This is a genomic window from Limnothrix sp. CMB-01 (genome assembly GCF_055193175.1).
In genome coordinates this window covers 3,114,388-3,345,073 of sequence record NZ_CM143720.1, presented here as the reverse complement: position 1 = coordinate 3,345,073, position 230,686 = coordinate 3,114,388, and the positions used below count along the sequence as shown (strand labels likewise).

The 230,686-nt window shown below is 55.3% G+C and carries 191 protein-coding genes, 2 tRNA genes and 2 pseudogenes (1 of these 195 cut by a window edge); 94 read left to right on the top strand and 101 right to left on the bottom strand.

Annotation, left to right across the window (positions count from 1 at the left end; translation table 11 throughout):
• Together ftsH and ACZA91_RS13930 are read right to left on the bottom strand one after the other, a co-directional pair.
• Window positions 1-1,129, bottom strand: partial view of an ATP-dependent zinc metalloprotease FtsH gene (gene ftsH, locus ACZA91_RS13935; protein ID WP_277924579.1) — the 5' portion only. The gene continues 992 nt to the left of window position 1, outside the view; only the first 1,129 of its 2,121 coding nucleotides appear in the window; its start codon is at window positions 1,127-1,129; its stop codon lies beyond the left edge, outside the window.
• Between the two features lie 195 nt (window positions 1,130-1,324).
• On the bottom strand, window positions 1,325-1,798 hold the full coding sequence (locus ACZA91_RS13930) for a VOC family protein (RefSeq protein WP_393014034.1): 474 nt from the start codon (window positions 1,796-1,798) through the stop codon (window positions 1,325-1,327).
• A gap of 190 nt (window positions 1,799-1,988) precedes the next feature.
• Between ACZA91_RS13930 and ACZA91_RS13925 the strand changes: the two genes are divergently transcribed.
• A complete protein-coding gene (locus tag ACZA91_RS13925; protein ID WP_099532579.1) occupies window positions 1,989-2,774 on the top strand; it encodes a TIGR00297 family protein in 786 nt (261 codons plus the stop codon).
• Window positions 2,675-3,709, top strand: a complete 1,035-nt coding sequence (locus tag ACZA91_RS13920) for a CHAD domain-containing protein (protein ID WP_463182832.1) — start codon at window positions 2,675-2,677, stop codon at window positions 3,707-3,709. The genes ACZA91_RS13925 and ACZA91_RS13920 overlap by 100 nt, the downstream gene beginning before the upstream one ends.
• Before the next feature lie 50 nt (window positions 3,710-3,759).
• Here the strand turns inward: ACZA91_RS13920 and ACZA91_RS13915 are convergent, their stop codons facing one another.
• Complete coding sequence (locus ACZA91_RS13915; RefSeq protein ID WP_463182830.1) at window positions 3,760-4,299, bottom strand: hypothetical protein; 540 nt, start codon at window positions 4,297-4,299, stop codon at window positions 3,760-3,762.
• A gap of 395 nt (window positions 4,300-4,694) precedes the next feature.
• Here ACZA91_RS13915 and ACZA91_RS13910 point away from each other — a divergent pair, with 395 nt between their 5' ends.
• Complete coding sequence (locus ACZA91_RS13910; RefSeq protein WP_463186447.1) at window positions 4,695-5,951, top strand: ferrochelatase; 1,257 nt, start codon at window positions 4,695-4,697, stop codon at window positions 5,949-5,951.
• On the opposite strand, the gene ACZA91_RS13905 is transcribed toward ACZA91_RS13910, so the two are convergent.
• Complete coding sequence (locus ACZA91_RS13905) at window positions 5,948-6,751, bottom strand: RecB family exonuclease (RefSeq protein WP_190355234.1); 804 nt, start codon at window positions 6,749-6,751, stop codon at window positions 5,948-5,950. The two genes, ACZA91_RS13910 and ACZA91_RS13905, sit on opposite strands and share 4 nt — an antisense overlap.
• 163 nt (window positions 6,752-6,914) lie before the next feature.
• Here ACZA91_RS13905 and ACZA91_RS13900 point away from each other — a divergent pair, with 163 nt between their 5' ends.
• The 5 genes from ACZA91_RS13900 to ACZA91_RS13880 all read left to right on the top strand — a co-directional run bounded on the left by ACZA91_RS13900 (window position 6,915) and on the right by ACZA91_RS13880 (window position 10,251).
• On the top strand, window positions 6,915-8,105 hold the full coding sequence (locus ACZA91_RS13900; protein WP_463182828.1) for an anhydro-N-acetylmuramic acid kinase: 1,191 nt from the start codon (window positions 6,915-6,917) through the stop codon (window positions 8,103-8,105).
• A 62-nt stretch (window positions 8,106-8,167) separates the two neighbouring features.
• Entirely contained in the window at window positions 8,168-8,608 is a 441-nt protein-coding gene (locus ACZA91_RS13895) for an HHL1-like protein (protein WP_099532538.1), read from the top strand.
• Between the two features lie 166 nt (window positions 8,609-8,774).
• On the top strand, window positions 8,775-9,131 hold the full coding sequence (locus ACZA91_RS13890; RefSeq protein ID WP_099532537.1) for a hypothetical protein: 357 nt from the start codon (window positions 8,775-8,777) through the stop codon (window positions 9,129-9,131).
• A gap of 140 nt (window positions 9,132-9,271) precedes the next feature.
• Window positions 9,272-9,835: a peptide deformylase gene (def, locus tag ACZA91_RS13885; protein ID WP_099532536.1), complete on the top strand. Its 564-nt coding sequence runs from the start codon at window positions 9,272-9,274 to the stop codon at window positions 9,833-9,835.
• A 221-nt stretch (window positions 9,836-10,056) separates the two neighbouring features.
• Window positions 10,057-10,251 carry a hypothetical protein gene (locus ACZA91_RS13880; RefSeq protein ID WP_099532535.1) on the top strand — a complete coding sequence of 65 codons (195 nt, stop codon included), beginning with the start codon at window positions 10,057-10,059 and terminating at the stop codon, window positions 10,249-10,251.
• Between the two features lie 34 nt (window positions 10,252-10,285).
• Here ACZA91_RS13880 and ACZA91_RS13875 read toward each other — a convergent pair whose 3' ends face one another.
• Window positions 10,286-11,023 (bottom strand): HAD family hydrolase, encoded by a 738-nt coding sequence (locus ACZA91_RS13875; protein WP_463182823.1) that lies wholly within the window; start codon window positions 11,021-11,023, stop codon window positions 10,286-10,288.
• Window positions 11,024-12,210: 1,187 nt separating this feature from the next.
• On the opposite strand from ACZA91_RS13875, the gene ACZA91_RS13870 reads away from it, so the two are divergent.
• Window positions 12,211-12,471: a Mo-dependent nitrogenase C-terminal domain-containing protein gene (locus ACZA91_RS13870; RefSeq protein WP_099532533.1), complete on the top strand. Its 261-nt coding sequence runs from the start codon at window positions 12,211-12,213 to the stop codon at window positions 12,469-12,471.
• 57 nt (window positions 12,472-12,528) lie between these two features.
• On the opposite strand, the gene ACZA91_RS13865 is transcribed toward ACZA91_RS13870, so the two are convergent.
• From ACZA91_RS13865 to glgA, 4 genes are all read right to left on the bottom strand, one after another.
• On the bottom strand, window positions 12,529-13,230 hold the full coding sequence (locus tag ACZA91_RS13865) for a diacylglycerol/polyprenol kinase family protein (RefSeq protein WP_463182817.1): 702 nt from the start codon (window positions 13,228-13,230) through the stop codon (window positions 12,529-12,531).
• A 117-nt stretch (window positions 13,231-13,347) separates the two neighbouring features.
• Window positions 13,348-14,361: a hypothetical protein gene (locus ACZA91_RS13860; protein WP_463182815.1), complete on the bottom strand. Its 1,014-nt coding sequence runs from the start codon at window positions 14,359-14,361 to the stop codon at window positions 13,348-13,350.
• A 277-nt stretch (window positions 14,362-14,638) separates the two neighbouring features.
• Complete coding sequence (locus ACZA91_RS13855) at window positions 14,639-14,875, bottom strand: photosystem II protein, Psb35-related (RefSeq protein WP_463182812.1); 237 nt, start codon at window positions 14,873-14,875, stop codon at window positions 14,639-14,641.
• Window positions 14,876-15,210: 335 nt separating this feature from the next.
• A complete protein-coding gene (gene glgA, locus ACZA91_RS13850) occupies window positions 15,211-16,662 on the bottom strand; it encodes a glycogen synthase GlgA (RefSeq protein ID WP_190527587.1) in 1,452 nt (483 codons plus the stop codon).
• Window positions 16,663-17,139: 477 nt separating this feature from the next.
• Between glgA and ACZA91_RS13845 the strand changes: the two genes are divergently transcribed.
• The 3 genes from ACZA91_RS13845 (at window position 17,140) to ACZA91_RS13835 (ending at window position 20,336) form a co-directional block, all read left to right on the top strand.
• The gene (locus ACZA91_RS13845) at window positions 17,140-18,096 is read left to right on the top strand and encodes an RNA polymerase sigma factor, RpoD/SigA family (RefSeq protein ID WP_099532528.1); all 957 of its coding nucleotides are present in this window, start codon (window positions 17,140-17,142) and stop codon (window positions 18,094-18,096) included.
• A gap of 329 nt (window positions 18,097-18,425) precedes the next feature.
• Window positions 18,426-19,388 carry a glycosyltransferase family 2 protein gene (locus ACZA91_RS13840; RefSeq protein ID WP_099532527.1) on the top strand — a complete coding sequence of 321 codons (963 nt, stop codon included), beginning with the start codon at window positions 18,426-18,428 and terminating at the stop codon, window positions 19,386-19,388.
• A 207-nt stretch (window positions 19,389-19,595) separates the two neighbouring features.
• Window positions 19,596-20,336 (top strand): calcium-binding protein, encoded by a 741-nt coding sequence (locus ACZA91_RS13835; protein ID WP_099532526.1) that lies wholly within the window; start codon window positions 19,596-19,598, stop codon window positions 20,334-20,336.
• A 272-nt stretch (window positions 20,337-20,608) separates the two neighbouring features.
• Here ACZA91_RS13835 and ACZA91_RS13830 read toward each other — a convergent pair whose 3' ends face one another.
• On the bottom strand, window positions 20,609-20,800 hold the full coding sequence (locus ACZA91_RS13830) for a hypothetical protein (RefSeq protein WP_463182807.1): 192 nt from the start codon (window positions 20,798-20,800) through the stop codon (window positions 20,609-20,611).
• A 467-nt stretch (window positions 20,801-21,267) separates the two neighbouring features.
• On the opposite strand from ACZA91_RS13830, the gene ACZA91_RS13825 reads away from it, so the two are divergent.
• The 5 genes from ACZA91_RS13825 to ACZA91_RS13805 all read left to right on the top strand — a co-directional run bounded on the left by ACZA91_RS13825 (window position 21,268) and on the right by ACZA91_RS13805 (window position 26,328).
• On the top strand, window positions 21,268-22,149 hold the full coding sequence (locus ACZA91_RS13825) for a lysostaphin resistance A-like protein (protein ID WP_463182805.1): 882 nt from the start codon (window positions 21,268-21,270) through the stop codon (window positions 22,147-22,149).
• Between the two features lie 174 nt (window positions 22,150-22,323).
• Window positions 22,324-24,252, top strand: a complete 1,929-nt coding sequence (mnmG, locus tag ACZA91_RS13820; protein WP_463182803.1) for a tRNA uridine-5-carboxymethylaminomethyl(34) synthesis enzyme MnmG — start codon at window positions 22,324-22,326, stop codon at window positions 24,250-24,252.
• A gap of 62 nt (window positions 24,253-24,314) precedes the next feature.
• Window positions 24,315-25,610 carry a hypothetical protein gene (locus tag ACZA91_RS13815; RefSeq protein ID WP_463182801.1) on the top strand — a complete coding sequence of 432 codons (1,296 nt, stop codon included), beginning with the start codon at window positions 24,315-24,317 and terminating at the stop codon, window positions 25,608-25,610.
• Window positions 25,611-25,673: 63 nt separating this feature from the next.
• Window positions 25,674-26,009: a nucleotidyltransferase family protein gene (locus ACZA91_RS13810; RefSeq protein ID WP_463186446.1), complete on the top strand. Its 336-nt coding sequence runs from the start codon at window positions 25,674-25,676 to the stop codon at window positions 26,007-26,009.
• Between the two features lie 109 nt (window positions 26,010-26,118).
• A complete protein-coding gene (locus tag ACZA91_RS13805) occupies window positions 26,119-26,328 on the top strand; it encodes a HepT-like ribonuclease domain-containing protein (RefSeq protein WP_463186445.1) in 210 nt (69 codons plus the stop codon).
• A 34-nt stretch (window positions 26,329-26,362) separates the two neighbouring features.
• Here the strand turns inward: ACZA91_RS13805 and ACZA91_RS13800 are convergent, their stop codons facing one another.
• A complete protein-coding gene (locus ACZA91_RS13800; protein WP_190355245.1) occupies window positions 26,363-26,620 on the bottom strand; it encodes a hypothetical protein in 258 nt (85 codons plus the stop codon).
• 114 nt (window positions 26,621-26,734) lie between these two features.
• Between ACZA91_RS13800 and ACZA91_RS13795 the strand changes: the two genes are divergently transcribed.
• Window positions 26,735-27,253: a DUF2199 domain-containing protein gene (locus ACZA91_RS13795; protein ID WP_463182800.1), complete on the top strand. Its 519-nt coding sequence runs from the start codon at window positions 26,735-26,737 to the stop codon at window positions 27,251-27,253.
• Window positions 27,254-27,286: 33 nt separating this feature from the next.
• Here the strand turns inward: ACZA91_RS13795 and ACZA91_RS13790 are convergent, their stop codons facing one another.
• The 4 genes from ACZA91_RS13790 to ACZA91_RS13775 form a co-directional block, all read right to left on the bottom strand.
• Window positions 27,287-27,955, bottom strand: a complete 669-nt coding sequence (locus ACZA91_RS13790; protein ID WP_463182798.1) for a Uma2 family endonuclease — start codon at window positions 27,953-27,955, stop codon at window positions 27,287-27,289.
• A 90-nt stretch (window positions 27,956-28,045) separates the two neighbouring features.
• Entirely contained in the window at window positions 28,046-28,657 is a 612-nt protein-coding gene (locus ACZA91_RS13785) for a PIN domain-containing protein (RefSeq protein WP_199309181.1), read from the bottom strand.
• On the bottom strand, window positions 28,654-29,109 hold the full coding sequence (locus ACZA91_RS13780) for a hypothetical protein (RefSeq protein WP_099532516.1): 456 nt from the start codon (window positions 29,107-29,109) through the stop codon (window positions 28,654-28,656). The genes ACZA91_RS13785 and ACZA91_RS13780 overlap by 4 nt, the downstream gene beginning before the upstream one ends.
• A gap of 157 nt (window positions 29,110-29,266) precedes the next feature.
• Window positions 29,267-29,428: a hypothetical protein gene (locus ACZA91_RS13775; protein WP_463186486.1), complete on the bottom strand. Its 162-nt coding sequence runs from the start codon at window positions 29,426-29,428 to the stop codon at window positions 29,267-29,269.
• Between the two features lie 223 nt (window positions 29,429-29,651).
• Here ACZA91_RS13775 and ACZA91_RS13770 point away from each other — a divergent pair, with 223 nt between their 5' ends.
• Window positions 29,652-31,157, top strand: a complete 1,506-nt coding sequence (locus ACZA91_RS13770) for a calcium-binding protein (RefSeq protein WP_463182792.1) — start codon at window positions 29,652-29,654, stop codon at window positions 31,155-31,157.
• A gap of 117 nt (window positions 31,158-31,274) precedes the next feature.
• On the opposite strand, the gene alaS is transcribed toward ACZA91_RS13770, so the two are convergent.
• The 6 genes from alaS to psbM form a co-directional block, all read right to left on the bottom strand.
• Window positions 31,275-33,911, bottom strand: a complete 2,637-nt coding sequence (gene alaS / locus ACZA91_RS13765) for an alanine--tRNA ligase (protein ID WP_463182789.1) — start codon at window positions 33,909-33,911, stop codon at window positions 31,275-31,277.
• 66 nt (window positions 33,912-33,977) lie between these two features.
• Window positions 33,978-34,931 (bottom strand): glycosyltransferase family protein, encoded by a 954-nt coding sequence (locus ACZA91_RS13760; RefSeq protein ID WP_463182786.1) that lies wholly within the window; start codon window positions 34,929-34,931, stop codon window positions 33,978-33,980.
• A gap of 64 nt (window positions 34,932-34,995) precedes the next feature.
• Entirely contained in the window at window positions 34,996-37,119 is a 2,124-nt protein-coding gene (locus ACZA91_RS13755; protein ID WP_463182783.1) for an alpha/beta fold hydrolase, read from the bottom strand.
• 156 nt (window positions 37,120-37,275) lie between these two features.
• Window positions 37,276-38,421 (bottom strand): pyridoxal-phosphate-dependent aminotransferase family protein, encoded by a 1,146-nt coding sequence (locus tag ACZA91_RS13750; RefSeq protein ID WP_099532512.1) that lies wholly within the window; start codon window positions 38,419-38,421, stop codon window positions 37,276-37,278.
• A 71-nt stretch (window positions 38,422-38,492) separates the two neighbouring features.
• On the bottom strand, window positions 38,493-38,876 hold the full coding sequence (locus ACZA91_RS13745; RefSeq protein WP_463182781.1) for a hypothetical protein: 384 nt from the start codon (window positions 38,874-38,876) through the stop codon (window positions 38,493-38,495).
• Window positions 38,877-39,048: 172 nt separating this feature from the next.
• A complete protein-coding gene (psbM, locus tag ACZA91_RS13740; RefSeq protein ID WP_099532510.1) occupies window positions 39,049-39,162 on the bottom strand; it encodes a photosystem II reaction center protein PsbM in 114 nt (37 codons plus the stop codon).
• A 1,653-nt stretch (window positions 39,163-40,815) separates the two neighbouring features.
• Here psbM and ACZA91_RS13735 point away from each other — a divergent pair.
• The 4 genes from ACZA91_RS13735 to ACZA91_RS13720 all read left to right on the top strand — a co-directional run bounded on the left by ACZA91_RS13735 (window position 40,816) and on the right by ACZA91_RS13720 (window position 43,460).
• Window positions 40,816-41,229, top strand: a complete 414-nt coding sequence (locus tag ACZA91_RS13735; protein WP_143472955.1) for a slr1601 family putative cell division protein — start codon at window positions 40,816-40,818, stop codon at window positions 41,227-41,229.
• Between the two features lie 118 nt (window positions 41,230-41,347).
• The gene (locus ACZA91_RS13730) at window positions 41,348-41,803 is read left to right on the top strand and encodes a peroxiredoxin (RefSeq protein ID WP_463182778.1); all 456 of its coding nucleotides are present in this window, start codon (window positions 41,348-41,350) and stop codon (window positions 41,801-41,803) included.
• Between the two features lie 88 nt (window positions 41,804-41,891).
• Window positions 41,892-42,374: a glutathione peroxidase gene (locus ACZA91_RS13725; protein WP_099532507.1), complete on the top strand. Its 483-nt coding sequence runs from the start codon at window positions 41,892-41,894 to the stop codon at window positions 42,372-42,374.
• A 390-nt stretch (window positions 42,375-42,764) separates the two neighbouring features.
• Window positions 42,765-43,460: a DUF3747 domain-containing protein gene (locus ACZA91_RS13720; protein WP_143472953.1), complete on the top strand. Its 696-nt coding sequence runs from the start codon at window positions 42,765-42,767 to the stop codon at window positions 43,458-43,460.
• Window positions 43,461-43,596: 136 nt separating this feature from the next.
• Here ACZA91_RS13720 and ACZA91_RS13715 read toward each other — a convergent pair whose 3' ends face one another.
• Complete coding sequence (locus tag ACZA91_RS13715; protein WP_463182776.1) at window positions 43,597-43,977, bottom strand: hypothetical protein; 381 nt, start codon at window positions 43,975-43,977, stop codon at window positions 43,597-43,599.
• Window positions 43,978-44,163: 186 nt separating this feature from the next.
• Entirely contained in the window at window positions 44,164-45,741 is a 1,578-nt protein-coding gene (locus ACZA91_RS13710) for a photosystem II high light acclimation radical SAM protein (RefSeq protein WP_190527618.1), read from the bottom strand.
• A 681-nt stretch (window positions 45,742-46,422) separates the two neighbouring features.
• Between ACZA91_RS13710 and ACZA91_RS13705 the strand changes: the two genes are divergently transcribed.
• Window positions 46,423-46,782 carry a DUF1830 domain-containing protein gene (locus tag ACZA91_RS13705; RefSeq protein ID WP_190531969.1) on the top strand — a complete coding sequence of 120 codons (360 nt, stop codon included), beginning with the start codon at window positions 46,423-46,425 and terminating at the stop codon, window positions 46,780-46,782.
• Window positions 46,783-47,080: 298 nt separating this feature from the next.
• On the top strand, window positions 47,081-47,554 hold the full coding sequence (locus ACZA91_RS13700) for a DUF4079 domain-containing protein (RefSeq protein ID WP_190355253.1): 474 nt from the start codon (window positions 47,081-47,083) through the stop codon (window positions 47,552-47,554).
• A 33-nt stretch (window positions 47,555-47,587) separates the two neighbouring features.
• Here the strand turns inward: ACZA91_RS13700 and argH are convergent, their stop codons facing one another.
• From argH to pgl, 8 genes are all read right to left on the bottom strand, one after another.
• Window positions 47,588-49,003 (bottom strand): argininosuccinate lyase, encoded by a 1,416-nt coding sequence (gene argH / locus ACZA91_RS13695; protein WP_463182772.1) that lies wholly within the window; start codon window positions 49,001-49,003, stop codon window positions 47,588-47,590.
• 145 nt (window positions 49,004-49,148) lie between these two features.
• The gene (locus tag ACZA91_RS13690; protein ID WP_370567123.1) at window positions 49,149-49,328 is read right to left on the bottom strand and encodes a hypothetical protein; all 180 of its coding nucleotides are present in this window, start codon (window positions 49,326-49,328) and stop codon (window positions 49,149-49,151) included.
• A gap of 403 nt (window positions 49,329-49,731) precedes the next feature.
• The gene (locus tag ACZA91_RS13685; RefSeq protein WP_190355255.1) at window positions 49,732-51,240 is read right to left on the bottom strand and encodes a PP2C family protein-serine/threonine phosphatase; all 1,509 of its coding nucleotides are present in this window, start codon (window positions 51,238-51,240) and stop codon (window positions 49,732-49,734) included.
• A 194-nt stretch (window positions 51,241-51,434) separates the two neighbouring features.
• Entirely contained in the window at window positions 51,435-53,174 is a 1,740-nt protein-coding gene (ftsY, locus tag ACZA91_RS13680; RefSeq protein WP_463182769.1) for a signal recognition particle-docking protein FtsY, read from the bottom strand.
• Between the two features lie 75 nt (window positions 53,175-53,249).
• Window positions 53,250-53,888: a transcription antitermination factor NusB gene (gene nusB, locus ACZA91_RS13675; RefSeq protein WP_190355305.1), complete on the bottom strand. Its 639-nt coding sequence runs from the start codon at window positions 53,886-53,888 to the stop codon at window positions 53,250-53,252.
• A 578-nt stretch (window positions 53,889-54,466) separates the two neighbouring features.
• Window positions 54,467-54,844: a single-stranded DNA-binding protein gene (locus ACZA91_RS13670; RefSeq protein WP_099532498.1), complete on the bottom strand. Its 378-nt coding sequence runs from the start codon at window positions 54,842-54,844 to the stop codon at window positions 54,467-54,469.
• A 133-nt stretch (window positions 54,845-54,977) separates the two neighbouring features.
• Window positions 54,978-55,724: an FHA domain-containing protein gene (locus ACZA91_RS13665; RefSeq protein ID WP_463182767.1), complete on the bottom strand. Its 747-nt coding sequence runs from the start codon at window positions 55,722-55,724 to the stop codon at window positions 54,978-54,980.
• Window positions 55,725-55,861: 137 nt separating this feature from the next.
• The gene (pgl, locus tag ACZA91_RS13660; protein WP_099532496.1) at window positions 55,862-56,743 is read right to left on the bottom strand and encodes a 6-phosphogluconolactonase; all 882 of its coding nucleotides are present in this window, start codon (window positions 56,741-56,743) and stop codon (window positions 55,862-55,864) included.
• A 453-nt stretch (window positions 56,744-57,196) separates the two neighbouring features.
• On the opposite strand from pgl, the gene ACZA91_RS13655 reads away from it, so the two are divergent.
• From ACZA91_RS13655 to ACZA91_RS13645, 3 genes are all read left to right on the top strand, one after another.
• A complete protein-coding gene (locus ACZA91_RS13655; RefSeq protein WP_143472951.1) occupies window positions 57,197-58,009 on the top strand; it encodes an HpsJ family protein in 813 nt (270 codons plus the stop codon).
• 173 nt (window positions 58,010-58,182) lie between these two features.
• Window positions 58,183-58,956 carry an HpsJ family protein gene (locus ACZA91_RS13650; RefSeq protein WP_463182763.1) on the top strand — a complete coding sequence of 258 codons (774 nt, stop codon included), beginning with the start codon at window positions 58,183-58,185 and terminating at the stop codon, window positions 58,954-58,956.
• A 366-nt stretch (window positions 58,957-59,322) separates the two neighbouring features.
• Window positions 59,323-60,198, top strand: a complete 876-nt coding sequence (locus ACZA91_RS13645) for a glycosyltransferase family 2 protein (RefSeq protein ID WP_099532574.1) — start codon at window positions 59,323-59,325, stop codon at window positions 60,196-60,198.
• Window positions 60,199-60,313: 115 nt separating this feature from the next.
• Here the strand turns inward: ACZA91_RS13645 and ACZA91_RS13640 are convergent, their stop codons facing one another.
• A complete protein-coding gene (locus ACZA91_RS13640) occupies window positions 60,314-60,439 on the bottom strand; it encodes a hypothetical protein (RefSeq protein ID WP_255407529.1) in 126 nt (41 codons plus the stop codon).
• Window positions 60,440-60,521: 82 nt separating this feature from the next.
• Between ACZA91_RS13640 and ACZA91_RS13635 the strand changes: the two genes are divergently transcribed.
• Window positions 60,522-62,486, top strand: a complete 1,965-nt coding sequence (locus ACZA91_RS13635; RefSeq protein ID WP_463186444.1) for a DICT sensory domain-containing protein — start codon at window positions 60,522-60,524, stop codon at window positions 62,484-62,486.
• Between the two features lie 86 nt (window positions 62,487-62,572).
• Here the strand turns inward: ACZA91_RS13635 and ACZA91_RS13630 are convergent, their stop codons facing one another.
• Together ACZA91_RS13630 and ACZA91_RS13625 are read right to left on the bottom strand one after the other, a co-directional pair.
• The gene (locus ACZA91_RS13630) at window positions 62,573-63,961 is read right to left on the bottom strand and encodes an LCP family protein (protein ID WP_463182760.1); all 1,389 of its coding nucleotides are present in this window, start codon (window positions 63,959-63,961) and stop codon (window positions 62,573-62,575) included.
• A gap of 148 nt (window positions 63,962-64,109) precedes the next feature.
• The gene (locus tag ACZA91_RS13625) at window positions 64,110-65,150 is read right to left on the bottom strand and encodes a hypothetical protein (protein ID WP_463182757.1); all 1,041 of its coding nucleotides are present in this window, start codon (window positions 65,148-65,150) and stop codon (window positions 64,110-64,112) included.
• 305 nt (window positions 65,151-65,455) lie between these two features.
• On the opposite strand from ACZA91_RS13625, the gene ACZA91_RS13620 reads away from it, so the two are divergent.
• Window positions 65,456-66,073 (top strand): phycobiliprotein lyase, encoded by a 618-nt coding sequence (locus ACZA91_RS13620; protein ID WP_190355259.1) that lies wholly within the window; start codon window positions 65,456-65,458, stop codon window positions 66,071-66,073.
• Between the two features lie 468 nt (window positions 66,074-66,541).
• Window positions 66,542-67,303 carry a phycobilisome rod-core linker polypeptide gene (locus tag ACZA91_RS13615; RefSeq protein WP_190527633.1) on the top strand — a complete coding sequence of 254 codons (762 nt, stop codon included), beginning with the start codon at window positions 66,542-66,544 and terminating at the stop codon, window positions 67,301-67,303.
• A 345-nt stretch (window positions 67,304-67,648) separates the two neighbouring features.
• On the opposite strand, the gene groL is transcribed toward ACZA91_RS13615, so the two are convergent.
• Window positions 67,649-69,355, bottom strand: coding sequence for a chaperonin GroEL (gene groL / locus ACZA91_RS13610; protein ID WP_099532486.1), 1,707 nt, complete (start codon window positions 69,353-69,355; stop codon window positions 67,649-67,651).
• Window positions 69,356-69,595: 240 nt separating this feature from the next.
• On the bottom strand, window positions 69,596-70,216 hold the full coding sequence (locus tag ACZA91_RS13605; protein ID WP_463182754.1) for a hypothetical protein: 621 nt from the start codon (window positions 70,214-70,216) through the stop codon (window positions 69,596-69,598).
• Window positions 70,217-70,394: 178 nt separating this feature from the next.
• Between ACZA91_RS13605 and pheS the strand changes: the two genes are divergently transcribed.
• The 4 genes from pheS to folK all read left to right on the top strand — a co-directional run bounded on the left by pheS (window position 70,395) and on the right by folK (window position 73,632).
• Window positions 70,395-71,399, top strand: a complete 1,005-nt coding sequence (gene pheS / locus ACZA91_RS13600) for a phenylalanine--tRNA ligase subunit alpha (protein WP_099534160.1) — start codon at window positions 70,395-70,397, stop codon at window positions 71,397-71,399.
• A gap of 56 nt (window positions 71,400-71,455) precedes the next feature.
• Entirely contained in the window at window positions 71,456-72,208 is a 753-nt protein-coding gene (locus ACZA91_RS13595; protein ID WP_463182750.1) for a pantothenate kinase, read from the top strand.
• Between the two features lie 143 nt (window positions 72,209-72,351).
• Window positions 72,352-73,125 (top strand): SDR family oxidoreductase, encoded by a 774-nt coding sequence (locus tag ACZA91_RS13590; protein WP_463182747.1) that lies wholly within the window; start codon window positions 72,352-72,354, stop codon window positions 73,123-73,125.
• A gap of 96 nt (window positions 73,126-73,221) precedes the next feature.
• A complete protein-coding gene (gene folK / locus ACZA91_RS13585; RefSeq protein WP_099534157.1) occupies window positions 73,222-73,632 on the top strand; it encodes a 2-amino-4-hydroxy-6-hydroxymethyldihydropteridine diphosphokinase in 411 nt (136 codons plus the stop codon).
• 76 nt (window positions 73,633-73,708) lie between these two features.
• Here the strand turns inward: folK and purU are convergent, their stop codons facing one another.
• The 5 genes from purU to ACZA91_RS13560 all read right to left on the bottom strand — a co-directional run bounded on the left by purU (window position 73,709) and on the right by ACZA91_RS13560 (window position 79,921).
• Window positions 73,709-74,563, bottom strand: coding sequence for a formyltetrahydrofolate deformylase (gene purU / locus ACZA91_RS13580; protein WP_099534156.1), 855 nt, complete (start codon window positions 74,561-74,563; stop codon window positions 73,709-73,711).
• Window positions 74,564-74,869: 306 nt separating this feature from the next.
• Complete coding sequence (locus ACZA91_RS13575; protein WP_099534155.1) at window positions 74,870-75,574, bottom strand: DUF4340 domain-containing protein; 705 nt, start codon at window positions 75,572-75,574, stop codon at window positions 74,870-74,872.
• 13 nt (window positions 75,575-75,587) lie between these two features.
• Complete coding sequence (locus ACZA91_RS13570; protein WP_463182743.1) at window positions 75,588-77,429, bottom strand: GldG family protein; 1,842 nt, start codon at window positions 77,427-77,429, stop codon at window positions 75,588-75,590.
• A 262-nt stretch (window positions 77,430-77,691) separates the two neighbouring features.
• A complete protein-coding gene (locus ACZA91_RS13565; RefSeq protein ID WP_190527193.1) occupies window positions 77,692-78,504 on the bottom strand; it encodes an ABC transporter permease in 813 nt (270 codons plus the stop codon).
• 307 nt (window positions 78,505-78,811) lie between these two features.
• Window positions 78,812-79,921: an ABC transporter ATP-binding protein gene (locus ACZA91_RS13560; protein WP_463182740.1), complete on the bottom strand. Its 1,110-nt coding sequence runs from the start codon at window positions 79,919-79,921 to the stop codon at window positions 78,812-78,814.
• Between ACZA91_RS13560 and ACZA91_RS13555 the strand changes: the two genes are divergently transcribed.
• Window positions 79,920-80,051 (top strand): hypothetical protein, encoded by a 132-nt coding sequence (locus tag ACZA91_RS13555; RefSeq protein ID WP_463182737.1) that lies wholly within the window; start codon window positions 79,920-79,922, stop codon window positions 80,049-80,051. The genes ACZA91_RS13560 and ACZA91_RS13555 overlap by 2 nt on opposite strands.
• Window positions 80,052-80,312: 261 nt before the next feature.
• Here ACZA91_RS13555 and ACZA91_RS13550 read toward each other — a convergent pair whose 3' ends face one another.
• Together ACZA91_RS13550 and psbA are read right to left on the bottom strand one after the other, a co-directional pair.
• The gene (locus ACZA91_RS13550; protein ID WP_190355266.1) at window positions 80,313-81,164 is read right to left on the bottom strand and encodes an acyl-CoA desaturase; all 852 of its coding nucleotides are present in this window, start codon (window positions 81,162-81,164) and stop codon (window positions 80,313-80,315) included.
• 605 nt (window positions 81,165-81,769) lie between these two features.
• On the bottom strand, window positions 81,770-82,897 hold the full coding sequence (gene psbA / locus ACZA91_RS13545; protein WP_393013940.1) for a photosystem II q(b) protein: 1,128 nt from the start codon (window positions 82,895-82,897) through the stop codon (window positions 81,770-81,772).
• 495 nt (window positions 82,898-83,392) lie between these two features.
• On the opposite strand from psbA, the gene cbiT reads away from it, so the two are divergent.
• From cbiT to recF, 5 genes are all read left to right on the top strand, one after another.
• Complete coding sequence (gene cbiT, locus ACZA91_RS13540; RefSeq protein ID WP_190355268.1) at window positions 83,393-83,998, top strand: precorrin-6Y C5,15-methyltransferase subunit CbiT; 606 nt, start codon at window positions 83,393-83,395, stop codon at window positions 83,996-83,998.
• A gap of 123 nt (window positions 83,999-84,121) precedes the next feature.
• Window positions 84,122-85,927, top strand: coding sequence for a glycoside hydrolase family 10 protein (locus ACZA91_RS13535; RefSeq protein ID WP_463182732.1), 1,806 nt, complete (start codon window positions 84,122-84,124; stop codon window positions 85,925-85,927).
• Window positions 85,928-86,985: 1,058 nt separating this feature from the next.
• Window positions 86,986-87,615, top strand: coding sequence for a GNAT family N-acetyltransferase (locus ACZA91_RS13530; protein WP_143472934.1), 630 nt, complete (start codon window positions 86,986-86,988; stop codon window positions 87,613-87,615).
• 9 nt (window positions 87,616-87,624) lie between these two features.
• Window positions 87,625-88,149, top strand: coding sequence for a hypothetical protein (locus ACZA91_RS13525; protein ID WP_463182727.1), 525 nt, complete (start codon window positions 87,625-87,627; stop codon window positions 88,147-88,149).
• 217 nt (window positions 88,150-88,366) lie between these two features.
• Window positions 88,367-89,521 (top strand): DNA replication/repair protein RecF, encoded by a 1,155-nt coding sequence (recF, locus tag ACZA91_RS13520; RefSeq protein WP_190355308.1) that lies wholly within the window; start codon window positions 88,367-88,369, stop codon window positions 89,519-89,521.
• Window positions 89,522-89,615: 94 nt separating this feature from the next.
• Here the strand turns inward: recF and ACZA91_RS13515 are convergent, their stop codons facing one another.
• Entirely contained in the window at window positions 89,616-90,077 is a 462-nt protein-coding gene (locus ACZA91_RS13515; RefSeq protein WP_463182724.1) for a single-stranded DNA-binding protein, read from the bottom strand.
• A 766-nt stretch (window positions 90,078-90,843) separates the two neighbouring features.
• Here ACZA91_RS13515 and ACZA91_RS13510 point away from each other — a divergent pair.
• The 4 genes from ACZA91_RS13510 to cobT all read left to right on the top strand — a co-directional run bounded on the left by ACZA91_RS13510 (window position 90,844) and on the right by cobT (window position 99,476).
• Window positions 90,844-96,111 (top strand): midas domain-containing protein, encoded by a 5,268-nt coding sequence (locus tag ACZA91_RS13510; RefSeq protein WP_463182721.1) that lies wholly within the window; start codon window positions 90,844-90,846, stop codon window positions 96,109-96,111.
• Window positions 96,108-97,460 (top strand): hypothetical protein, encoded by a 1,353-nt coding sequence (locus ACZA91_RS13505; RefSeq protein WP_463182718.1) that lies wholly within the window; start codon window positions 96,108-96,110, stop codon window positions 97,458-97,460. The genes ACZA91_RS13510 and ACZA91_RS13505 overlap by 4 nt, the downstream gene beginning before the upstream one ends.
• 43 nt (window positions 97,461-97,503) lie before the next feature.
• On the top strand, window positions 97,504-98,202 hold the full coding sequence (locus tag ACZA91_RS13500; RefSeq protein WP_190527139.1) for a DUF2232 domain-containing protein: 699 nt from the start codon (window positions 97,504-97,506) through the stop codon (window positions 98,200-98,202).
• 98 nt (window positions 98,203-98,300) lie between these two features.
• Window positions 98,301-99,476 carry a nicotinate mononucleotide-dependent phosphoribosyltransferase CobT gene (cobT, locus tag ACZA91_RS13495; RefSeq protein ID WP_463186443.1) on the top strand — a complete coding sequence of 392 codons (1,176 nt, stop codon included), beginning with the start codon at window positions 98,301-98,303 and terminating at the stop codon, window positions 99,474-99,476.
• Between the two features lie 49 nt (window positions 99,477-99,525).
• Here cobT and ACZA91_RS13490 read toward each other — a convergent pair whose 3' ends face one another.
• Window positions 99,526-99,933 carry a DUF3110 domain-containing protein gene (locus ACZA91_RS13490; RefSeq protein WP_099532308.1) on the bottom strand — a complete coding sequence of 136 codons (408 nt, stop codon included), beginning with the start codon at window positions 99,931-99,933 and terminating at the stop codon, window positions 99,526-99,528.
• Window positions 99,934-99,946: 13 nt separating this feature from the next.
• Here ACZA91_RS13490 and ACZA91_RS13485 point away from each other — a divergent pair, with 13 nt between their 5' ends.
• Window positions 99,947-100,102, top strand: coding sequence for a hypothetical protein (locus tag ACZA91_RS13485; protein ID WP_158234357.1), 156 nt, complete (start codon window positions 99,947-99,949; stop codon window positions 100,100-100,102).
• 34 nt (window positions 100,103-100,136) lie between these two features.
• Here ACZA91_RS13485 and ACZA91_RS13480 read toward each other — a convergent pair whose 3' ends face one another.
• From ACZA91_RS13480 to ACZA91_RS13470, 3 genes are all read right to left on the bottom strand, one after another.
• A complete protein-coding gene (locus ACZA91_RS13480; protein ID WP_463182711.1) occupies window positions 100,137-102,911 on the bottom strand; it encodes an EAL domain-containing protein in 2,775 nt (924 codons plus the stop codon).
• A 135-nt stretch (window positions 102,912-103,046) separates the two neighbouring features.
• The gene (locus tag ACZA91_RS13475) at window positions 103,047-104,288 is read right to left on the bottom strand and encodes a hybrid sensor histidine kinase/response regulator (RefSeq protein WP_242030777.1); all 1,242 of its coding nucleotides are present in this window, start codon (window positions 104,286-104,288) and stop codon (window positions 103,047-103,049) included.
• 6 nt (window positions 104,289-104,294) lie between these two features.
• Window positions 104,295-108,098: a GAF domain-containing protein gene (locus ACZA91_RS13470; RefSeq protein ID WP_463182707.1), complete on the bottom strand. Its 3,804-nt coding sequence runs from the start codon at window positions 108,096-108,098 to the stop codon at window positions 104,295-104,297.
• Window positions 108,099-109,160: 1,062 nt separating this feature from the next.
• On the opposite strand from ACZA91_RS13470, the gene ACZA91_RS13465 reads away from it, so the two are divergent.
• Entirely contained in the window at window positions 109,161-110,135 is a 975-nt protein-coding gene (locus ACZA91_RS13465; protein WP_463182705.1) for an aldo/keto reductase, read from the top strand.
• A gap of 17 nt (window positions 110,136-110,152) precedes the next feature.
• On the opposite strand, the gene ACZA91_RS13460 is transcribed toward ACZA91_RS13465, so the two are convergent.
• On the bottom strand, window positions 110,153-112,633 hold the full coding sequence (locus tag ACZA91_RS13460) for a CHAT domain-containing protein (protein ID WP_463186442.1): 2,481 nt from the start codon (window positions 112,631-112,633) through the stop codon (window positions 110,153-110,155).
• 96 nt (window positions 112,634-112,729) lie between these two features.
• Window positions 112,730-113,047: pseudogene (locus tag ACZA91_RS13455) on the bottom strand (PPC domain-containing protein); the annotation flags it as partial.
• Window positions 113,048-113,537: 490 nt separating this feature from the next.
• Here ACZA91_RS13455 and mntA point away from each other — a divergent pair.
• Window positions 113,538-113,876 carry a type VII toxin-antitoxin system MntA family adenylyltransferase antitoxin gene (gene mntA / locus ACZA91_RS13450; RefSeq protein WP_463182703.1) on the top strand — a complete coding sequence of 113 codons (339 nt, stop codon included), beginning with the start codon at window positions 113,538-113,540 and terminating at the stop codon, window positions 113,874-113,876.
• Window positions 113,860-114,204 (top strand): HepT-like ribonuclease domain-containing protein, encoded by a 345-nt coding sequence (locus tag ACZA91_RS13445; protein ID WP_463182699.1) that lies wholly within the window; start codon window positions 113,860-113,862, stop codon window positions 114,202-114,204. The genes mntA and ACZA91_RS13445 overlap by 17 nt, the downstream gene beginning before the upstream one ends.
• Before the next feature lie 128 nt (window positions 114,205-114,332).
• On the opposite strand, the gene ACZA91_RS13440 is transcribed toward ACZA91_RS13445, so the two are convergent.
• From ACZA91_RS13440 to ACZA91_RS13430, 3 genes are all read right to left on the bottom strand, one after another.
• Window positions 114,333-115,457, bottom strand: a complete 1,125-nt coding sequence (locus ACZA91_RS13440; protein WP_463182697.1) for a tetratricopeptide repeat protein — start codon at window positions 115,455-115,457, stop codon at window positions 114,333-114,335.
• 9 nt (window positions 115,458-115,466) lie between these two features.
• Window positions 115,467-116,780 (bottom strand): tetratricopeptide repeat protein, encoded by a 1,314-nt coding sequence (locus ACZA91_RS13435; RefSeq protein WP_463182695.1) that lies wholly within the window; start codon window positions 116,778-116,780, stop codon window positions 115,467-115,469.
• Window positions 116,781-116,857: 77 nt separating this feature from the next.
• Complete coding sequence (locus ACZA91_RS13430) at window positions 116,858-120,562, bottom strand: CHAT domain-containing protein (RefSeq protein ID WP_463182693.1); 3,705 nt, start codon at window positions 120,560-120,562, stop codon at window positions 116,858-116,860.
• 232 nt (window positions 120,563-120,794) lie between these two features.
• Here ACZA91_RS13430 and ACZA91_RS13425 point away from each other — a divergent pair.
• The 4 genes from ACZA91_RS13425 (at window position 120,795) to ACZA91_RS13410 (ending at window position 123,077) form a co-directional block, all read left to right on the top strand.
• Window positions 120,795-120,865, top strand: a tRNA-Gly gene (locus ACZA91_RS13425).
• A gap of 99 nt (window positions 120,866-120,964) precedes the next feature.
• A complete protein-coding gene (locus ACZA91_RS13420; RefSeq protein WP_463182691.1) occupies window positions 120,965-122,209 on the top strand; it encodes a lipid-A-disaccharide synthase-related protein in 1,245 nt (414 codons plus the stop codon).
• Window positions 122,210-122,331: 122 nt separating this feature from the next.
• Window positions 122,332-122,664 (top strand): ATP-dependent Clp protease adapter ClpS, encoded by a 333-nt coding sequence (gene clpS, locus ACZA91_RS13415; protein WP_099532939.1) that lies wholly within the window; start codon window positions 122,332-122,334, stop codon window positions 122,662-122,664.
• Between the two features lie 143 nt (window positions 122,665-122,807).
• Window positions 122,808-123,077 (top strand): DUF2103 domain-containing protein, encoded by a 270-nt coding sequence (locus ACZA91_RS13410; RefSeq protein ID WP_242027903.1) that lies wholly within the window; start codon window positions 122,808-122,810, stop codon window positions 123,075-123,077.
• An 81-nt stretch (window positions 123,078-123,158) separates the two neighbouring features.
• Here ACZA91_RS13410 and ribH read toward each other — a convergent pair whose 3' ends face one another.
• A complete protein-coding gene (gene ribH, locus ACZA91_RS13405; RefSeq protein ID WP_099532930.1) occupies window positions 123,159-123,704 on the bottom strand; it encodes a 6,7-dimethyl-8-ribityllumazine synthase in 546 nt (181 codons plus the stop codon).
• 185 nt (window positions 123,705-123,889) lie between these two features.
• Window positions 123,890-124,078 carry a photosystem II reaction center protein PsbZ gene (gene psbZ / locus ACZA91_RS13400; protein WP_190355283.1) on the bottom strand — a complete coding sequence of 63 codons (189 nt, stop codon included), beginning with the start codon at window positions 124,076-124,078 and terminating at the stop codon, window positions 123,890-123,892.
• 420 nt (window positions 124,079-124,498) lie between these two features.
• Between psbZ and psb30 the strand changes: the two genes are divergently transcribed.
• On the top strand, window positions 124,499-124,630 hold the full coding sequence (gene psb30, locus ACZA91_RS13395; RefSeq protein ID WP_099532928.1) for a photosystem II reaction center protein Ycf12/Psb30: 132 nt from the start codon (window positions 124,499-124,501) through the stop codon (window positions 124,628-124,630).
• Window positions 124,631-125,200: 570 nt separating this feature from the next.
• Window positions 125,201-126,082 carry a sigma-70 family RNA polymerase sigma factor gene (locus ACZA91_RS13390; protein WP_099532927.1) on the top strand — a complete coding sequence of 294 codons (882 nt, stop codon included), beginning with the start codon at window positions 125,201-125,203 and terminating at the stop codon, window positions 126,080-126,082.
• 341 nt (window positions 126,083-126,423) lie between these two features.
• Here ACZA91_RS13390 and ACZA91_RS13385 read toward each other — a convergent pair whose 3' ends face one another.
• Complete coding sequence (locus ACZA91_RS13385; RefSeq protein WP_463182685.1) at window positions 126,424-131,493, bottom strand: WD40 domain-containing protein; 5,070 nt, start codon at window positions 131,491-131,493, stop codon at window positions 126,424-126,426.
• Between the two features lie 1,599 nt (window positions 131,494-133,092).
• On the bottom strand, window positions 133,093-133,620 hold the full coding sequence (gene purE, locus ACZA91_RS13380) for a 5-(carboxyamino)imidazole ribonucleotide mutase (RefSeq protein ID WP_190355285.1): 528 nt from the start codon (window positions 133,618-133,620) through the stop codon (window positions 133,093-133,095).
• A 177-nt stretch (window positions 133,621-133,797) separates the two neighbouring features.
• On the opposite strand from purE, the gene nagA reads away from it, so the two are divergent.
• The 5 genes from nagA to ACZA91_RS13355 all read left to right on the top strand — a co-directional run bounded on the left by nagA (window position 133,798) and on the right by ACZA91_RS13355 (window position 139,638).
• Window positions 133,798-135,009: an N-acetylglucosamine-6-phosphate deacetylase gene (nagA, locus tag ACZA91_RS13375; protein WP_190527112.1), complete on the top strand. Its 1,212-nt coding sequence runs from the start codon at window positions 133,798-133,800 to the stop codon at window positions 135,007-135,009.
• A gap of 137 nt (window positions 135,010-135,146) precedes the next feature.
• Window positions 135,147-135,902 (top strand): RNA methyltransferase, encoded by a 756-nt coding sequence (locus ACZA91_RS13370; protein ID WP_190532023.1) that lies wholly within the window; start codon window positions 135,147-135,149, stop codon window positions 135,900-135,902.
• A 35-nt stretch (window positions 135,903-135,937) separates the two neighbouring features.
• Window positions 135,938-137,212, top strand: coding sequence for a serine hydrolase (locus ACZA91_RS13365; RefSeq protein WP_463182678.1), 1,275 nt, complete (start codon window positions 135,938-135,940; stop codon window positions 137,210-137,212).
• 111 nt (window positions 137,213-137,323) lie between these two features.
• Window positions 137,324-138,514: a GUN4 domain-containing protein gene (locus ACZA91_RS13360; RefSeq protein ID WP_463182676.1), complete on the top strand. Its 1,191-nt coding sequence runs from the start codon at window positions 137,324-137,326 to the stop codon at window positions 138,512-138,514.
• Between the two features lie 635 nt (window positions 138,515-139,149).
• A complete protein-coding gene (locus ACZA91_RS13355) occupies window positions 139,150-139,638 on the top strand; it encodes a hypothetical protein (RefSeq protein ID WP_463182673.1) in 489 nt (162 codons plus the stop codon).
• 125 nt (window positions 139,639-139,763) lie between these two features.
• On the opposite strand, the gene ACZA91_RS13350 is transcribed toward ACZA91_RS13355, so the two are convergent.
• On the bottom strand, window positions 139,764-141,143 hold the full coding sequence (locus tag ACZA91_RS13350; RefSeq protein WP_463182670.1) for a cobyrinate a,c-diamide synthase: 1,380 nt from the start codon (window positions 141,141-141,143) through the stop codon (window positions 139,764-139,766).
• Window positions 141,144-141,243: 100 nt separating this feature from the next.
• Between ACZA91_RS13350 and rsmG the strand changes: the two genes are divergently transcribed.
• Both rsmG and ACZA91_RS13340 read left to right on the top strand, forming a co-directional pair.
• Window positions 141,244-141,948 carry a 16S rRNA (guanine(527)-N(7))-methyltransferase RsmG gene (rsmG, locus tag ACZA91_RS13345; RefSeq protein ID WP_463182667.1) on the top strand — a complete coding sequence of 235 codons (705 nt, stop codon included), beginning with the start codon at window positions 141,244-141,246 and terminating at the stop codon, window positions 141,946-141,948.
• A complete protein-coding gene (locus ACZA91_RS13340) occupies window positions 141,941-142,066 on the top strand; it encodes a hypothetical protein (protein WP_463182664.1) in 126 nt (41 codons plus the stop codon). The genes rsmG and ACZA91_RS13340 overlap by 8 nt, the downstream gene beginning before the upstream one ends.
• A 59-nt stretch (window positions 142,067-142,125) precedes the next feature.
• Here the strand turns inward: ACZA91_RS13340 and ACZA91_RS13335 are convergent, their stop codons facing one another.
• From ACZA91_RS13335 to ACZA91_RS13325, 3 genes are all read right to left on the bottom strand, one after another.
• On the bottom strand, window positions 142,126-142,887 hold the full coding sequence (locus ACZA91_RS13335) for a hypothetical protein (RefSeq protein ID WP_463182661.1): 762 nt from the start codon (window positions 142,885-142,887) through the stop codon (window positions 142,126-142,128).
• Window positions 142,888-142,949: 62 nt separating this feature from the next.
• On the bottom strand, window positions 142,950-143,345 hold the full coding sequence (locus ACZA91_RS13330; RefSeq protein ID WP_463182659.1) for a hypothetical protein: 396 nt from the start codon (window positions 143,343-143,345) through the stop codon (window positions 142,950-142,952).
• Window positions 143,338-143,895, bottom strand: coding sequence for a Panacea domain-containing protein (locus tag ACZA91_RS13325; protein WP_463182657.1), 558 nt, complete (start codon window positions 143,893-143,895; stop codon window positions 143,338-143,340). The genes ACZA91_RS13330 and ACZA91_RS13325 overlap by 8 nt, the downstream gene beginning before the upstream one ends.
• A 514-nt stretch (window positions 143,896-144,409) precedes the next feature.
• Between ACZA91_RS13325 and ligA the strand changes: the two genes are divergently transcribed.
• Window positions 144,410-146,500 (top strand): NAD-dependent DNA ligase LigA, encoded by a 2,091-nt coding sequence (ligA, locus tag ACZA91_RS13320; protein ID WP_463182654.1) that lies wholly within the window; start codon window positions 144,410-144,412, stop codon window positions 146,498-146,500.
• A gap of 145 nt (window positions 146,501-146,645) precedes the next feature.
• On the top strand, window positions 146,646-147,521 hold the full coding sequence (locus ACZA91_RS13315) for a DUF4230 domain-containing protein (protein WP_190532041.1): 876 nt from the start codon (window positions 146,646-146,648) through the stop codon (window positions 147,519-147,521).
• A 168-nt stretch (window positions 147,522-147,689) separates the two neighbouring features.
• Here ACZA91_RS13315 and ACZA91_RS13310 read toward each other — a convergent pair whose 3' ends face one another.
• The 5 genes from ACZA91_RS13310 to ACZA91_RS13290 all read right to left on the bottom strand — a co-directional run bounded on the left by ACZA91_RS13310 (window position 147,690) and on the right by ACZA91_RS13290 (window position 156,399).
• Entirely contained in the window at window positions 147,690-149,210 is a 1,521-nt protein-coding gene (locus tag ACZA91_RS13310; protein ID WP_463182649.1) for a class I SAM-dependent methyltransferase, read from the bottom strand.
• Between the two features lie 317 nt (window positions 149,211-149,527).
• Window positions 149,528-151,783 carry a GAF domain-containing protein gene (locus tag ACZA91_RS13305; RefSeq protein WP_463182646.1) on the bottom strand — a complete coding sequence of 752 codons (2,256 nt, stop codon included), beginning with the start codon at window positions 151,781-151,783 and terminating at the stop codon, window positions 149,528-149,530.
• Between the two features lie 491 nt (window positions 151,784-152,274).
• Entirely contained in the window at window positions 152,275-154,182 is a 1,908-nt protein-coding gene (locus ACZA91_RS13300) for an ATP-binding protein (RefSeq protein ID WP_463182643.1), read from the bottom strand.
• Window positions 154,183-154,442: 260 nt separating this feature from the next.
• The gene (locus tag ACZA91_RS13295; protein WP_463186441.1) at window positions 154,443-155,324 is read right to left on the bottom strand and encodes a shikimate dehydrogenase; all 882 of its coding nucleotides are present in this window, start codon (window positions 155,322-155,324) and stop codon (window positions 154,443-154,445) included.
• A 241-nt stretch (window positions 155,325-155,565) separates the two neighbouring features.
• Window positions 155,566-156,399 carry a class I SAM-dependent methyltransferase gene (locus tag ACZA91_RS13290; protein WP_190356005.1) on the bottom strand — a complete coding sequence of 278 codons (834 nt, stop codon included), beginning with the start codon at window positions 156,397-156,399 and terminating at the stop codon, window positions 155,566-155,568.
• Between the two features lie 254 nt (window positions 156,400-156,653).
• On the opposite strand from ACZA91_RS13290, the gene ACZA91_RS13285 reads away from it, so the two are divergent.
• From ACZA91_RS13285 to hpsU, 13 genes are all read left to right on the top strand, one after another.
• Window positions 156,654-158,684, top strand: a complete 2,031-nt coding sequence (locus ACZA91_RS13285) for a ribonuclease catalytic domain-containing protein (RefSeq protein WP_463182637.1) — start codon at window positions 156,654-156,656, stop codon at window positions 158,682-158,684.
• A gap of 218 nt (window positions 158,685-158,902) precedes the next feature.
• Window positions 158,903-158,976: transfer RNA gene (locus tag ACZA91_RS13280), tRNA-Pro, on the top strand.
• 193 nt (window positions 158,977-159,169) lie between these two features.
• Window positions 159,170-159,307, top strand: a complete 138-nt coding sequence (locus ACZA91_RS13275; RefSeq protein WP_190532047.1) for a hypothetical protein — start codon at window positions 159,170-159,172, stop codon at window positions 159,305-159,307.
• 345 nt (window positions 159,308-159,652) lie between these two features.
• Window positions 159,653-160,678 (top strand): circadian clock protein KaiA, encoded by a 1,026-nt coding sequence (locus tag ACZA91_RS13270; protein WP_463182635.1) that lies wholly within the window; start codon window positions 159,653-159,655, stop codon window positions 160,676-160,678.
• 645 nt (window positions 160,679-161,323) lie between these two features.
• On the top strand, window positions 161,324-161,638 hold the full coding sequence (gene kaiB, locus ACZA91_RS13265) for a circadian clock protein KaiB (protein ID WP_099532183.1): 315 nt from the start codon (window positions 161,324-161,326) through the stop codon (window positions 161,636-161,638).
• A gap of 25 nt (window positions 161,639-161,663) precedes the next feature.
• On the top strand, window positions 161,664-161,807 hold the full coding sequence (locus ACZA91_RS13260; protein WP_463182633.1) for a hypothetical protein: 144 nt from the start codon (window positions 161,664-161,666) through the stop codon (window positions 161,805-161,807).
• 271 nt (window positions 161,808-162,078) lie between these two features.
• A complete protein-coding gene (gene kaiC / locus ACZA91_RS13255; protein ID WP_099532182.1) occupies window positions 162,079-163,593 on the top strand; it encodes a circadian clock protein KaiC in 1,515 nt (504 codons plus the stop codon).
• A 208-nt stretch (window positions 163,594-163,801) separates the two neighbouring features.
• Entirely contained in the window at window positions 163,802-164,890 is a 1,089-nt protein-coding gene (locus tag ACZA91_RS13250; protein WP_199291642.1) for a S1 family peptidase, read from the top strand.
• 332 nt (window positions 164,891-165,222) lie between these two features.
• A complete protein-coding gene (locus ACZA91_RS13245; RefSeq protein ID WP_463182630.1) occupies window positions 165,223-166,911 on the top strand; it encodes an iron uptake porin in 1,689 nt (562 codons plus the stop codon).
• A gap of 577 nt (window positions 166,912-167,488) precedes the next feature.
• On the top strand, window positions 167,489-168,694 hold the full coding sequence (locus tag ACZA91_RS13240) for a glycosyltransferase (RefSeq protein WP_463182628.1): 1,206 nt from the start codon (window positions 167,489-167,491) through the stop codon (window positions 168,692-168,694).
• A 199-nt stretch (window positions 168,695-168,893) separates the two neighbouring features.
• Window positions 168,894-169,991: a glycosyltransferase family 2 protein gene (locus ACZA91_RS13235; RefSeq protein WP_463182624.1), complete on the top strand. Its 1,098-nt coding sequence runs from the start codon at window positions 168,894-168,896 to the stop codon at window positions 169,989-169,991.
• 127 nt (window positions 169,992-170,118) lie between these two features.
• Window positions 170,119-171,084, top strand: a complete 966-nt coding sequence (locus tag ACZA91_RS13230; protein WP_463182621.1) for a glycosyltransferase family 2 protein — start codon at window positions 170,119-170,121, stop codon at window positions 171,082-171,084.
• A gap of 10 nt (window positions 171,085-171,094) precedes the next feature.
• Window positions 171,095-171,760, top strand: a complete 666-nt coding sequence (hpsU, locus tag ACZA91_RS13225; protein WP_099532177.1) for a hormogonium polysaccharide biosynthesis acetyltransferase HpsU — start codon at window positions 171,095-171,097, stop codon at window positions 171,758-171,760.
• A gap of 64 nt (window positions 171,761-171,824) precedes the next feature.
• Here hpsU and ACZA91_RS13220 read toward each other — a convergent pair whose 3' ends face one another.
• The 9 genes from ACZA91_RS13220 to trxA all read right to left on the bottom strand — a co-directional run bounded on the left by ACZA91_RS13220 (window position 171,825) and on the right by trxA (window position 182,012).
• Window positions 171,825-172,919: a DUF1611 domain-containing protein gene (locus tag ACZA91_RS13220; protein WP_463182618.1), complete on the bottom strand. Its 1,095-nt coding sequence runs from the start codon at window positions 172,917-172,919 to the stop codon at window positions 171,825-171,827.
• Between the two features lie 123 nt (window positions 172,920-173,042).
• The gene (locus ACZA91_RS13215; RefSeq protein WP_099532175.1) at window positions 173,043-173,282 is read right to left on the bottom strand and encodes a Nif11-like leader peptide family natural product precursor; all 240 of its coding nucleotides are present in this window, start codon (window positions 173,280-173,282) and stop codon (window positions 173,043-173,045) included.
• 96 nt (window positions 173,283-173,378) lie between these two features.
• A complete protein-coding gene (locus tag ACZA91_RS13210; protein WP_463182615.1) occupies window positions 173,379-173,981 on the bottom strand; it encodes a pentapeptide repeat-containing protein in 603 nt (200 codons plus the stop codon).
• Between the two features lie 495 nt (window positions 173,982-174,476).
• Window positions 174,477-175,343, bottom strand: coding sequence for a PP2C family protein-serine/threonine phosphatase (locus ACZA91_RS13205; RefSeq protein ID WP_099532174.1), 867 nt, complete (start codon window positions 175,341-175,343; stop codon window positions 174,477-174,479).
• Window positions 175,344-175,495: 152 nt separating this feature from the next.
• A complete protein-coding gene (locus tag ACZA91_RS13200; protein WP_347343107.1) occupies window positions 175,496-177,178 on the bottom strand; it encodes an ABC1 kinase family protein in 1,683 nt (560 codons plus the stop codon).
• 28 nt (window positions 177,179-177,206) lie between these two features.
• On the bottom strand, window positions 177,207-177,530 hold the full coding sequence (locus ACZA91_RS13195) for a DUF6825 family protein (protein ID WP_099532172.1): 324 nt from the start codon (window positions 177,528-177,530) through the stop codon (window positions 177,207-177,209).
• A 283-nt stretch (window positions 177,531-177,813) separates the two neighbouring features.
• Window positions 177,814-178,659, bottom strand: a complete 846-nt coding sequence (locus tag ACZA91_RS13190; protein ID WP_463182610.1) for a hypothetical protein — start codon at window positions 178,657-178,659, stop codon at window positions 177,814-177,816.
• Window positions 178,660-178,788: 129 nt separating this feature from the next.
• Window positions 178,789-181,599: a CBS domain-containing protein gene (locus ACZA91_RS13185; RefSeq protein ID WP_463182608.1), complete on the bottom strand. Its 2,811-nt coding sequence runs from the start codon at window positions 181,597-181,599 to the stop codon at window positions 178,789-178,791.
• A gap of 95 nt (window positions 181,600-181,694) precedes the next feature.
• On the bottom strand, window positions 181,695-182,012 hold the full coding sequence (trxA, locus tag ACZA91_RS13180) for a thioredoxin (protein ID WP_099532169.1): 318 nt from the start codon (window positions 182,010-182,012) through the stop codon (window positions 181,695-181,697).
• 626 nt (window positions 182,013-182,638) lie between these two features.
• On the opposite strand from trxA, the gene ACZA91_RS13175 reads away from it, so the two are divergent.
• On the top strand, window positions 182,639-183,886 hold the full coding sequence (locus ACZA91_RS13175) for a competence/damage-inducible protein A (RefSeq protein WP_463182605.1): 1,248 nt from the start codon (window positions 182,639-182,641) through the stop codon (window positions 183,884-183,886).
• On the opposite strand, the gene ACZA91_RS13170 is transcribed toward ACZA91_RS13175, so the two are convergent.
• Entirely contained in the window at window positions 183,881-184,570 is a 690-nt protein-coding gene (locus tag ACZA91_RS13170; protein ID WP_463182603.1) for a metal-binding protein, read from the bottom strand. The genes ACZA91_RS13175 and ACZA91_RS13170 overlap by 6 nt on opposite strands.
• A gap of 719 nt (window positions 184,571-185,289) precedes the next feature.
• On the opposite strand from ACZA91_RS13170, the gene ACZA91_RS13165 reads away from it, so the two are divergent.
• Window positions 185,290-187,257: a sensor histidine kinase gene (locus ACZA91_RS13165; RefSeq protein WP_463182601.1), complete on the top strand. Its 1,968-nt coding sequence runs from the start codon at window positions 185,290-185,292 to the stop codon at window positions 187,255-187,257.
• A 13-nt stretch (window positions 187,258-187,270) separates the two neighbouring features.
• Here ACZA91_RS13165 and bioD read toward each other — a convergent pair whose 3' ends face one another.
• The 3 genes from bioD to ACZA91_RS13150 all read right to left on the bottom strand — a co-directional run bounded on the left by bioD (window position 187,271) and on the right by ACZA91_RS13150 (window position 190,531).
• Entirely contained in the window at window positions 187,271-187,978 is a 708-nt protein-coding gene (gene bioD, locus ACZA91_RS13160) for a dethiobiotin synthase (RefSeq protein ID WP_463182598.1), read from the bottom strand.
• A 97-nt stretch (window positions 187,979-188,075) separates the two neighbouring features.
• On the bottom strand, window positions 188,076-190,007 hold the full coding sequence (locus ACZA91_RS13155) for a protein kinase domain-containing protein (protein WP_463182595.1): 1,932 nt from the start codon (window positions 190,005-190,007) through the stop codon (window positions 188,076-188,078).
• A 296-nt stretch (window positions 190,008-190,303) separates the two neighbouring features.
• Window positions 190,304-190,531, bottom strand: a complete 228-nt coding sequence (locus tag ACZA91_RS13150; protein ID WP_463182592.1) for a hypothetical protein — start codon at window positions 190,529-190,531, stop codon at window positions 190,304-190,306.
• Between the two features lie 368 nt (window positions 190,532-190,899).
• Here ACZA91_RS13150 and ACZA91_RS13145 point away from each other — a divergent pair, with 368 nt between their 5' ends.
• Together ACZA91_RS13145 and hisA are read left to right on the top strand one after the other, a co-directional pair.
• The gene (locus ACZA91_RS13145; RefSeq protein WP_190356020.1) at window positions 190,900-191,922 is read left to right on the top strand and encodes a ribose-phosphate pyrophosphokinase; all 1,023 of its coding nucleotides are present in this window, start codon (window positions 190,900-190,902) and stop codon (window positions 191,920-191,922) included.
• Window positions 191,923-192,367: 445 nt separating this feature from the next.
• The gene (hisA, locus tag ACZA91_RS13140) at window positions 192,368-193,150 is read left to right on the top strand and encodes a 1-(5-phosphoribosyl)-5-[(5-phosphoribosylamino)methylideneamino]imidazole-4-carboxamide isomerase (protein WP_463182588.1); all 783 of its coding nucleotides are present in this window, start codon (window positions 192,368-192,370) and stop codon (window positions 193,148-193,150) included.
• A gap of 84 nt (window positions 193,151-193,234) precedes the next feature.
• Here hisA and ACZA91_RS13135 read toward each other — a convergent pair whose 3' ends face one another.
• The 3 genes from ACZA91_RS13135 to ACZA91_RS13125 all read right to left on the bottom strand — a co-directional run bounded on the left by ACZA91_RS13135 (window position 193,235) and on the right by ACZA91_RS13125 (window position 197,633).
• Entirely contained in the window at window positions 193,235-194,554 is a 1,320-nt protein-coding gene (locus ACZA91_RS13135; protein ID WP_463182587.1) for a M16 family metallopeptidase, read from the bottom strand.
• Between the two features lie 46 nt (window positions 194,555-194,600).
• Entirely contained in the window at window positions 194,601-197,324 is a 2,724-nt protein-coding gene (gene cphA, locus ACZA91_RS13130) for a cyanophycin synthetase (protein ID WP_190527049.1), read from the bottom strand.
• 174 nt (window positions 197,325-197,498) lie between these two features.
• On the bottom strand, window positions 197,499-197,633 hold the full coding sequence (locus tag ACZA91_RS13125; RefSeq protein WP_255407483.1) for a hypothetical protein: 135 nt from the start codon (window positions 197,631-197,633) through the stop codon (window positions 197,499-197,501).
• Between the two features lie 363 nt (window positions 197,634-197,996).
• Here ACZA91_RS13125 and psbP point away from each other — a divergent pair, with 363 nt between their 5' ends.
• Entirely contained in the window at window positions 197,997-198,563 is a 567-nt protein-coding gene (psbP, locus tag ACZA91_RS13120) for a photosystem II reaction center PsbP (protein WP_190356022.1), read from the top strand.
• Window positions 198,564-198,907: 344 nt separating this feature from the next.
• A complete protein-coding gene (locus tag ACZA91_RS13115) occupies window positions 198,908-199,567 on the top strand; it encodes a Maf family protein (protein ID WP_463182584.1) in 660 nt (219 codons plus the stop codon).
• A gap of 237 nt (window positions 199,568-199,804) precedes the next feature.
• Here ACZA91_RS13115 and ACZA91_RS13110 read toward each other — a convergent pair whose 3' ends face one another.
• Window positions 199,805-199,999, bottom strand: a complete 195-nt coding sequence (locus ACZA91_RS13110) for a hypothetical protein (protein ID WP_190356025.1) — start codon at window positions 199,997-199,999, stop codon at window positions 199,805-199,807.
• 151 nt (window positions 200,000-200,150) lie between these two features.
• Between ACZA91_RS13110 and ACZA91_RS13105 the strand changes: the two genes are divergently transcribed.
• Window positions 200,151-201,410 (top strand): sensor histidine kinase, encoded by a 1,260-nt coding sequence (locus ACZA91_RS13105; protein WP_463182582.1) that lies wholly within the window; start codon window positions 200,151-200,153, stop codon window positions 201,408-201,410.
• A 510-nt stretch (window positions 201,411-201,920) separates the two neighbouring features.
• Window positions 201,921-203,444 (top strand): DnaJ domain-containing protein, encoded by a 1,524-nt coding sequence (locus ACZA91_RS13100; protein ID WP_463182580.1) that lies wholly within the window; start codon window positions 201,921-201,923, stop codon window positions 203,442-203,444.
• Between the two features lie 68 nt (window positions 203,445-203,512).
• On the opposite strand, the gene recJ is transcribed toward ACZA91_RS13100, so the two are convergent.
• Both recJ and ACZA91_RS13090 read right to left on the bottom strand, forming a co-directional pair.
• Window positions 203,513-205,882, bottom strand: a complete 2,370-nt coding sequence (recJ, locus tag ACZA91_RS13095) for a single-stranded-DNA-specific exonuclease RecJ (protein WP_463182578.1) — start codon at window positions 205,880-205,882, stop codon at window positions 203,513-203,515.
• A 90-nt stretch (window positions 205,883-205,972) separates the two neighbouring features.
• Window positions 205,973-206,461, bottom strand: coding sequence for a flavin reductase family protein (locus ACZA91_RS13090; protein ID WP_099532203.1), 489 nt, complete (start codon window positions 206,459-206,461; stop codon window positions 205,973-205,975).
• Between the two features lie 319 nt (window positions 206,462-206,780).
• Between ACZA91_RS13090 and ACZA91_RS13085 the strand changes: the two genes are divergently transcribed.
• The 8 genes from ACZA91_RS13085 (at window position 206,781) to ACZA91_RS13050 (ending at window position 214,063) form a co-directional block, all read left to right on the top strand.
• Window positions 206,781-207,179 (top strand): slr0373 family blue light stress response protein, encoded by a 399-nt coding sequence (locus ACZA91_RS13085; protein ID WP_242026224.1) that lies wholly within the window; start codon window positions 206,781-206,783, stop codon window positions 207,177-207,179.
• Between the two features lie 178 nt (window positions 207,180-207,357).
• On the top strand, window positions 207,358-208,869 hold the full coding sequence (gene ycf46, locus ACZA91_RS13080) for a stress-responsive protein Ycf46 (protein ID WP_099532152.1): 1,512 nt from the start codon (window positions 207,358-207,360) through the stop codon (window positions 208,867-208,869).
• Between the two features lie 187 nt (window positions 208,870-209,056).
• Window positions 209,057-209,407 (top strand): DUF1257 domain-containing protein, encoded by a 351-nt coding sequence (locus ACZA91_RS13075; protein ID WP_099532151.1) that lies wholly within the window; start codon window positions 209,057-209,059, stop codon window positions 209,405-209,407.
• 262 nt (window positions 209,408-209,669) lie between these two features.
• Window positions 209,670-210,113, top strand: a complete 444-nt coding sequence (locus ACZA91_RS13070; RefSeq protein ID WP_463182572.1) for a hypothetical protein — start codon at window positions 209,670-209,672, stop codon at window positions 210,111-210,113.
• Window positions 210,114-210,276: 163 nt separating this feature from the next.
• Window positions 210,277-211,038: a cytochrome c biogenesis protein CcdA gene (locus tag ACZA91_RS13065; protein WP_099532149.1), complete on the top strand. Its 762-nt coding sequence runs from the start codon at window positions 210,277-210,279 to the stop codon at window positions 211,036-211,038.
• 175 nt (window positions 211,039-211,213) lie between these two features.
• Window positions 211,214-212,632, top strand: coding sequence for a cytochrome c biogenesis protein (locus ACZA91_RS13060; RefSeq protein ID WP_463182568.1), 1,419 nt, complete (start codon window positions 211,214-211,216; stop codon window positions 212,630-212,632).
• A 183-nt stretch (window positions 212,633-212,815) separates the two neighbouring features.
• Entirely contained in the window at window positions 212,816-213,313 is a 498-nt protein-coding gene (locus ACZA91_RS13055; RefSeq protein ID WP_463182565.1) for a pentapeptide repeat-containing protein, read from the top strand.
• A gap of 18 nt (window positions 213,314-213,331) precedes the next feature.
• Entirely contained in the window at window positions 213,332-214,063 is a 732-nt protein-coding gene (locus tag ACZA91_RS13050; RefSeq protein WP_463182562.1) for an SIMPL domain-containing protein, read from the top strand.
• Window positions 214,064-214,136: 73 nt separating this feature from the next.
• On the opposite strand, the gene ACZA91_RS13045 is transcribed toward ACZA91_RS13050, so the two are convergent.
• Window positions 214,137-214,388 carry an Hpt domain-containing protein gene (locus tag ACZA91_RS13045; protein ID WP_463186440.1) on the bottom strand — a complete coding sequence of 84 codons (252 nt, stop codon included), beginning with the start codon at window positions 214,386-214,388 and terminating at the stop codon, window positions 214,137-214,139.
• A gap of 73 nt (window positions 214,389-214,461) precedes the next feature.
• Here ACZA91_RS13045 and ACZA91_RS13040 point away from each other — a divergent pair.
• Window positions 214,462-215,431, top strand: a pseudogene (locus ACZA91_RS13040) (transposase).
• Here ACZA91_RS13040 and ACZA91_RS13035 read toward each other — a convergent pair.
• The 15 genes from ACZA91_RS13035 to ACZA91_RS12965 form a co-directional block, all read right to left on the bottom strand.
• A complete protein-coding gene (locus ACZA91_RS13035) occupies window positions 215,385-218,894 on the bottom strand; it encodes a response regulator (protein WP_463182560.1) in 3,510 nt (1,169 codons plus the stop codon). The pseudogene ACZA91_RS13040 and the gene ACZA91_RS13035 sit on opposite strands and share 47 nt — an antisense overlap.
• Window positions 218,895-219,306: 412 nt before the next feature.
• A complete protein-coding gene (locus ACZA91_RS13030; RefSeq protein ID WP_463186439.1) occupies window positions 219,307-220,515 on the bottom strand; it encodes an FtsW/RodA/SpoVE family cell cycle protein in 1,209 nt (402 codons plus the stop codon).
• 282 nt (window positions 220,516-220,797) lie between these two features.
• The gene (locus tag ACZA91_RS13025; protein WP_099532144.1) at window positions 220,798-221,001 is read right to left on the bottom strand and encodes a phycobilisome linker polypeptide; all 204 of its coding nucleotides are present in this window, start codon (window positions 220,999-221,001) and stop codon (window positions 220,798-220,800) included.
• 239 nt (window positions 221,002-221,240) lie between these two features.
• Window positions 221,241-221,726 carry an allophycocyanin subunit beta gene (gene apcB / locus ACZA91_RS13020; RefSeq protein ID WP_099532143.1) on the bottom strand — a complete coding sequence of 162 codons (486 nt, stop codon included), beginning with the start codon at window positions 221,724-221,726 and terminating at the stop codon, window positions 221,241-221,243.
• Between the two features lie 86 nt (window positions 221,727-221,812).
• Window positions 221,813-222,298 (bottom strand): allophycocyanin subunit alpha, encoded by a 486-nt coding sequence (apcA, locus tag ACZA91_RS13015; RefSeq protein ID WP_099532201.1) that lies wholly within the window; start codon window positions 222,296-222,298, stop codon window positions 221,813-221,815.
• A 450-nt stretch (window positions 222,299-222,748) separates the two neighbouring features.
• Window positions 222,749-223,072 carry a 2Fe-2S iron-sulfur cluster-binding protein gene (locus ACZA91_RS13010; RefSeq protein ID WP_099532141.1) on the bottom strand — a complete coding sequence of 108 codons (324 nt, stop codon included), beginning with the start codon at window positions 223,070-223,072 and terminating at the stop codon, window positions 222,749-222,751.
• A gap of 29 nt (window positions 223,073-223,101) precedes the next feature.
• On the bottom strand, window positions 223,102-224,052 hold the full coding sequence (locus tag ACZA91_RS13005; RefSeq protein ID WP_190534744.1) for a F0F1 ATP synthase subunit gamma: 951 nt from the start codon (window positions 224,050-224,052) through the stop codon (window positions 223,102-223,104).
• A gap of 89 nt (window positions 224,053-224,141) precedes the next feature.
• Window positions 224,142-225,659 (bottom strand): F0F1 ATP synthase subunit alpha, encoded by a 1,518-nt coding sequence (gene atpA, locus ACZA91_RS13000; protein WP_099532139.1) that lies wholly within the window; start codon window positions 225,657-225,659, stop codon window positions 224,142-224,144.
• Between the two features lie 88 nt (window positions 225,660-225,747).
• Entirely contained in the window at window positions 225,748-226,302 is a 555-nt protein-coding gene (gene atpH / locus ACZA91_RS12995; RefSeq protein WP_099532138.1) for an ATP synthase F1 subunit delta, read from the bottom strand.
• A 2-nt stretch (window positions 226,303-226,304) separates the two neighbouring features.
• The gene (locus tag ACZA91_RS12990) at window positions 226,305-226,847 is read right to left on the bottom strand and encodes a F0F1 ATP synthase subunit B (protein ID WP_234406580.1); all 543 of its coding nucleotides are present in this window, start codon (window positions 226,845-226,847) and stop codon (window positions 226,305-226,307) included.
• A 7-nt stretch (window positions 226,848-226,854) separates the two neighbouring features.
• Complete coding sequence (locus tag ACZA91_RS12985; protein WP_190355524.1) at window positions 226,855-227,334, bottom strand: F0F1 ATP synthase subunit B'; 480 nt, start codon at window positions 227,332-227,334, stop codon at window positions 226,855-226,857.
• Between the two features lie 127 nt (window positions 227,335-227,461).
• Window positions 227,462-227,710, bottom strand: coding sequence for an ATP synthase F0 subunit C (gene atpE / locus ACZA91_RS12980; protein WP_099532136.1), 249 nt, complete (start codon window positions 227,708-227,710; stop codon window positions 227,462-227,464).
• Between the two features lie 109 nt (window positions 227,711-227,819).
• Complete coding sequence (atpB, locus tag ACZA91_RS12975; RefSeq protein ID WP_234406579.1) at window positions 227,820-228,587, bottom strand: F0F1 ATP synthase subunit A; 768 nt, start codon at window positions 228,585-228,587, stop codon at window positions 227,820-227,822.
• Window positions 228,588-228,619: 32 nt separating this feature from the next.
• The gene (locus ACZA91_RS12970; protein WP_234406577.1) at window positions 228,620-229,057 is read right to left on the bottom strand and encodes an ATP synthase subunit I; all 438 of its coding nucleotides are present in this window, start codon (window positions 229,055-229,057) and stop codon (window positions 228,620-228,622) included.
• 163 nt (window positions 229,058-229,220) lie between these two features.
• Window positions 229,221-230,465 (bottom strand): class I SAM-dependent methyltransferase, encoded by a 1,245-nt coding sequence (locus ACZA91_RS12965; RefSeq protein WP_099532134.1) that lies wholly within the window; start codon window positions 230,463-230,465, stop codon window positions 229,221-229,223.
• Window positions 230,466-230,686: the final 221 nt, after the last annotated feature.

Sequence of the window (230,686 nt, the reverse complement as noted above, 5' to 3'; positions counted from 1 at the left end):
TGGCGGCAATAATAATCACCCCGGAGTTGCCCTCAAACCCATCCATCTCGGTCAGCAGTTGGTTGAGGGTTTGTTCCCGTTCATCGTTGCCGCCGCCAATACCCGCGCCCCGTTGGCGACCCACCGCATCAATTTCATCAATAAATACAATGCAAGGGGCGCTCTCCTTTGCCTTGCGGAACAGGTCCCGCACCCGAGACGCACCCACCCCCACGAACATTTCCACAAATTCCGAACCGGACATGCTGAAGAAAGGCACGCCCGCTTCTCCGGCGATCGCCTTGGCCAAAAGGGTTTTGCCCGTTCCCGGCGGCCCCACCAACAACACCCCGCGCGGAATCTTGGCCCCCACGGCCGTAAAGCGTTCCGGCTGCTTCAGGAAAGTCACCACTTCCTGTAGCTCCTCCTTGGCTTCCTCCACCCCGGCCACATCATCAAAGGTCACGCCGGTTTTGGCTTCCATCTGAAACTTGGCACGGGATTTGCCAAAGTTCATGGCCTGGCCCGAAGCGTTGGCCGTGCGGCGCACAATGTTCACCAGTAGGGCAATCACCAACCCCACAAACAGCAAATTGGCAATGAGACTGAGGGCTGCGGTGCGATCGACCGACTCTTGCACCGAGAGTTCCACCCCCTTCGCCCGGGCAATTTCGATCAATTCCGGGTTGCGCTCAAACAGGGTCACTTCGTAGGGCGAGCTGGCGCGACCATTTTGATCCAAAAAGACCCGGGCCAGTTGTTCTGCGGGAAACAGATCAATCCGCTTGACCTGACCCGCCTCCAACTTCTCCATCAGGTCGCCGTAGGTGAGGGTGCGGCCGCGGCGCTGGTTGGCAGGTTGGCTGGCGGATGAGCTGCCGGATTGGCCAGCCGTGGAAGTCGCTTCCGAAGAAGAGCGATCGTTATGTTGGCCTTGGGCCAGTTGACCTTGGGCTAAGGCGGGCGCGGTCACCGTCAACAGGTTAAACAGCAGCAGGGCCGAGGCGATCGCCCGTCGCCGACGATGGCGCGATCGGGTGGGTAGGATCCATGAACCGGGATGCCCCCCACCGGTTCGATCGGCCTGCGATCGGTTGGCGGTGTGGTGCGATGATTCCGAGGGAGATCCCATTCCAAAAAAGCGCATCATGCTGAAAGCTGCTGGCGGTGTGGACTGTTTCTAGTCTAGCTTGCTCCGTCTAGGCCCTTGGCGGTTTGCACAGCCCGGTTCGATCTCTGGGTCATTGTTTGATCGGTGTCTGATCGGCGTTTGATCGGCGAATCGGGGCAATCTGCGATCGGGGCAAGTGTTCGATCGGGGCAAGTGTTCGCAATCCCCAGGCTTTTAGCGATCGCCCACCCGTTGGTCATCAACGGCCCCAAAAATCGCCTCAGGATGGACATAGTGCTTAAATTCCAGCAAATTGTGGAACGGATCGGCTAAAAATGCCGTGTAATGCTCCAATTGTTCCCCAGGAAACCGACGGCGCGGGGGCTGTTCAAAGGTGAGTTGTTTGGCCTCGGCTCGATCGATTAAGGCTTGCCAGTCGGCCAAGGCCGCAAACACCAACCCAAAATGGCGCGGATAGATCCCCTTTTGCGGTTGGCAGGCCCCAGGACTCACGTGGGCCACAATTTGGTTGCCATAGCAATTCAAAATCAGCGAGTTGGGCCCCTCGCGTCCAGCGGTGCAACCCAACCCGTCAATATAAAAGGCCTTGGTTTGGGCCAGGTCGGCCACCGGAAAGGCTAAGTGAAACAGGGCGATCGCCCGGGGATTTTCGGAACCGAAGGGTTGACCCGTGGGAGTTACTTCCAAATTTGCGGGAGTAGCTACAGCCCCGGTTGCTGAAGCCCCGGTTGCTGAAGTTATCGCTGTTGAAGTGATCATGATGAGAACGGTTTAGAGAAATTGCCAAAGTCAGAGGGAGCCACCATCCACCTGATAGCATGACAGAAGAAGTCTGAAGGAAAAGGCTGCCGTGGATTTCAGCGCGATCGCAACGCCCATTACCCAGCAAGCGACCCAACACCCTTGGCTCACGGCCGCGGTGCTGAACACGCTATTGCTCACCCTAGTGGCGATCGCCCCCAAAAAACTGCTCACGCCGGCCGGCATTGTCCATGCTTGGATTTTGGGTGTGTTGGTGTGGGGTTGCATGGGCTGGCCGGGCTATGCCGTGGTGGGATTTTATTTTTTGGCGGGGTCGGCCGTCACTCGGGTGGGTTTGGCCCGCAAGGAAGCCGCTGGCATTGCCGAGAAACGATCGGGCGCAAGGGGCCCGGAAAACGTTTGGGGATCGGCCCTGGGCGGGGCCCTCTGTGCCGGGGCGATCGGGCTGTTGTCCTTAGCTGCTGACCAGGCGATCGCCCAAACCTGGATCCCCCTTCTCAGTTTGGCCTATGCCGCCAGCTTCAGCGCCAAACTCTCCGACACCTGCGCCAGCGAAATTGGCAAAGCCTATGGCCGGCGCACCTTTTCGGTGATTTCCTTTCAGCCCGTGCCGCCGGGAACCGAAGGAGCCGTCAGCCTGGAAGGAACCTTGGCCGGTTTTGCCGCCTCGATCGCCCAAGCCCTTGTGGCCTGGGGTGTGGGCTTAATTTCTCCCTTCGGAATTTTGGGATGCGCAATCGCCGCATTCCTGGCTACAACAGTGGAAAGTATTGTGGGCGCGACTTGGCAGGAGCAGCAACCGTGGTTAACAAACGAAGTCGTGAACGGTCTGCAAACCCTGCTGGCGGCCCTGCTGGCGATCGCGATCGGGTGGCCGGCGATCAGCCCGATCAGCCCCTAGACTCGCCCGCCAACCCCAACTCCCGCAGCCTTGGGGCCACGGCCCAAACCGCGATCGAAAAGCATTGGGCCAAGGCCGGTCGCCACGAAGCCGCCGTCCTCAAAGACCAGAATCCTGAAGAGCTACACCAAATGCGCGTGGCCCTGCGACGGCTGCGATCGGCCATTGTGGGTTTTGCCGTGGCCATTGACCTGCCCAAACGAGCCAGCGAGCGGGCCGTGGGGCAAGTGGCCAGAATTTTGGGAGAACTGCGCGATTTGGACGTAATGGACGAAGCCTTGCGCGATCGCTACCTGCAAAACCTGCCCCCGGAAGAACAGCCCCTTTTGCAAACGGTTCGCGAAGAGCTGGCCGGCCAACGCCAAAAAGCCTTCGGTCGCGTCAGCAAAACCCTGCAAAAACGCGAATGGCCGGCCATCAACACAGCTCTGGGGCGTTGGATTGCCCAACCGCGCTTGCGACCCGCCGCCGATTGGCCCGCCGTGGTGGTGGTTCCCGATTTGCTGTTGCCCATTTTGTCCCACTGGTTAATGCATCCCGGCTGGTTGGCGCAAACCGAAGGGCGATCGGTCACGGATCTTTCGCTGTTGGAGTGGGCGGTGATCCATGACCTGCGCAAGGTGGCCAAGCGGGTGCGCTACCAAATGGCCCTTTTTACCGATTTCTATGGCAGTGACTACGAGCAATTGCTCGACACCATTGGCGATATCCAAACCGTGTTGGGCGATTTGCAAGATATCGCTGTGCTGGAAAACTTTTTGGTGAAAACGATCGGGATTCAGTGGGCCACCGATGCGCCCGTTTGGGCTGGCTTGCTGGAACAACAGCGCGATCGAGCCTGGGAAAACTGGCTGCAGCTCCAGGAGCAGTTCGATCGCCCCAATCAACGGGAACGGATCCGAGACGTGGTAAATCGCCCCCGCCTCAACTCCTAACCATTGGCTGACTGCCTTAGTCGTTTCAAGCCTTACAAGGAATTGATCCCTTAAGCTGTGCCATCCTCGCCCAGACCATACCAACCTTGGAGATAGGTTTGCAGCATGGTGGCGGCCGTTGTGCGGCTGGGGGCCCGATCGGGCACAGACCACCACCCCCAGGCGCGATCGGGCGATCGCCAAAAAGCCTGATGGGACAAGGGTGGATCAGCCCAAAACTGCGCCCGCCCGGGCCCCAACCAAGCGGAACTGCGGTGCGTCCATTGATCGTGGCTGAACCGATAAATCGGCAGTCCCCCCGGCAGCGCCACCCCCCAACCATCCCAGGCAAACACCGCCCGCACTCGCCCACCGCGCCGCTGCCAAGCCTGGGCGGCTCCCAAGGCTGCCACCACGCCCGCACTGAAGCCAATTAGCCCGATCGCCCGTTGGGGATCGATCGCCCGCAGCGCCTCCAGCACCCGATCGCCCTGATAGGTGGCCTCCCAAATCACCAAGGGCTGGGGCCAGGCGGATTTCCAGGTGGCTGCTAAAAACTGTTCCGTCGCCGATCGATCCGCAAAGCCGGGACAAATGCAACAAATCGGCATGGCGGCCTGGGTGCGTTGGGGCTGAGGTCTGGGCGCTTGAGCCTCGCAAGTCAGTGGAGCGTCATTTTGAGGGCCATGGAGTTGAAAATCAGGGGCTTGATCCACCCCATTGCAACAATTGCCAGCGCTCCAAGCATTTGCATACTTATTTGAATTTTCCATGGAGATTGTTATCCCATTTCCCATTAATGTTTGCGTTTAATGATCAAGCATTACAAAAAGACAAGAAATCTGTTCAAGATCTCCAAAGAAACTTGTCTTCTTCTCAAGAATTTCCCTCAACTGGTTCCGATTGACCAACTGAAATCTGATTCCGCTTTCATAATAGAAATGAATCCCCCCACGAGGCATTTGTTGTGGCTGCGTCTTCCCAAAAGTCTGAAGGTCAATCCCCCCTGATGGCAACCCCAATCAGCGCGATCGACCCATCAGAAGTCGAAATCGGGCCCGGCGATGATCGGGTAGCCGTTTTGCTGATGGGCTATGGCGAAGTGGAGTCCTATGCGGATTTTGCCAATTACAACGAACAGGCTTTGAACCTGTTGACTGCCAAGTTTGCTCCGGTTCCCCAGTGGGTTTATCCACCCCTGGCGAAATTATTGGCGGCCTTTGATTTGCATGAGTGGAGTCACCAACATGGTCAATTTATTTCTCCCCACAATGCAATTTTTGAGCGCCAACGATCGGGCATTGAGCAAGCACTCCAACAACGTTGGGGCGATCGAGTCTCGGTGTTTAAGGCGTTTAACTTTTGTCGTCCCCATTTGCCCGAGCAAGTTTTGGCAGAAATTCGCGATCAGGGATTTAGCAAGTTACTGATTTATCCCTTACTGGTAGTGGACTCCATTTTCACCAGTGGGATTGCCATTGAGCAGGTGAACCGGGCCTTGAGTCAGTTAACCGATGGCGACACCCATTGGGTGCGATCGATGCGCTATCTCCCATCGTTTTATGACCAGGCTAGCTATATTCAACTGCTGGCGAAGTTGGTGAGCGAAAAAATTGATCGGGACTGGCGATCGCACTTTTTGCCATCGCAAATTGGGATTGTGCTGCTGAATCATGGTTGTCCCCATGAAGCCAAGGGATTTGTGTCAGGAATTGCCGAAAGCCAAGCCCTGTATGAATCGGTGCGTCGGGAGCTGATCACTCGCTATCCCCTGATTTCGATCGGCTGGCTCAATCACGATACGCCCATGATCGATTGGACACAGCCCAATGCTCAATTGGCTGCTCGCAATTTAATTGAACTGGGAGCCAAGGCAATTTTGATGGCCCCGATCGGGTTTGCCACCGAAAACCATGAAACATTGCTGGATGTGGACCATATTTTCCTAGCGCTCCAGCGTCAATATCCTGAGGTGGTTTATCAACAATTACCCTGCGTGAATGATCACCCTGAGTTTTTGACCATGGCAGCGGATTGGGTTGATTCTCTAATTACGGAGTTATTGGCAGAAACCAGCGCTGTGATTCATTTTGCTGGGTTCGATCGCTCCAGCCTCGATTCCGAGCATCATCACCACCAAAGCCATAGCCATGATCACAATCATGATCATGGGGACAATCACAGTCATGATCATGGTGGCAACCACAGCCATCATCATGGCCATTCCCATGATCACGCTCATCATCAACATTCCCATCATTAAGGTTTCAAATTCAGCGACAGTTGCAGAATTGAAGCGGGATGATTCGGTGTTGGAATTGGCTCGGGGCTGGTGGTTTGGGCTGGGCAATATTGTTTGTAATGACACTGATCGCAATGGGTTCCGGGATTGGGCTCCCAGGCGCGATCGGTTCGTAATCGCTGGGCCAAGTCTGCAATCACCGCCTGGGCTGCGATTAGCCGTTCTTCGGTGACGGGAATTCGCACCGATTCTCCGGGCCGCAAAAAAATGAGGTTGATGTATTTCAACTCTCGTTCCCATTGTTGATTGATGGCGATCGCGTAGAGGCCCACTTGCATTGTGAGCTGATCGAAATCTGGCTCCACAAATTGCCGCGAGGTTTTGTACTCAATTAGCTCAAGGGAATCTAAATCAAACCAATCGAGGCGATCGAGCCGACCCGTGAGGGCAAATTCCAAATCATTGATTTGTAATCGACCTTGAATTTTTGCCTCCGTGGCCAGGGGTTTGAGGAAGCGATCGCTCGGTTCAATCCAGTGATGGAAATAGCGCACCAAAATATCGTAGCCCTCAGCAATTTGGCGCTCCGTGAGGCCAGCGGTTTCCTGAGTCCAGCAAGCATCAATCCAACTGAGTCCTGGTTTTTGGGGATAGCTATAGTCCCAATCGCGGTAAATTCGCGTGAGTGCTCCATGGAGCGATCGCCCCAGGGCCGCGCCTCCAAAACCCGCCGTCGGAATTTTATATTCATAGCGAAATTGATATCGAGCGGGACAGGTTTGGTAGGTGGTTAATTTGGCCGGTGAGAGTCGATAGGACATTTGGCTTCAGAGGGCTTCAGAAAAACCGGGAATTTTTGACCGCAGGATCTATCACAGGATCTACCGCAGAATCTATAGACTAAATAAGAATTGGGAGCCGATGCTTAATTTCGGTTAGATTTGCTTAGATTTAAGGCATAGCTTCAATTTTAAGACCTCCAAAATGGCCATGGGAATGCGAGCGATCGGGTTAATGAGCGGCACCTCCGTTGATGGAATCGATGCGGCATTGGTGGAACTGTCGGGGACGGAAACAGACTTGGAGGTGAAGTTGCTCCGTTCCGAAACCTTTGACTATCCAGCGGCCTTGCGATCGCAAATTTTGGCGGTTTGTGCCGGTGAATCCCTGTCCATGGCGGCCATGGCCCAGTTGGACGACGCGATCGCCCGGGAATTTGCGGCGGCCGCCAAAACAATCCAAACGGCCCAACCGGACTCACAACCCATTCGCTTCATCGGTTCCCACGGACAAACGGTGTTCCATCGCCCACCCCAAACGGCCGACGAACAACCCTTGGGCTACAGCTTGCAGTTGGGTCGCGGCAGCGCGATCGCCCACTGGAGCGGCATCACCACCGTCAGCAACTTTCGGGTGGGCGACTTGGCCATGGGGGGCCAGGGTGCGCCGTTAGTGCCTCGGGTGGATGCTTACCTGTTGGGGGATGAGCAGGAATGTCGCTGTGTGCAAAATATTGGCGGCATTGGCAATGTGACCTATCTCCCGGCTCGGCGGGGGTTTGCCAATTTGACGGCTTGGGAGGGGGCCGTTTGGGGTTGGGACACGGGGCCGGGCAATGTGTTGGTGGATTTGGCGGTGCAACATCTAACGGACGGGGCCCAAACCTTTGATCGCGATGGAGCCTGGGCGGCCCAAGGACAAATTTCAGATCCCCTGGTGGCCCAGTGGCTGGCGGATCCCTTCTTTAGTCAGGAGCCACCCAAGTCCACGGGACGCGAGCACTTTGGCCCGGACTGGTTGGCCCGCAGTCGCCAAGCGGCGATCGCCCTGGGTCTGTCCGATGCCGATTGGTTAGCCAGCCTCACGGAACTGACGGCCCGTTCCATTGCCGACAGTTACCGCAACCACTTGCCCCAACTGCCCGATCGGGTCTTGGTCTGTGGGGGCGGCAGTCGCAATCGCACCCTCTGGGCCCGTTTGCAACAGCATTTGGGATCAATCCCGCTGGAAACCACAGATCAATGGGGACTCTGTGCCAGCAGCAAGGAGGCGATCGCCTTTGCGGTTTTGGGCTACTGGCGACTGCTCGATCGCCCCGGCAACCTGCCCGCCGCCACGGGAGCACGGCAATCCGTACCCCTCGGCGAGGTGTGGCCCGCCCCCAGCGCAGGGTAAACTCGATGACAGGTTCGTAACAAAACATTTCAAATCTGAGTTTTCCCCTGGAGGCCCCACCCTTGGCAACCCCCACCGGATTCGGCAAGCCCAAAGCCCAACCCAAAGCAAAATCGAACGATCGCCGCGCCGCCGCCGCCAGTCAGCTTGATGAGATGCGATCGAAGGGAATGCCGGAATTTGAAGTTTACGTGCGGGTCAAAGACCAGAAACCCTGGTACCCGGTTGGGGCCTTGGCGGTGAACCGCAGCAATCAAATTAACCAGGCTATCTTTGCCAATGAAAATGACCTGCGCCAAGGGGCGTTCCGTCTTTTTCCGCGCCTGAAAAAACAGCAGGGCAATTTGGAATATGGCTATCGGATTAAGGCCTACAAGGACGATCCGATTACCCTTGCGGTTCAACCCACATCGGTGTTGCCTGGGCCACTGCAAGGGGCGATCGACCAAGTGCGGGAAGGTCTGGGCAGTTTGGTCAGTCGGTTCACGGCTCGCCGCTCCTAGATCCTCATTTCCTAGCCTAAGACACAGGTTCAAACCGGCCTCAAGACCTGGGGCGATCGGGCAGTGACCACCACTGGGATCGCCCCCAGGATCGACCATCAACGCAATTTGGCTAAGATGGTGGCCTACAGAAGCATTGGACTCTTTCACCAGGAGAGCGATCGGCATGGCCCAACCCGTTCCGCCCGTCATTTTGGCCCCCGTTGAAGATTTGGATCGCGAACGCCAATGGCTGGAGCAGTCCCTCGCAAACCTCCTCGACTCGGAATATATTCCCGAGGCCGTGAACAGCCAAATTGCCCGCGTAGCTGCCAATGCCTATATCCGTCAACGCATGGAAGGCGAGGATGATATTGATGGCATTGCGATCGCGATTTTGACGGAAATGCAGGGGTTTGACTTTTCCAAGAGCTTTTTCAGTGAATTTGCGATCGCCAATGCGGTGAGTGAGCTACTGCTCGATCGGATGGGCATTGAACCCTGTTGTGGTCGCGGCCGCTTTGATCCGCCGGCCGCTGCTTAGGTGGCTGCTTGGGTATGAATGGGTTGCGACTCGGGCGTTGCTGCCAGCCAGCCGCAACCCTGAGCACCAGTCCACGGAAAAAACCAATCTTTCGATAGGATGGGAAGGCAGAAAGGTAACCGCCAAAGACCGCCCCACCCATGACCGCGAAAGTATTGGTTGAGAAGAAAAAGCTAAAGAATCCGCCCCTTGAGATCCACACCCTGGGCGATCGGGTGCTGCGTCGTCCGGCCAAGCGCGTGGCCAAAGTGGATGCTGAAGTGCGCAAAATCGCTGAAGACATGCTGAAAACCATGTACAGCGCTGACGGCATTGGCCTCGCAGCTCCCCAAGTGGCGATCGACAAGCAAATTATTGTGATTGACATCGAGCCAGACAAGGCCGATGTGGAACCCCTAATTTTGATCAACCCCGTGGTGAAGTCCGCAGGCGGCCCCCTGGAATGCGACCAAGAAGGTTGCCTCAGCATCCCGGGAGTCTATTTGGATGTGGAGCGCCCCACCCAAATTGAAGTGGCCTACAAAGATGAAACGGGCCGCCCGCGCACCCTCAAGGCCGATGGGCTTCTGGCCCGCGCCATTCAGCACGAAATGGATCACCTGAATGGGGTGATGTTTGTCGATCGGGTCGAAAACGAGCTGGCCTTGACCACAGCCCTCAAGGAAAAAGGCTTTGTCTATGGCGATGTGCGTCCTGTGCGCTAATGCGGAGGAGCTGCGCCAACCGATTTCACACCGTGGCCTAGCCCAGTAACCGAAGTTGCTGGGCTAGGGCCGGAATTCCCAAACCTGCGGGATCGAGAGGATATCAGCCAGGCCATTTCAAGAAAGCCATTTCAAGAAGGCGATCTCAGGCCAGTTCAGGCCAATGCTGTCCCAGATTTTTCAGCAAAAATTCAGCAAAAATTCGGAGCAAATCAAAACCCATGCTGACTCCTAAGAGTGGCTTATTTTTGGCGATCGCCTGCGTTGCCGCGATCGCAGCGGTGGGCTGTGTATTTGAACTCACGTCCGGCGAACCGGAGTTGGGAACCGTCACCACGGGAACCATTCTGGGCTTGAGCATCCCTGTCACGATCGCCAGTTTCTTTGGGGCCATCAAAAACGCCCAGCAGGATTAGGGCTAGCCTGTCCCATCGCCCGCAACCCTAGCCCCTAGGAGCCAGTTCTCGGCAGGCTACCTTCGCGCGGCAGCATTGTTTTGGTGGCTCGGTTCGTTTTCGCAATCATGTAGTCGATCGCTCCGGCCAGATTCGGGGCGATCGCGTCGGGTTCATACCCTTCCAGGCGATCCCGATCGCGAATTCCGCTGAGCACACCCACGATCGGGATTTGAGCCGATCGAGCCGCCGCAATATCCGCCTCCGTATCTCCCACCATCCAGGTCAGGGCTGCGGGCGGCAACTCGCCCATGGCCTTGGCCATGAGTTTGGGCTTGTCTTCCACGTCGCGGGTTTTCACATAGTCATTCGGCAGGCAATAGCGGCGATCGGGTGTGAAGAACCGAGCCAATCCACACCGCTCCAGCGCTTCATCCAATTCCCGCACCCGGCGCATCGTCATTACCACCAGTTCCCAGCCCATGTCTTGGGCCCGCTCCAGTGCTTGGATTGCACCGGGAACCGGTTGATCCAGCGACATATATTCCATGCGGTGAACCGTGTCCCGCCGCAGTTGGGCAAATTGGTCTGCTTGGGTTCCATCCAAGCCCGATCGCACACCAATTTCAGCCTCTTTGACTTGGGCCCGTTTCAGGTTCCAAAATTCCCGCTTGGACAAACGGTGGATTTCCTGACCCGATCGAGCAATTTCCCGCAAACAGTATTGATAGACCTGGTAATACCGTTCTGAAACATCCGCGATCGGGCCGTCGAAATCCGTAATCAGTCTCATATGCTACTAGTGACCTGATGATGGACAAGCGAATTTCGCAATCAATTTGCAAACTGATTGCCTTGGCTCACCCTTAGGTTTGTTAAGAGTTGTAATGAAATCTATCTAATGACAATTCACCCCATTCGTCAATTGAAAGGGTCGTTATAATCACCGATCGTTCATCGAAATATTCAATGGCTTGATCCAAGATTGCTTATTTTCATTCTCAATAGCCCTAATTTTTAAGCAGTTCCCGACAGCATTTCTGCGCCCTAGACTGGCGCTGATTCCCGATCGTTACTGTCGATCGCCCTTGCCGATCGTCACTGCAATCACGCGCAGCCATTCCCCATTGACCTAACGCAGCGGCACGATTCACGGCGGTCACGGACGCTCAAAATTCACAATGATCATTCACCACTAAAATTCATATCGAGTTCGAGTTATCAAAACCGGTTAAAAATTTGGCACAAATTCGCGCTCAATGAAGCGGCAATTTGGCAGTAACTCCCCCAGAGTCTGGCGCTGATTTGCCCAAATGTGCCTGCGGAGCCAGCCCTAAACGGTCAAATATTGCGCGTTTGGCCATGATCGATCGAGGGGATGCTCCTACGACGTGATCCCCTGAATTTGCGGCTCAGCCCCGATCGGGCGGCCGATGGTCATTTGAGCCATGATCGGGACTGTTACGAAACATTTCAGAAATAATGCTAATATGAAGTTGCCCTTAACAAGTTCCAGGGCAACCCCCCAAAAGTCACGCTTTTAGACCCCCACTTCACCAAGTCTTTACGCAAAAACGGCAAATTTTATACGTTTCTTTAACTGGGTCTGGCTTAGACTTTTTAAGCTGAAATCGAGGCAAGGGGAGTGTATCTTGCAATGAGCCTTGAAGTATGGCCTGCTCTCACGTCAAATCTCGATCGCACGAAGCGAAATTACCCCAAAGCCTCATCGGTTTTCGCAACAAATCGGTTGTTTTTGTGCCCAGCCAAACAGGATCTTGGTTTGCAGCTTGTCCGCTGTACCTGTTGAGACATCATCTGAGTCTCTGAAGCATTGCTCAACCTGACTTGAACGGTTTTTCCAAAACGGCTACCCCCATTCATCAATTTTGGTCGGTGGCTGCGGCATCCAAACTCGGTGTGCCCCCTCTGCAATCACGACGCTTCAGCGTCACTTGTTAGCTTTCTTCAACTTTCCAGATGTTCCAACTTCTCCAATTCCTTCGTGACAGCATCGATCGCATTGAAATCCGCGATCGGGAAATGGCCCTTTTGATCTATCGCCTCATCCCCAGCCAATGCCCCTTCGCTCGGGACGTGAAGTTGTTTGGGCGCTTGTTGTTTCGGATTCCGCCCCTGTGCAAGCTGAATCCGCTCTATGAACAGTTGATGGGGCTGCGATTCCGCGCCACTTGCTATTTGGTTGACCAATGCGGCATGGATCTGCTGGCTTTGGGTTAACCAACGCTGGGCTAATCAACGGTTCACCAACTAACCAGCGCACCAACTAGCCAACAATCAAAGCCATAGCCGATCGCCCAACAGGGCAATCACGCTGCTCGCAATGGGCACGGTGAGGTTGTCGATTCCCCACTTGGAGAAGGCTTCCAACCCCGTTGCCAACCCGGCAATTCCCAGGGCGATCGCCCCAGCCGGCCAACTGAACCCTTGGGTGCTAAACAAAATACTGGCGGCCACCAGAAAACTAACGATGGCCATGGTGGCACTACCTTCCCAACTTTTGGTGATGCCGCCTAATTGATATGGATGGCGGCCAAACCGCTGCCCCACCAAGGCCGCCAACCCATCACCCCAGGCCATGACCAAAATGCCCAACGCTGCATATTGGGGGCGATCGGCCGGCCAGCAAAGGGCAATGACAAGACCAATGCTGATGGCATAAAACAGCGTGCCCAAACTCCGGCGACCCACGCCGTTCACGCTGGGGAGCAGGGGCAGGTGATAGGACAGCCAAGCTCCCAAGGCGGCCAACAGAGAGGCTGTGATCCCCACCCAGGACGGAATTTGCAACCACCAGGCCAAGAGCAACACATGGCCGGTGCTGATATGTACCACTTTGCGACCCACTTCGGGCCCCGCAACCTGGCGGCGATAGAGCCATTCAGCGGTGAAGATGGTGGCTCCCAACCAGGCGGCCACTAGGGCGATCGACCCCAGCAAAGAGGGTGTGAGGTTGAGGTGAGGATCAAGAAAAGACATGGGAGTTGCAATGCAGCCGAACCCGATCCACTCTAGCCTGGATTGCGGCGCTCCCGATTTCCCCGGCTGGGGGCTGAGGATTGACCAACCGCCCGGTCAGCTTCGCTCGCAACTCAGCTAGCGGCGACGGCCACTGCTGCCAAAACCACTGCGACGACTGGAAGATCCCGAGCTACGCGATCGCTCCCGCGCGGAAGAACCGGACGATCGAAAGGTGCTGCTGCCAAAGCCGGCCCCGGTCGATCGGCTGCCATCGCGGCTTGGGGAACGGGTGGCGCTGGACGGCGTGGCGGTTGTGGTGGAGTCAGGGGTTGTGCTGGGCGTGGCGGCCGGAGATGAACCACTGGTGTTGGAACCAAAGCCACTCGATCGGGAAGTGGGGCTGGGGCTAGGGCTGCGGGTGGGGCTGTTTGCTGGCGAAGGTCGCAAATTTTGGGTGGTGCGGAAGTTGCGATTTTGCACGGGCGCTGGGGGAGCGTTGTAGCGCTGTTGGTATTGCCCGGCGGCCTGTTCATAGGTTCCGCCATAGCCGCCAAATCCCGTCAGCACCGATCCCGATCGATAGGGCGGCGGCACGTAGTAGTAGGGCTGATAAAAATCGATGTCAATTTCCAACTCCCCACCGCGCTGCATCGGTTGCCAGTAGGTAGGTTGCAATCCCGCCTGTTGTACTTGGGTCGGTTCACCGCTCAACATTTCAATTTTGAAAGTGGGTAGCAGATGCAACACCGGAGAACTCGTGGGGCTGCTGACGGCCAGATAGCTGGTTTTGCCCGCTTTGGCTTCAGCTTCCGGAATCTGAGCCATTTGCAAGTTGCTGATCCGGTAGGGACTCATCCCCGGCGGCGCGTTCAGCAACATGAGGGTATATTCCCCGGTGCTGTTGTTGTAGCTGGCCTGTTGCACGGGATAGTTACCCGCCACCGCAGGCGCAGCGGCCCTTTGGTTGACGATGCCATTGTTCGTCGAGCTGTTGGCATTGTTGGCATTGTTGGCGGAACCACCGCAGGCCACCAAACCACCCCCCAGGGCGATCGCCAAAGCCAGCACAGTGAAACGCCGGAGGGCCACCGATCGCGATTGAGACCAAGCGGGAGTCAAAGAGTCTGCCAACAACCAATGAGAAACCATAGCAACCACATCAATCAACCATCATGACTCTACAAAACTTTCAGGATGGCTAGCAATGGCGGAAATTAGTGATGACCGATGGCCGGCTATTGCGGCCAGACGAGTCCTGATCGCCCCACCGCCCGATCGCTTCCCGATCGCCCAAGGATTAAAAACAGCAAAACAGCAAAACGACGGCTCAGCACAAAGACTGAAGCCGTCGAGAGAGGAGAAAAGAAATGAGACGATTAACGCGGCTGAAATTCAGCTAAAGGCTTTTGCAGTTCAAAACCAGCCCCTACTTTTGAGTCACCTGCTTGCTGGTATACGCATCCATGGCGTAGGCATAGGCGGGGCGGCGCTTGCCGTAATCGATCGAGGAACCCGTGATCGCTTGAGCCAGGGTTTCAAATTCTTGGGAATTCCAGTTGCGCGAGTGGATCGGTTTGGTCTGCTCGCCCAGGAAATAGGCTTGGGTTCCGAGGACGACGGCTGCGAGCCAGCCGATCGCGAACAGTGCGATGAGTAAAACCATGACAACCTCTCGGGGTGATCGCAACGCTTTGTTGCCTTATGTAAATAAATGTAACAACATGTTTACGATCTGTCAAGCAAATCCCTTGGGACGGTTTTCCTCGCGTTGCCTCACCGTGCCCAAAGTCAGCTAATCCCGCCCGTTCAAGGGTTTCTGGTGACGGTAATGGCCGGGTTTGATCCCTCCAAAGTCCGGTTTTTTGCCCCGAGCCACCCAAGGCAGCCCATCAAAAAGCGATCGGCCATGGCCGATCGCTGAGGAACAAAAGCCCGAATTCTGAGAATCTGGCTCAAATTGTTAAAGAACATTGCAAGCTTGGGAAGCGGAATCAGCCCCTAGGACAAGGCCGCCTCCAGGCGATCGTGGGCGGCCGGTTCCGCCACGGGCGTTAGGATCCCCAGTTCCGATTCGGGGATTCCCAGCAGGTTGCCGTAAAGCTTCACGTATTCGATCGCGGATTTTTCCCAACTGAAATCTTGGCCCATGGCCCGCTGCTGCAACTTGAGCCATTCCGCCTTGAACCGGAAGGCTTCCGAAGCCCGCACCATGCAGGTAAACAAATCCAGCGGTTCATAGCGATCGAAACAATAGCCCGTGCCCGCTTGGCCCACGGGATCGTTATGTTGCACCGTGTCCACCAGGCCGCCGGTTCGCCGCACGATCGGGATGCAACCATAGCGCATGGCCAGCATTTGGCTGATTCCGCAAGGTTCAAACCGCGACGGCATCAGGAACGCATCGCACCCAGCATAAATCCGGCGGGAAAGGGCATCGTTGTATAGCAAAAAGACTGAAACGCGGCCAGGATGGCGGGCCGCCAGTTCCCACATCTGGGTTTCATAGTAGCGATCGCCCGTTCCCAGCAGCACAAACTGCGAATCGGTGTAGGCCAAGAAGCGATCGATCGTTTGCATGATCAGATCCACCCCTTTTTGTTCCACCAACCGCGACACCATCCCCACCAGGAACGTGTTGGCATTGATCTCTAAGCCCATCTCCTCTTGCAGGGCCACCTTGTTCAACCGGCGATTCTCGATCGTCTCGGCCGTGAACGGTTTGACCAAAGCACGATCGGTGGCTGGGTCGTAAACCTCCGTGTCAATCCCATTCACAATTCCCGACAGCTTGCCGCTAATCCAAGACATCAACCCCTCCAACTGCTCGCCATAGGTGGGGGTTTGGATTTGGTGGGCATAGGTGGGCGACACCGTGGTGACCCGATCGGCATATTGCACCGCCGCCGCCAAGGTGTTGTGGCCCTGCATATACCAAGGACACCAGGTCATTTGCTCCAATTTCCAGCGCCAAGGCCCTTGATAAGCCAGGTTGTGAATCGTAAAGACCGTCGAGATGTCCGGCGATTGGTGCATCCAAACCGGAATCATGCCCGTGTGCCAATCGTGGCAGTGAATAATCTGAGGTTTCCAATAGTTCCAGGCAAATTCCGAGGCGGCATTGGCAAACAGGGTAAACCGCCAATCCTCGTCATCACCGGCATAAATGCGCCGCGGCCAAAATGCCGGATGCCCCATTAGGTATAGGGGAACATCGGTTCCCGGCAGGGTTGTTTCATAGACGGCAAACCGCTGAAACATGGCATCGCTCCACCAAATTGGCTCCTTGGGCGCGTCCACTAACTTGTCAGCGATGAAGCCATAGAACGGCATAAAGATCCGCACGTCGTGGCCCATGGCCCGCAACACCTTGGGCAACGCACCAACCACATCGCCCATGCCACCCACCTTGGCCAGGGGAGCTACTTCAGCGGAAACAAACAGGATTCTCATGGGGCGATCGCTTCTATATAGAGATCAGATGCTATGCAGGGCTGTAACTGTTTTACCAGCGGTTCGGTGTTTTGGGAGTGCTTATTGCTGCCGATCCCCACCGATCCCCTGAAGCCGATCGCCCCGTGGGGCCCCATCAGGCAGTCACGAATTTTGCAAACCGGGTTTTGTGCGCCCGTCCATCTTGCTTATTGCGAAAATCAGCACATTTTTGCCCGATCTCAGCCGCTGGTTTCCCCGATCGCCCTGGTTTTTTCAAACCCTGGCCAGCCGCACAATGACGGGCAATTCAGGATTTTGTGATTCAAGATGCAGACCACCTCGCCAAAGGTGGGTATCCTAAAATTAGAGAACGCAATGATTTCGAGTTTTGATATTTCTTTACTAATTTGCCGTCAAAACTGCAAAACGACTTCAAAATTCGTTACTATAGAGTTTCCTCAGTTGCCCAGCGGTCGTTCGCGGAGCCGAACTGCCATGAAAAAAGACCCCACAGCTACGGATCTCGTTCGCGCCTACCTTCGTGAAATTGGTCGCGTTCCCCTGCTCACCCACGAGCAAGAAATCGTCTTGGGCAAGCAGGTACAACGCCTCAACGTTCTGCAAGAGGAAAAAGACAAGCTGACCCTGCGCCTGGGCTATGAACCCGGCTTGGCGGAATGGGCAGCGGCAATCGGCTTGAGCCTAGATGAGCTGAAAGCCGCCATTCGCGAGGGCGATCGCGCCAAACGCAAAATGGTGGAAGCAAACCTGCGCCTCGTGGTGTCCGTTGCCAAGAAGTACATCAAGCGAAATGTGGACCTTCTGGATCTGATCCAAGAGGGCACGATCGGGATGCAGCGCGGCGTTGAGAAGTTTGACCCCACCAAGGGCTATCGGTTCAGTACCTATGCCTATTGGTGGATCCGTCAGGCCATCACTCGGGCGATCGCGGAAAAGGGGCGCACCATCCGCCTCCCGATCCACATCACCGAGAAACTGAACAAAATCAAAAAAGCCCAGCGCACCCTGTCGCAACAACTGGGCCGCAGCGCCACCATCGCCGAGTTGGGCGACGAAATTGGCCTCTCTCCCAAGCAAATCCGGGATTATCTGGAACGGGCCCGCCAGCCCCTGTCGTTGGATTTGCGAGTGGGCGACAACCAAGACACGGAACTTGGTGAGCTGCTTGAAGACGAAGGGCCCTCCCCGGAGGAATTCGCCACCCAGTCTTCCCTGCGCGGCGACATTGAAACCATCATGGCCGACTTGACCCCCCAACAACGGGAAGTGCTTTCCCTGCGCTTTGGGTTAAGTGACGGTCAGGCACTCACGTTGGCCAAAATTGGCGATCGCCTGCAAATTAGTCGCGAGCGCGTCCGCCAAATTGAACGCGAAGCTCTCACCAAGCTCCGCAAACACAAGGCAGACATCCGTGAATACCTAGCCAGTTAAGGATTTGGTGCTCATTTGTTGCTGAACTTCTGTTGCTGAACTTGAGTTCGTTTCTTAATCGACCATTTATATTACTATAGTACGCTGGGTCAAGTTGATCCGGCGTATTTTTTGGCTTTATAGGGAACGGGGCGATCGACGGCCTCGGGGGACTTGGCGTGGAGCGAAATCCGGAGGAAATATAAAATCTTCATGAGTTTTTCACAATCTAAATCGCCATTATGAAGTGTTGATGAAGAGACTAGGCGAAAAAAGGTCTCAAAATCTATGATTGGGATCAAGCGGTACTTAACCAAATGTTCTTCTACGTCTTCATTTGGTGACTCTTCATGAAATTCTCAGTTGTTATCCCCTGCTATAACGCCGAACAATGGATCAATCAGGCTTTGCAAAGCATTGCCGAACAAACCATTCCAGCTAGCGAAGTCATTGTGGTTGATGATGGTTCCACCGATCGCTCGATCGAGTGTCTCCGTCGCAGCCCAGTGCCAACCAAAATTTTGCGCACACCCAATCTGGGCCCCGGAGGAGCCAGAAATGCAGGAATTGCCGCCGCCACTGGTGATTGGGTTGCTTTTTTAGATGCCGATGATTGGTGGAAACCAAACCACTTAGAGCGCATTCAAGACTTAGTTGGCAACTCGGACGATGTGCTTTATTTGGCTGCCGCTGAGCACTATTCCATCAGTGCCGATCGAGTGGTTTCCATGTCCGATACGGGCCCATTTTCAGAGCCAACGGGGCAACTAGATCACGCCACTTATTTCCAGCTTTATCGCAAGCATGGCATCTTGGAACTGTCGAGTTTGGCCGCCCGTCGATCGCACCTGCAAGCCGTTGGTGGGTTTGATGAAAAAGCATCCGGTGCAGAGGATTTAGAATTGGTTTTGCGGGTCATTCATGGCCAAACCTGGGCTTACGATCCCGTACCTTCCAGCCTGTATCGATGCAGCAATCCTGCCAGCTACTCCCGCACTGCCCATGCCAACGAACAGCGCTTAACCGCTAAGTTTCGGGTCTTTTTGAAGCACCGCGATCACTATCAAATCAGCCAATCAATCTTCATGGAGCTGGGCAAAACCATGATGAGCAAGGCAATTATGAGCGGTGATTGGCGAATGCAACAGCGGGTTAAAGAATTGGTTTATTACTATCTGTCAACTCCCCAAAAAGCTGTTTTCTCGATCGCTGGACAGTTGCCTACCTTCTATAGCCTATTGAATCAACTGCGCAATCAACTGAAAGGAGAGCAGTACCGACCTCGCAAGGTGTTGAACCCGGTCAGTGCTTAATCTCTTCAACGTTGCTGCCTAGGCTTTCATACAGCCTTTACCTAAAGCGAGTAGCACTTCATATTGCGAGGTAGCTATTCGGTAGGTTTTATCTACCTTGCCGATCACTGTGCTTAGCAAGCAAGGTAAAGGCTGTATCAGCGCTGTTGTGATAGGCGAAAGAATTTCTCAAGCACATCGATATTTCAAAGAAGTAGGTTTTAGACCATGGCTAGAATTGAGATTGCTACAAACCCCAACGCCCAAGGCACACCCGAAGACGACTTTATTCTTGATACGGATGCGCCCCGACGCACATTGGGCTTGGCGGGAAATGACCAGATTAGCGGTAGAGGCGGTAATGATGAGCTGTTTGGCAACTTAGGGCGCGATACCCTGAGTGGTGAAAGTGGGTTTGACACCATTTATGGCGGTCAAGATGCTGACACCATTGACGGGGGTTTAGATGATGATGTTTTGTTTGGTAACTTAGGCATTGATGTTTTAACCGGCGATCGCGGCAATGATCAATTGTTTGGTGGGCGCGATGGTGATCTGTTAGATGGTGGACTCGGAGACGATACCCTCTCGGGAGATTTGGGGTTTGATGTGTTGTTTGGGGGTGCGGGTCGGGATGTCTTCGTTTTGCAAGAGGAAATCGCTACCGATACTTATGACTTCATTGATGACTTCATTTCCGGAGAAGATAAAATTTCCCTACCAGCAGGCTTAACCTTCGCTGATCTTCAACTGAGTACGCTAAGAGAGGCACAAGTCAATCCTAGGTTTGTTGAGAGACAGTTTGAACCTTTCTCCACATTTTGTTCAATCTGTGCGGGTGCTGATCAACAAATTCTATTGCGAGTTCGCTCAACTGGGCGTACTCTCGCTGTCATTGACCAGAGGCCTAGCCCTCTTCTTCCTGTTACTCCAGCAAGCTTGACGGCAGCCGACTTTATCACTCGCTAATTAGCAAATTATGTGGAGCGATTGCCTCTTTTTCAATCAGACAATTGTCACTACACCAATTAATTGTTTACTCAGTTGAGTAGCGATCCAGTTCGGGTTCATGGGAGAAAAATCAACTGTTTCACTATGGCTTGAACTTACTCCGACACACCCTATGGGCTTCTGTGCTTAGTAAGCGCGGTAAGGGCTATATCATTGCATTGCTCTTGATTGGGGTCACTCCATTTCAACCCCAATTTCAGAGCCTGCTAAAAGCGGTTCACAGCTAGCTGTCAATCGAGTTCTGTACTTTCATCTTTCATAGAACCGGAGCATTCAATTTGTTCTGGTTCTATTTTGTTTTTTTCTTTCATTCTTCGATTTTTCCTATATCTTTGATTGATTTCTATCTTTTGAAGATGAATAGTAGCTCCGCTGAATTTGACTTTCTGGCAATCCAGATGACCATGCCACAGATGGGCCACTTAAACATCGCCAGACTTCGTTTGATCAGTCTCGATCACAAAGAAACCGCCTAATTTTCCTGATTAGTGGCGTGAGAAATTGAGCAAATTGCCACATAATCGATACTCCGTCAAATCCGGTGAGGTCGTCTTGGCCTCGTCTTGGCTGGCAGGAGGTCTGAAAAACCAAAACTGCTACCCTGTGGATCGCCTCGATCGGCGCAGACCCGGGGCTGAAGCTCCTTGAACCCGGGACTCTTGGCGCTTTGCCAGTCCCCCAAGTGACTTCTCAGGCATCTTCATTTAGGTCTAAATTGACCTGTTGATGAACCCTGAGTTGACCCTGATTTGGCTCTCGGTTAGTTCTGAGTTAGTTCTAAACTGACCCATTGGAACCGCAGCCCTCAGCTTCAGCCACCCGCACCAGCCTGAGTGCGCCGTGCTGTTGACTGCGTTAGTCCTGCCACGACGGAGAAACCGTAGCGCTCATGTTCGATCGCCTCTTGGCCCAAGCTCCCAAGCTCGCGGCCTATCCCCTGCCCTTGCGGATTGCCAGCTTCATCGGTGTGTTGTTGGTGTTGTGGTTGCCGGTGGCGGCCCTCACCTGCTGGCCCCTGGTGCTGTCCCTGGGTTGGAGCCACAACCTCACCAACCTGATGGCGGTGTTGACCTTATATTTGGCTATTCTGACCACCCTGTGGCTGTGGGGGCGACGGGTGCGCGGTCAGCAACGGCCCCTCTCTGCTTATGGTTGGTCTTGGAACCGGGGCATGGTGCAGGATTTGGCGATGGGCGTGGCGATCGCGATCGGGAGTTTTGCCCTGCTCCATGGTCTCTATTACCTGTTGGGTTGGTTTTGGTGGGAAATGCCGCCTAATCAGTCCTGGTTAACCATTTGGCTGAATGGCATCCTCAACGGCGTGGGGATTGCGTTCCTCGAAGAGCTGTTTTTTCGAGGTTGGTTTTTGGCAGAATTTCGCCACTCCATGCCCCGGAAACAAGCGGCCATTTGGACGAGCGCAATTTTTGCGACCCTGCATTTTTTGAAGCCTTTGGATGCGGTTTTGGCCACTTGGCCCCAATGGCCGGGCCTGTGGTTGCTGGGAATGACCATGGTGCAGGCGCGGGCCTTGGGGCGGGCCCAACCGGGCAGTTTGGGTTGGTCGATCGGGATGCATGGCGGTTGGGTTTGCACCATTACTGTTCTGAGCCTCAGCGGCATGGGACACTACAGCCCGGCCGTGCCCGCTTGGCTCACAGGCATTGGTGGCAACCCATTGGCCAGCGTGTCGGGGTTGGCCTTCATGGCGATCGTGTTTGGGCTGTTGCGCTGGCGATCGCACCGGCAATCCATGCCCCCCATCCACTAAAAATTGCTTGGAAAATCCGTCGAAAAGTGCCTGGGAATCTAATTGAGATCTCATCAAGATTTGATCACCATCTGATCACCTGAATGATCCTCTGATCAGCCCCATGGCGAATCCAAGACCTCAGCCAAATATGTCAAAATTCCTGTACGCCTTGATTTGCGCCCCAAATTTCCCATGACTGTCGCCGCTCTCGATCGCCCCGTTCAACCCGATTTCCAAGACGACTTCGATGTGATTGTCGTGGGAGCCGGCCATGCGGGCTGCGAGGCGGCCTTGGCGGCGGCCCGGCTCGGTTGCAAAACCCTGCTGATTACCCTGAATTTGGACAAAATCGCCTGGCAGCCTTGCAACCCAGCCGTGGGCGGCCCAGCCAAGTCGCAGCTTGTCCATGAAGCCGATGCATTGGGCGGCGAAATTGGCAAAATCGCCGATCGCACCTATCTGCAAAAGCGGGTGTTGAACGCCTCCCGCGGCCCGGCGGTTTGGGCGCTTCGGGCCCAAACGGACAAGCGCGAATACGCCGCCGAAATGAAACAGGTGGTGGAAAATCAGCCCAACTTGCTGATCCGAGAGGCGATGGTCACGGATCTGATTTTGGGAAACAACGACGAAATCATCGGCGTAGAAACCTACTTTGGCGTGGCATTCCGCTGTCGATCGGTAGTGCTGACCACGGGCACGTTCCTGGGCGGGATCATCTGGGTCGGCAACAAGTCGATGCCCGCCGGTCGCGCCGGGGAATTCGCCGCCGTGGGGCTGACGGACACCCTGAAACGGCTGGGCTTCGAGACCGATCGCCTGAAAACCGGCACACCCGCCCGGGTCGATCGGCGCTCGGTGGACTTCAGCAAAATGGAACCCCAACCGCCCGACCCCGATAACCGCTGGTTTAGCTTCGACCCAGCGGCTCACATTGAACGGGATCAAATGAATTGCTATTTAACCCGCACCACCGCCGAAACCCATCGCCTAATTCAAGAAAACCTGCATTTGTCGCCGGTCTATGGCGGCTGGGTCGATGCGAAAGGGCCGCGCTATTGCCCCAGCATTGAAGATAAAATCGTGCGCTTTGCCGACAAGGAATCGCACCAAATTTTCATTGAACCGGAAGGGCGAGAAATCCCGGAACTCTACATTCAAGGCTTCTCAACGGGCTTGCCGGAACGCTTGCAAATTGCCATGTTGCGATCGCTGCCGGGGCTGGAAAATTGCACGATGTTGCGCCCGGCCTACGCGGTGGAATATGACTATTTGCCCGCCACCCAGTGCTATCCCACGATGATGACCAAAACCGTGGAAGGGCTGTTTTGTGCGGGACAAATTAATGGCACGACGGGTTACGAAGAAGCGGCCGCCCAAGGGTTAGTAGCAGGCATTAATGCAGCTCGGTTGGCGCAACAAAAACCGCTCGTGATTTTGCCGCGCGAAAGCAGCTATATTGGCACGCTGCTCGATGATTTGTGCACGAAAGAATTGCGCGAACCCTATCGAATGCTGACCTCACGATCGGAATATCGGCTGTTGTTGCGATCGGACAATGCCGATCGCCGGTTAACGCCCTTGGGTCGCGAAATTGGCTTGATTGACGATCGCCGCTGGGATCTGTTCCAAACCAAGCAGGCGAACATTGCCGCTGAACAGGAACGGCTACAAACCTCGCGAGTCAAGGAAAACGACCCATCAGCTCCGGCGATCGTGGCGGCCACAGGCGGCCCGATCAAAGGCTCCGTAACTCTGGCGGAATTGCTGAAGCGGCCGGGCTTCCACTACGAACAATTGGCGGAGTTTGGGTTAGGCAATCCTGACCTCGATCGTGCGGAAACCGAAGGGGCAGAAATCGAAATCAAATATTCCGGTTACATCCAACGGCAACAACGACAAATCGAGGCGATCGCCCGCCAAGAAAATCGCCGCTTGCCCGAAAATTTGGATTACCAGGCGATCGACACACTCTCGAAGGAGTCGCGGGAAAAATTGGCAAAGGTGCGCCCTCTCACGGTGGGGCAAGCCTCGCGAATCGGTGGTGTAAACCCAGCAGACATAAACGCGCTATTGATTTATTTGGAACTGCGCGATCGGCAACCGGCTACTACCACCGCTTAATACTTGAGACTCTCTTAATAGGTTGGCATTGAATTTTGTCCCTCAACCCAACCTACTAGTCAATGATCACGGATGCTGGTATGGCTAATAGAATTTTGCATTGCGGCAAGCTTCTGGAAAACTATCATCTATGCCTCCAGCATCAGGTTGTAGGATTTACAGCTCGTGGTGCATTGCCAGGAGATACGATTTATTTGGCTGTCAATCACAACAAAAAAACAGTATGTGGTATGAGAGCAACATTAGGGGATGCAACTGATCACAAGCCATGGCCCGATGCTGATCGATACGTAATTGCCTATAGCTTGGAATCTGTGCAATATTGCCAACCATTCGATATTCGCTTCTTGGCAGAATATGGTGGCACTTATTGGCCACTTAAATTTCTCCAAGGAGCAAAAGAGATAAAAGACGATGCCGCCTTATCAAGGCTAGAGAGTCTTTTTGAAGAATCCTTACTAGAAAACCCCTATTTCTTTGAATCTGAAAGAAAACACCCAGATCCTAATACACAAGATTTGGAAGAGGTGGAGGCTGATATTGATGATTGCCAAATTACTGAAGAAACACTGCCGGATGCCCTCTTGGCTGTCCCTGAGGCACGAATTTCTATAATGGGAACATTCCAAACTGTCAGATTCAAAAATGAAACTGATGAGTTAAGGGGATTGGAGGTACTAGTGAATAATAATTTTTATTCACTATTTCCACGATATACATCGGCTCAAACACTTCTAATTCCAGAGAACCGTTTGTTTTTGTCATCAGGTACAGAAGCACGCGGTGATAAGCCTCTCAAGGGTATCCGATCAATTCCTGATGGTCTTTTGATAATTTTCAGTAAAAATGATGTACACCCTTTCCGAGTTGCATTGATTGAGTATGAATGCTTTGGAGAAGGGAAAGTGCGATCTCAGGAAAAGTCCAATTATCTAAATGGGCAAGTAATTCCGCAACTCATGCGTTTTGCTTCTGCCTTCAGCATCGTCACAGACAAGCAAATCAGAGACCAGACAATTTACAACTGGATTGACAAAATCATTCAGTATATTTATTCCAATGCAGATCATATTCAAAAAATCTCGCAGTGGATTTCTGAAATCAATCCTCATTTGTCCCCACAGCTCATTGGTCGCGAAATTGATCGTGCTCTTACTGAAGCATTTCAAAATGCTCTACAGATCATCCTAGTCATTGATGACTTAACAGATGAACAGAAAGATACGATCACTAACGTCATTCGAGCTTTTCGACTAGAAAATGGAGAAAGTATTCAATTCATCCCCTATGTAGTGCGTTTGGAGCAACGCATCACCCTAACCGATGGCAATGCAGAGTATGCATTGTCTGTTCAATAGTAAACTGAATGGTTGACTGGTGAGTATTTCCATTTTTTGTCAGTGATCAATAGAAGTTTGATTATGCAAAATTTTCAGGCGATCGCCTCAAAAGTTGTGATCAATGAGAACCAAATTTCAGCATTCTGCCAGCGCTGGAAAATCACAGAGTTTTCATTGTTTGGGTCAGTTCTAAGGGATGATTTTCAACCCGAAAGTAGTGATATTGATGTGCTTATTTCGTTTGCTCCAGACGCACATTGGACACTGTTTGACTGGGCAGATATGGAAGATGAAATTCAACAAATTTTCCAACGAAAAGTTGATCTAATCAGTCGCCGAGGACTAGAGCGCAGCCGCAATGAGCAACGCCGTCAAGCCATCCTAGATTCTGCCCAAGTGATTTATGCAGCCTCGTGAACCAAACTACCTACGAGATATGCTAAACGCTGCACAATTGGCGCAAAGCTTTGTGCGGGGTATTGACTGGGAAGTATTTGAACAAGATTTAATGCGCTAAGCTGCGGTCATTCGTCAGTTTGAGATCATTGGTGAAGCCGCTCGTAGAATTTCTACTGAAACTCAAGCAGCTATTCCGAGCATTCCTTGGGCTAAAGTGATTGGGATGCGAAATCGCCTGATTCATGAATATGATGCGATCGATCTCGAAGTCATTTGGGACACTATTCATCTGGCATTGCCGGGGCTAATCACTGCCATAGAACGAGCCATTACCTGATTTCCAGGGGCTAACTCGATCGCGTTGGTTGTGCTCAACCGGGTAGCGAATCCAGCAAAGCAGTCAACATTCGGCCTGGATCGGCTTTCAGCTTCACCGCCACCAGGCCCAACAAACCACTAGCCGCTAAACCCAAAAACCAACCGCCCACTGGCCAAGGCACATCTGCCACGCCATAGCAGTAGAGCGCAGCGAAAGCCAGTCCCAAAAGCCCCAGAACAGTGCCGCCCCAAAATCGCTGCCAAGTCGTCAAGTTCTGGTCTGGATTAAGATCATCAGGTTGCGTCTTCATCAATTCACCGGACAATAATAGGTGGACGATCGAGCGTTAAGTGCTGATCTGCTTCTCCAATGTAGCGAAACTCAGCTCAGGATTGTGTCCCCAAGTTCAAGATTTATAGATCAAATGGACTTTTCGTTTCAATGTACCTACTGTCATGAAGTGCATGAAGGATCACCAAGCTTTGGGTTCACAGCGCCCGATCCCTACGTGGCACTTAGCGAGGAACAGAAGCAGTCGATCGCTTCGCTGACCGATGATCTATGCGTGATTTGCTATGAAAATGGTACAGTCGATCGATTTGTCCGAGCAGTGCTGGAAGTCCCCATTCATGGCATTGATCGCCCCTTTCTCTGGGGAATTTGGGTCTCAGCGAGTGAACAAAGTTTTGATCGCTATGTTGCCACGTTTGATGACCCGATCGAGGGTGATGGCTTCTTTGGGTGGGTCTCAAATCGCATCCCTGAATATCCTACAGAGTTGATGCGATCGGGCGATGTTTACATCCAAATGGGTCAGCAGCGCCCCAAAGTCCTGCTTCATCAGCCCAAGCAAGGAATTGATCAACTATTCATCGATCAGCAGCAAGGAATTCCAGTCGATCGCGCCCAAGTTCTAACCGAAAAACTCTTGCATGGACTCTAGGGAGTCACGAATAAACTTCAGGAATTATCCGGCTTACTCTGCCTGAGTCCACTGTTGCATCAGCCATTGTATTGTTTCCCCTTGGCTCTCCTGTTGGCTCCGTTGCAAGGCTTCGGAAACTAGGGCGATCGACAGGTTGGGTAATACTGCTGACGTTTCAATCACACCGCTGCGACCCTGATCAATTCCAAATGCCATCACCTGGGATTGCACCGAATCCACCACCCAATATTCCTGAATTCCTAACTGTTCATACAACAGTCGCTTAAATCCCAAGTCTGTATTGAGGGAACTGGCGGCAATTTCGATCACCAACGAGGGCGGCGCATACTGATTCAGATCGACGATCGCGTTATTGGCCGGTGGCAAGCGGCGATCGGCCCCCAAATAAAACGCAATGTCCGGCTGAGCTTCCCGTTCTCCTGGTTTTTGGAAGCTTGTGTTTGTGTAGCCATGAACTCGTATGCCTTGCTGCATGGCATACAACAAAATGATTGCACTCAGCAGTGTGTTATCTCGTCCGTGCAGTGGCCCAACTGGTGACATATCAATCAAAAACCAACCATCGTGATAAAAGCATCGAGCCGCTGCGAATTCGGGGCGATCGGCTTGCTGGCGAAAATCTGTCCAAGGACCAGCCAGCCAGCCTTCGTCTAAGGAAGCAACGGTTGGGTTCGGTGCGATCGTTGCAAGATCGATCATGGATTGTTAGCCTCAGTGCGATCGCCTTATTTGATTATGACTCAAGACTTTAACGTGTCTCAGTTGAATTTCTCGACCAAGAGTAAAGCTCTAATCTGATAGTTGTGAATTTATAAACTGAAGACCATGATCAAATCTAGGAATCATTCGGCAGTTCAAATTTTGTAGGGACTCCACAATATCAGGGCGATCAAAGTCCTTAGAATTTCGATTCAGAAAACAAGCTTCCTGCGGCTTCTTCTCTTCCAAATGATGGATAACCGAAGCATACACAACTGAGTCTTGGGCACTTAAGCCATATTCAGACTCGCAAATAGTCGCATGATTCAAAATTTTCTGAGAAAGAGTGATGATCTCGGCTGCGTCAAGCAACTGATTCCGATAAAGCAAAAACCTTGATTGTTCCTCTTGAGTACTCGCAATGATTAAGCTGGCAGTATCTTGTAGATTCTGAATACGAGTTCGATGAGCTTCTGACCTTCGTAGCTGACTCAACTCTTGATTAAGCTCTTCTTGAAGCTTTTTACGCTTTTGAGCTTGTCGATACAGCTTGTCATTGGGTTCAACTAATGAGTAAGCAGGTACGATCAACTTCAGTTGATGTGATTGACATAGCGCCAGAATTACTTCACAAGATTCATATTCTTCCTGCTGAAAAACCAACTCTAGAAAAAAGTTAGTCTCAACATAGACACTGATCATGCAACCAGAACCTCATGCTCAATTTTTCCTCCTTGAATAGCTGAGTATAGCCCCGATTCCAGAATCCAGCTTTGAGACTCATCCAAGTCACTCGGCTCTGGATTGGCATAGATTAGTGTAGCTAACCAAGTGGAAACAATTAAGACCAGGCTTTGCCCAGCGACTTGATCTTTAGAAATATTGGCACGATCAAAGTAGGGCTGAAGAATTGACTCTGCGTTGATGATGTAATCAGGTTCTCGGAGCGATGGGATAGACTCTGCATCACACCAAAGATAAAAATGATCTAAGAATGCAAATAGGAAATAAGGCACGTTGGGCTGATCGCCATGGGCTAACAGGTTCTGGCGAAACTGAGCAACCCAACTAGGCGATTTTTGGCGGTAGCGTTTGACTTCAACCATCAGCACCAAACGCCCATCTGCACCGCGCACAACTAAATCTGCTTGCATTTAAGGAGTTCCAGTTAATAGTCCAAGCACAATTCTGACCAGAAGTGCCTAGCTCCAGTATCGCTGATCCCATTGAGTCAGCATAAAAGTACAGATGCCGACCTAGGAGCGATCAGCATCTGCTGGTTAACGAGTTTTTAGGCAAATTGCGATCGCGTTACCCGATCGCTCCTTGCAGTTGGGTTTTTGCAGCGGCGATCGCCTCGTCCAGTTTGCTGGCATCGCGGCCGCCCGCTTGGGCTAGGTTGGGTTTACCGCTATTACCATCTTCACTGTCGGATAATTTTTCACTTATAGCCTTTACTCGCTTATTAAGCACAGTAGCCCACAGAGTGGGCAGTTCTCAGACAATAACTGCTTCATGACGTCTGTGATGTGACATACCAATCGTTGTAGGTAAAGACCATATCAAGAAACAAGATCACTTGACGTCTTTTTTGGTGTAATATATTCTACACTAAGAGTACTCTACTCAATGCGATCTTAAAAAGATTGTATTTATGCTTCCTGAAAATTTTCTCCAAATGAGGTAAGTAAGGCTTATGAGTCCTTGGCCTATCGGCGTAAATGTGTCCGGGAAAGACTCAATTTTCCTAGCGGGTTTTCCATTAGGCTCTGTCCGGCCGCCATCACTGACATCTGCAAATCTTCCGCCATTCATCCAGGTCAGGCCCAATGACCGAGTATCGATTTTTCCGCCAGGTGGGCGTGTCAACAACTCACCAGGTGAAAGCTTTACTGCTGAAGGGTTTGCCAGTAGTGACCTGTCTCCCATTAATGGACTGAGTGGATACAAAGGCCCAATTGGACTAACGGGGGTTTTCTTAAGCGAGGGAGCTTCCTCAGCCTCTCCCAGCATTTTGCAAGATTTTAACCAGGGCACCAGTTTCAGTTCTCTCAACCCCCAGCTTGGTCAAGTCTTTTTCGTTGGCGATGGGCTCACTGGCAACGGAACAGGTGATCAGCAATCGTTTATTGCACCTCCGGGAGCCACACGTCTCTACTTCGGTATTCCTGACGGTGCATTTTTCAGAGGAACACCTGGAAACTATGAAGATAACGGCGGATCTTTTGGGTTCTTTGCTCAGATAACGTATACTCCAACGCCGATTCCTACTCCAACACCGATTCCTACTCCAACGCCGATTCCTACTCCAACGCCGATTCCTACTCCAACGCCGATTCCTACTCCAACGCCGATTCCTACTCCAACGCCGATTCCTACTCCAACGCCGATTCCTACTCCAACGCCGATTCCTACTCCAACGCCACAGAACCCCAATGCCTCAGCTCTGGGAAATGGTGTCATTCCTGAGGTCTACCTCCGTGTGGTTCAAACCGTAGGAGCAAACATCCGGCAGGCAGAGACACCCGGCAATCGTTTCTTTGATGTTCCCAACGGTAATCTGAGCAATCTCTACAACATCCCCGCAGGAGGTGTCCTCGCGAATTTCCCCAATGGAACTCGTGCCCTGGATGGCAACGATACTGTCATTGGCTCGGCAGCAAACGACGTGATCTACGGTAATCAGGGCGATGACTCCCTACGGGGCGAAGCCGGTGACGACAATCTTTTGGGAGGACGTGATAACGATATTCTCGAAGGAGGGGCCGGTACTGACTACATTAATGGGAACATCGGCAACGACTTCGTTAGCGGCGGAGATGGCAACGATTACGTTCGCGGCGGACAGGGTAACGACATCCTATTGGGTGGTGAAGGGGCCGATATCCTCATTGGAGATTTTGGCACTGACACTTTGACAGGGGGAATTGGCCCAGATGCTTTTATCATCCGCAGTTCCGTAGAACCCAATCCGACCCGTGACCTGGCAGATGTGATTAGTGACTTCTCCTCGTTAGATGACGTAATCCTCATTACTGGCAATTTCACGATTCGGGATTTGGCAATCGAAGCTTCCGGGTCAGACACCACAATCCGCACATTGAGCGGAAACTTCCTCGCGCGGGTATTGAACAATACGCCGGGCCGCGTTCAGGAATCACTGGTAGTCATCCCTGAAAACAGTCCTATCTTGACCCTGTAGAAAACCACTCAAAGGATCTCTTCTGATCCGTACTTTTAGCTGATGAATAAACAGATGCTGATCCATGGGCAATCGGCATCTGTTTTTTAGCGAGTTTTGAAGCAAGTTGTGGGCAAGCTACCCGATCGACCCTTGCAATTGGGTTTTCGCGGCGGCGATCGCCTCGTCCAGTTTGCTGGCATCGCGGCCGCCCGCTTGGGCCAGGTTGGGTTTGCCGCCGCCGCCGCCGCCGCAGAGTTTGGCGATCGCCCCGATGAATTTGCCCGCTTGCAGGCCCTTGGCGATCGTCGCTTTGCCAAATGCTGCCACCAGGCTCACTTTGCCGTCATCGGTAGCCGAAGCCAGCACCACCGCTGCGCCGTCGCCCAGCTTTTGGGCCAGCCGATCGCCCGCCGTGGTCAGGGAAGCCGCATCGACTCCATCCAACCGCGCTACCAAAATGCGGAAGTCACCGATCGCCTCGGCCTGGCTAGCCAAACTGTCGGACTTGGCGATCGCCAGTTCCGCTTTCAGGGCATCCAGTTGCTTTTGGCTGGTTTTCAGCTCCTCTTGCAGGGTACTGACCCGATCGAGCACTTCCTCGGGCTTGACCTTGAACCGATCGCTCAGGTCGCGCACCACCCGATCGCGCAGGTTCAAATAGTCCAAAATTGCCGGGCCCGACACCGCCTCAATCCGTCGGATGCCAGATGCCACGCCCGCTTCGGAAATAATCTTGAATGCGCCGATTTCCGCCGTGTTGCTGACGTGAGTGCCGCCGCACAACTCCATGGACACGCCGGGGAAGTCCACCACGCGCACCACGTCGCCATATTTCTCACCGAACATGGCCGTTGCGCCCTTGGCCTTGGCATCGGCGATCGGCATTTCTGCCACCACTGCGCCGTGGGCTTCCGCAATCCAGGTGTTCACTTGGCTTTCCACCTGGGCCACCTCATCGGCGGTTAGGGGGCGGGGGCAGTTGAAGTCAAACCGCAGCCGATCGAAGTCCACCAGCGAACCGGCTTGGGAAATGCTGGGATCGATCAGGGCCTTCAGGGCCGCTTGCAGCAGGTGGGTGGCGCTGTGGTTGGCTTGGGCCCGACGGCGACAGGCTTGGTCGATCGTTGCCGACACCGTTTGACCGGCTTTCAGGATGCCGCGATCGACTCGCCCGAAATGCACAAAAAAGTCCGATTCCTTTTTGACATCGGTGATTCGCACCAGCAAATCATCGCCGCTGAAATAGCCCCGATCGCCAATTTGGCCACCCGATTCCGCATAGAAAGGAGTGCGATCGAGCAGAATTTGCACCTCATCTCCGGCGCTGGCAGTTTCTACCACTTTGCCCGCCACCAACAGTGCTTCCACTTGGGCGGTGCTGGCGCTGTTTTGGTAGCCCAAAAATTCAGTTTTTTGGACTTTCTCAGCCAGGGCATCAATCGAACCCTGAACGGTTAAATCGATTGTTTCGTGGGCGGCGCGGGCCCGTTCCCGCTGCTTTTCCATCTCCACTTCAAACCCATCCACATCCACGGAAATGCCCTGTTCTTCAGCAATTTCCTGGGTCAATTCCAGCGGGAAACCAAAGGTGTCATACAGGACAAAGGCATCGGCTCCCGAAATTTGCTGGGGATTTTTCGCCAGAATTTCTGCCAGCAGCTTTTCGCCCCGTTCTAGGGTTTTCAGGAATTGGGCTTCTTCCCGTTGCAATTCCGATTTGATGTAGTCGGCGCGATCGCGCACGTTCGGATAAATCGCTTCTGACAGGGCGATCGCCGTTTCTGCTACTTGCGTGGTGAATTCACCGGTAATGCCAATCAGGCGGCCATGGCGCACCACTCGCCGAATCAACCGCCGCAAAATGTAGCCCCGACCGAGGTTAGAAGCCGTCACTCCATCAGCAATCAAATGCACCACAGCGCGCACGTGATCGCCAATGACTTTTAGGGAAACCTTGGTTTTTTCGTCGGCTTTGGCGTAGTCCACCTGGGCAATATCGGCGGCCGTTTTGATGATCGGGAAAATCAGATCCGTTTCATAGTTGTTCGGCACTTTTTGCAGGATTTGGGCCATCCGCTCCAGGCCCATTCCGGTGTCGATATTTTGGTTTTGCAGGGGCGTGAGATTGCCGTCTGCATCGCGGTTATATTGCATGAACACCAAGTTATAAAACTCGATGAACCGCTCATCATCTTCTAGGTCAACTTCGCCTGCTTGGTCAGGAAAAAAGTCGTAATAGAGTTCCGAACAAGGGCCGCAAGGGCCGGTAGGGCCAGAGACCCAAAAGTTATCAGCCTCGCCCATCCGCTTAATCCGATGTTCGGGCACACCGACTTGATCGCGCCAGATGGCAAAGGCTTCGTCGTCGCTTTCAAACACACTAACGGCGATGTTTTTGGGGTCTAAGCCAAAGCCTACTTCGGGATCGGTGGAGAGTTTCCAAGCCCAGGTGATCGCCTCTTTTTTGAAATAGTCCCCGAAGCTAAAGTTGCCCAACATTTCAAAGAAAGTGTGGTGGCGCTTGGTGCGGCCCACGTTTTCAATGTCGTTGGTGCGGATGCATTTTTGGGAAGTCGTGGCGCGGGGTGTGGCGGGCGCTTGCTGACCCAAAAAGATCGGCTTGAAGGGCAACATCCCGGCGATCGTCAGCAACACCGTCGGATCTTCCGGAACCAGGGAGGCGCTGGGCAGGCGCTTATGGGCCTGGGCCTCGAAGAAAGCCAGGAATTTTTCGCGAATTTGGGAACCGCTGAGGGGGGCTGGCGACGGCATAGGGCGGGGGTAAGCAGGGCGATCGGGGACGGGAAATAGTTGCGAAAACCAGTCTATGAGTTTAACTCAAGTCGGGGCGGCGCTGGTTAACTCCAGGACTCGTTGATAAAACCAATGGTTACGATCGCGCGTTTCCTGCAAACTTTCGGGATAGGTGCGGCATTGTTTTAAAGAGCGTTGCCAGCCCGTCACATCGCAGGTGAATCGATCGTACCGACGGCGATCGATCCAGGTTTTTCCCAGTAATTTCAGTTGCCAACCGGCGGGCCGCCACCGCTCGATCGGGAAAATGCCCGGCTGATGTTTCAGGGTGTGGGTTTTGCTGGTGAACGGAAAGGCCAAAACCCTCCGCCCCAACAATGTTCCCCAATAGGCTCCATGATAGGAACTGGTGAGAATGGTTTCGCCGGATCCGAGGAAATTGAGAACCGTTTCAAAATCCGTTTCCTCGTTGGTCATGCGGGGAAAATCGGGGAAATCAATCTGGAATTTTTTGTGGGAAAACACCACAAACTCATGGCGAATCAGCCTCGGTTGGTCAAAGGCGGGATGCAGGCAACTGGCACAGGGCAGCCAATGGTAACCCAAGCCCAAATCCTCCACATGGGCATCCCGCAACCCCACTAAATCAAACCCATCCAGATAGGTTCGATAGTCAAAATTTTGAATTTGTTGGGGTGTAAATTTGCCGTAGATCTGCTGACCGGGGCCCCAGGCAATTAGTTTGTTTCGATCGGGCGATTGTTGTCGTTGCTGAACCAGGGCTTGGATCGCCTTTTGAAAGCGATCGAACAATAGGCCGCCTCCACCCACCACATGCACGATCGGGCGATCACCGAATAATAATTCCGCTTGGGTTTGGTCGCGGGTTTCTGGATCTAAGCGGCGCAGATCGATCGCCTGTTGATCGGCGGCTAATGTCAAATAACGACTCGGAGCCGCGAGCAAATCACCAATATTTTTAGGGTCAATGACATGCCAATTGAGTAACTGCCAAGCATCAGCAACAGGGGTATCCATAGGCTCCGGGCGGCTGCCGTAACTCCGTGAAGGGATGATTCCCATTTTCCAAAGCGGCCCCCACCTAGCGGGACTGAATTCGGAAATTACTGAGCACCCCTTCCAAAACCGCATCCCGATGCCAAAGGGAATCGCTGTCGATCGCCACCACGTAGGTTTTGCCCTGGCGCGTGTACAGGGCAACGATCGAGGCCAGGGATGGATTATCGATCGTATACAGTTGCCAGCGCCGGTTCCGATAGCGTCGTTCTCCAAGCGATCGGGTGGGGTAAGGGAGCGATCGCAACACTTCCGCCGTGGACTGTTGGGCCACCGACACTGCTAACACCCGCCCCGTGGCAAACCCGCTGCCATCCACCTCGCTCCAAACCGGAGCTAGCCCTTGCATACTCAAGCGCCAACCCGCTGGAATCACCATACTGATCCCGAGATTGTTGGCTGTGGCCGGCGTGAACCGCAGGGTCTTGGGCACTTCAAATTGCGTCCGCATTTGCGACACACAGGCCGCATTGGGGGCGCGATCGGGCGCTTGCAAAAACCCTCCCATAATTTGGCTCACGCAATCGGAACTCCCGAACACCGCGTGACTCAGACCCGGCAGCACGTAGCGATAGTGGCGATCCAACCCCCGGGCCACCCGTTCCGCAAACTCCGGCGGCGTGACCTGATCCAACTCCCCAGACAACAGCAACGAGGGCACAGAGCTGCGCACCGGTTGATTCGCCTTAGGAGCCAGGGCCGGCACTTGCCAAGTTTGACAGGTGCGCAACAGTTCCTCAGGCGCTTGGAGCAGGGCCGGGGCAATTTCCGGATATACACCGCTGGCATCCACTTCCGCCAAGGTAAATCCGCCATCTTCCGAACACATCACGGAGTTATAAACCCCATCGGCCTGGCTTTTGCTAAACAGCAACAGCGGCAACACGCGCAAAATTCCCGCATAGCTGTTTTGGCGAGTTTCCCGCAGGGCCTGGGGCAACTTGGGAATGCTGGCGGAGGAATAAAACGCCGTGCTGACAGCAGAAATGAACCCATCCCCATCCAACAACACGGGAACCGCCAGCCGATTTGGATCCAAATTCTCGATCGAGAGCCGGCCTTCCAACAAATCCTGAAGCTCCCCATAGTTGGGCAACTGAATCACCTGGGGGCGCGAACGCAGCTTGGCCACGGCTCCCAAAAAGTCCTGCTCAAGGGTGGTGTAGGTGGAACCACAAAGGCGATCGCGCCGACAAGCTTCAAAAAACCGCCGCAGGGCCCGATCGGTATTGCGCGGTAAATGCACAATGAAGCTGGTATCCAGGGGCGCAACGGAATCCAAAATCACCGATCGCAGGCGATCGGGAAAATCGCGCATCAGGTGCTGGGCCAACATCGTCCCGTAGGACACCCCATAGAAATTGAACTGCCCCCCGTAGCCCGCCGCCTGCACCACCAAGGGCACATCCGCCGCACTTTCTAGGCTGTTGTAGGCTGCCAAATCCACACCGGAATTTTTGAGCCGATCGCGACAGCCCGCCACGGCCGCTTGATAGCGATCGCGCAGGGCCGGTGAGTCGGGGAACCGCGCATTTTGCACCTTGAAATCATAGACTTCTTGGCAAAACAAAAAGGGTTCTGAATAGCGTGTGCCCCGTTGATCGAACAAAATAATGTCCCGATCGCGCATTCCCGCCAACGAGGGCAAAAAGGCCGGCAACAACTCCAACATTGATCCACCCGGCCCCCCTTGGGCCATTACCAGCGGATCCGGTTGCGGGTTGGCACTCTTGCTTTTTAGGATTGCCACCCCCAGACGAATGGTTTTTCCGGTGGGATTACTGTGCCGCTCGGGCACGGTCACCATGCCGCAGCGCACCGTTTCCCGGGCAAACTCCGGCGGCAGGGTAAAGGGGCAATTGTTCGGCTCGAAAGTTGGCGTGAAGTTGGAGTTAGCGCTGGAGTTGGGTGTGGAATTGGGGGCGGAATTTAGGTCAGGGCCGCTGGAATCTGGCGCGATCGGGGGTGCAGCCGGAGCATTGGGTTGCAGCAGCGGTTCGATCGCCTGAATCGTTTGACCCGCCTCTTGGGCCAACGATCGAGCAGGCATGGGCAACGTTGTGATCGTTGTGGCACAGGCGGCCAACAACATCCCCAACCGCCGATGCCAATTGCGCGATCGCCGCGTTCTCACCCCTGAAGTCGTCATATTTTTGTATTGACTCCGCAACGTTGACCCCATGAGTTAAGGCAGCCGCGCTACTACTGTAGAAATTTGGTTTAGAAATTTTCTCGTTGGGGGCGCGAATCCTGTAGGGGTGTACGGCCGTACACCCCAATCCAGAATTGCACTAACCCGCTGGAATTAGCCGATCAGATGCTTGGCCGCTGCTGCCACCCCAGCGCCGGAGGTCACCTCAGCCCCCAACTCAATCAAAGTGGCTTCCAGAGCGGCGATCGCCGTCAGCACGTCCCGATCACTCACAAAGCCCAAGTGACCAATGCGGAAGATCTTGCCCTTCAGCGCATCCTGACCACCGGCCAAGGCGATGTCGTACTTCTTGCGCATCACCGATCGCACCTGTTCCGCATCCACGGACTGGGGCATCACCGCCGTGATCGCCGGGCTGGCGCAATCATCGGGTGCATAGAGCGGCAAATTCAGGGCTGCCACGGCCGCCCGGGTCGCGGCCCGCAACCGAGCATGACGCGCAAAAATGTTGTCCAGCCCTTCTTTCTTCATCAACCGCAAGGCCTCTTGCAGCGCGTAGAACAGGTTCACAGGGGGCGTGAAGGGCGTGCTGTTTTTGGCGGCATCCTTGCGATATTTACCCAAATCCAAGTAGTACTTGGGCAGGGTTGCGGTTTTGTAAGCTTCCCAAGCCTTGGGACTGACGGCCACAAAGCCCAAACCGGGCGGAATCATGTAGCCCTTTTGGGAGCCGGAAGCCACCACGTCCAGGCCCCACTCATCGATCGGGACGCTGGTTGCGCCCAAGCTGGTGACCGCATCCACCATCATCAGCGCACCATGAGCCTTCACATGGCCGTTGATCGCTTGCAGGTCGTTGATCACCCCCGTGGAGGTTTCGCTGTGGGTGACAATCACCGCCTTGATGCTCTTGTCGCTGTCGGCACTCAGGCGATCGGCAAAGGCTTGGGGATCCAAAGGTTTGCCCCAATCCGCCGTCAGGGTTTCCACCGTTAGCCCATAGGCCTCGGCCACCTCGGCCCAGCGTTCGCCAAACTTACCGTTGGTGCCCACCAACACGCGATCGCCCGCGCTCAGGAAGTTGATGATGCCGGCTTCCATGGCCCCCGTGCCGCTCGAAGCCAAGATCAGCACATCATTTTGGGTTTGGTGCAGCCATTTCAGGTTTTCGGTCACTTCGGCCATAATCTTGCCAAAGTCGCCGCTCCGGTGACCGATCGGGTGTTTGGCCTGGGCCAGCAGCACGGGTTCCGGAACCGGGGTGGGCCCCGGAATCATCAGCATCAATTTGTTATCCATCAGCCGGATTGATTCGCTACAAAAAAGGGGTGGTTACTCAGTTGGCCGGGTTGCCGACCGGTCGCGGCTCATCAGTCACGGTTCATCGCCGGGCGATCGGCTGGGGGACGCGATCGCCCGGTTGCCATTGCCTTGTCGCCTGTGTCATCACTACGTCGTGAATAAGTTGGATCCACGCGAGAGACCATCCGAGAGACCATTAGTGTAGAGCCGGAGTGGGAACTTGCGATCGAACAGCGCCAATAAGTCAGCTTTTGCTTACGGATTTGCTCGATCGGATTTGCTCGATCGAGCATGGCATCATCCCATCCCCATCCCATCCCCATCCCATCCGTCCCGCCCACCGATCGCGCACAAACCGCCCTCGCCAACCACTCCGCAACCAGGCGATCGACCCTCAACCAGCAATCCCAGGCAATCCCGATCGCGCACAAACCGCCCCTCAACCAACCCAACAACCTCCATAAAGAAAGGGCCCGGCAGCGCCAGACCCTCTCCCAAACGGATTTTAAAAAACTTTCCTTGCTCACCGCCTCAGCGCCACCCCCGATCGCAACAGATCAGAACTGGCGAGTTGAAAACGATCACGACTCAACTGTTGATTAGCCCCAAGCGAGCTTTGGCCAATTAGCCCTTGCTGTTTTCGCGGCTGGCAGTTTGGATGTAAAGAATCAGCAAAAAGGCAGCAGGAATTGCCACAAACAGAATGCTGGCAATGAAGCCGAGATCATTAACTTGCATGGAATGATGCCTCTAGGTGTCTTTTGAAGTGTTGGTTGACCCCGCGCTAGGGCAGGGAGCTGAGACCCAAGCCGCCAAATTGATGGCTGGGGTTGATAGATGCTGTCCAGTCTACCAAAGGCTGCTCGCTCCATTGGCTGGAAGTCGGCCGGATTGGCCCAGGGCGATCGGGCAGCGGTTTCCCAGGCACATTCCTGCACGGTTTTGAGGATACACCGGGCTAATTTGCGGTGATTGATGGTGATTAATGGCGCTTGATGGTGATTGATGGCGCTTGACGGTGCTCGACCCGATCGCGGGATGATCACGAATCAGGGGCATTCTCGCAAGCACACGAAGCAAGCACTGATTGGGCGACTGCGAATCGGCAGTAAATCAACAAGAAATTGCTGACAAATCGGCGGCTGCGCGAGTACCGAATAATACCCCACCAACCCCGCCCAACACGGAACCACTCATTATTCAGCCCGATCGCCTTGCTTCGGGGGCGATCGCGTGCTAGGACTAGGCGGGGTGGTTGCGGACAATCCGCCATTAACCAAGACTTAACCCCTGCGGGTGCTCTCTTCATGCCGTGTTTGGGCATTTTAGCGGTAACATCCTGAAGGCTCTGACCCAAAGTCTCAACTCCCAGCCGATGGTTTTAAAGCTGTCAGCTTAGGGTTAGTTACTCCGTCAAAGTTTTTGGATTTCACAGCGTTTGTTCAAGAAAATCACCCACTTAAATTCGAGTGAAATTTTCTGAACTAACACTGCTGTTGCTGCTGATCATGATTAACCATGCCCAAACTCAAGATCTGAATCCTCTGAATCATTCTTCAATTAGCCCCCAAAGAATTAGCCCCCAAAGCCTTTCTCAGAAATTCTCAAAAGATTTTCCCAGCACCAAACATCATCTTGATCAAGTCCTTCCGCAGGATTGACAACACCTCCAAAAGCTTAAGGATCATAGACTTTCGCTTGCTTTAATTGCGTTGCAATTGCATTGATGCCAAAGAGCCAGGAATCTCAACAGGATTCAACAGTCCTCTAGAGGCATTTAGAGACATTGATGCAAAAATGCTACTGAAAATGTCGCGTTCAACCGATCAATTGCCTGTTACTCAGGATTTCAAGATAGGTTTGCATCGGCTTCAAAATAGATTGGCTTGCAGTAGGCTAGCTTACTTCCAAGGCAAACCATGCGCCATTCAAGGGTGATGCAATTCAAGGGCAATTAATGAATTGCTTAATGAATTGATTAATAGTTTGGCTAATGAGCTGGTCTAATTAGTCTGTTTGATTACTCAATTCATTGATTTATGAGTCGTTAGAAATTCATCCGGATCTCATACCCCATTCTGGATGAACTAACTATGGGCAGCCGCCAGACTCAACGATCGATTGCTGCTGATTTTCTCTGATTTTTAGGGTCACGAATTTCAGTTCTGCCATCGTTAAAAAAGTCACCCCCATTGCACCAGTTTTACGGAGAGGGGTAATCCTCCCTACTGCCCCTAGCACATTGCCGAATCACAAGCAAATTGCTAGAACCTTGGGGGATTTGGGTTTCCTGAAACCCAGACCATGCTGGGGGATCACATCGTGTATCAGGGTGCAGCCCACTAGCTCAACTATCCATTTCTGCTTAACTGCGCTCACTCACTGGTTTTGATGAACGCTTTCCAGCCCCAGCACCGTCCTGATCCACCGGTACAACGCCGACCCAGGTTGCGTCCCAAGCAACTGCCGAAGTCTGCGTCCTATCGGTCGATCGCCCTGGAAAGCCTGTTCAAGCTGTCCGTTAACAGCCTGTTGGCGCTCATTGCGATCGCGGCGCTGGTGCAGTGGATCCCGCTCTATGCCACCCGTCGGGCAGAATTACGGCAATTGCAAGCGGAAGTGCGCCTGGTGGAAACCCGAGTGCAAACCTTGCGATCAGAAATGACCCAAAACTTTGACCCCGCACGCAATCGAGCCACCGTTGAAGCGGAAACGGGCCGCGTGCCCCTCAATCAGCGGCCGGTGCGGTGGCAGCCCGATCGCCCCAGTCAGCCCGACTTTGAAGAAGGGGACGGCCTCCCTTAGGCAATCCTGAAAATTGCTCCGCCGTCCGCTGCTTCCTTGGGCCGATTGGCCAGCCGCCATGGGCCCTGCGGTAGCATTAGCCATGGTTCACAAATCGCAATGATTTCCTTAGGTTCCTATGGCTATTCAAGTGGGCGATCGCGCGCCGGATTTTTCCCTGCCAGCTCAAACGGGCGAAACCATTACCCTGAGTCAGTTTTTGGGTAAGCAACCCGTCGTGCTCTACTTTTACCCCAAAGACGACACGCCCGGTTGCACGATCGAAGCCTGTGCTTTCCGCGATAGCTACGAAGCCTTTCAAGGGGCCGGTGCAGCGGTGATCGGCGTGAGCAGCGACTCCGTGGATTCCCACAAAACCTTCGCGGAAAAATATAGTCTGCCCTTCGCCCTCGTGAGCGATCGCGATGGGGCCCTGCGCAAGGCCTACGGTGTCCCAAACACGCTGTTTGTGGTTCCGGGCCGGGTTACCTACGTCATCGACAAAGCGGGCATTGTGCGCCACCAGTTCAACGATCTGTTGAATGCCAAGGGCCACGTGACCGAAGCGCTCAAAATTGTGCAAGGGTTGGGCTAGCCCCCCGAAGGGTCACCCCCGGGATCATTTCCATCCCAAACCGCTATCCTAGACAACCATCACCGGCGACACGACAAGCACACTCATCATGGCAACCATCACCGATCTCTCAGTCAAAACCATTGACGGCGAAGACCGTGCCCTCAGCAGCTATCAAGGGCAGGTGCTTTTGATTGTGAACGTGGCTTCCTATTGTGGCTACACGCCGCAATATCAAGGCCTTCAGGCCTTACATGAAAAATATAGTGCCCAAGGTCTGCGGATTTTGGCCTTTCCTTGCAACGATTTTGGTTCCCAAGAACCCGGAACCAATGACCAAATTAAGACCTTCTGCTCAACGCGCTACAGCGTGACTTTTGAGCTGTTTGACAAGGTACATGCCAAGGGAGCCGAGCAACACCCGCTCTATGCCCGCCTGACCTCGGGAGCCGAGCCGACTGGGGATGTGGCCTGGAACTTTGAAAAGTTTCTGATTGGTAAAAATGGCGAAATTCTGGGTCGTTTCCCCAGCCGCATCGCACCGGATTCGGCTGAATTGATCGGCGCGATCGAGCAGGCCCTGGCTGCCTAAATCAGGTCTGAATTGAGTGCTTCATGCAAGCTTTGTGATTGCTTGATTCTTGATGCCTCATGCTTGATTTTGCTACTTGATTGCCACTGCTTGATTGCTACGGTTTGATTTTTGATGGGCATTACTTTTTGATGGACATTACATTGAGGATAGGAACTTTTTCGATAGTCCCTATCCTTCTCTGTAACTTCTTGATCGCCCGTTGAGCTGCTCCTGATTTAGCCATTCTTGAGCCATTGATCGCCATCCCTCGGAACGAATCCAATCGCAACCAGCTTCTTCAGCATTCTCCAAGACCATCTCTAAGCGTTTGTTTGCACTTTTCCTGATCGCCCGCTGAGCATTCCGGCTAACCCTACTCTGCTTAATGACTGCTTGCACTGGTCGTTGATGATTGGTCAATCCAAGGACAATCCTATGGCTCCAAATTCTCGGAACTACTCCCTTAGCAACCCTGGGCTAGGGATCCTCTCATTGGCTTTGGGTCTTGGTTTGGGAACAATGGGAGCGATGGGATCATGGGCCGCAATACCCACCCCAGCCACGCCTAAATCCACTACATTTGATCAACAGGAAGTTGATCAATCACGCTTCATTGCGATTGCGCAGCCCCTCGGTACGGATTCTTTTAAGCTCTTGGTTTTGGAGCAAGTGTCTAATCAGCGGCTTTGCTGGGCCGAAAGTGGAAGCTACCCCGTAGTGGTTGATCCGTTGCTGGTTAACTTCAATTTCACAGGCATTTGTGGACGCAGCATTGATAGCAATGGCTTCTCTGTGCGAGTAGCCAAACGTGATTTAGGGCTGCAATATTCCCTCCGTCTCAGCCGTCGATTTAATTCAGTGGTGTTGCAAGGAGTGCCCTTCGGTGCCAATGGTGGCCCGGTGATGGACATTGCCAGCACCCGAGGATTCACTTCTGGATTTTTGAAGCTGCAACTTTTTCCCGGATGGCGATTTACCAAACGCTCCTATCAAGGCCGCCCCTTGGGCCATGTTTACTTCACCAACGATTCTTTTGATTCGGCGGTGACCCCCAAGGACAACCCGGAGCGATCGCCCGAGAAGCCTCAGCCTGCGGTCAATTGAACTGAAGCAAGGCTCAATAAGGCTCAATCCTGTTCATGGGCGATCGCTGTCAATTTCGCTGCCAATTGCACGGTCAATTTCGATCGCCTTCTTGTCCGCCTCAATGGTGATCGCGATGGGGCAATTGATGGGGCAATTATGGTGCGGTCTCAGGTTCGATTCCCGATCGCCCGATTTCCGATGACCCGATTTCCGATTCCGATTGGGTTGGCAACTCAGGCTCAAAAACCTGAGAAATTTGAGACCCAGACCACTCCGCAATCAGGGATTCTGCCCGATCGGGATTGGTGTAAATCAGTTCCAGCAAGGCCCCAGGATCGTGACCGATCGCCCGGGCATAGAACCCCACTTCGGCCATAATTCGCCCTTCCGACTGTCGCAAATACATCGACAAGCAGTGATGAGCTTGATTGTTGCGGCTGCGTTGGGTTCGGAAAAAAGCCAACGCCGACAGCAACCGATCCTCATAGGGGGCCAAAGGACGCAGGGCGATCGGCTCGGGGGTTGAAGGCTCCATGGCTCGGGGGGGTGAAGTGAAAAAGCAACCGCTCAAACATCCCTAGTGGCATGACAGGCTTAATACATTAGGTCAAAGTTGCGAAGCCAGTCGTGGTAACAAGGGGCTTGAGCATCTTGTTGCTTAACGATCAGGTGACGGTAACAGCCATGTAATTTAACCCAACGAATTGAGGCAGCCACGCTCCTAGGGCGTTTTGATCAGCTCGCGGCTCTGGGTTTTTGGGGCGATCGGGGCCGAAAGGGCAGCCTCCAAAGAGCTGCGGCCCAACCGACGCTCCAAAATTCGCATCACTTCCCGGCCGAAATCATTGCTGTTGCTGCGCCAAGCTTCCAGGCACACTTCCCCAAAAAACGACCCCAACGGTTCCGGATTCCAGAGCAGCTTCCGCGCCGTCCAAGGCATCAGGCTCATGGGGTCATAACCGGGTTTCAGAATTTCCTTCTTGAGGGCATATTCTTCCAGGTGAGTATGGGGTTGCAAACCAATGAAGAAAATTGCTGGCTCCACCTTGTCAGCCCCAAAAACTTCCTCCAGGGCCCGATGATAGGCGATGGTTTGGCGAATGGTTTCATAGGTTTCATCAATCACATTGAAGGAGTAATTAACCGAAACCACATCCTCAAAACCAGCCGCTTTTAGGTCACGACAATTTTGCAGAACCGTACGCAAGTTATAGCCCATGCGCATTTTGCGCACCAGTTCTTGGGATCCGCTAGTAATCCCAATTTCAAAATAGTTCATGCCCGTTTTCACCATCAAATCACAGAGTTCTGGATCGAGGTTATCGGCGCGAATATAGGCAGCCCAATGAATATCCGTCATGCCGGCCGCCAGGACATTTCTGAGCAATTCCTTGGCATCTTCAATGAAGCGCCGAGCCGGGATAAATTGGGCATCGGTGAACCAAAAGTTGCGAACACCCAATTGATAAAGCTGCTGCATTTCTGCAACCACTTCAACGGCCGGATTAATCCGAACTTGCTTACCCTCAATGACGGTATAGACGCAATAGCAGCAGTTATGGGGGCAACCACGCTTGGTTTGCACACCAATATAAAAGTCCCGATCACGGAAATAGTAGCTAAAGGCAGGCCAGATTGTTTGAATGTAGGCGTAGTTACAGGCGGTTTTTTCCAAGGGCGCAGGTGGTTCATGCACCAGGCCCACACGGGGCTTCGTTTCCCCGGCAATGTAACAGCGTTCCTGGTCTAAGGACTCGCCTCGCAGCAGTTTTTCCAGCAGGGTTTCCCCTTCCCCAACGGAGACGATCGTGCCCTTGGGAAGCGATCGCTGCAACTGTTCATAAAACACACTGACGGCTCCGCCGCCCACCACCGCCCGGGCGCTGGAATTGTAGCGTCGGGCCCGGCGCAATCCCCGCCGAATGAGGCCCTGATTGCGCCAAAGTTCCGCATAGTAGGCGCTGGTGACCCGCAAACCACCCAAGGCTCCCCGAAGCTTGATCAGGGGGTTTTTGGCGTAGTAAAACTCGAAGGCATTTTGCAGCGGATTGCCACCACGGCCGCCCACGGGTGCATAGATCTGAATGTCGCGCCAGGAAAAAACCAGCAGGGTGGGCCGGAAGGCATCGATTTCCGCATCAAGGGCCGCTTTGAAGTCCAAGGGCGGCACGGTTCCCAGGTCAAAAAGCCGCTGCTCGATCGCGGGAAACTGCTTGTGTACGTGGTCAGCGAGATAAACCACCCCGATCGGGAAGATGGGGTTACAGGGCAGTCGGACGTACAAAATGCGATCGGCCATCATCCACTTCCCTAACTGTCGCAACGGATCATTAAGGCTTGTTCATATAAGTTAACGATAGCATCAGACCTTGGCCGGATTTCACCCGAGCCACCATTTCGGGCTAATTTTCTTCAAAAATTGGGCCCGCAAGAGTCGTCCCTGGAGTCTCCAGATCGTAGCGGGTGGGTCTTGTCCGTTAGCAAATGGTGACGATTCCACACCTTGAATCGTCAAGCTCCCACGATTTCGGGAGCCTTGAGCTAGCATGAAAGAATAGATCAACTGGCAATTGAACCAATTGGTAAGAGTTGATCAAATTCATAGAATTTGCAGAGAACTTCACAAGAAATTCAAGGAAGTTTGAGGGAGATTTTATTTGAATTTTTCAGAAAAATTAGGTTCTTTTCAAGACCTGTACCCAATAGAGCTTGGGTTGTGGGAGATTGCTATTGAGCCGCCACTTTCAGCTCAATTGAGACCCGTTTTAGTTGAGATTTGGTTGATCCTTAATCGAGCTTTGGTCGAGTCTTGTCAGGATCTTGATTTGGAAAATTGATGTTCGTTAGATTTTCTTAAAGATTCGAAAATTGAAAAGCCGCTCGTTGGTAATCGGGTTTACAGCTTGTCGGCAAAGGGGGTGTTAGCGTAGCAAAATCGTTCTATTCCCTTGATCTACCCTTGGCTCCTATCCCTGCAACCATGGCACAAATTATCGATCCCATTCCCAATGACGATCGGCAAAAGCTCCTTTGCTGCTACGTCAATGCCACGAGCAAGATTCAAGTTGCTCGGATCACGAACATTGCGAATTGGTATTTTGAACGGGTGGTTTTTCCGGGACAACGCTTGGTTTTTGAAGCGCTGCCAGAAGCACAACTGGAAATTCACACGGGCATGATGGCTAGCTCAATTCTTTCTGATCGAATTCCCTGTTCAGAATTGTCTTTTGAGGAAGACATGGAGAGTCTAATTGACTCGCCCGAGCGTGCGAATGAAACCGTTAATCGGGAAACCGAAACCCGTTCGGATCCGGAACCGGCCGTTTCGGTTGGGGCCTAGTGACCCATTAGTTGCTGGTCCAAAGACCGCCCAGAGGAGTAATGAGGCGGTCAGGGGGGACAGCTCGGATTGGGCTGGGTGTGATGGATACGACGCTGAAGGTGGTGCTGAGTTCTGAGGCCATGGCACTAGATGAGCAGCGCGAGACAGGCAGCGTAGATGTTAGGCTCGATGGAAGCGCTGTTATGGATCTCCGATGGTTAAGAAATGCTGTGACATTTTGTTAACTGATTGTTAATTCATCGGGTGCTCCATCTCATCTTGTCACTTCAGTTTTGAGCAACTTGAGCGAATTGATTTGAACCTGCCGGATTTTTTGTGGCTGTGGCGAATTGCCGCATGGTCAATGGGCCTGACGCTGACGGCCTATAGTTTGCTGGGTGTGACGGGAGTGGTGTTGAGGCGCGATCGCTTAAGGTCTAGCGATCGCGCCTTAGCTATGACAACGACTATGGCAACGACCCTTCCAAGCTGGCTGCGCCCGCTGCACATCACCCTGGGCATTGGGTTGGTGGCGTTGGTGTTGCTGTTGCTGGGGGTGGGAATTGTCGGCACGCTGGGGCATTTTGGCAGCTTGGGCCACTCGCCCCACCTGCTGGCGGGATTGACCGTGGTGGGGTTGGTCGGCTTGTCGGCTTGGAGTGCGAGTCGGATTGCGATCGAGCGCCCTTGGGCCCGATCGCTCCATTGGCGCACTAATTTGGTTTTGTGCTTGGCCTTGCTGTGGGTATTGGGAACCGGTTGGACTGTGGTGCAGAAATACCTGCCCTAGCCCTTGATTAACCCTTAATGAATGAACCCTTGATTAACCCTGTGGAGCAGCGATCGCGGTCTGATGTCGATCGCGGGCGGCGGCCAAGGCCTCTCGCACCTGCGCAAACCCCGTTCCCCCAAAGCTATTGCGGGCAGCAATCACCTGCCGAGGTGCGATCGCCCCATAGATATCGGCCTCAAACGCCGGGTGCAGCGCCTGCCATTCTTCGAGGGTCAGATCCTTCAGCAGCTTGCCCGCCTCCAAACAGGTGCGCACCACCTTGCCAACCAGGTTGTAAGCTTCCCGGAAGGGTACGCCCTTGGCGGCCAAGTAATCAGCCACATCTGTCGCATTCGAGAAATCTTCGCTGACGGCCGCTTCCAACCGAGCCGTGCGGAAGCTCAATCCTTCGGAGAACAGAATGGTCATGGCTTCCAAGCAGCCTTGAACCGTCTTCACCGTGTCAAAGAGCGCTTCTTTATCCTCTTGCAGGTCTTTGTTGTAAGCCAGGGGCAAGCCCTTCATCAGCACCAACAGGGCTTGGAGATGGCCAAACACGCGCCCGGTTTTGCCACGCACCAACTCCGGCACGTCAGGGTTTTTCTTTTGGGGCATGATGCTGGAACCGGTGGAGCAGGTGTCGCCCAGTTTCACAAACCCAAATTCTTCAGAACACCAGAGGATCACTTCCTCAGAGAGGCGTGACAGGTGAACCATGATCAGGCTGGCGGCACAGAGGAACTCCACGGCAAAGTCCCGATCGCTCACCCCATCGAGGCTGTTGGCGTAGGGGCGATCAAACCCCAGCAGTTGGGCGGTGTAGTGGCGGTTGATCGGGAACGTTGTGCCCGCCAGGGCCCCGCTGCCCAAGGGGCAAAGATTGGTGCGGCGGCGAATTTCGCCCAACCGTTCCCAGTCGCGAGCCGTCATTTCCACATAGGCCAGCAGGTGATGGGCGAGGCTCACCGGTTGGGCCCGTTGCAGATGGGTATAGCCCGGAATCGGCGTTTCCACATAGGTTTCCGCCAAAGTCAGCAGAGATCCTTGGAAATCAAGCAATTGCTGGCGAATTTGGTCAATCTGGTTTCGCAAATACAGGCGCGTATCGGTTCCCACCTGATCATTGCGCGATCGAGCCGTGTGCAGCTTTTTGCCCGCATCGCCAATCAGTTCCGTGAGCCGTCGTTCCACCGCAAAGTGGACATCCTCCGCTTCCACACCCGGGTTGAACTGACCGGCGCGATATTCCTGGCGAATTTGCTCTAAACCCGCCACAATTTGCTCGGCTTCCTCGGGGGCAATAATCCCCTGGTGACCCAACATCCGGGCATGGGCCTGGGAACCGGTCAAGTCATATTCAATTAGTTCAATATCAAACCCGATACTGGCATTAAAACGGGCGATCGCCGGATGCAACGCGCTTTCAAAACGTTGACTCCAGGTTTGGGTTTGGCTGGAATTGCTCATGGTGGGCAAAGGATCGACCGCCGCTCACGACAGTCAAAAGTGGCAATCAGGAACGGCAATCAGTATCCCATGCCAACGTTAAGGAAATGTGCTTATTGCGACGACAATCCAAAGCTTGCTGCCCGCCATCGAAGCGCCATCTTCCTTAGCCGTAGGTGGTGGCTTGGCGAATGATGTATCCCAACACGAGACCAATCAACAGGGCCCAAATTTGCCCCGTTTGCACAAAATGAGACCAAAATCGCTGGATTTGCCCCATGAAATCGGGAGTTTCAAACTGAGCCGCAAAAAGGGTGGGATGGGCCAAGCTGGGGCCGCCGGCCATCGCTCCTTGGGCCAAGCTGCCCAGCAGGAACACCACTAAGCAGCCAGTCACAGCCCAAAGCAAGACACTGACCCAGCTCGATCGTCGATCGAACCGCAGCCAGCGCCGTCGCCCAGTGGAATTAACGGGCGGTTGGGAAGACGTTTCATAATCCATGGGATGACGCATGATCAGTACCTCTGCGACAACGATCCTTCAGGGCACCCCCCTCGGGTTGAGTGATTCCACAGTAACCAGTTTGCGAGAAAATTCAACCGATTTGGTCAATCGTCAGGAGTTCTGGCCGGGGAGCCTGACCTGCAAACCCAGTGGGCAATCTGCCTGGGAAATACTCGCTGCTCTTCAGCAAACGCTGCTCTTCAGCAGAGTTGATTAACTCTCCAAAATATTCCTGAATCTTGCCTCAGGCTAGCTGCATGGCGGTCGATCGCGGTAAGTCTGGCAGTTGCGGCTCCTGGGTAATGCGCAGAACAATGCCGGTCATGTCGTCGGAATTGCGATTTTCGGAGCCGATGAACTCCTGCACCCGATCGAACAAGTGATTCAGAATTCCTTGGGCGTTGTCGTAGTTGTGGCAAGCCCAATAAAACCCATCCCGCAGGCGATCTTCCTCAAACCGTTGGCCACGGGGATCAGCCGCATCGGTGAAGCCATCGGTGAAAAAGATGATCGTGTCGCCCGGATAAAGCTGAATTTGGGCATCGTTGAATTCACTGTTGGCATCTAGGCCAATCAACATGCCTTCGGTATCTAGAGCCACGATTTGATCCGATCGCGATTGCCAAAGCAGCGGTGGGTTATGGGCCGCGTTGCTGTAGGACAAAATCCGCGTTTTCGGGTCATATTCCGAATAAAACAGGGTGACGAACCGGTGGGAATTTTCCAAGTCCGCATACATCACCCGATTCAGATGGTGCAAAATTCGTGCGGGGGAATGGCCGTTCAGCACCTCAGCCCGCAACATGCCCCGGGTCATGGTCATGATCAGGCCAGCGGGCACGCCTTTGCCCATCACATCCCCGATCGCGATGCTCCAGGGGGTGGTTTCCGTGCCGCCGAGTTTTGTTTGAGCGTTGCGACCCAGGCTGGGGGAGCCATTGCGACAAACGGGGATGAAGTCGTAATAATCGCCACCCACCCGATCGGCCGTTTCGCAACGGGCCGCCAGATCAACACCTTGGATTTTGGGATATTGGCGCGGCAGCAACCGCAGTTGAATTTCGGCCCCAATTTCCAATTCCCGATCGAGCCGTTCCTTTTTCCGCAGCTCGACGGTTAAGTCGGCATTGTCGATCGCCACGGCCGTTTGATCTGCCACCAATCGCACCAGTTTTTGGCGCTTGGAAGTCCAGGCAAAATCCGGCGCACAACAGAAGGCATAGAGCCGGCCCCGCTCCACCTCGTTCACCAAAATGGATGCCCCAAAAACCCGCACACCGGCTCCCAAGGAATCGGCCACGGTTTGATCCAACAGGGCGATCGCGCCGGGATCAAATTCCACCTTGTGATCCTTGGTGGCATTGGCCGTCAGCACCCCTGTCACCTTGCGTGTGGCCAACTCCAGGGCCCGCCGGATGGGCCGCACCTGACAGCGGTGATCCCCTAACTCCTGACAGTGCAACTGTTCTAGGCGTACTTGCCCATTGGGCCGAAACAGCACCAAAGCCCCGCCGTCCGCATCGGCAACTCGGGTGGCAATCAAGGGAATCAGTTCCAGAAACTGATTCAGATTTTTGAAGCTCCGGAGGGCAAACCCCAGGGAGCTGAGCAGGTCTTGGACTTTGTATTGTTCGCGGTTGAGGCGGGCAACCAGTTCCTTTAGGGCAAAGACAGGGGTATTGTCGCCCGCCGCTAACAGATCAGCCGGGTCAGGAGGTTGCGATGAGGTGTGAGGGGCAGGGGCAGCGGACATTTCAAGGATCGATGAGCGATCGTGCCAGAGCGCCCAGTTTTGAGTTAGCTATGGTAGCGCCAAATCACTGGACTGCCAACAAAACAACAGAATTCAGGGAGGGCTTGTCAGTAGGACTGTTCGATCGGGTGTTGGGTTTTGTTGGTCAATCCCACCCCCCGATTGCCACGGACTAACCGTTGACTAACCATCGCCTAACCGTTGAGCAGCGCCTCCACAAATTCGTAGCTAGAGAAGGGGCGCAGCGCTTCAATGCTTTCCCCCGCACCAATGAACCGAATGGGGAGATTGAGCTGCTGGGCGATCGCCAGGGCAATCCCCCCCTTAGCGGTGCTGTCGAGTTTAGTGAGGACTACGCCGCTCAGTTTAGCGGCTTCTGCAAAGACCTTAGCTTGCTGAAGGCCGTTTTGTCCTTGGGTGGCATCCAAAACCAACAGCGACTCCACGATCGCGCCGGGGGCTTGCTTGTCGATGATCCGGCGAATTTTAGCCAGCTCATCCATCAAATTCTTTTTGTTTTGCAGACGGCCAGCGGTGTCCACCAACAGCAATTCCGTTTCGCGGGCAGTGGCGGCGGTAATCGCATCGAAAACCACGGCGGCGGGGTCGGTGTTTTTGCCGGGGTTGGCGATCGTTTCCACACCGGCTCGATCGCCCCAAACTTTCACCTGCTCCACGGCGGCGGCCCGGAAGGTGTCCCCCGCTGCAATCAGGCAACGGTAACCGGACTTGCTGCCCAGGCGGGCCAACTTCCCGATCGTGGTGGTTTTGCCTGCGCCATTCACACCCACAATCAGCCAAATATTCAGCTTGCCTTTTTCGGGAGCCAATAGGGGCAAGGTATCTGCGCCCGCCTCGCGGATGGGGCGATCGAGCAAATCCCGCAAGATCTGTTTCAAATAGGCGATCGCCGCTTCGGGGGGCAGGGCTTCTTCGCGCACCTTGTCTTGCAAAGCGCCAATGATCGCATCCGTCGCTTCCACGCCCGCATCGGCCTGGAGCAGCAGGGCTTCGATTTCTTCAACCGCATCCGCATTCAGCGGCCCCTGACCAACCAAGGACTTAAGCTGATTCACCAGGCCGCGGCGGGTTTTGTCTAGCCCTTGGCGCAAACGAGTGAGCCACTCAATTTCCTCGGCGGAAATGTCTTCCGGGCGACGACCCTGGGCCGCCAAAATTTCCGCCGACCACAGGAAGTTTTCATCAAAAACGATCGCCCCCGGTGGCAGGGCTGCCGGTTCCGCTTCGGCCACGGGTTCCGGCTCCGGTTCCGGTTCCACAATCGCCTCAGCCTTGACCCGTTCCAGCCGTTCCGCGCGATCGGCCTCGGCCCGCTCCAGCAAGGAAGCCGACTCCAGAAGGGTGGGGCTAGCTGCCGCGATCGGCTCCGTTGGCTCAGCGGGTTCCGGTTCCGGCTCTGGGGCAACTGGCGGTTGCTGAAGGTTTTGGTAAGCCGCTTTGGCCCACTGCAACAACTCATCCGCGTTGGAAGGAGCCGTTATCACTGGTTCCGGCTCTGGGGCGGGTTCCGGCGCTTCAGCCACCAACGGGGGAGCGGCCACGGGCGCAACCGGTGCGGCGATTGGTTCCGGCTCCGGCGTTGATTCTGGCTCGGTTGGTTCCGGTAATTCTGGTTCGGTTACTTCTGGCTCTGGGGCGATCGACTCTGGCTCCGGTTCTGGCTCCGGTTCCAAAGCAGCGATCGGTTCCGGTTCTGGCTCCGGAGTCAACTCCACCGTCAGCGCCTCAACCGCGACCGGCTCCGGTTCTGGCTCGGACTGAGGCTCAGGGTCGGGTTCCGCTTCCCCTTCTGGAGCTGTGGGGGTCGTTTCCGGGGCTGTTTCCGTGGGCTGGGCATCCGTGGGCTTGTCGGAGTCAAACTCAACGTAAAACTTCTCTTGGGAAAACTGACGTTGGAACCAGTTAAAAACCATCGATCGCGACCTTAGCAGTGACAGGAAGGCAAAGGAGCCAGGAAACAAAAAGTTAAAGACAGAGTAGCGCGGCCCCTAGGCACGGGTGGCCTTCATTTGGTCGATCGCCCGGCGCAACACACCGTTAATGAATCGGTAGCTGTCGGCCTCACTGTAGCGCTTGGCCAGCTCCACTGCTTCGTTAACCGCCACTTGCGGTGGCGTTTTCAGATAACAAATTTCTGCGATCGCCATGCGCAAAATATCCCGATCGATCCGTGCCAATCGGCTTAATTGCCAATCCACCATGCTGTCCGTCAAGGTTTGGTCAATCTCCGCCTGGTAGCGAGCCACCTTTGTCACCAAATCCAGAGCGTAATCTTGCACGTTCAGTTGTCCCGCCGCTTGCAGCATTTCCGGCAGTTCCACGGCCATGCCCAAGCGATTGATTGCAGATTGAGTAAACTCGATCGCCTCCTTCACCATGGCCACCGATCGCTGAGCATCGCTGGCCCGAATTTCCTCCCGCAACAGTTCCGTTTTGAGCAAACGCTCATTGCCCCGTTGCAATTCTGCGCTGGCCATCTCCAGGGTTTCTCGCACCTCAGCCATCAGGGTACGCACGGCCGCTTGCAACAGATCTTTTAGATCGCGGTCTTGGAGTTTTTCAGGTTTATTGGGGAGCTGGCTAATGCTGAGGAGAGCCAGTTCACGGGCAATTCGGCGAGCTTGCATGGGGTTGAAGGGAAAATGCAGGGTGAAAGAAGCGCGATCGCCCAGGATAGCGCTCTTTGCCGCACAGCGATCCGTCACGCGGCCAGCACCATCAAGGGCGGCTAATTGCTCTCAAGTGTTGCACCGGTCGGAACCGCCGACAAGGTACGGAACTCACCCACCAAGCGATCACGCGCCCTAACGGGTTTTAGCGTTGTTCCGATCACTGGTTTCAAGTGCTGGTTTCGATCGCCTGTTCAGGGGCCGCTGGCAACGTCTTTTGCGATGTCAAACCCAAGGCCAGCAGCCCTCAGGAAAGGGAGCCGAAACCACATCATTAAATTGCCTTCAATCTTGATGTTCTGATTGGGCGATCGTGAGGGGCAAGGGGCTTAAGCCCCTTGTCTTTTTTGACTGTTGGAGTTAGTAAAGGATCGATTTTGGATAGTCAGATTTGAAGTTTCAAACAGCCTTCTTAATCAGCAGTCGCAGCGCCGAATTACATGTTAACCAACCGCTGCTTATGGCTAATGCTTCAGATCAATCCCAGACCAATTACAGGTCGATTCCCAATCAATTGGCAGAAACTAACTTGCAGATCAAAATTCGTCGTAGTCGCTATAGCCGCCACCATTGCCGCCCCCTTCACTGGCATCCCGCTTGGAACCCAAAAGCTGCAAATCTCGCACCACCACCACGGGACTAGTCCGCTGGGCCCCAGACTGGCGATCGGTCCAGGTATCAATTTTGAGGCTGCCTTGCACTGCAATTTCCTTGCCCTTGCGCACATAGTTGGCGGCCACCTCAGCGGTTTTGCCCCAAATTTCCAAATTGAACCAATCGGGCCCATCATCGCGATTGCGTGAAGGGCGGTTCACCGCCAGGGTCAAGCGACATTTCACCGATCCAGACTCGAAATAGCGCACATCGGGATCACTGCCAGCGCGGCCCACCAGATTGACAACATTGATGCTCATGGTAACTACCGATTACAGCCATTTCATTCAAGCAACTTGCGACAGCCAATTCAACTGAATACTGATGAATACTCAGCAAATGCTAGGCAATTTGTAGGGCCAACCGAGAAAGATTAAAAGATTAATCGCAGGCTTAACTGCCCAGTTGGAACCAAAACGACACCAGATCATGCTTGCCTAAGGCAATGCGATCGCCCGGCCGCAGCCGATGCCGATTGCCCGGAGCCAAAAACAACCCGTTGACATAGGTTCCATTAGCGCTGCCCGTATCCTCCAAATAATGGGCATTGCCCTCCACTCGAATGTCCGCATGGATCCGAGACACCACTTCCGCGTGGGGAAATCCTGAAACATCAATGTCCGGCGGTACGCGATCGTTGGGTTTACCCAAATGGATGAGACTGATCTGCTCCGGCAGCATCACAACCGCGCCGCTATGAACATGCACCAATCGGGCGATCGTCCGCTGCAATTGCGTCACGGCTCCCGGAATGGGCGCTGCTTCTGGGGTGGCTCCCATCAAGGCCGTGGGCGGCTCGGCGGGATCGCCCAAAGACCCGATCGGCTCGATTTCGGGACTGACTGGAAACAGCGATGCCCCGATCGGCTGTGTGAGATCGGTGATCTCTTCGTCACTATCGGGGTGCGCAGGCGGCGCTGGCAAGGGAGGCGGAGCCGCCACGGGGCTGGGGGCCGGCAAGGGCGCGATCGAGGGAGCCGCCTGAAGATTGTGACCACATTGCCCACAGAAGTTGGCATCACTCAGAACCGGCGCACCGCAACGGGGACAGCTTTGCAGAGTGGGAAGAGCCGTGAAGCAGGCTTCACAAGTTACTGCATCATCGGGGTTGGCGTGATTGCAATTAGGACAATTAACCATGGAGCCGATCGCGCCTGGGCGCTTGCAAAGGAGCAAAGGAACCAAAATTCAGTCGTTCAGTCAATTACGGACGAGTTCGGATGATTTCGGACTCCAGACCACCGGGCTTGACCGCTGATGAACCGATCAGCCAGCGCCTAGAACTCCAGTCGCTCTCCGGCCGATTGATCAAACAGCCACCACAGTTCCCCCGACACCGGGCGCACCAATCGGGCTGGATAGGTTTGGTCTAGCAAAGCCGCCAAGGTGGGATCGTCACAAGGTGCAAACACCTGGGCGATCGCGGGTTGCTTGCTTTCCCCCGAGACCAAGAAAATCGTACAGCTTGCCTGGTTCAACACCGGCACGGTCAGGGTAATGCGGGGATCGTCACCCCGATTGCCCACCGTCACCCACCGATCGCGCACGGCCAAGGCAGCGGTGTTGGGAAACAAGGAAGCCGTATGTCCATCATCTCCCAAACCCAGCAACACCAGATCCAGGCTGGGAAAGTCTTCCTCTAGCCCCCACTGGTCGCAAAACAAGGCCCGCAATTGAGCCTCATACCGCGCCGCATCCTCCGCTGGGCTGGCTCCGTCGGTGGGCATGGGCCAACAGTTAACGGCGGGAATGGGCACCCGATCGAGCCAAGCCTCCCGGGCCATCCGCTGGTTACTGTCTGGGCTGGTGGGCGGCACATAGCGCTCATCTCCCCAAAAGATAAAGAGCTTTGACCAATCCAAATCCGCTTGCGCCAACTGTTCATAGAGTGGCTTAGGGGTGCTGCCGCCGGCCAGAGCCATGGTGCAACGGCCCGATCGCTTCAGGGCATGGTCAATTTGACTCAAAACCACTTCCACAGCCCGCTCAATTAGCTCAGGGCGATCGGGCCAAATTTCCACCGTTGGCAGTTGGGCCGGAAGCGATTCAGCAGGAAATGGGAATGATGGACTAGACGAATTCACCGACTCCGATCGGGCATCGGCCCCGGAAGCCGCATCCGTTGCCCCACTGGCAGGATCTGGGAACGCTGAGGTCATGATCGAAAAATGCTAAAGACCCGAGCCGCCACCCGGCCCGGTCAACTCCCCTAGCCTAACCGATTGATCGGAAATTCAATAACAGCTAATCGAAAGACCCGCCCAAGATCCACCAAAATTAAGATCTGCCAAAGTTCGAAGCCAAAATTGGGAGCCAAAATTGGAAGTGTAAAATTTCATCGAAATCAGCGGGCGATTATCCTAAGTTGCTGAAACAATAGGGCACGGGAAAAGCCATGAAACGCTGACTTCAAATTTTGGCCGCAAACTTTGGCCGACCTTGGCTCAAAAACTTTGGCTGCAATTTTTGATCTCATTCGATCTCAATCGTGGCTCGCAACCCATTGCGATCGCCCGTTGGCCTGGCGCAATGGTAGCCGGTTCGATCGCCTCCTGATTTGGCTGCCGGCTCTTGTAATCCCCTTCTGTAACAGCGCTTCCTAAGGACGCTCCATGACGACTAGTACACATTCCTCCCAGACTTCCGCCCCCATAGCGGCCGTTGTGCTGCAAATCGGGGGCGCAGTGGCGATCGCCCTTGGATTAATTGATTTCCTTTCCGTTGCCGTTCCATTCGATTTTGCCAACCGAGGCTGGGTGATTGACACCACCCGCCAATTGATCGATCGGGGCATCGTGCCAGCCATGGGTGTCAGCCTCCTGTTTTGGGGCTTCTGGATTGAAATCAAATCCGGTGTCAGCCGGTCTTGGCGTAGGGGTGTGGGTGTTGCGACCCTGGCATTTTCAGCGCTGATGGGACTGTTGTTTTTGGTGATGGCCCCCACGCACCTGCTGTCTGTGCGGGCCGAAGCCCAATCCACCCTCGCCGCCATTACCCGCCAATCGCGGGAAGCCGAAAAACAAATTGATACACCCGAATTTAAAAACAGTTTGCAGCGCCAGCAACAGGTTTTTCGGGAGCAGATGCAGTTTTTGCTGCAAGACGATGCTCGGTTTAATGAATTTATTAACAGCCCGCAGTTTGATGAACGCCAGAAGGAGTTCATGCGGCGGCTGAAGGCGAATCCGGCTGACTTGGAAACGGTGATTCGCCAGCGGGTGAATGATTTTCCCCTGCAATTGCTGGCCCGCATTCGATCGCGGCGGCAGGAGCTAGAAACCCGCGCCAGAACGACGGCCCTGCGGTTGGGCGTGCAAACAGGAACCAGCGGCATTGCCCTATCGGTGGCCTACCTGGCGATCGCCTGGTTAGGGCTGGGGGGATCGGGTGGTCGTCCTGCCCCGCGCCGCCGTCGATCGGCCTAAGTTCGCCTTCGGTTCGACCCAATATTTCGACTCAATGTTTCGACTTAACATTTCGACCCAATATTTCAATGCGAACCTCAATCTTTTGACCCTTGTTTTGGCCCTTTTTGGCCCTTCTTGACCATTCCGATCCAGACGTTCTGCGCAACCCGAGAGTTTGAGAGTTTAAGACTATGACGAAAGCTGGTAAACGCCCCTCGCCCCCTTTGGCCGCCCTGATCGCCATTGTGGTTGGAACCGTGTTGGTCATTTCCTCGCTGCTGGACTATTTAATTCTGATCTTCCCGCCGGATTTGCAAAATCCTCAATGGTTGCTCAACACCATTTCTGAAATTGTGGGCCGTGGCATTGTGCCCATGGTTGGAATTTGCTTCCTGTTTGCGGGGCTATGGATGAATTCCCGATCGGGCTTGCCCTCCGCCAAGAAAACATCGCTGATGAATCCTCGGCTTTGGGTTTTGATTTTGTCGAGCGCCTTGGGTGTGTTGTTCCTGGTGCTATCACCGATTTACATCAACGGCGTGAACAAGGCCAGCGCCAAGGAAGTGGAAAACATCGAAGCCCAAGCCAAGGCCGCCCTGGATCAGCTAGGAGAACCGGCGGAGCAATTCCGCGATCGGCTGAAAACCCTGCTGAAAAATCCCCAAGAACTCGATCGATTGATCAAGAGCGGTCAAGTGCCGCCGCAAGTGGTGCAGCAACTGGAACAGGCGCGATCGAACCCGGCCGTTTTGGATTCTCAATTCAACCAATTCAAGCAAGAACGGCAACAGGAGATTGACAAGCGGAAGACCGAGCTTGTGCAGCGCACCAAAACCGGCTCCATGAAAACCACCCTCCGCACAGGTCTCAGCAGCCTGGTTTTGGGTGTCGGTTATTTGTTCATGAGCTGGATGGGCTACACGAAACGCGGCTCCCGCACACGTCCGGCCAGCCGAGCCAGCTAGGGCAATCTTTGGACTGGCTTAACTGACTGGCTTAACTGACCGGCTTAACCAACTGACTCGCCTCGCTCATTGGATTCAGTTTGAATTCAGTTCAGGTTGATTTTGAATTGGAGAGAGTGGATTGGAGATTGATCGCGGTGTTCAAGTCGCGATCAATCTTCCAAAAGCGGCCAGCCTGATCATGATCCACCCCACTTACAGACCAACTTACAGACAAAGCCGACTTCGCCACGCCATAACAGGAAGCATCCTGATTGCAGTACTCGTTAGCGAATTACAGCAATTGTTGGGAAAGTCATAACGGAATTAACGGTGCATCGACTCGATCGGCCATCACCGCTCGATCGCCCACCGATTCAAATCACCATGTTTTCGATCTATATCCTCACCCACAACGAAGAAATCGATATTGCAGATTGCATCGAGTCTGCATTGCTGTCCGACGACATCATCGTCGTTGACTCCCTCAGCACCGATCGCACCGTGGAAATCGTGCAAGACTACGCCCAGCGATCGCCCGTGCGGTTGGTGCAACATGCCTTTGAAAGCCACGGCAAACAGCGCACCTGGATGCTCGATCACATTCCCACGCGGCATGACTGGGTTTACATCCTGGAAGCCGACGAACGGATGACCCCTGAACTCTTTCAGGAATGTTGCCAAACCATCCAACGGGCCCACCATGAGGCCTACTACGTGGCCGAGCGGGTGATGTTCATGGGGCAATGGATTCGCCGCAGCACCCAATATCCCCGCTACCAACTGCGACTTTTTCGGAAAGATGCCGTCCGGTTTGATGACTACGGCCACACGGAGCGGGAGGTGGTGCAAGGAACCACGGGTTTTTTAGAAGAAACCTATCCCCACTTCACTTGCAGCAAGGGCCTGAGCCGCTGGCTGGATAAGCACAACCGCTACTCCACCGATGAGGCCCAGGAAACCTTGGCCCAACTGACGCGGGGCAACGTGTCTTGGCGCGACTTATTTTTCGGTAAAACGGAGGTGGCAAGGCGGCGGGCCCTCAAGAATTTGTCCCTGCGGTTGCCCTGTCGCCCCCTGGTGCGATTTGTGTATATGTATTTTGTGCTGGGGGGCTGTTTGGATGGACGCGGGGGATTTGCCTGGTGTGTGCTCCAGAGCTTTTACGAGTACCTGATTGTGCTGAAGGCTTGGGAGATGCGCTATGGCACAACCACATCCCGATCGACCCCGCGCCTAGGCAAGAAATTACGCAAAAAATAGGGTTAGTCAACGGCTCTCAGCGGCCAGCCTGTGAGCAGCCGGCCTGTCAGCAGCCGATCGCCCAGCAGCAGACTCGGGGTCGATCGCCTGGATCAGCACCAAACTGATGCCCGATTCAATTCCCGGCAAATTCCCAAAAATCACGAATCCGGCGCTCGGGCAATGGCAGAATGGTGAAACGGCGGTTGCGGCCCCCTTGCCCCTGCCCAAGTCCTAAAGCAATGTCTGAAACGGATCGCATGGAAGGCGCTCCTCCTGTGGGTTCTTCAATCAATCGTGCCCGCCGTTCCAGATCCTCGAAGCGGGCGGGTGGGCCTCAGCGGTTGGCTGGGGTCAAAACCGCGTCAATTCTGGATCTGCTGTTGGGCCAATTGCCGCAACTGCGCACCCAAAGCTATTTCAAAGCATCCCTGACGGCCCTTTCCCACGCGATCGAGGATTTGGTGTTGGCGGGGCCGGGCGATCGCCCCTTAGTGATTGCCAGCTTTCAGCGAGAACGGTTCTATCGTCAGGAAGCCCGCCGCTACCATCGGATTGCGCACCAGAGCGATCGGGTCTATGTGCTCTCAGCTCCGGAGGCGGAGTTTCGCAGTGCTTCGGGGGAATACGAAACGGTGGCCTTTGAACCCACCGATGCGTTGGCTAACGAGTGGCACTTGGTGGTGTTGGGCGATCGGTACGCGGCCTGTTTGATCTGTGCGGAGCGCCAGGGCGGTGAGTCCCAGGCCGATCGGGCCGGCAGCTTTGGCGCGGATGATCGGGTGCGGCGGTTTGAGGGGGTCTGGACGTTCGATCGACAGGCCACCCAAGTAGCCGCCAGCCTCTTGTTGGAGCGAATTCGCACCTATCGCCCCGAGTTGGGTGACAAGATCGATCGCACCCTGGCCGAGTTTTCCGAAGGTGGCGGCCCCACCCTGCCCGAAATTGACCCGGAACCCTTTGCCCACCGGCTCGTTACCTATCTGCAAGCGGGGCAATACAAGCTTCTGAAAGCCTATCGCTCCATTTCCACCCAAGAGCGCAAGGAGCGGTTAATTAACCTGATCACCTCAGCCATCCGCCAATCTTTGGATCCTTCAGAGGTGATGGGGGTGGCCGTGCGCCAATTGGGCCAAGCTCTCCGCTCCTGTCGCTGCATTGCTTACCGCTGCAAGGACGGAGATGCTACGGCCACGGTGCAGTATGAAATGTTGGGAGCCACTGTGCCCTCCCTGTTGGGACAATCCTGGCCGCTGATCAGTCAGGACTGTTTTCAATCGGCCCTTCAGAACCATGGCGGAGTTTGCGTTCTGGATCTGAATGAGGAACCCCAACCGGGCTTGGTGCAGGCGATCGCGGAACAGTATGCGATCGCCTCCTGGTCGATCGTGCCCGTGTGCTATCGGGACAAACTGTTGGGGGCGATCGAGCTGCATCACTGCGGAAGTTTGCCGCGCCTTTGGTCTGCCGATGAAACGGGGTTGATGGATGCGGTTGCCACTCAGTTGGGTGCGGCCCTGATGCAGGCCCAAACCTACGCCGATCTTGAAGATCTCAATCAGCAACTGGAAGCGCTCGATCGCACCCGTAGCAACCTGATTGCGATCACCGGCCACGAACTGCGCACGCCCCTTTCCACGATCCAGGTTTGCCTTGAAAGCTTGGCCTCGGAACCGGATATGCCCCTGGAATTGCGCCAGGTGATGTTGGATACGGCCTTGGGCGATGCGGAGCGAATGCGCGTGCTGGTGCAGGATTTTCTCACCTTGTCTCACCTGGAAAGCGGGCGCGTTAATTGGAACCTGGAAGCCTTGCCGCTCACGGAATGTGTGGAACTGGCCCTCAGCAGTGTTCGGGCCCGCGTGCCCCGCGATCGACTGCCCCGCATTGCCTCGCAAGTGTCTGAAGCGTTGCCCCCCGTGCGGGCCGATGGGGAATGGTTGGTGGAAGTGCTGTCCAAGCTGCTGGACAATGCCTGTAAGTTCACCCAGCCTGAAGGAGCCGTGACCATTGAAGCGGGCCCCACCCCGGACGGGGCGATCGAGGTGGTGATCACGGACACGGGGCGCGGCATTGAACCCAACCGCCTGGAAACCGTGTTCGATCGGTTCTATCAAGAGGAAGGCTCCCTCCGGCGCACCGTGGGCGGAACCGGCCTGGGTTTGGCGATCTGTCGGCAAATTATCCTCGGTCTGGGCGGGCAAATTTGGGCCGAGTCAGACGGCAAAGATCGCGGCAGCCAATTCCACTTCACAATCCCGGTTTTTGAGGGCGATCGACCCAGTTCCCTCAGCGACTTGATCGGTTAAACCTTTGGACTCTTAAGTTCTTGTAAATATAGAACTTAAGTAATATTATTTTAGGCGATCAAAATTTTGAGCCATTTCATCCAACCTTAGGGCGCGGCATCACTGCCCAGGCGCACCGTAATATCGGAACCTAAATCGCCTGTCGCCGATCGATCCAAGGAACCGTAGCCTAGCCGCCGTTGCACCAACTCAGCCAGATCCAAATCGCCGCCCTGGACAATGATTTGGGTATCCCGTTGCACTTGGGGCCAAGCATCGATCGCTCGCACTTGCTGGAACCCCGCCCGCCGCAATTGGGCGATCGCGGCCGCCGATCGGGCTGGATCGCCGCTGGCATTTTGCACGGAAATGCGGCTGAAGGTTTGGCCATATTGATCGCGGGCGCTGGCGCTGAGGAGTTTGGTGCGCCGACCAACGCCGGGTCGATCGGGCGGAAAGTAGCTTTCCAACAGGCGGGCAACGGCCTTGGGATCGGGGTTCCAAAAGTTGCTGGCATCCATCTGACCCGGCAACAGCAACAGACGCACCTGCTCCGGTTCCTGCTGAATCAACAGGTGAACGAGGGCCAGCACCTCCGGGCGCGCCAGATCCGTGCGCAGGTATTTGTGAACCCGTTGGGCAATTTGGGGCAATTGGGGCAACACACTGGGGCTGAGGGCCCGATCGCGCAGGGCCCGTAACAGCAATTGCAACCGCTGCACCCGATCAAGTTCGCCCCAAGCACTATCCACTCGGTAGCGGGCGAATTGTTCCGCAGCACTGCCATCCAAGCTTTGCCAACCGCTATCCAGTTGAATTTTGAGCTGTCCCACCCGATCGCGGTAGCGCATCGCCTGGGGCACAGACAGTTCCACCCCACCCAGCAGATCGACCAATTCTCGCAAGCCTTCGGGGTTCAACCGCACGGTGCGATCGATCCGCAACCCGCCCAGGGTGTTGCTCACGGACTGCTGCACCAGGGCCGTACCGCCGATGCTGTCCGCTTCGTGCAATGCACCCACGGCTCCGCTGGGAAACACCACCCGCGTATCCCGAGGCAACGACATCACCGTCACAGTGTCATCGGTGGGATCAAATCGGGCCAGCCAAATGGCATCCGCATGACCATTCAAGGCTTCCGGCGCACCCAGAGGAATTCCGGGCGAAGGCTCCACCCCCAAAACCAAAATGGTGAGCGGTTGCAGGAGGCGATATTGCAACCCGCTGCGCCACAGGTGCTCTAGGGTTTCGTGGCGCATGAGGGGTATCACGGCCGGATCCAGGGGCATGAACAGGGCGGCGGCGGCTCCCAAGGTGGCTGAAATCGTGCCGATCGCCACGCCGGCCATGCCCCAAAACAGCAAGCGGGCCAACCAGCCCGATCGCGGCTGTTGCCAATCGGCAGCCATCCACCGCCCCAACCGATCGGGATAGGGAGTGGCGGGCGGCTGAACCGGTTGATCCGTGGGGGAGGAAAAGGGAGAAAACTGACTCAACGCTGACCTTGGACCCTAATTACGAATTGAAATTTACGAAATGGGATTTGGGATTTGAGATTTGAGATTTAGGATTTGGGACTAATAAGAAAATGTGATTTCTGGTTCTTTTTCCTGCTCTTTGGATGAGTTTTCTAGCCGATCACGCTCACGCTTTGGGCGACAAGCGCATTGTAAGCCGTAAATAGATGGCGATCGGCTGACCTGTGGCAGTGAGGGCCGGCAAAAATCGCAGTTGGGCAGCGCGGGCTTCGAGGGCCTGTTGGGTTGTCGCACTTAAACCCGGGGTCAGCAATCCCGCAAAGCCAACGGAGCCATCGGCCATTACGGCTAACCGTAAATCCACCGCTCGATCGGCCCAATTGGCTAACTCTGGATAGTCTCGCAAGTTCAAACTCGGCGGCGCGGATTGCAACTGGGGCAGGCGGCTCAGGTCGGCCGCTTGGACGATCGGGCTGCCATCTCCCGGTGTGGTTAGTTCTAACCCAACAATCGCCAGGCCGAATGCTTGGTTTCCCCCCTGGCCTGGATTGGGGTTGGTGCTTGGGCCGCCAGAATTCCCGGCATTGGGAGCGGGCGGGCGATTGGGATTCGGCCCCGTGCCATTGGGAGCAGGATTCGGGGCGATCGGGCGATTTGGAGGCGCATTTTGCCAACCGGGAGCGGCATAGTCCGGGGGCATGTTCGGATCGATCGGGTCGGGGTTGAAGGGCCGATCGGGAATCGGGGCCACACCAGTCGGCTCGCCGGGCCAGCGGGGTTGGCTGGCGGCCCCCGAGCCTTGCAGTTGACCCGGATCCACTTGCCGCAAGGGAGCCAACGGCCGCAACGGTTGCCCCGCAGCGGAACTTGCCGGAGGAGCACCGGAAGCAGCCGGATTAGCCGCCACAGCACTCGCGGGATTAGCTGGAACGGGGTTGGCGGGATTGTTGGGAGCGATCGGCCCCGTTGAAGTTGCCGAGCCACCGGCCGCTGGCAAGGTCACCCGCACCACCGGCAAGGGCCCCGCCGTCGGCCCCGCTTGGGCCCCCGATCGCCCCACACTCCAGAGGGCTAACCCGTGAAGGGCGATCGCCCCCAAGGCCGCTCCCCACCAAAACCGGCGCGATCGGGTTGCCGGTTGGTAGTGAATGGGCAAGCCTTCCGGAGCAACGGCATGGGTCGATCGAGCAACGGGGCGATCGGGCATGGTCTTTCACCAACTGTCCAACTTGATTCCAAATTCGTCCGTTGATTCAGAAAACCATTCGGACAATCATCCCGAGATTCAGCCCAAGATTTCCGGCAAAATCCAAAGTGGGGTTTCCTGCTGGTCGCCACCTGTTTCAAAATTAACGATTAATCAAACCATTCATCAGCCCATTCGCTAGCCGATTCATTTACCCGAAATTCTGCCACCGCGCTTTCGCGTCTTCAAGAATCCCACTTTGGCCCGCTGCCCAAGCGACTTCAAACCGGTCTCAACCTGTTAATTAACCTTTGCAAACCAATCCTATGACCGCCACCAGCACCGCACCTCAGCTCACCAGCGCCCTCGACTATTTCCGCCAAAGCGCCGGCCAATGGCAATCCCAGCGGGTCACCCACCACCTGGCCTTTCGGCGGGCCGAAGTGGGCGAATCGGAAATTCAGGTGGAAATGCTAGAGGTCACCGATCCGCGTTTGGCCGAAATTTGCCAGATGTATGACATTGACCCTGCCGCCGCGGCCGGTGGGGCCCTGGTGACCTGGAAAAGCTTGATGGCCTGGGATGCTTCCGAAGAAGACAACCACGAGGGACAAACGGTGATGGTGATTGTGCCGGATGCCACGGACGATCGCCGGGGCAAGCTGCTGCGGGAACGGGGTTATGCGGAAACGGCTCCCGTCGCCGGTGAATATCACCTGGACGAGGAAGGGGGCATGGTTTTAACCACGGAATACGAAACCATGAGTTCCGTGGAGCGTTTTTGGTTTCCCAATCCGGATTTACGGATGCGCACCAGTGTGCTGAAGCGGTTTGGCGGTTTCAACACGGCCACGTTCTGCACGGAAGTGCGGGTGGGTTGTGATCAATCGGCGGTGGCGGCCGGGGGCGATCGGGAGCAGGCAATCTCGGCCCTGGGTTGGTAATGCCTGGGTTGGTAATGCCTGAGTGGGCCACGATCGGGTTAGCAAATCCCGGGTTGGCCATCGAGGGGCGATCGCCCGCCAAATTCCTCAGAATCCGACTTGGTTCGTGAAGAACCACCAGCGACGCGAAACGCTTTGGTACAATTTGCGATAGCTAGCAATGCTTTTAAACAGTGGAGTGCTTCGGCGCTTCTGCTGACCGGGCGATCAACGCCTGGCCCCATCCGGCCAACACAGGCGCGATCGCACCATTCCCACAGCGAACCATGCGCGGCTCCCCGTGCATGTCAAGCTTTATTAAGCGTTTTTCAGGAACCGTGCTTGCCCTCGCGGCAATCTCGTAACCTGAAAAATGGCAAATTTGGCAGCGTCACCTTGTTGGTTCCTGCCAGCCGATGTGCCTTTAACAAGCGCACGTTAACAAAGCCCGTGACTTTTTGAGACTACCGAGACTACGGAGATTCTGACGTGGCTATTCCTGTATTGAGCTTCTCCCCTTCTTCGCAAAACCAACGTGTGGCTGGTTACGAAGTGGGCAGTGAAGAGCAACCGAAAATTTACGCAATCGAAAACGTCTTCTCTGGCGGTGACATGGACGAGCTGATCTGGGCGGCCTATCGCCAGGTCTTCAGCGAGCACCAAAACATCGCTAACAACCGCCAAACCTTCCTGGAATCGCAACTCCGCTACGGTCAAATCACCGTTAAGGATTTCATCCGGGGCTTGGCCACGTCGGATAGCTTCCGCCGCCTGAACCTGGACACCAACAGCAACTACCGCTTCGTGGAAATCTGCGTCCAGCGGATTTTGGGCCGCGACGTGTACAGCGAGCGGGAAAAGATTGCTTGGTCGATCCTGCTGCCCACCAAGGGCCTGCAAGGTTTCATCGATGCACTGGTGGATAGCGAAGAATACGCCGCTAACTTTGGCGACAACACGGTTCCTTACCAGCTTCGTCGTGTGCTGCCCCAGCGCACCGGAGGCGAAACCCCCTTCAACCTGAAGACTCCTCGCTACGAGGCTTACCACCGCAGCCAACTGGGCTTCCCGCAAGTGGTGTGGCAAAACTCGGTGCGTCGCTTCACTCCCCAAGAGAAGAAGGTTGGCGCTGGCAGCCCCGCTGGGTTCCTCGGCATGGCTCGTTCGGTGACTCCCTCGCTGCCGGTGGTGCCCCGCACGCCGTTGGCCAACATCAACATCGCTACCGCTGTGCCCTATCGCAAGCGCTAATCGCAAGTGCTAGGTGGGGCGATCGGGCGATGACTGCCAGGGTCTTGGGGCCCCTAGTCATTGCTCGGTTCCTGGATTTTGCAGGACGAAGCTCAACAACTCACCACAATGCAACAGAGGGCCGGGATAATTCCCGGCCCTCTGTTTTTGCGTTTGCCTCAACATCTCAGCAATCGAGACTCAGTAACTGCAACTCAATTGCTGATGCGATCGCATCAGTGATCGCTGATTCAGTGTTTGAGCTGGGGCGCTGGCAAGCTTTTGGATGATGGGAATTGCGGTCGGGCCCATCTTCATGGGCCCAATTGCAGCTAGGGAAACTGGAACGGGTGATCGAGCCAGGAATTACATCCCGAAACCGCCCATACCCATACCGCCCATACCCATGCCACCCATACCCATGCCGCCCATGCCACCCATGCCGCCCATACCGCCCATGGGATCACCACCAGCGGGAGCAGCGGGTTTCGGTTCGGGTTTATCAACCACGATCGCCTCGGTGGTCAGCACCAAACCGGCGATCGAGGCGGCATTTTGCAGGGCCGTCCGCAACACCTTAGCCGGGTCAATGATCCCCGCCGCTTGGGTGTCTTCGTAGGCTCCGGTCAGCGCGTTGAAGCCGATGTGATCGCCCTGGTTGCGCACCTTTTCAACCACCACAGCGCCTTCGTAACCGGCGTTTTCGGCAATTTGGCTGAGGGGCGTGGTCAAGGCTTGGGCCACAATACCGGCCCCGATCGCCTCTTCCGCGTTCAGGGTGGCCTTGAAGCTTTCGGCCAGTTTGGCCAGGCGCATCAGGGTTGCCCCACCACCGGCTACCACCCCTTCCGCGATCGCGGCTTTGGTGGCGTTCACGGCATCTTCAATGCGCAGCTTCCGTTCCTTCAGTTCGGTTTCGGTGGCCGCGCCCACTTTAATTACAGCCACACCACCCACCAAGCGGGCGATCCGCTCTTGCAGCTTTTCGGTGTCGTAGTCGCTGTCGGTGGCGGCCAGTTCGTCCTTGAGCTGTTGCACGCGCGCGGCAATGGCGGCTTGATCTGCCCGATCGCCCGCCACAATCGTGGTCGAGTCCTTGGTGATCGTCACCTTTTGGGCATATCCCAAAACGCTGGTATCACAGGATTCGAGCTTCGTGCCCGTCTCTTCGCTCACCACCTGGCCATCGACCACAAGGGCGATATCTTCAAGCATGAACTTGCGACGCTCGCCAAAGCCCGGAGCTTTCACAGCGGCCACGTTCAGCACGCCCCGCAGTTTGTTGATCACCAAGGTGGAAAGCGCGTCGCCTTCAATATCTTGGGCAATGATCAACAGCGATTTGCCATCGCGCACCACTCCTTCCAGAATGCTCACAATTTCCGCGAGGCTATTGATTTTGCCGTCTGTCAGCAGCACAGCCACGTTGTGCAACTCCGTGATCATCCGCTCGGAGTCGGTCACGAAGTAGGGCGAGGTGTAGCCGCGATCAAACTGCATCCCTTCCACCACATCCACTTCGGTGGTCAAGGATTTCGACTCTTCCACGGTGATCACGCCGTTTTGGGTGACCCGATCGAAGGCGTTGGCGATCGTGCTGCCGATTTCTGGGTCGCTACCGGCGGCCACGGCGGCAATTTGGGCGATCGCCTCGTTGCTGCTGATCGGTTGCGCCAGCTCGTTAATTTCCGCCACCAACCGGGCAACGGTTTTGTCAATCCCGCGCCGCAGGGCCACGGGGTTGGTACCGGCGGTCACATTTTTCATGCCCTCACGCACCAGGGCTTGGGCCAACACGGTGGCCGTCGTGGTTCCGTCACCAGCAATATCTTTGGTTTTGGTGGCCACTTCGCGCACCAGGCGAGCACCCGTATTCTCCAGGGGGCTTTCCAGTTCAATTTCTTTCGCGATCGTGATGCCGTCATTCACGATGCTGGGAATGCCAAATTTCTTTTCCAGCAAAACGTTTCGGCCTTTAGGGCCCAGCGTGACGCGCACGGCATCGGCCAAGGCGTTAACACCGTTTTCGAGGGCGCGGCGCGATTCGTCGCTGAAGGAGACGATCTTAACCATAGGGGTGTGGGGTCGCTATCCGTGATTTACCAATGGTTCACCCCAAGACTGTATGCAAATTTGGCACTCTCGGAAAGGGAGTGCTAACCGAACCTATGGCTTGCCATTAATTGCCCAGCTTTCCTAATCGCTCGCTCGATCGCGTGGCGTTTGCAGGATTATTCGCAGGGTTAAAGCGGCCATTAGTCCTTCAGGCCCTCCCTCAAGTCCCATCTCTCAACTTGTTTGCCCGATCGCGCCCTAAATTTCCTCAAAGCGAATGTTGGTGTTCATGGTGTCAGGAGACAGCATCGTTCCTTGCAACACCAACACCACCGAGGGGCTGCCGCTGCCTTGAACCGTCACTTGGTCGCCCACTTCCAGGGTGTTGCGCGGGGCGGTGCTGCTGGGTTTGAGGCCCAAGCTGGCCGGCGGGTCAAAAACAATGCTGAACCCCCATTGCCCGATCGTGGTGTTGGTGGTGCGTTCGGTGTAGCCCAAGCGGCCGAGCGCTTGGCGATAGAACTGGATGGCAGCTTCTGCGTTGGATTTGCTCTGGAAGTTCAGGCTTTGCTGACCGTAGGCATTGGCCGCAAAGATGGCGGGCCGGTTGGCGGGGGCGGTGGTCGGTTGGGGCAACCCGCGCAGAATGTTGAGGACATTGGGGGCGCTGGGCTGGCTGGGGCGGGTTTGGGCGATCGCCTGGGGGGCTGATAAATTCAAAATCCCGATCGCCCCGCCGAGCATTCCACCGGTCACCAGCAAACCCAACAGCCCGATCGCCAGGGGATTCGCCAGGGGATTCGCCAGGGAATTCGGGGTTTGGCGCTGGCTTGTCTGGCCCAGATAGCTGGTCTCAACCGTTTGAGGTTCGCTCATCATTAATTAACCAAATCCTAAGGCCAGGATCTTAGGCCAGAAAACAAGCGGGCGATCGCCCGATGCTCTATCCTTTGATGGGACGGGTGATGATTTCAGCCGATCGCTTTGCGATTTTTTGGCGCATTCGGCGAATTCATCAAACCCAACTCCATGCCGCCTTTCTCAATTGTTTTCAGCCATGACTGCCACCCAGGTCAGCGACCTCGAAGCCCAACTGAGCCAACTGCAAGCCGAAGCCCAAAGCGCGATCGGCCAAGCCCCTGACCTCGACGCGATCGAGCAGTTGCGCGTTGCCTTCCTGGGCAAAAAAGGCAAAATCTCCGCCGTGCTGGGGGGCATGGGCAAGCTGCCCGCCGAAGATCGGCCGCGGATTGGAGCCAAGGCCAACGAAGTGAAAGACGCGGTGCAAGACCTGCTCGATCGGCGACGGGCAGATCTGCAAGCGGCGGCCATTCGGGCCCGGCTGGATGCGGAAACCTTAGATGTGACCGCGCCGGGAACCTATCGCCCCTTAGGCCGCAAGCATCCCCTCGCCAGCACGATCGACCGGGTAGTCGATATCTGCGTTGGCTTGGGCTACACGGTGGCCGATGGCCCCGAAATGGAAACGGACTATTACAACTTCGAGGCCCTGAACACCCCCGCCGACCACCCGGCCCGCGACATGGCCGACACCTTCTATTTGCCCGATGGAAACCTGCTGCGCACCCACACTTCCGCCGTGCAGCTTCGTTACATGGAAGAGCGCGAACCGCCCATCCGCGTTGTGGCTCCCGGCCGGGTCTATCGACGCGACACGGTGGATGCAACCCATGCGGCCGTGTTCCACCAAATTGAGCTGCTGGCGATCGATGAGGGTCTGACCTTCACGGACATGAAAGGCACGATCGAAACCCTCCTGGGCGAAATTTTCGGGGAAGTGGAAGTGCGGTTCCGCGCCAGCTACTTCCCCTTCACGGAACCCTCGGCGGAGGTGGATGTGAAGTGGAAAGGGCGCTGGCTAGAGGTGCTGGGTTGCGGCATGGTGGATCCCAATGTGATGAAGTCCGCTGGGCTAGATCCGGAGGTCTATTCAGGCTTTGCGGCGGGCTTTGGGGTGGAGCGATTCGCCATGGTTCTGCACCAAATCGACGATATTCGCCGGGTTTATGCCAGCGATCTCCGGTTTTTGCGCCAGTTCTAAGCAGGCCTCACCCAATCAGGTTTAATTCCCATCAGGTTTAATTAATTGTGCTCCCGATGGCGACGAGCAACGATGGGGCCGATCGCTGGCGATCGCTGATGGTGGGGAATTCGCGCTGGCATTGGGGCGATTGGACGGGCGATCGGCTCGATCGCGTTTGGGATGATGCACAGCCGCCCCCGGATCACCTGGCCCTAGAGCAACCCGTTTGGGCCGCCTCAGTGGTTCCGGGAGCACTCGATCGATGGAGCGATCGGGCTGACTGGCGCATCATCACGTTGGCCGATCTCCCGATCGGGGGGCTGTATTCCACCTTGGGGATCGATCGTGCCTTGGCTGTGCTGGGCGCGGGTCAGCGCTACGGCTTCCCGGCCCTGGTGATTGATGGCGGCACGGCCCTGACCGTGACGGCTGTGGATCCAAACCGACAACTAATCGGCGGGGCGATCGCGCCGGGGTTGGGGTTGCAATTGCGCAGCCTCACGGAAAAGACTGCCGCCCTGCCGGCCGTGCTGCCACCCACCCAACTCCCAACCCTCTGGGCCCAGGACTCGATCGGGGCGATCGCCAGTGGGGTGGTCTGGGGCGTGGCCGTCCTGGCGCAAACTTGGTTGCAAACCTGGCGATCGCGCTATCCCCACGGCACGGCGGTGATTACCGGCGGCGATGGCCCCGCGATCGCGCAATATCTCCGGGCAATTGACCCAACCCTCACGGTTGATTTACACCCGGATCCTTCCATCATCTTTGCGGGCATTCAAGCCGTTCGTTCCGATCAGAACAAGCCAGAATTTTTCCAAAGCCCTTGAGCGCTCATCCGCGACCGATCAACCACAGATGAGCCAGAACGTAACAGAATATTAATAATCAGTTTAAACTGCTTAATTGCGTTGTTTTGAACTCGTTGGGTCGCGATTGCCCAGGACATTCTGATACTTTATTTCCCCCAATCATGACCCAAACTCAAGGTACGGCACTGGTTACGGGTTCCGCCATTCGGCTTGGCAAGGCGATCGCCCTCGGTTTGGCCAAAGCAGGCTACAACATTGCCCTGCACTATGGTTCCTCCCACGATGCAGCCCAGGAAACGGCGGCGGAATTTCGCGCTTTGGGAGTGGAATGCGAGCTGTTTCCCTTTGACTTGCTCCATGAGCCGGACATGCAGCCTTTGATCGATCGTGTGCGATCGCGCTTTGGCGATTTAAGCCTGTTGGTTAACAGTGCTTCCGTGTATGACGCAGCCCCGATCGCAGAGACAACGCCTGACCTGTTTGCCAAGCAATTTAAGGTGAATTTTGAAGCCCCCTACTTCCTCACCCAAGCCTTTGCCAAAAACGGCGGAACCGGCTGTGTGATTAACATCATCGACAACAAGGTGGCTTTCAACCAATATCAATATTCAGCCTATTTGCTCTCCAAAAAAGCCTTGGCAGAATTTACAAAATTGGCGGCGATCGAACTGGCTCCCCAAGTGCGGGTTAATGGCATTGCTCCGGGTGTCATTTTGCCCGCCGGGAGCCGCACCAGTGACTATATTCAGTGGCGAGTTCAGGGCATTCCCGTGAAGCAACAAGGCTCTACGGAAAACATTTCCCAAGCGGTGAACTATATCCTGAATAATCCTTTTGTGAATGGGCAAATTTTGTTTGTGGATGGGGGCGAATCCCTAACCAATGTGGGGCAAAATGCCGTGACCTACGAGCAGACCACCCAAATTAAGCAATAAACACAAGGGCGATCCCAAACGGCGATCGCCCTTTTTTCCAGCGATCGCCTGTTCCCGTTTAACCAACGTTTGATTCCGCTTCTGAGGCTAAATTCCATGTATCAAGCAATTTTGTCCGTTGGTTCCAACATTGAACCCCAGCACCATTGCCAGCAAGCGGAGCAAATTTTAGCCCAGGAACATCAACTGGTTGATAAATCCGCTTACATTGTGACCGCTCCCGTTGGCTATCAAGATCAGGATGATTTCTTGAATGGGGCCTATTGGGTATCCACCCACTTAAGCTATTTGGAATTTAATCAATATTTGAAGGATTTGGAAAAGCGCCTAGGGCGTGTCAAGGGGCCAATTAAATCTGGACCCCGGACGATCGACCTCGATATCATCATTTGGGATGGGCAAGTGGTGCATGATGATTTCTACAGCAAGGATTACACCAAGATTCCGGTGCAAGAACTGCTCGATCGCCACGGAATTCAATTGGCGGCATCCCAGGCGATCGGCTAAATTTTCGGTGAATTTCCTGACCCGATCGCGTAACCGATTGCATCACCCATTTTCGGTGAATCTCTGGTTCAAAAACCTACTCAAACACCACCGTGCGGTTGCCATACACCAACACCCGGTTTTGTAAGTGCAACCGCACCGCTCTGGCCAAAACCACCCGTTCTAGATCTTTCCCCTTGCGGACCAAATCCTCAACGGTGTCGCGGTGGCTGACTCGGGAAACATCCTGTTCAATAATCGGCCCTTCATCCAGATCTTGGGTGACGTAGTGGGCCGTTGCGCCAATCACTTTCACGCCCCGATCGTGTGCCCGTTGGTAGGGATTAGCTCCGGGAAATGCGGGCAAAAAGGAATGGTGAATGTTAATTGCATTCGGGAAAGCCGCCACAAATCCCGGGGTAAGAATTTGCATATATTTCGCCAGCACCACCAAATCAATTTGATATTCCCGCAGTAGCTCCAATTGTTTAGCTTCGGCTTCGGCCTTGGTGTCTTTGCTGATGGGCACGTGGTGATAGTCGATGCCAAATTGTTGGGCGATCGGGGCCAAGTCCGGGTGATTGCTAATAATGAGAACGATTTTGGCGGGAATTTCACCGGCTTTGTTCCGCCACAGCAAATCCAGCAGGCAATGATCTTGGCGGCTAACCCAAATGGCCATCCGGGGAACTTCGTCAGAGAAGTGAAGCTGCCAAGTTGCGCCGAGGGGTTTGGCGATCGCCCCAAAGGCTGGATCAATTAAATCGCGGGGCAAATTAAACCCATCCAGTTGCCATTCAACCCGACTCAAAAAGAGATTGGCTGTTGGGTCTTGGTGTTGGTCGGCGTGCAGAATATTGCCACCGTTGGCATCAATAAAACTGGCAATTTTGGCGACTAAACCCCGTTGATCTGGACAGTTAATGAGCAGTGTTGCAGTGGCTAAAGACATGTTTGCAAAGGTGGCAGGCGCGATCGAACCTTTGAATTTTAAGCGAAACCCCGACGAACACAGGGCCGTAGATTCCGTAGGGGCGTACAGCGGTACGCCCTCCGCTGTACGCCCTCCGCTGTACGCTCTCCGCCAGGATCAATCGCTTGATCTCCTTTGGGTATTGGGGGATTGGGGGATCTGGCGTACCGGAGGGCGCATGGCGATGCGCCCCTACGGTGAGGCTGCGGGCGATCGGGGTTGATCGCCTGATCTCGGTTGGGTATTCGAGACTTGGCGTACCGGAGGGCGCATGGCGATGCGCCCCTACGGTGAGGCTGCGGGCGATGGTGAGGTCGTGGGGCTGGGGCTGGCTGTGGGGCTAGCCGTCGGGCTGACTGTGGGGCCGGCTGTCGGGCTGGGCGTGACCGATCCGCTCGGGCTGGGACTCGGGGGCGGCGGCGGTTGCTTCCATTCCGCCAAGGGCCGATCGACCGTGGCGAGCTGGAAATCCTTGGGGATTAAGGCCACGGACACCTTACCCGGCAAAGGTTGAGGCGGATCCACCAGCGCATAGAGAAAAGAATCGTCAAACCCAGCCTGCCCGATCGCCAGTCGATGTTGCTGGCCGGTTTTCAGGCGCATCGTGATTTCGGCACGGGGGCGATCGAGGCCCAATTCTGCAAGCTGGGCGGGCGATCGCTCAATGGTGCGATCGCGCTGAGACGAGGCCAGCAAACTGGTCAAAAACGCCACAGCTCCATCGCTGGCCGGTTCCGCTGCACCTCCATTCAACCGCAGTTCCCACAGGGTTTGCCCCGGTTGGAAGTTGGCCCGGCGATCGAGCTGCACGGTGCGATCGCCCAATTTCAGGGTCAACTGTTGAATATCGGCTTCCGCAAAGCCAAACAGCTTGGCCTGTTGCTGCTGTTGGGCTTGTTTTTGGGTGGATTGCGTCTCAAACAAAGCCACGCCACCGGCCACCCCCAGGGCGATCGCCAAAATCCAAAGGGTCGAAGATTTGAGCTTCATGGTTGTTCGCTCCCTAGCGTCGCTTCCACCACATCACACCCGCCAAGGTCAGCCCCCCGATCGGGAACACCCCCAACGCCAACAGCAGCAACAGCGCGGACTGTTGATTCGTGATGGTGAAACGTCGGTTATTGGGTTCGCGCGGCCGAATGGAAAGGCTGCTTTCCGCGCGATCGCCCAACCAACCCACCGAATTCAGAAACACATCGCCATTGAGCTGCTGGCTAAATAGCCCATCCGCCATAAACGACGAGTTACCAATCACCACCAGCCGAGCGGCTTTCGGAGGGGCCGGGCTGGGGGAAGGACTCGGGGCCGGGCTGGGGCTGGCCGTCGGGGATGCGGTTGGGGATCCAGTCGGGCTGGGGCTAGCCGTCGGAGAAGCAGTTGGGGATGTGGTCGGAGATACCGTCGGAGATACGGTCGGACTTGGGCTGGCCGTTGGGGATGCCGTTGGAGATACGGTCGGACTTGGGCTGGCCGTTGGGGATGCCGTTGGAGATACGGTCGGGCTGGGGCTGGCCGTCGGGCTAGGACTGGGGGAGGGACTCGCGGCCGGTTCAGGGGCGATCGCCCGTTCCAAGGCAACCCCCAAAACCAACGGCCCTTGGCGATCTTGCGGGGGCGTGAAGGTGAGCTGTTGGGCGGTGGGTTCGCTTTCAGCCCAACTCTTTTCGTCGGTTTTGATGAGAGGTGTGGCCGTGATGCCGCTGATGGTGACGATTTCGAGCGATCGCGCCACCGGGTAAATCGAAACCCCGCCTTTGAAATCCTGGGTGATTGGGTGGTCGCCATATTGGGTGACGATCGGGGCATCGGGGCCTAAACCGGCCAACTGGCCCGTTCCCGACGCATCCACCACCAGGCGGTTATCCAGCTTCACCCCCCAACGGGTCAGCAACTGGCTGAGGCCGCCATCGGACGCGGGATCCAACAGCGCCAACAGCCGCCCACCCCGCTGCAAATAGGTTTCCAGCAGTGCCAGTTCCCGATCGAGCAAAGGACGTTGGGGGCCAATGATCGCCAAGGCAATGCCATCCTCGGGAATTTTGCCCTCACGAATCAGGTTCAAGGGTTTGGCGATGAAGTTTTTGGTTTTCAGGCCCGTCACCGCTTCCGTCAAACCGCCCTGCTCTCCTTCAATTGGGCGCTCTCCGTGGCCTTGCAGGAAATAAATCGTTGCTTGGGTGGTGCTGGAAAGCTGGGCGATCGCGTTGGTTAACTCCGTTTCCTTCAGGCGACTTTCGGGCCCCAAGGTGGTCACTAAGCGTTTTTGTTCACCTGCTTCCAAATACACTTCCCCAAAGGATTTGACCTTAAAACTTTGGGCCCGGCCAAAATCCACCTGTGGATCGACTAATTCATAGGTGAAGTTGGGATTTAATTTGGCGTAATTACTCAGCAGTTCCCGATCGGTATCAGAGAGCGATCGATCAAAAATCAAGATTTTGATTTTTTGACCCAAATTGCGTACCGTTTCCTGGGTTTCGGGAGCCAGCGTAAACAGTTGAGTTTCGGTTAAATCAAACTTGGTACTGTAACGAGATCCCAAGAAATTGATCGCCCCAAAAATTAGCAACGCGGCCAAGGTCGCCAACAACGCATTGGTATTGGATTGGGTCGATCGCTGGCTCCAAGTGCGGCGCAAATTACCGTGGGTGACCAGCCAAATCCCGATCGCCACAATGCCAGCGACCATCAGCCCCCCAGCCAAGGGCCCCCAGCCACCCACAAAGCCCGCTGACAGGCCCGCCGCCATCAGGAACAGGCCCACGAAAATTAGATATTTACCGAGATATCTAAGCCCAGATTTGAGATAACGAGGCAACAGTTGCCGCACAGATGCCAGTTTCATAGCCACTAAATCAGTTCCCCCTGAATGGCAAACAAGCCAGAATCAATACTGAATTCGCTCAATTTCACTTGCTCAATTTCACTTGCTCAATTTCACTTGCTCAATTTCACTTGCTCAATTTCACGCGCACAATTTCATCTGCTCAATTGCAGTTCCTCAGTTGCATTTCCCTAATCGCACTCAGGCGCTTGAACTCAGGCAATCAAATTTAGGTGATGAAATTTAGGCGATCGCCCCAAAATGCAGACTGCTGAGGATATGCCTAGGAGCGCTGAAAACGGAAAGTTTCTACCGATTGAGCCGTCAAGAAAATCCCGAGTAGGATATAGCTCAAAAACAAAATTGCACTGCCTGTTTCGGGCACACCACGCACCGCCGCTTCGTAATGTTTCAGCAAAGATAAATGCCCGATCGCCTGACCCACATCACCCCCGATCGCGTTAGCCAACAGATCAATAATCCAGAGGGAAAGATTGAGGGCAAAGGTCATCATCGCCGCCAAAACCGTGCTAGCCGTCAGGGATGACAGGAACATTCCCAGAGACAAAACGCCACCCCCCATCAGCAACAGCCCCAGGTGTCCTGATACTGCCACCCAAGGAGAAATGGGCGGATTAGAAGCCGCCAAAACAATCAATTCCAGCAACAGAATCGGAGCCAAAATGCTGGCAAAAAAGGTCAGCACCCCCAAGAGCTTGCCCAGGGCTACGGCCCAGTTCGTAATTGGTGATGTGGCTAATAGCTCGATCGTGCCGCGTTTGCGCTCTTCGGTATAGAGACTCATGGACAAAATCGGCAGAATGAAAAGGGATAGTGACCCCAAACTCCCCAAATAAATTTTCAGAAATTCATAGGGAACATCGATCGGCGGCACAGGAATGCCCATTTGCTGGCCCTGCATATCGCGCATGGCCGATTGGGCAATGATGCCCGCCGGCCCCAGCAGCACCGCCACAAAGAAGATGCCTGCAATTAACCAAAAAATACTAGCCACTCCATAGGCTAAGGGAGAGACAAAATAACTCTGTAATTCCCGTTGATAGATGGCCACAATATTGGCCAAAATCACTCGCAATCGATGTCCTAAGTTAACAGCCATGCCTCAGTTTCAACCATCCTTGAGAAAAATCTAAAAGTTAGCCGTGAAAGATGCGCAAGCAAAATCGAGAAGCCAGCATTCAGAATTGAAAGTTGAGAAGTAAGAAGAATCAGTCGTGGCAATTAAAGCAGGAAAGTATTAGGAAACACGGCCAGGAGAAAGCACTTTTGAATCATGCAATTCGTTGACTAGCTGGTTGCCGGTTCCATATCCGTCACTCGCAATCCATGGGCAGAAAAGCTGGCAGCTCAAAACTGGCATGACAGATCAACCCAAGCGGGCCTTATTCAGCCGCTTCCGGGGACGAGTCCGGGGAAATGGCAAGGTTGATCGGTTCGGGATCCGCAGCCACCGGATCAAGGGAGTCGATCGCCCCAGTTATCTCCGTTGGGGTTGTCGGTTCCTCCGTGGTCAAATCCAAAAACACATCTTCCAAGGTGGCTTGGCTGCGGCGCAATTCACATAGCCCCAAATCGGCGGCAATGACGGCGCGGGCAATTTCCTGGGCCGGTTCCGTATCTCGCTCGATCGCCACCTTCAACCGCAATCGATCGGGTCGATCGCCCGGTGATCCTTGGGGCGTGACCGATCGGACTCCCGCCAACGTTTGCAACCGCTCCACCAACTGGGCCGCCCGATCGAGCAATTGCGGCGGATCTCCTTCCGTCAGGGTCACCAACGCCGACTCAGCGCCATCAATTTCCAAGTCGTAGGCCGCGCCGCCCACACGACCCGCCATCAGGTTGTCGGGGGTGTCGGTGGCCACCACTCGCCCACCGTTCACGATCGCCACCCGGCTGCAAGTCATGCTCACTTCCGGCAGGATGTGGGTGGACAAAATCACCGTATGGTCGCCCGCCAAACTTTTGATCAGGTTACGGACTTCCGCAATTTGGCGCGGATCCAGACCCACCGTTGGCTCGTCCAACACAATGGCCGGTGGATCATGCACGATCGCCTGGGCAATCCCTACCCGCTGGCGATAGCCCTTCGACAATTTATTAATGATGGTTTTGCGGCGATCGCTCAAACCACAGCGCTCGATCGACCAGCGCACCCGCTCCGCCCGATCGCCCGCCGAAACGCCCTTAATTCGCGCCACAAAGTTCAAAAATCCCTCCACCGTCATATCTGGGTAGAGAGGCGGCGTTTCTGGCAAATAGCCAATCCGTTCGCGCACCGCCATCGAATCGTCATGCACATCAAATCCCGCCACCCGCGCCGTGCCACTGGTGGCCGGTAGATAGCCGGTCAAAATTCGCATTGTGGTGGTTTTGCCTGCACCGTTGGGGCCCAGAAACCCCAAAATTTCTCCCGGCTCCACAGAAAACGTCACCTCGCGAATGGCTACGGTGCTGCCGTAAACCTTCCGCAACTGTTCCACTTCAATCATGGCGAGCGATCTCGGTCAAAAATCCCAGTCGATCGGCCCCAAAGCCGAGACCACGCCCCATTATGCCGCACGGCTTCCCGAACGACATGACCCGATCGTCAACCGGTTCGATCGTTTCGATAATGGTTAATGGTCGGGTCTATCAAGTCGATCGATCAATTCGTGGGTTTTAAGGTTTATCTTTTAAGCTTTATTTTTAAGGTTTACAGTCTTTACCTAAAATAATTGGCACACCATATCGCAAATGCCGTGAAGCAACGATTTGGTGGGCAATGCCCACCCTACGGGCTAACGAAGACAAGGGGCTTAAGCCCCTTATTCCGATGATTTTCAATTCGATTTCTTCGGTTATTGAATCACGGATTCTATTTCAAGCTTCCGGATCAAAGGTCTATGATTCCAGCAGCTCCGGCGGCTGATGAATATTGCGCGCCAAGCCCAAAATAGACAGCACCCAAATCGCCCACCAGGTCATATCGATTTCCCACCAACGCCAACCACATTTCGCCACATGGGGGTAGGCATGGTGATTGTTATGCCAACCTTCGCCATAGGTCAAAATGGCCGCCCACCAGAGATTGCGGGTGGTGTCTTCAGTCGCAAAGGGACGATAGCCCCCGTACAAATGGGTTACGGAATTGATGAACCAGGTGGAATGCCAAAGCAAAACGGCTCGCAGGAAAATGCCGTAAATCACAAAAGACCAACCACCCCAGAAATACAACCCGATCGCGATCGGGAGTTGCAGCCACAGGAAGTTTTGATTTAACCACCGATAAACGGGGTCGCGGGCCAAATCTGGCGCGTAGCGTTGGTATTGATCGTATTCAAAAAACTCCGGCCGCGGATACAACATCCAGAGCATATGGCTCCACCAAAAGCCGCGCCGAGAGGAATAGGGATCCTTGTCTTCATCTTCGGTGAAAGCGTGGTGCAATCGGTGACCCGCAACCCAAAAGATTGGCCCCCCTTGCAGCGCCATGGAGCCAATTAAGGCAATCAAATATTCTAGGGGTTTGGGCACTTGGAAACTGCGATGGCTGAGGAGGCGGTGAAAGCCGAGACAGATGCCAATGCTGCCAAATAGCCAGTGCAACAGGAGGCAAACTCCCAGTGCTGACCAAGAGAAAAACCAAGGAGCAGAGAGGGCAACAAGATGAAAGACAGCAAAGAATCCTACGGCCCACAGGTTTAACTTGACCGGCGGACGATCGGCTGATAGCTGTTTCCAAATAACGGTCATGAACACAACTCCTCAAGAGCCACAAATAAACCGGTGATTTCGGCTGGGGTGGTTTGGCCGAACAAAAAGGGGAGGTGCGATCGCGCAGTCTCCCCCATCCAATGAGTGCTGAGAATGACGAATCCGACGAATTAATCTGTGTCGATCTAAGGTGTGCAAAATGGTGCGAAGTTGTGCAAGAGAAATTTCAATTCATTCCAATCAACTTTGATTGCTCTGAGTTAATCAATGCTAATTTCAATCAATTTCGACTTATCTTGATTGATTTTCATTAATTAAAGTCAACTCTGATCAATCTTGGTTGATTGCAATTAATTTTATTCAATTGCAATCAATCGCAGTCAATCCACATCAACAATCGGTAGCTACTGAGATCGGGTCATTTCAAGATTGACAGAACTAGTCTGATCAAGCTCTGAAATTTCAACAGATTAAGACGAGCGGATTAAGACAAACGGATTAGGAGCGATCGCACCTGGAAATGGATTTGCGCTTCTACGGGGTAACGAATTCATGCCAACCATGACATTGATTCACCATTTCCATCAGCCTCAAGACCAATTTTGACACCACAAACTTTCAGTTAGCCTGTCACAAACTTTCAGTTAGCCTGCGATTGCGGGAGCTGTCAGGCTAGCGGGTTGAAAGTCCGCTTGAAAGTCCGATTGCAAGGCCGCAACGGGTTGAAAGTCCGCCGAACTTGCCAAATCCAAAGGAAACTGGTGCGCGTTCCGTTCATGCATCACTTCGATGCCCAAGTTGGCTCGATTCAACACATCAGCCCAGGTGTTAATCGGGTGTCCTTGGCTATCCAAAATGGAGTTATTGAAATTAAATCCATTCAGGTTAAAAGACATGGTGGAAACGCCCAAGGCGGCGAACCAAATGCCAATCACGGGCCAAGCGGCTAAGAAGAAGTGCAACGAACGGGAATTATTGAAGCTGGCGTATTGAAAAATCAACCGGCCAAAGTAACCGTGGGCTGCCACGATGTTGTAGGTTTCCGTTTCTTGGCCGAACTTGTAGCCATGATTAGGCGATTCGTTCATGTTGGTTTCCCGCACCAAGGAAGAGGTCACCAACGAGCCATGCATGGCGGAAAACAGTGCGCCACCAAAAACACCAGCCACGCCCAACATGTGGAAGGGGTGCATCAGGATGTTGTGCTCCGGCGAGAACACAATCATGAAGTTGAAAGTGCCGGAAATGCCGAGCATCATGCCATCGGAAAAGCTACCTTGCCCGATCGGGTAAATCAACAAAACAGCGGTGGCAGCAGCGACGGGAGCCGAAAAGGCCACGGGAATCCAAGGACGCATTCCCAATCGGTAGCTCAGTTCCCATTGGCGACCCAGGTAGCTGTAGATCGCAATCAGGAAGTGGAAAACGATCAGCTCGTAGGGGCCACCGTTGTAGAGCCATTCATCCAATGAGGCGGCTTCCCAAATGGGGTAAAAGTGCAACCCGATCGCAGCGGATGGGGGAATCACGGTGGCGGAAATCAGATTGTTGCCATAGAGCAGGGAACCAGCAACGGGTTCGCGGATGCCGTCAATGTCTACGGGCGGCGCGGCAATGAATGCCAGGATGAAGACGATCGCGGCGGTCAGCATGGTGGGGATCATCAACACACCAAACCAGCCCACATACAAGCGGTTTTCGGTGCTGGTGATCCAGTTACAAAAACGATCCCAGCGACTAGGCGCGGGAGTCGATCGCAAAGATAGGGTCATGGATGAGTACCTCTGTCAAACCTTGGTTAAGGTTGGTATTCTGGGGACTCAGAAAGCCCACCAGACTTGGGGTTATGGCTACTGGAGGCCGGGTAAGCAGGAATTAAATGGGGGCACAGGGGCGATCGAACAAGTCGAAAGCGATTCCCTATGCCCCTATGGGACTAGCACTCCAGTGACGGGCAATGCCTTAGATTCAGAGAGCTAATGCTTTGAGCAACCCGCAAGCGATCGCCCAGTCAGCCTTCAGCCTTTGATTCCGGGCATTGCCCATTGAGATGGGACGCTCAATCTCCCAGGAATTGAGTGACCCCAGCCCGAACCTGTATTCGTTTTATAACTATAAAGCGATTGAAGAATCAAGTATCATCCAATCAACTAATGAAATCAATCTTGATTAATCAGAATTATTAATTTATAAATCGGCCCATTCCGGGGCGATCGGCCAGTCGATCGAAACCCCAGTTCTCGAAACCTTGATATCGTTGAATTTTTATGACCACACCTCTTTGGCCCTACGTCACACCCGGCATTCCCGATGATTTGTTTGAGCGGTTGCCGGGCATTCCGATGACCAAGCGCGAAACCCGGCTGGCGATTTTGTCCATGTTGCGGTTGTCGGCCAATTCCGTGCTGTGGGATATCGGCGCAGGAACGGGGACGATTTCGGTGGAAGCCGCTTTGATGATCCCGCAAGGGCGAGTGGTGGCGATCGAGCGAGATTCCGACGTGGTGCAACTAATTCGGACTAACTGCGATCGCTTTGGGGTCAAGAATGTGCGGGTGGTGGAAGGCAGCGCGCCGGACTGTTTTGGCCTGCTGAAGCAACCGCCCGATCGGGTCTGCATCGGTGGTGGGCGGCCCCTGAAGGACTTGTTGGAAACAGCGTGGGAGCGGCTGCCTTTGGGGGGGCGCGTGGTGGCCCTGTCTACCAGCTTGGAGGGCCTGTACGCCCTTTCGGAAGCCCTGGCGGAGGTGCAAGCGTTGAACATTGAGGTGGTGCAAGCGGCGGGCAATCGCTTGGAGCGGCGGGCCAATAGCCAGGTTTTGGCGGCGATCGACCCGCTGTTCATTCTCTGTGGCGAGAAGGGCGAAGGTTAGGGGAATAGGCGGAGATTTTTAGGCAATCTATGCCGGCCTCGTCAGAAATGGTTCGTATTGCGCTATATCCTTGGGCATTTCCGTCCCTGCGGTGAACATGCGATCGAACGGGCAGCAAACACCATGACACGATCCCCAGCGCCCCTATCCGGCGTTTTGGCCAAATCCCAAGCCTTAGCCAAGCCAGTCAACCAGCCATTCAACCAGCGATTAACCCAGTTATTCAGCAAGCCATTCCACAAGCCATTCACCAAGCCGTTAGGGTTGAGCAGGCTATTGCCGGGCACATTACTCTCGGGCACATTACTCTCGGGCGCGATCGGGGCGGGGCCCCTGGCGCTGGGGGCGATCGCAGCTCCCACCGATGGCGGTGATCATTGGTCGCGAAGCTGTTTGGCAGCTTTGGCCGAGCGGCGATGGTTACCCCTGAACAGCGCTGGGCAATTTCAGCCCGATGAGCCAGCCACCCCGGAAGATTTGGCGCGGCTGCTGAATCAGGCTGTCCCAGAAGGCCCCCTGATCGCCCGCACCAGCAAGGACAACGAACCCCTGCGCCGCGATCGGGCAATTGCCATGATCATGACCCGCTTGGGCTGGACGGATAACGCGGCCGACCCTCGGGCTGGAACCCTGTTGCGCCAAACCTTTGAAGATGGTGAACGGGTGGAATTTCCAGTGCGACCGGCCGTGGCCGCCGCCGTCCGGGCCGGCAAGGTGGTGAGCTATCCCAACCCCCGTCGCTTGGAGCCGGAGCGATCGGTCACCCGAGGAGAGGCCGCCGCTTTCCTCTGCCAAGCCCTGAATGATCGGTTGGAAACCCCCGCCACCGATGCCTTCACGCCCTTCGTGGCCCGGCCGCCGGAAACACGCGGCGCTTGGTTAACCAACATCGACAGCGATATCTTGTTCGATCGCGATCGCCTGCGTCAGGCCCTTGAAAACCTGAAAGCCGCCAACTTCAACACCGTTTACATCACCGTTTGGAACGGTGGCTACACCCTCTACCCCAGCGACGTGGCCGAACGGGCCAGCGGCCAACGCATTGACCCCCACCCCGGTCTGCAAGGGCGAGACATCCTCGCCGAGGCGATCGCTGAAGGTCGTCGTTTAGGTTTGGCCGTTGTGCCCTGGTTGGAATTTGGGTTAATGGCTCCGGCCAACTCCGAGTTAGCTCGGCGGAATCCAGGTTGGATTGCCCAGCGCCGTGATGGTTCCAACCGGTTTCAGTACGGACGCGATACAAGGGTTTGGTTGAATCCTGGCCACCCGGATGTGCAGAAATTCATGACCGATTTGGTAGATGAGCTGGCTGCTCGCTACCCGGTGGACGGCATTCAATTTGATGACCATTTCGCCTATCCGGTGGAGTTGGGTTATGACCCCACCACCTTGGCCCAATACGCCCTGGAGCGAGATGGCCAAACCCCGCCGGATTTAGCCACAGATCCAGACTGGATGCGCTGGCGATCGGGTCGGCTAACACAACTGATGGGGCAAATTCAACAAACCCTCAAGGCCAAGCGATCGACGGCGATCATGTCCCTTTCGCCCAATCCCCAACCCTTTGCCTACAGCACTTCCTTGCAATCTTGGTCAGACTGGGTGGGGCGCGGCTGGATTGATGAACTGATTGTGCAAATTTACCGGGAAGATCCAGCCCTCTTTGAGGCGGAACTGCTCGATCGGGATTTACAAATTGCCAGTTACAAAATTCCCGTCAGCGTCGGCATTCTCACGGGGCTGAAGGTCAAGCCCATGCCAATCGATCGCGTGGCCACCCAAGTGCAACTGGTGCGCCAAAAGCAACTGGCCGGCGTGTCCTTCTTTTTCTATGAAAGCCTCTGGAATTTGACCTCTGAGAACCGAGAGCGCCGCCAACAAACCATCCGCCGACTCTTTTTCAATCCCGCCTTCCGCTCCAATCGCTAATCCTTGCCCAAGCGCGGCCGATCGATGGGCTGCATCAGCCCCTTCAGCAACCAGCCCCATTGCGTCCTGTGGGGATTGGTTGCTGCCAAAATCCGTCTCCACCCCTCCGAAAACCTGACTTCTCCCTTTAGCAAAAGTGATGGATAAGCAAACTAATTTTGTCGATCTTATTTAAAGATTGCTTGAAGATTGGAGAGATAGATTGAGTTTTTATGGATTTCGCCAAATAATGGATGAATCGTAATTTAACGACAACCCAAGAATCAACTCAAGATGGGTTGTATGGGTGCTGTGAGGATAGTGCGCGGCACAATTCAAGAAAGTCTGTCAGGAAGCTGTGGCCATACCCATTTGTCAACGTTTGGGGTCTAAATTAGGCTGAAGTTTGGATGGTGTTTTTTCTAAATCCCACTTTGTCCTTGTTGCTTCATGATCGCAACAAAGCCTGAATTGATCAAATTCAGGTTAAATCCCATACTTGGCCGATTGTTGCGGTCTTCTTTCTAAGCATCTAATTGCAGACTGAATTGAGGCGATCGCTCCTCTTTTTTGCAGATCTCGAATTTCCCAGATCTCCATGTGTCAATCAATACCCGATCGCCTCGGATCAGATCCTGATTTGATTCTGGGCTGGTCAGGATATGATCGAACGCAAGCTTTGCTCTTTTCCTAAGAAGACAATTTAAAAACCCCCTTAGAAACCACCGGACTGTTGGTTCTAGGCGGAGATAAATGAGTTCTAGGAGATTGCCAATGTGGCATTGGGGCAATGAAGTTTCATGGGATTGACATCGACAGGGACGTGATTGCTAGGTGGGCAAAATTTAGTTAGCCTTCCCGCAATTTTCCCTATCGATTGTTATCAACCATGGTGTTGAGTGTTGATCGATCGCTAGGTGACCAGACACCCCATCCCCCAAAGACCCCCAAAAGAGTCCCCATCGGGGGCCCCAAATGCACCCCAGAAAATGCCCGAGACTGAGGAGGCTAATCAACAGTCGGCACAGGTGTGAAGATGGTTAGCATCAAGGCAGTTCGCTGCTGTTGATGGGTGGTTGGTGTTCCTAAAGATTGTGGCCCCGTTGCTCATGCTGATTCCCCAAAACCTGGTTCGATCGAGTTACCCATGCGCTGACCTGCCTTTGCAAATCCGACCGGCGGAGTTTCGAGACTTAGCCGAGTTAGCCGATTTGTTGGCGGACAGCTTTCACCGACGACAAGGCTGGTGGCGTTGGCTGTTCCCCCTGTTGCGGGCTGGCATCTACGAAGATTTGCGAACGCGACTGCAATCCCAGCGCGATCGCTGTCTGTGTTTGGTAGCTTTTACGGCCCCCACGGCGGCGACGGGTCGGGTTCAGCATCCTGAGCTGATCGGCACGATCGAGATTGCAGCACGCTCCAATCTGCCTTGGCGATTGAACCAACATCACTATCCCTACATTTCCAATCTGGCGGTACGCACCGACTATCGTCGGCGGGGAGTTGCACTCCAACTCCTGTCCGCTTGCGAAGAAGTGGCACGTCACTGGGATAGTTCCGCCCTGTATCTTCATGTCCTGGCCGATAATTGTGCGGCGAGGCGGTTATACGATCGAGCTGGCTTTGTCCCCAGCGGGCGATCGGGCGGTGGTTCTCGACCCAGTTGGCAACGTTCCACACGTCTGTTGTTGCAAAAGCCATTGGGGTAAGCTACGACCGTGATTCGCCTCTCTCTCTCTCCCGATCGTTTTTCTATCGCCGCCCATCGAGACCCGTCCCACGTCGCCTCTGTGTTTCAGCTTGACCCGCCGCCCCTCGACCCGATCAACCCCGAATCGCCCCTCGGCCGTGTTCTGAGTGGTCAGGTTTGGATTGTCAACAATCGTCGCCGCAACGGCCTGTTGTTGATCAAAGAGTTCTATGCCGAATTTGCGGGGCCCGGGGCGGCGGTGGGCGGTCTGGTGGATCAAGACTGTCAGGCGGTGATTCCGTTGGGAGATTTTGAGCTGTTGCTGCCCAAGTCTTTAAAGGAGCAGGAAACAGGCTACCGAATTCGGTTGCAATGGCTGAAGTTGGTGGAACGATTCACGGCGCGGGGCGATGCCAAGCAGCGGGCCCGCAAACTGCTGGATCAGTTTGAAGAATTTTTCGATCGCTCAGATATTGACAAGTTACCGGATCAAGTCCTAGCGGCGGCCGTTGGTGTGTTGCCCCACGTGATTCGTGCGGCCCGCCACAAGTGATCCTAGGAGATATCTAGATATCTTCTCTAGAGATCTTCTAATGAGTACCCATTGTGAGTACCCATTGGATGAGTGCCCATTGGAGTATTCGTTAGCAGCATAAGCTTCAGTCCCCCGAACGAACGGGTTTGCACCGGCACAACGAATTTGCGGTGCTTGGGAGAGGACGTTTGGTGTTTTGATGGTTGGGTTCTTTTCGATCGCCCCGGTCGCCGTCGTGTATCTCCAGCGTCTGCATCTGCGCCAGTTTCGGAACTATGCCGAGCAGTGGGTTGAATTTGTTGCGCCCAAGACGATCCTGGTGGGGGACAATGCCCAGGGCAAATCCAACCTCTTAGAGGCGGTGGAGCTGCTGGCCACCCTGCGATCGCACCGCACCAGCCGCGATGGAGATTTGGTGCGATCGGCCCAAGACTGCGCCCAAATTACCGGTTGGATCGATCGAGCAGCGGGGCCCCTGGAACTGAGCTTGAGCCTGCGACGGGTGGGCAGACGCACCCTGGTACGGAGCGGCGAAACCCTGCGACGGCAACTGGACGGGCTGGGATCCCTGAATGCGGTGGAATTTTCCAGTCTTGATCTGGACTTGGTACGGGGCGGGCCGGAGCAGCGCCGCCGTTGGTTAGATGGCTTGGTGATGCAACTGGAGCCAATCTATGCGCACCTGTTACGCCAATACGAGCGGGTGTTGCGCCAACGGAATGCCCTGTTGCGAGATTGGGCCAAACAGCGCCGCCAGGGTCAGGCCCTGAGCGATCGGGCGGCAGAGCTGGCCGTTTGGGATGCGCAATTGGCGGCTACGGGAACCCGGCTAATTCGACGGCGGGCCAGGGCGATCGCCCGGTTAGCCCCCTTGGCCAGTCGTTGGCATGGGGCCATTAGCGGCCGCGTGGAAACCCTGACGCTGACCTATGCGCCGAATGTGGCGATCGCGCCGGATGTGTGGCAATTGCCGGCCCTGGAAGAAGCGCGGGCCATTGAAGCCACCTTGTTGGCCCAAATGCGCGATCGGGGGGAAATTGAGCAATACCAAGGCACATCCCTGGTGGGCCCCCACCGGGATGAAGTGACCCTGGCGGTGGATGATGCCCCGGCTAAACAGTACGGCTCCCAAGGGCAACAACGCACGTTAGTTTTGGCGCTGAAGCTGGCGGAACTTTGCGCGATCGAGGCCGTGGTGGGGGAACCGCCGCTGTTGCTGTTGGATGACGTGTTGGCGGAACTGGACTTAGCCCGCCAGAACCAATTATTGGGGGCGATCGCCGATCGGTTTCAAACGATTGTCACCACCACGCACCTGGGAGCCTTTGATGCTCGCTGGCTGGATTCGGCCCAGGTGCTGACGGTGCGATCGGGCGAGATCGTAGCCTGACGGCCTGATTCAAGGAGTTTCAGTTCGGAAGTTTGAACCTTTGAATTCGGCTAAATTCAACTAAATTTGACTGAATTTAACTGAATTCAACTCGTTAAAACGGAATTTCATCATAATCCAGCTCATCACTCGGAGCCGGAGCCGTGGTCGGAGCCGGGGCCGGACGAGGCGGCACGGTGGCAGCCGGCGGCGGCGCCGATCGATAGCTGGCATTGGTGGGCGGGGCCACGGGCGCGGCCATGGCTGAGCTGGCCAGCGATCCCAAGCTGTGAACACGGCCCACCCGCAACTCGGCCCGTTTTTCCTTAAATCCTTCGGGACGATCGATCGTGGTCATGGTGAGTCGGCCTTCCAAAATCACCCGATCGCCCTGATGGCAAGACTGCTGAATTTCATTGGCCAAATTGCCAAACCCCACCGCCTTAATCGTCGCGGACGGATCTTCAGGGCGCTGCCCCGGAAATTGCACCAACATCTCCGCGATCGCCAAGTTATCCGGCGTGTAGCGCAGTTCGGGATCCTTCACCACCTCTGCCATCAACACACAGCTATTCATGACGCGATCGCCTCCAAAATTACGAACATTAATCAATATCTAACCTTACGCCTAACCTTTAGACCCAGCACTTTCTCTCTCCCTCATGCCAAGCCTTGGTCTCTAGTTTCAAGGCCCTCGCCGCCAAAAGCAAATGGTTGGGGTGATCAGGACGAATTACAGCCCACCGGAATCGCCACCCCATCAGAATTGCATGAGAGACCCAGTTAGAGGTTAGGATTGGCCGCCGATCGGCCCCCGGCCAGTTGTTAAAGATAGTTAAAAAATCGCAAAACCACCAGCAAAGTAGGCGTGAATTGAGCGCAAGGACAACCGCGCCTGGCGGTGACCATGCCCTTCTTTGGGGCCATCGTGATTCTCTGGCCCTCTTTGGGGTTAATCAACGGTCTATCTCCCCTTCAAGCGACCCAGCGCGATCGCTCGTCAATGGGCAGGGTGATCGCACCCGCGCCCAGGGATATTGAACAAGACCCAAAAGGGACAAAGCCAGCGGCTGACCGGCGCGTTGGTTGATGTCTGGGGTTGTAGCTGTTAGAACGTAAGGGTTAATCAACGGTGATTGAGCGGATGAAGCTGACTTCGCCGCAATAAAGCAGGAAGCCTCCTGATTGCCGCATTTGCTGGCGAGTCGCAGCCATGATTTAGAGAAGCCGTAACGAAAAGAAGCAGGAACCCGACTCGCGAGGCTCGGGAATCGCCGCCCATCAGGGGTGGAGAAGATGTCAACAGCGCTGTAACCAAAACGTTTGGGTAAGGGTTTGTCGTCGTGACGCTCGATCAAGACTTGGAAATTAAAAGCCTTTTGGCCGACCTAGACGCGGCTCTTGCTGCGGCTGGTAACGATACAACGCAGGTTCAAGCGCCCCGAGCCTTAATCGAGCAGGTGCGAAGTCGTTTAACCCAATTGGCGACTCCGACCACGGATGCCGGTGAGGTAGCGATCGATGAGGCCCTGTGGGTTCAGCAGTCTTGGGATGCGCTCGCGCCGGACTTGCAAACGGAACCACCGGCCACCACCACCGTGCAAGCCTTGGCCCAAGGACTGTTGCGATCGATGCAGCAGGAGATTGACCAACTGCGCCAAGGGGCGATCGCCCCAATCCAGTCAGATTTGGAGTCTCTGCGTCAACAGCGCCAAATTCTGAGCGAAGAAATTGCCCAACTGGAAAATCAGCGCCAGTATTACCAATCCCTGGCCCAGCAGCAGGCGAACCAAGAGCAGATCATCGGCGACTTTTTGCAACAAGTGCGCGATCGCCTGCAAACCAGCATCACCGACCAAGTTTCGCAGCTCGTGGCTCGTAAGGAAGCGGCCCCTAGCTCCCAAGACCTCACGGAACTGGACAGCTCCGCCAGCAGCATTCTGGAGCATTTGCAAACAACCCTCAACGCCATCACCAGCACCCTGCAATCCAATTCGCAGCGCTACGAAGAGGCCCTGAATGCGGCCCTGGAGCGGATGCATGTGCTGGGCGAAGAAAGTGAAGCGGTGCTTGATCACTGGCTCAGTCGCTTGGCTTCGGCCCTGGGCCGCGATTTGCCGGCCGATGAAGCCGCGATCGAGGGACGTTCCGAGGCGACCAACGCGGCCGACGAACGTTCATCGGCGATCGCCACCAGTTTGGCCCTGTCGGCCCTGGGAGGTGGGGCGATCGCGGCCGCGGCTGCGGCCACCGCAGACCCCGCCGACGCTACGGAAGCAGCACCCCTCGATTTGGATCTGAACTATGACTTACCCACCGATGACGCATCGGATTGGGCGGGGAGTTCGGGTTTCGGTGAACCTGAGGCCGCTGAACAGGGGAGTGAGCTGACAACGGCCGAGGCTGGTCAAGCACCGGATGCGCTGGATTTGGATCTAGACCTGGCGATCGATTCCACAGTCCATGACCCCACGGCAGATCTGAGCACGATCGCCCCGATCGAGGATCTTCCCAATTCGGAAGCTGATTTCAGGGCTGAACTGGATCCGTTGCTGGCTCCCGATCAAGACAACAGCGCCGCCACGGACGATCTCGGGGCCATTGATGATCAAGCCATTGCCGATCAGGCCGTTGATGATCAGACCATTGGCGACATTGACTTTGATGCCCTGGATCTGCCGCCCTTGACAACAGAATCGATCGCGGCGGGAGATTCAGCAATCGAACTGAACGAGGCGATCGCCACCGAAGCGCCCGCACCAACCGACAGCGACGATCTAGACACCAGCGATCCCACCTGGATTGGCTCCGAGGAAGATATTTTTTCGGATGTGGATGCCATCTTCCGGTTTGATGACCCCGTGGAGCCGGAAACCACCGCCCCGGGTGATTCAGCCTCAGATGATGCCGACCCAGGCGATTGGGATCCTCTAGCCGCCGTGACAGGGGCCACCGTGGCCGGCGTTGGCCTGCTGGGCGTGGCCGCTTCAGCGGAAGCGGCCCTCCCGCCCGCAGACCTGCCGATCGCCCTCGATGCGATCGCTCCGCCCCCCTCTCTGGATTACGGCGCAGAGCCGGATCTCAGCGACAGCCCCCCCTTGCCCGATGGCCAATCCCCGGCGGACATCATCGACGCGGTGGATGCTACCAGCGAGGTCACCAATTTGGATCTGCCTTGGCAAGCAGAATCCACCGCCACGGCAGATTTGAGCAGCTTTAGCGGCGGTGGGGGTTCGTTCACCACGGCTGACGGTTTGGATCTGGATGAGCCAAGCCCGGCGCTGGGGTTAGACCTCCCTTCAGACCTCTCTTCAGAGGTGAATTTTGAGGCGATCGGGGAGCCAACTGCTGCACCGGAGGCGATCGAAGCGGCCGCCGCCAGTGAATTTAGCCCCCTCGCAGGGCTTGAGAATTGGTCGGTGGAGCCGGATTTGGAAGCGGTCGCCCCCGCCGATAGCGTTTTGCCGGAGCCTTGGCTGGACTCGGAACTCACGGGTGATGCAGACCTGGCCGAGGACGTGAGCCAGTGGGATCAGATTGCGGTGGAAGCCCCGGATGCGGGTAGCTCGCCCCTTGAGCCGACCGATGCTTGGGATTTGGGGAATGAAGTTCCATCCCTGGAACCCGATGCCGAAGATTCCGCCCCCTCCGAGCCTGACCCCAGTGCTGGGCTGGATCTTGGTCTTGAGCTGGATTCGGAACCGGAGTTACCGCCGCTGGCCGCTGAGTTGGCTTCCGAGTCGGAAGATTTGGGCGGTGATTTGCGGGCGGAGCTGGCCGCTTGGCAGCAACCCAGTGATGCTGGGGTCAGTGATGATCTGGAGTCGATCGCCCCGTCCATCGAAGATTCCTTCTGGCAAGTGGAGGAAGAGGAACAGCCGATTGAAAGCTCGATCGCTCCCAGTGATTTGGAATTGCCAACGCCGGAAGCTATTGCCACCTTTGATCCGCCCAATCAGTTTGACCAATCCCTTGAGCAACCCCCTGAGGAATCTTTTGAGGAATCTTTTGATCAACTGCCTGAACCGTTGCTCGATCAGCCCGAGGATGATCTGTTCGCGCAGGATCTTGACCCAGGCATTGACCCAGCGATCGACCCAGCGATCGAACTAGAGCCAGAGTTGATGTCTGCCTTCGACGGCACACCCGACACCAGCTTGGTGGCAGAAGAAACGCCCGGGTTTGAAGGATCCTGGTCAGATGAGCCTTCCGATCTGCTGGCGGCGGAATCGGCGGCCCCAGCAGATCTCCTGGGAGGCGCGGCGGATGATGACCTTGGCCTTGACCTCGCGCTAGATGTGGCCAGTGATAGCGACCTCGGAGCGATCGACCTATCCGGCAATGTTGAATCGCTGCCCTTGGGCTTAGGGGCTGACCCGGACGCGGGCGACTTGGCAGACTTGGGAGTCGCTGATCTGGGAGCGATCGAACTGGAGGGCGATGGGGCGAGTGATCTGGGTGGTGATCTGAATGATCTGAATAATGATTTGGATTTGGACTTGGCCACTGATCTGGCTGACGACCCAGGTTCGGATCTGGAAGCGGCCTTGGGCACAGACTTGGGCGCGGATCTCGATCAATCCACTCCGGCCGATGAACTCAACACCCCAGGTTTCGAGAACCTGGAATTCTTGGCCGCCCCCATCGGTAGCCTGTTGCCCCCCGACCAGGGACAACCGATCGGCGAAACCGAAGAGGCAGTAACGTTTGATTTCTGGGACGGCGAAACGAACCAGCCAGCCCCGGAACCCGAGTTGGCATCCGACGGGGCGATCGAGCCGGGCCTCGAAGGGTCGGATTTAGGCGATTTGGCATTACCGGAAGATTTGGTCTTGCCGGAAGACGGTTCCGGGTCTGATCTTGGCGCAGACTTTGGCGATGATCTGCTGCCGGGTTTGGATTTGCCGGTGGATGAGGCGATCGAGGAACCCAATGATTTCACAACTGACGCGGCCATCGGTTCCGCGATTGATTTGACCTCAGAGGCAACCGATTTTGCGATCGCCAGCTCCGGGGATACAGCCCTTGAGGCCCTGGAAACCCCAGATCTGGACTGGTCTTCCGATCCTCTGGACTCGTCGGAAGCCTCATTGCCGAACGAATTTGCAGAGGCATTCCCAGCCGAGTCGGCTGCTGTGGGCGACTTGGGTTTGGATCTGTCTTTGCCCGCCGATGAACAAACCCAGAGCGATCCCTTCGATGCCGGTTTAGAGGCGATCGCAGGGTTGCGCGACGACCTGAGTTTCGGTGACATCAGCAGCGCCTTTGGCAATGCTCTAGATTCCAAGGTCACAGCGGAGTTATCGGAACTGGAAACCGACGCAGCCCTAAATCTCCCTGAGCAAGTGGATTGGGAAGCGGCCTTGGCGGAACCGGCTGTTGAGCAGGATTTGACCGCCGAGGCCTTGGCCACAGACGACTTGGCCACAGAGGCGGCGACCACTGACGCATGGACTGATCTAGGCAACGCCAACGATCCAAGCATCAGCGCTCCTGTGGAGTTAGGTCAATTCATGACTGACGCATGGACTGACTTAGACAACGCCAGCGATTCCAATGCCGATGAACCAGAGGAGTCCAGTGATCTTGCCGCCTATTTCGTGGAGTTCAGCGATCAACCGTCAACGGCCGCTGAAGCCGAAGATCAACCGACATCCCTGGAGTCCCTAGACTTGGGCGATGACCTGGATTCCCCGATCGAGGATTTGGGCGACGATCCCGGGACGGCATTCGGCATCGAGGGACTGAGCGATGAGGTGGGGGATGATTTGGGCTTAGAGCCAAACTTCAGCGCTGACTTCAACCCGGGTCTAGGGGCCGATTTGGGATCCACTGAGTTCAACCCTTTGGCGGACTTGGAGACCAATCTGGAAACCGCTGCGGATCCTGATTTGTTGGCGGCGGTTGGTGAAGCCAATGACGATCCGCTGCTGGAGTTTGCCAATGACTCAGGCTTGGAACTGCCGGAACTTGCCGCTGAGGATGAATCGGACTTCGCTACCGATCTGGATCTCGGCGCGGATCTCAACCTGGCCGCAGAAGCCAGCGCAGATGATTTTGATTGGGCCGCAGATTCCACGCCCCCGATCGTCCCGGAAGCTGACACTGCACCGCTGGAGATGGATAACCTGCTGTTGGAGATGGGGGAGGCCACGGATGATGGGGCGATCGACCCTTCCCTTCTAGATTTCAATGCTGAAGCTGAGGATCTCGACTTTGGCGACGGGGCCACAGCCAACGCGGAGCCGCTGGCCGGTTTGGATCCGCTGGATTTGGATCTACCTTCCTTCGATGAGGCCATGGGTGAGCCGCTGCTGTCGCTGGATGATGTGACGGCGAATCCCTTGGAAATCAGCAGCCTGGATCAAGCCCTTGACATGGGAATGGCGGCCTTTGAGCTGCCCAATGCGCCAACGGATGGCTCTTTGGATCCGATCGCCCTGGATCTGACCGGTGGGACTGATTTTGACCCAACGGCGCTGGATGCGGCCTTGACGGAATTTGGTGAATCATCGGTTTCCCCCTTGGGCGAACTGGATCCAGAGCTGGATGCGCTGCTGGCGGAATCCCTGCTGGCGGATACTGACCTGGACGAAACCAAGAAGGAATGAGCCGATCGACCGATGGGCGCTGGTGTTTGGGCCTCAGCTTAGGAGACGGCCTCTGGGCAGTGGCCCTGCGCGATCGCCAGTCCGATCGGGTTGGGCTGCTCGGTCAAGTCCAAGCCAGTGGCGCAACCTTCGTTCAACCCTGGAATTCGTTGGATGGGCAGTCACCGGAATCTGGCGGATCTCGGTTGCTGTTGGATGCAGGTTTGCCCTACCGCAATCCCCAAACGGGCCAAGCGCATCCCCTGGTCACCTGGGCCGGTGAATTGCGACCCTTGCCACAATTGCTGGAGACACTAGCCGAGTCCCTGGCACGGTTGCGGGATCCGGAGATCGCTTGGGTCACCGCCACCGGAAAGCCTGTGCCGAGCCAGGTGCTGCGATCGGTTGAGGATGTGGTAGTGGGCTATCCCGTCCCCTCCGGAGAAGCCTTCCGGTTCAACAGCCGAGAACTGGTGCTGAAGGCTGGCTTGGTCACCCATGGTCAACGGGTGATGACGGTGGCCGAAGGATTGGGGGCGGCCCTGGGTTGGGATGGGCTGCAAGGTTGGGGCTGCTGTTGGGTGATTGATCTGGCGTTGCCAGGCCCTCTGCCCCTTCCCCCATCGCCCACCCCAGCCCCCTTAACCCAAGCTCACCTAACCCAAATCACCTTGCTCGATCGGGACTTTGGCCGACAACTGGGCCAAACCCACGGCTTAACTGGCCCATGGCATGGTTGGCCCCAATGGATTGAGACCCTAAATTCAGCCCTCAATCATTTGGTGGCCCAATCGGGCATTGCTCCCCAAAAGGTAGAACGGATTTTGTTGCGTGGCGCGATCGCCCAAGCTCCCCGATCGAGTGACCCCACCGGGGCCCTTCAGGATTACCTGCGTCAAAAATGCCCCAGCGCCACCCTCCATTGGGAACCCTCCTCCCAACCGCTCGGACGATTGGCCATGGGGTTGAGTCGGATGGTGGACTGTCCGCCCTGGGATGAGGCCAAGCCCTATGATGACTACTTCCTGTTTGCGGCCCTGTTGCGCCATTTGACCCCGGAACCTCAACCGCTCGATCGGCTCTTGGAAGCCTTGGCGCAAGATGGCATTCACGGCCGCACCTGCCGTCGATCGATTCAACAACTGTTGGCGGGGGAAATTCCGCCCGGTCTGTTGCCCCATCCATGCTGGGCCCCCAACTCTCTCGCGGATCCGGACTATCAAGCGCTGGCGGCCCAATCACCATTTCAATGCTTGGCTAGCGGGTGGTATGCTCTCGATGCTTCGGCCGGAACCCGTTGGCGACGCTATTTAGGCCTGGTGTGGGGGCGATCGAGCACGGCGGCTTTGGAACCGATCGGGGCGATCTAGGGCCACTTGATCACACACCAATCTTCATCAATCGATTCAGCCCATGACTGTTTCCCCTCCCCGATCGCCCGCCGATTTACCCCCCGAGCCAGAGAATCGCCCGCTTCAGCCTCCCCGCACAGACACGATCGCCCCATTAGCCCTGGTGGAAACGGCCTTCTTAGCCAGTGCCGCCAGCCTCATCTGGTTAGTCAATTTTTATTTCCCCCTTGGGCCGGCGCTCCGGGTCTTTTTTTCCCTCCCGATCGCCTTGGTTTATCTCCGATGGGGATCCCGATCGGCTTGGATGGCGGCCATTGTGTCCGGACTCTTGCTATCGGTGCTGATGGGCCCGCCTCGCAGCATCCAATACGTGATGCCCTATGGACTTCTGGGGGTCTTGCTAGGCTGTCTATGGCGACGTGGCGTAGGTTGGGGACGTTCCATTGCCCTGGGAACGCTCCTGAGTGCCACGGGGCTGTTTTTCCGAATTGCGTTGGTTTCCACCCTGCTTGGGGATGATCTCTGGACTTACGTCACCGTCCAGGTCACCGGTTTGCTGGAGTGGGGAGCCACCCGGTTGGGCCTGCTTTGGCGGCCGGAACTGGGAGCGGTTCAAGGGGCAACGGTTTTGATGATCCTGGTCAATGCGGCCGTGTATGTGTTCGCGGTGCATTTGGTCTCCTGGGCCGTCTTTGAGCGGTTGGGCCTGCGGTTGCCGCCGCCGCCGCGCTGGGTTCAAACCTTACTCGAGATAGACTAGGAACGCTTGATCAGGCGATCTGCGCTATGGCAATGATGCAGCCACAGGATATTCAGCCATTGTCGATCGATCAATTGCCAGCGGATAACTGCGACTCGATGCTGCCCCCGTCGTTGCACATTTTGGCGGGGGGCGATCGAGCACGGGCTTGGGTGCAATCACGACGGGGCCAACAACCGCTGTTTAGCTGTGTGTTGGGGTTCACGGAAACGGGGCTGATTCCGGGCATTTCTGCGGCCGGGGCCACTCCGGCCGATCGCCGCTACACGGCCCTGGCCGATGCGGAATTTTTGGTGAATGGGCCCAGGGGCAATCCGGCCTATCCGCTCCCTCCCTTGGCTGGGGGAGCCTCACCGGTTTTGATTTCTCGGGCGATTTTGGAATCTCTCCATTGGCGATTGCGTGTGATTAATGCGGGGCTACAGGATTTGCCCTCCATTTCCCACATCCGCATGGGCGGACTGCCGGCTCGCTGTTTAAGCACGGGCTATGCGCTCGATCGAGCCGTGGTGGAGCAGCTCTTTGCAGCGGGCTATCGTTTGGGACAACAGCTCGCCACCGAGGGCAACCCCCTGCCGCCGGATTATTTGCTGATTTCTGAATGCGTTGTGGGCGGCACTAGCACAGCCCTGGCGGTCTTGTTGGGACTGGGGATTGATGCCACCAACCGGGTCAACAGCAGCCATATTTTCTGTAACCATGCCCAGAAATTGGACTTGGCTCTTACGGGCTTGCGGCGATCGGGTCTGGGCGAGTGGCATCCCGATCGCCAATGCGTGCAAGGATCCCTCGACCAAGATCCGCTGGCCGTGGTGGCGGCGGTGGGCGACCCCATGCAACCGGTGGCGGCGGGCATGGCCCTCGCGGCCAGCCAAACCAGCGGTGTGCTGTTGGCGGGAGGAACACAAATGTTGGCGGTCTATGCCCTGGCCCGGGCGATCGCCCAACGCCGACAGTTGCCCTGGAAACCGGAGGCGATCGCTGTTGGCACGACCCGTTGGGTGGCCTACGATGCCAGCGGCGACACCCTTGGCCTGGCCAAGGCGATCGCCCCACCGGAGGAGGAACCGATCCTGCTCACAACCTTGTTGAATTTTGCCCAGTCCACTTGGACACAATTACGAGCTTATGAAGCCGGATTTGTGAAGGAAGGAGTTGGGGCCGGCGGGGCGGCCATCGCGGCCAGTTGTGCCGCCGGTTGGGACAGTGAGCGCTGTCTCCAGGCAATTGAAGGGTTGCTCAGTCGCTGGTCAACGGTGCTGCATAATCCCTAGTGAATGTCACAGTGAATGTCACCTGATTGGACATCGAGGGCAGGAATTTCTAGAGCAATCCCTCCAATCGCCGTCGGATTCGCTCCAGCTCGGCGGCACTCATGGATCCGGCATCCTCTTCATTAGCCGTGGGAGGCGCTTCCCCCTCCACCTGCCAGCTCATTTCATCGGTCGATCGATTGGTTTCCATCGGGATCGCCAATTCCCCTTGGGCCACCAATTGGCACTCGTAGCCCGCTTCTTTGCAAAATTCCCGCACTTCGTCATCCTCGATCGGCTCCACGGTGGCCAGGGGAAAATCCTGGGCCTCCAGCAAGCCCGCATAGCGAGTGGCATCGTCCTCATCTTCAAACATCAGGACGCAGTTACGTTCCACACCTTCCCCATCTCGCAGCCAAATGCTGTAGATTCCTTCATTTTCGGTGCGGGCGTTGAAGAGCAGAACGAAGACGCGCATAGTGAATCGTGAAATGGACCAAGGACACAACCCGATCGCCCGCAAGGGTCGCAGCCAGCCAACGGGCGATCGGGCGGTTAGCGCCTATCATCTTAAGGGGTCTGGCGGTGGAATTTGCGAACAGCGGCATTTGCCAAATTTGCCAACCGCTATTTCACCCAGCTTCTGACTGCCGTTGATTCCCCATTCCTGCGCCCGATCCCTTAAACCGACGAACTGGGACAGGGCCCCGATCGGGGCTGGTCATGGCTCACCAAGCTTTGATTGATTACGCTTCGCCGCTCCTCTTCGATCAATCCAGGACTTAAACCTTCGGTGAAGAACTGGTTCTCAATTTCCTGCGGCGGCAGTGGCTTGGCAAACCAATAGCCCTGGCCAAATTCACAGCCCAATTGTTCCAGCCACCGCAATTGCTGTTGGGTTTCCACCCCCTCCGCAACCACATCCAAACCCAACTGATTACTGAGGGCCACGATCGTGCTGACCACCTGGAAATTGCGGTTTCCCTTTTCCATTTGCCCCACAAACGATCGGTCGATTTTTAAATAGTCAGCGGGCAAGCGGTGCAAGTAGCTTAAGGATGAGTACCCCGTCCCGAAATCATCAATGCTGATTTGAATGTGGTGACGTTTTAACTCCGTCAACAGCTCGATCGTCTGATTAATATCTTCAATTAACATACTCTCCGTAATTTCCAGCGTCAGATAATGAGGCTCCAAACCCACCTCATCCAACGTTTGCAAGATTTCTGAAACCATCGTTGGTTTTCGCAACTCCTGCGCCGAAAGATTCACACTCATCTTCAGGGGTGCAAACTCCGGGAAAGATCGCTGCCAGTGCAACAACTGTTGGCAAGCCTGGCGCAAAATCCACCGACTGAGCTGTTGAATCACGCCCGTTTCTTCCGCCACGGGAATGAATTCTGCCGGAGAAATCCAGCCCCGCGTTGCATGATGCCAACGAGCCAAAGCCTCAAAGCCCACCAATCGGCCTTTGGCCAAATTAATCACCGGTTGATAGTAAACCCGAAATTCTTCTTGGGTCAGGGCCTTGCGCAAATCGGTTTCCAAGGTCAGGCGATTGATCGCCTGGTGATGCATTTCTGCTCCAAAAATCTTGTAGGTGCTGCGCCCCGACGACTTGGCGCGGTACATCGCAATATCCGCATCCCGCAACAGATCCGATGGGTGATCGTAGTCGGCGCTGCCCAGCACAATGCCAATGCTGGCAGTAATCACAATTTCATAATCATCAATGGCGATCGGCTTTTCAAAGCTGCTGAGAATGCCCTCCGCCATGCGCACCGCCGCATCCAAGCTTTCCAAATCTTCTAAGAGAATGACAAACTCATCTCCCCCCACTCGGGCGAGAAAGTCGCTGAAGCGCAAATAGCTTTTGAGATTTTGGGCCATTTGCACTAGCAGGCGATCGCCAATTAAGTGCCCCAAACTATCGTTAATCACCTTGAATTGATCTAGATCTAAAAACAGCACCGCATAGCGATAACTGCTGACCCGCTTTGAACGGTTAATAGCTAACTCCAAGCGTTCCGTTAAGAGCGATCGATTCGGCAAATTCGTCAACAAATCATGTAGGGCATTGTGCAGAATTTGAGCTTCGGCTCGCTTCAGGGCGCTGATATCCGTCACCGTGCCCACATAGCCCACCACCTGATCTTGGGCATCGTATTCCGCCACCACTTGCCCAAAAACCCAAGGATCTTCGTGACAATCACTGCGCAAGCGATATTCCAACTGAAAAGGCCGCTGTTCGTTCACAAATCGCTGCCATTCATCTTGGAATTTCACCTGATCATCCGGGTGAATATAATCTAGCCAACCCATCCCCATGGCCGCGCGGGTGGAGTAACCCGTAATCTGCGACCATCGTTGATTCACGTAAAGACATTGATGGTTGGCATCCGTGCGGAAAATTCCAACGGGCACTGCATTGGCCAGGTTGATGTAGCGCTGTTCGCTCTCCCGCAGCCGCACTTCCGTTTGTCGTCGTTCGTTTAGCTCCGTTTGCAATTGGTGATAGGCCTGGGCCTGTTGAAGGGCGATCGCCAATTGTGTTGAAAGCTGTTTTAAGAATTCCTGTTCTTCCGTGGGCCAATGCTCTGAACTTTGACAGTTAATGACGCTTAAAAATCCCCAGAGCTTTTCATTTTGCAAGATGGGCACGGCAAGCTGTTGACAGTGAGCTGTTCGTGGAAATTTTTCAGGACAATCGGTCATCAAATCCTGAAAATGCACCGTGGCATCATTGCCTTTTTCAAGCTGATAGGCTTGCAGTCTGACGCGGCTCAGATGAATTTGGTCACGATCTTTCAAGAGCGGAGCCATGGTCGGATCCTGGGCCGCGGCCACCACCGTGGCTACTTGGCTATTGTGATCCGCAATAGAGGATTGTAATTGCCAAATTGCAACCGCACGGCACTGGAAGAGCTGTTGCACTTCTTGAACCGTGGTTTCAACAATTTCGTTGAAATCAAAGGACGCGCAAATCTGAGTAGCAATAATTGATAAAACCCGATCGCGCTCGGCCTTTGCTTGGAGCGCTGCGGTGCGGGTTTGGACTTGCTGTTCAAGATCAATATAGGTTTGTTTAATTCGCAACATTGACTGCACGCGCGCTCGCAGTTCAATGCCATTAATGGGCTTAGTAATGAAGTCATCGGCCCCAGCCGCCATACAGCGGGCCAGGTCTTTTTTTTCCGTTAGCGCCGTAACAATGACGATCGGAACCGTGTGCCAATCGGGCATGGCTTTGATGCGAGCGCAAACCTCAATCCCATCCAGCCCGGGCATCATCACATCCAACAGGATCACATCCGGTTGGAAGAGGTCTAGGGACTCAAGGGCATCAATGCCGTTGGAAACGTAGTGTAACTGGTAAGGGCGATCGCTCAGTAACGATTCAATGACATCGAAATTATCCGGCTCATCGTCAACTACCAGAACTGAACTGTAAGCCATGACTGCGTAATCATAAATGAGGGAAAGACAACGGAAGCAGAGATTTCCCCTATCTTAACCTGTTTCCCATATTGTCCCTGTGATCTCGTGCCTGCCATGGAAAGTTAACTGTCCAGTCATGAACAAGCACCAACCCTAAACCATGGCCATTTGCGGTTGAACTGCGAGGGGTAATTTTGCCGTCACCGTGGTTTCTTGATCCACAACACTTTGGATCAGGAGCGAGCCACCATAACGATCGATCAATTTTTGAACGATCGCCAACCCCAGCCCAAGTCCCTGTTGTTCATAACTGCGGCGCTCAAATTGAATAAATGCTCCAATTTGGGCAATTTGCAGCTCGGTCATGCCGCGCCCTTGATTCGTAATGGACAAGTACAACCAAGAATCCATCGACTCCGTTTTAATCGTAATCGGCGTACCTGCCTGGGAAAACTTGATAGCGTTGTCCAGCAATTCTTCAACAATGGTTTGTAAATGCTTGATCGACATAGACAGTTGCGCAGTAGCCAAATCCAAAACCAAATCAGCCGATCGCTTGACCGAGTTAGTCTGAGATGCTGAAGCGTTGGCAATCCATTCCGCACTGTCAATGGTTTCCAGCGCAATCTCGGAAGTTGTCGATGCGACATTGGCCGCCATGCTTGAATTACTGACCAATTTCAGACTACTGTCACGGACGAGTTGAATATAGTTAAGGTAGCGGCGACTAACCCGCTCTAGGCGCATGGTTGAGGTTTTAGCCAGTTGCAATAGCTCTGCGATTTCCTCATGATCCATGTCCTCATGTTCCTCAATGAGGATGCCCAGAACACCAAAAATTCCATTTAAAGGAGTATTTAATTCGTGAGGCAAACTCATCGATAAACTGCCTCGCAACTCATCAAGACTACCCTGAAGAATATCGATCGTTCTTTCTTGTAATTGGGATAGTTCTTGGATGCTTTGATACTGCTGCCGAATGCGCAGCATCGATTGCACTCGTGCCCTCAGTTCTGTGCTGTTAACCGGCTTGCTGATAAAGTCATCGGCTCCTGCTTGGATGCAACGGGCCAGATCTTCTTTGTCGCTGAGAGCAGTGACCATGATAATTGGCACTGATTTCCATTCGGGCATCGCCTTAATTTTTTGGCAGGTGGTGATCCCATCTAGCTCGGGCATCATCACATCCAACAAAATCACATCAGGTTGGAAAACATGTAGAGATTTCAGCGCCTCTAGACCATTCCAGGCATAGTGGAGTTGATAATCCCGATCGCTCAAAAAAGCTTCAATAACATCAAAGTTATCCGGCTCATCATCAACAACTAAGATGGAAGGAATGGTCATCATTTGTCTCCTGCTATTCTGTGCTGTTCCAAGAGATTTCAGCGTCATGCCTCGCTATTTAGCAGCTAATAGCTCTTGGATCTTGACTGCTAATTGCTTGAGCTTGATTGGCTTTGTGAAGTAGTCATTTGCACCCGCACTGAGACAGCGTTCTCGATCGCCTGGCATCGCCAACGCTGTGAGAGCAATTATCATTGTACTCGCCAGCTCTGGGGTTTGTCTAATTTGCTGCATTGCCGTTAAGCCATCCAGATTGGGCATTTGAATATCCATGAGGATGAGATCGGGGTGATGCAGTTTTGCCATCTCGATCGCTTGCACACCATCCTTTGCTAGCAGAATTTGGTAGTTCTTAGCCTTTAAGTAACTGGAAATAGTATTAACATTGGCTTCATTATCCTCCACCAGCAAGATCATGGGTGGGCGGGGTTGATCCATCGCAATTGCGGTTGGGGAGGTCTCCAGTTGGGGCACAGGAACAGTGACTAGCGCGTTTGCCAATTCCATCACCGGAAAACAAACTTCAAAGCAACTCCCAACCCCAACTTCACTGGTCACAGACACCAGCCCTTGATGCATTTCCACCATGCGCTTGACCAGCGATAATCCCAGCCCCGTTCCAGCATATTGACGACTGAGCGAGCTATCAATCTGGATAAAAGGTTTAAAGAGTTTTTCAAGATCAACAGCAGAAATTCCAATCCCTGTATCCGTCACCTTGAAGGAAATGAGCGATGGGGAGCGCTTGGTGTTTTGAGCATGCGCATCTTGAATTTCCGTAGACTGAGAATCAGAATTCGTAAAGTACTTTAAGGTGTTAGTGGGTCGTTCAAAAATCTGCGAAACCGTTAAGGTCACTTGCCCTCCATCGGCAGTGAACTTAATGGCATTGCTCAACAAATTAATTAACACTTGACGCACTCGGCGCTCATCCACAAAAATATCCGGGAGGTTGGGCTGAATAGTCACCCCCAGCTTAATTTGTTTTTTCAGCGCTTGTTGCTTAACAAAGGTAATGGTTGCTTGACAGAGTTGATTGATTTGCGTAGGTGCTCGATTCAGAAGAATTTGACCTGATTCAATTTTGGCCAAATCTAGAATGTCGTTAATTAGCTCCAGCAAATGCGTACCACTGCGCTCGATTGTTTTCAGAGCTTGCCCTTGGCGGTTATTAATTTCTCCATAAATTCCATCTTGAATAACTTCAGCCATGCCCAAAATTGCATTCAAAGGGGTACGCAATTCATGGCTCATATTGGCTAAAAATTCATCCTTGAGCTTCGTAGCCCTGGCCAGTTGTAAGTTGCTTTCTTGCAGTTGGGCATAGAGTTCCGATTGCTGAATAGCGATCGAGCATTGTTCAGCCAGCCGTTGCATAAATTCCACTTCCCCAGTACACCAATACCGTTGGGAACTGCACTGATGGGCAATTAACAGCCCCCACAGTTGATTAGATTTTTGCTCAATAATTGGCACGGCAAGCTTAGCTCGAATTTGCAGGGTTTGCATGAAACTAGACAGGCAGTTAGCCAAATGCTCATGATCCCGATCGGTAATGGTGCAAACATAACCATTCATATATTTCTGATGGCAGCTATCCGGGAAAACCTCTGCACTAAATTCCATGCCCAAGAGGCTAGGGCAATGGTCAATCCGAGATTCAGCCACAATTTTGCCGCTACTTTGTTCATAGACTTTGTAAATCACGACTCGATCGGCAAATAGAATTTGTCGAGCCTCTTCCGCCGTATTGAACAAAACAGATTCCAATTCCAAGGATTGGCGAATTCGCCGGATCACGGAACTGAGCACTTTTTCCTTTTCAAATAGCCGCCGAAACTGCTCCTCACTGCTTTTGAGCGCCGTTGTTCGCTCCAGCACTTTCGCTTCCAAATCTTGGTTGAGTTGTTGCAGTGCTGCTTCCGATTTTTTCTGATTGGTAATGTCCGTGATCGTGGTGATGTAGCCCACCACTTCTTCATGGTCGGAATATTCGGGCACGGATTGGGCCAACACCCAACAAACACCAGCCTGATAACGCTGAATTCGGTATTCCAGCGAAAAGGGCTGTTTTTGTTTGCGGTAATGACGCATTTCTTCAATCACCCAGGCGCGATCGTCCGGATGAATTGAGCGTTCCCAGCCAATTTGATGAATAACCCTTGCCGCCAGTCCCAAAATATCGCAGAATCGTTGGTTAATATAAAGGCTTTTACCCTTTAGATTAGTTCGAATAATTCCTACGGGAATCGCTTTGGCTAAGCTGACATAGCGACGCTCACTCGCTCGTAATTTTTCTTCGGTTTGTCGTCGTTCATGGAGCTCCGTTTGCAGTTGTTCATAGGCCGTTGCTTGCTGAATGGCAATCTCCAAATGCATGGCTAAATGCTGCACCAGTTGAATATCTTCCGATCGCCAATAGCGCGGATGATTACTTTCCACAACGGCCAGCAGTCCCCAAAAATTTTCTTGCTGAAACAGGGGAATCAAAATCTTGGCGCGCACTTGCAACCGCTCAAGCAATTGACGATGACAAGGGGTCATTTGTGCGGCATAGATATCATTCACAACGCGCACATGGCCTTGCTTAGTCAGGGGGCTGAGTCCTTCCATGAAGCAGCAATCTTTCACAGAGTTTGTGGGCACAGCCAAACTGGGATCTAGCAAAGCCACCGCCGCAATCACCATCGTTTGATCGGCTTGGAATTGCCAAATTTCGGCGCGATCGGACTGAACCAGGTTTCGCAGTTCTTGAACTGTAGAATTTAGAATTTCCGATAAATTTAAAGACGATCGAATCTGGGAAGCTACATTGGCAATTAATCGATCGCGCTCCGCCTGTCGTTGCAAAGAAGCTGTGCGATCAATAATTTGTTGCTCCAACTCAGAAGTTCGCTGCTCCAAAAGCGCCAATTTTTCTGCTTCCAATTGAGAAATCTTATGCTCTAGGCTAATACCCCATTGGTATAGCTCTGAGGAATTCAGCAGTTTCAAAATGCTTCGTTGAGTCACCAAACCCAACAGCGATCCATCATCACGCACCACCACCACCTGTTGAATATCCTGGCGGGTCATGAATTGTTGTGTCAGCAACAGCGAATCCTGAAGCCGAACTGGCTTTTCGATCGCCTGCATGACATCCTCAGCAATCACGCGCTCCACCGACAAACCAAGGGTCTGAAACTGAACCAAATCCGACTCAGTAATCATCCCCACTGGTTTGGGAATCGGTGGATAGTCAGCCGCCAAGGTATCCGGCTCCTGGAGCTGCATCAGCACCACACAATTCGTATCCTGTTCCGCCATCAAACGAGTGATCTGAGCGACGCTGGCCCTAGTGGTTTCGCAGGCTACTTCAGTCACCAAAGCATCCGCAACAGAGCGCGATCGCAACCAGTCCACAGGGTTGGTAATTCGCCGCAATCCTTCATCATTTAATAACCCAATGAGCTGCCCTTGATCATCCACTAAAGGCAGATATTCCAGACCAAACTGATCCATTAAATTAATAGCAACCAGCGCATTTTTAAATTCTGATTGTCTTAAAATGCAAGGAATAGGCGACATCACTTCGCCCACTTTGACCTGATGAAGATTCACCCCTTTGGCCAGCAGCCGAACCACCGTTCGATCGCTCAAAATTCCACAGAGCTGACCCCGATCGACCACCACCACACAGTGAACCTCCGCAACCGGCAAATCAACCACGGCCGCCTCAGAAGTCAACTCGGAATTCAACTCAGAATTTAACGGCGAATGACTAGCCTCCAACCGATCGCCCCCCAAGCCACTAGACTCGCGATCGCCCAAGGACAAATTCGGCTCAGCAATGGCTTGAATTTGATCGCTCGCTGTCACTGCGGCAGACCCCTTGAGCAAGGGGCCTGAAACATGCGTTGCCAAGATATCATCCGCTGGCCAACTATTCTTTGAATGGGTAGAGTTGGCAGTTAGTTCTTGATGAGAAAATTCGAGATGGATAATAGGGCGATGATGATCATGATCTTGTGCATTCAGAGAGCAGGATCGGCAATTTTGATACATTTGCCCAACGGCATCCCAAAGGCTCGTGTCCAATTCAACCTGGATTGGATGTCGCATAATGGCTTGATCCGCTTCTGCGTCCACGAGCAAGTTAGTAGCCATAGTCTTAGCGATAAGCCCTAAATCCCAGAAATGCCGAGATTATCTTATTATCCTTTTAAACAAAAATTAGCAAACTTTGATAGCCGTCCTTGCCACAAAAATTAGCAATTACTTTCTTGTTAAATTACATTAATATTTTCGATCAGAACCAAAGGGTATTTTAGGGAACTGAAACCCGAAATCGAGAAATTTATAGTGCAGATCAGAAAATTGACGAAAATCTTAAACCCAATTGAGTTTCAAGACGCATTTTATACATTCAAGAACTTTGGTTTTCATTACTCAACCATCAATTCACTAGGGGCGAAATCGCTCAAACATCGATAGGCTCAGCTAGGGCGCTCAAGCTTAATTGACCCCGCTGAAATCCCTGAAAATACTGAGCATTTTCGGTCAGATGACTCGATCATCCTCCAGACCAGCCGATCGAGTCGGCAGACCCAGCGCCCGGGTCAAACCAGCAACGCCAGGAGACGAACCAGGCAGGTTCACAAAACCGGCTCCTGATGGGGATCGCCCGATCGAACCCAGTTCCTTTCCCAAACGGACAAGATTCCGATCGTCCCTTACCTTTAATATGCCCAACCGGAGTCCAAGAAATCGCCTAGGGGACAACTCCCAGGAGACGATGATTAAGCTTAACCGTGGGGGGTGCTGAGTCGGATCAAACGGGATAGCATCAACCGATAGTCTCGCCGAACCACTTCGGTTGTTGGTCTAGGGCCAGAATCCCCACTCCTTTAGGATGGGGAGGATGTCAACAGACTCGGACTCATGCAGAATTCGGCGATCGCCCTGCCCGTGATGGGTTGCGGCACTTGGGCTTGGGGCAACCGGCTGCTCTGGGGTTATGACGAAACCATGGACAGCGAGTTGCAGCAGGTGTTTAACCACTGTGTGGCGGCCGGCGTGACGCTGTTTGACACGGGCGATTCCTACGGCACGGGACGGCTGAACGGCCGCAGTGAGCAACTTTTGGGGCAGTTTGCCCGGGACTATCAGGGCCCTCAGGGCGATCGCCTCTGTTTGGCCACCAAACTCGCGGCCTATCCTTGGCGACTGACCCGGGGATCCATGGTCAGGGCCTGTGCAGCTTCAGCCAAGCGCCTGGGGCGAGTGGACTTGGCCCAACTGCACTGGTCAACGGCCAACTATGCTCCCTGGCAAGAATGGGCCCTGCTGGATGGGCTGTGCGACCTTCATGAACAAGGACTGGTGCGCGGCGTGGGCCTCTCGAACTTTGGCCCCCAGCGGTTACGACAGGTTCACCGCCGATTCCAAGAACGCGGCATCCCGATCGCCACGTTGCAAGTGCAATATTCCTTGCTGTCCACCTACCCGGTCACGGAGTTAGGACTGAAGGACACCTGCGATGAATTGGGCATCAAACTGATTGCCTACAGCCCTCTGGGGTTGGGTTTGCTCACGGGTAAATACAACCCCCAAACGACCCTCCCCAAGGGAATTCGCGGGGTACTGTTTCGGCAACTATTACCGGGACTGCAACCCTTGCTCGATTGCCTGGGAGTGATCGCCCAAGCAAGGGCCAAAACCATCACCCAAGTGGCGCTGAATTGGTGCATCGCCAAGGGCGCTATGCCAATTCCTGGGGCCAAATCCCTGATTCAGGCCAAGGAAAACACAGGGGCGATCGGCTGGTTGCTGGATGCGGGCGAAGTGGCCGAACTCGATCGGGTGGCGGCGGGCCTCGATCGGGTGATGGTGCAAAACATTTTCCAGTCGCGATAGTGGTTGCTGCTCGATCCTCACCAGCTATTGCCCGTGAGCACAAAGGGCGACCAGTAGAACGGGTGGGCGGGCTGGTTCACCTCGCCCGATCGGGTCAGTTCCCCTTGCAAAAAGGCGACTTGGGCTTGGCGCAAGGCTTCGGCTTTGGTCAGTTTGGGGTCGGCGGCGAGGCGGCGATAGAACTCCCGCATCAGCAGGCTGGTGGAGCGATCGTTCACGTTCCACAGGCTGGCTAGGATTGCCTTGGCGCGATCGCCCCGGGTGAAGGAATAGGCCAAGCTGTTGATTTCTCGACCATCAGCCCCGCGCAGTCCTGTTTCGTCGGGGTCGCCGGTTAAGGCCGTTTCGCAGGCTGACAGCACCACCAAATGCACGTTGCCCAAGCCGCGCAGGGTTTCGACTTCCGGCAACAACAGCTCATTGTTCCCCTGGCCCAACAACAGTGCTGAATTGGCTGCATTGGTGGGGCTGAAGCGGCCGTGGGTGGCCAGGTGCAGAATCCGGTTGTTGAATAGGCTGGCTTGCAGGCGATCGCGCGTGAAGCCGTCATTCAAGTAGCTGGAGCCGGGATAGAAGCCACCTTGGGGATCGGGGCGATCGACTTCCCGGACGATCGCATCGACTTCATCAGCCACATGGGGTAGGGGTTTGAACTGGCCATGGCCCGTGGTGCGTCCAAAGGCGGCGATTCGGCTTTGGTCGGGTGGTTTGAGGCGATCGGTTTTATTCAAATCGCCCAGGGTGACGAAGTTGGCGACGCTGTATTTTTCGACTAAGTAGCTGTCGCCATCGTGCAAGGCGGCCATGGGGATGTAGCGCAATTCCCGATCGAGCCGAAAAATCAGATGTTTAATGTCGTTGGCTTTCAGTTCGGATTCGAGGGGTTTAATCACCCAGTCATAGAGTTTTCGTCCCAGTTGTTGGGTGGTGTTGGGGTCGGTGTCTGCTGACGACAAGGCGCGGCGAAATTCAAACACCGTTTTCTGAAAATCACTGGGCAACATCACCTCGCGAAAGTTGGCGACTTCGCCTTGGGTTGTCCACAGCACCCACAGGCGGCCGCGTTTGTCGGGGGTTTCGCTGGGGCGCTGCACGATCGTTTGAATCACGATCGTGCCCGGCTGTTGGTTCACCACTTCGGCCGCAGCGGTTCGCAGTTCTTCGGGGTCTTGGATGCCGCGTTCTTTGCGTTGGCGAACTTGTTCAGCAACTTGGGCTACGGCCTGTTGAAATTCCTGGGTGAGTTTGTCGTATTGCTGTTGCAAGTCGTTGCAATTACTGTTGCAGGCGGCTAATTTTTGGGCAAAGTCAGTGATTCCATTGTGCTTATCCAGAATGGCTTTTTCGCCGTCCGTGAAGCTGATGGTTCCCAGTTCGCTGACGGTGGCTCTTGTGCCTTGGTTGTAGTTACTGAGTTCTTGGATCACCAACAAATCAAGAACGCGCTCGGCTTCTGAAAATCGCCCTTGATTAATCAATAAATTGGCGAGTTCTCGATAAGTGCCAGCCACTTTTTCGGTGTAGGATTTCTGTTGTTCTGGGCTAAGGGCGCGGTTATCTTTGCGAATGGCTTCGTAAACATCAACGGATTTCTTAAATAGGGCGATCGCCGCGATCGGTTGCTGTTGGGCTGCGAGCACAAAACCGATGTTGTTGAGAGTTGTGCCTTCTCCTGCGCGATCGCCCACTTCTTCGACAATCGCCAGGGCTTGGCGGAACTGCTCCAGCGCTTTCGGATATTGACCCAAGCTTCGGTAAACCGCGCCGATGTTGTTGAGGGTTGCGCCTTCGACCGCGCGATCGCCCACTTCCTTACTAATCACCAGCGCTTGTTGGTAATGCTCCAGGGCTTGCGGGTATTGACCCAAATTGTCGTAAACCAAGCCGATGTTGTTGAGGGTTGTGCCTTCGGTTGCGCGATCGCCCACTTCTTTGAGAATCGCCTGCGCTTGGCGGAACTGATCCAGTGCTTGCGGGTATTGACCCAAATTGTCGTAAACCAAGCCGATGTTGTTGAGGGTTGTGCCTTCGGTTGCGCGATCGCCCACTTCTTTGAGAATCGCCAGTGCTCGGCGGTAATGCTCCAGCGCTTGCGGGTATTCACCCAAATCTTGGTAAACCGCGCCGATGTTGTTGAGGGTTGCGCCTTCACCTGCACGATCGCCCACTTCCTTGAGAATTGCTAGGGCTTGGCGGAACTGCTCCAGCGCTTGCGGGTATTCACCCAAATTGTCGTAAACCAAGCCGATGTTGTTGAGGATGATGCCCTCGCCCGCGCGATCGCCCACTTCTTTGAGAATCGCCAGGGCTTGGCGGTACTGCTCCAGTGCTTCCGGGTATTGACCCAGACTTTTGTAAACCCCGCCGATGTTGTTGAGGGTGGTGCCCTCACCCGCGCGATCTTGCGCTAGTCGATAAAGTTCATAGGCTTTTTGAAATAGCGGTAAAGCCTCTTGATTTTGACTGCGATCTTGTAATTGTCGAGCGGCTAAGTTCAATCGACTCGCTTCAACTCGCCACTCATCTGCTTGTGTTGCCGCTCTCCAACTCAGTTCATATTTCCCAAGCTGCTTGGGGATAGCCGAACTGACTGCAATGAAATACTGACCTGTTGTCGGCAATTCAAAAACCAGCAATGAGTTAGTACCATCAGAACTATTATTGTCAGTCGCTAAATCTTTAGCAGTCGAATCAAATAAAAAAATAAATGTATCAAAATTCTTACTTTTTGCCTCAATTGCTACTTTTTCACCTGCCTGGCCAGAAAACTGATACAAATCAACAAACTTGTCACCCGCTTTTCTATCCTCTGTTGTCAGCTCCCCTTGAACCGTCCGCGACTCCAGCGCCCCCACCGGACAAGCCCACAACCACGCCCCCAACGCCCCCACCAATCCCCACCGCTTCACCATTGCCCCGCCTCACCAACGCCACCGCCGACAATCTAACCTATCGATCATTAGCAGTGCCACAGCCACCAGCCATCACCATCAATAAGAGACTAAACGATGCTTTGAACTTATCGAGTCTTCCGAGATCGCCAAGGTCGCCACTCCATCCGCGAAATCTTCTGCGATCGCAACCACCAAATTCTCAAAATTAGTCCAGCCCCCGTCACTGTTGTTGGCTCCTCCGCCGAAGACCTATTGCAACTCATTCAATGGTTCAAAGAAGCCTTTGAATTACCAATTCTTTCCCTCGAAGAGATCGAGACTCAAATCGCTCAAAAGCCACCTAACGAGTCAATCGCTCCAGCCCAGAAAATTTCCCTACAGCAACTCATCACTGATCGAGACAATCAGCCCAATTAACAAGATACTCACACTCCTGCTCACTCCTAGTCTAGCCGCTGCCATTTCCCGCCCGATACACTAGACAGCAACCACCCTGCTCGATCGCCCCATGCTGCCCTTGCCCTTTGATGTCGATCGCCTGATCACCCTTTGCCAAGCGCACCATGTTTGCAAAATCGGTCTGTTTGGTTCCATGGCCCGAGGCGAAGCCACCGACAGCAGCGACATCGACTTAGTGGTGACATTCGATCGCCCCACTAGCTTGTTAGCTTGTATTGCCCTCGAACAAGCACTCACCGCCGCCCTCGATCGCCCAGTTGATCTCCTCACCGAAGGCGCAATTTCTCCCTATCTCCGAAATGATATTCTGAGCGAATTAAAGATTATTTACGACGCAAATCAAGATTCTCAAAAATTAGACTTTGTAAATCATGAAAAAATTCAATGACTCGATTTATTTGCAACACATTCTCGATGCCATTCAGAAAATCAGTCTCTATTTGCAAAGAATTGACAAAGAAAAGTTTTTGAAAAATTCACTGATTCAAGATGGTGTAATTCGTCAACTGGAGATTATTGGCGAAGCAACCAAGCAGATTTCATTGGAATTACGGGATCAACAATCGTCAATTCCTTGGAGTCAAATGGCAGGCATGAGAGATAAGTTGATTCATCACTATTTTGGTGTTGATCTTGAAACAGTCTGGCTCACAGCTACTCAAGACATTCCTGAACTCAGAATTCCTATTCAGTCATTAATCGACCAACTGACCTAAAACATACGATTCGTTCGATCGCCCCAGCCTCTGAATCAATCACCGGATCAGACGACGAGGCGATCGCAGTCGAAACAGACATAGGCATCCTCCGCAAATGCTGCTCACTCCCAGTCTAGCCAAGGCGATCACTGCGATTGGTTGCAAGGCGTGGTGGCGCGATCGCGGAGGTCTTCAGTCACCATATCGATCGCCTCTACTTGGCTGGTTTCTGATAGCCCTTGATAGATCGATCGCGCCTCCGTAATCGCCCGCATCGCTTCGGGATGGTCGTTAATCACCGTCGAAGCCTTCGCCAACATGATCAACGCCTCAGCCCGCGCCGCTGAAGGCGATCGCCCTATTGCAGCCAAGGCCCGCCGCGCCATCCATTGCGCCTCCGTGCCCCGATTCAGGTGCAAATAGGCCAACGCCAAGCGCATATGCGCCGTGGGATTTCTGGTGTCGGCTTCCGGCGACAGTTCCTGCACCACCGTCCACCACAGCTCCGGATCGATCTCCGTCCGACTGACCGACAGGGCCAAATCCACCCGGGCCCAGCGCTGGCCATCGGGCATCAGGGTGCGATCGCCCGTCACTTCCGTCCAATCGCTCGCAAATGTTTGGGCTGACTCATTGGGCAGGGGCAAAACGTGATTCAAGGTGTAGGTGTTGATGGGCTGATTGTTCGCGCCGATCGCCGTTACCCGCAAGCCATAGCGCCGACCGGTTAAGCGGGGGCCGCCATAGCGCAGTTGGGTGGCGGTGGTGCTAGTTTGCCAAATCACCACCTCTCGATCGAGATCGACCCATTCCACCCGATAGCGGCGGGCATTGTCCACCCTGGGCCAGGAAAACGACTCTATCCGAGGCAGAAAGTAGGTTTTGGGGACAAACTTACAAGTTGCGATCGCCAACAATTCCGAGTCGCCGTCGCGAGTTCTCGCGCTTGGGCTAGGCGCACCGGATGGGTCGCAAATCTCCGCCACCGATCGCGATTGGCGCACTTCATTCCAGGGCACCAATCCCTGCGGACAGCGCACATTGGCCCAACTGCGCCGCCCCTGGAGCCGCAACTGATCGGTCGCGTCCAACCGTCGCCCGGTTTGGCGCGTGAGTCGCTGTTCTCGCTGCCCCGATCGCATCAATCTCACATCCCCTTGCCAGCTTTCGAGGCTGTAGCTGGTTTGGGCGATCGCGGGATGGCCTGGGGCGATCGCGGCGATCGCACTCAGCAAGCAACCGGTCAGCAACAACAGGCGAGGTCGAATCATGGTTGTGAGCTAGTACGCAGAATTGGCGAGATTAGCAGATTTCGGCGGCTTGGCGTTGGGCTGGTCGAGCCGATCGCCCGCTTGCCCTTGCCAGGCATCGCCTTCCGGTGTGCCCAGTTGGGCCGCGTCGTTGGCGCACCGTTCCCAATGGGGCAAGGCCGATCGATAGTCCTGCAACCCATCCAAGGTTTTGGCTATCAGGCAATGGGCCGCGGCGGCGCGATCGGAGCGGTTGATGAAAGGTTCCAGGGCGATCGCCTTTTCTAGCCACGATTCTGCCTCCTCGTAGCGCCCCCGGGCAAACCGGGCCCAACCGAGATTTTTATAGAGACCATAAAGCCCATCGTCCAAGGCAGGATCCTTGGGCATGGGTGCGCTAGCCCGCAGCGCCAACTGAGCAATCACCGCCGCCTGTTCCGGGTCTTTTTTCAACAGATACAGCCGCGACAAGTTGCTCGCCGCTTGCAAATAAAATTGCCAATCTTCCGAGCTGGCGGTTTTCTCCGGCGGATTTTTGAGGACTAATCGATAGTGCTGTTGGGCTTGTTCCGGTTCGCTGACTTCATCGGCCAAGCGCCCTGCCAGGTAGCGCGTCTCGATCGCCTCAGACTGAAACAGCAGCGCCCGCTCATAACATTCCCCCGCCGTGGCCAGGCGGTTGTCTTTGTAGGCTTTTTCGCCCCAGCGGGTGTATTGTTCCGCCAGCAACGGAAATCCCACCTGACGCACCGTAATCAGTACCCCCAACAGCACCAAGGAACCCAAGCAGCCCGCCTCTTGCCAGTAGCGATCGCCAATGCCTCGGTTAATCAGCCACCGTTTCAGCCAGGTTTGGCCCGTTTCCGTCACCAGCGTGCGGCCGGTCACCAGGGCGATCGCGCTTTGCCCTGCGACGGCCAACGAGCCAAACAAATCCACCCCCGGCACAAAAAACTTGGCGGCGATATCCACAATCAAGCCCGTCGAGCCGGTCAAAAAGACCGCACTCAGCACATTGGCAAATGGGTCGAACCGCTCCCACCGCTGGGAACTGGGGGTGAGCGATCGCGCATACACCAGGCGATCGACCTCGGATTGGCGATCGGCAGGCGCAGACTCCAACGCCGCCAGAAGCCGATCGCTCCAGCCGCGCAATTGGAGATCCAACCACCACAATTGCCGCCCCAGTGCCGGAGTGAGCCGATCGGGAGTCTGGGCCAGTTCCGCCGCCACCCGATCGCGCAATTCCAGCAGTTCGATCGCTTCCTCTGGGGTCAACGGCCGGTCGATCGGCAACCGATCCAACGCGCGGCGATAGTCAGTCAACGGCGGCCAGGACTTCATGAACCAAAATTGCAGAACACCTGGCCACAATCTAGCCGCTGGGTTGGGGCGATCGCACCCCTCATCCCCACTGTGGTTCACCAGCTATTGCCCGTGAGGACGAAGGGCGACCAATAGAACGGGTGGGCGGGGTTGTCTACGTCGCCCGATCGGGTCAACTCCCCTTTCAAAAAGGCGATTTGGGATTGGCGCAGGGCTTCGGCTTTGGTCAGCTTGGGGTCGGCGGCGAGGCGGCGATAGAACTCCCGCATCAGCAGACTGGTGGAGCGATCGTTCACGTTCCACAGGCTGGCTAGGATCGCTTTTGCGCGTTTGGCTCGGGTGAAGGAATAGGCCAAGCTGTTGATTTCTCGACCGTCGGCCCCGCGCAGTCCTGTTTCATCTGGGTCGCCGGTTAAGGCTGTTTCGCAGGCTGACAGCACCACCAAATGCAAATTAACCAAGCCGCGCAGTTCTTCGACTTGTGTCAGTGAAATTTGTTCATCCTTCTGGCCTAGGAGCAGAAAGGAGTTGTCTGCACTGAATGGGCTGAAACTGCCGTGGGTTGCTAGGTGCAAAATTCGGTTCTGGTTCAGCAAGCTGGTTTCCAGTCGATCGCGCGTGAAGCCGTCATTCAAATAGCTAGAGCCGGGATAGAAGCCGCCTTGGGGATCGGGGCGATCGACTTCTCGGACGATCGCGTCTACTTCATCGGCCACATAGGGCAGGGGTTTGAACTGGTCATTGCCTGTGGTGCGTCCAAAGGCAGCAATCCGGGTGCGATCGGGGATATCGAGGCGATCGGTCAGATCCAGATCGCCCAAAGTGACAAAATTGGCGACGCTGTATTTTTCAATTAAGTAGCTGTCGCCATCGTGCAAAGTGGCCATGGGAATGTAGCGCAATTCCCGATCGAGCCGAAAAATCAGATGTTTAATGTCGTTGGGTTTCAGTTCGGATTCGAGGGGTTTAATCAGCCAGCCATAGAGTTTTCGACCCAATGCTTTCAGGGTGGCGGGGTCGGTATCAGTCCGGGTTAAGGCGCGACGAAATTCAAACACGGTCTGCCGAAAGTCACTGGGCAAAATTACTTCTCGGAAGTTGGCAACTTCGCCCGCCGTGACCCAAAGCAACCACAAACGACCACGTTTATCGGTGGTTTCTTCAGGGCGCTGCACGATCGTTTGAATCACGACCGTTCCCGGTTGTTGTTTCACCACTTCGGCCGCGCCGGTTCGCAGTTCTTCGGGGTCTTGAGTGCCGCGTTCTTCCCGTGTGCGAGCCTGTTCCGCAATTTGGGCTACGGCCCGTTGAAATTCCTGGGTGAGTTTGGTGTATTGCTGTTGCAGTTCGCTGCAATTGCTCTTGCAGGCGGCTAATTTTTGAGCAAATTCGATGATGCTGTTGTGTTTGTCAAGGATGGTTTGTTCGTCTTGGGTAAATTGAATTTTTCCCAATGGATCGATGGTGGCTCGATTGGCTGGGTCATAGTTGCTGAGTTCTTGAATGGCTAGCAAGTCAAGGACTCGCTCGGCTTGCACAAATCGCCCTTGATTAATTAACAAATTGGCGAGGTCGCGGTAGGTGTCAGCAACGCTGTCGGTGTAGGACTGTTGGAGGGTGCGATCGAGTCCGCGAATGTCTTGGCGAATGCTTTCGGTGACGTTGACGGACTGCTTATAAAAGGCGATCGCCGCTTCAGTTTGCCCTTGCGCTTGAAATGCTGTGCCTAAGTTTCCTAAAACCTGTTCCTGAACGTAACGACTACCAACCGATTGGGCTAAGGCTAAAGCTTGTTGATAGAACTCGATCGCCCGCTGGACTTGCCCGAGGGAAAGGTAGGCACTGCCCAGATTGACCAGGGAGCTGGCTTCTCCTTGGCGATCACCGATCTCGCGTTGGATTGCCAGGGATTGCTCGTGAAAGTCGATCGCCCGCTGGTATTGCCCGAGGGAAAAGTAGGCATTGCCCAGATTGCCCAGGACTGTGGCTTCTCCATTGCGATCGCCGATCTCGCGTGTGATCACCAGGGATTGCTCGTGAAAGTTGATCGCCCGCTGGTATTGCCCGAGGGAAAAGTAGGCATTGCCCAGATTGCCCAGGACTGTGGCTTCTCCATTGCGATCGCCGATCTCGCGTGTGATCGCTAGGGATTGCTCGTAAAAGTCAATCGCCCGCTGGTATTGCCCGAGATAATAGTATGTAAGACCCAGATTGCCCAGGGAGCTGGCTTCTCCTTGGCGATCGCCGATCTCGCGAGCGATCGCCCGGTGTTGCTCGTGAAAGTCGATCGCCTGCTGGTATTGCCCGAGGGATTGGTAGGCAAGGCCCAGATTACCCAGGGAGGCGGCTTCTCCTTCGCGATCGCCGATCTCGCGTTTGATCGCCAGGGATTGCTCGTGAAAGTCGATCGCCCGCTGGAATTGCCCGAGGGAATAGTAGGCATTGCCCAGATTGCCCAGGGCGTTGGCTTCTCCTTTGCGATCGCCGATCTCGCGATTGATCGCCAGGGATTGCTCGTAAAAGTTGATCGCCCGCTGATATTGCCCGAGAGAGTTGTAGGCATTGCCCAGATTGCCCAGGGCGTTGGCTTCTCCATTGCGATCGCCGATCTCGCGTTGGATCGCCAGGGATTGCTCGTGAAAGTCAATCGCCCGCTGGTATTGCCCGAGGGAATAGTAGGCATTGCCTAGATTGTTCAGGGAGCCAGCTTCTCCATTTCGATCACCGATCTCGCGATTGATTGCCAGGGATTGCTCGTGAAAGTTGATCGCCCGCTGGTATTGCCCGAGATATTGGTAGGCAATACCCAGATTGTCCAGGGAGTTAGCTTCTCCATTTCGATCACCGATCGTGCGTTGGATTGCCAGGGATTGCTCGTGAAAGTCGATCGCCTGCTGGAATTGCCCGAGGGTACGGTAGGCACTGCCTAGATTGCCTAGGGAGGCGGCTTCTCCTTGGCGATTACCGATCTCGCGATTGATCGCCAGGGATTGCTCGTGAAAGTTGATCGCCCGCTGGTATTGCCCGAGGGTAAGGTAGGCACTGCCTAGATTGCCTAGGGAGGCGGCTTCTCCTTGGCGATTACCGATCTCGCGATTGATCGCCAGGGATTGCTCGTAAAAGTTGATTGCCCGCTGGTATTGCCCGAGAGAATAGTAGGCACCGCCCAGATTGCCCAGGGTGTTGGCTTCTCCTTGACGATCTCCGATCTCGCGTTGGATCGTCAGGGATTGCTCGTGAAAGTTGATTGCCCGCTGGTATTGCCCGAGAGAATAGTAGGCAAGACCTAAACCGCTCAAAGCGTTGGCTTCTCCTTTGCGGTCACCAATCTCGTGGGCGATCACTCGGTGTTGTTCGTGAAAGTTGATCGCCCGCTGGTATTGCCCTAGGGAAGAGTAGACAACGCTCAGATTGCCCAAGGAGGCGGATTCCCCTTGGCGATCACCGATCTCGCGTTGGATCGCCAGGGATTGCTCGTAAAAGTTGATCGCCTGCTGGACTTGCCCGAGGGAACCGTAGGCACTGCCCAGATTGATCAGGGAATCGGCTTCCCCTTGGCGATCTCGAAGCGTGCGATAAATCTGCAAAGCGGCTTCCCAGGACTGGAGCGCCTCACGAAATTGACTGGTCTGAAACTGCTGAATACCTTGCTGAAACAGGCGATCGGCTTCCTGTTTTTGGGGAGAATTGCGGTCTGCTTGCGCCACTGGTAAACCACTGACCAAAGGCGGCTCGGCAGCCGCCATGGTCGGCAGGCCCCACAGCCCCACCGCCAACAACCAGCCCCACCGGTTCGCCATTGCCCTCACCCCGCCTCACCAACCGCGCCACCGCCAATCTAACCTAGCCCACCCGATCGCCCCCCATCATCACGTAGCACCAGCCTCTCCGCCGCCAAACATTCACCACCGCCCAACCCCTGATCAGGTGGCCAAAGCCAGACCGAAATTAAATTGACCGGAGACGGTGCGATCGGCCTTGGCTCTGATAGAATGATTGCCCGGGTTGCCAAAAACCCAACCACCAGCCTTCGCGGGCGTAGTTTAGTGGTAAAACTACAGTCTTCCAAACTGTCGTTGCGGGTTCGATTCCCGCCGCCCGCTTTGATCCTGAGCTTAGTTTTTTGAGCTAACTAGTCTTTTGAGCTGAATGATCCTGATGGATGTTGTTGTGCCAAAACGGCTGACCGATCGGTTCGTGCCATGAAGCTTCTGTGCATCAGCAATGGCCATGGTGAAGACGCGATCACGGTGCAAATTCTGCAAGCCTTTGCACAGTTGCCCATCCAGCCCGATCGATTCGCTTTGCCACTGGTGGGAGAAGGAAACGCCTACCGACGCGCCGGAATCCCGATTATTGGCGAAGTGAAAACCCTGCCGTCGGGTGGTTTTGTTTATATGGATGCGGGCCAACTGCTGCGGGACATGCGCGGGGGGCTGGTGGGCCTGACTTGGCAACAGTGGCGATCGGTGCGGCAGTGGGTGCAAACACACCGGGCAACCAGCAAAGAACCGCTGTTGGTGTTGGCGGTGGGTGACATTGTGCCCCTGTTGTTTGCTTGGGCCAGCGGTGCGCCCTATGGCTTTGTGGGCACGGCCAAATCGGAATATTACCTGCGGGATAGTCAAGGGCAGTTTTTGGGGGCCCGGCGTTGGGAGGGCTGGTCGGGTTCGGTTTATCTGCCCTGGGAACGGTGGTTGATGGGGCGATCGCGCTGTCGGGGTTTGTTCCCGCGCGACACACTGACGGCTCAGATTTTGCGACGCTGGCTGCCCGATCGCACCTTTGACTGTGGCAATCCAATGATGGACGGCTTCACGGGAGATTTGCCCGATTGCGCTCGGCCGGAGCCGGGGTCAGCCTTGCGCGTGTTGCTGTTGCCGGGGTCGCGTTTTCCAGAGGTACTGGACAATTGGCGACGCATGTTGACGGCGTTGCAAGCCTGGCCCGATTTGGCCCAACGGGTGGTGATGTTGCAGGCGGCGATCGCCCCTGGAATCGATCGTGCACCGCTTCAGCAGGCCCTTCAGCAGGCCGGCTGGCGATCGAGCACCGGGGAACAATGGCATTACGAGTTGGCCCAGTTGGAACTGGCTAGCGATCGGTTTTGGGATTGGGCCAAGGCGGCTCACTTTGCGATCGCCACGGCCGGCACAGCCACGGAACAGGTGGTGGGCTTGGGCAAACCGGCCATTACGCTGTCGGGCAACGGGCCCCAATTCACCCCCGCTTTTGCGGAAGCCCAAACCCGTCTGTTGGGCCCCTCCGTCACTTGGATTCAGGAGCCAACGGAACTCCCGGGGGCGATCGAGCAATTACTTCGAGATTCAACCCAATGGCAGGTCAAAATCGATAATGGCCGGCAACGGTTGGGCCCGCCCGGAGCTGCTCGCCGCATTGCCGAGCAATTGTTGAATTTGGCATTGAATCGGGCGGGCAATCGCTAGTGGCGCGATCGAGCCGCGAATCCAAATCATTTTGTTACAATTTGCATCAGTCTGATCATTGCGTATTTGGCTCAACCGATCGCTGCTTTCTGTCCCCGCAAAACTACCGCTCGATCGCCCCTATGACTGCTGTGCTCGCCCCTCAACCATTGCATCGGGCTGCCACCACAGCCCCGGTCAAGACTCCTGAACGAACCGATCAAACCGTCCGCAAAACCTATCCAAACTATAAAGTAATTGTCTTGAATGACGACGTGAACACTTTCAATCACGTCGCCAATTGCTTGTCGAAATATATTCCAAATATGACAACCGATCGGGCTTGGAAATTAACCTATCAAATTCATAACGAAGGACAAGCCATTGTTTGGGTTGGCCCCCAAGAACAAGCAGAACTCTATCACCAACAACTGAGCCGCGAAGGACTAACCATGGCTCCCCTAGAAAGCGCCTAAATTCAGCGCCCAACGTCATGGCAAAATCCAAAAAACAACCCACCGCCGCCATTCCTGCCCCCCAAGCCAATTCCCGATCGCCCGAGCCAGACCAGTCCCCAAAAAACGCCAAAAAAGCCAAAGCCGCCCCCACTTCAGGGCGGCTGGTTTGGAACCATTCCACTCATTTGGATGGGCTGATTCCGATTTTGGAAAAGCTAACCCAAGTGACAGGCATCAGCACCATCACGCCGGCCGTGCTCTCCCATGGTCGCAGCAACAGCCCCCAATTACAGCTCAAAGTTTCCGTACCGATCCGAGGCGGCTACAAGTTAATTGCACGCAAGGGCAAAACAATTCAAGAAGTCTTTGTGATCACGGATCTCAGTGCCGAAGAACTGAAGCAGGCGATCGAGCAAATTGTTACCCGTTAATACCCGTTCATGCTGGTTAATCATGAATTAATCGCGCGATCAACCCACAATTGATCACGCGACAATTTGGGTTTGGGGGTTTTAGGCTTCCGAGAGGGTGGGAGGCAAAGATCCTAGGGCGATCGGGGGTGCGTCAACCGCCGGAGCCACAGTCCGCACCTGTGCCATCAAACTCGCCATCTCCAGGGCGCTCATGGCATAGTTCCAACCCAAGTTACTCTTAATGCCTGCCCGCTCCAACGCCTGTTGCATCGTGTCCGTGGTGACAATGCCAAACACAACCGGCACACCGGTTTGGAAGCTGGCGGCGGCAATTCCCTTAGAAACTTCTGCGCAAACGTAATCAAAATGCGGCGTTTGGCCGCGAATCACTGCGCCCAGGCAAATCACGGCATCGTAACGCTGACTGAGGGCCAATTGGCGGGCAACGGTGGGGATTTCAAAGCTACCGGGAACCCAAACATAGTCCACCTGGCGGCCTTGGGGGTCAATATCCACCCCATGGCGCTTGAGGCAATCTTGGCAACCGGCCAGTAATTTGCTGGTGATCAGGTCGTTAAAGCGGCCAATAACGATGGCAAATCGTTGTGATCCAGCGCGATCGAAACTTCCTTCAAAAACAGCCATGTTGCACTCAAAACTGGACTCAATTGGCCAAGAAACTCAATTCGCCAAGAAATTTGGCCAAAACAAATTAGGGGCAAGCGATCGCCCCCATCAACCTTGCTTTTAACCTTGCACAGCGGCTCAGAGCTACTGTTTGAATGGCTATTGGTATTGGTTTGACTTGTGGTAGCGGCTGCGATCGAACCCTAAGCCACAAAGAAGTTCAAAACGGCTACCGCAATCACCAACAGGAACCAAACACCGGAACCCAGGTACAGCAAGGGCTTGGAACGATCCCAGCTTTGGGGAAGTGCATAGGCCACTGGCACACCCACAACCAAGATCAACGACAACGCAACCAGCGCAAAAAGAACGAGTTGAAAGGCGATCGTCATAGGATTTTTCCGTATTTTCCAACACAGCGCGCTCAGGCCATGCCACCGAGCGAGCGCCCGAACGGAGATATTCTATCAAACGGATGCGTTCAGGCTCGATGGGGATTGGGCGATCGGGTCAACTTCGCCAGCCCACGGCCGGCCCGCAGACAACCCCAGCCGCTTCATGGGAGTCGAGATGGATTTTTGTAAACTTTCTTAAATCTCCCGAGTCGCCAACCGTAGGATAATTGAATCGGTTTTTCGCAATGATGGGTGGCAACATCTGGCTTAGAAACCAGCTTGGCCCAGCCACTCGGCCCATGATCAGACCCTGATCAGAGCATCAACGAGTCATTCATGATCCAGAGCGTCTCAGATCATCAATGACTCAAAAACGACTCAAAACCGATTTCAAGACCTAAAGGGACTGGGAAGACTATGGAAGCACTGACGGATGCGATCGGCGGCATTAACTGGTTGGTGGTGGGGCAACTGACCACGTTGGCACTTCTAGTGATTGCCGGCCCGGTGATTGTGTTTATTTTGGCCTTCCGGGGCGGCAACCTGTAGAAGCTTGCCAGCGGGGATGATCTATCCCCTCAGCTTTTTGTTGCAAAACTTGTTGCAAAAAAAAATATTGGTAGAGATGACGGAGCGGGAGCCAGTGAATGATGGCTCCCGCTTTTTATTTGGTGATTAGCTAGCTCAACCAGCGAGTAGGGCGATCGATGCTCACTACCTTCTCGCTGAGAGGACATCCATCCTTGAACATGCTCGAACCCAGGCTCAAAGTCATGACTACCCTCTCCCCAAGGGCGATCGGCTTCGTTGAGGACTCTGGACTGAGGATTCTGGGCTGAGGGTTTTTCGTTGAGGATTTTTTGCGCAGATTTTAGCCTTGTGATATTTGTACGAATATTGTACATTAATCGAAGTCACCAATCAAGGTCGCCTCCAAAGCGAACGCTATTAACCAAGCTGTCGTTACAAACTCGTCCCTCAGTGACCGTTCTCGCGGGGCTGCCTGTGGGGCTGCCTGTGAGGATGTCTGTGGGGCAATCTCTGGAGCTGCCTTTGGGGATGACTGAGGATTGCTAGCAGTCTTTTTCGGCAAGTCGCAAGCAAGAAGCACTCACGATCATGCGTAAAACCCTTGACTTTGACACGGTGCGCGTCTATTTGCAGGAAATTGGGCGAATTCCCCTCCTCACCACGGAACAGGAGCGAGAACTGGGTGCGGCCATTCGGGCTTGGCAATCCCTGCGCGATCGAGATCAGCCCCAGTCTGCGCGGGCCAAGGCGATCGCCCGGCGAGGGCGGCAGGCCAAGGCGCGGCTGGTGGCGGCGAATTTGCGGCTGGTGGTGTCCATTGCCAAGCACTACACCGGTCGGGGCCTGGATTTGCTGGATCTGATTCAGGAGGGCAGCTTGGGGCTGGATCGCGCCGCTGAAAAATTTGATGAGCGCTTGGGCTACAAGTTCAGCACCTATGCCACTTGGTGGATTCGGCAGGCAGTGGCGCGGGCCTTGGCCAACCAAAGCCGGACGATTCGGCTACCGATTCAGGTGAACGATCGCCTGCGCAAGGTGCGGAAGGTGACGGCTCAACTGTCGGGGCAGTTGGGCCACCCGCCCACCACGGCACAGGTGGCGGCGGCGATGGAGCTGACGGTTACGGAATTGCAGACGTTGTTAGCCTATGGTCGGCCGCCCAAGAGTTTGGATGCGCCGCTGACGAATCATTGCGATTCTGACCATGCGATCGACCTGATTCCCGATGCCAGTGTGAATCTGGATCATGTGTTGGATGCGGTGGACGATCGCGCCGCGTTGGTGACCCTGCTGGGCCTGTTGGATCAACGGGAGCGACTGGTGGTGATGCGGCGGTTTGGCTTAATTCAAGGGGATGCCCGACTGGCGGCGATCGGGGCAGATTTGAACCTCACCCGGGAACGGATTCGCCAAATTGAACGGACTGCCCTTTCCAAGATGCGAGCCGCCGCCGCCACGATGCTGCCCTAGGGGATACGCGGGAATGCGTGGGAATGCGCGAGAATACGCGGGATCTGGTGTTGGATAGGCCGTCGATTTAGTCGATTCAGTAGACCTCTTGCATTAATCAAGACCCTCACCCTAAATCCCTCTCCCAAGTCGGGAGAGGGACTTGATCACCCGCCACGAGATCGCCGTAACCCAGCAGTTCTGGCTCCCCTTCTCCCAAGGTGGGCGAAGGGGTTGGGGGATGAGGGCAACGAGCTGATTCGTGCAAGAGGTCTAGTAGCAAGGGCTGGCTTTACCAGTCGATCGATTCGCTGGGGATCGATTCGCTTGATTTGCTGGATTGGCCTGATTGGATCGATCGACTAGGGGCGAAAGCGATTGCGGCAGGCCCGCGCCAGTTGCGTCAAGTTGCCCGCCGCTTCGCCCTTGGGTCGCAGGTAATCCTGAAGCCAACGACAACTGCGATCGAGCAAGTTTTCCAAGTCCAAATCGCGAATCACCAACTGCTGATCAAACCCTCCCGATACCAGCAGCTTGCCATCGGGGCTGAACCGCACGCCGCCCACGCCGGATTTGTGCTCCCGAAAAACCTTGATCATCTTGCCATCCAGACTCCAAAGGGTCACGGAACCATCCCAACTGGCGGCGGCCAAAAACTGACCATTGGGGCTAAACCGCACGCTGTTGACCGCATCCCCATGACCCAACACTTGCAGCAAGGAACCGTTGGCACTCCACAGGCGGACGGTGCTATCGTCCCCGGCGGAAGCGATGTAACGCCCATCGGGACTGAAGGTGACATCATTCACAAAGCTGCTGTGGCCCGCGAGGGTGCGGATGGGTTCCCCTTGCAACGTCCAAAGCCGAATCAGGGCATCATCTCCACCCGTGGCCAGGATGCGACCATCGGGACTGAAGGTGATGCTGTTGAGTCGTTTGGCGCGATCGTCGCTGGAGGTGAGCTTGAAGGCGGCCACCTGTTTGCCGTCCGGTTGCCACAGGTAACCGCGACCACTGCGATAGGTGGCGGCGATCAGTTTGCCATCGGGACTGAAGGCCACGCTGGAAATGTTGTTGGATTCGATCGGGTTGTTCCGCAGCACCAGTTCATCGGCAAAGACCCGTTGCAGTTGGCCCGATCGCGACCAAAGCCGCACCCGCCCATCGTTGCTGCCCACCAAAACCCAACGGCTGTCGGGGCTGAAGGCGGCCACTCGCACCCCACCGCCGGGATCCTGGAAGTGGGTGGGGCGGTAGGTGTTGCGATCCCACAGTTTCACCTGTTGATCGCGGCTGGCGGACAGGATGGTTTGCCCATCGCGGCTGATGTCTACGCCATAGATGCGATCGGTGTGGGCCGTGATCTGAGTGATTGATTCCGGCTGCAAACGCCAAAACCGAACGGTGCGATCGTAGCTGCTGGTGACCAGGGTAGACCCATCGGGACTGAAGGCCACGCTGGTGACCCGATCGGTGTGGCCAGCAAAGTTTTGTTCTAGGTTGCCCCAAAACGTCCAGTATTTAATGGTTTTGTCTTCACTGGTGGAAGCCAGATAGCGCCCATCGGGACTGAAGGCCACACTTAAGACACCATCCCGGTGTCCCGATAACATGCGCACGGGTTTGCCCGATCGGGTCCAAATGCGGATGGTCTTGTCCAGGCTGGCGGAGGCGAGAAATTGACCATCGGGGCTGAAGGTCACATTCATGACGCTGTTGCCATGGCCGCGAAGGGTGGCGAGTTCTTGGCCGTCCAGGTTCCAAAGCTTGATGGTGCGATCGTCACTGGCCGTGGCGATCAGTTGCCCATCGGGGCTGAAGCTGGCCCATTGCACGGGGCCGCCGTGGGTGGTCAGTTGGCGCACCACTTGGCCCTGAAGGTTCCACAGGCGCACGGTGCGATCGTCGCTGGCCGTGGCGATCAGTTGCCCATCGGGACTGAAGGCGGCGCTGTTGATGCGGGCCGGATGTTCACCCAATTCCCGCACCAATTTGCCCGCCCTGTTCCACAGTCGCAATTTGCCGGCGGTTCCCCGCTTGCCGGTGCTGGTGGCCAAAAATTCCCCATCGGGACTGAACACCACGTTGGTCACGGCCCCTTCATGGTTCAGCACGATCGGTCGCCCTTGGTTGTCCGCCAGGGGTTCTCCGCTGCGCTGCCACAACCGCACGGTGCGATCGCTGCTGGCCGTGGCCAGAAATTGCCCATCGGGACTGAAACTCACGTCCCAAACTATTTCCACATGGCCCAAGCGCCCTTCAATGCGGTTCACCTCCCGCACATGCTTGAGGGCCTGCTGCAAACTGGCTCCCACCTTCAGCTCCGTGGCCAAGCGGGCGTTGGGTTTGGCCCACAGCAGCCATTGACGTTGGCTCCGTTGCTGCCAGGCCTGAAGACCCGAGAGCAGGGCCTCAAAGGGCTGGTTGGAACCAATCAGGGCCTCCGAAACGGCGGTGCTGGCATCAATTTGGGCGCTGATTTCATCGGCCCCCAACAACACCGCAAAACTGGAGGACGACAAAAACAAAATTCCGAGCACTGCGCCAGCGGCATAGAGTTCCTGAATGCGTTTTTTGAGGATGGCGTTCAGTTGGGACTGGGTGAGACGATAGCGGGCCCGTTCGTCGGCTTGGCGCTGCTGGCGAATGAAGGTGACGAGGTAGTCGTGCACCAGTTGATAGAAGTCGGCGGTGGACTCCCGGAACATGACCACCAAACCGGCTCCGGACAAAATGTTCAACACCAGTTCCAGTTGCCCATCGCTGGCTCCCAGTTCAACGGCTAGCTCGGTGCGGGTTTTGAGGGGGCGAGTGCCATTTTCGGCGGTGAGCAGGAATAACACTTCGCGAGCGATGTTTTCGCCTTCGGGGCCGCAGTCGCGAATGGTGTTTTCCAAGTAGCGCTCCACGAGCACTTCTTTGGAGCCATATTCCCGCTGGTATTCGGCTAGGGTGACGATGCGATCGGCCTGGAGTTGGGCCCCCACCACTTGCAGCTCGATCGGGTTGACTTCACCGGTTTCGCGGGCCAATTCACCCACCAGGGCATCAATCAGGTCGGGTTCCAGGCCCAGGCGCGATCGCTCCGTGAGGCTTTGGATCGTGGCACGGGCATCGGCGGGCGAAAAGTCTCCCACGTAATAGCGAACCTGGCGGGCCAACACGTTGTCGTCAATGATTGACAAGTCCGTGGCCCGTTCCCACTCCAGCAGAAAGTGCAGGTAATCTTCCCGCATGGAGATGATGAGCTTGACGTAGGGCACATTCAAGCAATCGCGCAGAAACTCAAAGAAGGGCTGGCGATCGACCACCGTGGGCCAGTGGAAAAACAATTCCTCAAACTGGTCAAAGATCAGAATGATGGCGAAGTTTTGCTGGCTCAACTGCTGAAGCCGATCGAGCAGGGCCCGCAACCGCAGCCCTTGGCTGTTGACCGACAGATCCAAACTGGGCAGGGCAATATTTGCCTCGATCGCCAGGTCATCCCAAGTGGTGAGGGTGCGATCGTTGTCGAGACCCTTTTGGTCAGCCGCTCGATCGAGGGCATTTTCCGTGGCTGCGATCCAGTCCGTATAAACCTCGATCGTCACCGGCAACACATCCCGATCGCCCAAGGCCCGCCGATGCAACTCCGGCACCAAACCGGCTTTCAGCAGCGAACTCTTGCCCGCCCCCGAATGACCATGCACCACCGTGAGCTTTAGATCGGCCCGGGCCAAGCGAGCGATCAAATTTTCCACATCTTTTTGGCGGCCAGAGGCGGCAATTTCCGGGGCCGCCACCGGCAACACCATGCCATCGTCCACCAGGGCCGCCGGTTGCGGTTGCAGTTGGCCCGCGCCAATAAACGCTAACCAACTGCATTGGTGTTCCACGCGCCGCAGTTCTTGCTTCGTTCGGAACGCATCCAGGTAGCGAGTTTGCTGGAAATAAACCTCCCGCAACCGCGACAACAACCGCACCGTCAACTGGGGTTGCTCAAAGTTCCAAACCGTGGCCCGGGCCCGCTCCAAATGGCTGATAGCCAAACCAGAGCGCCCCAAATGCCAATTGGCTTCCCCCAACAGAAACCAAGCTTGACTTTGGCGCAACCGCACCGCCCGCAACAGATCGGGCCCCAGGGCCGTTGGGTCATGGGCACTGGCATGGGACAGATGGTTCAAGGCCCGCTCCGCCCACTCGCAGGCCTGTTCCCAGCGGGTTTGCACCAGGGCCACTTCCGCCAAAAAGCAACAGTCCCGAGCCAACTCAGCCCGGTTCCCCGGATGATCCGGTGCGCCATGGAGCGCCGTTGCCACCTGGGCCAACTGCTCCAGCCCCAACCAGTCGTGGAGTTCTTGGAGCACTTCCCCCAATGACCCAATGAACTTGGCCGTGAGATCGGGGCGATCGAGCGCTGCGAAACAATCCGCACAGGCCTGTAGCGCTTCTCGAGCCAGTCGCCAGCGCTGGGCCCGGGCCGACTGGCTTTCCGGCAATTCCACGGGATTGCTGTTGCCCAGGGCTAAGCGTGCATGGCAAAACCCCACATAAAACCGCAACAGGCCTGAACGCACTTGGGCTTCGATCGGGGAAATGGGCAACCGGGGCAGGGCGATCGCCCCCTCTGTGTTCGCAGCGGCCGGTGGCTCATTGGCGTTGTCGTTGGCGTTGGTATTGGCGGCCGCTGGGCGCAAGGCTTGGGCCAAGGTTTGCCAACTGTCCAACGCATTGCCAAACATCTTCAGCGCTAGCTCATAGTCCCCCCGGCCCATGGCCGTCCACCCTTCCAGGAACTCCACACTAGCCAGCAAATCCACATCCAACTGCACACCCCGTTTGGCCAAGTCCGCCCGCGCCGCCGCCAGCTCCTGCCGGTGGCGGGCCTCCGCCAAGGCCGGCGGCAGTTGATAGATTGAATAGCCCGCCGAAGCCGCAAAGGCCCGATCGAACGCCTGACTGGCCCGCTCCCGCAAAAAGTCAATCACCCCCTGCGTGTCCATCTCCAGCCGAACCGGCGTGGCGGCCCAGCTCTTGAGATCCGGAGCCACCCGCTTCAGCTTGTCCAGGCTTTCATCCGTCAGCCACAACACGATCGGGAACGGCAACTGCTTGAAGCGATCGCGCATCTGGTTCGCCAGCGCAAACACCGTATCCAGCGACTCCGCCATCTCCAGCCCCAGCACCATCACCGCCCGGGGCGGACAGGGATCCGAAATCGCCGCCACCAACGGATAGAGCGTTTTGATGGTGGGCGGAACCACCAGGCAAGTCACCCGATCGAACGGCTGCCCCTCTCCCGAGCGATCGGCCACCCAATCCAACACACTCTGACGCAAGCGCTCATAACTACAACGCACCAACACCAGAGAAAACTGACCCTCTGACAACACAATTGCCCGCTCTAAAGTTCGCAGGGCCCGCTCATTCGCTTGAGCAGTTTCTTGATCCATTACCAACTGCACTCCCTGCGGTTGCAAACCAGTCGCAAACGGCTTGACCTCCGACAATCGCTCCATAACCTCTGCACCCTTTCCATCTCTCCGCCAACAGCCCTTGCATCCCCCTTTCCCCCCTCAAACTCCGTCATAATTATTACCAGCATGGCAACAACAGAATCGGCAATCAATGCCACCAAGTCAGATCCTGCACTGGCCCTTCAGGTTTCCCGTAAATGCCTTACGGTCAAGCCCTTGGAGCGCCTGGAATCCAGTCCAATTTCCAGGCATAAATTGAAGACCAAAATCATTGCTAAATCCAAGTTCCCCTAAATAACTATTCCCGTTTTTATGGGACTTGAAATCACTGATCCCAAAAGAAAATTACAAGGAATCGGGCTGATGCGTTAATAATTTGCAACCTGTCTGCAACTGACCTGTAATTCATCACCGACAGCGTTAAGAGTCAGCCAGCACTAAAGCCAAAATCGGGTCAGAAGTCTATCCATCATCAAACCGAGTACGCAATTGAGTTATTCGATGGAATTGATTTAGAAATGTGTCAAAAATCTGCGAGTAGCGGAGTTGATTAAAAATCACGAAAACCTCTAAACGGATCCTGGCACAGATCATCGAAAAAACAGAAGCCTTGCGTATCAAAGCGAACATGATTTGACAAAAAAACAATTGAAAATGATAAAAACAGAACAAATCTATAAGTCATGGGCAGTCAGAAGTCACTGATCTACCGTTGCCAAATAGGCCAAGCGGCTTCATCATGGGTCTCAGCAATTGGGGGTGAAACCATCTATTTGAGAGGGAGTTGAACCATTCAAGGGGATTGCCCCCTACAGGCTATTGATCGCGGAAATCTTGCGATAAATCAAACTGATTGAAGCGATCAGAACCAGTGACCCAAAGTCCCAGAACCCCAACCAAACCACGCATCAGAGGGGGCAGATGGATTGATAGACGGGGAACCCAATCAGCACGTTCAGAGTCTGATTCAGTGTCTGATTTTGAAACGATCGGGACTGGCTAGAAGGGAAGAGCGTGACAATCTTTCGCAGGGAAAGAAGGCTGTGGAGAACGTGGCTGTGGAGAGTGTGGAGTTCGTAGTTGTCCCTTAAGCACACCAGCTCGATGATAATCGAACGGTTGTTCATGAAAAATTTAGGAACAGCTCAAGATTAGACGAAACTTTATCAAATTTTTAAACTTATTAATTGGGCATGATCCCAATCACGTCATTGCCATCAAAATATCAATTGGCATGAGTGATCGCGATCAATGCAAGGAGCAAAGTAATCCACGGGGGATGGTTGAGCGGCCATCCTAGACACGATCGCCCCTAAAATCGTGCAAATCTCCCAAAGGCCGATCGCTAACTCAGGCCATAGAACACGAGTTCACCGATGATTAACCGGCACAAGCGAGACTCAGGTTTTACGTTTTTGAGAAAATTTTAGAAGTCAAATTTGATACAAGTCCTGTCGCCGCCCCGGAGTCCATGAAGCGATTGAGGTCTGCGCCCAGGCCTCCGGGGCGATCGAGCCATGCTTCCTCGGCTCTGTTTCTCAGCTCTGTTTCTTGGCTCTGGTTCTCAGCCGCTAATTAACCCTGTTGCAGGTAGGCCCGGTAACCAAGGCGATCGAGCTGGGTTTGTTTGTCTTCCACCATTTGCCGCAAGCCGTCCCGATAGGCTTGCACCTTGGCCAGCAGCTCTGGGTCATGGGCCGCCAACATTTGCACCGCCAACAGGCCGGCGTTTTTGGCATTCCCGATCGCGACGGTGGCCACGGGAATTCCCCCCGGCATTTGCACGATCGAATACAGGGAATCTACGCCACTGAGTTGGCGGGTGCTCACGGGCACGCCAATCACCGGTAACACCGTCAGGGCGGCAACCATGCCGGGTAAGTGAGCTGCGCCGCCTGCGCCTGCGATAATCACTTTCAAGCCCCGATCAACGGCAGTTTTGGCATAATTCACCATCCGATCGGGTGTGCGGTGGGCAGAAACGATCGCCACTTCGGTGGGAATGCCAAATTCTTCGCAAACGGCGATCGCGGCTTCCATGGTGGGCAGGTCGGAATCGCTGCCCATGATGATGCCAATCAGGGGGGAGGCGGGGGTGGCCATGGTTGTGCAGGGGGAAAGAGTCGGTTAACCTGTTCAAATTTAAGGCGTTGGCGCGATCGCACAGCACCAAGCTGGTGTGATCAACCCGATTCAGACTCGATTTAGACCTGATATAGACCCGATTTTTGAGCTTCAGTTTCTGAGCTTCCGCCAAAGCCACCCAATCATGATTGATCGATGACCCATTGGCAAAATCGACGCATCCACCGCGCCCGACTGATCGATCGACCGGGACTCTATGACCTGACCTGCGACGATCGGGGGTTGGTGGCGGAAATTGACCCCCATGATCCCAAAATTTTTGGAGTGGGCGATCGGGCGGACACGCTGCTGAATGCCGATGCGATCGACCTGCATGGCGATTGGCTCTCGCCCGGTGGGGTGGACTTGCAAATTAACGGGGCCTTGGGTTTGGCCTTTCCAGACCTGACCTTGGCCGATTTGCCCCAAGTGGATCGCATTTGCCAATTGCTGTGGCGGCAAGGGGTGCAGGCTTTTTTGCCCACGATTGTGACCACGGCGATCGAGAAAGTTCACCAAAGCCTGGCCACGCTGGCGGCCTATCAGGACTACCGAACCCAATACCCAGCGGGCGATCGGGCGGAAATTTGGGGCGCACATCTTGAGGGGCCGTTCCTGAATCCACAAAAGCGCGGGGCCCATCCACAGCAATTCCTGTTGCCCCTGACGGTCAATCAGGTGGCGGCGGTGGTTGGCTCCCACGCGGCCCAGGTGGCCAAGATGACCCTCGCGCCGGAATTGGATCCCACGGGCGAGGCGATCGATTGGCTGCGATCGCGCGGAATTACCGTCAGCCTTGGCCATTCCCAGGCCACGGCAGCGGAAGCCATGGCCGCGTTCGATCGGGGAGCCACCATGGTCACCCATGCTTTTAATGCCATGCCGCCACTGCACCATCGGGAACCGGGGCTTTTGGGTGCGGCCATTGTTCGATCGGGCGTGCGCTGTGGCTTCATTGCCGATGGGGTGCATGTGTGTCCCACCATGTTGCAAGTGCTGTTGCGGGCCAGCGAGGGCCCCAGGGGGCTGTTTATGGTGAGCGATGCCTTGGCTCCCTTGGGGTTGCCCGACGGAATCTATCCTTGGGATGAACGCACCATTGAGGTGAAAAACGGCACAGCTCGCCTGTCCGATGGCACTTTGTCGGGCACAACCCTCAGCCTGCTGGAGGGGGTTTTGAACCTGATTCGTTGGCAACTTTGCACCCCGGAACAGGCGATCGCCCTGGCCACCATTGCGCCGCGTCGGGCCCTGGGTCGGCTGCCCGAGTCGGCGGATCCCTACGGTGGCGAGTCGCCAGCCCAACTGCTGCGTTGGCATCGACAGCCGGACGGCCAATGGACTTGGCGACGGCTACAGGGCCCCTAGGGTGAGGAGAAAAAGGAAAAAGGAAAAAGGAAAAAGGGAGAAGGAAAAAGGAAAATTTGGGCTAGCCGTTCTATTTCTCTGTGTTTTTTCTCTGTGTTTTTTGCCTTTTGCCTTTTGATTTTTACCTTTCTTGAACCATGTCTTTAACGATCGTGCTGGTGGAACCGGCCGGGCCGCTGAATGTGGGTTCCGTCGCGCGGGTGATGAAGAATTTTGGGTTGCGGCGGCTGGTATTGGTGAATCCCCAATGCGATCGATTGGGGCGCGAAGCCCTGCAAATGGCCATCCACGCACGGGATTTGCTGGAGGAAGCAATCGAGGTGGCCAGCTTGCCCGAGGCCCTGGCCGGGTGCGATCGGGTTGGAGCCACGATCGGGCGAGATTGGGATTCTCCTGTGCCGGTGCGGGAACCAGCGGCGGCCTTGCCTTGGTTGCGGGCCGGGCGATCGGCGGCGTTGGTCTTTGGGCGGGAAGATCGGGGCTTGACCAACGACGAGCTGAAATATGCCCAACAACTCATCCGCATTCCCACCAGCGATGACTATCCCTCCATGAACTTGGCCCAAGCGGTGGCGGTTTGTGCCTATGAGTGGGCCCGCCCAACCCCAGAAACCAGCCCTGGCCCCGAGGTTGCTCTTCACCCCCAAGTGGCCCCCGGGCCGATCGCCCTGGCCCCCTTTGAGCAAGTGGAGCATTTCCATCAAGATTTGGCAGATTTGTTGTTGCGATCGGGCTTCTTATATCCCCACACGGCCAGCAGTCGCATGGAAAAATTGCGGCGAATCTTGCAGCGGGCAAATCCTTCCCAAAATGATGTGGCGCTGTTGTGGGGAGCCATTAAGCAACTGAATTGGGCGATCGACCATTTGCCGCGCCCCAACTCTGGCCAGTAAAATGCCAGCCATCCCGATCTTGAGATTGGCTCGGGATGGCCGCCAAATTTTGGGCTGAAACCGAACTTGCCATGCCCCAACCGCCCGATCGCCCTCGCCCTTTGCCCGCCCCTCGGCCCCTGGCTGCTGTGCCCCCGCCGCCCGGTGCGCGTCGTTCCCGTGCTCGGCCTCCCGCTCACCAAAATTGGTTGCAAAGTACGGTCGATCGGCTGACCCGGCCCACCACCCCGGAACCGGGCCAGGCCAACGGGCGATCGCCCCGGCCCCGCCCAACGGCCCCAGACCGGCCGCCCACTCGCCGCAGCAAGGGCGACCCCCTGTGGTTACAGGCTTTGCGCACCTTGATTGTGGGGGCTGGTTTAGGGGCGATCGTGGGCACGGTGTTGATGGCCTTTGACCCGGCCATGCGCCAAACGGCTTCCCCCGCTGGCACACAGATTAACCAAGTGGTGCGCCAAGGCCAAAAGCAACTGGCCAGCCCCGCGTTGCCGCCGCCGGGATCCGCCTTTCGCCAGCCGATCGCCTCATTGAGCGATCAGTTTCAAAAAATTGCCGCTCGCTATCCCAGCCTAATTCTTCATGCGGCTGCCTTGGATTTGGATACGGGAGATTTTGCCGCCTGGAACGATAATCGATCAGTCGCCGCCGCCAGCACGATTAAAGTGCCGATCCTAGTGGCCTTTTTTCAGGATGTGGATGCGGGCAAAATTCGCCTTGATGAAATGCTGACCATGGAGGCGCGGTTTGTGGCTCCCGAGGCGGGCACGATGCAATATCAAAAACCGGGCCAAAAATTCTCCGCGATCGACACCGCCCGCCAAATGATCGTGATCAGCGACAACACCGCCACCAACATGATCATGGCCCGCACGGGCGGCTCCGGCCCCCTGAACCAGCGGTTTCAATCCTGGGGGCTACAGGGCACAAGTATCCGCGACTTGCTGCCGGATATTACCGGCTTGAACCGCACCACCGCTCGGGACTTGGTGCAATTAACGGCATTGATTAACCGGGGCGAATTGGTTTCCATGCGATCGCGCGATCGACTGTTGAGCATCATGCGCGGCACGGCGGCCAACAGCCTGCTACCGAAGGGCATTGGTAAAGGTGGCGAGGTGGCCCACAAAACCGGCACATTGGCCAAGCTGTTGGCAGACACAGGCTTGGTAGACACCCCCAACGGCCGTCGCTACGGAATTGCCGTGTTGGCAGAACGGGCCCCCAACGATTCCAAGGCCGCCGAAGCCATCCGCGACTATTCCCGCGCCGCTTATAACCACTTCAGCAACCTGCCCCCGATCGCCCGTTAATGGCGATCAACTTCAGGAAGCGTCCATTGCTCCTGAGTCCAGCGCTAACGGAACGGATAACAGGGATAGCGAACCCAATTGCTTGCCATTCCGTCATTTTGTGATTCCGTTATGTTGAAACTCGCGCTTTTCCAGCGATGGGGCCATGCTTTCACCCTGGCTCTCATGGCCACCGCCACCCACCCGATCGCGGCGCAGGCCAACGCAAGCCCAACCAACGCGATTCCCGTCACGACAATCCAAACCAGCACGGCTCAAGCCAGTACGACTCAAGCCATTACAGCTCAATCCAATACAACCCAAACCAATACAACCCAGGCCAGCCCAACCCGCCTCACCTGCGAAACCATGGCGACTTGGGGATCCAACACCACCTTGACCTATCAGGTGGCGGGGCCAGTAGCGGGAGCCGAATCTTCTGGCACAACCCCCCTCACCCTCACGGTATTGGCACAAACCCGCAACGGGCATCTGCAAACCCTGATCCGAAACGCCGTGGTTCAGGATTATCGGCAATTGGCTCCCGATGCGGACTTTTCCCGCTTGCCCTTTGATGGTGAGTTTCGCGCGCAACCCAATAATGGCGATCGGCTCTATGGCACACCCGCCTCGGCCCATGGGCTTTACGTCAGCTTGCGACCCACGGCCGGCCAGCCCAAACAAATCCAGATTGTGCATTACTTCGGAGCTGGCAAATTTGCCCGATCGACCATTGGGACTTGCCAAACCGAAACCCCAGCCACCGACGCAGAGGCTCGCCAACTGATTGCCCAACTCCAAACCCACCTGCAAGCCCAAAACTGGGTCGAGGCTGATCGCCTCACGCGCCGCCTGTTGGCCCCCGAATCTGCCACCATGCCACCGGCTGGCCCCGCCTTAACTGACCCGGCCCTGATTCGCGAAATTGACCAAGCCTGGCTCACGGCCAGCAACGGCCGCTTCGGTCTCAGCGTGCAGTTGCGGCTCTGGCAAGCAGCCACCATTGCCCATCCCACCAACCTGGAAGCGGCCGTGAACAACTTCCGCGATCGCGTCGGTTGGAAAATCGCCGCCCCCCGCACCGAACAGGACTTCATCAGCAGCGATTGGCGCAACGAGTCGGAATTAAACCGCTCCCTGCAAAGTCCCGTGGGTCACTTGCCCTGGGCCGGCGTTTCCGACCAAGTGGTGCAGCGGATTGCCGTTCCGCCGCCAGGAGTCCATTGCGGCAGTTGCAGCATTGATGCGATTCAGCTTCGCCATGATCGGTTTTATACCTACATTCCCCGCCTGATGATGCGTTTAAAGTTCGCCTTGGGCTAATCCTCAGTCCGTCAGTTTCGGTTCAGTTCAGCGATCTAGTCAACGTCCCTTCAGGATCGATCGCAGCTTGGGATCAGTGAGTCCTTGCGACGAAAGCGCATCATCTTAATGACAGCCCTATCGATAGCAAGCCTTGGCCTCAATGGACGTTGACTTCGATCGAGATTTGCCATTTCAGCAATCAAAATTTTAGCTAAAGACATATGTTCATGCATTCAAATTCACGAAATCATCAATCAATTGCTTGATTTTTATCGATATAGATTCCAAACCAAATTTTAGTTTAAATTTTTCTCAGATTTATTTTGAATTATTTCCTCAAGGTCATTGTTTATACAAGCAAGCGGTCTAATTTGGTATCAATTGATCACAGCGGTAATACTTCTAACAGATCAATTCAGCCTTGAAACGATGGCAGGGATTGCAAAAATCAATTTTTCTTGATAGTTTCGTCAAGGCAGCAAAATACACTATCAAGCAATCATGAGTCAGCATGGTTTTTTGTCTTCTTAAAGCAATCAGTATTGAATCTGAATTTCAAGAAGCCAAAAACTGGGGGGAATGCAAACTGATTCACGAGGTTGGTCTACTTAGTGTTGCAATTTCCCTCTTTATTGGTTGCGGAGCAAAAGTTCATGACTGAGCGCAAAACATCACCCAAAAAATTGCCCCAGTATGTGACTGACTTGGAAGCAATTTATGGTGGCCCTATTCAGACAATTCCTGGCGACGCTGTTTTCTATGAGGTTTTGAAGCCCGAAGATGACATCAACCATGCAGCAATGAAGAAGTACAAGTACTTCATCGGTAAGGACTGGCGTAAAGCCTATCGAGATGCATGGAAAATGGTCTACTCACGATCAATGGATGCACCCCGTGCAATTATTTCAGAGCTACGATCCTTGACTGATTCCGATCGTGATTTGTCTGGTTCCGTGGTTTTAGAACGTTTCTTCGGTGATTCGGAGGCAAATCAACAGGTCTTAGTTGCTGTTTTTGACGACCCAAAGGTTATTGAACTGACAATCCATAAGATGGGCGATGGGGATGTCATCTCAGGAGCAGTGATCGCCGGCCGCCGTGCCAATGGTGAAGCAACATTTTTGCTCACGATATCCGACTAGTCATCGTCAATTGGTGCTCAGATTAGCCCTAGCACTTAGGGACTAGCCCACTATCAATCCAATGACGATTAGCCCGATCGAACCCTTGAGAGTCGATCGGGTTTTTGGGTCTGAAAACTTGCCTTTCAATGCATGGCAGCAGGGACGCGATCGAGCCAGGCGGTCATCACTTGGGGATTGCTGGCGAAATGCAAATGTACATAGCTACCCAGGACGGAACCGACGCAATAGCCTTCCGTGAGCCGATCGCCCCGAGAGGTCAAGAGGTCATAGCATTGGGCGATCGCCCCGGCCGCTTCGGGGTTTGCCACTTCCGAGTAGTGAAACCGATGGCCACGAATGGTTTCTCCTGAGGGCAAAGGGCCGCCAGGAGCGATCGTTGCTTCCACGTAACCCAGCTTGGGGCGGCGGGTCATTTGGATTTGCAGCGGTAATAAACCCAAGAGCGATCGCCCCGTGCCATCGGCCAGGGTCAGGCGATCGCACAGATAGATAAAACCGCCACATTCCCCATAGATTGGTTTGCCGGCCGCGGCCATTTGGCGAATGGCCGTTAAACAATCGGTGTTGTTGGCAAGCTGATCTAGGTATAGCTCCGGGTAGCCACCCCCCAGATAGAGCGCGTCACAATCGGCGGGCGGCCGATCGACCAAGGGCGAAAATTCCACCAACTCCGCCCCTCGATCGCGCAGAAAATCTAAATTGGCTTCGTAATAAAAACAAAAGGCCCGATCGCGTGCGATCCCGATTTTGCGGGGTGATCGACGACTGACGGCAATTGGGGCGATCGGCGCGCGTGGTTCAGGCTTCGGGGTTGGTTGCTCCCGTTGCAACCGTTGCCAGAGCTGATCCAAGTCCAGATGGGCTTCCAGCAAATCCGCCAGCCGATCGATATATCCCTCCCCCAACTGATCCTCATCGGCCATTTTGAGTCCCAAGTGGCGGCGATCGATCAATGCGGCCTCATCCCGGGGCACACCGCCCAAAATGGGCATCCGCACGCGATCGCGAGCAGCCCCCGCAATCCGATCCAAATGTGCTCCGCTGCCCACCCGGTTGCAAATTGCACCCAAAAACCGCAAATCCGGGTCAAAGGTTTCATAGCCCCAGATCAGGGCCGCCCCGCTACGCGACAGGCCCCGACCATCCAACACCAACACCACAGGCGCGTTCAACCACTTGGCCAGCTCGGCCGTGCTGCCCGCCTCTTGATCACCATAACCATCAAACAACCCCATGGCTCCTTCAATCACCGCCACATCGGCTCCGGCCACGGCGCGATCGAACAGCGCTTGGTTTGTTGCCTTAGGAAGCATCCAACCATCCAAATTATGGGACGGGCGACCCGTGGCCCGACGGTGATGGCCCGGGTCAATGAAATCGGGCCCCACTTTGAACGGCTGCACCACCCACCCGCGCCGTGTCCAGGCTCGCATCAGGGCGATCGCCACTGAAGTTTTGCCCACTCCACTGTGGGTTCCCGCCACCACTACCGTTGGAATCATGCTGCGATCGCACTCTAAGGAATACGTAAGGAACACATTAGGAATACGTTAACGGGGCCAGATTGCGCTTAAATTGCCTAGCAGCTTGCTCCCCATGGCCATGACCCTTCCCACAGCGCCCGCCTTACCGAACCCGATCGACCTTTGGCAGTCAACCCTGCAATGGCAGCCCGACACAGCCACCCAAGCCCAATTTCAGCGGCTCTATGAGGCGATCTTGGCGGGTAACCAGCGGATGAACTTAACCCGCATTACGGAACCATTGGACTTTTGGGAAAAGCATCTTTGGGATTCGCTGCGGGGTCTATTTTCACCGATTTTGCAACCAATACTGGCCCAGCGGGCCTCGCAAGCCATCACCGTGGCCGATTTGGGAACAGGGGGCGGCTTTCCAGGGCTGCCGGGCGCGATCGCCTTTCCGCAATGGCAATGGTTGCTGATGGATAGCACGCGCAAAAAGATTCAGTTTGTGGCGGAGGCGATCGCGGAATTGGAGTTGGGCAATGTACAAACCGCGTGCGATCGAGCAGAGCAGTTCGTGCGGCGACCGGGCCCCAAACCAAATTTTCACCTAGTGACCTTGCGGGCCGTGGGTGCAGCGGATCTTTGCGCCAGCTACGCCCTGCCGATGTTGGCCCCGCGAGGTGTTGCGATTTTGTACCGAGGTCGCTGGAGCGCCGAGGAGGAAGCCAGCCTGCAAGATCCCCTCAGCCATTGGGGCGCAAAAATTTTGGGTGTAGATGCCTTTAAAACCCCAATTACTGAGGGCGATCGCCACTGCATCTATTTGCAAAAAATTGACTAGTTTCCCTCGCCCGATCGCCCGTCAGTTTTTGGAAAAGCAGCAAACGGGCGATCGGGTAACTTGCCCCAAAAACATGAAACCCCGATCACCACTAAAAACAGACATGATCATCATTTAAAAACCACCGCAAAGTCACAACAACCAAGCACTGATTTTTCAGAACTTCAGCATCAATACCTAGGGACTCTTCGGCGTAATAGCCGGAGTTGACAAGGTGTTAATAGGCTTAGGAACGTCCGACAGTTGACCAGGATTAAAGCCCAGTTGAATCAAACTAATCGACATTAGCTTTTTGTCAACATAATGAATGAATAATTCTGGTTTTTCCTCAACACCGCGCGTGTTTTGCCGGGTTGCCAAATAACTCAGCAGCTCATTTCTGAGGCTTAAGCAAGATAAATAAATGGCGTGGCTATTTTTGATGTTTTCTTCCTGCTTAAAAGTCAAAGACAAATTACCGTAAAAAAGAACCACCCCCGAAGAAACTACAAAAATATTGATAACAGCGTTATTGACTTCGCCCCAACCTTCTTTACTAATAAAAAATGGACAAATAACAGCGATCGCCCCCAACGTACACATCATCGCCAGCGAAATATAATACTGTTTATAGAAAAAGCCCATAATTGAAGCATTGCGATCGATCAAGACTTCAACATCCTGAAGTTGAAAAATTAATCTTGATTTCACAGAGGGCTTCGGCTTTAGCCATGCTGTTTGTAAAGCAATTTGTTCCTTAGTGAGCTTTTGGGGTGCAGTAATCCATTTTTGCTCCCATTGGCTACTCACGAGCAACAAAACATAATAAGCAATCCCAACCAAGCTCAAGAGCACCAGAACCAAAACAATATGGCCCAGGAATGTGGGCTGGCGCTTTTGGCCATTCATGATCGCCCAAGCAAGCCAACTAGGAATTTGGGGGGAAACAGGCTCTTCCATGTCCAAAAACTTTAGCCTCTTTATTGGCTAGGGATCAAGGTAGATGGGTTGTTTCATCTGATTTATTTCTGATTTAAGAATGTTTTTAAAGCAGTCTTGAATTGATTGGAAAGTCGTTTTGAAATCAGACCACCATTCTGAATTCTAGACACAATTTCATCTGAAAAAATACACTTAGGGACTCGGCTACCAGGCTTAATCACCCTAGATAATTCTTCTAGACTCCATGCACGAGCATATTGGTAAGCAACAACAGATTCTCGGTTAATAAAACCGGGTAAACCTGGAGTCCCAGGATCAAGGATACAGGTTGTTTCGGAGCTGGCTCTACGAGTTGTCACATTCACAAATAAGTATCGACCATCGCCGATCAAAGCAATTGCAATGTACAGATGCTCTCCATTGGGTGGTGTATCAATTAGGCAAGCATGTCCAATTTCAATAACCAGATCAGCCATGCCAAGCCCCATTGAGGTATGCTTCGCGAGCAGCCTCTTCCGCAATCGCTTGGATCTCTAAGTCCGTTTTTCCAAGGTAATGAAGAACATCATTCACCGCAATTGGAATCATCGAGCCGTGGGGATTTTTCCATTCTGGTAAACCATGTGTCCAGTCAGCAACTTCAAAGGGATTGATATGTCCAAATTTTTGGTAGACCTCCTCTAAAATTTCTTCTTCAGCTTCGCAAAGATGTTGTTTGCCCGGATCATTTCGCAAATAAACTTGCTTCTTAGGGCAGGACGCAATTGATACTGACCAAAGCGCCAGAGCGTTACCAACTGTCTTGCCCTTAATTAAATCGTAAACACAACTAAGAACCGGCCCATAATCCATAGAAACATAGCAGTCGCCAGTAATGGGCTGTTCCATCCGTTCCAAGGCAACTCGATCGGCAATATAAAGCATTTTCAGCAACCCTAAATACTTCATAGGGCCGCCATGTAGCTTCAGAAGAATTGCTGCTGCTTCAACGGCTTTTTCTGGCGAGAATTGAAATTGAATAGTCATGACTCTCCTCGCATAATGATCAGACTAGAATATTGGCATTCAGAAGATAGCGATTCACGATCCTGCCCACTCATCCCGAATTCGTTGTTGATAAATTAAGGGATCTTCAGAAAGGGATAGTACGCCGCGATATTGGCTTAAATCAGTCGGTAGTTTTAGGGGCTTCTGATCGATTTCTATTGTAGATAATGCGGATTTGGGAAGGCTTGCAGGCCAGAGCAGCGATCGCACGATCGCCCATAACAATCGCCATCGATCTTTTGCTGAGAGCTGAAGCGTTTGATCGCGCAATTCGAGCCAAGTCATGATCCGCGTCCTTGAAGCGGGGGACTACCTCGGATCGTAGCTGAAAAATTTGCAACAAAAATCCCCCAGCCGGGGCCGGGGGAACATCGTCAGGGTGCATCTACCTGACCATTACTAGCGATCGCCCCGTGCGCCATCCGGAAGGTTCTTGCATTCCCGGCCGGAATAGGGACAATGGCATCGAGATCGATCGCCCCATTGCTGTCCCATGCCCGCCCCCGCTGACTTGGCCCGCCGCGCCGACCAACTGCGCCAAAAACTCCAGGAAGCCAGCTACGCCTACTACGTGCTGGACAATCCCGTGATGGAAGACGCGGTGTACGATCGCCTCTACCGGGAACTGGAGCAACTGGAAACCGAATATCCCGAGCTGGTTTCACCCGACAGCCCCACCCAGCGCGTGGGCGATCGCCCGGCGGAGCGGTTCCAAACGGTGCAACACGCGATCGCCCTCTACAGCTTGGAAAACGCCTTTGATTTGGCGGAGTTGCGAGCTTGGGAGGATCGCTGGCAAAAGGTGGCCGGAACCGGGGAGCGATCGCCCGTTCTGGAGGAATTGCCCCTGTTTCAGACGGCGAACCCGGCTCGCTATGTGTGCGAACTGAAGATCGATGGCTCGGCGATCGCCCTCACCTATGAAAACGGGCTGCTGGTGCGCGGGGCCACGCGGGGTGATGGGATCGCGGGCGAGGAGATTACCCAAAACATCAAGACGATTCGATCGATCCCGTTGCGGTTGAATGCGGTCAATCCGCCAGCCCGGTTGGAAATTCGCGGGGAGGCGTTTTTGCCCCTCAGCAGCTTTGAGCAAATCAATCGCGATCGGGCGGCGGCGGGTGAGGCCCTGTTTGCGAATCCTCGGAATGCGGCGGCGGGAACCCTGCGCCAACTGGATTCGCGGATTGTGGCGGAACGGAAGCTGGACTTTTTTGCCTACACGCTCCAGTGGCCGGAGGAGCTGGCCTGGCCCGATCGCCCCCGCAGCCATTGGGAGTCCCTGGAACAGTTGGCGGCTTGGGGCTTTCGGGTGAATCCGAACCGCGATCGCTGCGCTGACCTGGCGGCCGTTTGGGACTATTGCCAACGGTGGGATCAAGCGCGGCACGACTTGCCCTACATGACCGATGGGGCGGTGATTAAGCTCGATGATTTGGCCCTGCAAACGGCGGTGGGCTTCACCAACAAATTTCCGCGCTGGGCGATCGCCTACAAATACCCGGCGGAGGAAGCGCCCTCGCAGTTGCTGGCGGTGACGTTCCAGGTGGGGCGGACGGGGGCGATTACCCCGGTGGCGGAGCTGGAGCCGGTGCAGTTGGCGGGAACCACCGTGGCTCGGGCGACGCTGCACAACCGCGATCGACTGCTGGAGTTGGATTTGCACCTGGGTGACACGGTGGTGATTCGCAAGGCGGGGGAAATTATTCCCGAGGTGTTGCGGGTGTTGCCGGAGCTGCGGCCCGATGGCGCGACGCGGGTGCAAATGCCCAGCCATTGCCCGGCCTGTGGCGAGGCGGTGGTGCAGCCGATCGATGAGGCCGTGACGCGCTGCATCAATACCTCTTGTCCGGCGATCGTCCGGGGCAGCCTGCGCCATTGGGCTAGTCGCGATGCGTTGGATATTGACGGGCTGGGGGAAAAGTTGGTGGAGCAGTTGAGCGAGGCGGGCTTGGTCAAGTCCGTGGCGGATTTGTACGGGCTGACGATCGAACCGTTGCTGACCCTGGAGCGGATGGGGCAAAAGTCGGCGGAGAAACTGGTGAGCGCGATCGCCCGATCGACCGATCAGCCCTGGGCGCGGGTGCTGTATGGCCTGGGGATTCGGCATATCGGATCGAGCAATGCCAAGCTGCTGGCGGCCCAGTTTCGATCGGTGGAAGCCCTGGCCGCGGCCACCGAAGAGGAGTTGACAGCGGTGAACGGGATTGGCTTGGAGATTGCTAAGTCGATTCGGGAGTGGTTCGGGTCGGCGGCCAATCGATCGCTGGTCGATCGGCTGCGATCGGCGGGGTTGTCCTTGGTGGCATCCAACCCGGATCCGGATCAGGCGATCGCCCCGCCAACCAACGCGGCCATCAGCGGCAAGACCTTTGTGCTGACCGGAACTCTACCCACCCTGACTCGTCCAGAAGCGAAGGAGCTGATCGAGCGATCGGGTGGCAAAGTCACCGGCTCCGTCAGCAAAAAAACCGATTATGTGGTGGTGGGCGAGGAGGCTGGCTCCAAACTGGACAAGGCGCAATCCCTGGGATTGGTCTGTATTTCAGAAGCTGAGTTGCTAGAATTGCTGGCAATGGCTTAGTTCAACATTTCAAGCTTTAACTGCACCAGACCACCGCACCAGACCACCGCACCAGACCAGGGGCTTAAGCCCCTTGCCCCCGGCGATTGCTGTGGCCCCTGACTCCCCAAACGTCTTCGTCCGATTCTCTCTCCAGGCTTTGTTTATGAAGGTCGATCAACGTCCCCCCAGCGCTCAGCCCACCCAAGCTCCCCAGCCGATCGCCCCGTCGCGGCAACCGGGGTTATGGCGGCAACTCAGCAATAATTTCGCCCTGATGGCGACCGGGGGACTGGTGGCAATCGTGGCCACGTCGGCGGCGGGGATTGGCAACTGGGGCAAGGGGATTAGCGACTTTGTGGCGGCTCCCTTCAACACACCGCAGCCACCGGCCAAGGCCGATGTGCGATCGCTGACGATCGACCAAATTCGCGGGGCCAGCGAACTGACCACCACGGTGTTTTCGATGGAGGCGATCGTCCCGGCCCAGCGCGATCGGGTGTTGGGGCAATTCGTCGTCGGTTCCACCAAGCTGCTCTACATCGCCTACGGGGAAATCAGCGCCGGCATTGACTTCAACAAACTGAAACCGGAAGACGTGCGCCAAGGAGCCGATGGCAAGCTAGAAATTCGGTTGCCGGCCCCGGAAATTCTCGATCGCAAAATCGATGTGGGTCGATCGCGCGTCTATGACTACGATCGGGGCTTTTTGGGTCTCGGCCCCGACTCGGGCCCCGAACTGATGGCCCGGGCCCAAGAGGCAGCGCTCGATCGGGTCACGGAATCCGCCTGCCAACGGGGTTTGCTCAATGAGGCAAACAAACGCGCTGTGATGGTGGTCAGCCAAATGTTGGCCCCGACCCAAGCGGGCTTGCCCAAGGGAGCCAAGCCAGTGACGATCATTCCCCAGGAGCCGGATCCCGCCGCCTGCCCGATCGCCAAACCCATTAACCCACCAGCGATCAACCCACCAGCGACCAATCCCCCGGCCACCGACCCCAACGGGGCCGCCGACCAGCCCGCCGCTCCGGCCCAATCCTAGTAGCGCGACAGGCTTTTTCTAGTCAATCAATTCGACTGTTCCTGTTACCTGATCGTTAGGCAACAAGGGGCTTAAGCCCCTTGTTTCTGTAACTGACTCCGCAACTTTGACCCACCGAATTAAGCCTGTCGCACTACTAGAGAATGTCTGATTGGAAAAACAAGAACTCTACAAAATTTGGAGGGATTTTAGCCAGGGTCCAGTTTGGGATTGAAATTGCTCCCAAGAGGTTTTCAGAAGCTGCAAATTTTCTGCATCACTCTCAACGGTTTCGCCGTTTTTCTGCAGCTTTAGCCCCATCCGTTTGTAGGTTTCAAAGGCTAATTCGGGGCCCGGTGTTTTGCGCCACATGGACTCTAAAAACAACAGAATTGTTTGATCAACCGCAATGCCACTGCCAACTAGCGGCGCGGCCAATAGTTGAATTTTATTTTCCGTGAGGGCGCGCCGAGCAATCGCCCGGTTGAACCGATGACAGGTTTCGCGGGTCGCCTTGACGGCAGCTTGGGGAACCACGGGCATCGCCCACCCCCCATCCACCGCGATCGCCAAGGAAAGGTGCAAGTCGCGCCAAGCCAGTTTGGGTAATTGTTGAGCCAGCTCAGCCATGGTGTGGGGGCGATCGCTCAAGCCAGCAATGATGGTTTTGAAGGGTTCCGCATCCAGATGTACCGTTGCCACTGGGCAGGGATATTCCTTGGGGATTTGGGGCGATCGCAGCGTGAGGGCGAAGGTTTGCTGATCCAAGCGATCGCGCTGGGCCAAAGAGGCGAGGGGCACGGTTCCGCGCCCAAAAATATCCCGTCGAAATGATTGGTTGGTATAAACGTCCCGCAAGGTTTCCCGCAGCACGGGATCCTCAATGGTTTGCAGGGTTTGCAACTGGTTAGGCTGCAATCGAAAGTGTTCCATTTGGTCGCCCAAGTGGGCCGAAACCAAAAAGCTGGCCTTGGCTTCATCCAGCAGTTCCACCACTTCTCGATGGAACAGCGGGTTGAAGTGACGATTGCAATATTCATGCACCAAGTAGTTACGAGACATGGTGGAAATTTGCTGGAGCCGATCGAGCGCGGCTGGCTGAGATTTGAAATAAATCGCCTCCTGTTCAGCAATAGCTTTGGCAAAATTCAGAGCCAGATCAAATCGTTTGGTAATTTGCCCCGATTGGGAGAGCACCTGCGCTTGAATTAGCTCTCGCATTCCCAAAAATGCAGACCAACCGGGCATGGCGTTGTAGCTGAGATAAACTACGCCACCAACTTTTAGTTTTTTGCGGATAAAGTTAACGATTTGCTGTCGGTTTTCGGGCGAAATCCAAGAAAAAACGCCATGGAGCGTGATGAAATCAAAGTCCGGCAATTCTGCCCGATCGGCAAAGTCCTGGAAGGAGTCATCAAAAAAATGGATGTTTTTGAGGCCAATTTCGCGGGCTAAGGTTTGGGCATGGACAATGTGGCTGGGGTTGAAATCCGTGGCATAAAAATCCCCTTGCGGATTGGCAGCCGCCAGCAGATTGGTGGTGTTGCCCTGTCCACAGCCCAATTCGCAGTAGGTGAAGGCGCGATCAAGCGGGGGAGCCTGAAGCCCCTTGCACAACAACACGTAATTGAGGTGTGTGGGGGCTAATTCCCGATAAAACCCATGGGTGTAGTCCACTTCGGCCACATAGCCCTCTGTCCAACTTTGCATAGTCGCCTACTTCATCTACACAGTAACCAACAGCGATCGGGGGGCTGCTTCCCAACAGTTGAGTTGCGGGGCCCACTTCCTATCCCTGGCCATCCTCAAAGCAGCCCGCAATTCCGGACAATTACACCGGTTACAAACGGTTCGATCACCCAGTGATCTCAACCAGTGATCTCAACCAGCGATCTCAACTAGTAATCCCAACCAGCGATCTCAACTAGCGATCTCAATTAATAATCCACCGGGCAAATCTTCGACCGTCCTGAATGCATCACCGCGTCATTAATCACCACGTCATCACCAGGGCGATCGACCTGAAGTTAGCGATCGGGTTCTGGCGGCAACACGGCCACCCGCATAAACCGCAACCCATTGGCCCCCTGGAGCGATTCCACCTCGCCGCTCTCGCGCTTGGAACCAATCATGCCCTCGCGTTCCAAGTAGCGTAAATATTCCTGATATTCGTGGCCCTCATCCTCCGTGGCATAGACCACCGTGAGGCAGCCGGGCTGGGTAATTCGTTCTCCTGTGATCGCATCGCGGGCCTTGTCGATCCGCTTTTTGACAATTTCATAGCGCGTGTCGCGGGTTCCTCGCACATCAAACAGCTTCTCAGTGTTTTCATCATGCAGAATATCCACCGTGGAACCCTGCACCAACACAAGATGCGTCAAGCGTAATTGGTCACTAAGGGTGCGCTCAATTTCAAAACCCATCCGCGCACAGGCACAGACAGCCCGCAGTTGCTCATATCGCAGGCTGCGGAGGTGGAAGCTGGTGAAGTCGGGATAGATGGAGCTACCGGCATAGATCATGTGATCAATGCCGTCGGTGGATTCAATGTCGCAGTAGTGGGGGGCGATCGACTGCATTTTGCTTTGGCAGCGATCCCAGGTTTCCCGCATCCGCCGATTAATTTCGCTCACCAAGTGGTCATATTCAGCGCGGGCTTCGTAGACGGCCCCGTGGGGATTGTCGCAAGCTTGGCGATAGGCGGTGACGGCGGCGGCGGTGGCTGGATCCAATCCGGCCAGATAGTCCAAGTCGTCTTCAATGTTTTCCCGCAGGTATTGGGCCCCGCGCACTTCCGCTTCCACGGTCACGCCGCCTTCAAGGTTGTGGATATATTCCTGCAAGTCCAAGCGCAGTTGCCGCAACAGGGGCAGGTCTTTGGCCGCGCAAGCACAATCGAGAATGGCCAGGGCTTGCCGAAACTGGCACAGCAAATCCGTTTGAATGGCTCGATCGCGCGCGAGGGATGAACCGCGAATGTCGGAGATGCCATAGAGCGGATAAACATTTTCAAAGGCGATCGGCTGGGGTGGCAGGCCCCAACTGCGCCGCTCTGCCTCCTGCAAAAATTTCCATTCCACGGCCGGGTGGATGTTGCTGAAGTGGGACTGGCCGGCCTGGCGCAAGGCCACGGCCAAGGAAGGTTGCAGCAGTTCCGCTCGATTGATGTCCAACAGGTCAAAGTTATCGGGCAGACGACTGGCCACCCCCACTAACCCCATCAACAAGGGGGGACGATCGCCCGCCTTATCCCGCAGCAACAGGGGAATCAACAGCAGCGATCGGGCCCCGCGATCACGCAAATCCTGTTCGAGGGGGGTGACGGCCTGGGTGGCCAAATCCCGAACGATCGTCACCCGCTCCAACTGCATGGCCGCCAAGCAGGGCGATTCGCGCAAGTCCCCCAGGTCATAGCCCCGGACGGTGCGCAGCCGTGCCTCATTCCCCAGGGTTAATTGCAGCCGATCGCCATCGGTGCGCAACACAAAGGTGGCATCACCGGAAAAGAGCGATCGCATGGATTGCCCCACTTCCCGGAATTTTTCCGGTTGCAAGATGGAATGGCCATTCAGCAACAGGCGACCCAACCGGCGTAATTGCTCCCGCGCGGTCACATCCCAGCCTTCCAACAACAGTTGCCCCTTGAATTGGCACCATTCCAACTGAAACGCGCTTTCAAAGGAGGGCAAGGAAGTGGAGGCTTCCATGAGGGTTTGCACATCGGGGGCGATCGACTCGAACACCAAGGCCCCCGGCCGCATCCACAATTCCAACCAGCGATCGGCCACTTGCACCAACTTCGGCGCATTCAGCAACCGCCGAATTCGGCTGTCCTTGGGGTGGCGATCGAGCAACAGGCGGTAGGCCACCTGTCGCCGCAGCCAATCGCGCAAAACTTCAGCCTCTAATCCTGGCAACAAATCCGCGAGCGATCGGCCAACGGCCACCAAACCCCGCACTGACTCTTGACGACCGGCTAGCTTCACCGCCTGACAAAATGCCGCATTGGCCATGTCCACTTCAAAGCTGTCCGGCTGCACCACCGCAAGCAACACTTGGCTATGGGTCACAACATCCACCATCGTTTCGCTGGCAGTCGATAACAGGCGCTCAATGGGGGAATTCTGATCAATGGCGGAGTCGGTGGCGGAATCAATGGCGGCAGCAGCATCGGTCGTGGTGCTGCCTAAGTCCGCAGGGGGTTGCACTTCGATCGGCAGAATGGATTGGCCCGCCTCAAGGATTCTGAGGGTGGTTGCTGAAGGGGTACTGGATTCTGACATTGTTGATTAACCCTAACTCTCCGAAACATCCCCGACAAATAAACGGTTTTGAAAGACTGGGTTAAGGACGGCCAAGACCGAATCAACTGAATCAATAGAACCAACGGGACTGATCAACATGCTGGGGCAAGGGGCGCTACTGTGGAAACCCGGCCCGCGTTCGCCCATTGGCCAAGAACGTTGCCTCAGTCACCGAATTGACTGATCTCGGTTAATGAATCGCTGATCGCGGGTGGCTAATCATGAGTCGCCCATCTCAAGTTGCTCATCTCAATCACCAATCGCCGATCGTCAACTCATCCATGAACCGTGATTTAACCCATGTGATGCACCAACCCTGATTGCGCAAGCCCGATGCTGATCATCCATCAGCAATCAGCCCAACAGACTTGCTTCGGCCCAAGAAAAGATTCCTGACGATTTGATCCTAGCTTTCAGGGTTCTGGACTGGGGAGTCTTTTCTTGAGTTTTGATGAGTTTTGCGATCGCCCCTAGGTTGTTAAGGGTGCTGGATCAACGGCCGAAGACTCGGCCAGGGCCGGCCGTTGCTCGATCGGGATGGTGATCACAAATGTGGCTCCCTGGCCCGGCTCCGTCACACATTCCAGCGATCCCTTGTGGCGATCGGCCACCACCTGATAGGAAATGGACAGCCCCATCCCCGTTCCCTTGCCCACGGGCTTTGTTGTGAAAAAGGCATCAAAAATCTTGGATTGGGCCGCCGTGGCAATTCCCGGGCCGTTGTCGGTAATTCGGATTTGGAGCTGATTGGGGTCAAGCAGAGCCGTGGCGATCGTAATTTGTGGATCCAATGTGCCAGACTCTTCCAACGCATCGATCGCATTCACCAACAGGTTCATAAACACCTGATTGAGCTGACCCGCATAGCATTCCACCGAAGGCATGGCCGGATCGTATTCGCGGTGGATGAGGATGGCCGGCTGGGTGTCGCTGCCCTTCAAGCGATGGTTCAAAATCGTCAGGGTGCTGTCAATGCCTTCGTGGATGTCCACCCGCTTCAGATCCGATTCATCCAACCGGGAAAAAATCCGCAACGATTGCACGATGCCGCAAATGCGCTCGGAACCAATTTCCATGGATTTCAGGAGTTGCGGCAAGTCGTCTTCCAGAAATTCCAGGTCGATCGCCTCGGCATAGGCCGTCAAGGTGGGGGACAGTTCCGGTTGCTCCTGGTGCAATAACTCTAAAAAACCCAACAGGCCATGGATGTAGTCTTTTGCATGGCCCAAATTGCCGTAAATGAAGTTGATCGGGTTGTTGATTTCGTGGGCCACGCCGGCCACCAACTGCCCCAGGCTGGACATTTTTTCGGACTGCACAACCTGCACCTGCGCCTTTTGCACCTGTTCCAAAGCTTTGGACAGTTCGGCGGTGCGTTCCAGCACCCGTTGCTCCAGTTGTTCCGCCAGGCTTTGCAGTTTGGCTTCGGCCAGTTGTCGATCGAGAATTTCTTCTCGCAGCAGGCGGTTGGTTTCGCGAGTTTGGGCGATCGCCACCCGCAGCCGCATGGGTTGGCGCACCAGCAGGAAGGTCAACACCGTGCCCAGGGCGATCGCCACCACTTCGCCCACCCGCAACCAGAGCATGGAAGTGGACACCACTGTCCAACCTTGGGCGGGCACGGCGGCCAGTTGCCAGCGCCCCGTAAGCAACGGAATTTCTAGAATCACCGGGTCGCGATCGAACACGGTGGCCGACCCAAACAGCAACCGCCCCACCCCATTGGCCCCATGCTCATAGATGGCGTATTCCGTGCTGTTGTCGTTGTTGAGCAAGTCCGCATCCGCCAGCAGGGCCAGCTCATCAAAGATCACAACCACCATGCCCAACAGGGGCGATCGACTGGAGCAGCGCCCATCGCAAACGGGGATGTAGCCCAAATAGCGTGCCCGGTTGGTGTAGGGCTGAGGTAATCGGGAAATGAGACCACTGGGAATCAGGCGTTTAAACCGCTGTTGTTGTTGGCGGTAGTCATCCAAAACGGCTTGGGTTTCCGTGTTTGGCGGATAGGTCAGAATTTGCAGTTTTTGGGGATCATTCAGGGCCGGCGGCTGACCGGGCTGGGCCGATCGCACCAACAAGACCGCAATCACGCCCTGTTGCTGCTGCATGAGCGATCGAACAAAGGCGCTGAATTGCCCTTGGGACAGAGGCCCCGCGTTCAGCTCGTAGGGAACAATGCCTTGGGCCGTTTGAATGCGAGCGTTCAGGGCCGACTCCAGCCGGGCCCGCTTGGCGCTCAAGCGAGACAGGAGGTTGGAGCGGGCTTCTCCAACAAATCGATCGCGGGCGATATCATCCACCACCCAAGCTGCAACGGAGGACAACAGGGTGAAGGCAGCAGCGGCCAATGCGGGCACGATTGTCGATCGATTCATCAACAAAACTTCTGGGTCTGAAACCCCGCCCTTTTAGGGCGGCTTTGTACTACAACTGAACACATACCGAGGGACATCCGGGAATTTAAGCCTGTGGAGCAAACATAAGACCGAGAAACCTTTGGGGTGGAGGCAGTTGCTAAGAAGCAGGAATCTAAGTCGCGAGGCTTAGAGAATCCCCGTTCCTTTAGGGCGGGGAGTATGTCAATCAGAATTGCAGACCCTTGGGGGAGGTCTCAAAAGGGCTACTCAACAACTGGTCAAGATCCGGGGGCCAAAAATGCCTCCACTGCCGATCGCATCACGGCCACCGGGGCCGGCTGACCCAACCAGCGGGACAGGGCCACCGCCCCTTGTTGCACCAACATTTCCAACCCATCAATCGTCTGCAAGCCCCGATCGCCCGCCATTTGCAAAAAGCGCGTGGGACGAGGCGTGTAAATCAAATCGTAGGCAATGCTGCTGGGGGGCAACAGGGCCAATTGGGTAATCGAAAGGGGCGAGTCGGCCGCCAAGGGATGCATTCCCACGGGAGTCGAGTTCACCAGCAAATCGGTGGCCGGCAGCACCCGATCGAGGTCTGACCACACCAGCGTTTCTAGGGCGATCGCCAAGGGGTTTGGCGGCCCAAAGTGCTGTTGCAGGGCCGCCAGTTTTTGGGGGTCGCGCCCGGCCACCACCACCCGATCGCACCCCAACAGCTTGGCTCCAGCAATCACGGCCCGAGCCGCGCCCCCCGTGCCCAACACCAGGGCCGTGGCCCCCTGCCAATGGGCACGCAACGCCTTGAGCGGGGCCACAAAGCCGTCCACGTCGGTGTTGGTTCCGGCCCAGCCCCGATCGGTTCGCCACAGGGTGTTGACGGCCCCGACCGATCGAGCCACATCGGAAATCTCTGCCAACAGGGGCATCACCGCCTGCTTATGGGGAATGGTGACGCTCAGACCCAACACCTCCACGGCCGCAAAGCCATCCATCGCCTTAGTCAAGTCTGCGGGCTTGACCGGAAAAGCCACATAAACCGCATCGGCCCCCAAACTGGCGATCGCCTGGTTATGCATCACTGGCGAGAGGGAATGACCAATGGGATCCCCAATTACGCCGAGCAATCGCGTTTTACCGGTAATGGGCGATCGATTCATATTTGAAGACACGTTTTCAAAATCTCCTGTCTCAAGGACTAATGGACTAATGAACTAATAGATTGATGAACTAGATGGACTACTGGATTGACGAACTAATGGATTATGGATTGATGAACTGAACCATTGATGAACTGAGAAGTTTGCTTGCAGGCTTAAATTCTTGCAGGCTTAAATTTTTGCAGGCTTAAACACTTGCAAGCTTCAAGGCTTCAAGACTTCAAAGCTGCACACCCAAGATTTACCAACGATCGAACTGCAAAATCCAATAGTTGAGCGCCCGCAGACGGCTGACCACCTCGACCGCCAAGGTTTGCACCATCGCCGACGGATCGAACCATTGATTATCAACCGCCATCGATCGAAAGCAACTATAGGTTGGCAAAGTTTCCACCGTGATATCCCGAGCCTGGGTGAGCCGGAATCCCGTTTCTTGGGCCAGGTTTCGATAGGAATTGAGGGTATAGCTCAAGTCAAACCCACCATAAAACCCGGTACTATCCAAAGGAGATTTGAGATTAGGCAACAGCGCTAACAAATCACTGGGCAAAAAGTCTGAAATAGCCAGTTGACCACCCGGCTTCAGAACACGGCGCACCTCTTGGAAAAATCGCTGTCGATCGGGAAAGTGAAAAATACATTCCACCGCCAACACCACATCAAAAGACGCATCCGGAAAAGGCAGCTCGATCGCGTTAGCCTCCACCCATTCAATGGTGTTGTTATTTTGCGGAGTCACCCACTGTTTCGCCCGATCGAGCTGGCGCGGGTCAATGTTCACCCCCGTCAGTTGCAGGTTTGAAAATTGTTGATTCAGGCTGGCGATCGTGCCGCCAAACCCGCAGCCCACATCCAGCACCTTGGCCCCATTTTGAATCCGCGTTGTGCCATACACCTCACGGGTGAGCTGCTCGGCCGCTTCATCAAAGGCGGCGGGACTGATTTGGGCCCGATCGGGATCGGCCCAATAGCCCCAATGGACGTGGCGGCGGAAGGCCGTTTGCACAGCGGGCGATCGATCCAGCAAGCCCAACAAAGCATCGAAGTAGGGCAGATTAACCGTTGAGGTAGCCATAGATTTTCAGCGACTGACCGCGAGGTGATTACAGCGAGGGTGACAGCAATGGCAAAACTCAACATTGAAACTCAACGTTGGAGCCACAAGCGATTGAAGGCAATTGAAAGCAATTGTATGTGTCCATTCAACCTAACCCACCGGTTGATTAACGCTCTGAATTCCGGCCGACAACCTCTCCCGGGCGATCGGTTCGCGGGCCCAGTCAATCCCCTACACTAAGAGCCGAACTGTGCAGGCTTGGTGTCGAGTCTATGGACAAAGGAACGCTGGTTGAATTGCGACTCGATGACGAGCGGGTGTTGGCCACAATCGATCGCCCAGAAGGCAAAAAACTCTTCATCGCGATCGGCGAGCAGGGCAAAAACTACAAGATCCGTCCCCAGGATGTGACCTACACCGTTGGGGGTGGGTTTCAGCCCGCCGACATTGCTGCCTTTCGAGCCGCCACAGCGCCTTACTTTGACCCCGACAGTTTGGAAGTGGCTTGGGAACTGCTGTGCGAGGAAGACAACCGCGCCGTGGATGCCAAGGAACTGAGCCTCATTCTTTTTTCGGAAGCTTCGCCGGTCACTTGTTACGCTGCTCACCGGATGCTGAGCGAGGATAAGCTATTTTTTAAGCAGAAGGGCGATCGCTACGAACCTCGACCCGCTAGCCAAGTCTCAGAAATGCGCCGCCAACAGGAGCTGACCCGGCAGCGAGAACAGGAGCAGCAGGCCTTTTGCGAGTGGGTTCAATCGGCCATCAGCAACCCGGGCGATCGCCCCGAAATTCCCGACGATTCCCCATTTCGTCAGCGCCTTGAATTACTGGAACGGTATGCCGTCCAAGGCGATGAAATGACCAATCGATCGGCTGCGTTAGACTTACTCGCAAAGCTCGATCGCCCGACCACCGAACGCGGTGCATTTGATCTGCTTGTGGCCCTGGGCCTGTGGAGTCCCCACGAAAATTTGCACTTGCGGCGATCGCAACTGCCCACCCGTTTTTCTGCCAAGGTGCTTGATGTGGCCCGTGCGTACCTCGAATCCCCACCCCCCGATCTGGATCGCGATCGGCTCGACCTCGTTCACCTCAAAACCTACACGATCGACGACGAAAGCACCCGTGAAATTGACGACGGCCTCAGCCTGGAATTCCTCAGCGATGGCACCGAGCGCATTTGGGTACACATTGCCGATCCCACCCGCTGGCTAGAACCCGGAAACGAGCTAGACCTCGAAGCCCGCCGCCGCGCCACCACCGTCTATTTGCCCACCGGCCCCGTGCCCATGTTTCCGCACGAGCTGGCCACCGGCCCCATGAGCCTCGTGCAAGGTCGGCAATGCTGTGCCCTCAGCTTCGGCATCGTCCTTAACGAAAATGGCTCCGTCGCGGACTACCAAATTCGCGCCAGTCACGTCAAACCCACCTACCGCCTCACCTACGACGACGTGGACGAAATGCTCGATTTGGGCATCACCGACGAACCACAACTCACAGCCCTGGCCAAGTGGGCCAAGCGCCGCGAAAGCTGGCGGGCCAGCCAAGGGGCAATCCGCATTGAAATGCCCGAAACCTCGATCGCCGTCAAGGATGACGAAATTGAAATCCGTGTCCTGGGCGATTCCACCGCACGGGGGCTGGTGGCAGAAATGATGATTCTGGCGGGGGAAGTGGCCGCCCGCTACGGCCAAGAACATAGCCTGCCCATGCCCTTCCGCAGCCAACCCCAACCGGAACTTCCCCCCGCAGAAGAATTGATGCTGTTGCCAGCGGGCCCCGTGCGCGCCTGTGCCATCCGCCGCTGTATGCCCCGCAGCGAAATGAGCACCACGCCCGCCCGCCACTCCAGTCTCGCCCTGGATACCTACACCCAAATCACATCACCCATTCGCCGCTACACCGATCTCTTGGGTCACTTTCAAATTAAGGCGCACCTGCGAGGCGAAACCCTGCCCTTTTCGATTAACGAAATGCAGGAGTTGGTGCAAGGGGTGAGTTCCACGGCCTATGAAGCGACTTTGGTGGAGCGCCAAACCACACGCTACTGGACTTTGGAATATTTACGACGCAACCGCGGCCCTTGGCAAACACTGATGTTGCGGTGGTTGCGCGAGGATGATGGGCTGGCGGCGGTGCTGCTGGAGGATTTGGGGGTGGAGCTGGCAACGCGGTTCCATCGCGATCTGTCGCCGGGCGATCGCCTCTGGTTGGAGGTGAGCCATGCGGATCCGCGCCAAGATTCCATTCAGTTTCGGGAAACGGCGGTGGATGGAGCACTGGCCGAATCGGTTTTGTAGCTCGGGGGCTGAGCTGAGCAAGACGAGTGATCAAAACAGGTCTGGCAAGAGGAAACTGGTCAAACCAGGCGCGCAAGAAAATGGCGCACAAGAAAATGGCGCGAGAAAAATCAAAAAATTCCTCATCCAGTTGCGTGCAAATGGCTCACCATCCCCTATAATTCTGAAGGTCAAATTTCGCGCCGGTCAAATCACTGGCTCGATCGCGGAATCTGCCTCGGGATGTAGCGCAGCTTGGTAGCGCACCTCGTTCGGGTCGAGGGGGCCGCTGGTTCGAATCCAGTCATCCCGATTGTATTTCCCAATTCACTGCTATCCAGGGTTCGCAACGCTGGATTCTCCTTCATTCTGCCTCCATAGAAACTACTGGTGCTTTCGGCGGCCCAACTGCCGATCGCCCTAGTTTTTCCATGGCTCGAACTAGCGGCTCGAACTGATGGTTTAAATTTTGGTGAGGGGGCCTCTAGCGTTGGCTCTCCTTGGCCTTGGGTTACCCCTGCCCGATCGCCCAATCCCCCGAGTTGGCAAGGTGGGTTCTGCCTGGCGATCGCCCCAGTGAACTCCCCAAACGGGCAGCCCCCTGGCCCGTGGAGCCACCCACCATCACCCAGCAATTGAGTTAAATTATCCCTGTATTACTGACCCCGAGGATCACCCTGGCAACAAACCAGAGGAAATGCTCCAGGACGGCTCCTAGCCATCTTTCATCATCAACCACTCGTCCCGTTCTGCACCAGAACTGGCCATGGCCTGCATGATCAGCCCGTTGTCCTACTGATCCCAATCATTCGATCTCCCTATTTTGATTTCTTATATTGGTGACAGTAAAAAATTATTAAAAATCATTCCCGATCGCGCCCCCAGCAACCCTCAAGATCGCCATTAATCGGCAAAACCCACTAGGATAGAGCCACTTCAAGCTCAAGATAGCAAAGCCCCTTTTTGTTTAACCCCATTCTGCGAAAATCGTGCGATATTACTTAGAAATTACTGCGCTCACAAACTCATCAGAGAGCACTGAAGTCCTATGCAAAATCCTTGATACTGCTCGTTATCAAACGCAATACCACGAAACTTTAGAATCATTTTTGGCTGCCATTCAGCAAAACCAGCAGGAAATTGATTGTCTCATTATTCAAGAGGATCCACTGCTTGAGCAAACCATTGAGCAGCTCTCTACCGCTAACATCATTCTTCCGGCAGTTATTTGGTGTTCCCGATCGCAGAATTTACCCAAAAAACCCTGGATTTATCATGCGGCTGAAGTAATCGCCTCAGAGCAAGACCTCGAAATCTTCCGCCGATCCATCGATCGCGCCATCAACAATTTCCTATACCTAACGCCAATCAGCTCCAACCTTGGTCAGACAAACGTTGCCCCCGCATCTGCCGTCCCTAGTAATGCAGTGAACCTGCTTGAGCAACAGAAACGACTGACAGACAAACTCAAAGAGCGCTTAGGATATTTAGGTGTGTATTACAAGCGCGAACCCAAACTTTTTCTCAGAAACCTGCCCGCCGAAGACAGGCACGCTCTCCTACAGGAATTGAGAAGCGAATATCGCGAAATTGTCTTGGCCTATTTTGCAGAGGATGGAACCGTCAATATGCGGGTCGATCGCTTTGTAGAGCAGGCTTTCTTTGCGGATATGTCTGTTTCTCAAATTGTAGAAATTCACATGGAGTTGATGGATGCCCTTGCCACTCAACTCAAGCTGGAAGGACGCAGTGAAGAAATTCTTCTAGACTATCGGCTCACGCTCATTGATATCATTGCCCACCTGTGCGAGATGTACCGACGCTCCATCCCTCGCGAGGGATGGGCCCTAATTGATCATCTAACAACACAGCGCTTGCGAATTATGCGAATCAAATTATGCGAATTAATAGATCTGTGCATCGAACAATCATCAAACAATTTTGGGCAAAGGGCGAAAACGCGGCTAGCCACTTGCAATCACTCTTGTAATTCATTTTTAAATTACTGCTTTTAGATCACGCTCAGAAATAATTTTTACGTCATTTTTTAATCAAATTATCATTGATCTTCGTCAAGAATGAAGGCTTCATAGATTAATTGATTCAAATCAGGAAACTTAAGAATATTTTCTGATTACCATTTGACAATCGGGTTATTATATTAAATAAAATCAAGTTCCATGATCTTTGGGCTATTGTTCGTTTACAAGTTGGCCAAGAGCTGCTCCAGAAGTTCTAAGATTAATGCTTTGATTTTTCTGGTTTCTCCCGGTCAATCGTTGTCGTCGCAGTTGGCATCGAGCCATTTTCGCGTTCCTTCTCACGTTCTGAGTGCAGGTGACCCTATCCGGTTCAAGAGTCAATTTGACCAGTAAGTACAAGCTGTCAACAGAAGATTTCGGCATATTTCGACCAAACTACCATCAAGCTGCCATCAGACTGCCATTGATGAACTGAATTTTGAGGATGATGACTGGAGCGTGGTCTGCTCGATAACAGATTGGGAGTAAGTTTTCCCCAGCCCTTGGGGAGAGTCCTGTGATTGGCATGGATCTGATTCCGGTTTTAGGGACTCCGGTGACCTTGCATTCTCAACGGGTCTTGTATTTACCCAAATTCCCGTGGACAGAACTTCCTAAACTCAACTCGTTGTATTGCTTATGAGTCCCCTCAAAAAAACCTACGTTCTCAAGTTATACGTAGCAGGAAATACTCCCCATTCAGTCCGTGCCCTGAAAACCCTGAAGAATATTTTGGAAGATGAGTTTCAAGGGGTTTATGCGCTGAAGGTCATCGATGTGCTAAAAAATCCCCAACTTGCTGAGGAGGATAAGATTTTAGCCACCCCAACCCTTGCAAAAATTCTGCCCCCGCCAGTGCGGAAAATTATTGGCGATTTGTCCGATCGCGAGCGGGTGTTGATTGGCCTCGACCTGCTCTATGAAGAATTGGCGGATGATGAGGCTGAATACTAGAATCAGTAGGGTTTTGCGATGGATCGTGGGATGCTGTTTAGACTCCGAGGCGATCGGGAACGGCAAAACCAACCCCCAAATGCCCGGCGGGTGGGTTCGCTCCGGTGCATCGGTTGCATCGGTGTGCTGCGATCGCGGGCCCCACACCCCGATCGACTGCCCCATCTAGCCCCAATCAGGTTCGATCCCTGTTGCGTTTAGCATTGTGCTCGGTATCATGCTCGGCAATTGAGCCTCTCCATTTGGCAATCTGGATCTGCCCCTTGGTGATGGTTAACCCCCAGGGGCCATGCCCGATCGGGTTAGGGGCCCCAATCCTCAGACACCATTTCCATTCCCTGGCTTTCCATTCCCTGGCATTTCCTTGGCACTGATGGCTGAATGACTGGCTACTCCGATAGCGTTGATTCCTTAGGAAACAGATATAAACAGATATCACTATGACCGGTGTTCAAAAAATTCGGACGATGATTGAGGGCTTTGACGACATTAGCCATGGCGGGCTGCCTGTCGGTCGAGCAACACTCGTAAGCGGAACATCTGGTACTGGGAAAACGCTAATTGCGATCCAGTTTCTTTATAACGGAATTGTTTATTTTGACGAGCCGGGCATCTTTGTCACCTTTGAGGAATCGCCCGCCGACATTATCAAGAACGCGGGCAGTTTTGGTTGGAATTTGCAACAGTTGGTCGATTCGGGAAAGCTGTTTATTTTGGATGCTTCCCCGGATCCAGAAGGGCAAGATATTGTTGGCAATTTTGACCTGTCAGCCCTGATTGAGCGCATTCAATACGCCATCCGGAAATACAAGGCCAAGCGGGTTTCGATCGACTCAATCACCGCCGTTTTTCAGCAGTATGATGCGGCTTCGGTGGTGCGTCGGGAAATCTTTCGATTGGTGGCCCGCCTGAAGCAAGTGGGCGTGACCACCATCATGACCACGGAGCGAGAGCGGGAATATGGCCCCGTGGCGCGGTTTGGGGTTGAGGAATTTGTGTCGGATAACGTGGCGATCGTCCGCAACGTGCTGGAGGGGGAACGCCGTCGCCGCACGATCGAAATTCTGAAGCTGCGGGGCACAACCCACATGAAGGGAGAATATCCCTTCACCATCACCAACCAAGGAATTAGCATTTTCCCGCTGGGGGCCATGCGCCTCACTCAGCGATCGTCCAACGCGCGGGTATCGTCCGGGGTGCTCACCCTCGACTCCATGTGTGGCGGCGGCTTCTTCAAGGATTCGATTATTTTGGCCACAGGCGCAACCGGTACGGGCAAAACCCTGCTGGTTAGTAAATTCATTGAAGACGCTTGCCAAAATGGCGAACGCGCCATCCTCTTTGCCTACGAAGAATCGCGGGCCCAACTCTCTCGAAATGCCTATTCCTGGGGCATTGATTTTGAGGATTTGGAAAGCCGTGGATTGCTCAAAATTCTCTGCGCCTATCCGGAGTCAGCGGGCTTGGAAGATCACTTGCAGATCATCAAGTCTGAGATTGCTGAGTTTAAACCCTCCCGCATCGCGATCGACTCCCTTTCAGCCCTGGCGCGGGGGGTCAGCAACAACGCTTTCCGCCAATTCGTGATTGGGGTGACGGGCTTCGCCAAGCAAGAAGAAATCACCGGTTTCTTCACGAACACCACCGACCAGTTTATGGGATCCCACGCCATCACCGATTCCCATATTTCCACCATCACCGACACCATTTTGATGTTGCAGTATGTGGAAATTCGTGGGGAAATGTGCCGGGCCATTAACGTGTTCAAAATGCGAGGCTCGGAACACGATAAGGGCATTCGCGAGTACACCATCAGTCGCAACGGCCCAGAAATTCGCGACTCGTTCCGCAACTACGAAAAAATCATCAGCGGTTCCCCTTCGCGGGTCAGCGTGGACGAAAAAACGGAACTGTCGCGGATTATGCGCGGGGTTCAGGAAAAGTCCACAGACTAACCAATAGACTAATAAATCCAGGACGAGACCCACTCAGAATTAACAGAGTTCAACTCAGAGTCAACAGGATTAAGCATCAGGATTCACGGAATTAAACGGAATTAAGCAGACGAATGCAGGGCAAGATCTGGCAACCTGAAACTTTTTGCCAGACTCCTGACTCCTGTAGCCTAGGGGGGAAAGAGGCTCTAGATGATTGAGCCGAATTATGGGCTGCTTTATCGCATCACTGTTTGTCACACTGACCCAGCAAGGGCGGCGGTGGTTGCACCATCGCTGTGTTCGCTGGTGGCTGTGGGTGGGGGCGGCGATGATTGTGGCCACGATTCCCGCTTGGGCTGTGCAGGCGTTGACGTTGGATCAGGTGGATGCGATCGCCTCGCAAGTCACGGTGGTGATTGCCCAGGGGCTGCAAAAGGGAGACATTGAACAGCGCCAGGAATGGAATCCGGGGTCGGGGGTGCTGGTGGCCCGGGAGGGGCAAACCTACTACGCCCTAACGGCGCTGCATGTGGTGCGGACGCGGGGCACGGTCTATGGGGTGCGCACCAGCGATGGTGAGGTGCATTTCATTGATGACGAAAGTGATCCGAGCAATATCATTCCCCTGGGCAATGAACAGGATGAAATGGGTTCCGCGATCGCGGGGATGGATTTGGCCCTGGTGCGTTTCACCAGCAATCTGGATTATCCCGTGGCGGTGATGGGCAATTCCCGGCGGATGGGGCGGGGCGATCGGGTGGTGGTGTCTGGCTGGCCCAATCCCGAGGACGACAGCGCCCGCCGTGAACGGATTTCCAGCTCTGGGGCCTTGGTGGCCATTTCCCCCAGTCCCTTAAGCGATGGGGGCTATAGCGTGCTCTACGACAACCTGACTCGGCGGGGAATGAGCGGCGGCCCGGTGCTGAATGGGGATGGGGAGTTGGTGGGGATTCACGGCCGCGGTCGGGGTGACTCGAATGGTTGCAACCAAGGGTTGCTGGGGGTGGATGCTTCGGGGAATGATTTGGGGCGATCGCTCGGTCAAGCCTTGGAAGGAAACACCGATGCGAGCTGTGGGATGCAAACGGTACATTTTCTGAGTGCGGCGGAGGCGGCCCGCATCGTGTTGGCCTATGAGGATCCGCCCGTGGATGAGCAGTTGATTGCACGCGGCTTGGCTCAAAAGCCCAAGGCAGACACGGTGGAGGACATCTACGCGGCGTTTACCTTTGATGTGCGATCGCTCCTGCGCGATCAACCGTCGGGGGGGTGCGGCAGCGTGCTGTTAGGTGATCCTTGCGATCGACCTTTCTAGGCTCAACTTCCGCGCGAAATCGTCCTGAAGGAATGGGCCTGTGATAGTTTCGATCCGAAATCCATACCCGAGTGAAAGCCCCTGGGGTTAATCAACGGTTGGTTAGGGATTGCAGCAGGGGCGATCTGCCTGTGGTGTGTAAAGGGAGTCTGGGCAGGATGACGGCAGCAGCAGCGTTAGCAGCAGAAACAGATTCAGAAGCGGAAACCAAGGCGGCGACGGCCATTCCGCAGCCCAACATGCACCCATTAGGGCATCCATCAAGGCATCAATCAGGGCATCCATCAAGGCATGAACACCCAGTGCATGAACACCCAGTGCATGAACACCCAGTGCATGAACACTTGATCGAGGCCATCACCCCTTCAGGGCGATCGCAACGGGCAGACGGGAACCGGTGGGTTACTGGATTCCTGTTCAGGGCCATGGTGGGATCGGCCTTGGGATCATCCCTATTGGGAGCCTTGGGAGTGCTGGTGGGACTGGTGGCGGGAGCCAGCGGAGTTGCGGCCCAAACCCTGGAGCCGATCGAACCTGTGGGAACTGAGCTGAGCGCCCCCGAAGCCGAGATCCCCGCTCAAGCCCAGGTCACCTCCGTTTCTGCCCTCAGCGATGTGCAACCCACCGATTGGGCATTCCAGGCCCTGCAATCCCTGGTGGAGCGCTACGGCTGTTTGGCGGGCTATCCCGATGGACTGTTTCGGGGCGATCAGCCTTTGGGCCGGTTTGAGTTTGCCGCCGGTTTAGCCGCTTGCTTAGAGGCGATTCAAACCCAGCTCGATCGAGCCACCGATGCCGCAGTGCAACGGGACGACCTGGCCGCCCTGGGCCGCCTGCAAACGGAATTTCGATCGGAACTGGAGCAGCTCACGGGACGAGTCAACCGCCTGGAGGCCACCACCACCCGCCTGGAAAGTCAGCGCTTTAGCCCCACCCTGTTGATGGGGGGCGAAACGATTTTTGGTCTGTCGGCGGCCGCGGGCGACAATCCGCCCGGTGACAACGAAAATCCCGCCACCTTTGCCCACTTGACCCGCTTGCAATTTGTCACCTCCTTCACGGGGAAGGATCGGCTGCGGCTGCAACTGGCCACGGGCAACCTGGGCAACAACGGCTATGCCAGTCGCCAATCCTTGGGCACGGATATGGCCCGCCTTTCGTTCCAAACGGATTTGGACAACAACATCCAGTTAGACCTGTTGGATTATCGATTTGCGGCCTGGGGCGATCGGGTGGTTTTGACCCTGCGGCCCGTCGGCTTTGACCTCAGCAGCGTCCTCACGGCCAACTCGCCCTTTTTTGACACCGGCCGCGGGGCCATTTCTCGGTTCGCGGAAGGCAGCCCCCTGTTTAAGCTGGCGGCCCTGGATGGGGGTGTTGGGGCGGATTGGCTGCTGTGGGAGCGGGGGCGGCTGCAATTTGCCTACGGCGCAGGCAACAGCGCTCGACCGGATCAGGGCATCTTTGGGAGCGATCGCAGCGCTTGGGGGGTGCAACTGCTGACCAAACCGGCGGCCACCTTGCTCACGGGCATCGCCTACATCAACGCCTACGACGATCGGGGCTATCTCAACACCTTCACCGGCAGCCTCAACGCCGACCTGTCCGGCAAGCTCGATTCCCCGGCCCAAATCCACGGCCTCAGCGGCACATTGCAATGGCGGCTATCGGAAGCTCTCACCCTGGCGGCCTGGGGAGGCTGGGTTTGGACAAATTACATCGATCGGGAAGCCACGGCCTTGTCCAACACCTATGCGGTGTCCTTAGCCTGGTCAGATCCCTTTGGCCGCGAGGGCGATCTTTGGGCCTTTTTGGTGGGTCAGCCCCTGCGCTTGGTGAAAGGCACGGGCGATGTGGAAGACGATTCGGGCCAGGGAATGCACCTGGAAACCTTCTATCGGTTTAAGGTGGGCGATCGAATTTCCATCACTCCCGGTGTTTTCGTGGTCACCCAAGCGGAACATGAGGCCGATCGCGGGGCGATCGTGGTGGGAACTATCCGCACCACATTTCGATTCTGATCATTTAAGTCGTCTTGGCCAGGCCCGTTCAAGCATCACCTCAGAATCGGGCAACCGCCCAGCCTTGGGTTACGGGCCTGCGTATAGGTATGCAAATTAACCGGATTCCCACGGAAAAACCCTGGGTAAATTGATAGGGGACAGTTGAGATCGGCAGATTCATTCAGGTGCAATCCCGATTCAATTTCCCTAGCACAGGCCCACAGAACCACGAACAACACCACCAGCAGTGGCAGTCCCGAGCGGAATCGGAGACATTGGAAATGCAGACTACCGTTAACAGGTTCAGTGACCGGGGCTAATCATCCAGTTCCGTCGCTTAGTCATGCATGATCAGTCGTGCGCTATTTAGACCAAGCCCTAGGTTGTGTCACGCATGATTTGGGTCGCGCATAATTTGGGTCGCACATTACTGGGGTCACGGTCACACATTATGTGGTCACTCAATATGACCAATCATTGTGGGGTCACGCCTTTTCAAGCCATGCACTGTGGGGCCATGCATTCATTGAGTTCTGCATTAGCTATGCCATTGAGCGATCGAGTCGTGAGTAGGATTCTGGGTGGTTGATTCGTCATGCAGCACGTTCCATCAAAACCCATTTCGGCTAAGCCACGGTCTCGATCGGCGCGGGGCAGTCAGTGGGATGCATTCGTTTTCCTTGAGGTGTTCGACAACGAGGGCGGCATCCAAACCTATAACCAAAATTTGTTGACGGCCTACGCCTGTGTGGCGGAACCGAACCGCCGCGGCCGGGCCTGGATTTTGCGCGATCGCCCCATGGCTAAACCCCCGATCGGGGAAGGGCGTTTGGAATTTAACTGTTTTGGTGGGGCCAAGTCCCGGGCGATCGGGCGGTTGCAAATGCTGGCCAGCCTGGCCTGGAATCTGTGGATTGCGCCACCGCGCCAAGTGTTTTGTGGCCACATCAACCTCGTTCAGGCGATCGCCTGGATTTGCCAGATTCGGCGCATTCCCTACACGGTGCTGACCCACGGCAAGGAAGTTTGGGATCCCCTCTCGCCTCCGGCTCGCCGGGCTTTGCAGCGGGCCGATGCCCTTTGGATTGTTAGTCGCTATTCCCGCGATCGCGCCAGTCAGGCCAACCAGCTCAATCCCGATCGGGTGGATCTGATGCCCTGTCCGGTGGATGGCACGGTGTTTCGACCGGGGCTCAAACCACCGGAACTGTTGACGCAGTATGGCCTAGCCGATTGCAAAGTGCTGATGACCGTGGCGCGGCTCTGGCCGGGCGATCGCTACAAAGGGGTGGATGTGACCATTCGGGCCCTGCCACTGATTGCCCGAGCCGTGCCCAACGTGAAATATCTGGTGATTGGTCGCGGCGAAGATCGCCCGCGATTAGAAGCCCTGGCCTGTGAGATGGGCGTGGGCGATCGGGTCGTGTTTGCGGGTTTTGTGCCCACGGAGGCCCTGCCGGACTTTTACCGAGCCGCCGACCTCTACGTCATGCCCTCCCAAGAGGGATTTGGTATTGCTTATCTGGAAGCCATGGCCACGGGCGTACCGGTTATTTCCGGCGATGACGACGGTTCCGCCGACCCCTTGCAGGATGGTCGATTGGGGTGGCGGGTTCCCCACCGGGATTCGGAGGCCGTGGCCCGCGCCGCCATTGCTGCCTTGACGACCAGGGGCGATCGCCGTTGTGATGGGGCATGGCTGCGGCAAGAGGCCCTTGGCCTGTTTGGGGTGGATGCCTTTCGCGATCGCCTGCACCAGCTCTTGAACCGCAGTCCACAACGCGGCCCTCGCAAACCCTAGGTTCAGGGAATCCTCGAATCCTCAATCGCGCAATTTTCGATCGCCCCATTTTTAATCTCGCAATCTCTTGATCGCCTGATCGGCCCATTTCGATCGCCCAATTCCTAAATCTCCGAAATCTCTGAACCCTGGATTCGCCCCATTTTTCGATCTTCAAGCCCTCGACTTCCCCAATCTTTCGATTCCCCAATGTTGTGCTATGGGCGCTTTATCCCCGGAACCTCTCCCCACTGAGTCGCCAGCTTCAGAAACCCCAACTCCAGCCAGCCAAACTCCAGCCAGCCAAACCCCAAACTCAGCAACACCAGACTCACCCTCTCCAAACGCCCAAACTTCCGAGTTCCCAGGCCCAGAAACCAACGCGCGGGAACCCTTAATTTCTGCGATCATTTGCACCCACAATCGAGCGGAGTATCTGGGCGGGGCGATCGATAGTCTGCTGAGCCAAGATTGCGGTGCAACGCTCCCCTACGAAATTGTGGTGGTGGACAATGCTTCCACCGATCGCACGCGGGAAGTGGTGGAAGCACGCCTGATTCACCCCCGATTGCGCTACGTTTACGAGTCGATCACAGGCTTGTCTGTGGCCCGCAACGCCGGAGCCAAGGCCGCCCGCAGTCATTTGCTCGCCTATTTGGACGACGACGCAGAAGCCAGCCCCCAATGGTTACGGATGCTCTACGAAGCATTTGCCCAAAACGATCGCCTGGCCATTGCCGGAGGGCGCGTTACCCTGCTGTGGCCCCCGGGGCGATCGCGCCCGCGCTGGCTTTCCGATGGCATGACTGAACCCTTGGGGGCCTATGATTTGGGCGATCAACCGATCATCATTCACAATCCGGGACAAACGCCGCGCGGCTTGAATTATGCAATTCGCCGGTCTTTTCTCGATCGGGTGGGCGGTTTTGACCCCAGCCTAGGGCGCGTGGGGAAAAAACTGCTGTCGAACGAAGAACTAATGATGACCGAACGGGCGATCGAGCTGAACTGGCAAGTGGGCTACATTCCCGCTGCCCATGCCGCCCACAACGTTGCCCCAGAGCGATTGAGTCCCCGGTGGTTTTTAAATCGCGCCTGGTGGCAAGGCATCAGCGAGTGCTATCGCGAACAACTGGCCGGGCGGGCGGGTTTGCGTCAGTTTGGCTTGGCGGGCGATCGGTTCCTGCGGGGCCTCTGGAAAGCCCTCCGCCACTGGCGAGATCCTGCCATTCGTTTTGACAACCTGGTCTATGCCTATGGTCAGTTGGGCTACCTGTGGGCCGTTCTTCGCACCCTCATGGGTCGTCAGGCATTATAGGCTTGGCCCCGTGATCATCGTCGATGTTCCCGTTCCCAATCACCCCTAAAATTCGCTCGATTCGGCTTCGTTTTTCGCTAAATTCCCCCTGTCTCCGCCATCCGCTGCTGTCTCACCCCCCTTCAGCATGACCATTCATCCGCAACAAATCACCAGCAACACGGTTCCCGTTTCCGTGCTCATTCCGGCCAAAAACGAAGAGGCCAACCTGCCCGCCTGTCTCGAAAGCGTGGCTCGGGCCGACGAAATTTTTGTGGTGGATTCCCAAAGCGACGATCGCAGCGTTGAAATTTGCGAAAGCTACGGCGCAACCATCGTGCAATTTCAGTTCAATGGTCGCTGGCCCAAAAAGAAAAATTGGTCGCTGGAGAATCTGCCCTTTCGGAATGAATGGGTTTTGATTGTGGATTGCGATGAGCGAATTACCCCGGAGCTATGGGACGAAATTGCTGAGGCGATCGCCCGTCCCGGTTTCGCAGGCTACTATCTCAACCGCCGCGTCTTTTTCCTAGGGAAATGGATTCGCTATGGGGGTAAATATCCCGATTGGAATCTGCGATTGTTTAAGCATCAATCGGGGCGCTACGAAAACCTGGGAACCGAAGAAATTCGCAACACGGGAGACAACGAGGTTCATGAGCATGTTTTGATCAACCCAAGCCATGGCCAAGTGGGCTATCTCAAGGAAGACATGCTGCATATTGACTTCCGGGATATTTACCAATGGCTAGCTCGCCACAATCGCTATTCCAATTGGGAAGCCCAGGTCTATTTAAACCTATTAGAAGGGCGCGGCAAAGATGGAACCTTGAAGGGCAATCTGTTTGGAAATGCCGTGGAACGGAAGCGGGCCCTGAAGCGGCTGTGGGTACGGTTGCCCATGAAACCCTTCATTCGATTTGTGCTGTTTTATATTATTCGGTTGGGATTTTTGGATGGTTATCCCGGTTATGTGTATGGCCGATTGCTGAGTCAGTATGAGTTTCAAATTGGGGTTAAGCTCTATGAATTGCGCAAGTCAGGCGGGCAGTTAAACCAACAGCAACAACCCAAATCCAGTCCCCGATCGGCTTCGTCGTCAATCCATTCCTGAGGCATCGCCTATGACTGTGCCCCATAATTTTGAGCGGGCAACCCAATCCTATGCCCACCACGATCGGGTGAATCCTGTGGTGACCGATGAGCCAGCTTGGTTTGATCTCAGTCGCTATGATCAATCTTGGTTTGATCGGGGGCGGCCCGGCTGGTTTATTTTGTTGTGGTGGTTCATTCAAGGTACTTTGTTTCCCCTCTCTCCCCACCCAGCCAATGGGTTTCGCTGTTGGTTATTGCGCTGTTTTGGGGCAAAGATTGGTAAGCGCGTGGTGATTCGATCGAGCGCTCGATTTACCTATCCTTGGAAAGTAAAAATTGGTGATTGGTCTTGGGTTGGCGATCAGGTCACGTTCTATAGTCTCGATCGCATTGAAGTGGGTTCCCACTGCATCATTTCCCAAGGCAGTTATCTTTGCACCGGCAGTCATGATATTCGCGATCGCGCCTTTGGGTTGTTGGTGGAACCGGTGGTGATTGGTAATGGCACTTGGGTCGCAACGGACTGTTTTGTGGCTCCCGGCGTGAGCATTGGCGCAAACAGCATCATCGGCGCAAGAAGCACAGTACTGATGAATATTCCCGCTCGATCGATCGCTTGGGGAAATCCTTGCAAACCTCAACGATCGCGATCGCTTGATCGGGACCAGTCATCCTCCACAATTCCATCCCAATAGGCACTGATTAATTGAGATTAATTGAGATTAATCAATATCAATCGACACCCAATCACCCAGCGGATCAGGTTTGCTGAGTGAACGAATCAACACCCATCGAAGCCAGCAGTAATTCTGCCCCGTAACGCACCGGATCCGTACAGGGGCGATCGGTCAAGGCCGCCACCCGATCGCACTCGGCCCTTGCTTCCGCATCCGACAGGTGAGCCGTGTTTAGGGCGATCGCTGCTACAGGCGCTGCTGCATAGGTTCCGGCTGCTCGTGCCACCGCTTCGTAAAGGGCCACCACGTCCGGTAATGGCGGAATCGGGCAATGGGGCAAATCTCGCAAATGAGCTTGACCAGCCCGATGCACCAAAATTAAATGGGTGGGCTGCGATCCCCGCAACAACGGCAAGGTGGCCGTTGATCCCGGGTGCAGCAACGATCCCTGGCCCTCGATCGCCAACAGATCCCCCTCACCTAAGCCCCCCGCGTCTTGGGCCGCCTGCAACAGGGCCCGCTCCACCGCCCCCGCCGCAAAATCCACCCGCACCGCATCCAGGGCCACCCCCTGCCCGGCAATCATCAACCCCGCTTGACCCGTGCCCACAAAATGCGCTTGTCGGCCCTGGCGGCGGGCTGCTCGGCACAGCTCCAAGGTGGTGGACATCTTCCCGATCGCCATATCTGTACCCACGGTTAAAACCCGCACCCCCGGCAGCAACCGCGCCAACCCCGACCCGATCGTCAGGCCCGTTGGTTCCACCCGCACATCCCAAATCCATTGCCCCGGCTGTTGGCAAGCCACCCAATCGGGCGCTTGACTGAGGGGACGATGCAGACCATTCACCAGGGAAACCCCAGCCCGCAGCGCCTCCTTCAGTTCCGTTTCCCATTCGATCGGCAAAATTCCCCCTGAAGGCGCAATCCCAATCAGCAACGTATCGACCCCTAGGGCGATCGCCTCCTGCGCACTGGCCACCACGGGAACCGGGCGATCGATCCCCGTTAAAGCAACCAGACTGGCACCGGCCGCATCGCGATCGATCACCGCCACCACCTCCGCCGCGCTGTAGCGCAAGAAGGCGAGCCCCGTTTTGCCCCGTGGGCCCCGCAGTCCCTCATGCAACAAAACCCCTACCCGTCGCCCCGCCAAGCGCGGATTCAGAAAGTCCATTGATATTTCTCAACTACGGATGCTTGGACTGGTTTACTGAACTGGTCTACTGGCTTGGTTTTTCTAAACCAGCATGTTGAATTGAGTCATTTGCTGGGTTTGAGCTACAGCAAAAGTCGATCGCTAGCGTTCAATCCAGGGCACGGTGCGCAACCATTCCCACACGCCCGTATGTCTTCGTTGGGTCACATTTTGGCTATGTTCTGCAACGGCCATTTTCAAATCCTCAGGGCTAAATTCATAGCCCAACCGACAGGCCACATCGGCAAATTCTTGGGGCGTTTTCACAGACTTGAAATATTGTCGAATTTGTTCGCTTTGGGCAGCGGCAATTAAGAAGCGATCGGCATTGTCGATAGACATAACTCAGCACCGAAAAGACACCAAAATGGATGACCCTTGAGGCCTCTGGAACACACCTTTGGAAACCACCCGAGGGAAAGACCCGAGAGAAAAACCTTAGGGACAAAACAACGTGTCGCGCGTGGCCCGGCCCGTCACTGGATTCACCCCATCCGCCACCGCACAAAGCTTGTCTAAGGTGTCCGATCGCAACAACACATCGGTAAAGTCCGCTCCCGTGATTTTGACACCGGGAATATTAATGCTGGCGGCGAAGGCTCCTTCTAACACCGCGTTGGTCAAATTTGCATTGACTAACCGGGCTGAATCAAGGGTGGAATTTCGTAAGTTTGCACCGCTCAAATCTGCTGATTCTAAGTTTGCGGCAAAGAAGCGAACCCCTTCAAGATTAGCGTTATGAAAGTTTGCTTCCCGCAGATTGGCTTTGGTGAAGTCATCATCGCGGAGATCCTGATTGGAAAAGTCTGCGCCCACCAACGAGAATCGGTTGTAATTTTCTGCCCAAGCGGGTTCCGCCAATCCACACCAACTAGCCAGCAAGGTTAGCCCCAAACTCAATGCCAGCAGTGGCAGCACAACCCATCGCCGCCAAGCCCGACGAATTGCAGGGGCGATCGCCCTGACTCGATCGGGATGAGCATCAAGGTTTTTAGGCTGAGTTCTGTCGGCTTGCGTCATTTGCACAGGAATTTTTAACATCACTGAAAACTCCCAAGTTCAATCTCTATGTACAAGATTCTGCCTTTCATGAATTATTCACAACGACCAAAATCAAAGGTTTCAAGCATTAATCTCGAATCAGAGATTTGAGCCATGAAATACCAACTTAGACTTGGTTTGCACTATGCAGGCAGCTTCTAGGAGATTATCAAACCTAGGGATCAGAAACCAAGCTTAAATTAATCAAAGAATTGTGACTCGATCGCCCTCAACATGCCAAGGGAAACTAAACGGTCTCAATCTCAGATCAGCGACTCATCGCCACCAATCTTTGCTTGAAGACACCCGATCGCTAGACTGCAAACGGAGGATGATTCACGTAACAGCGATCAGTAGCGATCAGTAGCGATCAACTCAGGATTAATGCAGGATCATTCACCCAGGCGAATCAATTTGATGATCATCTCGCTAGAGCAATTGACTTGAAAACAATTCACTCAGGTTCATTCGCCGAGGGTCAGCAACTCAGAGCAATTAACTCAGGGGTGCAAGCTCCGGTGGAAAATCATCATCCGTTGGGAAAGGCAGGGTTTCATCAATCATGCCCTCGGACGGTTCATCGTCCACGGGGCCAAGGGGAATAAACTCCTCTTCTTCATCTTCTTCAGTGCTTTCGCTAGCCACAAGCACAACGGTGATGTTGTCACGACCGCCGCGATCTTTGGCCGACTGCACCAGACGTTCCACCAACTGATCGAGCTGGTGGGCCGAAGGCATTTGGCAAAGATGATGCAAGATTTCGGAGTCGGATAATTCCTCCGTGAGACCGTCACTACAGAGCAGCAGTTGATCCCCCAATCGGAACTCAAGGGGATAAATTTCCACTAGCTCCAGCTCTCGCCGTCCCAGGCATTGCATCAACACATGTCGCCAGGGGTGCGATCGGGCCTGTTCTTGGCTCAGGTCGCCGCTTTCAACGGCCCGGGCCACCCAGGTGTGATCTTTGGTCAGTTGCAATAGGTGTTGCTCCCGCGATCGATAGAGGCGCGAGTCACCCACATGCACCTGCCACCACTGATCATCGCGATGCATGATCGCCACGATTGTCGTGCCCATTTCGGCCCGTTCCGGATGGCGCACTTGGTCATCCAAGATGGCATCGTTGGCTTTCTCGATCGCCACTTCCAACAGGGCCGGCGAAGAAGCCTCTGATTCCCAAGCTTGCAGGATCACTTGGCTAACCACTTCAATCGCAATGCGGCTAGCTTCCTGTCCGCCCGCATGGCCGCCCATTCCATCCGCAACGATGAATAACCGACCTTCAGGATCGACAAACAAATTATCTTGATTGACACTTCGCAGCATTCCGCGATCGGTCAATCCCGAGGCTCGAAACTTCATGGGCGAACGGGACGGGGGTAGAACAGGGGCAATCAGGATTGGCAGCCAACCGAACGCTGAGCGCGGGTGGCAGCGATCGCGGTCTATCGAGCTTGGTTTGCCATGGAGCGCGTCAGAGAATAAGGGGTGTCACCCCTCAAACCCCTAGAGCTTTAGAACATCTTCTCATAGCGATCCATCCGCCGCAGCAAGCGCAAGAGGGCGATCGCGGGGAGGAGGCCGATGCCACCGGGAATCACTGCAAACCATCCGTATCCTGTGCCCACCAAGATGGCACTACAGAGGGCAAAGCTACCAGTCAGGATTGAGTAATTGGTGGCTACTTGGGCGTTGCTCAGACGACGCAATACGCGATCAGTTTCCGTGGCCCGCACTCGCAAGCGCAGGTCACCCCGATCGAGCTTTTCGATCGTGTCATCAATGCGACGCGGCAAACCCAAGGCCGTTGAACTCATTTGCGCTGCCTGGCGACCTAACTCGCCCAGCAAGTCTCCGGCAGCCTCCGGTTGATTTCCATTCATCAGTTGCATCGCGTAGGGTTTAGCGACCTCCATAAAATTAAACTCAGGATCTAGGCCCTTGCCTACCCCTTCCAAGGTTGAAAATGCCCGCATCACGAAGGTAAATGTCGCCGGGAACCGAAAAGGCTGGCCGTAGGCGATTTCATACAGATCATCGCTGATGGCTGTCACGGACTGGGTTTCAAAGGGTTTGTCCATGAAGTTGTCCAGCATGTACTGGATCGATCGGCGGACGGGCCCCGTGTCTCCGGTCGGTTGCAGCGCCCCCAGCGCAATCAGGGAGTTCATCACCCGCTCACCATTCTTTTGGGCAATGCCAAAGAAGGTTTCCATTAACCCCGTGCGCACATTGGCATTAATCTGCCCCATCATCCCGAAGTCATAGAAAATCAGCGATCCATCTGGACTCACCGCCAAGTTGCCCGGGTGGGGATCCGCATGGAAAAAGCCCCCTTCGAGGATTTGCTCCAGGTAGGCCCTGGCTCCTAGCTCGGCCAGGGTCGATCGATCAAGGCCTGCCGCTTCCAGGGCCTCGTAGTGGCTGATTTTGATGCCGGGGACATATTCCAAAACAATCGTCCGAGGTGAGCAATAGCGCCAAAAAACCTTGGGTACACGCACCCAATCCGCATGGCGAAAGTTCCGCCGGAAGCGATCGGCATTGCGTCCTTCGTTTAGATAATCAATTTCCTCGTACAAAATCCGGCAGCATTCTTCATAGATGCCCAACCAATCCCGACCGGGGCCCCAACGGGGATGGTTTTGGAAATAGCGAGCAATGCCCTTCAGAATGGCCAAATCAATTTGGAACAGCTTTTTCAGGCCCGGGCGCTGCACCTTCACCACCACTTCTTCGCCCGATCGCAGTTGAGCCTTATGAACTTGGCCCAAACTGGCGGCCGCCAGAGGAATGGGGTCAAAGCTCTGGAAAAGTTCCTGCACCGGCTTGCCCAAGTCTTGGCGAACGATCGCTTCCACTTGGTCATAGCCAAAGGCCGGTACGCGGTCTTGCAGCTTCGACAGTTCCTCCACATATTCCGCAGGGAACAGGTCAGCGCGCGTCGAAAACAGTTGACCCACTTTGATGAACGTGGGCCCCAACTGGAGCAGCGTATCGCGCACCCAAATGGCCTGTTGGCGGCGGCGGGCCTTTTGTTTGGCCTCCGTCATGCCTCCGCGATAGCTCCAGGGCTTGGTATCAATCCAAAGCCACAACAGCCAAAGGGTGACAAAAGTCCAGATATCAATAAAGCGGCGGGGGCGGGAGTACCGCTCGCGGTTCCATCGGTAAGCTTTGCTGTCGTACGTTTTCACCCTCGACTCCGTGCGGTGCGTCTCGACTCTAGCTTGGGTTGGCTTCGCTGCGGTATTGCTTAATCTCTGACCTGAGGCGGGCAATTTCGGCTCGCAGATCATCGAGTTCAGCTTGCACATCGTCGCCGCCGGAAGCGCTGCTGCTGCTGGTGCGTCCGTTGGTGGCGGCGGCTTCGGCCTGTTGGGCCCTGGCCAGGGCCTCTTCAACCAGTTGGCGCAGGTTTTCCCGCTGTTCGGCATCGAACTTCCCAAGCTCGCTCAACCAATCGGTGGCAGTTCGCTCGATTTGTTCGTTTACCACTTCAGCGATCGCGCGACCAACAAAGAAGGCATGGACAAGCGGGTTACTCATGAAACTCGCGGGTGAAAGTACTGGGAAGGCGATCGGGGATCAGGAGGTCAAGCGTTAGTTGAGAGCTAGGGTGCGCGCATAATCGCTTTTAGGCAATGCCGGAGCGGGCTACCGCGACCGCTCTGAATTATAGCGTGGTGGTTTTGGGCTGGCAGGTTTGGCATGAGCAGTTTAGGACTGGCTGGGGATTCGCGCCTGCGGCTTAGTCAGGGATCAAGATCAGGGATCAAGATCAAGATCAAGATCAAGGGCGCAGAACTCGCAGCCAGGGTATGCCATGCCCTTAGGGGGTGTTGCTGCTGTCTGGGGCGGAACCACTGCCAGCGCTGCCCCCGTTGCTAGCACCGGATGCCCCGCCGCTGGCTGGGGCGCTGGAGCTGCCACCGCTGGGGCGACGCTCAACGGCGGCTGGCTCCGGCGCGGGGCGGCGCTCTGTGGTCGGTCGGCGTTCTGTGACGGGTCGCGGCTCGGGGTTGGCGGGGCGATCGGGCGCGGGGCGGGTTTCTGAGGGGGCTGAGTTAGTGGCCGGTTCGGGGGTGCTGGTTCCCGACGGTGAGCGATCGACCGTTGAACCGCGATCGCCCGAACTGGAGCGATCAGGGCGATCGGGACGATCGGTTGCTGGGTTGGCCGTGCCCGAATTGCCACCGGAGGGATCTACCAGCGGTGTGCTGTCGGTCGGTGGCGCGTTGCCATCAGGATTATCCGAAGGGCTGGGGCTGGCCAGGGGCGCGCGATCGGCGCTGGACTCCGCTGGTCGAGGGTTGTTGCGCACGGGCCGCTCGATCGGGGCAATGCGTTGGCTGCGAATCGCCGCTGAACTATCCCGGTGAGGATGGCTGCGAATTTGCTGCAGCACTAGGTCAGGAATGCTGGGATCGGCTGGATCCAACTCCTGTTCAGCGGTTTTGGAGACCGGCCAACCTTCACGCGGCGGGAAGGACTGCTCTTCTCCCGCCAACCAGTTCAGGATTGGGGGGGACTCGAACCGAATGCCGAAGAGGTTCATTTCGCCGGATCGCACAACGGCCACCGCTCCCGCGCCAAGCATGGAAGCACAGGCAGCGGTAACCAAAAACAAGGGAGCAATCCAGCGGCTTCGTTGCGGTTGGGGAGAAGAAGGGTTCAAAGCAAACCTCGGGGCATCGGAGAGGGGTGGATGCCGCTTCAACTCTTAAGAATAAGTCAAGAGTTTTTCTTTCGTAAAGATTCACAACAATTGCGGCCCTGGCCCTGGGTTGCGATCGCCCCCGAAGCCTCAGCCCACCGGACTTTGTGGCGGATAGTGGGTTTTCACCCAAGTGATCGCTTCGGTGCGATCGCCCACCAGCCGATCCAAACAGGCTCCCCGCAACTGGCCCAAAATTTCTCGAAATTGCTTACCCGGTGCATAGCCCAACTGTTGCAGATCCTTGCCATTCAAAGGGCTGGTCACTTGGCTCAGGCGGGTGAGGTATTGCCAAATTTGCCGCCGTGTCACCCGATCGCTGTGGAGACTGACCAACAAAAGCAGCGGCCGGCTCCAGGATTCCAAGACCCGCACTTGGTCGCTGGGGCGATCGCATTGGGCCAATTTTGCGGGCAAGGTGGTTTCCGCGATCGCCAGTTGCTCCAGCCGTTGAATGCTGGCTTCGGTGAGTTGTAGGCGGCGTGCCACCTCAGCTCGATCGCCCGGGGCCAAGCTGGCCAACAGGGTTTCCAGCAACAGTTCCCAACGATGGAGACCTGCCACCGCCCGATCGTCCCCCCAAGCCAACACCCCTGCCGCCCAAACCCAGGCCACCCACCGCACCGCCTGCCGAAGCGATCGGGTCAGTTTCAGCGTAGGGTGAATGCAACGTAAGGCCTCCAGGCGATCGAGCAAATCCAGGGCCGGCAACCAAAAATCCGTCTGCAAAATATATTTCAGCTCGGCTTTCAAACGGGTTTCCAGGGCAGGTTGACGGCGCTGCCCCTCCAGCGGCGACAGTTGAGCCATGGCATAGCGGATGTAGCGTTCTGTTTGGGTTTCGATCGTGAATCCCAACTTGACCGCAAATCGCACCGCTCGATAGATCCGCGTGGGATCTTCAATGAAGCTGTTGGCATGGAGCACCCGCACCAGCCGATCGCCCAAATCCACCATGCCCCCAAAAAAGTCCAGCACCTCACCGGGATTGGGTTCCGTCAGCCGCACCGCCAACGCATTCACCGTAAAATCGCGCCGATACAAATCCTGTTGAATAGAACTGGCTTCCACTTCCGGATTCGCCGCTGGATAGGGATAAAACTCCGTGCGCGCCGTGGCAATGTCCACCCACAGGGAATCGAACAGCGGATCTCGATGCCACAACAGGGCGGCCGTTTGAAATTGCCCATGGACTTGTAGGCGCACCCCGGGATAGTCCTGGGCCAGAGCTTGGGCCAAGCCCACAGCGGCTCCGGTGTCTGGCGCGATGGCTGCTGAGTCCTCTGGAGGATGCGCCCGGGGTTGATGGCAACCATCCACCACCAAGTCCAAATCTGACAGGTGCAGCGCCTGGGCCGCGTCACTCAGGAGCAAATCGCGCACCCCACCGCCCACCAGGTACAGTTGCCAGCCCTTGGCCTGGGCCAAAGCCGCTGCCCGATCGAGCAGTTGTCGCAAGGATGGAGTGAGCCGCGACAGCAGGGGGCAAAAATTCCCGATCGCCTCGATCGGGTCTGACAAGGCATGGGTGGGCTGCTGCTGTCGATCGCGATGGAACCGGCGCAACACATCGGTACGGGTCACAATCCCCACCAGTTGCCCCCGATCGAGCACCGGGAGCCGGCCAATGTCATAGGTCACCATCAGGGCCTCGATGGCCGCTAGGGTCGTTTCCGGAGCGATGGTTTTGAGCTGGGTGGTCATGTAGCCCTTGACGGGGGCATGGTGAAACCCGTGGTGCAGCGCAATGTCCAAATCTCGCCGGGACACAATCCCCACCAACTGCCCACCCCGATCGACCACGGACAGGCCGGAATGGCCATAGCGCAACAAAATCCGCTGGGCTTCGTCGATCGAGGTTTCCGGCAAAATCGTCCGCACGGGTGAGGACATCAAATCCCGCGCGATAGGGGGATGGGGCAACTGAGCCGCAAAGGCCGCCATCAGTGATTTCAGCAAGGTCGCCGCCGGTTCGATCGGCTCCGCTGGCTCTGAATCCCAATGCACCGTACCCGCTGCCGCTTGGGCATGGCCACCCCCCCAAGGAGCCAACAATGCTCCCCAGTCCGGGCCCACCAACCGTGATCGCCCCACCAGAGACAGCCGCTGGCCACGAGATCCCTCTCGGGTGCTGTAGAGCGTGCCCAACAGCAAACTATCGGCCCCGATCGTGTCCACCAACCGCGAAGCCACCGTTGAAAGACCGGGCACGTATTGATCCGCCGTCAGCAACACCCAGGTTAAGCGGGCCCCGGCCACCACTTGGGTTTGTTCCGGGTGGCCATGCACCTGGTCGATCGCTTCGGCCAACAGCCGTTGCAACAGGGGCGACAAACTCGGATCCAAATAGGTGGCAATGGCGCTAACGCTGGCTCCTTGGGCCATTAACCAAGCCAGGGCCGCCGCATCCCGCGCCGTTGCGGTTTCATAGGTCAAAGATCCGGAATCCACATGGATCCCCAAGGCCATCACCGTTGCCTCAGCCGGTGTGAGGGGCCGCTGCAAGTCGCCAGCCCGCTGCAATTGTTCCACCATCAGGGTGGTGGTGGCCCCCACCGCTTCGATTTGTTGTTGGGTGGCGGGAATATCTCCCACCGCACCCAAATGATGGTCATAGAGGGCGATCGAGTTTAGCTGGGGCAAGTCCAGCCATTCCGCCAACTTCCCCAGTCGATCGCGCTGTTGGGTATCCACCACCACGAGCGATCGAATCCGCTTCGGATCCACCGATCGCCGCTCAATCAAAGGATACTCATCACGATGGAGCGCCAAAAACGCCTGCACTCCCGGATGCACGCCACCCGCCAGCACAATTTTGGCCCCCGGGTGCAGGCAGGCCCAGCCCACCGCCGCCCCCAGGGCATCAAAATCCACCGTCATGTGGCACAACACGAGATCCATTGATTGCAGCCCATCCCGAAATCGTTATTGGCCCTGATGATTGCCCCTTTGGTTATGGGCCCCTCTAGCTCAGTTTGCGTCCTAAAGTTTGCGCCCTAAAGTTTGCGCTCTAAGTGGGCAATGAGCTGATCCGCCTTCATAAACCCTTCGATTCGATCGATCGCCTGGCCATCCTTAAACAAAATCAGCGTCGGCAAGGCTGTCACCTGGTGTTGAGTTGCCAAATCCGGGTAGCGATCGGCATCAATCTTCACCACTTGCAGGTGATCATGCAGCCGCACGCTCACCTCCTCCAACACTGGCGACAACAGTTGGCAAGGGCCGCACCAAGTGGCATAAAAGTCCACAAGAACGGGTTTTTCAGCTTCCTGAATCATGGCATCAAAACTCGTGAATTCCTTCGATGTCGCCATAGCTCTCCTCCTGAGGCAGGGGTAATTATTTAGAGAAAATCCCAATGATCGCAATGATTGGTGATCGCAAGTCCCAAGCAAACCCAGTCGATCGCCACTCCATTTCTGGGTCAAATTGGCCAAGATTGATCGAGTGGTTCTCAATTTCTCATTTCAATTTCTCATTTAAGATGAAATCGCGAAAAAACCGAGAGAACATCGGCTTGAAATGGCTTGGAACCTAAAAATTTCAGCGCTACAATGGAACCGATTTGCCCCTGTTGATCGAGGGCTAATCAAGCTTAGACTGAGAATTAATCATTCACGCGATTCGTTCGCAATCAATTAAGGCGAAAATTTGAGAGCAAAGCCGAGGGCCAGAGCATTTGACCGTCTTGCTCCAATCATGATCAGACCCATGATCAGGCAAGGGGTTTAAACCCCTTGTCCTACCCCTTGGCCCAGCACTTGTTCCATCCCTTGTTTTGCCCCTTGTCCCACGATCTGTTAAGGGCAAAGTCCGAGACGATGATGATTGACGGATGAGCCTGATCAATTAGGTCTGATCAGTTGAGACTGACTCAGTGTCGCCTTGATGGTTGAATGGTTCGGTGATCCTCGTTTGATCCTGTGCGGAGCTTGGCACAATGACCCCCAGCGCTGAAATTATTTGTGTCGGCACTGAGCTGTTGCTTGGCGACATTCTCAATGGTAATGCTCAGTTTTTGGCCCAACAACTGGCGGCATTGGGCATTCCCCACTATTACCAAACGGTGGTTGGCGACAATCCCCAACGCCTGCAACGGGCGATCGCCACCGCTTGCCAACGATCGCGCATTTTGCTGTTTACGGGTGGCCTGGGCCCCACGCCCGATGACCTAACCACCGAAACGATCGCCCAGTTTTTCGATGTGCCCCTGGTGGAGCATCCGGCCGTCATTGCCGACATTGAACAAAAATTTGCCCAGCGCGGCCGCACCATGGTTCCCAGCAATCGCAAGCAGGCTCTGCTGCCGGCCGGCGCAGCCATTTTGACCAACCGAGTGGGCACGGCTCCGGGCATGATTTGGCAACCGGTTCCGGAGTTGTTGTTGATGACCTTTCCCGGTGTGCCCAGCGAAATGCGCACCATGTGGGCGGAAGTGGCCGTGCCTTACCTGCGAGATCACGGGTGGTCGCGCCAAACGATCGTCTCCCAAACCCTGAAGTTTTGGGGCATTTCCGAATCGGCCTTGGCGGAACGGGTTGCGGACTATTTAGCCAGTTCGGAGCCAACGGTGGCTCCCTATGCCAACCGAGGATCGGTGAAGTTGCGGGTGTCGGCCTGTGGAGCAACGGCGGCCGAAGCCCTGGCCAAAATTGAGCCGATGGTGGCGCAAATTCGCGATCGGGTGGGGCCCGATTGCTATGGCTTGGATCAGGATACGTTGCCGATCGTGGTGGGTCGATCGCTCCAAGACCGAGGCGAAACCCTGGCGGTGGCGGAGTCCTGCACCGGTGGCGGCTTGGGGCAGTTGCTGACGGCGGTGGCCGGCAGCTCCGCCTACTTCCTCGGTGGCATCATTGCCTACGACAACCGAATCAAAACAGCCCTGTTGGGGGTTTCGGCGGAAACGTTGGATCGCTTCGGAGCCGTCAGCCATGAAACAGCCAAGGAAATGGCGATCGGGGCACGAGATCGCCTCGGCAGCACTTGGGCCATCAGCATCACTGGGGTAGCCGGGCCCGGCGGCGGCAGCGAGGCAAAGCCCGTGGGCCTGGTTTATGCGGGCATTGCCGGGCCCGATGGGGTCACCACCCATGAAATGCGCCTCGGAATCCAGCGCGATCGGGAATGGATTCGCCACGTGAGCGCCTGCACCGCTTTGGATTTCCTGCGTCGCCGCTGGCTATGAGGTTGGCCGGCTTGTTGTCCGTTTAGTCCGCTTAGGTTGGAGGTTGCGAGTTGGGCCGCTGCGCGATCGACGGTTGCGAGTTGGTTGGCGAGATGGGGTGCGAGTACCGGGCGATCGACCTCGGGCTTGGCTGGTCGATCGCTTGGCCCGGCGGGCGCGTCGCTTTTGCCAAGAGCTGAGATGATCCGTTGCAATATGAGACAGGGCCCCCACCTCCAGCCCCACAAAACCCGCCACCAAAAACGGGAATTGATCAACCCACAGCCATTGACCGATCGCCCGGGTTTGGGCCAAGGTGACCGCCTCAAAGCTGGCATAGCGATCGGCCCCACCCAACAGGGAAAACCCGATCGCCGCCAATCCCAACAGCAGCAACCATCCCAGCCCCAGGGCGATCACCAAATACAGCACCCGTAAGGTCGTGCCAATCAGCGGCCCGTGAGACCAGGTGGAGCGGTGGCGAATCAGTTTTTGGTAAGGAATCCAAATGATACGCAGCGGGCCCCAACGTTGGAATGGGTGCGATCGAATATCCAGGTCTGGGCTGAGCCAATAGCCCCCCACCACACAGCCGATCGCGCTCGCAGCCGCCAACCCGAAATCCGTCGTCACCCCCAATCCCACCAAGAACCAAATCCCGGCCGTGTTGATCGTGATTCGATCGTGAACCAATCCGGCAGCCATAGGGGCAGGGCACAAATGCTGATAACGAGAGCAATATCTAAAAAAGCTGATCAACCAAAATCAGGCTGATCCACACCAGCCATCGAACCAGCCATCGAACCAGCCATAAAGCCAGTTATTGAACCGAAACTAGGCCCATCTTGAGCCACAGGAGCCAGCCCTGGCAAGCGATCGGGCAGCGGATCGCGCTTCTTGCCATTAAACGCGATTAAAACTCCGCACAGAATTACGCTGTGCTTATGAATTCAGCATCTGAAATTTGAAAATTGTAATCAAGTCAATTATTTATTAAAACTTATTCTCAATTAGGATGAAGATCAGGGTGTCAATCGCTACAGCCGCCAGCGGGTCACTCACTGGCTCTCGGGGCGGTGACCTGATTCGTTGCCCCCAAACCATGGCCCCATCACCAATTTTTGACCGTTGGCCCCACTAACCCCCACCCGCGATCGCCCCCTACCGGGATGGATCCAATCAGCAAGTTTTTGATCGTGAAGAAGTTACCGTCAAGCGCCACGCGTTGGCCAGAGCGTTTTTGGAGGCTGTTCCACCTCCGTCAAGCCCCCGCCCCTTCCACCTCGGAGCCAATCGATCGCTGGAGCGATGGGCCCACACAAGCCACCGAATGGTTGACCACCACCCCAGTCCACCCCCCGTTTCAAAACACCCACCTCAACACCCACCTCACCCCCACTCCCTTGACACCCTCTTGCTTAATCATGCCTGCCGCTGCTCGTCGAACCGATGGGCCGGGATCTGCGCCACCCCCACCCCCTGCCCCATCACTAACGCCTGTTCCCTATCGTCGTTACGGGCCCGTTGCCATTGCCTTGTTGGTGGGAGTGGGTCTGTCGGCCTGGGCGGCCAACTGGGCGGCCGATCGGGACTTGGCCCAAGCCCGCGCCCAACTGCAACAGCAAACCCAACAATTGGGCAACAATCTCCGTGATGATTTAGAACAAATTACCCGCACCACCCGCGCCGGGGCTTTGATGTTCGATCGCCGTCGCCCCGCCTCGGCCGCCGAATTTCAATCCATCAGCCAAAACCTTTTGTCCGACGTGGCCAACACGGCTGATACGGCCTGGATTCAGGCCGATCCCCAAACGGGGCCCTATGTTCAATTTCAACTGGGGCAAGGCATTCAGTCCCTTGGCGGTCGGCAACCCGGTCAGCGAGCAACCATCCCCCCAGCCCTCAACAGTTGGCTGAAGCGGGCCCAGTCCTTTCAGCGGCCCTTGACGATGATTGTGTCCAATCCGGATCCTCGACTGCTGACGGTGCAGGGAACCGACCAGGGTTGGTTTGTGACCCAAACGGAAATTACCCGATCGCTCCACCTCACCCGTGGACAAACGGGCGTGTTGGATTTGGATATTTTCCTGTTCGATCGCCCGGTGGATTATTTGCAATCCCAGTTAGCCAATCCCAGTAGCTTCGATCGCATCCTCCCGATCGCTAGCACAGCCCCTTGGACTGTTGGGGCCCAGCAGGCCTTGCGTTGTCCTTGGAAAGGCCCTTGGGATATTTGCACCCAATCCATTAACGTGGGCGATCGGGAAATGTCCCTGCTCGTTTTGCCCCATCAAATTTTTTCGCCCTTCCTGTTTCCTAACAGCATCGCGGCCTTTCTCGTGGGCTTAAGCCTCACCGCCAGCATTGCCGCCTATCTTTTCAACAATATTCGGCGAGTGGTGGTGCAAGAATCGCTCCTTAACCAAGTGATTTACAGCAACCAACAGCTTCAGGAATCTCGCTTGGCCCTGCAAGATCGCACTGAAGATTTAGAAACGGCCCTTCAAGAACTGCAAGAAGCCCAAGCCCACCTCATCCAAAGCGAAAAACTATCTAGCTTAGGGCAATTGGTGGCCGGAATCGCCCACGAAATTAATAATCCCGTGAGCTTTGTCCATGGCAATTTGCATCACGCTTCGGAATATGCCACGGAACTTTTAGAAGCCGTAATTGCTTACCAAGAGAGGATCGATCGCCACAACCAGCAATATTCCAAAACCCCTCATTTCGTCCCGATCGCCCATCCCGAGACCCTTGATTTAGATTACATTGCCGATGATTTTCCCAAGCTGCTTACCTCCATGCGCGTGGGAACCAATCGAATTCGGGAAATTGTGAAATCCCTCAGAATCTATTCCCACGTCACCACCGAAGCCAAGGAACCGGCCAGCCTCCACGAGTCCATCGATCGGGTTTTGATGATCTTGAGCCATCGGATTCAGGAGCTAAAACCCGATCTCAATATCATTCGTCAAAATGGCTCTTTACCTGCCATTGACTGCACGATCGGGCAAATTGATCAGGTTCTAATTAATCTGTTGGTCAATGCCATTGATGCGATCGAAGAACGCTGGCAAACGGCTCCCCCGGCCCAAGAATTACCCACCCTGACGATCACGACCCAAACCCTCAATTTGTCTTGGATCAAAATTGAAATTACCGACAACGGTATTGGTATGAATGAAGTGACCCGCGCCAAATTATTTGACCCGTTCTATACCACCAAGCCCGTTGGCAAAGGCACAGGATTGGGCATGGCGATCGCCTATCAAATTATTGTGGAGCGTCACTATGGCTCGATCGACTGTCGATCGATTCCCCACCACGGCACAACCTTTGAAATTAAACTGCCAATCACCAGAGACATCGCCAGCGCCGCCACTTCTGCCTGATTGATCAGCCACTTCAATAGGGGCTGATACCCAATGGCTCCAGGTTCAGGTGTGCCGCCGCTGCGGCCAGGGCCGTGCGATCGCGCCAATTGTCCACATGGGGCAAATAGCCCAGCACCGGCACATGGGTCAGGCTTTCAATCAGGCCGATGGGGGCCAAAGCTTCTCGATCGGCCGCGCTCACGGCCGTCACTTCATTCAGCACAATGCCCCGCAGCGGAATTTGGAATTGACGAGCCAGGGCCACATTCGCCACCGTTTGGGCGATCGCCCCCAACTTGACCGGCACCACCAACACCAACGGCAACCGCCAAGCGGCCACCACATCCGCAAAGGTCAACTCCCAAGTGACCGGCGACCCCAAGCCTCCGGCCCCTTCAATCAAAATGAAGGAGCGATCGCTCTGGAGGGTTTGCAAAGCTTGCCAGGCCAAGGCCAGGTCGATCGTTTTGCCTTCCCGTTCCGCCGCGATCGGGGGAGCCAAGGGAGCCTGTAGCCGAATGGGATTAAAGGATTCGGGGCTTTGATGCAAATCCGCAAACAATTCCCCATAAATTTCCCGATCGCCCTCCCCGGACTGCACCGGTTTCAGCAGGCCCAAGGCCCCTTGTTTCTGACAATGCTGCTGCCAATAGGCCGCCAATGCCAGCACAAAGACCGTTTTGCCCACTTCCGTATCGCTCCCCGCGATCGCCAGTTGCTGCGGTCGTCTTTCACTCATCCCATTCTCCTGTTGGTTTAGCGCGCTTCCATCGGCTTCAGCACTACTCAGGCCGATCGCCCTGCCGCTTCTTGCTCCAAGGGTTTGATCACGGTTGCTACCGAACCCGCACGGCGATCTCAAAGGGCATTTCCAAATCCGAAGACACTTCAATACCGTAGTTGCCGCCCACGGGCGCTTCCAAACTGACGGATCCTTCCAGTCCTTCCATGTCCGGAATCGGGCCATTGGGGCCAAACACCGTGGCTCGCAAACCGGAAGGAATACTAATTGAAATTTGTTGACCCGCCTGGGCTTCAAAACCAAAGGTTTGGGGAACCTGGGGCTGAGTCACACCTCGGAAGTTGCGCGAGGTGGGTTGGCGGGTTGGTTCTGGGCTGGGGCTGGGAGTTGGCTCCGGAGTCGGGGTGGGCGTTGGCGTGGGGCTTGGCTCCGGACTGGGGGAAGCGGGAGCCGCCGCTAGCCGTAAACGCAGGCGGTAGTCTCCCCTGGGCGCACCGGGGGCCACGCGCACTTGCAGGGCATATTCACCAGCCACGGCAATCACGCCATCCCATTGGCGCAGATCCCGGCTCGATCGATCCGCCGGGTCACCATCGGGAGCCAGGAGACTAGCAATCACGTTATTGCCTGCCACGGAAATGCTGAGGGGTTGCTCAGCGCCGGCCTGGAAACGATAGATCAGGGTTTCGTTTTCACCCAGGGTGCGGGAATCTTCAAAATCCCCGGCGGGCTGAAGGTTCAACCGCTGGGTGGAGACCACAGGCGAGGCGATCGGGCTAGGGGACGGGGTGGGGGATGGCGTGGGGGAAGGGCTAGGCAGCGGCGGACTTTCGGAAACCGTCGCGGTTGGTGTGGGGTTGCTGTTGTTGGGCGATCGGCTCAGGAATTGATTCACCAGCGACCAGGAACCCACTCCCGTCCCCACCACCAACAACACGCCTAACACCGTCACCGCCCAAGGGTTATCCATCAAGGATCCTCGGGGTTCCACGCTCCAATCGGGGCCGGGAGCCGGGGCCGGTGCGGGCGATCGAGGGGCGATCGGAGGCGGCGCAGCCCGACCCACCACCACCGTCGCCATGGTTGAAGGGACAGTTCCCGTGGGATTAGCGGCTGGGGCCGGCACTGCCGGAGTTGGGGGTGAAGTGGAGGGCGGCTGGGCCACGGGGCGAGCCGTCGCATCCAACGTCACCTCCTGCAACGCCTGAAGCACCAAGGAGGCAGAAGGATAGCGCTCCGTCGGTTGATAGGCCAACATTCGCCGCAACAGATCTCCCAAGGCCGGTGTGAGGGGCACATACTGATCCCAATGCCAGGTAAGGGTGCGATCGTCTAGCAAATCCTGGGGTTCTCGCCCCGTCAGCAACACCAACACCGTGGCGGCCAAGGCATAGAGATCGCTGCTGGGGTAAGCACGGCCGGTTTGAATTTGTTCGCTGGGGGCATAGCCGCTCTTACCGACGGTGGTGGCCTGCACGGCTGTGGCTCCCGGTTGTTGAAAGCGGGTGGCCATTTCTTTGATGGCCCCAAAGTCAATCAACACGGGCAGTCGATCATGCTCCCGCAGAATAATGTTTTCCGGCGAGATATCCCGGTGAATGATCCCCAAATTGTGCAGGTAGCTCAATACGGGGAGCAACTGTTGCAAGAGGTAGAACACTTCCCCTTCCGCAAAGAGCTGGCCATGGTGCAGGCGGCTATCTAGAAGCGATCGATAGGTATTGCCCTGCACATAGTCCTGCACCAAAAATAGGCGACCCTCCGCCTCAAAGGTGGCCTGAAACTTGGGAATTTGTGGGTGATTGATTTGGTAAAGAACCGCTGCCTCGCGCCGGAACAGTTCATTGGATTTTTCGAGGGCGTAGGCATCGCCCACGGGCGGCGTGAATTCCTTGAGGGCACAGCGCTCGCCAAATCGCCCCAAATCCTCCGCCAGGTAGGTGCGCCCAAAGCCACCCTGTCCCAACACTTCCACAAGGCGATAGCGATTTTGGAGAACAGTTCCGGGGGGCAGGGACGGTTGCATGGGACTCGGGGCGATCGAAGAACAGTTGAAATGGCAATTCAGTCAGGCAATAGTCAGGCGATGATCGAGCAAAAACTCAGGCGAAACTCAGGCGAAATTCAGAAAAAAACAATTTATTCCGTGACTTGCATCGCCCCATTGGACTGATCAATTGTTTGATCGAACCATTAAAGGAGTCGGGTGATTTTGATTGTTCAGACGCAACCGGCGCTAAAACCAATTTATAGGGCTGAATGAACCGATCAGACTTGGGGCGATTAGCGGCATTGTCGTCACCCAACCCCCATTTCCCCTGATTATCCCAGGTCTGCGATCAATCGCCCGGCACAACCGCCCAAGAAACTGGGCGGCGGTTGTTGGTTGAAGATCCATTGGGTTGGATCTCCATTGGCTAGCGATTCCGCTGAGTCCCTAGCCGCTTCCTTGGGGGTAGCAAGTTGAGCCGCATCTGCCGCCAGATGCAGCCTGGGCTTGTCCCGTTGCGATCGACTCGGGAACTGGCCAGAACTCGCGGTGGCCCGCACCACCAGTCAGGGTTTTGCCCATGTTGGGGGTTGGGCTGGGTGTTGAATTGCCCGTTTGGGCAACCCTCGGGACTCATCCTAGCCGATCGGGCTAGGGGATGGTCGATCGCCCCATTGAACTCGTTAAACTGCCCCCGTTTTCTGTCACAATTGCCGCCCGATCGTGCAAAGGTTTCTGACTGTTCCTGACCAGATTCCTGCAGCAGCAATTGCTCACGGATGTTATCTGATTCCCGTCGTCACGGAGCCTGATCAGCCGTCTGGTCAAGCCTTGACGACTACCCTTGGCGATCGGCTCACAACCACCCATGTCATTGAATGCGGGGACGCAAATCCAAAGAAAATTGGAAGGAAATGCTAAGATTGCCATGAACGCGCTTCGAGGGTCTGCCGTGATTTGCTCTGCGACTTCTCCGCTGCCGACTTCGCATCGCGAAGTGACGGAAAAGAGCCGACTTCGCATCTTCTCAGGATCGGCAAATGTCGCCTTGGCCGAAGAAGTTGCTGCATACCTGGGGTTACCGTTGGGACCAATGGTTCGCAAACGGTTCGCCGACGGTGAGCTTTATGTTCAAATTCAGGAGTCAATCCGGGGTTGTGATGTTTATCTGATCCAACCGGTTTGTCGCCCTGTGAATGACCATCTAATGGAATTGTTGATCATGGTGGATGCTTGCCGCCGGGCTTCGGCGCGCCAAGTCACCGCTGTGATTCCCTACTACGGCTATGCCAGGGCCGATCGCAAGACGGCCGGCCGGGAATCGATTACGGCCAAACTGGTGGCGAACCTGGTTGTGAAATCCGGAGCCGATCGGGTGTTGGCCATGGACTTGCATTCAGCGCAAATCCAAGGCTATTTCGATATTCCGCTCGATCATGTTTTTGGTGCGCCAGTCCTGATCGACTACCTCGAAAGCAAGAACCTGTCGGATATTGTCGTGGTGTCGCCCGATGTGGGCGGGGTGGCGCGGGCCCGGGCCTTTGCTAAGCGCCTGAACGATGCGCCCCTGGCGATCATTGACAAGCGCCGCCAAATGCACAATGTGGCGGAAGTGCTGAACGTCATTGGTGACGTGAAGGGCAAAACGGCCGTTTTGGTGGATGACATCATCGACACAGGCGGCACGCTCACGGAAGGGGCCCGAATGCTGCGTCGGGAAGGGGCACGCCAGGTTTATGCCTGTGCCACCCATGCGGTGTTGTCTCCTCCGGCGATCGAGCGCTTGTCCAGTGGGTTATTTGAAGAGGTGATTGTCACCAACACGATTCCCATGATGGATCACCACCATTTTGACCAGCTCACGGTTTTGTCGGTGGCGAATGTGCTGGGCGAAACTATTTGGCGCATCCACGAAGACACGTCAGTTAGCAGCATGTTTATCAATGACTAATATCCATGATTCAAGGATGCGCCTGCGGAGCTAGCTGACTGGGGCTGAGATTCGCGGATGGATGGTGGAGGGAGCAAGTTTGCTTAGGAGGTGGCTTCTGGCCATTACTCCTACAAGGACAAAATTCCTAAGCATTGTCCTAAAACTCAAGGGTGACGGACGATCGACCGAGAAACCCAACGGGGGCATTCACGGTCGATCGTTTGTTTTCGCTGGCTTCTCGGAATTACCATTCGGAATTGCTATTCGGGATTGCCATTGGGTGCGATCGAGCGCGGTTAAGCGTAATTGGGTGCGATCTCGACAACCTGAAACTGTTGATTAACCCATTTCAATGCAGGGGGCCATCTAAAACCTGGCTAATGCCCTATGTTGCGAATTACAGCCTTCAGGTAGATTGATTGGGATTTTCGATTTTGTATTTTCTGAAGGATGAGGATTAGCCATGGATATTTTTCCGGCGATCGATCTGTTGGGTGGACGTTGTGTCCGGCTCTTTCAAGGTGACTATGATCGCGCGGAAACCTTTGGTGATGATCCGGTGATGGTTGCCCAGCGGTGGATGACGGCGGGGGCCAGTTGGTTGCACCTGGTTGACTTGGATGGGGCCAAAACGGGAGAACCCGTGAATCTCCAGGCGATCGCGGCCATTACCCAACAACTGGGCGATCACCCGATTCAAATTCAAGTGGGAGGCGGCATCCGAACCCGCGATCGCGCGGCCCGCCTGTTTGAGCTAGGGATCACCAGAGCAATTGTGGGAACCGTAGCCGTGGAGCAGCCGGACGAAGTGGCCGCCTGGTGCGCGGAATTTCCCGGGCGGATCGTAATTGGCATTGATGCCCGCAATGGCTGGGTTGCAACCCGGGGTTGGCTGGAAACCTCCGAAGTGCGAGCGGTTGAATTGGCCCAGCGCGTTCAGGACTGGGGCGCGGCGGCCATTGTTTACACGGATATTCACCGGGATGGCACTTTGGCAGGCCCCAACAAGGAAGCCCTGCGCGAGCTGGCGGAAGGGATTTCCATTCCCGTGATTGCCTCCGGGGGAATCAGTTCCGTCACCGATTTATTGGGGCTGTTGGCCCTGGAGCCGGTGGGAGTCACGGGGGCGATTGTCGGTCGCGCCCTCTACACCGGCAACGTGGATCTCAAGGAGGCCATCCAGGCGGTGGGCCCGGGCCGAATTCAAGATCTCCCCCTGAATTTTGGTCAGGAGGCGATCGGGTAACTCAGCCATTGAGGCAGCCCCGGGATCCAAGGCGATTGAGGGAGCCATCCGCAGCGATCGCCCAATCCTCGTTGATCCTTAGCCCTAACCCTGAGCAGCAGCGGGGCGCAGAATCACCAACCCATAGGCCTGGGGATTCAAATATTGCTGGGCGGCCCGCTGCAAATCTTCTGGGGTCAGGCAACGGACAGCATCGGGATATCGCAGGGCCGCATCCACATTGCCCACCAAGGTTTGGTAGTAGCCATAGAGGTTCGATCGATTCGCGGGGGTTTCATTGCCAAACACAAACCCATTAGCCACCCGCGCCCGCACCCGATCGACCTCCGCCATGCTCACCGGTTCCGAACCAATACGCGCCATGTGATCCTGCAAGCGGGCTTCCAGCTCTGGCAAATGCTCCGGCTCACAATGGGCGGCCAAATAAAACGTTCCTTGGGCACGGTAGGTCAAATTGGTGGCTGAAACCTTGGACACCAATCGCCGCTCTTCCCGCAAGTCCCGCACCAGGCGCGAGGTGCGGCCATGGCCCAACACCGCCGCCAACACATCCAGCGGATAGGTTTCCCGCAAGTCCTGTAGCCCCGGAACGCGCCAGAGCATGATCAGGCGGGCCTGTTGCAACGATGGGTCAATGATTTCCCGGCGTTCAACGTGATCGAACGGCAACTCTGGGATCAACGATGGCGTGGCCACCGGCAAACCCGACCAGTCCCGATCGCGCCAGGCCTCGTTGAAGCCGGTTTCCAAAATCTCGAATAGCTGCTCCGGCGGCAAATTGCCCACCGCCACGGCCGTCACCGACTGCGGGCGATAGTGGCGATCATGGAAGTCCCGCATCTGCTGCACATCCAAGTGGGTAATCACTTCCGTGGGGCCCAACACCGGCCGGTTATAGGGCAAGGTCTCAAAGGCCAGGTTCATCACCGCTTGGAAAGTGCGACGGCGAGGATTATCTTGGCTGCGGCGAATTTCTTCGAGCACCACATGGCGCTCCCGGTCAAATTCCGCGGCCGGCAACTGGGGCCGCAATGCCACATCAAATTGCAAAGGAGCCAGGGCCGCAAAATCCTGGGGAGCGGCGGTCAAATAAAACTGGGTGTAGTCTTGGCTGGTGGCGGCGTTGGTGACCGCTCCGCAAGCTTCAATCCGCTGCTCAAATTCCCCGAGGGCGAGCCGATCGCTCCCTTTAAACACCATGTGCTCCAAAAAGTGGGCCATGCCATTGATGGGTTCAGGTTCGATCGCTGAACCAGCATTGACCCACAAACTGAGATTGACCGCCTCAACGGGCATCTGCTCCACAATCGCGAGTGCACCACAGTCTAACCGCCGAATTAACGGCCCAGTACGGACGGTTTCGATCGGCGGCAGGGCCGGGGCAAACAAGCTTGGCGACATCATTGGCTCAGCTCGCGGAAAGGTAGGATTTAGTTAGACCGCTATTAGCCTAGACCGATTTCACCTCACTGTGCTGGCTGGTGCGGTTACTAGCGGGATCGGCGATCGGGGTTTTGGGGGTGGGCGTTGTTTTCGTGGTCTCCCGAGGGCCGCGGGCCTCAATCAGGTCAATGGCGCGGCTGACACTTTCCGGGAAAACCACCACTAACCCGCCATCCACCGCCCGATCGAGGGCCGTATTCACCGCCGTGGTTTCATCCAGGATGGTTTCAAACCGGCGAACCCGCGCAATCCCTTCTTGACGAGCGGCAGTGATGCCCGCTTCGATTTGGCGAGCGGCGCTGCCCCGGGCCCGACCGCGATTGTCGTCATCTTCCTTGATCAGAATTTCATCGAACATTTGGGCCGCCAGCTTGCCCAGCAATTGGAAGTCCTCATCACGACGATCGCCCGGGCCACCAACCACACCCACCTTGGTGCCGGGCCAGTTTTGGACAAACACGCCCACTGCTTCATAGCCAGCGGGATTGTGAGCGTAGTCCACTAGGGCATGGTAGCGACCCAAATCAAACAGATTCATTCGCCCCGGGGTCTGCTTGGCACTGGATGTGAAGGTCATTAGGGCCTGACGAATTGCTTCAATGCGCACCCCTTGGGCAAAGGCGGCCAAACTGGCGGCCAGGGCATTGGCAATTTGGAAAGCGGCCTTTCCGCCCAGGGTGAGGGGAATGTTTTCGGCTCGATCGATCCGCAGGGTCCAATCGCCTTTGAGAATCGACAGGTAGCCGTTTTCATAAACAGCGGCCAAGCCTCCCTGTCGGGCATGTTCCCGCACGATCGGGTTCTCCGGGTTCATGGAGAAATAGGTGACTTGGGCCAACACATGCTCCGCCATGGCCGCCACCAGGGGATCATCCGCATTGAGCACCGCATAGCCATCGGGGGCCGCGGCTTCCGCCACCACCGCTTTCACACGGGCCATTTGCTCGATCGTGTCGATGTCCCCCAGCCCCAGGTGGTCAGCGGCCACATTCAACACCACGCCCACATCGCAGCGATCGAACGCCAAGCCCGATCGCAAAATACCTCCCCGAGCCGTTTCCAGAATGGCCACTTCCACGGTCGGATCTTGCAGGATCAGGTTGGCACTTTGGGGGCCGGTGTTGTCCCCGGGTTCCACCATGTATTCCCCGATGTAAGTGCCGTCGGTGGTCGTGTAGCCCACCACTTGTCCCGTTTGGCGATAGATATGGGCAATCAGGCGGGTGGTGGTGGTTTTGCCGTTGGTGCCGGTCACCGACACGATCGGCACATGGGCCGGCGACCCGGGCGGAAACAACATATCCAGCACCGGTTCCGCCACGTTGCGGGGAATGCCTTCACTGGGCTGCACATGCATCCGGAAGCCCGGCGCAGCGTTCACTTCAATCACCACACCCCCGTTTTCGCGCAGGGGGCGGGAAATATCGGGCGTAACAATATCGATCCCGGCAATGTCCAGGCCAATGATCTTGACCACTCGTTGGGCTAACCAGATGTTTTCCGGGTGAATTTCATCGGTGCGATCGATGGCAATGCCACCGGTACTCAGGTTCGCCGTGCCTCGCAAATAGCAAATTTCGCCCCGATCAAGCACAGTATCGAGGGTCAGGCTTTGCCGCTCCAGCATTTGCTCCAAGGGGCGATCGATTGTGATTTTGGTGAGCACATTATCGTGGCCACTGCCCCGACGCGGATCGCGATTGGTTTCGTCAATCAACGCCTGAATGGTCGATCGCCCATCTCCAATCACCCGAGCCGGTACGCGCTCCGCCACGGCTACCACCTGACCATTGACCACCAACACCCGGTGGTCATTCCCCTTATAAAACCGCTCCACCAAAATCGTCTGGGACTTGGAATCGGCCATGGCCATTTCGTAGGCTTCTTCCGCCGCTTCCCAAGATTCAATGTCCAGGGTGATCCCTCGGCCATGGTTGCCGTCCAAGGGCTTGATCGCGATCGGGTAGCCACCGACCTCCTCGATCGCATCCTGTAGCTCGTCTAGGTATCGAACCGTTGTCCCCCGAGGAACCGGCACGCCCGCATCGGCCAAAACCCGCTTGGTGCCGTCCTTGTCGCAGGCCAACTCCACCGCCAAAATTCCCGTGCGATCGCTCAGGGTCGCTTGCACCCGCTTTTGGCGAACCCCATACCCCAACTGAATCAGGGAGCGTGCCGCCAACTGCCGCCAAGGAATTCCCCGGCGCTCTGCCTCGCGCACCAGGGATTCCGTGCTGGGGCCAAGGGCTTCCTCTGCCCGAATTTCCTCCAGATCCTGCAAGTCTTGCTCCAGCTCGGCCCGGGGATAGCTGCCCGAGTCCACAATGCTGCGGCACAGACGCACGGCCGCTCGGGCCGCATACCGCCCGGCCCGCTCGTTTTCATACTCGATCGCCACCAAATAGACCCCTGGCTCTGAGGTTTCGCGCGTGCGCCCAAAACCCACAGGCATCTGCGTCAATTCCTGAAGTTCCAGGGCCACATGCTCCACGATGTGCCCCATCATCGTGCCTTCGCGCACCCGCTCCAGAAAACCACCCCGCTTGCCCCGCGAGCAGTGATGCTCCATTAAGCTGGGCAGGGCTTCCACCAGTCCTTCGTAGAACCCCGGAATCTCGTTGGAGGGGCGATCAGCCAAGTCCGCCAAATCCAAACGCAAAACGACAAGCTTATGGCGGCGAATGCTCCAATAATTGGGGCCGCGGAGCGTCTGGACTTTCAGGATCTTCATCGGAGGCAGTGTTGAGGAAGGTTCAAAAAGAACGGGGAGATGCGTGACCCAACCGTCATCTAACGAGTCAGCGACACCGAAGGATTAGCTTAGTCTCAGTGCTGACGATGATACTGAACTGTTCCTGAGGAACAATTTTTTCAGAATTCTTAGCTGTCAGGTTAGCCGCTTGGTTCACAAACAGCAACAGAGGCCAAGGGGAATGGACGGGGATTGATCGCCCAAAATGGCCAAGGTGTTGTCTAGTGGGAGATAGACCCGATCGGCAAAACCTTGGGGCCGCCCTGTGATCACGCCCTTGCGAGCCATATTGGCGATCGAGCGGGTCTCCGAATGGGGATCAAAAGAAATCTGGAAGAATGGGCGGCGTGATCCGGATTCGCCGGTTCCCGAGCTGGGTCTGGATCGGCCGGGGCCGGGGCGGTTTAAGATGAAATCGCGTTGGATTGCTCGCTAGCCAACCCGCTAGGCAGCATCTGAAATTATTAGTGATGCGGGTCAGTGATGCGGGTCAGTGATGCGGGTCGTTGTGATTGTCGCGATCATAACGATGCTGTCGATCATCAACAACTAATCCCGCGTGTAATCTAATCCCGCGTGTAATCCCTCGTGATTGAGGACGCAGCAGTCCTTCATGCTCCGTTTTGCAACGCCCGATCGAACTCGAAACCCATGCAATTTTCGTCCCTGAACCGCTCCACTTGGAAACGCCTCGCGATCGCGTTGTTGCTGACGGTTGTGGTGGCGCTGCAAGCCTGCGCCGCTCCAGCCAGCGGCTTGAAGGCCTACATTGATGCCACCAAAGGCTATCGATTCCTGTACCCGATCGGGTGGGTGGCCGTCAAAGTGGCCGGCGGGCCCGATGTGGTCTTCCATGACCTGATTCAAGAAACCGAAAACGTCAGCGTTGTGATCAATCCCGTTCCCAGCGGCAAAGCCCTGCCCGATTTGGGAACTCCCAGCGAAGTGGGTTATCGCCTCTCTAAGAGTGCGATCGCCCCGCCCGGCTCCGGACGCACCGCCGAACTGGTGAACGCCGAGTCCCGAGAAGCCAACGGCAAAACCTACTACTTGCTGGAATATGCCGTGAAGCTGCCTAACCAAGAGCGCCACAACCTGGCCAGCGTTGCCGTCAGCCGTGGCCAGCTCTACACCTTGAACATTTCCGCCTCCGAAGGGCGTTGGGACAAGGTGAAAGACATGTTTGAAACGGTTGTTCGATCGTTCTCCGTAGACTAGGCAACTTGGCCTCAGCCGGGGCGACAGCGACAACCAACGGGCGATCGGCCGCACTCAGGCGATCAATATCGGTGGCGAAATCGGTGGCGAAGTGGCGATCGAACATCAATGGCAGTCAACTGGATAGCGCTGGATAGCGATCGATCGCTACCGCGTCAATCATTCAGACAGGGCAATGGCAAGGCTGTTGCCCTGTTTCCTTGGCAGGGTCTGGGCAATCCTGACCAAGCCCAACTGCCACCCTTTCACCCGAACTTCCACCGCTTCCTCATCCGTGGATTCACCCCCGATTCACCCCCGTCAACCCCATTCCCTAACCTTTCGACTACTAACTGACCAAGACTATGCCTAACCCCTTGCAATTGGTGTTAGCTTCCGCCTCTCCTGCTCGCCGCAAACTCCTCCAGATGGCGGGCATTTCCCCGATCGTTTGTCCCAGCGATTTCGATGAAGATTCCGTCACCGTCTTTGATCCAGGACAACTGGTGCAAGTGCTGGCCCAGGGCAAGGCGCGGGTGATTGTCAATCGGCTGCGGCAGGAACCGGCCCTGCGGCAGTCCCTATTGGGATCCCATGAACTGGGCAGCTCGATCGTGGTTTTGGGTTGCGATTCCGTGCTGTTGGTGAATGGGGAAGTCTATGGCAAGCCCGACTCACCCACCGAGGCCATGGAGCGCTGGCAACAAATGCGGGGGAAAATTGGTGATCTGTACACAGGCCATGTGCTGATTGATTTGGCGAGCGATCGGGAGTTGATCCAGTCCGCCACCACCCGTGTTCATTTCGCAACCCCCACTGATGCCGAAATTGCAGCCTACATCGCCACGGGCGAACCCATGCAATGCGCCGGGTGTTTTGCCCTCGAAGGTCGCGGCGGCCTATTTGTGGAGAAAATCGAAGGCTGCCACATGAATGTGATCGGCCTCAGCCTGCCGCTCTTGCGTCGCATGTTAGGGGAGTTGGGATACGACGTAACGCAACTTTGGCAAACCCCAGCCATTTAAAGACAAACTGGAATCGCTGGCGGCTGCGTCGGCCCCTGAAATGGGGGCCGGCTTTGATCTTGGGCCCATTGTGCCAGATTCAGATCCAGTCCCGATCCAGTCCATACCCAGTCAATTTCCATCAATTCCAGCAACCCACTCCAGAATTTCAGCCTGAAATTCAGCCTCAGCGGTGGATCTTGGCATTCAGGAACATCTTTAGCCTTTCTGTCGCTCAATCCACTGGTGACACGGGAGCTAAGGGCGGTACGATTGAAATTTAGGGGCAACAAGCATCAACTTTTCAGTTTTGATCGACATCACCGGCCGGCGATCAAAACGGAAAAATTGCGACCTATCCAAACCAACTTCGTGCAAAGTAAACAGAGCCGGATTGGTCATTTTGTTTAATGGTGCGGTAGTTTCTGCCAGCGCTGCGATCGGGATTTTCACGACTGTTTTGCAGCGCTTCAACTGGTCTGAATCCCACCAGCAAGTTGATAATTAAAATCTGGCATTTACGGAAGCGAAGTTTCGATGTTTAGGGGGATGGGGTTGCATCGCCAGCCATCGATCGCCGCCGACGAGGTTTAAGCATGTGTTCATGAATTTTTCCAATTCGGCCAGTGTGCCCAATCGCCCACCCACAGCTTCCGGCTCCAACCACGAATCGGTTCCTTCCGAGTCACAGTCTCTGATTGTGGCGCTGGTTGGAGGCAATGAGACTTCAGAACGCCTGATTTGGGAATCTCTGATTCAGGAATCTGGCCATGTGTTGTTTGATCACTGGACGATCGACTCTTTAGCCCAATTGCGATCCCAAACGGATCCACCCCTGCGTGAGCTGGCTAAGGTGGAACTGTTGGTGCTGTTGGTGATGCCGGAAACGGTGAAGCCAATGCTGGCACTAGTGGATTGGCTATATCGCCAATCGGGGCTGCCCTCTTTGGTGGTGGTGATGCGTCCCCTGCCCTCCTCGATCGCGCCGTTGGTTTCAGCCCTCACCCATGGCGGCATTTGGGGCGTGGTGGGGTTGCCTTGGACTCCCGAGCAAGGGCGGGCCATGCTTGATGCGGTGAGCAGCCGATGCTTGGCCGATCGCGAAGCCCGGCGCTGTCAGGTGTCGTTGGAACAGCAATTGATCGATCGCAACCAATTGGCCGCGATCGCCCTCCATGACTCCCGCAGCGCGATCGGAGCCATTCAATCCTATGCCCAACTCATGGATCGGTTTTGGGATCATTGGCCCGCCGAACAACAGCGAGCCTACCTGAAGCGGATCGGCTGTTTAGCGGAAAAAACCCTTTCGGAATTTAACGATCTCACGGTCTTAATTGAGGCTGATTCCGGCCGATTGCGGTTTGAACCTGCCTGGTTAGATGTCTCTGCCTTGCTGAGGGAAGTGGTCGATCGTTGCCAACAAATTGCACCCGCCCTGTGTCACATCACAATCCACGATCGCCTAGATCATTCTCAAATTTGGGCCGATGCTCGCCTATTTCGGCTGATTACCAACAACCTCTTGGACAATGCCGTCAAATATTCACCGAATGGCGGCACGATCGAGGTTTTTCTATCGCAACAAAGTAACTTCCTACTCTTACAGGTTCGCGACCACGGCATCGGCATTTGCAGCGCCGATCAGGAACGGATTTTTCAACAATTTACCAGAGGATCCAACGTCGCTGACATTCCCGGCACTGGATTGGGTTTAGCCATCATTGCCCAGTGTGTTCAATTGCATCACGGCAAAATTGAACTCGATAGCGAATTACAGCAAGGCAGCCTATTCACCGTTTGGCTACCGATGATTGCACTAGGTTCCACTAATCATCACGCTGCTTCCGGCTTTGCGGATGGCTAACCCACGCTTACCGTTTCAACCCAAGTTCGTTGCAAAATTTGCAAGTGCCCGTTTTCAATTTCGCCAACGCTTGATGAACTCAAGTCATTAGCGCCAGTACCCAAATCCCAAAAGTTGTTGCCTTTTAACTACATATTCTCTGGTGAATTATTCAAGCTTTTATAAGCCAGAGAGTTTTTCAAATTAAGTTCAAAGGCAACGACTTTAGAGGGTAGTTCGAGAAGAAGCACGATCCAGATTAAAAATCAGATCAACCATAATTGAGTGGCAATTCATTCATGCCAGATTAAAAATCAGTTCAACCATAGCTGGATAACAATTTATGAATAATCTTAATGACTGATTTGATCAAAAATCAATCGAACTTGATTGATTAGCACCGTATTTTTACTGAACTTCTATTAGCTGATCAGATCAGGCATTCAGATCAGTTGATGAAAGCTCCTTGAATACTTGAAGTTGATTGATAATCGCCTTACGATCATCAACACCAGATGAGGTGGTCGCTGCATGTCTCAACTGACTCTGACTCAGTGCTATCAATTACTAGAAGTTCAGGCTGATGCATCAATCGAAGCAGTCAAGTTAGCCTATCGCCAATTAGCCAAAGTTTGGCATCCCGATCGATTTACTGAGGATCCGGAGCTATGCAAGATCGCAGAAGCAAAACTCAAGCAAATTAATGCAGCTTATCGGCAAATCAAGGAACACCTGACCCAAATCGGCACTCAACCCGTAACCAACCAGCCTTCACAACCGCCGTCACCCGCCACAACCCAAGGCACAACAGCCAGGGCTAATCGTGTTCGGGTCTCATCCCGGCCTGGGCCTGCCCGATCGCCTGCTCAAATTTTTTATGGCTATGCGATCGACTGCATGGCACGAGGAAGCTACACGGCGGCCCAAAACTATCTGAACGACGCAATTCGCCTAGAACCGGACTATTTAGCAGCCTATGAGTTGCGCTATGAAGTGGCTAGGCGCAAGGGGTCTGATTATCTGGCTCGACAAGATTGGCAAAAAATTCAGGAACTGCAACGGAATCGAAAGGCACGCCAAAAGTCTAGTGCGCGCCCTCCTGCGCCACCGGCCACCAACACCCCCGAATCCATGGTGGATCGCTTCAGCGCCGTGCGCGGGCCAATCTTGAACCATCAGGGCCCGGTCATCGCCATGGTCTTGGAAGCTTCGGGATTACGGCTAGGAACAATCGGCCATGATCGATGGCTGCAACTACGGGGACTTGATGCTGCGGCAAATGGATCACAATCACGGCAATTTGAGGGAGAACTAACGGCGCTGGCGGCGAGTCGGGATGGGTATCTGTGGGCGATCGGTTCCGCCAATGGTGTGATTTGGATTTGGGATGGTCGGCGGCAACGGGTGGGGGCAACACTGGATGAACGGTGGTTAAACTTTGGGGCTGGGATTAACGCTTTGAGGTTTGCACCTGACGGGTTTGGATTGTGGAGTGTTGATACCCAAGGAACGATTTGCCATTGGGACTTGAAAGCGGGGCGATCAACTTTGCGGTGGTCAGCCACCGAGCAACAGTGCTCTGCGGAAGTACGCGCACCGCAAGGATCTGACTTGAACGCTGTGATTAGTGCCTGCGGTCGGTCAGCATTATTGGGCGGGCAGTCCTGCGGGCTACAGTTGCTGGATTTACAACAGTCCAAAATTCAGCGGCGATGGTCACTCTCACAGCCGGTGAATGCTCTGGCTTGGAGTCCCGATCGACGGGCGATCGCCCTAGCCCAAGGAGCAACGATTCAACTATCCCTGGCCTCCCCCAAACCCACTACCCAATTGTTACGGGGCCATCAAGGGCCAGTGCGAGCGATCACGTTTGCTCCCCATAGCACTTGGTTCCTCAGCACAGGGGATGATTGCACGCTTCAGTTTTGGAACCTATCGACCGATCACCCGCTAAAAACCCTGAGTTTGCCAGCGCCTGGCCGGGCAGTGGTCACCGATGGCAAACGGATCTTCTGTGGCTTGGAAACGGGAGCTGTCATGCTTATTGGAGAGTAGGGTTTGCAACTGGCTGAACTCCCACTTTTCTCCCTTCGCGATTGTTGCGATCATGCGATCAAGGGTGATCAATGGGGTTGGAGGCGCGGATCCAGATCCTGAAGTGCTGCTGGGGACATGGTGGCGAAATATTGATGGTGAAAACGCTCTTCTTGAACGATCGCCCAAAATTGTGCGATCGCCCGCGATCGGGTGGTCGCTTCGGTTTCCATCGTATCCAAGGCTTGGGGTTGAAACCTCAGGTGGCCATCCTGCTCCATTGGGTTCAGGCCGATCGCCGCCAGGGCATTGAGGCCGAGTTCAATTGCTTGGGGGCTGAGGGCTAATCGTGCTGATAAGACTGCTCGATCGACGGGTTGGCCGGTGCGGCTGAGATATTTCGCCATCCCCAAAAGGGTTTGCCAGGTGCGATCGGGACTGGGTTCCAAAATTGGCTGATAGGTCAGGGCGATCGGGCGTTGATCGTCTAGGGCTTGGCGGGCGATTTGCTGCCAGTCTTCCCAACGGGTGGGACATTGATCAACCCACAACATCTCGTTGGGCGATGGCAACTCGGCGGCAGGTAACCCTTGCCGATAATCCCAGACGGGAATCGTACCAGCAAGATCGCGCACCAAGGGGCGATCGGCTGGGCGCACTGCCAAGGGCCGCAATTGATAGCACTTATCGCGGGCATTGAAATCCAACTCCGCCACCAAGTCACAGGAACCCTTGGGAATGGCTTCCGGCAAACAGTCCCACCAAATGCCCGGAAAAGGTTCGGTAGCCGAATCATCTTGAATTTCAAAGCGGGTGTGGAGATACCGCAATTTTTGGGATCCCAGGTGCAGGCGGCGGACTTGCAGATTTTGGAACCGAACTTGCCGAATCAGCAAACGCGGAGCCGGGTTTCCCATGCCGCAAGGTTCCAGCCACTTCAGGGCTTGAAACAGGGCCCGCCCCTGATCGAGCAACAGGTCTGCTACGGTGACGGTCAAATCGGCCGTGATGGGCTGGGGCGATCGGGCTGGGCAGCGTTGACGCACTTCCCGTTCCAGGGCTTGGGTAAACAAATCCAGATTGGCCACCGGCAAAGTCAACCCCGCTGCCAGGGGATGGCCCCCAAATCGATCGAGCAAATGGGTTTGTTGCTTCAGGACTTCATAAAAATCCAGACCCGGAAGCGATCGGGCGGATCCCTTCGCCATCTCGCCTTCCAGGGTCAGCAACACCACGGGGCGGTTAAATTCCTGCACCAGTTGACCCGCCACTAGCCCCAAAACGCCCAAGGGCCAACCCGCTTCCGCCAACACAATCACGGCGGTGGTAGACCAATCGGCGGCGGCCAGGCGCGATCGGGCCCGCCACAGCACATCGTTTTGCAGGACTTTGCGGCGACTGTTGGCCGCTTCCACTTGGTCAGCTAATTGGCGACACCGATCGCGATCGCGACTGGTCAGCAGTTCAATGCAAAAGTGAGCATCGCCATAGATGCGGCTGGCCGCGTTGATGCGCGGCCCCAGGCCAAAGGCAATATCAGAGGGGCGATCGCCCGTTTTCTTGCATCGCTCCAGCAACAGTTGCAATCCGGGGCGATCGGTTTTTTGGAGATGCTGCAATCCCACTTGGGCCAAGTACCGAGCATCGCCCCGCAGTTCCACCAAATCCGCAATTAGCCCGATCGCCACCAGATCCAGCAAGGCCGAGAGGGGCTGTTGGGGAACCGTGGGCAAGGCTTGGTAAAGGGCTTCCACCAATTTGTAAGCCACGGCCACACCCGAAAGACTGGCCAAGGGCGAATCGATCGGGAGTGTGCGCGGGTTCACCAACGCCACCAAGTCCGGCCGTTGGTCGGGCAAGCTGTGGTGATCGGTCACAATCACTTCCAAGCCCAAATCCCGCGCGATCGCCAACTCCGCCAGGTTGGTGCTGCCCGTGTCGCAGGTCACGATCAGTTGCCAACCGGCCGCCGCCAGGGCCGCCAACCCCGATCGGGATAACCCGTGGGATTCTTTGAGGCGATCGGGCACAAAATAAGTGAGCCGATCGCCCTGGGGAAAAAACTGCCCCAACCCGTCCCACAGCACCGCCGTGGCCGTCACGCCATCCGCATCAAAATCTCCCCAAATAGCCACCCGATCGCCTCGTTCATGGGCCAACACCAACCGCGCGATCGCCTGGGCCATTTCGGAGCCAAACCCCTCCGGCCCCGTGGGTTGATAGTGCTCCGCCGAGAGCCACCCGGCCAAGATGCGCGGATCACGCCAACCCCGTTCCCACAACACTTGGGCCAGCCACCGGGCCCGATCGCCTTGCGGTGAACGACTTTCTTTGAGATCCGCCGCCTTCGGGTTGCCCACCTGCACCGCATCCAGGCGATCAAGCATTGATTGCACCGCCGCCACCCAATCCACCGGGGGAGGTTCGATCGGGAATTGCCAAGCCGCTTCAATATCCATGGGCAAAATCCATGGGTTAACTACAACGGGCCAACTGAAACAAGCTGACGAAACCAGCCAATTTCAGCCAGGGAGTCAACCAAGCCACACCTAGCCGCCGTAGTTCCAGCCGGTGCTTTCTAGGGTGAGGGCTTCCCCTTCCCGATGGATGCCTGCGCCAATCACTTCGCCCACAAAAACCGTGTGATCACCATGGGCGATCGAGCCAACCACCTTGCACTCCACATAGCCCAGGGAGTCAGGCAAGATTGGGCAGCCCGTCGCTTCGCCCAAGTAGAACTCGATGTCTTCAAACTTGTTGCCCACCCGGCGACGGGGCTTAAAAAATTGAGCCGCCAAATCCTTTTGGCCCGCTTCCAACACCGTCAGCGCAAATACACCGCTCGCCTCAATCATGGCGTGGGAACCAGATTCCCGATTCACGCAGTTCACCACCAAAGGCGGCTTAAACGAGCCTTGCATGACCCAACTGGCCGTAAAGGCGTTCACATCTTCGCCCGCCTCATCCCGCACGCCACAAACATAGATGCCGTGGGGAATTTTCCGGAGCATGGTCTTTTTGGCTTGTTCATCGAGCATGGTGCGAACTCCTCGATCGGGTGAATAGGCGGGGCAACTAACGGCCACGAATGTCAATCACGAATGCCAATTGCGGATGTCAATGATCGATCGCGTCGCCGTTTGCAAATCCCTTGCTGAGTGTATCGCAGCCGATCGCCCTCAAAGTTCCACCCAATCACCGATTAACCCGTTTTAGCGCCGTGAATTGAGCCATGAAGGTTCGGATTTTGTGTAAAGAAAAATTACGAAAAAGACAGCAAGACGGCTTTCTGTCTTGACAGACTAGCGTTGCCCCGATACCTTAACATTCATACCCGGGTAATTCATTTGTAGTTATATGCAAGACAAACAGGACAAGCAAAAAGTCACGCTCTACTTCCCCCAACAGTTGCATCGTCAACTCAAAATCCGGGCGGCAGTTGAGTCGGAACCCATGTCCGCAATTGTCGAAAGGGCCGTGGCTTTTTACCTCGAACACCCTGAGGTAATTGACGAGCACAGCGAACCCTACGGGCGTACCCACCGGGTCTATAGCTGCCCTGTCTGTCAAACCTCCACAGTCCTGCGTGACGGTGAATTGGTTGGTCTTGGAAGCCAGCCTGGCATTCTTGCCGAAGATACGCTGTCGATCGAACGGGCCCTGACGGTTCGGGCTGGTGCTCCGGAGTCCGCTGAGGAGGAAGCTCCCAGTAGCGACACGGACGATTCCAACAGCGAAAGCCTTGTCCCTTGCTGAAGCAACTGCCAAATGGCTTCAGTTCCGGTTGCGGGTTAGCCCCTTAAGGATTTCGCTCAGGACTCGCTAGATACTTACTAATCACTTTGGCTAATCACGTTGGGCTAGATGGAGAGCAATTTCCAGTCTCTGAGCTAGTCCGTCGCATGTCCAACTCAAGCGGAATGGGTCGAGGGTTATGCAAGAGCAACTAAGCGTCCTGGTCAGAGCGCAATATCCGCTGGTTTACCTCCTAACCTATGAAGAGGAACGCGCTGAACAGGCGATCGCCCGCCTTGCCCAATCCAAAACGCAGCCCCGCCGTCTGTTTGTCTGGACGGTGACCCATGGGGTGGTGGAATATGGCCAACCCCGCACGGTGACGCAACACAACACCGTTTCGCCGGAAGCCGCGATCGAGTGGATTGTGCGCCAACGCGACCCAGGAATCTATATCCTCAAAGACTTCCATCCCTACATCGACTCACCAGGGGTGAAGCGCTGGCTGCGAGACGCGATCGCCCAGTTTAAGGGGATGCAGAAAACGATCGTGTTGATGTCGCCGGTTCAAGAAATCCCGATCGAGCTTGAAAAAGAAGTCGTGGTGTTGGATTTCCCCCTGCCCACCCTGAACGAACTCGATCAGGTGTTGGGTGAACAACTCGAAGAGACCCGATCGCGCCCTCTCAGCCCGATCGCCCGTGAGAAACTGCTCAAAGCAGCCCTCGGTCTCACCCGTGACGAAGCCGAAAAGGTCTACCGCAAAGCCCATGTGAGCACCGGCAAGCTCACCGAATCGGAAGTCGAAATCGTCCTGTCCGAAAAGCAACAGTTGATTCGTCGCAACGGCATTTTGGAATACATGGACGAAGACGAGACGATCGAATCGGTCGGCGGTCTCGAAGAGCTGAAACGGTGGCTGACCCAGCGCTCCAACGCCTTCACCGAGCGGGCCCGCGAATACGGCTTACCCCAACCGAAGGGAATGCTGATTTTGGGTGTGCCCGGTTGCGGTAAGTCTCTGATTGCCAAAACCACCTCCCGGCTGTGGGGTTTGCCCCTGCTGCGCTTGGATATGGGGCGCATCTACGACGGCTCCACCGTGGGGCGATCGGAAAAGAACCTGCGGATGGTGCTCAAAACCGCCGAGTCGATTTCCCCCGTCATTCTGTTCATTGATGAACTGGACAAGGCCTTCGCCGGTTCCGCCGGTTCCGCCGACTCCGATGGAGGAACTTCCAGCCGCATCTTTGGCTCCTTTTTGACCTGGATGCAGGAAAAAACTTCCCCGGTGTTTGTGATGGCGACGGCCAACCGGGTCGATCGACTCCCCGGCGAGTTCCTGCGCAAAGGCCGGTTTGACGAAATCTTCTTCGTCGATTTGCCCACCCAGGACGAACGGAGCGAAATCTTCCAAATCCACCTCGAAAAGCGGCGTTCTGAAATCTCCCGCTTTGATTTGGATCAACTTGCCAAAGTTTCCGATGGTTTCTCCGGCGCAGAAATCGAACAGGCCATCTTTGCGGCCATGTACGAAGCCTTTGCCCAAGATCGCGAGTTTACCCAACTCGACATCATCGCAGCGATCAAGGCAACCCTGCCGCTGTCGAGAACCATGACCGAGCAGGTAACGGCATTGCGCGACTGGGCCCGCCAGCGTGCCCGTCCTGCCGCCGCTGCTGTCGCGGACTACATCCGCCAGGAGTGGTGACCCCCAAGCTTTCTCCCGTCTCCCAACGGGAGGAGGGCTAGCCCCCCAGTTCCAACCCGTTCAGCATCTGGAACCCCGGTTGGCTAGCGCATTGAAACCAAGCATCGAAGCCTCCCAACTTCGTGCTTGCCATTGAACCCCTAGTTGTTGTCGTTCACGCAATTTCCATCCACAGGAGGAAACCCTCATGTCTCACTTCAGCACCCTGCGCACCAAGATTACTGATGTGGAAATCCTGCGCCAATCCCTGTGCGACCTGGGCATTCAGACCAAAACCAGCGCCGATGTGCGTGGCTATAACGGCCAACGGGTTCGCGCTGATCTGGTTGCGATCCTGGAAGGGGAATATGACCTGGGCTGGTCGCGCAATGCTGACGGCTCCTACGATCTGATTGCGGATCTGTGGGGTGTGGCGAAGAAGCACAACCAAACGGAGCTGATCAATTCGATCAACCAAAAATATGCGGTGAATAAGACGCTGGCGGAGGTGAAGCGTCCTGGGCTGCAAAATGCCAATGTGAAATTGGTGGTTCAGTAGCAACCGCTTTGTCTGCGCGTTCCTAAGCTTGCTGGCTGGTCGGGTTACCCGGCCAGCCTATTTTATTGGTTGATTGCTGTTTATTGGTTGCTGTTGGTTGATTGCTGTTTATTGGTTGTTATGGGCTGATTTTTTCGATTGTTATTGGTTAATTATTATTGGTTAATTGCTGATTTTTGTGATTGGGTGCTATTTGGTTTTTGGGTTAATTGCCATTGGTTGCTGTCGATTAGTTGATTACTTATTTTTTGGGTCTTAGTGGATGCGATCCTTTCCTCGGCTGAATTTGCGGCCCGTGATGATGCACCCGATCGCGCGGCGGGGCATGACGGTGGCTCACTGGATTTTGGCGATCGCCCCAATCAGCTTACTGATCACCGGAGCGGGGGCCTGCCTCCAAGCCACCCGAATTTTAGGAAAAGTGCCACAGCCTTGGATCAATGACCCTTATCTGTTTGGTCACAACGACGCGGCTTATCAAGCTTGGTTGCAGGCGGCCAGCTTGGCCCTGGGGTTTACCGTTCTGAGCCTGATTCCTTGGTTTGTGCTGACGGCAGTGGCGATTTTTGCCCATTGGCGCTACTGGGCCAAAACAGAATCCGGAGGGGCGGTGGGCTACCGGTTTTTGCCGATCGGGCTGTATCTGCTGAGTTGGGTGGTGTTGATTTGGGAACCGGTGGGATTGATAGATTGGTTGCTGGACTAGCTAGCGAAACCGTTGATTAACCCGAGCGGTGGGCAACTGGGGCGATCGGCAATTTCCATCCACCCCCTAAAATTAATCCTGTAGGCCATAGGGCTATGCCATTGGGCCATGCCATTGGGCCAGGGCAAACCAGCCAGTTCCTGAACAAGTAGGGCGATCGCAGGTGTGGGAATCAGTACAAACGGGTTTATATCACCTGGCACAGTGGGCCACGGCGTTGGTGGAAGCACAGTTGGCTCATCCCAGTTTGGGGAGTGCGCTGGTGACGTTTGGGGCGGGCCTGCTCACCAGCTTGACCCCCTGTATGTTGTCGATGCTGCCGATCGCGGTGGGCTATCTCGGGGGGTATGACACCTCAGGCGAGTCGGAACCTGCCGATGGGCGATCGCGCTGGGCGGCGGCGGTGCAATCCCTCTGGTTTGCCCTGGGCTTAGCCACCACCTTGGCGGTGATGGGAGTGGCGGCGGCCTGGTTTGGTCGGGTTTATGGCCAGGTGGGTTGGGGCTTGCCGTTGCTGGTGAGCGGGGTGGCGATCGTGATGGGGCTGAATCTGCTGGAGGTGTTGCCCTTTCAGTTTCCATCCCTGGGACAATTGATTCCTGTGCCGACAGGAGTTCCCCGATCGCTGCGATCCTATTTGGTGGGGCTAACGTTTGGGCTGGCGGCTTCCCCTTGCAGCACGCCTGTTTTAGCGGCACTGTTAGCATGGGTTTCGGCCACTCGCGACCCGATCGCGGGTGGGGGTCTGTTGTTGGCCTATGCGATCGGCTATGTGTCGCCGTTGGTGTTGGTGGGCACGTTTGCCGCCTCTTTGAAGAGTTTGTTGGCGCTGCGGAGCCGATCGGGCTGGATTGTGCCCACCAGTGGCGCGTTATTGGTGGGATTCGGCGTATTTTCGCTGCTCAGTCGGTTGCCGATCGGCTAGGGTGAATAGCCAACGGATTGCCAGCCAACGGATTGCCAGTCAACGGATTGCCAGCCCCATGAGACGCTAGGGAATTAGGGTCAAAAACACAGCGCTAATCATGCGCTAATCATCAGGATCGGCACACTAGGGCGAATTAAGGGAAGACCAAAGTACTGAGGTCAGGGCAAAAACCATGGATGCAAATGACGGATTGCAGCAAACTCCCCTGGATGGGGCGATCGGGCGGAGCTGGTGGCGCGCAGGGGTGCGCATCATTGCTGACCTGCGGTTAGCGATCGTCCTGTTATTGGTGATTGCGGTAGCTAGCATCACTGGCACGGTCATTGAGCAGGGCCAGGGCTTGGAGTTCTATCAAGCAAACTATCCAGAGGATCCGGCCCTGTTTGGCTTCCTGAGCTGGAAAGTGCTGCTGGCCTTGGGGCTGAACACCGTCTATCGCACCTGGTGGTACTTGGGACTGCTGGTGTTGTTTGGCACGAGCTTGGCCGCCTGCACCGCCCTGCGCCAATGGCCGGCCCTAAAAGCTGCCCAGCATTGGAGTTATTACCGGGCCCCCAGACAGTTTGAGAAATTGGCCCTCAGTGCCCGGTTGGACTTGGGGGAAGCCAGCAGCGCGATCGCCCCGGCCACTCCTCTCTTACAAGCCAAAGGTTACCGAGTTTTTGCGGAAGGCAGCAGCTTGTATGCACGCAAGGGGATTGTGGGCCGCATTGGGCCGATTATTGTCCATGCGGGGATGTTGATTGTGTTGTTGGGCGGCATTATTGGTGCGCTCACTGGTTTCATTGCCCAAGAAATGATTCCCAGCGGCCAAACGTTTCAGGTCACCAATATTATTGACGGCGGCCCTTTGGCGGCGGGTAATGTGCCCCGAGATTGGTCTGTGAAGGTCAACCGCTTCTGGATTGAATATTTACCGGACGGCAACATCGACCAGTTCTATTCAGATTTGTCGGTGTTGGATCAAGCGGGTCAAGAGCGCGATCGACAAACTATTTTTGTGAATCAACCCCTGCGCTACCGAGGGGTGACCATGTACCAAACCGACTGGGGCATCGCAGCGGTGAAGGTGCGCATCAACAACAGTCCATCAATTCAGCTACCCATGGGCAAGCTGAATCTGCCGGGCGCGGGCCGGATTTGGGGCACTTGGGTTCCCACCAAACCGGACTTGAGCGAGGGGGTTTCGCTGCTGGCGCGAGATTTGCAAGGGGCAGTGCTGATCTATGACGCGACGGGCCGCCCGATCGCCACCACGCGGGTGGGCCGATCGACCCCAATTACCCTGGGCGATCGCACCCTCACCTTGGCCGTGGATGATTTGATTGGCAGCACGGGGCTACAGATCAAGGCGGATCCCAGCATCCCGATCGTCTATTTGGGCTTTGGATTGCTGATGGTGGGCGTGGTGATGAGCTATTTTTCTCACTCACAAATTTGGCTGTTGCAAGAGGGTCGATCGCTCTATGTGGGTGGTCGCACCAATCGGGCCCAGGTGGCCTTTGAGCGGGAAATGCTGGAGGCGATCGCGCAATTGCAAGCCACTGTCCCGATCGCCTCACCCCCAACGCCCGCCGCGACGGAAACCTAAACGAGCGTCTTGAAGTTTGCCAAATTCAGTTTGCCAAATTCGCAGATTGCTATCGATGGCTAAATCCTAAGATTCGTCTCCGATCACGGAGGGATCAGGGCGATCGCGCTAGGCTCAGAGTAAAGGTTCTTGCCCCCGGCTCACCATTGCCAGAACCCTTCCACGGGGCAAGCAGGAGGAGTGATGACCGATCGGCATCTGCGTTGGCTTAGTGGTGTCGTCTTGGCAGCGGCGCTCCTCGGTGCAGTAGGTTCGCGGGCGGCGGCGGAACCCGCTGCAACCACGGCTCCCACTGACCTCAAAGAACTTTTGGAAACGGGCCTCTGTGGTGGTTGTAATTTAGCGGCGGCCAACTTGGCGGGGCAAAACCTGCAAGGCGCACACCTGATTGGGGCTGACTTGCGCCATGCCAATTTGCGGGGGGCTGATTTAACCAACGCTAACTTGGAAGGGGCCGATCTGACCGGTGCTGACCTAACGGACGCTAATTTAACCGGCACATTCTTAACCAATGCCATCCTGACCCAAGCGAGGCTCGATCGGGTAAACCTCACAGCCGCCACCCTCAATGACGTGGACGTGACCGGCGCGTCGATGCTGGACTTAACCCTCACAGGCGCGACGATTCAGGACACGGCGATCGGGGTTGGCGGCGACGAACCCATTGAACCCCATCCCTAGGGATGGCTAACCCTTGCCATGATGCGCTTGCTGAATTCCCACAGATCTTCCCGCCTTGAAACAGCCGTTAGTTTGCGCTTGGGGGCGATCGGGCTGGGCATGATTGTGGCGATCGCCGCTGCTCTGCCCGCCCAAGCCCAAGAGCGGCTCAATCGAATCCTGTCCGTTACGGGCCGAGGCAGTGAACTGGTCAGCGCCAGCACTGCCCGCGTGAGCCTGGGGGTGGAAGCCCGGGCCGCCACCGCCGAAGCGGCCCAAGCGGAAATGGCCAAGCGATCGAGCGCGGTGGTGGCGCTGCTGCGGGGTCGCAATGTCCAAAAGCTGCAAACCACGGGCGTTTATCTCAGCCCCTACTACGACAACAACAGCAAACCCGTGGGCTTTGTGGCCACCAACACGGTCAGCTTTGAAATTGCCGCCACCGAATCCGGAGCGCTCATGGATGCGGCGGTGAAAGCGGGAGCCACCCGTGTGGATGGGGTGCAGTTCACGATCGATGATGCCACCAACAACGCGGCGCGCAATCGGGCCTTGGCAGCAGCAACCCGTGATGCCCAAGCCCAGGCCGATGCGGTTTTGGCAACCTTGGGGCTAAATCGGCAGGAAGTGATGGGCATTCAGGTAGAAGGGGCGATGATGTCGATCCCCAGCCCCATGCTGCGAGGCGTGGCCGACTCCGCCGCCAGCACCCCCGTGGTGGCCGGTGAGCAGACGATCCAAGCCACGGTTACTTTGCACATTCGGTACTAGTTCGGCCCTCGCCACAGGGGGCTGAATTAACGTTTCATTCGTTTTCAGTTGCCAACGTCGAGGTTTACAGAGTTCAACGTCGGGATGGGGTGGCCTGAATTTGATCGATTTGATCAAGTTGATCAAGCTGCTGAGTATAGGCACAAACGCGATTCATCACATCCCGTAGTTGAGCTGACAAAATTTCAGCCCGATCGAGCCGATCGGCCAGGGCATTGGTTTCGAGTTGGCAAGCCAAATCTGGCATTTCCAAAACGCCAGCATTGGCCGCCGCACCTTTAATTTGGTGGGCCCGCCGATAGACTTCCTTGCAGAAGTGTTGAATGACAGATTCAGGTTATAAAAAAGGGGTAAGAAGATGTAATTCTTACCCCAAACAATCAAAAAGTAATACACCAATGTTACGCTCATTCTCTCAAATCGTCAAACCTATTCTCAAAAGCTTACCTGAGCATGATTACCCAGTGCTCAGCAGTCGGAGATTTTTTGAGATCTGGTTGACCTTCATTCTTGATCAAGGTTTGATGAGCATGAGAGACCTATTTTTCAAGCTCAATCACACCGGTATCTCAGTAGACATATCAACGTTTTCCAAGGCTTGTAAAAACCGGGATAATCACCGATTCTGCCGCATCTACACTCAGCTAATCAGAACACTGAAACAGCGTCATCATCCCGATGCCATGATGCTAATGCCCATTGATTCCACCGTTGTGACTCTCACTAGCCGACTGTTTTGGCAACAGAGTTATCATCGAGTCAAACTCTTAGCAGGCTTCAATCAGCAACAAGGGTGGTCAAGCGAATGCCTGAATCCATTTTGGTCAAGGGCATGATGCCAAATTTTCTGGCTACCTGCCGAGTATGATTCCTGAAAACGGGATTGGGATTATGGATCGGGGTTTTGCTGATTGGCATTTCATTGATGAGTTGAGTGAAATAGGGACTTATTTTGTGGTGCGAATCAAGAACAATATGAAAGTCAATCTGAATCATGACCGCTATCGAGTAGTCACCTTTTGCGATCTAGAAAGTCGATGTGAATTTCGTTTAGCAACGAATTTAGTAGACTTTTCAAATGAAGAGATTGGAGAACTGTATCGAAAGCGCTGGCAGATTGAGTTGCTATGGAAGTTCTTAAAGATGCATTTAAAATTAGATCAGCTCATTACGAAAAATCAAAATGGCGTAGCAATACAGATCTACATGGTCTTAATTGCTTATGCCATCTTGCAGTTAATAGAATTGCCGCAATTCTATAGTCAGACGCTACTAGATAAATTGCGATATTTGCAAGTTGTACTCGGTCGCTATGGCTCAATCAGTCATTGGAGCTATGATTTACTGCCAGAAACTCTTGTTGCCTAGAATATGAAGTTTTGTGTTTAGATTCAACACTTCTGACTTCCTTGATGTTTTGGCTTTCGATCGCCCGATCGAGGGCTTCCAAATATTCCGGAATGCCCTCCACAAAAATACTGAGAATTTCACGGGCCACTTCCGGATCGCCCATGGAAATCTCCATCAACCGTTCCCGATCGATCGGCGGTGCTGACTCAGCAGCGGAATTTCCAGCGCTCAGCATTGGCTTGGGAGTCGGTTCCGTTGGGGGCAAGTCGCCTTCCGTATGCAAATTGCGACTCATGGGAATCACCCAGCGATCGAGCACCGCCGCCAAGCCCGCCAAGCTAATGGGCTTACTGATGTAGTCATTCATGCCCACCGCCAAACATTCCTCCCGGGCCCCAGCCAAAGCATTGGCCGTCATGGCAATCACCGTCACATCCCGATTGGGGCCCGCTTCCGCCCGCAACCGTTGCACGGCCTGATAGCCATCCATCACCGGCATCAAGCAATCCATCAACACCAAGTCAAACGGCTCCCGCAGCAGTCGATCGAGCGCCTGTTGGCCATTGTCAGCACAGGTCACATTCTCCCAACCCAAACTCTTGAGCTGCCGCAAGACAATTTGTTGATTCAGGGGCGTGTCTTCCACCACCAAAATCTTGCAATGTACCGGCCGCACCAGGGGATGGAGCGATCGCGCCGCCGATCGCCCATCACGCTCAGCCACCGTGGGCGACTCCAGCACCGCAGGCAAAGTTGGTGACTCGTGACGCACCGCCGCCGTCAGCGCATCCAGCAGTTGCGAAACCAAAATCGGCATCGTCAGGTAATGCTTAATCACCCCCTGACCCACCAGTTGATGGCCCAGCGATCGCGCTTCTGGCTTCAGCAACAAAATCCAGTGCAAAGTGGCCAAGGCCGGTTGCTGCTGAATTTGTCGCTGCAACGGTTCCCAAGTCAAATCCAAATCTTCCAAATTCACAAGGGCGATCGTGTAAGGGTTTTCGCTGTAGCTGGCCGTCTCGATCGCCCCAAACACCTCATCCGCCGACACACGATCCAAACGCCCACCCCAAGCCCGCACCTGAGAACCAATCAACAATTGCTGGCGGGGATCCGTATCCACTAACAGCAACCGTTCTTGGCGCAAAAAAGACCATTGCTCCACCTCATCCGTCAACGCCTGGCGCTGCAAGGGCACTGAAAACCAAAACGTACTGCCCCCGCCCACATTGGCCTCATAGCCAATTTCTCCCCCCATCAGTTCCACCAACTGCCGACAAATGGCCAGCCCCAACCCAGTGCCCCCATAGCGACGGGTTGTGGAAGCGTCCACCTGCGAAAAAGACTGAAACAGCTTGTGACGATGCTCCGGCAAGACCCCCACCCCCGAATCTCGCACCTCACAGTGAATTATCACCATCTTGTTTGATTGGGATTCCAAAGACATTTGAAAAACCACCTGTCCTTGATCCGTGAATTTAATGGCATTACCCACCAAATTAATGCAAATTTGATGCAGTCTTGTGGGGTCACCTACCACCGTCCAAGGCACATTACTATCCAGCAATGTCAAAAGCGTTAATCCTTTCGCTTGGGCTTGGGGCCGCAGGAGGTGATCGACGGTTTCAATACATTGATTTAGATCAAAGGGAATGGACTCTAGCTGTACTTCCCGAGCTTCAATTTTTGCCCAATCCAAAATGTCATTAATTAACGACAACAGGTGCTCGCCGCTGGTTTTTAAGATTCGGGCTAAGTCTTGCTGTTCAAGGTTTAGGGGCGTTTGTAGCAGCAGATCTGTCGTACCCAAAGCCGCATTCAAAGGAGTCCGAATTTCGTGACTCATGTTGGCCAGAAATTGGCTTTTGGCTCGGTTAGCAGAATCGGCTAATTCTTTTGCCAGTTGCAATTCCGTGGACTGGTGTTGAAGACGTTGCACCAATTGGGTTTGTTGAACAGCAATTCCCAGTTGTGCTCCAATTTGCACCAGAATTTTGATGTCTGATTCGCTCCAAGTGCGGGGGCGTTCATTTTGATAGGCTCCCAGGACTCCCCACAGTTCCCGTCCACAATGAATGGGTACACAAATAAAGGCTTTGGCCGCCAATCGATCGAGCAATTCCAAACAGGTGTCCGCCAAATCCGCCTGTTCCACATCGCTGGCACTGACATAACTGGCTCCCAAGTTGAAGGGGCCGCCTTGGGTCAGTTGCCAAGTTTTGTGGCACAGGGCGGGATTCAAGTGATCCACATCCTTGGTGACTCCGCTCGGACTAACCAAGGGCTGCACACCATCGGCCACGGACTCCACCAAAAATTGACCGCTCCAGTCTGGATTAAACCGATAGATCACCACTCGATGGCAGAGCAGGGCCCGCCGTAGCTCATCGGTTGTATCCAGAAAAATTTCATCCAGATCCAGGGATTGCCGCATTCGGGTGATGATTCGGGCGATCGCGGTTTCGCGCCGGGCCAAGTCCCGCAGGGCCTGTTCTGCCTGCTTTCGTTGCATCAAGGCTCCGGCTTGAGTCCCCACCGCCTCCAGCAGATGCAAAATTTTGTTATCGAGGGTCGAGGCCTGTCGTCGCAGGAACATCAAGACCGCCAAAACCTGGGAGCCGTCCAAAATGGGAACCGCAAAGGCCGATCGCAAACCGACACTAGCGGCCAGCTCTGAACGGGCAAAAATTCCCGGATAGCTCAAATCCTCCAGCCATTCGGCCTGGCGCTGGGCCCAAACTCGGCCGGGCATTCCTTCTCCCGATCGATACTGAAGCTGCAAACTGGCTTGGCGAAAGGCTTGAAAAGATGGGTCACTGGCATACCAACTGGGGCTGCACTCCAGCGCCGTCCCGTGGGCATTTGGCACCCAGGCTTCTGCACAATCCCACTTAATGGTTTGGCAAGTCAGCCGCAAAATGGCTTCGAGGGATGCATCAAAATCCGAGGCTCGCCCGATCGCCTGGGAAGCCGCCAGCAACAGCCGAATTTCAATTTCAACTTTCTGGCGCTGAACAATTTGTTTGTGTAGCAGTTCATTCTGCTCAGTCAGGCGACGATTAGCCGATCGCAATTCTTCCTGAAGGGCATACAACCGCAGTTGGCTCTCAATTCGCGACAGAATTTCTTGAACCTGAAAAGGTTTGGTAATATAGTCAACTCCACCGGCTTCAAAGGCATGAACTTTATCGGTTGGGCGATCTAAAGCGCTAATAAAAATAACAGGAATATGACGAGTTTGAGGATCATCTTTTAAATAACGACAAACCTCATATCCATCCAAATCTGGCATACAAGCATCCAGAAGGATTAAATTTGGTGCAGCCAAGCGAGCAGCACTTAATGCCAATCGACCACTAATTGCCTTTCTAACGCGATAGCCATGGGTCTCCAGCATGGAAGACAGCAGACGGAGATTGTCTGGCAAGTCATCCACAATTAAGATGTCGGCTTTGGCGGGATGCCCAGAAGAAGATAACATCGACAGCAATCCAGAGAGGAAGGAGGAAATTAGTGATCAAGCGTCAAGCAAGGATCTAGCAACTGTTATTCAAGACGGTTTATTTCATGCAAGTTGTTGGGTTCATGGCTGATGAGTGTTGTGTTATTTTTGATTGGTTTTTGATTGATTTTTGATTAACGGGGACGATCGGGATAGTCAATTGTTTGGAATTTGAGCTTATTAGCTGTTAGGTACTTTAGGCGGTCAATGACTATCAAGTCAGCGATCGCCTAAAGTCAGATTAACTCTGAACTTTTGGTGGCTTCAGTCTGTACGCCATTCAACAATCATGCAGCATGGTCATGGCTGTTAACTATCGGTAGAACACGAGTATTTTTTGATACGATCGCCCGGTTCCCTTTACGGGGATAGTACAAATCGCGGTGCGTCTTTAAGGCCGACGGGGCCGGCGGCGATCGAGGGGAACCACCGTGGCCGCACTGCTTTCGCGGGCCACCCGAATCAGCAACCCCGCTAGAAACAGACTGGCAATAATCGAGCTACCGCCATAGCTCATGAGGGGAAACGGCAGTCCTGTAGTTGGCAGCACGCCGGTTGCCACGCCAATGTTCACCAGGGCTTGGCCCACCAGCAGCAACACAGCACCGACGGCCACCAGTCGCAGGGAGCGATCGCTCGCATTGGCAGCCACTCGCAGGCCCAATGCACCATAAACAACTAACAGGGTCAACAACAGTAGGGAACCGACAAAGCCAAACTCTTCCGCAAACACTGAAAAGATAAAGTCAGTGAACTGGATGGGCAGGCTGGCTAATTTTTGTTGCGAGAGGCCAAACCCCGTCCCCCACCAGCCCCCCGACCCGATCGCCAGGAGACTTTGCACCAATTGATAGCCAATGCCTAGGGGGTCATCCCAAGGATTGAGAAAGGAGGCAATTCGCCGCTGCTGGTAAGTGCGCAGGCTGATACTAATTAGTCCTAAAACCAGCCCACCTCCCGCCGCGCTGAGCAGATAGGCATAGGGCAAGCCCGCCGTCAGCGCCAGTAGCCAAACGGTCATCCCACAAACCGCTGCGGTGCTGAGATTGGGTTGCAACAAGATCCCCAACAATACTGCACCGATGGTTCCCAGCCAAAACCAGCGATGGCGATCGGTCAACCGTTCCCACCGACCCAAAATGCGGGCACTTTGCAGCACTAAAAAGGGCTTTAGGAGTTCCGAGGGTTGAATTGGCAAGACCCCAATTTCAATCCAGCGAACGGCTCCGTTGGCCGATCGCCCAAGACCAGGAACCAGCAGCGCCCACATCAGCATTAGGGTGACTAGCAATCCCCAGTGGGCGATCGCCAGCACGTAACGCAGGGGCAGGGAAACGGCCGTTTGGAATCCCACCAAGCCCGCCGCGATCCACAGTAATTGCCGTTTGCAGTAGTACCAACCGTCTCCTTCCGTAGCTTCCGCACTGGCGTAGGAGGCAGATAGCAAAATCAGAAACCCCACAAACAGCCAAAAGAAGGTGAGCCAACGCAACCAACGGGCTTCGTCGGCCCAGCCCACGGCCGACCACCCCACGGAGGTTCGGAACTGTGTGAGCCAATCACTCCAAACAAGGGGGCGACGTTGGGCCATGGATTGCAGGCAACCTCAAGGGGCAAAGACAACCAGGAAGCAACCCCACCAGCGGAGGCCAAGTGCTGCTGACTTCAAACAATGCTGATGCAAAATACCTATTCAAAACAATATCGCGAGCCACAAGTTTCAGCTACCCGTAGGCAGGCTCACTTGTCACTCGCGATCGGCTGAGTTCGGAATTGGTGTGCCAATTCCAAAAATGACTGAGGGTTGGGTCACCGACTCGATCGATCCACCTGACCCCAAAAGGACAGAAGGAACCGATCAGGCGGTTCACAGTTTGCCAATCTACAGCAAACCCGTATTCGTGCCCGGGCGGCCCGTAGCCAGCTCGACCTTCACGATTTTGCCACCCATCTTTTGGATGCGTTGCTGTTCCTTGAACCAGTTGTCGTAGGAAACCAGCTTCGTGAAGAAGGTGTTTTGCAGCTCGCGCTGCGTCCGAATTCGCGTTTGGCTCGGCACGCAAGCCGTAATTTTAAACATCCGCATGGCGAGAAACCTTTGTGACTTCAACGACAAATCTGACCAAAATTCAGACCAAGTCCTTAAACAACGAGGTCTGAGCCGTGCTGCCCCCAAAGCTAACCAGACAACGCGATCGCGGAGCCTATGCAACTTTGAGCGTTCAGCAACTATCCCAGACCCCGTGGCTTCACTCATTTCAACCCAACAGGGGAAACCACAACCATCAACCCGGTGAGTCGAAATTCAGCCAAGCCATTTGTTGTTTAGCTCAAGCCCGAGGAGATGTAGTCGAAGTACACGCCCATTTCCTTACCAGCGTCAGAGCCCACCAAACCGGCGGTCACTTCCTTCATGGCTTGGATTGCTTGCACGGTGGTGCCGATGGGCACGCCCAAGGAGTTGTAGGTTTCCTTCAGGCCGTTGAGCACGCGCTCATCGAGGATCGAAGGATCGCCAGCCAACATAGCGTAGGTGGCATAGCGGAGGTAGTAGTCCAGGTCGCGGATGCAAGCAGCATAGCGACGGGTGGTGTACATGTTGCCGCCGGGACGGGTCACATCGGAGTACAGCAGCGACTTAGCAACAGCTTCCTTGACGATCGTGGCAGCATTAGCGCCGATCGCGTTAGCAGCGCGCACGCGCAGTTCGCCGGTAGCGAAGTAATTCTTCAGCTTATCCAGAGCGCTCGAGTCGAGGTACTTGCCCTGAACGTCGGAGGAGTTGATGACGGAGGTAATTGCGTCTTGCATGATCGTTTTTGAATAAGTCGGTTTTGCAAGGAAATGGCTTTCATTAAAGCCGAAGCAAGTCAAGCTAGCGAGGGAGAACCCAGGTCTTAGCTCAAGCCGCCAATCACGTAATCGAAGTAAGCCGAAGCTTCAGCTGCATCTTCGCCGCTCAGCAGACCAGCAGCAGCAGCCTTCATGCCACGCACACCTTCAGCCACGCCGTCGATCGGGGTACCCAGCGAGCGGTACATTTCGCGCACACCCACCAAACCGATTTCTTCGATCGGGGTCACGTCGCCAGCCACGATGCCGTAGGTCACCAGACGCAGGTAGTAGTCCAGGTCGCGCAGGCAGGTTGCGGTCATTTCTTCACCGTAAGCGTTACCGCCGGGCGAAACCACATCGGGGCGCTTTTGGAACAGTTGTTCGCCGGCTTGCTTAACGATGCGCTCACGGGCATCGGTCAGGATTTGGGCAATGCGCAGGCGTTGAGCGCCGGTGGACACGAAAGCCTTGATGCGATCCAGTTCGCCGGGGCTGAGATAGCGGGCCTCAGCGTCGGCATTCACGATTGACTTCGTGACGATACTCATTGAATAAACTCCTCCGAAAGGAAAAAAGTTTTGACTGGAGATTGGGGCTTCCACCGAGGAAACGACTAGCATCGCTGCGATTGCTCAGGCAGCGGGAGCAACGAGAAATTTTCTAAGCCAGGTCGTTTAACCCTTAGCTCGAAATCCACCAGCGACAGTCCTGAGACCGCACTCGGTGTCCTCCCCGGCAAATCAACACTTATTCTCAGGCATGAAGCCCGTTGACCCTCGCTTGGATTAACAGTTTTTAACATCCTTCCTCAGACAGCTAATCTTTGAGGGCCGTTCCGAGTCTGTGATTTCTGTCCCGATCGCTCAACTGCCGAAAAGACAAAACACCAGGCGAATCAAAATCTAGGGTCAAGATTTTGCGCCTGATGTTTTGCAGATTTCGGTTTGGATCGAGCGATCCAGCGATTGCCCAACAGCCAAGTTTTCCCAAGTCCAAATTTATTTTTGGAATTGACCAAATTGCAGTTCGTAAACCTCATCCTCACAACCGGTTTGGATTTTGAGGTTAGAACGGGGCTTGGCGGTACAAAGGAGCGCAAACCCCTTCGTGCGCAAATCCGGACTCAAGCCCATGCTGTCGCCTGGCTCGATCGTCCCTTCCACTACGCGGGCAGCACAGGTCGTGCAAACCCCCGCATTGCAAGAGCTAGGAAGCGTCAGCCCCGCCGCTGCCGCCGCCGTCAAAATGGGCGTGTCATCCGCCACTTGCAGGACGTGGGTTTGCCCTTCGTGCTGAATTTCAACCTGATAGGTCGTGCTCATGGTTCTTCTCTCAAATCCCTAGCCAATCCCTAGGAGCGCAGCGCCTCAGCACCACCGCACACTTCCAGGATTTCTTGGGTAATAGCGGCCTGCCGTGCCTTGTTGTAAGTCAAGGTCAAAGTGCCAATCAGGGTCTTGGCATTCTCGGTGGCGTTGCTCATGGCAGTCATCCGGGCAGCCAACTCGCTGGCGGCGGACTCTTGCAGGGCCCGCAGCAGTTGGTTGTTCAGGTACAACGGCAAGAGCGCATTCAGAATCTGTACCGGATCCTGCTCAAAGATGGTGTCGCGCGGCAAGGGTGCGGTGGGCAAATCGACCCGCTCACGCTCCACTTGGAATTGTCCGCCACGGGTCGTCAGCCGGAAGATCTCATCATCCGAAGCTTCCAAACCTTGCGGATCCAACGGCAGCAGGGTTTGGACTACGGGACGGGAGCTAATCAGCGATACAAATTTGGTGTAGACCAGTTCAACGCGATCGACCGTTTCCGAGAGAAACAACGACAGCAGCTCGTCTGCAATTTGCGATGCTTCCGACGCGCTAGGGATTTGCTCTAGACCGTCATAAACAGCCGCGACATCGTAGCCCCGGCGGCTGAAGTATTGGTTTGCCTTGCGACCCACCACGATCATTTTGACGTTGACCCCTTCAGCAAGCAGCTCTTTGCTGCGTTGCTCGGCCCGACGGATCACATTACCGTTGTAGCCACCACAGAGGCCCCGATCGCCTGAAACCACCAAAATACCTACGGTTTTAATGCTTCGTTGCCGCAGGAGTGGCAGATCTACGTCTTCAAATTTGAGGCGCGATTGCAAGCCGTAGAGCACTTGGGCTAAGCGATCGGCGAAGGGGCGGGTGTTGTTTACCTGCTCTTGGGCCCGGCGCACCTTTGCGGCGGCAACCAAGCGCATGGCTTCAGTAATTTTTTTAGTGTTTTTAACGGACTGAATTCGGTCGCGAATTGCCTTGAGGTTTGCCATAGCTGTGGAGTCCTTTGAGTCGCCTGAGTCGCTAGGGGGCGCGATCGCCCGGGGTAGAAGACCCTAGGCGATCGCTTGATTCGCGATGATTACTGAGCAACCAAGAAGGTTTGCTTGTACTCAGTCAACGCTTCCTTCAGCAGGGTTTCCGCCTCTTCCGTCAGTTGCTTGGTGCTGCGCACGGCTTCACCATAGCCAGCCTTGTTATTCTTCAGGTAATCCCGCAGACCCGCCACAAACTTGGTGATCAGGTTGACCGGAATTTCATCCAAATGGCCGTTAATCCCGGCGTAAATGACCGCCACTTGCTCATCCACACCGAGAGGCGCGTATTGGGGCTGCTTCAGCAGTTCCCGCAAGCGCTGACCACGGGCCAACTGATCTTGGGTCGCCTTATCCAAGTCGGAGGCGAACTGCGCAAAAGCAGCCAAGTCGTCGTATTGAGCCAGTTCCAGCTTCACCTTACCGGCTACCTTCTTCATGGCCTTGGTTTGGGCAGCCGAACCCACGCGGGATACGGAGATACCAGCGTTCACGGCCGGGCGCAGACCCGAGTTGAACAGGTCAGCGGACAAGAAGATCTGACCGTCGGTAATCGAAATCACGTTGGTCGGGATGTAGGCCGACACGTCACCGGCTTGGGTTTCGATGATCGGCAGAGCCGTCATGCTCCCACCACCCAACTCATCGCTCAGTTTGGCGGCGCGCTCCAGCAAGCGGCTGTGGAGATAGAACACGTCGCCGGGGTAAGCTTCCCGACCGGGCGGACGACGCAGCAGCAAGGACATTTGGCGATAGGCCTGGGCTTGCTTGGACAAGTCATCGTAAACCACCAGGGTGGCCTTGCCCTTGTACATGAAGTACTCGGCAATGGCAGCGCCGGTGTAGGGAGCCAGGTATTGCAAGGTGGCGGGGTCGTTGGCGTTGGCGGCCACCACGATGGTGTAGTCCAGCGCGCCCGATTCCTTCAGCACGTCGATCACCTGGGCCACGGAGGAGGCCTTTTGCCCGATCGCCACGTAGATGCAAATCACATCTTCGGACTTTTGGTTGATGATCGTGTCGATCGCGATCGAGGTCTTACCCGTTTGGCGGTCACCGATGATCAGCTCCCGTTGGCCACGCCCGACCGGAATCATCGAGTCAATTGCCGTAATCCCCGTTTGCATCGGTTCGCACACGGACTTCCGGGCGATAATCCCAGGGGCCATCGATTCGATCAGACGGGTTTCCGAGGAGGCAATGTCGCCCTTGCCATCGATCGGGCGAGCCAACGCATCCACAACCCGGCCCACAACCGCATCACCCACCGGAATCGCCGCGATCTTACCGGTGGCACGAACGGTACTGCCTTCTTGGATGTTGAGGCCGTCACCCATCAACACAGCACCCACATCGTTCTCTTCGAGGTTCAGTGCGATACCCACAGTACCGTCCTCGAACTCCAGCAGCTCACCAGCCATGGCATTTTGCAGGCCATAGATACGAGCGATCCCGTCACCCACTTGCAGCACGGTGCCCACGTCGGCCACCTTGACATCCTTGTCGTACTGCTCAATCTGCTGCTGAATAATGCTGCTGATTTCGTCCGGTCTGATTGCAATCACGGTCTGCGACTCCTAGTTTTCAACGTTGTTTCCAGCGTTTGGGGTGCTTATCTTGGTTGCGGCCCTCGGGATTTGCTCACAAACAGAGCTAGATCGCGCCCAAAGTCAGCGCCATGCGTCGCAATTGACCACGCAGGCTGGCATCGACCACTTGCGAGCCGACTTTGATAATCACGCCGCCGATCAAATCGGTATCGACCTTCGTCACCAGTTCCACGCTGGCGGCCCCGGTGAGCTGTTTCACCCGCTCAATGGCGCTTTGGCGTTGCTCTTCCGTCAGTTCCACCGCAGAAGTCACTTCCGCCAAGGCCGTATTTGTAAACTGGCGCAGCAGGTCTTGATATTTCTGGGCGATCGAATCCAGCAGCGCAATCCGCTTGCGATCGACCAAGAGTTTCAAAAAGTTCGCCGTCAACGGGTGCAGAGTTTCACCCGCCAGGCGATCGAGTACAGACTTCTTATCGTCCGCCTTGACAAACGGGTTAGCCAAGAGAGCGCCCAGCTCATCCGAGGCTGCTAGCAAACCTCGTAGGTAGGTCACATCCTCGCCAAAACGCTCCACCAAGCTTTCCTTTTGAGCCAAGGTCATCAAAGCTTGCGCGTAAGGCTCGGCGATGCTGGCGATCATTGAACTGCTTTGCATCGTTAGTTCCCTCCCCCTTGAATCAGGGCCAAGCTCCGATCAACCAAATCCCGCTGTTGATCCGAATTCAAGCGCGAGCGCAATTGGTCGTTGACCTGCTCCAGCGCTGCGGCCACAGCCCGCTGCCGCAATTGCGTAATCACACGCTCTTGCTCAGCCGCCAAGTCACTGGAAGCAGCCTCGCGCATCCGTTGCACATCCTGAGTGGACTTCGCCAAAATGGCTTCCTTCGTCCGCTCAGCCGCAACCTTTGCCTCAGCAGTGATTCGCTCTGCTTCCGCCTGGGCTTGAGCCAGTTTGCGCTGTTGCTCTTCCAAGGCCTTAACAGCTTCCGCTTGCGCCTTTTCTGCTTCGGTGATTGCCTCTTCGATCGCGGCTCTCCGGGTTCCCAGCAGGTTACCCAAGAAGCCACGACCAAAGTAGACCAGAACCCCCAACACGATCGCCAGGTTGATCACATTGGTTTCCAGGATGTCGGTGTTAATCCCGAACGATCCATGGGCCAACAGATGAGGGGCGATCGAACCCAAAAACATGTTCGTCATCACAACCTCATCCCAACTCAAAACCCAACAACTTCCGCACAATCTGACGGCTCAGCACCGCCACTTGACCGTCCAGGGCAGCCAAAGCCGTCTGCCGTTGACTGTCAATCTCCTGTTGAGCCGCTTCCCGCTCCGATTGGGCCTGTCGTTGTGCGTCTGCCACCGTCTGAGCCGCCAGTTTTTGCGCCTCCGCTTGGGCATCCGCTACGATGGACTGAGACTTGCGGCGGGCCTCCGCCAAAGCCTTTTCATATTCCGCCGTCAACGACTTCACCTTCTCCAGGCGCTCTTGTGCGTCCAGTTGCTTGCCACGGATGTAGTCGGCCCGTTGGTCAATGGCTTGTCCCAGGGGCTTGTACAAAACCGCATTCAAAATCAAAGCCAAAATTAGAAACTGCGCTGCCATCAGGGGCAGGGTGGCATCAAGGTCAAACAGACCCCCTTCTGCCTCCGCTGCCAACAGCGTTGGTACGAGTGCGTATAGCATTTCGCTTACTCCCAGCAGATGGTTGACAGCCCCTTTTCGCGAGTTGGGGCAGCAAAAGGCTTTCGCATCAAGCAAGCACCTTTCGCCGCCTCAGGTAAAACTCGTTCGCAAAAGCCGAAAACCAAATTTACGAAGCGAAGGGGTTAGCGAACAGCAGCACCAGTGCCACCACCAGACCGTAAATCGTCAGAGCTTCCATGAACGCCAAGCTCAACAGCAAGGTGCCACGGATTTTGCCTTCTGCTTCCGGTTGACGAGCAATCCCTTCCACAGCTTGACCAGCCGCATTACCTTGACCGATACCGGGGCCAATTGCACCCAAACCCACAGCCAGAGCAGCAGCCAGAACCGAAGCAGCAGCAATCGTAGGATTCATTGTCGTAGTCCGTCCTTGAATTGTTGTTGAGAGTCTTGTAATTAGAAGGGAAACAATCCCCAATTGATGCTTTCACGACTCCGTTTCACAACCCCTAAAAATGGGGTCGTTAGTCGTGATGCTCGCCGTGGTGATCTTCCATTGCTTCACCAATGTAGGATGCCGCCAGAGTTGCAAAAATCAGGGCTTGAATTGCACTCGTGAACAGCCCCAAAACCATCAGCGGAATGGGCACGAACAAGGGAACCAGGAAGACCAGTACAGCCACCACAAGTTCATCCGCTAGGATATTACCAAACAAACGGAAGCTTAACGACAGCGGCTTGGTAAAGTCTTCAATGATTTTGAAGGGAACCATGATCGGGGTCGGCTGCGCGTAATCGGCGAAGTAACCCAACCCTTTTCGGCTCAATCCTGCATAGAAATAGGCGACCGATGTGGTCAGTGCCAGGGCAACCGTTGTGTTGATGTCGTTGGTAGGAGCAGCCAATTCACCAGACGGTAACTCAACGAGTTTCCAAGGAATGAGTGCACCACCCCAATTCGACACAAAAATGAATAGGAACAAGGTGCCAACAAAGGGAACCCATGCTCGATATTCTTTTTCGCCCACTTGGGTTTTGGTAAGGTCGCGGATAAACTCCAAGGCATATTCCATGAAGTTTTGCAATCCCGACGGTACTCGCTGAATGTTACGAGTTGCCAAGATGCAAGTAACGATCAGTAGCCCTAGGACAATCCAAGAGGCAAGGAAAACTTGCCCATGTACCTTGAAGTTGCCAATGTGCCAATAGAAGTGTTGACCAACTTCCAGTTCTGCTAGCGGAGAGAACGGAATGTTTGAAAAAAGATCGAACATAGCAACGCTGTTTTGCATAGGCATTTGACGAGATTGCTCTCGCAATTAGCCTAAGGGTTGGGCTTTGCGATCGCGCGCAACGTGTGGAAAATTAGAGCAGCCTTATAGGTCAGAAAACCAAGGATGATTGGCAACAGTTCAAGTTGCTGAACTCGAGCACCAATGAGAAAAATGGCTACAAAAAGTGCTAGCCGAGTTTTACTCAATTGCTGTTTGCCATTACCCAGGGTAGCGACATCTTTGGCCAGCATTCGCAGGTATACAATGCCCACCAGCGCTCCCAGCAAATAGCTCAGGGCAGTGTTGAGACTGTAGGTGGCCCAAACAGACAGAAAAATCACCAGGGATACAACCAAGGAGCCGATTAATAGCTCCCGTTGGAGTTTGTAGTATTCCTCCATGGCTGCGCCGTTTTCGGAAGTGCCCTCGATCGCTTCGGGAGAAACTTCCGGCATGGCGGTGACTGGTTCGACCGTTGGAGAGTCCATCGGTTGCAAACTCCTGGCTGTTGAATGCTGGCCCGGCGGCCCTAAGCCAGGTGCGATTGTACCACGCAGGTGTTGCGCGTTTTTCACGGGAAATGGGCGAGGTTGCTGGGGGGAGCTATTTTGACTGCGCCCGGATTTAGCGGGTGGTTGGCTAGGGATTGAATTAGCGTTGGGGAGTCAGCAACAACAGGCGCTGATCAAGCAACGATCGCACGTTTTCGAGGGTGAAGCCCGGCTGCTGGCTCAGGAGTTGGGCGATCGACTGGGGTTGGTCAGCGGTTTCGTTGGCGGCCACGGCACTGAGAAACTGGAACGTAGCATCGTCCAAGCTGACAATCCGATAGTCCTGATTAAATAGACAACGGCTGGGCCAGCCATCCATACAGGGATTCAGGCTCGGCAGGGCTGCGGCCAGGGCGCTGGAGTCTTCCCAGGTGAGGCGATTGACCGGCGGGCAACCTAACCAAAACTCGTAGTGGGTAGCTCCTTCGGGATCCAGCGATTCCACCAGGCGATAGCGCTGTCGATCGCTCAAGCCCTCGGCTCGCGCCATCAGCTCTGGATTGCTGCCCAAGAGGCGATCGAGCTGCCAGTAATCAGGATTGGAAAAGCCCAGGAACTCCAGACCCGAAGCCTCAATTAATTCAAAGAGGGTGTCGATGTTGTAGTCCACTTCCTGGGGATGGACATACATGTCTGCAAAACACTCATCCCGCTGGTTTTCCATCGACCAGCGCTCCTGTTCCCGCCGCACCAACCGATTGGTTTCGGGCAAGGCCGCAAATAGCGATCGTCCAATCTGAACACCATCACGATAGGGATTGGAATCTGCCGGGCCCGTAGGGCTTTCACGGAGCAGGCGGATCGCTCGCTGCATCAACTGGATTTCCCAACGACCCAGTTCCCCATAAACGAAAATGTGCATGAGGCCACCGGGAGCTAGCTTGGCGGCCAGGGATTGAATGCCTCGCACCGGATCGGGCAGGTGGTGCAACACGCCAACGCAGTTGATCCAATCAAATTTGCCGGAAATTTCCTGGGCATCGTAAAGGCTGAGGTGACGGAATTCTACGCGATCGCCTCCGCGAACCCGATCGCCCGTCCGCCGACACCGTTCCCGAGCCACGCCCAACGCCTCTGAACTCAGGTCGATCGCCGTGATCTTGGCTTCCGGGTTCAGATGCATTAAATATTCAGTGCCCACACCCGTGCCGCAACCCGCATCCAAAATTCGAATATCAGTGCGTTCCGCCTTTCTGCCCGTGCAAAACTGATGCGCCGCTTGCCAGTTCCAGCGCCAGTTATAGCCCGGCGGGGGTTCATCCAACAGGGGTTCTGGCGGAAACGGATAGGTATCGTAGAGCTTTTGGACGGCGGCGAGGGTTTGGGCGGTGCGCTGTGCTTCCATCGGAATTGAATAGGGGGTTGATTGGGTTGATTGTTTATATAGGAATTGCTGAAAAGAGGCTGAAACGAGGACTCGCAAGGGTGATCACCGCGATCGAGTCTATCGCACCCCCTGCCCTTCCAATGCCTGCGATCGCCCGCCTGAGAAGCATACACACTTCTTAACAAAGGCCGCCCCACGCACAGAATCGTTTTAGTCTAATGGGTGGATTCACAACCATA

What these genes read in the sequence shown, in the direction of transcription:
- ACZA91_RS13915 (WP_463182830.1), bottom strand. Translation starts at nt 4,299, where the DNA reads ATGCCGATTTGTTGCATTTGTCCCGGCTTTGCGGATCGATCGGCGACG.
- ACZA91_RS13905 (WP_190355234.1), bottom strand. Translation starts at nt 6,751, where the DNA reads ATGTCCTATCGACTCTCACCGGCCAAATTAACCACCTACCAAACCTGT.
- ACZA91_RS13900 (WP_463182828.1), top strand. Translation starts at nt 6,915, where the DNA reads ATGGCCATGGGAATGCGAGCGATCGGGTTAATGAGCGGCACCTCCGTT.
- ACZA91_RS13890 (WP_099532537.1), top strand. Translation starts at nt 8,775, where the DNA reads ATGGCCCAACCCGTTCCGCCCGTCATTTTGGCCCCCGTTGAAGATTTG.
- def (WP_099532536.1), top strand. Translation starts at nt 9,272, where the DNA reads ATGACCGCGAAAGTATTGGTTGAGAAGAAAAAGCTAAAGAATCCGCCC.
- ACZA91_RS13880 (WP_099532535.1), top strand. Translation starts at nt 10,057, where the DNA reads ATGCTGACTCCTAAGAGTGGCTTATTTTTGGCGATCGCCTGCGTTGCC.
- ACZA91_RS13875 (WP_463182823.1), bottom strand. Translation starts at nt 11,023, where the DNA reads ATGAGACTGATTACGGATTTCGACGGCCCGATCGCGGATGTTTCAGAA.
- ACZA91_RS13870 (WP_099532533.1), top strand. Translation starts at nt 12,211, where the DNA reads ATGTTCCAACTTCTCCAATTCCTTCGTGACAGCATCGATCGCATTGAA.
- ACZA91_RS13865 (WP_463182817.1), bottom strand. Translation starts at nt 13,230, where the DNA reads ATGTCTTTTCTTGATCCTCACCTCAACCTCACACCCTCTTTGCTGGGG.
- ACZA91_RS13860 (WP_463182815.1), bottom strand. Translation starts at nt 14,361, where the DNA reads ATGGTTTCTCATTGGTTGTTGGCAGACTCTTTGACTCCCGCTTGGTCT.
- ACZA91_RS13855 (WP_463182812.1), bottom strand. Translation starts at nt 14,875, where the DNA reads ATGGTTTTACTCATCGCACTGTTCGCGATCGGCTGGCTCGCAGCCGTC.
- glgA (WP_190527587.1), bottom strand. Translation starts at nt 16,662, where the DNA reads ATGAGAATCCTGTTTGTTTCCGCTGAAGTAGCTCCCCTGGCCAAGGTG.
- ACZA91_RS13845 (WP_099532528.1), top strand. Translation starts at nt 17,140, where the DNA reads ATGAAAAAAGACCCCACAGCTACGGATCTCGTTCGCGCCTACCTTCGT.
- ACZA91_RS13840 (WP_099532527.1), top strand. Translation starts at nt 18,426, where the DNA reads ATGAAATTCTCAGTTGTTATCCCCTGCTATAACGCCGAACAATGGATC.
- ACZA91_RS13835 (WP_099532526.1), top strand. Translation starts at nt 19,596, where the DNA reads ATGGCTAGAATTGAGATTGCTACAAACCCCAACGCCCAAGGCACACCC.
- ACZA91_RS13825 (WP_463182805.1), top strand. Translation starts at nt 21,268, where the DNA reads ATGTTCGATCGCCTCTTGGCCCAAGCTCCCAAGCTCGCGGCCTATCCC.
- mnmG (WP_463182803.1), top strand. Translation starts at nt 22,324, where the DNA reads ATGACTGTCGCCGCTCTCGATCGCCCCGTTCAACCCGATTTCCAAGAC.
- ACZA91_RS13815 (WP_463182801.1), top strand. Translation starts at nt 24,315, where the DNA reads ATGATCACGGATGCTGGTATGGCTAATAGAATTTTGCATTGCGGCAAG.
- ACZA91_RS13810 (WP_463186446.1), top strand. Translation starts at nt 25,674, where the DNA reads ATGCAAAATTTTCAGGCGATCGCCTCAAAAGTTGTGATCAATGAGAAC.
- ACZA91_RS13800 (WP_190355245.1), bottom strand. Translation starts at nt 26,620, where the DNA reads ATGAAGACGCAACCTGATGATCTTAATCCAGACCAGAACTTGACGACT.
- ACZA91_RS13795 (WP_463182800.1), top strand. Translation starts at nt 26,735, where the DNA reads ATGGACTTTTCGTTTCAATGTACCTACTGTCATGAAGTGCATGAAGGA.
- ACZA91_RS13790 (WP_463182798.1), bottom strand. Translation starts at nt 27,955, where the DNA reads ATGATCGATCTTGCAACGATCGCACCGAACCCAACCGTTGCTTCCTTA.
- ACZA91_RS13785 (WP_199309181.1), bottom strand. Translation starts at nt 28,657, where the DNA reads ATGATCAGTGTCTATGTTGAGACTAACTTTTTTCTAGAGTTGGTTTTT.
- ACZA91_RS13780 (WP_099532516.1), bottom strand. Translation starts at nt 29,109, where the DNA reads ATGCAAGCAGATTTAGTTGTGCGCGGTGCAGATGGGCGTTTGGTGCTG.
- ACZA91_RS13770 (WP_463182792.1), top strand. Translation starts at nt 29,652, where the DNA reads ATGAGTCCTTGGCCTATCGGCGTAAATGTGTCCGGGAAAGACTCAATT.
- alaS (WP_463182789.1), bottom strand. Translation starts at nt 33,911, where the DNA reads ATGCCGTCGCCAGCCCCCCTCAGCGGTTCCCAAATTCGCGAAAAATTC.
- ACZA91_RS13760 (WP_463182786.1), bottom strand. Translation starts at nt 34,931, where the DNA reads ATGGATACCCCTGTTGCTGATGCTTGGCAGTTACTCAATTGGCATGTC.
- ACZA91_RS13755 (WP_463182783.1), bottom strand. Translation starts at nt 37,119, where the DNA reads ATGACGACTTCAGGGGTGAGAACGCGGCGATCGCGCAATTGGCATCGG.
- ACZA91_RS13750 (WP_099532512.1), bottom strand. Translation starts at nt 38,421, where the DNA reads ATGGATAACAAATTGATGCTGATGATTCCGGGGCCCACCCCGGTTCCG.
- psbM (WP_099532510.1), bottom strand. Translation starts at nt 39,162, where the DNA reads ATGCAAGTTAATGATCTCGGCTTCATTGCCAGCATTCTGTTTGTGGCA.
- ACZA91_RS13735 (WP_143472955.1), top strand. Translation starts at nt 40,816, where the DNA reads ATGAACGCTTTCCAGCCCCAGCACCGTCCTGATCCACCGGTACAACGC.
- ACZA91_RS13730 (WP_463182778.1), top strand. Translation starts at nt 41,348, where the DNA reads ATGGCTATTCAAGTGGGCGATCGCGCGCCGGATTTTTCCCTGCCAGCT.
- ACZA91_RS13725 (WP_099532507.1), top strand. Translation starts at nt 41,892, where the DNA reads ATGGCAACCATCACCGATCTCTCAGTCAAAACCATTGACGGCGAAGAC.
- ACZA91_RS13720 (WP_143472953.1), top strand. Translation starts at nt 42,765, where the DNA reads ATGATTGGTCAATCCAAGGACAATCCTATGGCTCCAAATTCTCGGAAC.
- ACZA91_RS13715 (WP_463182776.1), bottom strand. Translation starts at nt 43,977, where the DNA reads ATGGAGCCTTCAACCCCCGAGCCGATCGCCCTGCGTCCTTTGGCCCCC.
- ACZA91_RS13710 (WP_190527618.1), bottom strand. Translation starts at nt 45,741, where the DNA reads ATGGCCGATCGCATTTTGTACGTCCGACTGCCCTGTAACCCCATCTTC.
- ACZA91_RS13705 (WP_190531969.1), top strand. Translation starts at nt 46,423, where the DNA reads ATGGCACAAATTATCGATCCCATTCCCAATGACGATCGGCAAAAGCTC.
- argH (WP_463182772.1), bottom strand. Translation starts at nt 49,003, where the DNA reads ATGAGCAATTCCAGCCAAACCCAAACCTGGAGTCAACGTTTTGAAAGC.
- ACZA91_RS13690 (WP_370567123.1), bottom strand. Translation starts at nt 49,328, where the DNA reads ATGGCCGGCGGCCCCAGCTTGGCCCATCCCACCCTTTTTGCGGCTCAG.
- ACZA91_RS13685 (WP_190355255.1), bottom strand. Translation starts at nt 51,240, where the DNA reads ATGTCCGCTGCCCCTGCCCCTCACACCTCATCGCAACCTCCTGACCCG.
- ftsY (WP_463182769.1), bottom strand. Translation starts at nt 53,174, where the DNA reads ATGGTTTTTAACTGGTTCCAACGTCAGTTTTCCCAAGAGAAGTTTTAC.
- nusB (WP_190355305.1), bottom strand. Translation starts at nt 53,888, where the DNA reads ATGCAAGCTCGCCGAATTGCCCGTGAACTGGCTCTCCTCAGCATTAGC.
- ACZA91_RS13670 (WP_099532498.1), bottom strand. Translation starts at nt 54,844, where the DNA reads ATGAGCATCAATGTTGTCAATCTGGTGGGCCGCGCTGGCAGTGATCCC.
- ACZA91_RS13665 (WP_463182767.1), bottom strand. Translation starts at nt 55,724, where the DNA reads ATGGTTAATTGTCCTAATTGCAATCACGCCAACCCCGATGATGCAGTA.
- pgl (WP_099532496.1), bottom strand. Translation starts at nt 56,743, where the DNA reads ATGACCTCAGCGTTCCCAGATCCTGCCAGTGGGGCAACGGATGCGGCT.
- ACZA91_RS13655 (WP_143472951.1), top strand. Translation starts at nt 57,197, where the DNA reads ATGACGACTAGTACACATTCCTCCCAGACTTCCGCCCCCATAGCGGCC.
- ACZA91_RS13650 (WP_463182763.1), top strand. Translation starts at nt 58,183, where the DNA reads ATGACGAAAGCTGGTAAACGCCCCTCGCCCCCTTTGGCCGCCCTGATC.
- ACZA91_RS13645 (WP_099532574.1), top strand. Translation starts at nt 59,323, where the DNA reads ATGTTTTCGATCTATATCCTCACCCACAACGAAGAAATCGATATTGCA.
- ACZA91_RS13640 (WP_255407529.1), bottom strand. Translation starts at nt 60,439, where the DNA reads ATGCGATCCGTTTCAGACATTGCTTTAGGACTTGGGCAGGGGCAAGGG.
- ACZA91_RS13625 (WP_463182757.1), bottom strand. Translation starts at nt 65,150, where the DNA reads ATGCCCGATCGCCCCGTTGCTCGATCGACCCATGCCGTTGCTCCGGAA.
- ACZA91_RS13620 (WP_190355259.1), top strand. Translation starts at nt 65,456, where the DNA reads ATGACCGCCACCAGCACCGCACCTCAGCTCACCAGCGCCCTCGACTAT.
- groL (WP_099532486.1), bottom strand. Translation starts at nt 69,355, where the DNA reads ATGGTTAAGATCGTCTCCTTCAGCGACGAATCGCGCCGCGCCCTCGAA.
- ACZA91_RS13605 (WP_463182754.1), bottom strand. Translation starts at nt 70,216, where the DNA reads ATGATGAGCGAACCTCAAACGGTTGAGACCAGCTATCTGGGCCAGACA.
- pheS (WP_099534160.1), top strand. Translation starts at nt 70,395, where the DNA reads ATGACTGCCACCCAGGTCAGCGACCTCGAAGCCCAACTGAGCCAACTG.
- ACZA91_RS13595 (WP_463182750.1), top strand. Translation starts at nt 71,456, where the DNA reads ATGGCGACGAGCAACGATGGGGCCGATCGCTGGCGATCGCTGATGGTG.
- ACZA91_RS13590 (WP_463182747.1), top strand. Translation starts at nt 72,352, where the DNA reads ATGACCCAAACTCAAGGTACGGCACTGGTTACGGGTTCCGCCATTCGG.
- folK (WP_099534157.1), top strand. Translation starts at nt 73,222, where the DNA reads ATGTATCAAGCAATTTTGTCCGTTGGTTCCAACATTGAACCCCAGCAC.
- purU (WP_099534156.1), bottom strand. Translation starts at nt 74,563, where the DNA reads ATGTCTTTAGCCACTGCAACACTGCTCATTAACTGTCCAGATCAACGG.
- ACZA91_RS13575 (WP_099534155.1), bottom strand. Translation starts at nt 75,574, where the DNA reads ATGAAGCTCAAATCTTCGACCCTTTGGATTTTGGCGATCGCCCTGGGG.
- ACZA91_RS13570 (WP_463182743.1), bottom strand. Translation starts at nt 77,429, where the DNA reads ATGAAACTGGCATCTGTGCGGCAACTGTTGCCTCGTTATCTCAAATCT.
- ACZA91_RS13555 (WP_463182737.1), top strand. Translation starts at nt 79,920, where the DNA reads ATGGCGAGCGATCTCGGTCAAAAATCCCAGTCGATCGGCCCCAAAGCC.
- ACZA91_RS13560 (WP_463182740.1), bottom strand. Translation starts at nt 79,921, where the DNA reads ATGATTGAAGTGGAACAGTTGCGGAAGGTTTACGGCAGCACCGTAGCC.
- ACZA91_RS13550 (WP_190355266.1), bottom strand. Translation starts at nt 81,164, where the DNA reads ATGACCGTTATTTGGAAACAGCTATCAGCCGATCGTCCGCCGGTCAAG.
- psbA (WP_393013940.1), bottom strand. Translation starts at nt 82,897, where the DNA reads ATGACCCTATCTTTGCGATCGACTCCCGCGCCTAGTCGCTGGGATCGT.
- cbiT (WP_190355268.1), top strand. Translation starts at nt 83,393, where the DNA reads ATGACCACACCTCTTTGGCCCTACGTCACACCCGGCATTCCCGATGAT.
- ACZA91_RS13535 (WP_463182732.1), top strand. Translation starts at nt 84,122, where the DNA reads ATGACACGATCCCCAGCGCCCCTATCCGGCGTTTTGGCCAAATCCCAA.
- ACZA91_RS13515 (WP_463182724.1), bottom strand. Translation starts at nt 90,077, where the DNA reads ATGAATAGCTGTGTGTTGATGGCAGAGGTGGTGAAGGATCCCGAACTG.
- ACZA91_RS13505 (WP_463182718.1), top strand. Translation starts at nt 96,108, where the DNA reads ATGAGCCGATCGACCGATGGGCGCTGGTGTTTGGGCCTCAGCTTAGGA.
- ACZA91_RS13500 (WP_190527139.1), top strand. Translation starts at nt 97,504, where the DNA reads ATGACTGTTTCCCCTCCCCGATCGCCCGCCGATTTACCCCCCGAGCCA.
- cobT (WP_463186443.1), top strand. Translation starts at nt 98,301, where the DNA reads ATGCTGCCCCCGTCGTTGCACATTTTGGCGGGGGGCGATCGAGCACGG.
- ACZA91_RS13490 (WP_099532308.1), bottom strand. Translation starts at nt 99,933, where the DNA reads ATGCGCGTCTTCGTTCTGCTCTTCAACGCCCGCACCGAAAATGAAGGA.
- ACZA91_RS13485 (WP_158234357.1), top strand. Translation starts at nt 99,947, where the DNA reads ATGGACCAAGGACACAACCCGATCGCCCGCAAGGGTCGCAGCCAGCCA.
- ACZA91_RS13480 (WP_463182711.1), bottom strand. Translation starts at nt 102,911, where the DNA reads ATGGCTTACAGTTCAGTTCTGGTAGTTGACGATGAGCCGGATAATTTC.
- ACZA91_RS13475 (WP_242030777.1), bottom strand. Translation starts at nt 104,288, where the DNA reads ATGACGCTGAAATCTCTTGGAACAGCACAGAATAGCAGGAGACAAATG.
- ACZA91_RS13465 (WP_463182705.1), top strand. Translation starts at nt 109,161, where the DNA reads ATGCAGAATTCGGCGATCGCCCTGCCCGTGATGGGTTGCGGCACTTGG.
- mntA (WP_463182703.1), top strand. Translation starts at nt 113,538, where the DNA reads ATGCTGCCCTTGCCCTTTGATGTCGATCGCCTGATCACCCTTTGCCAA.
- ACZA91_RS13445 (WP_463182699.1), top strand. Translation starts at nt 113,860, where the DNA reads ATGAAAAAATTCAATGACTCGATTTATTTGCAACACATTCTCGATGCC.
- ACZA91_RS13440 (WP_463182697.1), bottom strand. Translation starts at nt 115,457, where the DNA reads ATGATTCGACCTCGCCTGTTGTTGCTGACCGGTTGCTTGCTGAGTGCG.
- ACZA91_RS13435 (WP_463182695.1), bottom strand. Translation starts at nt 116,780, where the DNA reads ATGAAGTCCTGGCCGCCGTTGACTGACTATCGCCGCGCGTTGGATCGG.
- ACZA91_RS13430 (WP_463182693.1), bottom strand. Translation starts at nt 120,562, where the DNA reads ATGGCGAACCGGTGGGGCTGGTTGTTGGCGGTGGGGCTGTGGGGCCTG.
- ACZA91_RS13420 (WP_463182691.1), top strand. Translation starts at nt 120,965, where the DNA reads ATGAAGCTTCTGTGCATCAGCAATGGCCATGGTGAAGACGCGATCACG.
- clpS (WP_099532939.1), top strand. Translation starts at nt 122,332, where the DNA reads ATGACTGCTGTGCTCGCCCCTCAACCATTGCATCGGGCTGCCACCACA.
- ribH (WP_099532930.1), bottom strand. Translation starts at nt 123,704, where the DNA reads ATGGCTGTTTTTGAAGGAAGTTTCGATCGCGCTGGATCACAACGATTT.
- psbZ (WP_190355283.1), bottom strand. Translation starts at nt 124,078, where the DNA reads ATGACGATCGCCTTTCAACTCGTTCTTTTTGCGCTGGTTGCGTTGTCG.
- psb30 (WP_099532928.1), top strand. Translation starts at nt 124,499, where the DNA reads ATGGAAGCACTGACGGATGCGATCGGCGGCATTAACTGGTTGGTGGTG.
- ACZA91_RS13390 (WP_099532927.1), top strand. Translation starts at nt 125,201, where the DNA reads ATGCGTAAAACCCTTGACTTTGACACGGTGCGCGTCTATTTGCAGGAA.
- ACZA91_RS13385 (WP_463182685.1), bottom strand. Translation starts at nt 131,493, where the DNA reads ATGGATCAAGAAACTGCTCAAGCGAATGAGCGGGCCCTGCGAACTTTA.
- purE (WP_190355285.1), bottom strand. Translation starts at nt 133,620, where the DNA reads ATGGCCACCCCCGCCTCCCCCCTGATTGGCATCATCATGGGCAGCGAT.
- nagA (WP_190527112.1), top strand. Translation starts at nt 133,798, where the DNA reads ATGACCCATTGGCAAAATCGACGCATCCACCGCGCCCGACTGATCGAT.
- ACZA91_RS13370 (WP_190532023.1), top strand. Translation starts at nt 135,147, where the DNA reads ATGTCTTTAACGATCGTGCTGGTGGAACCGGCCGGGCCGCTGAATGTG.
- ACZA91_RS13365 (WP_463182678.1), top strand. Translation starts at nt 135,938, where the DNA reads ATGGCCGCCAAATTTTGGGCTGAAACCGAACTTGCCATGCCCCAACCG.
- ACZA91_RS13360 (WP_463182676.1), top strand. Translation starts at nt 137,324, where the DNA reads ATGTTGAAACTCGCGCTTTTCCAGCGATGGGGCCATGCTTTCACCCTG.
- ACZA91_RS13355 (WP_463182673.1), top strand. Translation starts at nt 139,150, where the DNA reads ATGACTGAGCGCAAAACATCACCCAAAAAATTGCCCCAGTATGTGACT.
- ACZA91_RS13350 (WP_463182670.1), bottom strand. Translation starts at nt 141,143, where the DNA reads ATGATTCCAACGGTAGTGGTGGCGGGAACCCACAGTGGAGTGGGCAAA.
- rsmG (WP_463182667.1), top strand. Translation starts at nt 141,244, where the DNA reads ATGACCCTTCCCACAGCGCCCGCCTTACCGAACCCGATCGACCTTTGG.
- ACZA91_RS13335 (WP_463182661.1), bottom strand. Translation starts at nt 142,887, where the DNA reads ATGGAAGAGCCTGTTTCCCCCCAAATTCCTAGTTGGCTTGCTTGGGCG.
- ACZA91_RS13330 (WP_463182659.1), bottom strand. Translation starts at nt 143,345, where the DNA reads ATGGCTGATCTGGTTATTGAAATTGGACATGCTTGCCTAATTGATACA.
- ACZA91_RS13325 (WP_463182657.1), bottom strand. Translation starts at nt 143,895, where the DNA reads ATGACTATTCAATTTCAATTCTCGCCAGAAAAAGCCGTTGAAGCAGCA.
- ligA (WP_463182654.1), top strand. Translation starts at nt 144,410, where the DNA reads ATGCCCGCCCCCGCTGACTTGGCCCGCCGCGCCGACCAACTGCGCCAA.
- ACZA91_RS13315 (WP_190532041.1), top strand. Translation starts at nt 146,646, where the DNA reads ATGAAGGTCGATCAACGTCCCCCCAGCGCTCAGCCCACCCAAGCTCCC.
- ACZA91_RS13310 (WP_463182649.1), bottom strand. Translation starts at nt 149,210, where the DNA reads ATGCAAAGTTGGACAGAGGGCTATGTGGCCGAAGTGGACTACACCCAT.
- ACZA91_RS13305 (WP_463182646.1), bottom strand. Translation starts at nt 151,783, where the DNA reads ATGTCAGAATCCAGTACCCCTTCAGCAACCACCCTCAGAATCCTTGAG.
- ACZA91_RS13300 (WP_463182643.1), bottom strand. Translation starts at nt 154,182, where the DNA reads ATGAATCGATCGACAATCGTGCCCGCATTGGCCGCTGCTGCCTTCACC.
- ACZA91_RS13295 (WP_463186441.1), bottom strand. Translation starts at nt 155,324, where the DNA reads ATGAATCGATCGCCCATTACCGGTAAAACGCGATTGCTCGGCGTAATT.
- ACZA91_RS13290 (WP_190356005.1), bottom strand. Translation starts at nt 156,399, where the DNA reads ATGGCTACCTCAACGGTTAATCTGCCCTACTTCGATGCTTTGTTGGGC.
- ACZA91_RS13285 (WP_463182637.1), top strand. Translation starts at nt 156,654, where the DNA reads ATGGACAAAGGAACGCTGGTTGAATTGCGACTCGATGACGAGCGGGTG.
- kaiB (WP_099532183.1), top strand. Translation starts at nt 161,324, where the DNA reads ATGAGTCCCCTCAAAAAAACCTACGTTCTCAAGTTATACGTAGCAGGA.
- kaiC (WP_099532182.1), top strand. Translation starts at nt 162,079, where the DNA reads ATGACCGGTGTTCAAAAAATTCGGACGATGATTGAGGGCTTTGACGAC.
- ACZA91_RS13250 (WP_199291642.1), top strand. Translation starts at nt 163,802, where the DNA reads ATGGGCTGCTTTATCGCATCACTGTTTGTCACACTGACCCAGCAAGGG.
- ACZA91_RS13240 (WP_463182628.1), top strand. Translation starts at nt 167,489, where the DNA reads ATGCAGCACGTTCCATCAAAACCCATTTCGGCTAAGCCACGGTCTCGA.
- ACZA91_RS13235 (WP_463182624.1), top strand. Translation starts at nt 168,894, where the DNA reads ATGGGCGCTTTATCCCCGGAACCTCTCCCCACTGAGTCGCCAGCTTCA.
- ACZA91_RS13230 (WP_463182621.1), top strand. Translation starts at nt 170,119, where the DNA reads ATGACCATTCATCCGCAACAAATCACCAGCAACACGGTTCCCGTTTCC.
- hpsU (WP_099532177.1), top strand. Translation starts at nt 171,095, where the DNA reads ATGACTGTGCCCCATAATTTTGAGCGGGCAACCCAATCCTATGCCCAC.
- ACZA91_RS13220 (WP_463182618.1), bottom strand. Translation starts at nt 172,919, where the DNA reads ATGGACTTTCTGAATCCGCGCTTGGCGGGGCGACGGGTAGGGGTTTTG.
- ACZA91_RS13215 (WP_099532175.1), bottom strand. Translation starts at nt 173,282, where the DNA reads ATGTCTATCGACAATGCCGATCGCTTCTTAATTGCCGCTGCCCAAAGC.
- ACZA91_RS13210 (WP_463182615.1), bottom strand. Translation starts at nt 173,981, where the DNA reads ATGTTAAAAATTCCTGTGCAAATGACGCAAGCCGACAGAACTCAGCCT.
- ACZA91_RS13205 (WP_099532174.1), bottom strand. Translation starts at nt 175,343, where the DNA reads ATGAAGTTTCGAGCCTCGGGATTGACCGATCGCGGAATGCTGCGAAGT.
- ACZA91_RS13195 (WP_099532172.1), bottom strand. Translation starts at nt 177,530, where the DNA reads ATGAGTAACCCGCTTGTCCATGCCTTCTTTGTTGGTCGCGCGATCGCT.
- ACZA91_RS13185 (WP_463182608.1), bottom strand. Translation starts at nt 181,599, where the DNA reads ATGGATCTCGTGTTGTGCCACATGACGGTGGATTTTGATGCCCTGGGG.
- trxA (WP_099532169.1), bottom strand. Translation starts at nt 182,012, where the DNA reads ATGGCGACATCGAAGGAATTCACGAGTTTTGATGCCATGATTCAGGAA.
- ACZA91_RS13175 (WP_463182605.1), top strand. Translation starts at nt 182,639, where the DNA reads ATGACCCCCAGCGCTGAAATTATTTGTGTCGGCACTGAGCTGTTGCTT.
- ACZA91_RS13170 (WP_463182603.1), bottom strand. Translation starts at nt 184,570, where the DNA reads ATGGCTGCCGGATTGGTTCACGATCGAATCACGATCAACACGGCCGGG.
- ACZA91_RS13165 (WP_463182601.1), top strand. Translation starts at nt 185,290, where the DNA reads ATGCCTGCCGCTGCTCGTCGAACCGATGGGCCGGGATCTGCGCCACCC.
- bioD (WP_463182598.1), bottom strand. Translation starts at nt 187,978, where the DNA reads ATGAGTGAAAGACGACCGCAGCAACTGGCGATCGCGGGGAGCGATACG.
- ACZA91_RS13155 (WP_463182595.1), bottom strand. Translation starts at nt 190,007, where the DNA reads ATGCAACCGTCCCTGCCCCCCGGAACTGTTCTCCAAAATCGCTATCGC.
- ACZA91_RS13145 (WP_190356020.1), top strand. Translation starts at nt 190,900, where the DNA reads ATGAACGCGCTTCGAGGGTCTGCCGTGATTTGCTCTGCGACTTCTCCG.
- hisA (WP_463182588.1), top strand. Translation starts at nt 192,368, where the DNA reads ATGGATATTTTTCCGGCGATCGATCTGTTGGGTGGACGTTGTGTCCGG.
- ACZA91_RS13135 (WP_463182587.1), bottom strand. Translation starts at nt 194,554, where the DNA reads ATGATGTCGCCAAGCTTGTTTGCCCCGGCCCTGCCGCCGATCGAAACC.
- cphA (WP_190527049.1), bottom strand. Translation starts at nt 197,324, where the DNA reads ATGAAGATCCTGAAAGTCCAGACGCTCCGCGGCCCCAATTATTGGAGC.
- ACZA91_RS13125 (WP_255407483.1), bottom strand. Translation starts at nt 197,633, where the DNA reads ATGGCTCGCAAGGGCGTGATCACAGGGCGGCCCCAAGGTTTTGCCGAT.
- psbP (WP_190356022.1), top strand. Translation starts at nt 197,997, where the DNA reads ATGCAATTTTCGTCCCTGAACCGCTCCACTTGGAAACGCCTCGCGATC.
- ACZA91_RS13115 (WP_463182584.1), top strand. Translation starts at nt 198,908, where the DNA reads ATGCCTAACCCCTTGCAATTGGTGTTAGCTTCCGCCTCTCCTGCTCGC.
- ACZA91_RS13105 (WP_463182582.1), top strand. Translation starts at nt 200,151, where the DNA reads ATGAATTTTTCCAATTCGGCCAGTGTGCCCAATCGCCCACCCACAGCT.
- ACZA91_RS13100 (WP_463182580.1), top strand. Translation starts at nt 201,921, where the DNA reads ATGTCTCAACTGACTCTGACTCAGTGCTATCAATTACTAGAAGTTCAG.
- recJ (WP_463182578.1), bottom strand. Translation starts at nt 205,882, where the DNA reads ATGGATATTGAAGCGGCTTGGCAATTCCCGATCGAACCTCCCCCGGTG.
- ACZA91_RS13090 (WP_099532203.1), bottom strand. Translation starts at nt 206,461, where the DNA reads ATGCTCGATGAACAAGCCAAAAAGACCATGCTCCGGAAAATTCCCCAC.
- ACZA91_RS13085 (WP_242026224.1), top strand. Translation starts at nt 206,781, where the DNA reads ATGCAAGACAAACAGGACAAGCAAAAAGTCACGCTCTACTTCCCCCAA.
- ycf46 (WP_099532152.1), top strand. Translation starts at nt 207,358, where the DNA reads ATGCAAGAGCAACTAAGCGTCCTGGTCAGAGCGCAATATCCGCTGGTT.
- ACZA91_RS13075 (WP_099532151.1), top strand. Translation starts at nt 209,057, where the DNA reads ATGTCTCACTTCAGCACCCTGCGCACCAAGATTACTGATGTGGAAATC.
- ACZA91_RS13070 (WP_463182572.1), top strand. Translation starts at nt 209,670, where the DNA reads ATGCGATCCTTTCCTCGGCTGAATTTGCGGCCCGTGATGATGCACCCG.
- ACZA91_RS13060 (WP_463182568.1), top strand. Translation starts at nt 211,214, where the DNA reads ATGGATGCAAATGACGGATTGCAGCAAACTCCCCTGGATGGGGCGATC.
- ACZA91_RS13055 (WP_463182565.1), top strand. Translation starts at nt 212,816, where the DNA reads ATGACCGATCGGCATCTGCGTTGGCTTAGTGGTGTCGTCTTGGCAGCG.
- ACZA91_RS13050 (WP_463182562.1), top strand. Translation starts at nt 213,332, where the DNA reads ATGATGCGCTTGCTGAATTCCCACAGATCTTCCCGCCTTGAAACAGCC.
- ACZA91_RS13035 (WP_463182560.1), bottom strand. Translation starts at nt 218,894, where the DNA reads ATGTTATCTTCTTCTGGGCATCCCGCCAAAGCCGACATCTTAATTGTG.
- ACZA91_RS13025 (WP_099532144.1), bottom strand. Translation starts at nt 221,001, where the DNA reads ATGCGGATGTTTAAAATTACGGCTTGCGTGCCGAGCCAAACGCGAATT.
- apcB (WP_099532143.1), bottom strand. Translation starts at nt 221,726, where the DNA reads ATGCAAGACGCAATTACCTCCGTCATCAACTCCTCCGACGTTCAGGGC.
- apcA (WP_099532201.1), bottom strand. Translation starts at nt 222,298, where the DNA reads ATGAGTATCGTCACGAAGTCAATCGTGAATGCCGACGCTGAGGCCCGC.
- ACZA91_RS13010 (WP_099532141.1), bottom strand. Translation starts at nt 223,072, where the DNA reads ATGAGCACGACCTATCAGGTTGAAATTCAGCACGAAGGGCAAACCCAC.
- ACZA91_RS13005 (WP_190534744.1), bottom strand. Translation starts at nt 224,052, where the DNA reads ATGGCAAACCTCAAGGCAATTCGCGACCGAATTCAGTCCGTTAAAAAC.
- atpH (WP_099532138.1), bottom strand. Translation starts at nt 226,302, where the DNA reads ATGCAAAGCAGTTCAATGATCGCCAGCATCGCCGAGCCTTACGCGCAA.
- ACZA91_RS12990 (WP_234406580.1), bottom strand. Translation starts at nt 226,847, where the DNA reads ATGACGAACATGTTTTTGGGTTCGATCGCCCCTCATCTGTTGGCCCAT.
- ACZA91_RS12985 (WP_190355524.1), bottom strand. Translation starts at nt 227,334, where the DNA reads ATGCTATACGCACTCGTACCAACGCTGTTGGCAGCGGAGGCAGAAGGG.
- atpE (WP_099532136.1), bottom strand. Translation starts at nt 227,710, where the DNA reads ATGAATCCTACGATTGCTGCTGCTTCGGTTCTGGCTGCTGCTCTGGCT.
- atpB (WP_234406579.1), bottom strand. Translation starts at nt 228,587, where the DNA reads ATGCAAAACAGCGTTGCTATGTTCGATCTTTTTTCAAACATTCCGTTC.
- ACZA91_RS12970 (WP_234406577.1), bottom strand. Translation starts at nt 229,057, where the DNA reads ATGGACTCTCCAACGGTCGAACCAGTCACCGCCATGCCGGAAGTTTCT.
- ACZA91_RS12965 (WP_099532134.1), bottom strand. Translation starts at nt 230,465, where the DNA reads ATGGAAGCACAGCGCACCGCCCAAACCCTCGCCGCCGTCCAAAAGCTC.